Origin of the sequence: Curtobacterium sp. 314Chir4.1 (assembly GCF_900215175.1) — a bacterium.
Taxonomy (GTDB): domain Bacteria; phylum Actinomycetota; class Actinomycetes; order Actinomycetales; family Microbacteriaceae; genus Curtobacterium; species Curtobacterium pusillum_A.
This window is the reverse complement of record NZ_OCMI01000001.1, coordinates 629,991-856,687: the sequence shown is the minus strand read 5'-3', so window position 1 is coordinate 856,687 and position 226,697 is coordinate 629,991. Positions and strand designations below refer to the sequence as shown.

Here is a 226,697-nt window from a genome sequence, read left to right as displayed (position 1 = left end):
CGAGCCCGCGGAGCGTCGGCCGGGCGCACGCCGAGGGGCTCATCGCCGCGACGGGCGGGCTCGTCCGTGGTGTCCGGATCGTCCTCGGCCCGCTCGCCGGCCTGCTCGTCGTGATCGGCGACAAGGTCACGCCGGGTCGTGGCCGGAGCGCCTCGACCGTGTCGAGCGAGGAGCAGCTGCTGTCCCTCGTCGACGAGGCCACCGAGAGCAACGTCCTCGAGCAGGACGACCGCGAGCTCATCCACTCGGTGTTCGAGTTCAGCGACACCCTCGTGCGCGAGGTCATGGTGCCGCGCACCGACATGCTCACCGTCGACGGTGCGGACACGCTGGCCGCCGGCATGGAGCAGTTCCTGGCCGCCGGGGTGTCCCGCATGCCCGTCACCGGCAAGGACAGCGACGACGTGCTCGGGGTGCTGTACCTCCGCGACGTCGCCCGCGCCCTCTACGAACGGCCGGGTTCCGGTGCGGAACGCGTCACGACGCTGCTGCGACCGGCCCAGTTCGTGCCGGAGTCGAAGGCCGCTGACGACACCCTGCGGCACATGCAGGCCGCCAAGAACCACCTCGTGCTCGTCGTCGACGAGTACGGCGGCGTCGCCGGGCTCGTCACGATGGAGGACCTCATCGAGGAGCTCGTCGGGGACATCTCCGACGAGTACGACCGCGCCGTCGTCGACCGTGTCGAGGTCGAACCGGGGCTCTGGCGGATCTCGGCCCGACTCCCCGTCGACGAGCTCGGCGACCTGTTCGGCATCGAGCTCGAGGACGACGACGTCGACACCGCCGGCGGCCTCCTCACGAAGGAGCTGGGCCACCTGGCGGTCCGCGGCGAGACCGTCACCGTGTCCGGCGTCGTGCTGACGGCCGACCGGGTCGAGGGCAAGCGTCGCCACCTCATCTCCGTGCTCGCCGAGCGCACACCCGAACTCGCCGGCGTCGAGGACGCCTTCGAGGACGCCGCACCCACCACGACGGGACACCCGCACGCATGACCGACCCCACCACCCCCGCCACCGGCGACGCCGCCCAGCCCTACCGCGCCGGGTTCGTCTCGTTCGTCGGCCGTCCGAACGTCGGCAAGTCGACGCTGACGAACGCCCTGGTCGGCGAGAAGGTCGCGATCACGTCGTCGAAGCCGCAGACCACCCGCCGCGCCATCCGCGGCGTCGTGCACCGGCCGAACGGGCAGGTCATCATCGTGGACACGCCGGGCGTGCACCGTCCGCGCACGCTGCTCGGTGAGCGGCTCAACGACCTCGTGCAGTCGACCCTCGGCGACGTCGACGTGATCGGGTTCTGCGTGCCGGCGAACGAGCCGATCGGGCCCGGCGACAAGTTCATCAACGACACGCTCGACCAGTACCCCCGCGCCAAGAAGGTCGCGATCGTGACCAAGATCGACCGCACCGCGAAGGACGCCGTCGGCGCCCAGTTGCTCGCGGTGTCGAAGCTCCGCGAGTGGGACTCGATCATCCCGACGTCCGGCACGAAGGGCATCCAGCTCGAGGTCCTGCTCGAGGAGATCACGAAGCTCCTGCCCGAGTCGCCGCAGCTCTACGACGCCACGACCGTGACCGAGGAGACCGACGAGGAGCGCATCGGGGAACTCATCCGCGAAGCCGCGCTCGAGGGCGTCCGCGACGAACTCCCGCACTCCCTCGCCGTCGTCATCGAGGACGTGGTCGAGCCGGACGAGGACGACGACCCGGACGGCCCGCTGCGCATCTTCGCCAACCTGTTCGTCGAGCGCGACAGCCAGAAGGCGATCGTGATCGGCCACAAGGGTGAGCGGCTGAAGGACGTCGGGTCACGCGCCCGCGTCGAGATCGAGTCGCTGCTCGGTGGCCGCCACGTGTACCTGAACATCCGGGTCAAGGTCGCCAAGGAGTGGCAGCGCGACCCGAAGCAGCTCGGCCGCCTCGGCTTCTGAGCCGACCGCCTGCGGACGTCACTCCACAGGCGGACGCGCGCCGTGCCTCCAGGCCGTACCGTGGTGTGGTGTTCCGTCCCATGCTGCGCGCGCAGATCGTCACCGACGTGGTCGTGGCGATCGTCCTCGGCGCGCTCGTCCTGGTCGCGACGGCGCGGGGGATGGACTCGCCGCTCGCGCTGATCACCGTCGTCGGCATGACCGGAGCGCTCGCGCTCCGTCGGTTGTCGCCGGGCCTCGCGCTCGGCGTCGCGTGGGTCTTCGCCGTCTTCGAGATGGTCACCGGCCAGCAACCCGACCTGTCGAACGTCTTCATCGCGGCCGTCATGTACACGACGAGCGCGTACGGCAGCCGCCGCGTGCGGTTCGCCGGCCTCGTCTCGGCCATCGGCGGTCCGGTGATCGCCGCCGTGTACCTCGGGGTCGACGACTACGAGTCCCGGCTGGGCATGGACACGGCGACGACGCCGGCGCAGGAGTCGCTCAAGGTCGCGTTCTCGTACTTCGCCGTCGTCCTGCTCCTCCTGCTCCTGCCGTGGCTCGCCGGGCTCGTCCGCCGGGTGCGCCGGTCGGCGAGCATGAGCCGGGAGGCCCAGCTCGTCGCCGAACGCGACGCCGCCCGGGCCGACCGCGCCGTCGCCGTGGAGCAGGAGCGCGTGCGGATCGCGCGGGACATGCACGACATCGTGGCGCACTCGCTCGCAGTCGTCATCGCCCAGGCCGACGGCGCCCGGTACGCCCTCAAGGCCGACCCCGCGATCGCCGACGAGGCCCTCGGCACGATCTCGACGACCGCCCGCCGTGCCCTCGGCGACGTCCGGGAGCTCCTCGGTGCCCTCCGTCACGAGCAGGGCTCCGCACCGACGCCCGAGATCGACGACATCGAACGACTCGTGGGGGAGATGCGCGGCGTCGGGCTCGACGTCCGGGTCGAGCGCGAGGGCGACCCCTCCGACCTGCCCACCACCACCCAGCTCGCGGTCTACCGGATCGTGCAGGAGAGCCTGACGAACGCGTGGAAGCACGGCGAGCCGGGGACCCCCGTGCACACCGCCCTGACGTACCGACCGGACACCGTCGAGATCAGCGTCGTCAACCGTCGGGCGGACGACGGCACCCGCGGCCCCGGGACCGGACACGGCCTGGTCGGCATGCGCGAGCGTGCCACGATGACCGGGGGCACGATGACGGCTGGGCCCCGCGGCGACGACTTCGCGGTCGCGGTCCGGATGCCGACCGTCCCCGCCAGCGGGCAGATGCCCAGGGGCCTGGTGCCCACGACCGGCATCCCCGCACCCCGCACCACCCCGACCAGCCAGGAGCACACCCGCCGATGAACGACACCCCGATCCGCGTCGCACTCGTCGACGACCAGGCACTCTTCCGCACCGGCATCAGGATGCTCATCGACTCGCAGGCAGACCTGCAGTTCGTCGGTGAGGCCGGTGACGGTGCCGAGGGCGTCGAACTCGTGCGCCGTGGGCGTCCCGACGTCGTGCTCATGGACGTCCGCATGCCGGTGATGGACGGCATCACCGCCACCTCCCGCATCGTCGAGGACAGCGGCGCGGACGGTGCGAAGGTGCTCGTCCTCACGACCTTCGACTTCGACGAGGCCGCGGCGAAGGCGATCCGCGCCGGCGCGAGCGGGTTCGTGCTGAAGGACGCCGACCCGGAGTTCCTGCTCGCCGCCATCCGCACCGTGCACGCCGGCACCGCCGTCTTCGCGGCGTCCGCCACGCGGGAACTGCTCCGCCGCTACGAGGACTCGAGCGAGCAGGCGGCGTCGGTCCCGGCGGCCTTCGCCGACCTGACGCCGCGGGAGCGGGAGATCTTCGACCTGGCGGCGCGGGGGTTCAGCAACAGCGAGATCGCCCAGCACGAGTACGTCAGCGAGGCGACCGTGAAGACACACATCTCGCGGGTCCTCACGAAGCTCGAGCTCCGCGACCGCGTGCGCCTCGTCGTCTTCGCGCACGAGCACGGCCTGGTGACCAAGGCCGAGTGACCGTCATCCGCTCGGATGACTCCTGCACAGGGAGTCGAGCCGAGCGAACGATCCACAGGAGCCGTCGGACCGACGCGGGGCGTGCCTTCCGCCCGTCATGGTGGATGCATGACCACCAGCCACGCACCGATCATCCGTCTCGACCACGTGTCCAAGCACTACGGCGACGCCGCCCGACGGGTGACTGCGCTCGACGACGTCAGCGTCGACATCGGCTCGGGGGAGTTCACCGCGGTGATGGGGCCGTCGGGTTCGGGCAAGTCCACGCTGATGCACGTCGCTGCGGGGCTCGACGCCGTGTCGTCGGGCCGGATACAGATCGACGGCGTCGACATCACCGGCCTGGCCGACAAGGAGCTCACCGAGCTCCGCCGCCGTCGGCTCGGGTTCGTGTTCCAGTCCTTCAACCTCGTGCCGACGCTCGACGTCAGCGAGAACATCCGGCTGCCGTTCCTGCTCGGCGGGCGCAAGCCGAGCCGCGAAGAATCCGCGTGGATCGACCGGCTCGTCGAGATGCTCGGGCTCGGGAACCGGCTGACCCACCGGCCGCACCAGCTGTCCGGTGGGCAGCAGCAGCGTGTCGCGATCGCCCGGGCGCTGGCGTCGCGTCCCGCGGTGGTCGTGGCCGACGAGCCGACGGGCGCACTGGATTCGCGGACGGGGCGCGACGTCCTGCAGATCCTCCGCGGGGCCGTGACCGAGTGGGGCCAGAGCGTCGTCATGGTGACGCACGACCCGGTGGCCGCCGCCAACGCGGACCGCATCCTCTTCCTCGCCGACGGCCGGGTCGTCGGCGACCGCCCGGCGATGGACGCGGCCGAGATCTCCACCACGATGCTCGGGATGGAGGCCGCAGCGTGAACGGCATCCGCTCCTTCGCCCCCACCGTCCTCGTCGCCGCACTCGGGACCACCTTCGGGTCGGCGCTCGTCATCGCGCCGGGCATCGTGACCGAGGCCCTCGCCGCCGTCGGCCTCTCCGAGCTCGACCCGGTCAAGGCGATCCTCTCCGTCGTCGGATGGCTGTTCCTCGGCATCGCCCTGTACGTCGGTGCGATCGTCACCGCCAACACCTGTGCGACGCTCATCGCCGGGCAGACGCGGATCATCGCCCTGCAGCGGCTCGTCGGCGCGACCGGTGCCACCCTGCGTGCCCGGATCACCCGCACGGGTCTCCTGGTCGGGGTACTCGGCGGGCTGATCGGCGCAGTCGTCGGCACCGGCCTGACCGCACTGTTCGTCGTGGTCCTGCGCGGCAACGGCTTCCTGCCCGACACGACGTACACCCTGCTGCCGTGGGAGCTCGTGCTCCCGGTCGTCGCCGTCGTGCTCGCCACGTGGGGCGCCTTCGCGGTGGGGTCGCGCCGGGTCCTCACCGTGACCCCGCTCCAGGCGCTGTCGTCGAGCGTCGAGCCCAGCCACGAGGACGTCCGTTCCGGCACCGCCCGGAAGGTCTGGTCGATCCTGCTGATGGCCGGTGGTGGGCTGCTCATGCTCGTCGGGCTGGTCGGCAGCGCGGCGTCGCCCATGGCGGTCCTGCCGGCGGCCCTCGGTGGCTTCGTGTCCTTCGCGGGCGTCGCCGTCGGCGCCACGATCGTGATGCCGCCGGTCCTGCAGCTCATCGGGCGCATCGGCTCCCGCGACCCGGTCGTCCTCCTCGCCGGCCGGAACGCCATGCGGGCGCCGGGGAGGTCCTCCCGCGCGACCATCGGGCTCGTCATCGGGGTCACGCTGCTCGTCACGTTCGCGGTGGCGCTCGGCATCATGCAGCACGTGCTCGAGGCCCAGCTCCGCGGCCAGCTCGAGGGTGGCAGCCCCGAGCAGGTCCAGGGCATGCGGGACTTCTTCGTGCAGCTCAACGCCGTGATCAGCGTGATCGTCGGGTTCTCCGCCGTGATCGCCGCCGTCGGGGTCGTGAACGCGCTCGCCCTCGGTGTCCTGCAGCGTCGGCGTGAGCTCGGGCTGCTCCGCGTGCTCGGGCTGACCGGGGCGCAGGTCCGTCGGATGATCGTGACCGAGGCCGTGCAGATGGTCGTCGCCGCGGTCCTCACCGGGCTCGTACTCGGCACCTTCTACGGGTGGGTCGGCGGACAGACGCTCCTCGGCTCGCTCGGCACCCCGGTGACTCCGGTGCTGCCGCCGCTCACGATCGCGATCGTCGTGCTCGGGGCGCTCGTCCTCGCGGTCGCGGCGACGATCGCGCCGGTGCGGCGCGCGATGCGCGTCCCGCCGACCGAGGCGCTCGCGGTCGACTGACGCCCGGCTCTGGTCGCGACCGATGACGGACGGGAGGCGCGGTGCCACCTGGCACCGCGCCTCCCGTCCGTCCTGTCGGTGCGCGACATGCCGCTCGCGTTCGCCGAGAGGGCACAAGACGTCGCGCTCGGGCCCGTCGGGCGGCACTTCGTGCCCCCTCGACGAACGACCGACGGCGTGTCGTGTCCACTCGCCGCCCGCTCCCCGCCCGCACCCACCCCACCGCCGGACCGTCGCCCTGGACGGTTGCGCCGTGCTGGTACACCAGTGCTACGGTGGTCGGGACATGTACTCGGCGCTCCTCCTCCTTCGCTGCCGCGACGAGGCCTGACACAACGGCCCACCTCGTCGCGGAGTCCGTCGTGGCCGCACCCACGCAGAGCACACGAACAGCGACGAAAGCGACGAAACGATGCAGAACACGCAGCGCCCCTCGGGGATGCCGATCCACAAGTACGTTCCCTTCCACGAGCAGATCCGCGTCGAGCTGCCGGACCGCACCTGGCCGACGAAGCGCATCGACAAGGCACCCCGCTGGTGCGCGGTCGACCTGCGTGACGGCAACCAGGCCCTCATCGACCCGATGGACTCCGAGCGCAAGCGCGCCATGTTCGACCTCCTCGTCCGCATGGGCTACAAGGAGATCGAGGTCGGGTTCCCGAGCGCCTCGCAGACCGACTTCGACTTCGTCCGCTCGCTGATCGACGAGGGGGCGATCCCCGACGACGTCACGATCCAGGTGCTGACCCAGGCGCGCGAGCACCTGATCAACCGCACGTACGAGGCGATCGACGGTGCGAAGCAGGCCATCGTGCACCTGTACAACTCGACGTCGATCGTCCAGCGCGAGGTCGTGTTCCGCACCGACGTGCAGGGCGTCGTCGACATCGCGGTGTCCGGCGCGAAGCTGTGCCGGGCGGCCGAGGCGAACCTGCAGCACGACACGAAGGTCTTCTACGAGTACTCGCCGGAGTCCTACACGGGCACCGAGCTCGAGGTCGCGGTGCAGATCTGCAACGCCGTGCTCGAGGTCTTCGAGCCCACCCCCGACCGCAAGGTCATCATCAACCTGCCGGCGACGGTCGAGATGGCGACGCCGAACGTCTACGCCGACTCGATCGAGTGGATGTCGCGCAACCTCGCCCACCGCGACGACGTCATCCTGTCGCTGCACCCGCACAACGACCGCGGCACCGCCGTCGCGGCCGCCGAGCTCGGGTACATGGCGGGTGCCGACCGCATCGAGGGCTGCCTGTTCGGCAACGGTGAGCGCACCGGCAACGTCGACCTCGTCGCACTCGGCATGAACCTGTTCACGCAGGGGATTGACCCGGAGATCGACTTCTCGGACATCGACCAGATCAAGCGCACGGTCGAGTACTGCAACCAGCTGCCGGTACCGGAGCGTCAGCCGTGGGCGGGCGACCTCGTGTACACGGCGTTCAGCGGGTCGCACCAGGACGCCATCAACAAGGGCTTCGACGCGATGCAGGCGAAGGCCACCGCCGCGGGCAGGTCGATCGACGAGATCGAGTGGGCCGTGCCGTACCTGCCCGTCGACCCGAAGGACATCGGTCGCTCGTACGAGGCCGTCATCCGCGTGAACTCGCAGTCCGGCAAGGGCGGCGTCGCCTACCTGCTCAAGACCGACCACGCGATCGACCTGCCCCGCAAGCTGCAGATCGAGTTCTCCGGAGTCGTGCAGCAGCGCACCGACGCCGAGGGTGGCGAGTTCTCCTCCGAGCGCATCTGGGACCTCTTCCGCGACGAGTACCTGCCCGCGGCCGACGAGTCGGACAAGTGGGGGCGGTACGAGATCACGAAGACGGCGACGTCGAGCGACTTCGACGGCACGACGAAGCTCTCGGTCGCGATGCGCGTCGACGAGGGCACGGTCGAGGCCGACGCCGTCGGTACCGGTCCGATCGACGCCTTCCTGTCCGTGATGCGGGAGCAGGGCGTGGACGTCACGCTGTACGACTACTCGGAGCACACGATGAGCGCCTCCGGTGACGCCAAGGCCGCCTCGTACGTCGAGCTCGACGTCGATGGCGTGCGGCTGTGGGGCGTCGGGATCGACGCCGACATCTCGACGGCGTCGCTCAAGGCGATCGTGTCGGCGGTGAACCGCGCGGTGCGCGCGGGCGCCGCGTCCGGCGCGTCGGAGTTGGTCTCCGCCTGAGACGCGACCCCTCCTGGAGGCGCGGTGCGGGTCCGTCCCGCACCGCGCCTCCCGTGTGTGGTCGGTGTATCCCCCGTCACGCGCGATGGCAGGTCGGATCGGGCGTACCTGGTCGTTTCTTCCGACCGGGTACGCCCGATTCAGCTCGGTACACCCGCGCTGCGCTGCGCTGCGCCGTCGTGTCGGTGCGGAGGGGGATACTGGAGCAATGCCGCTGTACCGGGACGAGTGCGTCGTGTTGCGCACCCACAAGCTCGGTGAAGCCGACCGCATCGTCACGATGCTCAGTCGGCAGCACGGGAAGATCCGGGCGGTGGCGAAGGGCGTCCGGCGGACCGCGTCGAAGTTCGGTTCCCGGCTGGAGCCGTTCATGGTCGTCGACGCCCAGTTCTACGAGGGCCGTTCGCTCGACATCGTCACCCAGGCAGAGTCCCTCGGGTCGTACGGTGCGCAGATCGTCGCCGACTACGGGGCCTACACCGCGGCCAGCGCCATGGTCGAGACCGCCGACCGCCTGAGCGAGGCGGACGCGGGCCTCCAGCAGTACCTGCTCCTCGTCGGCGCACTCCGCTCCCTGTCCCGCGGCGAGCACGTGTCGAGTGCGACGCTCGACTCCTACCTGCTCCGGGCGATGAGCATCGCGGGGTGGGCGCCGTCCTTCTCGGACTGCGCCGTGACCGGGGAGCCCGGACCGCACTCGGCGTTCGTCGTGCAGCTCGGCGGCGTCGTGGCCGACCACGCCGCGCCTCCGGGGACACCCCGACTCGACGCGGAGACCCTGCAGCTGCTCGGGTCGTTGCTGGCGGGGGACTGGCTGGTGGTCGACGCCGCCGACGAACGCACCCGCTCCCGGGCCTCCGGCGTGGTCGCGGCGTACGCCCAGTGGCACCTGGAACGATCACTCCGGTCCCTGCCGCACGTCGACCGGTCGGAGCACCCGCTGCCGGTGCCGCTGACCCACGACGGACCCGAGGCCACGGCACGCGCCGTCGCCTCCACCCCGGCACCGACCGTGCCCGACCCCGATCCCGCTGCCGAAGGAACCCGCACCGCATGAGCCCCCGCCGCCACGACGACGCCGAGCCGTTCCGCCCGATCGACTGGACCGGCGAGACGCCCCCGGCGATCCCGGCCCGGTTCGTGCCGCAGCACGTGGCGATCGTCATGGACGGCAACGGCCGGTGGGCGAACGGCCGCGGACTCACCCGCATCGAGGGGCACAAGGCGGGCGAGGCATCGCTGCTCGACGTCGTCGCAGGCGGGATCCAGATCGGCGTCCAGCACATCTCGGCGTACGCGTTCTCGACGGAGAACTGGAAGCGCTCCCCAGAGGAGGTGCGGTTCCTGATGGGCTTCAACCGCGACGTCATCCGGCGTCGACGCGACCAGCTCCACGAGTGGGGCGTCCGGGTGCGGTGGGCCGGACGTCGACCGCGGCTCTGGCGGAGCGTCATCGACGAGCTCGAGCAGGCCGAACGGATGACGGCGGGCAACGACGTCCTCACGCTGACGATGTGCGTGAACTACGGCGGTCGGAACGAGATCGTCGACGCCGTGCGGGGCATGGCGGAGGACGTCGCCGCCGGGCGCCTCAAGCCGAGCCAGGTCACCGAGAAGGCCCTGGCGAAGCGGCTCTACGTGCCGGAGCTGCCGGACGTCGACCTCTTCCTCCGCAGCTCGGGGGAGCAGCGCACGTCGAACTTCCTGCTCTGGCAGTCTGCGTACGCCGAGATGGTGTTCCTCGACCGGCTCTGGCCGGACTTCCGACGCACCGACCTGTGGGGTGCGATCGAGGAGTACGCGCGCCGCGACCGACGGTACGGCGGTGCCGTGGACGCGCCGACGGCCTGACGACCCCGCGCTCGGACCGCGCACCTCGCCGCGCGCGATCCGAGCAGCAGGGTCAGCGGTCCTTTCGCTCGTTCCGAATGAGCCGGTTGACGAGGAGGCCGGTGGCTGCGGCCGTCACGCCGATGGCAACCCGCGTACTCAACACCACCCAGCCGGGAACATCTGCGACCTGCACGGCGGTCAGCGCCACCACCACGATGAAACCCGTGCCGATGACCGCCGTGCAGCGTGTGCGCCGGGTCACACGCAACCGCTCCTCGACGCGTGGTTGTTCGAGAAGTAGACCTTGAGCTGCTTGTTGTTCTTGCACGTGCCCTTCTGTGCGGCAACCGCCGCGCTCGCAACGGCGATGATGGCTTGGACGGCGAGGCAGGCGACCTGGCCGATCGCAGGGATGGCGCAGATGGCAGCGCCGAGGAGGAAACCAGTTCCGTTGTAGAGCATCGCTTGGTCGAACTGGTTGAACAGCACGTAGGAGCCACCCGCGTCGTACCCGCCTCCCAGACGCCCCGCCCGCGACCCGGCGAACAACTCGAACGACAAGCCCTCCCCGAGGTCCACCTGTATCCGGGAGCCATCTCGCTCCGGCCGCTCCGACGTCACGAGCCCCGCGGCACGGAGTTCCGCGAGCGCCTGGTCGATGTCGATCTCGCTGAGCTGTCGGGAAGCGCTCGCTGCGTCCGCGGCAGGCAACGCCGTGGCGGGCGGCGCGACCACCAGCGCGCTCGTGATCAAGCAAGCGCTGAGCGCGATCGTGAAGACGGATTTGCACTTCATCGTGTTCCCTTCGGGTGCGGCCCCTCCGCACTACTGCAACCATAAAGTCTGAACGGTAGAATTCTGCATTCTCGTATAACGATCGAGACACTCACGTCCGCGATGCAAGCGCGGCAGGACGGGTCGAGCCGCGCCTCCAGACCGCCGCGAACGCCGGTACGCTTGCCCGGTACGTTTCCGCACCGAGCACCCAGCTCGGCGACCTCTGGAGCACCCTTTGGCACAGCCCTCCCGTCTCGACAGCGTCATCGCCCTGGCCAAGCGCCGCGGCTTCGTCTTCCAGTCGGGGGAGATCTACGGCGGATCCCGGTCCGCGTGGGACTACGGGCCCCTCGGTGTCGAGCTCAAGGAGAACATCAAGCGCCAGTGGTGGCAGCGCTTCGTCCGCGGCCGTGGCGACATGGTCGGCCTGGACTCCGCCGTCATCCTGCCCCGCAAGGTGTGGGAGGCCTCCGGCCACGTCGCGACCTTCACCGACCCGCTCGTCGAGTGCCTGCACTGCCACCACCGGTTCCGCGCCGACCACCTCACCGAGGCGTTCGTGGCGAAGAAGGGCCGCGACCCCGAGGGCGGCATGGCCGAGATCGCCTGCCCGAACTGCGGCACCCGCGGTGAGTGGACCGAGCCGCGTGAGTTCTCCGGCATGCTCAAGACGTACCTCGGCCCGGTCGAGTCGGAAGAGGGCCTGAACTTCCTCCGCCCCGAGACCGCGCAGGGCATCTTCGTCGACTTCGCGCAGGTCGTCACGACCAGCCGCATGAAGCCCCCGTTCGGCATCGGCCAGGTCGGCAAGGCGTTCCGCAACGAGATCACGCCCGGCAACTTCATCTTCCGCACCCGTGAGTTCGAGCAGATGGAGATCGAGTACTTCGTGCCCCCTGCCGAGGCGCAGGAGCACTACGAGCAGTGGATCGCCGACTCGGTCGCGTTCTACACCGACCTCGGCATCGACCCGGAGAACCTCCGCCGCTTCGACGTGCCGGACGGCGAGCGGGCGCACTACTCCGACGCCACCGCCGACATCGAGTACCGCTTCGGCTTCGCCGGCTCCGAGTGGGGCGAGCTCATGGGCGTCGCGAACCGCACGGACTTCGACCTCAACAACCACATCGAGTCGTCGGGGCAGGACCTCCGCTACTTCGACCAGGCCGCGAACGAGAAGTACGTGCCGTACGTCATCGAGCCGTCCTTCGGCCTGACCCGTGCGCTCATGGCGTTCCTGCTCGACTCCTACCACGAGGACGAAGCCCCGAACGCGAAGGGCGGTGTCGACAAGCGCACCGTCCTGCGGCTCGACCCGCGCCTGGCGCCCGTGAAGGCCGCGGTGCTCCCGCTGTCCCGCAACGAGCAGCTGTCGCCCGTGGCCCGCGGCCTCGCGGACGACCTGCGCAAGCACTGGAACGTCGACTTCGACGACGCCGGTGCGATCGGTCGCCGGTACCGTCGCCACGACGAGATCGGCACGCCGTTCTGCATCACGGTCGACTTCGACACCCTCGAGGACAAGGCCGTCACGGTGCGCGAGCGCGACACCATGTCGCAGGAGCGCGTGGCGCTCGACCAGCTGCAGGGGTACCTCGCGCAGCGGCTGCTCGGCGCGTAGGCGCGGTCGGCGCCTGACCGGCCGGGTCGGCGCCCGGCCGGCGCCTGGCCGGCCGGCGCCCATCGGCTCCGCACAACCAAAGTCACCCCGAACCGCGCAGATCCGTGGTGCGGGGTGACTTTGGTTGTGCGGAGGGAATGCGCACCGCGACTCCGCGTTGTCGTTGAGCATGAACGACAGTGCTCTCAACGACACCGTGAAGGTGGATGTCTGGTCGGACATCGCCTGCCCCTGGTGCTACATCGGCAAGCGGAAGTTCGAGGCCGGCGTCGCCGCCTTCACCGCGACGGACTCCGGCCGGTCCGTCGAGGTCGAGTACCACTCCTTCGAGCTGAGCCCCGACACCCCCGTCGACTTCGAGGGCACCGAGGCCGAGTTCCTGTCGAACCACAAGGGCATGCCCGTCGAGCAGGCCCAGCAGATGCTCGACCAGGTCACGGGCATCGCCGCCTCCGTGGGTCTCGACTACGACTTCGAGGCCATGCACCACACCAACACGGTGAAGGCGCACCAGGTCATCCACCTCGCGAAGCAGCGGGGCAAGCAGCTCGAGATGGTCGAGCGGCTCTTCACCGCCTACTTCGAACGCGGCGAGCACGTCGGCGACGAGACGACGTTGGCCGACCTGGGAGCGGAGATCGGCCTCGACCGCGACGAGGTGCTCGCGACCCTGCGCGACGATGCGCAGCTCGCAGCCGTCCGCGCCGACCAGGCGCAGGCGCAGTCCTACGGCATCAACGGCGTCCCCTTCTTCGTCATCGACGGGAAGTACGGCGTCTCCGGCGCACAGGACCCGGCCGCGTTCGAGCAGGTGCTCACGCAGGTCGTCGCGCTCCGCGAGACGACGCCGTCCGACATCGCGGACGCCCAGCAGCGTGCCGCGGAGGACGCGGCAGCCGACGCGGAGGCGACCCGATGACGGACGTGCGCGTCGACGGCTCGGCCGAGCCGCGCCTCCAGTCGGACAGCCTGGAGGCGCGACCCGCCCTGCTCACGCTCGTCACGTCCGGCGGTGCGCCGGTCTGCGAAGGCGACTCGTGCTTCGTCCCCGGCGCGGAGGGCGACTGGACAGAGGTCCCCGACTGACGCGACCCGCGCGTCGATCCACGACGCGCGATCGAGGGGACGGGCGGTGCGGTGCGTCTCGACGCGTCCTAACGGACGGGTTCCTCGTCGGTGATGTCGGCGACCGTCGCGTCGTAGGCGGCGATGAGGTCGTCGGCATCGACGAAGGCGCTCGCGCCGTGGCGGCCGGCGCCCAGCGCCACCCGGCGGCCGACGATGCGCTCGTCGGCGTACACGGGCAGGTCGCCGGTCGCGCCGATCGGGGTGATGGTGCCGCGTTCGTAGCCGGAGGCCTCGAGCGCGGTGGCGGCGTCGGGCATCGAGAGCTTGTTGACGCCGACGACCGTCCGGAGCTTCTTCCACGCGATGCTCCGGCCGCCGGGCACCAGTGCGAGCAGGAACCCGCCGTCGTGCCGCTTGACGACGAGGGTCTTCACGATGTCGCCCGGTTCGATGCCGAGGAGCCCCGCCGCCTCATGCAGGGAGTTCGCCGCCGGGCGTTCGACCACGTCGACCCGGAGCCCGCGGGCGGTGGCGTCGGCATCGAATCGAGTGGTGGCGTCGGTCGTCATGTGGAGAACGCTACCGGCGGGCACCGACGTGGGAGAATGGGAGCCGTATGACGATCACTGACGCACCCGGGACGGCGACCCGTCCGGCGAAGCCCCTGCGCATCGGCCCCATCGAGGTCGACGTGCCGGTCGTGCTCGCCCCGATGGCGGGCATCACGAACATGGCCTACCGACGGCTCTGCCGCGAGTACGGCGCCGGCTTGTACGTCTGCGAGATGATCACCTCGCGCGCGCTCGTCGAACGGACCCCCGTGTCGATGCAGCTCATCCAGCACCACGAATCGGAGACGCCGCGGTCGATCCAGCTCTACGGCGTCGAGCCGAACACGGTGGCAGAGGCAGCGACGATCCTGGTGGGCGAGGACCGTGCCGACCACATCGACCTCAACTTCGGGTGCCCGGTGCCCAAGGTCACGCGGAAGGGCGGGGGAGCGGCGCTGCCGTGGAAGCTCGACCTCTTCAAGGAGCTCGTCACGAAGACGGTCCGTGCCGCTGGTGACGTCCCCGTCACCGTGAAGATGCGCAAGGGCATCGACAGCGACCACCTCACGTACCTCGACGCCGCCCGCATCGCGCGGGACGCCGGTGTCGCGGCGGTCTCCCTGCACGCCCGCACGGCCAACGAGCACTACTCGGGGCACGCGGACTGGTCGGCGATCGCCACGCTGAAGGAGACCATCACCGACATCCCGGTGCTCGGCAACGGCGACATCTGGTCCGCGGCCGACGCGCTCCGCATGGTGGACGAGACCGGGGCCGACGGCGTGGTCGTCGGGCGCGGGTGCCTCGGTCGGCCGTGGTTGTTCGGCGACCTCGCGGCGGCGTTCCGCGGCGAGGGCCTGCGGTACATGCCGACCCTCGGCGAGGTCGCGGTCGCGTTCAAGCGGCACGCCGAACTGCTCGTCGAGTTCTTCGGCTCGGAAGAGCACGGCTGCCGGGACATCCGGAAGCACGTCGCCTGGTACTTCAAGGGGTACCCGATCGGCGGTGACGTCCGGTCCGGGCTCGCGATGGCGTCCAGCCTGGACGAGATCGACCACCTGCTCGGCCAGCTCGACCACGACGCGCCCTACCCCGGTGCCGACGCCGAGGGGCCCCGCGGTCGTGCGGGTCACCCGAAGCGCACCGCCCTGCCCGACCGCTGGCTCGAGTCGCGCGACGTCGACAGCGAGTTCCGCAAGGTCCTCGCCGCCGCCGAGCTGCACCACAGCGGCGGATGAGCGCCACGAGTTCCTACGGGCCCGCCGACGCGGAACGCTGGCTGCCCGAGACCCACGGCAGCCGTCGATCCGACTTCGCCCGTGACCGTGCGCGTCTCCTGCACTCGAGCGCGCTCCGACGGCTCGCCGCGAAGACCCAGGTCCTCAGCCCGACGACCGGCCTCGACTTCGCCCGGAACCGGTTGACGCACTCGCTCGAGGTCGCCCAGGTCGGCCGGGAGCTCGCCGACTCGCTCGGCCTCGACCCCGACGTCGTGGACACCGCCTGCCTCGCGCACGACATCGGGCACCCGCCCTTCGGGCACAACGGCGAGACCGCGGTGAACGCCTGGGCCGCCGGGATCGGCGGGTTCGAGGGGAACGCGCAGACGCTGCGGCTCCTCACCCGGCTCGAGCCGAAGGTGTACGGCGACGGACCGGATGACGACCGGCCCTACGGCCTGAACCTCACCCGGGCGTCGCTCGACGCGAGCTGCAAGTACCCGTGGCCGGCGGCGCAGGGTGTGTCCGAGGCCTCGTCGGGCCGCACGAAGTTCGGCTTCTACGACGACGACCACGACGCCTTCGAGTGGCTCCGTGCCGGTGCTCCCCGACGGCAGCGCTGCATCGAGGCGCAGGTCATGGACCTGTCGGACGACATCGCGTACTCGGTGCACGACTTCGAGGACGCCGTCGTCGCGGGCTTCATCGACGTCGCCGCCCTCGGGGACCGCGTCGGCGAGAACGACATCGTGTCGGCCATGCACGCGTGGGTCGGTTCGGACCTCAGCCGCGACGAACTCCTCGACGCCTTCGACCGGCTCCGCTCGCTGCCGCTGTGGATGACGTCGTACGACGGGTCGCGGCGGGACCTGGCGCGGCTGAAGAACCTCACCTCGCAGCTGATCGGACGCTTCGCACGGACCGCGACCGCGGCGACCCGGGAATCCTACGCGTCCGGGTCCCTCGTACGGTTCGCGGCCTCGGTCGTGACCCCGCCGGAGATCATCGGCGAGATCGCGGTGCTGAAGGGCATCGTCGCGGCGTTCGTGATGACGCAGGGCGACCGCCAGCCGGTGTACGAGGAACAGCGTCGGATCCTCACGGAACTCCTGGACGCCCTCGCGGCGAGCGGCAGCGCGGACCTCGAACCGGGGTTCGCCGCCGACTGGCGTGCCGCGTCCGACGACACCGGGCGACTGCGTGCGGTGGTCGACCAGGTCGCGAGTCTGACCGACCAGGGCGCGTTGGCGTGGCACCGGCGGCTCGTGGTGGGCGAGCACGAGAGCGTCCACATCCCGGTCTGAGCCGGAGTCCGGGGTGTGTCGGGCGGTCGAGACACAGGGCCGGCCGCGAGACACCCGGCTGGTCGCGAGACACCGCCGGTTCCGGCGGCGTCTCGACGGCGGGGCGGCGTTTCGCGGGAGAGCCGGTGTCTGAGCGACGCACTGTGGCCGTCCACAGGACGCTCGTCCGGTCGGGCGGTGTCACCACCACGAACTAGGATCGAGGGGTGGCTGGCAGGATCGCGCGTAACGACATCGACGAGGTCCGCTCGCGTGTCAACATCGCGGACGTCGTCGGCGACTACGTGACCCTGAAGTCCGCCGGTGTCGGCTCGCTGAAGGGCCTCTGCCCCTTCCACGACGAACGCTCGCCGTCGTTCCACGTCCGGCCGCAGGTCGGTCGGTACCACTGCTTCGGCTGTGGTGAGGACGGTGACGTCTTCGAGTTCATCATCAGGCAGGACCACACCACCTTCCAGGAAGCCGTCGAGCGGATGGCTGCGAAGATCGGCTTCACGCTCCACTACGAAGAGGGCGACGGTCCGCGGACGGACTACAACCAGCGCGCCCGGCTGATCGCCGCGAACGAGGCCGCGCAGCAGTTCTACGTCGCGCAGCTCACCACCGCGGCGGCCGAACCCGCCCGGCAGTTCCTGGGGGAGCGCGGCTTCGACCCGGCGGCGGCGCAGCACTTCGGTGTCGGCTTCGCACCGCAGTCCTACGACGCCACGCGCGAGCACCTGCGCAGTCGCGGTTTCTCGATGGACGAGATCCTCGCCGCGGGGCTCGCCGGGCAGGGCGACCGCTCCCCGTACGACCGGTTCCGCGGGCGCCTGATGTGGCCGATCCGCGACGTGACCGGGGCGACGATCGGGTTCGGCGCGCGCCGACTGCTCGACGACGACAAGGGCCCGAAGTACCTCAACACGCCGGAGACCCCGATCTACCACAAGAGCCAGGTGCTCTACGGGATCGACCTCGCCCGGCGGGACATCTCGAAGCAGAAGCAGGTCGTGATCGTCGAGGGCTACACCGACGTGATGGCGTGCCACCTGGCGGGCATCACCACCGCGGTGGCCACGTGCGGGACGTCGTTCGGCGTCGAGCACATCAAGGTGCTGCGCCCGATGCTCGGCGACTCCGCCGGGCGCGACCTGTCGCAGCTCGGCAACATCGTCTTCACGTTCGACCCGGACGAGGCCGGGCAGCGCGCTGCCTCCCGCGCGTTCGCGGAGGAGAGCCGGTTCGCCTCGCAGACGTACGTCGCCGTGGCGCCAGGCGGGCTCGACCCGTGCGACCTGCGTCTCGCCCGCGGCGACTCCGCCGTCACGCGCCTCATCGAGACCAAGCGTCCGATGTTCGAGTTCATCATCCGGCGTCGCCTCGCGACGCACGACATCGAGACCGCCGAGGGTCGCGTCGCCGGGCTCCGCGACGCGGCGCCCGTCGTCGCCGGCATCCGTGACCGCACGCTCGCGAACGCGTACACGCGTGAGACCGCGAAGTGGCTCGGCATGGACATCCCCGACGTTCGCCGAGCCGTCGAGAACGCCCGTCAGCGAGCCGGGTCCGGCTCCGGTGGGCGGCACGACGACCGGACAGGAGGCACGGTGCCGGTCGGGCAGGCCGGTCCGGGTGGCGAGCTGGTCACCCCGCCGGAGGAACCGGTCGCCGGACTCCGGCTGCTCCCGAACGACCCGATCACGCGCATGGAACGCGACGCCGTGATGGCGATGGTGCAGCAGCCCGGGCACGTCGGCGCGCCGCTGCTCGGTCTGGCCGCTGCGGCGACGTTCTCGGCGCCGATGCTCTCGGTCGTGCGGGACGCCGTGGTCGCCAACGTCGACGCCGTCGGCGCGGGGGACTGGCTCGATCGGTTGCTGCAGGACGTGCCGGCGCCGTTCCGTGGCCTCGTGCAGGAGCTCGCACTCGCGCCGATCCCGGCCCGCACCGACGAGGACCTGGCGATCTACGCCCGGAGCATCGTCGTGGCCCTGGTCGAGCGGGACCTGCTCGCACGGAAGGCCTCGTTGCTCGGGCAGCTGCAGCGGGCGGACCCGAACGAGCAGGCCGATCGTCGGGCGGACATCCAGCGGCAGCTCGTCGACATCGACGCCCAGCGGATGCGGTTGCGCGCGGACGCCGAGCCCGCGTCCTAGCTCGTCCGCCGGCCGGCCGGCCGAGGTCGCACGACATGCCGCGTGCGCTGCACCGAAGTCGCACGATCCGTCGGTCGGGGCGCGTCGAAGCGGCCGTTCGAGCGATCTCGACACACGACTTTGCGGGCGGCCGCGGGCGGCGGCGGGTGGCCGCCGGCGGCGGCGGCGGCCGCGCGCTCCTGCCGGAAGGGCGCCCGGGCAGGAGAACGCGACCGATCCGCCGGGGTGCCGGACGTTGCGGGCCGGTGCCGCGCCTCCAGGCAGCCTTCCGAGGTCGCACGACATGCCGCGTGCGTCTCACCGAGGTCGCACGACGTGCCGCGTTCGGGCCGCGAGAGCGGCTCTTCGTGCGACCTCGGGGGACCCGAGCAGGGACCCGAGCAGGGGACCCGAGCGGCGGACCCGAGCCGAGTCGCCGGGCGGGTGGAGCGCGCCACGGCCGCACGTTGCAACGCGCAACTTCCGTGCGCGACGCGCCGCAGCTGCACGCACGGATGATGCAACAGACGACGCACTCTTGCATTACAGCGGTGTAAACAAATCTCCCTCGGTTCGTGCAGTTCCGTGACAGGGTGATAGCAATGAGCGTTCCTGGCCGGGCACACAGACGATCCACCTCCGGCGCAGGACCCTTGCATTCACCACCAAGAGAGGCATCGAACATGGCATCCGTGTTCAAGAAGCACACAGCGAAGTGGGGCAGGCGCGGCATCGCGCTCGGCGCCGGGGCAGCAGCGACGGCGCTGGTGCTGACCGGCTGCGCGGGCGGCAGTGTCAGCGACGCCGCCCTCGACGGCATCAGCATCGGCACGACCGACAAGATCACCTCGCTCGACCCGGCTGGTTCGTACGACAACGGCTCGTTCGCCGTGCAGAACCAGGTCTTCCCGTTCCTGATGAACACCCCCGTCGGCAGCCCGGACGTCAAGCCGGACATCGCGACCAAGGCCGAGTTCACGAACGACACCACGTACACGGTGACGCTCAAGAAGGGCCTGAAGTTCGCCAACGGACACGACCTCACGTCGAGCGACGTCAAGTTCTCGTTCGACCGCGAGCTGAAGATCAACAACGAGAACGGCCCGCAGTCCCTGCTCGCCAACCTCAAGAGCATCGACACGCCGGACGACACCACGGTCGTGTTCAACCTCGACCACGCCGACCAGACCTGGCCGCAGGTGCTCTCCAGCCCCGCCGGCCCGATCGTCGACGAGCAGGTGTTCTCGGCCGACAAGCTCACGCCGGCGGCCGACATCGTCAAGGGCAAGGCCTTCGCCGGCCAGTACTCGATCAGCTCCTACAAGGAGAACGACACGATCCAGTACAAGGCGAACAAGAACTACGACGGGCTCCTGGGCAAGCCGAAGACCGACGAGGTCACGGCCAGCTACTACACCAAGGAGACCGACCTCAAGCTCGCCGTGCAGAAGGGCGACGTCGACGTGGCGTACCGCTCGCTGACGCCGACCGACATCGCCGACCTCCGCAAGGACGACAAGGTCAAGGTCACCGACGGCCCCGGCGGCGAGATCCGCTACCTGGTCTTCAACTTCAACACGCAGCCCTACGGCGCGAAGCAGTCGGACGCCGACGAGACGAAGGCCCTCGCAGTGCGCCAGGCCGTCGCCGACGTCGTCGACCGCGAGAAGCTCGCGAAGGACGTCTACAACGACACCTACTCGCCGCTCTACTCGATGGTGCCGGACGGCCTGACGGGTGCGTCGAAGCCGTTCGAGAAGCTCTACGGCGACGGCGACGGCGGTGCTGACGTCGACAAGGCGAAGGACACCCTGTCGAAGGCGGGCGTCACCGGCAAGGTGCAGCTCGACATCCAGTACGCACCGGACCACTACGGTTCGACGTCGGACGACGAGTACGCGGAGCTCAAGACGCAGCTCGAGAACTCCGGCCTGTTCACCGTGAACATCCAGTCGACGGTCTACACGACGTACGCGCAGGAGCGCACGAAGGACGCCTACCCGGTGTACCAGCTCGGTTGGTTCCCGGACTTCTCGGACGCGGACAACTACCTGTCGCCGTTCTTCACGAAGGACAACTTCGTCCAGAACCACTACGACGACCCGACGATCCAGGGGCTCATCTCCGACGAGCAGCAGGAGTCCGACAAGGACAAGCGCGCCACCCTCATCGAGCAGGCGCAGGAGCGTGAGGCGACGCAGATCTCGACGCTGCCGCTGCTCCAGGGCAAGTCCGTCGCCGTCGCGGCCAAGGACGTCAAGGGCCTGACCCTCGACTCCTCGTACAAGTTCCGCTACGCGACCCTCTCCAAGTAACACCGACGACGACCAGGGGGCGTTCCCACGAGGGACGCCCCCTGGTCACGTCCACGAAAGGCACCCCTCCCCGTGACCCTCAGCACCCCAGAGGCGACCCAGGACGTGAACGGTTCCGACCCCACCAAGCCACAGGCACGGCGCAGTGCCAAGAGCAGTGGTGGTGGGCTCGGCCGGTACGTCCTCGTCCGGTTCCTCCTCATCTTCCCGACCGTCTTCATCCTGGTGACGCTCGTGTTCTTCCTGATGCGCGTCATCGGGAACCCGATCACCGCGTCCGTCGGCGGTCGTCTCACCCCGAGCCAGCTGCAGGAACGCCTGCACGCGGCCGGGTACGACCGACCCGTGCTCGTGCAGTACTTCGAGTACCTCGGCAAGATCGTCCGCGGTGACTTCGGCACGACGGCGACCGACAACCGTCCGATCACCGAGATCATCGTCACGTACGGCGGCGCGACCGCGGAGCTCGTGTTCTACGCGCTCATCGTCGCGCTGGTGCTCGGCATCCCGCTCGGCATGCTCGCCGCGTACATGCGCGACAAGTGGCCCGACGTGCTGTTCCGCGCCCTCGCCATCCTGACCTACGCGACGCCGGTGTTCTTCGGTGGCCTGCTGCTGAAGCTCGTCTTCTCGGTCTGGCTGGGCTGGCTGCCGCTCGGCGACCGCGCGTCGACACGGGTGTCACTCGTCCTGGACAACATCCCCGGCGCCACCGGCATCTACATCATCGACGCGCTCCGCACCGGCAACGCCCAGATCATCACCGATGTCCTGGCGCACGCCGTGCTGCCCGCGATGACGCTCGGCCTGCTGACCGCCGGCATCTTCCTGCGCCTGGTGCGCGCGAACATGATCGGGTCGCTCGGGTCCGAGTACGTCGACGCGGCCCGCTCCCGCGGCGTCCGCGAGGCCCGTCTCGTCCGGACGCACGCGTTCCGGCCGGCCCTGGTGCCGATCATCACCGTGATGGGGCTGCAGATCGCGATGCTCCTGGGCGGGTCCGTCCTGACCGAGACCACCTTCGGCTGGCGCGGGCTCGGCTTCGAGCTGAACCAGTACCTGTCGGCCCGCGACTTCGTCGCCGTCCAGGGCATCGTCGCGATGCTCGCCGTGATCGTCGCGGTGACGAACTTCATCGTCGACGTCGTCGCGGCACTGATCGACCCGAGAGTGAGGTTCTAGAGATGGCTGACACCTCCCTCGTCGACCGCCACGAGCCGCTCTGGAAGCGGCTGCCCGTCGTCCTCCAGCTCCGCAAGAGCACGGGCTGGCAGCGCGCCATGCTCATCACCGGCGTGGTCATCTGCGCCCTGTACCTGATCGTCGCGATCGCCGCGCCGCTCATCGCCCCGTACGGCTTCGGCCAGCTGCAGGGCGCCGACGGCCAGAGCTTCCCGCGCACCGGCGAGCCGAGCTCCGCGCACATCTGGGGCACCACGGTCGGTGGCTTCGACGTGTTCAGCCGCGTGGTCTACGGCGCCCGCACCGCGGTGCTCGTGGTGATCGTGGCCGTCGTCGTGTCGATCATCATCGGCGTCATCCTCGGCATGGTCTCCGGCTACATCGGCGGCTGGCTGGACCGGATCCTCGTGGTGGTGGCCGATGCCATCTACGCGTTCCCGTCCCTGCTGCTCGCGATCGTCGTCTCGATCGTCATCTCCGGCGGCAACTCGAGCTACTCCGGCGGCATCATCGCGGCGGCCATCTCGATCACGGTCGTGTACGTCCCGCAGTACTTCCGGGTCGTCCGTGCCGAGGCCGTCCGCCTGAAGAACGAGGCGTTCGTCGAGTCCGCGCGCGTGATGGGCACGAACCCGTGGCGCATCATGACGCGGCACGTGCTCCGCAACTCGACGCGCTCCCTGCCGCTGATCCTCACGCTGAACGCGAGCGACGCGATCCTGACGCTCGCGGGCCTCGGCTTCCTGGGCTTCGGCATCGGCCCGACCAGCGGCGCCGAGTGGGGCTACGACCTCAGCCGCGCGCTGTCCGACGTCGCGAGCGGCGTCTGGTGGACCGGTGTCTTCCCGGGTGTCGCGATCGTCGTGCTCGTGCTCGGCGTGACGTTCATCGGCGAGAGCCTCAACGACATCTCGGACCCCCGTCTGCGCGCGCGCCGGCGGCTGAAGCAGCTGGTGTCGCGCAAGCAGGCCGCCAGCACGGAAGGGGCGGCAGCATGACCGACACCACCACGGAACCGGTCGTCGTCGTCGACGACCTCACCGTCACCTTCGCGACCGACGGCGGCGCCGTCGACGCGGTCAAGGGCGTCAGCCTCGACGTCCGCCCCGGTGAGGTCCTCGCCCTCGTCGGCGAGTCCGGCTCCGGCAAGTCCGTGACGGCCCGCAGCATCCTCCGGCTGATGCCGGAGACGGCGACCCTCGGCGGCGCGGTGTACCTCGACGGCACGGACGTCGTCACGGTGGGCGCGCAGAAGCTGCGCAGCCTCCGCGGCACCGCGGGCGCGATGGTGTTCCAGGAACCGTCGACGGCGCTCAACCCGGTCTTCACGGTCGGGTGGCAGATCGCCGAGGGGCTCCGGGCGCACGGCGGTGTCTCGAAGAAGGAGGCCCGCGCGAAGGCGATCGACTACCTCCGCCGCGTCGGCATCCCCGACCCGGAGACGCGCGTCGACCACTACCCGCACCAGTTCTCCGGCGGGCAGAAGCAGCGCGTCGTGATCGCGAGCGCGCTGGCCCTCGAACCGTCGGTGATCATCGCGGACGAACCGACGACGGCGCTAGACGTGACGGTGCAGGCCGAGATCCTCGACCTGCTCCGCCGCTGCCGTGACGAGTTCGGCGCCGCGATCGTGGTCATCACGCACAACATGGGCGTGGTGGCCGACCTGGCCGACCGCGTCGCCGTGATGTACCAGGGCGAGGTCGTCGAGGAGGCCCCGGTGCGCGAGCTCTTCGCGGACCCGAAGGCCGACTACACGAAGCGGCTCCTCGCCGCGGTGCCCCGGCTCGAGGCCTCGACCGGCGTCGCCCGTCGCGCCGCGATCACGTCGGACGTCGAACCGCTGGTGTCGGCGAAGGGGCTCGAGATCGAGTACCCGGGCCGACTCGGTGCGCACGCGTTCAAGGCCGTGAAGGGCGTCGACCTCGACATCCGCCCCGGCGAGGTGCTCGGCCTGGTGGGCGAGTCCGGCTCGGGCAAGACCACGATCGGCCGCGCGATGGCCGGTCTGACACGGGTCACGGGCGGTTCGCTCCGCGTGCTCGGCACCGAGATGCTCGGGTACCGCGAGCGGGACTTCAAGCGGCACCGCAAGGACATCGGGTTCGTCTTCCAGGACCCGGCGACCTCGTTCAACCCGCTGCTCACCATCGCCGAGTGTGTGGCCGAGCCCCTCGTCGTGCACGGTGAGGTGTCGAGCCCGCGAGCCGCCCGGAAGCGGGTCGGCGAGCTCCTCGAGATGGTGCAGCTGCCGGCGGCGTACGGCGACCGGTACCCGCACGAGCTGTCCGGTGGTCAGCGACAGCGGGCGTCGCTCGCGCGGTCGATCGCGTTGCGTCCGAAGCTGCTCATCGCCGACGAGCCGACGAGTGCGCTCGACGTGTCGGTGCAGGCACGCGTGCTCGAGTTGTTCCTCGAGCTCCAGCAGGACCTCGGGTTCGCGTCACTGTTCATCAGCCACGACCTCGCGGTCGTCGGCGCGCTCTCGGACCGGATCGCGGTGCTCTACCGCGGCGACCTGGTCGAGACCGGGACGACGGCCGAGGTCCTCGGCGCACCGCAGCACCCCTACACGCAGCGACTCCTGGCGTCACTCCCGGTTCCGGACCCAGCGGAACAGGCCGAGCGACGGCGTACGCTTGAGGCACTGGAGAACGCCGGGCCCTGACCCGACGCGACCAGCCTGGAGGCGCGGCGTGCGTCGACGACGCACGCCGCGCCTCCAGGCGGTCGCCTCCACCGCACCACGCACGACGGCCGGTGCACCCGGCCCGTCGCGAACCGCCGCCAGGGGGCGGCGTGGAAGGGGACCCATGATCGCGGTGAACGGACCGGCGGTCGTCGCAGACGACGTGTCGATCGAGTACCGGAGCGGACGGGGGACGGACGCGATCCGTGCCGTCGACGGCGTCAGCCTGACGGTCCGCCAGGGGGAGATCCTCGCCGTGCTCGGCGAGTCGGGTTCCGGCAAGTCGACGTTCGCCGCGGCGATCGCGGGGCAGCTCGGCGCGACCGGCGAGGGCGAGGGGGCCCACCGTCGGCACATCGTCGGGGGTGAACTCACCGTGCTCGGGCAGAAGACCCGTGGGCTGCGGACGACCTCGCGGAAGGCCGAACGGCTCAGCGGCCGCATCGGCTACCTGCCCCAGGACGGTGCGGACCGGCTCAGCCCGGACCTGACCGTCGGCGAGGCCATCGCCGAACCGATCTACGTGCGCGACCGTCGCTTCGACCGGAAGGAAGCCGGCCTCATCGTCGCGCGCCTGGTCGACGCCGTGCACCTGCCGCTCGGCGTGATGCGGCTCAACACCTGGGAGCTCTCGAGCGGGCAGCGGCAGCGCGTCGCCCTCGCGCGGGCGCTCGTCCTCGAGCCGCAGCTGCTCGTCGCCGACGAACCCGCCCGTGGCGTGGACGTGCTCGTGCGCCAGTCGGTGCTCGAGGCACTCGCGACCCTGCAGCGGAACCGGCAGTTCTCGGCGGTCGTCGTGTCGAGCGACCTCCGCGAGGCCCGGGCCCTCGCCGACCGGGTGGCCATCATGGCGGAGAGCCGGCTCGTCGGACTCGGCACCTTCGACGAGGTCCTCGACAACCCCGTCGACCCCTACGTCAAGACGCTCGCGGCGACGGCGGCCCGTCCGGTGAAGCGACGCCCCGCGGCCGCGGCTGTGAACCCGGCGCGTCGCTCGTCGGCACCCCGCCGGCCCGTCCCGGCCGGTACCGGACCGCGTTCGGAACGGCAGGAGAACGCGTGAGCGCGGGGTCCGGTGCCCGCGGGCACCGCGCCGTCGTGACGGACGCGGGCGCCGCGCTGCCGATCGCGCCGCCCACCGCCGGGCGGGTCGCGATCGCGCCCACGACGTCGTCGGCGTCGTTGCACGAGTCCGCGGTGACTTCCGCCGGGGGAACGGTCGGTCCGTTGGACGCCGAGGCCCGTGGGCTGGTGTGGCTCGACCCCCGCGACCCCGCCGGCCTGTCGGACGCGCTGGAGTCCGCTCCCGGAGTCGGTTGGGTCCAGCTGCCGTTCGCCGGCGTCGACGCCTTCGCCTCGCTCATCCAGTCCCACGGTGACCGGGTGCTCTTCACCTCGGCCAAGGGGGCGTACGCCGAACCGGTCGCCGAGCACGCGCTCGCCCTGACCCTCGGGACGCTCCGGGTGCTGCAGAAGCGTGCTCGTGCGCGCTCCTGGGCGACGGAGCCCGAGGGCGTCTCGCTGTACGGACGGAACGTCGTCGTGATCGGTGCCGGGGGGATCGCGCAGGAGTACATCCGGCTGACCGCGCCGTTCGAGGTCTCGGTGACCGTGGTGCGGCGCTCGTCGTCGCCCGTCGACGGCGCCGACCGCACCGTCACCACTGACCAGCTCGACGAGGTCCTGCCCGACGCCGACGTGGTGACGATCGCCGCCGCCATGACGTCCGGCACGGCGAAGCTGTTCGGGCCTGCGCAGTTCGCGCTGATGAAGCCGTCCGCGCGACTCGTGAACATCGCCCGCGGGGGACTCGTCGACACCGACGCCCTGGTGGACGCGCTGCGCGACGGCTCCATCGGGGCCGCCGGTCTCGACGTGACCGATCCCGAGCCGCTGCCCGACGGCCACCCGCTGTGGGACGAGCCGGGCGCGATCATCACGCCGCACCAGGCCGACACGCCGGAGATGGTGGCGCCGCTGCTCGCCGAGCGGGTGCGGCTGAACACGGCGGCGTTCCTCGGTGGCGCCGGCTCGGGGTTCGTGGGGGTCGTCGACCCGGTGGCGGGGTACTGAGCACGGTCGCGTGCAGCGGGCCCGGGCCAGCGGGCGGTACGCCCGTTCCCGCGGGCGGCACGCCCGGGATGCATGCCGGATGCGCGGGGTGGCTCCGAGGTGCTGCTATGCTGTTACCCGTTGTTCGCACGACATTCGCCAGCGGACAGTGATCCTCGATAGCTCAATTGGCAGAGCAGCCGGCTGTTAACCGGCAGGTTGTTGGTTCGAGTCCAACTCGGGGAGCAGACAGGCCCTCACCTTCGGTGGGGGCCTTTCGCGTGCGCGGCGCGCTGCGCGCGGGTGGGCGGCGCGCGGGTGGGCGGCGGGTGGGCGAGTCTCGCGATGGGCGACACGTCTCGGGGTCCGGAGCGCGAGAAGTGTCGCTGGGGGCGAGTCTCGGGCGGCGTCGGCCGGGTGCCGGACTCGCAGCGGACGCTTGGGCGGAAGCTGTTAGCGTTCACAGGTGATCACCGCGCGCCGAGCCCTCGCCGTGGGCGTCGTCGTCGCCGCGGCGATCGGCCTCGTCGGCTGCACGACCGGGGCGGAGTCCGAGCCCGAGGACTCCCTCGACACCGGAGCGACCTCCGGGGTCTCGGCCTCCGGGACCTCGCCGATCGTGTTCGCGTTCGTCTGTGCGGACGGGTCGTCCGAGCGCTCCGAGACGTACACGACCTACTCGGCGGTGTGGGAGGACGACCGCACCGACTGCACGGCCGAGCGGATCACCGGGACGGAGATGTCCTCGCAGCAGCGTGCCGCGGTGCAGGTGACCGACGGCGACGCGACCCTCGAGGAGCTCGCCTCCGGGTGCGCCGTGCGGGGGAGCGGGCCGTGGGCGGACGCAGTCACCTCGGCGGCCCAGGCGCACGTCGCGGCCGGTCTGCTCGAGTACTGCCCCGGTCATCCGGAGACCGACCACCTGCGCGACGCACTCGCTGCCTGGCGGGGCTGACCCGCGCCTCCAGGCCCGGGGTGGGGCGTCAGCCCCCAGCGTCCCGCGGCGTCAGCCCTCGGGGTGGTCGCGGCCAGGCAGCCAGGACTTGCCCGGCCCGCCCCAGCTGTTCTTGCGGATCGCCTTCGCGACCTGCTTGCCGTAGGGGTGCACGAGTCGATCGGCGTAGAGGTACCCGTCGAGGTGGTCGTACTCGTGCTGGAAGATGCGGGCGAGCCAGCCGTGCGCCTCGACCTCGAACGGTTCGCCGTGCTCGTCGACGGCGCGGAGCAGGGCTGCCTCGGACCGGCGGAGCGGGAAGCGCTCACCCGGCACGGAGAGGCAGCCCTCGGACTCCTCGTCCTCGTCGAGCTCCTCCACAGCCTCGGGGACGGCGGGGGTCGTCCACAGGACGGGGTTGACGGCGACACCGCGGTGCAGGACCTCGTCATCATCGGTCCACGAGTACACGAAGAGCCGCTTGCCGACACCGACCTGGGGTCCGGCGAGCCCGACGCCCGGCGCCAGGTCCATGGTCTCGAACATGTCGGCGACGAGGGAACGGAGGTCGTCATCGAACTCGGTGACCTCGGCTGCACGCTCGTGCAGGACGGGTTCGCCGGTGATGCGGATCGGGAGAACGGCCATTCACCCAGGTTATCCGGCGGGGGACGGTAGCCTCGACGCGTGACGACGGACCTCCAGCTGCCGGACGCGGTGAACCTCACGCCGTTCCAGGCGCTCATGATCCCCGTCGCGCTCATCGGCGCGGTGTTCCTGTCCCTCGGTGCGCAGTTCCAGAGCCGCGGTGTGCAGCGGGTCGAGGCACGTCTCGGTCGGCAGTCGAAGGGCCTCAGCGTCCGGCACGTGGTCGGGCTGGTGTCGAGCGGCTACTGGGTGCTCGGCACGCTCATGCTCGGCATCGCCGTCGTCCTGCAGCTCGTGAGCATCACTTACGCACCGCTCATCGTCGTGCAGCCGCTCGGCGCGGTCGCCCTGGTCATCACGACGTGGTTCTCCTCGCGGTCCTCCGGCGTCCCGCTCGGGCGGCGTGCCCGTCGGGCGGTGTGGACCTGCATCATCGGTGTCGCGATCTTCGTCGGCATCGCGGCCTTCGTCGGCCACGAAAGCGCCATCACCCGGCAGCAGCTCGTCACGGTGCTGGTGATCCTGGCGGTCGTGCTCGTCCTCGTGCTGGTGTCCTTCCGGGTCGTGGCGAAGCACAAGAGCGCGCTCTACTACATCGTCGGCGCCGGCATCCTCTACGGCTTCGTGGCGACGCTGGCGAAGGTCACGCTCAACCGGTTCGTCAACCACACGTTCGACTGGCTGACGGTCCTCGCGATCGTCGGGGTGATCGTCGCGGCGTCGCTCGGCGGGTACTTCGTGCAGAACGCGTACTCCGCCGGCTCGGCCGACCTGGTCATCGCGGGACTGACCGTGATCGACCCGATCGTCGCCGTCGGCATCGGCGTGATCGTCCTCGGCGAGGCCGCCGGTGCGCCGTTCGTCGCGGTCGCGGGCTTCGTGGTCGCCGCAGCCATCGCGATCACGGGTGTGTTCCTGCTCGCGAAGCACCACCCGCAGACCCGGGCGTAAGCGCCAGCCGGGCCGGCGGCCCGGCGGGCCGGCCCCGGCACACCCGTCATACCTGGGTAGGGCCGGGTCCGCCGCGAGGCGGACGCACACCGCCGGGCCCCTGCGGTACCGTCGGAGACCGACCAGCAATCGCCCACGAGAGGACGACGCCCGCCGTGTCACAGGACGCCACCACCGCCACCGCCGAGCCGACGGGTGCGACGGGGGGTCGACGACCGCTGCGTGTCCTGATCGCCGCGGACACCTTCCCGCCGGACGTCAACGGTGCCGCCACCTTCGCCGAGCAGCTCGCCGTCGGCCTCGCCGAGCGTGGGCACGAGGTCCACGTCGTCGCCCCCGCGTCGAGCCGCCACTACGGCACCTTCGACGAGGAGCACCGCGGCGTCACCCTCGTCGTGCACCGGCTGAAGTCGTACAAGTGGCCGCTGCACGCCTGGCTGCGGTTCGTCTGGCCCTGGAGCGTCCGCAAGTGGACGGCGCCGATCCTGGACGCCGTGAAGCCCGACGTCCTGCACATCCAGTCGCACGTGGTGATCGGGCGCGGCATCGTGCACGAGGCGCACGACCGCGGCATCCGGGTCGTCGCGACGAACCACTTCATGCCGGAGAACCTGCTCGAGTACACGCCGTTCGGCAAGCGCACCCTGCCGATCGCGCTGAAGATCGCGTGGAACGACGCCGCGAAGACCTACCGGCTGGCCGACACCATCACGACGCCGACGAACCTCGCCGCGGACTACCTCCGCCGCGCCATCGCCGGGCAGCGCGTCCTCGCGATCTCGTGCGGCATCGACGCGACCCGGTACCTGGCACGCGAGGGCCGTCCCGCGCAGAACGACATCGTCTTCGTCGGCCGGGTCGCCCCGGAGAAGAACCTCGACGTCCTCGTCCGTGCCCTCGCCGCCCTGCCCGCCGAGCTCGAGGCGACGCTCACCATCGTCGGCGACGGCGAGATGATCCCGAAGCTCAAGGCCCAGGCGAAGGAGCTCGGGCTCGAGGACCGCATCCGGTTCCTCGGGTTCGTCTCCGACGAGGTGAAGCGGCAGGCGCTCACGAACGCCACGGTGTTCGCGATGCCCTCGACGGCCGAACTGCAGAGCATCTCGTCGCTCGAGGGCATGGCCTCCGGGCTCCCCGTCGTCGCGGCGGACTCGATGGCCCTGCCGCACCTGATCGACGGCAACGGGTACCTGTTCACGCCTGGTGACGAGCACGACCTCGCGGCCAAGCTCACGGCTGTGCTCACCGCCTCCGACGAGGACTACGTGGCCATGCGGGAACGCAGTCTGGCGATGATCGAGGCACACGACATCAACCGCACGCTCTCGACGTTCGAGTCGCTGTATCGTGGGGAGCCGGTGGCCTGACGGTCCCCGGCGAGGGGCGGTAGCCAAGCTGGTCAAGGCAGTCGGCTCATAACCGAACGATTCGCGGGTTCAAGTCCCGCCCGCCCTACGTGCACCTGCCGAGAAAGCGCGACACACCGCAGCAAGAGGACCACAGCCCGACGCCGAACGTGACGTTCGAGGTGACCCGTGGCGGTACTGGCGTGCGCGTCAACGCCTTCCGGATCGGCTTCATGGGCGCGATCGGTGTGCTCGTCGCCCTCGTGGCCGGCTCCATCGTGCACCAGCTGTCCACGGTGCTCGTCTACATCGGCGTCGCCCTGTTCCTCGCGCTCGGCATCGACCCGCTGGTCTCGTTCCTCGAGCGCTTCGTCCCGCGCTGGGTCGCCATCACGGTCGTCGTGGTCGGGGTCCTCGCGGCGTTCGCCGGCGTGGTGTTCGCGGTGGTCCCGATCCTGGTGCAGCAGGCGACGAACCTCATCCAGAACTTCCCGGACATCGTCAAGGACATCTCGAACCAGGAGTGGGTCCAGAACCTCTCCGACCAGTTCTCCGGGTCGTTCGACATCGACCACGCGCTGCAGTCGGTGCAGTCCTTCGTCGAGAACCCGGGCAACCTGCTGAGCCTTGGCGGCGGGATCCTGGCGGTCGGCAGCGGCATCCTGTCCGGGCTGACGGGTGCCGTGATCGTCATCATCCTGATGCTCTACTTCCTCGCGTCGATGCGCGGGATGAAGTCGATGACCTACCGGTTCGTCCCGGCCTCGCGCCGGCAGAACTTCATCGACGTCAGCGAGCAGATCACCCAGGCCGTCGGTCGCTACGTGGTGGGCCAGATCTCGCAGGCGCTCATCAACGGCATCCTGAGCCTGGTGTTCCTGCTCATCATCGGTGCACCGCTGCCCGTGCTGCTCGCGTCGTTCGCGTTCCTCGGCTCGCTCATCCCGCTCGTCGGCACCCTGGCGGCCGCGATCGTCATCTCGCTGCTCTGCCTGTTCGCCTCGCCGGCGACCGCCCTCGCCGCGGCCATCTACTACCTCGTGTACATGCAGGTCGAGGCGTACGTGATCTCGCCGCGCATCATGTCCCGCGCGGTCCAGGTCCCCGGCGCCCTCGTCGTGATCGCCGCCGTGGCCGGTGGCACGATCGGCGGTGTGCTCGGCGCCCTCGTCGCCCTGCCCGTCGCCGCGTCGGTGATCATCATCGTGCAGAAGGTCATCTACCCGCGGCAAGAGCAGTCGTGACCGCCTACCAGGACCACGTCGCGAGCCGTGCCCGCTGGGCGACGAGTCCTCGTGGCCCGTTGGCGCTCGTGAACGCCCAGCACGTCGCCCACGCCCAGCCGGTGTGGCCCGTCCCCGGCACCTGGGCGCCGGCACCCGGTGGCCTGACCGTCACGGCGGCGGCCGAGGACGGCGTGGTCGTCGACGGCGTCGCGGTCGACGGCGAGGTCCTGGTCGCCGGTGACGGGGCAGTCGTCCCGTCGACGGTCGCGTTCCCCGACGGTTTCGCCGGAACGGTGTCCGGCGACACCCTCCGCGTCTGGGACCCGGCATCCGAGGCGATCACCCGCTTCGCGGAGATCGCCCGCTTCGACCGGTCGGACGCCTGGGTCGCGTCCGGCAGGTACACGCCCCTCGAGGGCCTGGAGGCGCGTGGGACCGTCGTCGACGCCGCCGGCGATCCGCTCGAGGTCGTCGGGCACATCGAGACGGCCTTCGGCAGCACGACCGTCCGGCTCGTCGCGGTCCGGTCGGCACCGTTCCAAGGGTCGGCGCGGCTGCAGCTCATCGTGCAGGACGCCACGAGCGCCCTCGCGGAGGACGACCCGGGCAGCACCTACTCGATGGGGCGCTTCCTGTACCTCGACGACCCCGGTGCCGCCGACGACGTCGAGCTCGACTGGAACCTGCTCGTCCTGCCGCCGTGCGCGTTCTCGTACCAGTTCGCGTGCCCGATCCCGCCGGACGAGAACCGGATCCCGGTGCCGATCACCGCCGGGGAACGTCACCCGCTCGACACCGCCGGACACGTCTTCCACTGACTCCCGACGCGGTGTCTGGTGTTCCCAGCGCCCAGGCTGCATAATGGGCGTGTCCGCAAGGACATCACAATCGCATATCGATGGTTCCGAACGAACACTCCGAAGTCCAGGTCGATGGGGAAGTCGCACCTGACGAATCGGAGGAATCGTGAACGGAACGACCACCGGGGTGCTCTACGTGCACTCCTCACCACGCGCGCTCTGCCCGCACGTCGAATGGGCGGCAGGTCGCGCCATGAGCCGTGCCGTGAACTTCTCGTGGCTCGACCAGCCAGCGCAGGACGGCGCCCGTCGCACCGAGTTCACCTGGACCGGCGTGGTCGGGACCGGTGCCGCGATCGCGTCTGCCCTCCGCGGGTGGGAGCACCTCCGCTACGAGGTGACCGAGGAGCCCACCTCGCAGTCGGACGGCGGCCGCTGGATGCACACGCCGGACCTCGGCGTCTTCTACGCCCAGACGGACGTCACGGGCAACATGGTCGTCCCCGAGGACCGGGTCCGCTACGCGATGGAGGTCGCCGGCAGCAACGCCCTCGAGCTCCACCGTGAGCTCCGCCTGGCGCTCGGGCAGGCCTGGGACGACGAACTCGAGCCCTTCCGGCACGCCGCCGAGGGCAACCCCGTCGTCTGGCTCCACCGCGTCGGCTGACCCCGCACCGATCCCTCCGCCGCGAACGCCGTCCCTCGGGGCGGCGTTCGTGCGTCCGGGCCGCGTGCCGCGGGCCGCGCGGCGAACCCGTCCTCCCTCGCGAAAGCGACAGCGTGCCGCCAGACTCCGGCGGCAGACTGTCGCTGCGGCGGCAGGGGCCGTCGCGAGTACCGGCAGGCTGTCGCTTTGGCGACGGTGTCCGGTCCGCGGCGCAGGCCGTCCGATCCATCGGCGCCGCGGGCGCCCACGTTCGCGAGAGCGACAGCGTGCCGCCAGAGTTCGGCGGCAGAGTGTCGTTTCGGCGGCACGGGCCGCCGCGAGTGCGGGCAAACTGTCGCTTCGGCGACACAGTCCGGACCGCGCGAGCGTCAGACCGCTGAGCACGGCCCGGCGCAGCGCACCGCGCCCGGGCCGGCCACCGGAACGACGGAGGCCCGCCCCGGCGACGCGGGACGGGCCTCCAGGCCGGGGTGGACCGGATCAGGCGGTGCGGAACGCGACCACCGCGTTGTGCCCACCGAAGCCGAACGAGTTGCTCACCGCGAGCAGGTCGCCCTGCGGCAGCTCGCGCGGCGCCGTGGCGACGTCCATCACGATCTCCGGGTCCTGCTCGGTGAGGTTGATCGTCGGCGGCGCGACGCGGTTGTGCAGCGCCAGCACCGTGAAGGCCGCCTCGATCGCGCCGGCACCACCGAGGAGGTGACCGGTCGACGCCTTGGTGGCCGACACGACGATCTGGTCGAGGTGGTCGCCGAACACGCGGCGCATCGCGTGGTACTCGGCGATGTCGCCCACCGGAGTCGAGGTGGCGTGCGCGTTGACGTGGACGACGTCCTCGCGGGCGGCGCCGGCGTGCTCGAGCGCCTGCAGGACGGCGCGGGCGGCGGCGCTGCCCTCGGGGTCCGGGGCGGTGATGTGGAAGGCGTCGGAGGTGATGCCGGCACCGGCGACCTCGGCGTAGATCTTCGCGCCGCGGGCCTCGGCGTGCTCCTTCGACTCGAGGATGAGCGCCGCGGCGCCGTCACCGAGCACGAAGCCGTCGCGCGTGACGTCGTACGGACGCGACGCGGTCTCGGGGGAGTCGTTGCGACGCGAGAGGGCCTGCATGGCCGCGAAGGCCGCGAGGGGCAGCGGGTGCAGGGCGGCCTCGGCGCCACCGGTGATGACGATGTCCGCGTCGCCGGAGGCCACGTGGCGGTACGCCTCGGCGAGGGACTCGGTCGAGGACGCGCACGCCGACAGGTAGGTGCGGGCGCCACCGCGGGCACCGAACTCCATCTCGATGGCGGCGGCGGGGCCGTTCGCCATGAGCATCGGCACCGTCATCGGCATGACGCGCCGCGGGCCCTTCTCGCGCAGGGTGTCCCAGGCGTCGAGCAGGGTGTTGACGCCGCCGATGCCGGTCGCCCAGTCCACGATGAGGCGCTCGGGCACGACGGACTCGTCGTCGATGCCGGCGTCGGCCCAGGCCTCGCGCGCGGCGACGAGCGACAGCTGCGACGACGGGTCGAGGCGCTTCGTCTCCGGGCGGGTGAGCTGGTCGGTGAGGAACCGCCGCGCCTGGCCGGCGAACTCGACGGGGAGTTCGAGCTCGGCGTAGCGGGGGTCCTCGATGCGAGTGATGCCGGACTTGCCGGCGAGCAGCGCCTCCCACGTTTCCGGGGCGGTCGCGGCGAGGGGCGTGATGGCACCGATCCCGGTGACGACGACGGTCTTGTTGGTCATGGAACGACGAGTTCTTTCGTGTGGATGGAACGAGATGAGCGCCGCGGCCGACGGTTCGCCGGGGCCGCGGCGCTCAGGAAGTTCGCGTCAGGCCTGCGCCTTGACGATGAAGTCGACGGCGTCGCCGACGGTCTTGAGGTTCTTGACCTCTTCGTCGGGGATCTTCACGTCGAACTTCTCTTCGGCGTTGACGACGATGGTCATCATCGAGATGGAGTCGATGTCGAGGTCGTCGGTGAACGACTTGTCGGCTGCGACGGTGTCGGTCGCGATGCCGGTCTCGTCGTTGATCAGCTCGGCCAGGCCGGCGAGGACTTCTTCGTTGGACAGGGCCATGGGGGTTCTCCTTGAGGGGGGTGTCGTTTGACCGTGGACCAGCCTAGGGCACGAGCGGCGCGCGTGCCCGGAGGCTCGTCGGGATGGACTAGGGGAGGACGACGACCTGTGCGCCGAAGACCAGACCGGCGCCGAAGCCGATCTGCAGGGCGAGGCCGCCGGACAGCTCGGGGTTCTCCTCGAGCAGACGGTGCGTGGCGAGCGGGATGCTCGCCGCGGAGGTGTTGCCGGTGGTGGTGATGTCGCGCGCGATCACGACGGACTCGGGCAGGCCGAGCTGCTTGGCGAACTCGTCGATGATGCGGATGTTCGCCTGGTGCGGGACGAAGGCAGCGAGGTCCTCCGGGCGGACGCCGGCGGTCTCGAGGGCTTCACGGGCGACCTTGACCATCTCCCAGACGGCCCAGCGGAACACGGTCTGACCGGCCTGCCGTATCGTCGGCCGCGCGGCCCCCGCTTCCCACTCGTTGTAGGTCGAGGTCATGCCGATGGCGTCCCACTTCGAGCCGTCGGAACCCCAGATGGTGGGGGCGATGCCGGGGAAGTCGCTCGGGCCGACGATCGCCGCGCCCGCACCGTCGCCGAGCAGGAACGAGATCGACCGGTCGGTGGGGTCGACGATGTCGCTGAGCTTCTCGGCGCCGACGACCAGCACGTGGTCGGCGATCCCGGACTTCACGAACGAGTCGGCCTGGGCGATGCCGTAGGCGTACCCGGCGCACGCCGCGCTGATGTCGTACGCGGCGGCCGGGGCGGCACCGATGCGCTCGGCGAGGAGCGACGCCATGGACGGCGTCGCGACCGTGTGGGTCACGGTGCTGACGAGGACGACGCCGATCTGCGACGGCTCGATGCCCGCCTTGGCGATCGCGTCGCGCGCGGCGGCCTCGGCGAGGTCGACGGCCTCGACGTCCTTGCCGGCACGCATCCGGGTGATGATGCCGGTGCGCTGACGGATCCACTCGTCGGACGAGTCGATCGGGCCGACGAGGTCGTCGTTCGGCACCTCGTTCTCGCCGCGGGCAGCGCCGAATGCGAGGATGCGGGTGAACTCGTGGCCGCGTCGCTGGGCGAGCGTGGGACGGTCGGTCATGCGGTGGCGTCTGCTTCCTGGCCCGCTGCGTCGGCGTCGCGCTCCAGGAGCTCGATGGCCGCGGGCAGGTCGTCGGGGGTCTTGATGGCGACGGCCGGCGTGCCGCGGAGTCCGCGCTTCGCCAGACCGACGAGGGCACCGGCCGGTGCGAGTTCGATGATGCCGGTCACACCGGCGCCCGCGAAGGACTCCATCACGGCGTCCCAGTGCACGGGGTTCGCGATCTGGTCGACCATGAGGTCGACGAAGCGACGGCCGTCGTCGACACGGGAGCCGTCGGCGTTCGTCCAGATCGGGAGGGTCGGGTCCTGCACGGTCGCAGCGGCGGCGACCGGGGCGACCCGCTCGACGGCGGATGCCATGTACCGGGTGTGGAACGCACCGGCGACGGCGAGGGGGATCACGCGGGCCTTGGCCGGCGGGTTCGCCGCGAGCTCCTGGATCGCAGCGGCGGCTCCGGCGACGACGGTCTGTCCGCCGCCGTTGTGGTTCGCGGGGACGAGTCCGTGCTGTTCGAGCGCCGCGGCGACCTCGTCCGGGTCGCCGCCGAGGACCGCGGCCATCGAGGTCGGCTCGAGCGCGGCGGCGTCCGCCATCGCACGACCCCGCTCGGCGACCAGGGCGACGGCGTCGGTCGGCTCGAGGATCCCGGCGACGCCGGCAGCGGTGAACTCGCCGACCGAGTGACCGGCGACCCCGCCCACGAGGCCACGGCGGCCGTCGGCGAGCAGGGCGTCGGCGGTCACCAGGCCGGCGGCGACGATGAGGGGCTGCGCGAGTGCGGTGTCCTTGATCGTCTCTGCGTCGGACTCGGTGCCGTGCTTCGCGAGGTCGACGCCGATGGCCTCCGACCACGCCCCGACACGGTCACGAACGGTGGCGTCCTCGAGCCAGGGGGCGAGGAAGCCGGGGGTCTGGGAGCCCTGTCCGGGCGCGACGACGACGATCACCGGACAATCCTGCCTGTCGACCCGTGCCGTCCCCGTGTGGACTTCCCACAGCGATGTCGGCCCGACATTGTGCACTTCCTAGCGGCGGCGCGGGGTCCGGCGGCGCGGGGTGCGGCGGCGCTCACCGACGGTGCGGGATGCGACGCCGCCCGGCGGTCGACTCGGACATCGCGCCGAGGATGAGCGCCGACTGCACGATCAGGGCGTCCCGCGCGTGCGTGGCGTCCCAGCCGATGATGTCCGCCACGCGCCGTAGCCGGTAGCGCACCGTGTTCGGGTGCACGAAGAGCTCGCGGGCCGTCGCCTCGAGCGAGCGCCCGGTGTCGAGGTAGCACCAGAGCGTCTGCAGGAGTTCGGTCGACTGGTCCTTGAGCGGCACGTAGATCCGCTGCACCAGGGCGGACCGGGCGAGGGGGTCGCCGGCGAGGGCCCGCTCGGGGAGCAGGTCGTCGGCGAGGGCCGGACGGGGTGCACCGCGCCAGGCGCGTGCGACCGCGAACCCGGCGAGGGCGCCCTTCGCGCTGGTCGAGGCGTCGACCACGCCGGGGACCTCGTTGCCGAGCACCAGGTGTCCCTCGCCGAACGACGGCTCCAGGGCCTGCGCGATGGCGGTGAACGAGACGGGCTCCTCGCCCTCTGGTACGTCGTCCCGGGGGGTGGCCCGGCCGATCACCACGACGAGCCGCGACCCCTGCACGCCGATGAGCACGTCGGCGTCCATGTGGCGGGCGGTCCGGCGGATCTGGTCGACCTCGAGCTGCTTCGGGGCGTTGCCGACCAGCACCGCGACCTCGCCGTGGCCGTGCCACCCGAGGGCGGCGATGCGGGAGGGCAGTTCGTCGTCGTACTCGCCCGAGAGGATCGAGTCGACCACGAGCGCTTCGAGCCGGGCGTCCCACAGACCGCGGGCCTCGGCCGCGCGGGCGTAGACGTCGGCGGCCGCGAAGGCGATGTCCCGCGAGTACTTGAGGATCGCCTCCTGCAGCATCTCGTCGTCCTTGGCGCGCTCCTCGACGACCGTGACGACCACGCGGATGAGCTGGAGCGTCTGCTGCAGGCTCACCGATCGCAGGAGCTCACGGGGTGCGGAGCCGAACACGTCGGCTGCCGCGATCCACGGGGTGGACGCGGTGCCCTCGAGCCAGCTGATGAAGGACGTGATGCCGGCCTGCGCCACGAGGCCCACGGCGGAGCGGCGGCCAGGGGGCATCTCGCTGTACCAGGGGAGCGTGTCCTCGAGCCGCTTGATGGTGGCGGTCGAGAGTTCGCCCGACACCTGCCGGAGCCAGGAGAGCGCCCGTTCACGGTCGTTCTCCCGGCCCACGGCAGGGTCGGTGCGGGGTGTCGTCACCGGGCGATCAGCTCTCGCCGCCGGCGCTGCCCGTGGTGCCGGCGGTCACGTCGTGCAGGCGGTACTTGTCGATCGCCTGCTGGACGAGCGCGCCGTCGACCTTGCCCTGGCGGGCGAGCTGCTGCAGCGTCCGCACGACGACCGACGGGCCGTCGATGTGGAAGAAGCGGCGAGCGGCCGGACGGGTGTCCGAGAAGCCGAAGCCGTCGGCGCCGAGCGTGGCGTAGTCGGTCGGCACGAACGGGCGGATCTGCTCCTGGACCTGGTGCATGAAGTCGCTCACGGCGACGACCGGCCCCTCGGTCGCGAGCAGGCGCTCGGTCACGTACGGCGTACGCGGGGCCTCGTTCGGGTTGAGGAACGCGTGCTGCTCCGCGTCGAGACCGTCGCGGTACAGCTCACCCCAGCTCGTGACGCTCCAGACGTCGGCCGACACGCCCCAGTCCTCGGCGAGGAGCTGCTGCGCCTCGAGGATCCACGGCACGGCCACACCCGAGGCGAGCAGCTGGGCCTTGGGGCCGTCGTGCTCGCTCGGCTTGAGCAGGTACATGCCCTTGACGATGCCGTCCACGTCGACGCCCTCTGGCTCCGCCGGCTGGACGATCGGCTCGTTGTAGACCGTCAGGTAGTACATGACGTTCGGGTCGGCGTGCTTCGGCGAGCCGTCCTCGTTCGTGCCGTACATCCGGTCGAGGCCGGCCTGGACGATGTGGCCGATCTCGTAGCCGTACGCGGGGTCGTAGGACACCACGGCCGGGTTCGTCGTCGCGAGGAGCAGCGAGTGGCCGTCGGCGTGCTGCAGGCCCTCGCCCGTGAGCGTCGTGCGACCGGCGGTGGCGCCGATCATGAAGCCACGGGTCATCTGGTCACCGGCGGCCCAGATGGCGTCGCCGGTGCGCTGGAACCCGAACATCGAGTAGAAGACGTAGACCGGGATGAGCGGCTCGCCCTGCGTCGAGTACGAGGTGCCGACCGCGGTGAACGCCGCGAGGGCACCGGCCTCGTTGATGCCGACGTGGATGATCTGGCCCTGCGGGCTCTCCTTGTAGGCCAGGAGGAGCTCACGGTCGACCGACGTGTAGTGCTGGCCGTTCGGGTTGTAGATCTTCGCCGTCGGGAAGTACGCGTCCATGCCGAACGTGCGGGCCTCGTCCGGGATGATCGGGACCACGCGGTCGCCGAAGTCGGGGGAGCGCAGCAGGTCCTTCAGCAGACGGGCGAACGCCATGGTGGTGGCGATCTCCTGCTTGCCGGAGCCCTTCTTCACGACCTGGTACTTCGAGTCCTCGGGGAGGGTGATCGACGTGTACTTGGTGCGGCGCTCCGGCACGTAGCCACCGAGTTCACGGCGACGCTCGTGCATGTACTGGATCGCCTCGTCGTCGTTGCCCGGGTGGTAGTACGGCGGCGTGTAGGGGTTCTCCTCGAGCTGCGCGTCGGAGATCGGGATGCGCATCTCGTCGCGGAACTGCTTGAGGTTGTCGAGCGTGAGCTTCTTCATCTGGTGGGTCGCGTTGCGGCCCTCGAAGCTCGGACCGAGGCCGTAGCCCTTGACCGTCTTCGCGAGGATGACGGTCGGCTGGCCCTTGTGCTCGGTCGCGGCCTTGAACGCGGCGTAGACCTTGCGGTAGTCGTGGCCACCGCGCTTGAGGTTCCAGATCTGGTCGTCCGTGTACTCCGACACCAGCTCGAGCGCCTTCGGGTCGCGCCCGAAGAAGTTCTCGCGGACGTACGCGCCGTTCTCGGCCTTGTACGTCTGGTAGTCGCCGTCCGGCGTCTGGTTCATCAGGTTGAGGAGCGCGCCCTCGGTGTCGCGGGCGAGCAGGTCGTCCCACTCGCGGCCCCACACGACCTTGATGACGTTCCAGCCCGCACCGCGGAAGAACGCCTCGAGCTCCTGGATGATCTTGCCGTTGCCGCGGACCGGGCCGTCGAGACGCTGCAGGTTGCAGTTGATCACGAAGTTCAGGTTGTCGAGGCCGTCGTTCGCGGCGACCTGCAGCTGCCCGCGCGACTCGACCTCGTCCATCTCGCCGTCGCCGAGGAACGCCCAGACCTGCTGGTCGGAGGCGTCCTTGATCCCACGGTTGGAGAGGTACTTGGCCTGCTGCGCCTGGTAGATCGCGTTGATCGGGCCGATGCCCATCGACACGGTCGGGAACTGCCAGAAGTGCGGCATGAGGCGCGGGTGCGGGTACGACGACAGACCGCCGCCGGCGTGGGACTTCTCCTGGCGGAAGCCGTCGAGCTGGTCCTCGCCGAGACGCCCTTCCATGTAGGCGCGGGCGTACATGCCGGGGGAGGCGTGGCCCTGGAAGAAGACCTGGTCGCCACCGGACGCGTGGTCCTGCGCACGGAAGAAGTGGTTGTAGCCGACCTCGTACAGGGCGGCGCTCGACGCGTACGTCGAGATGTGGCCGCCCACGGCGATGCCCGGACGCTGCGCACGGTGCACGGTGATCGCGGCGTTCCACCGGATCCACCGGCGGTAGCGGCGCTCGAGCTCCTCGTCGCCCGGGAACTCGGGCTCGTTCTCCGGCGCGATGGTGTTCACGTAGTCCGTGGTCGGGACCATCGGCACACCGAGGTGCAGTTCCTTGGACCGCTTGAGCAGGCTCAGCATGATCTCGCGGCCACGCTGGTGGCCGTGGGTCTGCACCAGGCCGTCGAGGGACTCACGCCACTCGGCGGTCTCCTCCGGGTCCTGGTCGCTGCTGCCGTGGCTGTACGGGTCCTGGTCGTTCACCGTCACCCTTGACCTCGTTCGTTCTCGTGGTGGTGGACATAGGTGGTCCACCGATCGATCGGGTCGCGACCGGCGGTGGGAACCGCAGTCCACTCTAGGCCCCACCGCCGACGAGTCACCTGACGGAGCGCAACGTGACCGGTGCTTGCATTCACGACGTGTCGGCGTACGATTGCCGATCGTGCACACGCGACCCGTGCGTGCGCGAGGACACCGGGCACACCCCACGCCCGAGGAAGAAGCAACGCACTGATGGCACTGGAGATCGGCTCACTCGCGCCGGACTTCGAACTCCCGAACCAGTTCGGTGAGCACGTCCGCCTCAGCGACTTCCGCGGTTCCCGCCCGGTCGCCCTCGTCTTCTTCCCGCTCGCGTTCTCGTCCACGTGCACGAACGAGCTCTGCGCCCTGCAGGACAACATCGCGATGTTCCAGGACCAGCGCGTCGAGCTGATCGGCATCTCGGTCGACTCGAAGGCGACGCTGCGGTCGTTCGCCGAGTCGAACGGCTACGACTTCGAACTGCTCGCGGACTTCTGGCCGCACGGAGCCGTCTCCAAGGAGTACGGTGTGTTCCTCGAGAAGAAGGGCTTCGCGACGCGCGCGACCTTCGTCATCGACGTGCAGGGCCGGATCAAGGCCTCGATCATCTCCGAGCCCGGCGTCGCCCGGGACGTCACGGAGTACAAGGCGGCCCTCGACCGGCTCGCCGCCTGCGCGGCACCAGTCCCCGTCGGCTAGCGTTCCGAATCCCTCCGGCAGACGCTGACGCGTCGGACGGACTGGAGGCACGGTGCACGCCATCGACACGGGGTCGCGCGAGCGCGTGGTCGCCGTCGACCCCTACGCGCCCTTCCCGGTGTCCGCGGACCCCGGTGGGTGGTCCCTCACCCGGACGGTCGTGCCGACCGCCGTCGGTCCGGTCGTCGTCCACCACCGGGCGGGCCCCGATCCGCTGCTGATGCTGCACGGCGTCGCGGGCTCGTGGTCGACGTGGACGCCGTTGCTGCAGGCCGCCGGGGGCGTACGGGAGCGCGGGCTCGTGCTCGTGGACCTGCCCGGATGGGGATCGTCGCCGGCACCCGCTGCTCCGCTCGACATCGACGACGCGGTCGACGTGTTGACCGAGGTACTCGACACGGTCGGGGTCGACACGGTCGACGTCGTCGGGCACTCGATGGGGGCGTTCGTCGCGATGCACCTCGCCGTGCGCGTCCCCGGACGGGTCCGCTCGGTCGCGCTCGTCTCCGGCACGACGGTCGCCACGGCCGCAGCGGCTCGGCACCCCTGGCGCGGTGTCGTGCGGCTGCCCGCGTTCACCCTGCTCCGTGCCGGGCTCGCCGTGACGCGGGAGGCGGCGCGGCCGGTGCTCCGCGGACTCGCGCGGGTGGGGCTGCTCCCGCTCCTCGCGGCGCCGGTGTTCACCCACGTGCTGCGCCTCGACCGGAGTGTCCTCGACGCCTTCGTCGACGAGCTCCGCCCGGACGCGTTCCTCGGTGCCGCACGGTCGGCCGCCGGCTACGACCTCGACCGCTGGCGCGGAGTCGCCTGCCCGGTCACGGCCGTCGCCGGGCGGGACGACGTGTTCGCCCGGGTCTCGGACCTCGACGCGCTCGGCGCGCTCCTGCCGCAGGTGCGCACCGTCCTGCTCGACGACTGCGGTCACTTCGCGCACGTCGAGCACCCCGACGCCGTCGCCCGGGTGCTCGGCCTCGCCTGACCCCGGTCAGGCGTGCACGGGGAACGCCGCGGCCACGCGGGAGCGCACCTCGGCGAGGGCGACCTCGCGCATCACGGGGGAGAACATGGCGTGGTCACCGTCCGCGACCCGGACCACCTGCAGGCGGCCGGACCGTCCCTCGCCGGACCAGCGGCGCTCGGCGCGGCGGCCGCCGAGGCGGTCGAACAGCTCGGCGTCCTCCGGCGCGGCGATGACGACGACGTCGGTGCCGTGCTCGACGAGCGGCCGGACGTGCCCGACCACCCCGCCGTGGCTCCCGCGTCGGGCAACGCGCTCGCGCACCGGTTCGGGGACGAGCGCGTTCCACCAGCCGCGGACCCGCAGGCGGAGCGGCGAGGGACGGGCGACCACGCGGAGCGCCTCCGCGTACGTGCCGGGCTGTGCGGTGTTCCGGCGGTAGTCGTTCGGGCTGATCTCCACGACGAGCCGTGGCGGGTCCTCCGTGTCCCGGCCGGCGAGCCAGGCGCCGGCGCACATCCCGACGAGCACGAGCTGCTCGGCCGGCGCCGCCAGCGCGTCGAGGACGGCGGACTGGTCGTCGAGCCACTCCTGCGTGTAGAACAACGCGCGCTCGTCCGCGGCCACCGCCGAGCTCTCGCCGGTGCCACGCCGGTCGACCCGGACGACGCGGGCGCCGTCGCGCGCGAGACCCCGGGCGAGGGCGACCTGGAAGTCCGCGACGCCGACCCGGTGTTCGGCGCCGCCGTTGTGCAGCACCACCACGGGCGCGTGCTCGGACTGGCCGGAGCCGACCGTCTCGATCGCGAACAGGTCGTCCGGGCCGAAGCGCACGATCCGCTCGGACACACGCGCGTCGACGTCGAGGACCTCGTGCAGGAGCGGCGGCGCGACGGGCCGCGCACCGGGCGGGGCCCAGGCGTCGACCCACGCGACGACCGTGTCGACCGCGGACCCGGGGATCACCGCGACGAGGCTCGAGCCGTCGAGGAGCTCGGCGCTCCCGGTCACCTCGGTGGTCTCGACCGCGCCGAGCCCGCGCGGCGCACGACTGCCGGGGCGCACCAGTGCCACCGTGGAACCCTGCCGCGGGGCGAACGTCAGGGCTGCGAGTTCGTCGGCCTCGGCGGGGTCCACGTCGATGCCGATCAGGCTCTCGACGCCGTCGACCACCCGGTCCGGGCCGATCGTCATGGCCGCGAGGGCACGCTGCCCGCGCAGCCACGCACGGCCGGACGCCGGGGCGTCCCAGACCACCAGGCCGTCGCCGTCCGCCGCTGCTGCGGCGGCGACGAGCGCTGCCGACGCGAGCCCGACGAACGTCACGTGCTCGACGCCGGCCGACCGCAGCAGCGCTGCGGCGTGCTCAGCCGACCTGACCTGCGCGTCCGGACGCGTGTCGGGCGCGGCGTCTCCACGTCCGGACGGGTCGTAGCGTACCGAGGCCACGCCACGCGCCTCCAGGCCGTCCGCCAGCAGGCGCAGCGTGCGGTACGCGATGATGCCCTCCTGCCCGAGTGGCGGGCAGATCACGACTCCCGCGCGCGCCGCGGGCGGCAGCTGCACCGCCACGCGGAGCGCGGGCGACCCCGACCAGCCGTGGTGTGTGCTCACAGCGCGAGGGCCGTGCGGACCTCCGTCGGCCACGAGTCGGGGTCCGTGCCGTGGGCGGCGAACAGGGCGATCGTGATGCGCTCCAGACCGAAGGCGAGGCAGGCGCTGTGCGCGACCTCGCCGTCCGCCGTCCGGATGCCGAACGACGTGCCGAAGTGGTCCTCGTGCAGGTTCGCCGAGCTGATCGCCGTGGGCTCGTGGTCGGGGCCGTACACCGGGGTCACGAACTCGAACTTGAGGGACTGCTCGACCTGGTTGCGCGCGAGCATCTGCCCGACCCGACCGAAGAAGGGATCGTTCGCGGGGACGACGTCGATCTCGAGCCCGAACGACTCGAGCAGCGCGCGCATGACCGGGATCCGACCGTCGCGGTGCTCTTTGGCGGACGCCGGCGTGCCGATGTGCACGAACTCGTGCATGTGGAAGGCCTGCAGGCGCATCGGGTCGACCGACGGCTCGCGGCGGAAGGAGTCGCCGACGATGTCGAAGGACCGACCCGCCTGCGGCACGGTGTCGCCGACCAGGCCGTAGACCGGGTGGCACACGGCCGGGGTGAGCATCAGGTCGGCCGGCTGGAGGAACGACTCCCAGCGTTCGCCGCGCTCCCGGGCCGCCAGCAGGGCTCTGTGGGTGCGGTCGTCGCCGGTGAACCCGGAGATCGACGCGGCGAGGTCCGGGAAGGACGCGATGTAGTCGGTGCGTTCGAACGCGGCGAGGGGCTCGACCGGCGGGAAGCGGAGGACCTCGGCGTCGAGGTCCTCCTGGCTCCGCACCGCGGCGGCGTCGACGGCCGTGTACACGCGCTCGAAGACGCCGGTCCGCCCGTACAGACCGGGGGAGCCGAGGTCGATGAGCACGCCGTCGGCGAGCAGCCGGGCGCGGAGGGCGGCCCGTGCGGCGTCGAGGGCGGCGGCGGAGTCGGCGACGGCGGTGTCGGCGACGGTGGTCGTGGGGTGTTCGGTGATGGTCACAGGATTGCTCCGGTCATGAGTGCCAGTCCGGCGTCGTTCTGGAGGAGACGGTCGTTGCTCACCATGACGGCGGCCCCGTGGGCGTCTCGGAGGTGCCGGGCCACGCTGAGCGGTCCGGTGGCGGCGAAGCCGGCGATGCCGACGATCCGCATCGCCTTGCTGACGAGGTCGGTGACCCGTTCCGAGGCACCGATCTTGAGTGCGTTGGCCGCGAGGGCGTAGCTGCTCGACTCGAGCACCGCGCCGTCGTCGGCGACGGCGTCGAACCGGGCCGCAGCGTGACGGACCGTGTCCGCGAGCGCCTGCAGGTCGACGAGGAGCTCGGCGAGCCGGAGCGCGCCGGGCGGTGTCTGACCGACCGCGGCACGGGCTTGCTTCCGGACAGCCCGACGCGCGCGGTCGGCGGCGTCGGCCGCGATGCCGAGCCACACCGACGCCCACAGCACGTGCGAGACCGGCAGGACCGTGCGTGCCGAGATCGTGGCGTAGTCGTCCCGGAGCACGCGGTCCTCGTGGGTCTCGGCGTCGAGCGTCCAGCCGTTGCTGCACGTGCCGCGGAGCCCGAGGGTGTCCCACGTCGAGGTCTGCGTCAGCGTGGTCTCCGACGGCAGGCAGATCACGAGCCGCTGGTCGGAGGCCGCGGCGTCGAGGCTCCGTCGTGCGGTGACGAACACGGCGTCGGCCTCGGTCGCGTAGGAGATCACGGGCGCGTCCTTGCGGAGCCGGATCCGTCCCGCCGCGTCGGGCTCGATCGCGCAGGTGCTCCGTCGGGCGTCGCCGCCGATGCCGCGCTCGGTGGTGGACGAGGCGACGAGCGCTCCGGCCCGCACCGCCTCGATCATCGTGGTGACACCGCACGAGACACCGCCGTGCCGCCACAGCGCCATCACCTGGCCCTGGTGCATCGCGAAGACCATCGCCGTGGCTGCGCAGGACCGCCCGAGCTCGGTCGCGATGACGGACAGCTCGGCGAGGGTCGCGCCCTCACCCCCGAGCTCCGTCGGCACCGCGGCGGCGAGGAGCCCGTGCTCCTTCATGGCGGCGATCGCCTCGCGCGGGGGTCGGGCGTCGCGGTCGACCTCGTCCGCGAAGCGTGCGGCGATGTCCGCCACGAGCGCGGTGCGGGCTGCGAACCGGTCCGGGACCGTCGTGGTCGTGGTCGTGGTCGCGCTCGTCGGTGTCGGTGGTGCGTCCGTGGGTCGTTCGAGGACCGGGACGATCACGAGGCCAGCTCCGCGGCGGCCGCGATCGACTCCACGGTCGCGAAGGTCGAGCGGTTCAGCACGGCGTCGGGGAACTCCACGTCGAGTTCGTTCTCCACCGCGAGCATCACGTTCACGGTCGCGTGCGAGGTCAGCCCGAGCGCGTAGAGGTCGGCGATCGACGCCACGTCCATGGCGTCGACGGTGAGGCGCCCGTGGTCGGCGAGTGCGCGCCGGACGGCCTGTTCGGTCGTCGGGTCGGCGAGTGCGACGGGGGTCGCGGAGGTGGTCGGGTCCTGGTCCATGTCCGCAACCATAGGGAGGACGGCGGCCCGGAAAACCGCTGTGCGGGTGCGCGAAACCGCACGGCCGTCCGCGGGGCTGTGCGGGCGTACAGGCGGGGTGCGGCGGGGGTGTCGCGTTGCGTCGCGTCTCGTCGCGTCTCGTCTCGGTGAGGCGAGACGCCGCCCGCTCGGCGAGACGCCGCCGGTGCACCGAGACGCCGCCGGTTCCGGCGGTGTCTCGCGACGGCCGCGGTGTCTGGCTGACCACGCGGCGCGTCACGTGCCCGAGACGCCGCTCGTGACGGACTGGAGGCGCGGGTCGGCCCCGCCCCGTGCCTCCAGTCCGCCCCTGCGCAGCTCGAGGCGTCTCGTCTCGTCGAGACGAGACGCCGCCCGCTCGGCCAGACGCCGTCGGTCCGGCGAGACGCCGCCCGCTCGGCGGGACGCCGCCGGTTCCGGCGGTGTCTCGCGACTGTCGCGGTGTCTGGCTGACGGCGCGGCGTGTCACGTGCTCGAGACGCCGGCGGTGACGGTCTGGAGGCGCGGGGCGGCCCCGCACCGTGCCTCCAGTCCGCTCCGGCGCAGCTCGAGACGAGACGACCTGCTCCGACCCAAACGCCGCCGCAGCGGCGAAGCGCCGCCGGATCCAGCGGTGTCTCGCGGCGCGAGCGGCGTCTCGTGAGCGCGCGGGTGTCTCGTCGAGACGAGACGCCGCGCCGACGCAGTCGCCGACGGCGGCGGCGTCAGGACGCGGTGAGGGCGACCGCGGTCGCGAGGGCGAGCCCGCGCTCGTGGGAGAGCGAGATCGCGATGGTGTCGCAGCCGATCCGGCTGGCGAGCTCGGCGGCTCTTCCGGACAGCTCGACCACGGGCGCTCCGGCGGCGTCGTGCACGATCGCGACGTCGGTCAGTGGGACGGCATCGGTGGTCGCGGGGCGGAGGAGCTTCAGTACTGCTTCCTTCCCGGCGAACCGGGCAGCGAGACGCTCGGGGTCGTCTCCGGCGTCGGCACGCTCGCGGGCGGTGAACACCCGGGACAGGTAGCGCTCACCGTGTGCCGTGATGCCGGCGATGACGTCCTCCACGGCGGCGAGGTCGGTACCGGTCCGGATGGTGGTCACGGCAGCAGGCTACGCGACGGTGCCGCACGCCTCAGCGGTACTGCGGCGGCCAGTCGAAGGGTGCGGGCAGGTGCGGGACCTCACCGATCGTGGTGACGTCGAGCACGATCTCACGTCGGTTGGTGAGTTCGATCGACCGCGGGTCGCCGATGTACCGGCGGCCGTCGACCCACACCGTGAGTTCACCGCGGAGGCCACCGACCCTCCACGCGGTGAGCGGCACGCCCCACTCGTCGAAGAACTGTCCGAGCGTGAACGTCTGCCGGGTCGGCGACTCGACGTGCACGATGCCCGAGGTGTCGTGCGTGTGGAGCTGTGCCGCGAACCGTTCCCGGTCCGAGTGCCCGACGTTCGCGGGCACCGTGACCCGCTCGTCGCCGTCGAGGATCGTCAGGTGGGTGTGGACGTGCTCGGCGAGCCGCTCACCCCAGACGTTCCGGAGCCCCGCTGCGTCGGCACGCTCGGAGAGGTCGGTCGGAGCCGGCCACGGAGGAGCTGAGCTGGTCGTGCCGACAGCCGGGTTCGTTCCGCCGACGACCAGCGCCAGGACGGTGAGCACCGTCAGCGCCAGCCCGAGGACGGTGGACTTCACCACTTGTCGTGCACGCTCGCGCGGAACCACTCGTCGTAGAGCTCGCGGACGGTCTCGTCGAGGCCCGGGACCTCGGGCAGGTCACCGGCTCCGGCGTTCGAACGAGCCTGGTCGGGATTGCGGGCACCGGGGATCGCTGCGGTCACGCCGTCCTGGGCGATGATCCACGCCAGTGCGGCCTGCGGCACCGACACACCCTCGGGCAGGGCTGCCGCGAAGGCCTGGGCAGCGCGGACGCCGTCCTCGAAGTCGACGCCGCTGAACGTCTCGCCCTGGTCGAACGCCTCGCCGTGCCGGTTGTAGTTGCGGTGGTCACCCTCGGCGAACGAGGTCTCCGCCGTGTACTTGCCGGAGAGCAGCCCCGAGGCCAACGGGACGCGCGCGAGGATGCCGACCCGTGCCTCCAGGGCGGCCGGCAGCACGCGGTCCAGCGGCTTGAGACGGAACGCGTTGAGGATGATCTGGACCGTCGCGACGCCCGGGCGAGCGATCGCGGCGACGGCCTGGTCGGCGGTCTCGACGCTGACGCCGTAGGCGGCGACCGAGCCGTCGGCGACCAGCGCGTCGAGCGCGTCGTAGACCGCGTCGTCCTCGACGACCGCGGTCGGTGGGCAGTGCAGCTGCACGAGGTCGAGGGTGTCCTGGCCGAGGTTGCGGCGGGAGCGGTCGACCCACTCGCGGAAGTTCTCGGCCACGTAGTTCGCGGGGACCTGCTCCGCTCGCCGACCCATCTTCGTCGTGATCGTCAGCGGGACGTCGGGGTTCGCCGTCCGCCAGGCACCGATCAGTTGCTCGCTGCGGCCGTCCCCGTACACGTCGGCCGTGTCGAAGAGGGTCACGCCGGACTCGACGGACGCGTCCATCACGGCGTTCGCGTCGGCGTCGGAGACGGGACCCCAGTCTCCTCCGAACTGCCAGGTGCCGAGGCCGACGACGGACACGGGGCGGCCGGTACGGCCGAGGGTGCGACTCTGCATGACGGTGAGCGTAGTCACCCGGCGCTCGGACGACGGTCAGTTCGTCGTGGCGACGCCGTTCCGGAGCAGGGCCTTCGCGGCGCGGGCGCGGGGGATGACCCAGGCGGCGCTCCAGAGACCGAGACCGACCCACAGCGCGATGAGCATCGTGGTGATCAGGGGGCCGTGCTGATCGCGCATCGACCACGTCATCGCGATCCACAGTGTGCTGAGGACGATCTTCCCCCAGCCGGCGGCCTCGCGTTCGGCCTGCGCCTGGACGAGCGGGATCCACTCGGTCGCCGGGACGCCGGCCGGCACTTGTCCGTCCACGATCCAGTTCCGGACGACGACCGAGCGGGCGTACCCGCCCTCGGCACGCCACTCGCGGAACTGCAGGACCACGGCGATCGCGATGCCCGCGAGCGCTGCGGGGACGGCGATCGAGACCACGACGGCGGTGCTCGAGCCGGTCCACGACGAGATGACGAGGGTGGCGAGGACGACGGCGAACGCGGCGCCCGTGACACCGGCACCGAGCAGCCGCAGCCGACCGGCTTCGTCGAGGGGTCCGACTCCGTTCACGAGGGTGACGGTACCCGGTGACGGCGCGGATCCGCTGGTACTCCTGCATGCCGGGGCGCCCACACCGCGCCGCGCCCTGCCCGCTAGGGTCTCGGCATGGCGCAGGTGATCGTGTACGGGCGGCGGACTTCCATCGATGCGCGGCGGCAGCAGCTGTCCGACGCGATCCACGGCGCGGTCGTGGCAGCCCTCGACTACCCGGCGGAGAAGCGGTTCCACCGGTTCGTCGGGCTCGACGCGGCCGACTTCGTGCACCCCGAGGACCGCGGCGACGACTACACGATCATCGAGGTGTCGGTGTTCGAGGGTCGGTCCGCCGAGGCGAAGCGGGAACTCATCCGACAGCTCTTCGACCGGATCGCGGCCGAGGTGGGCATCGCGCCGCACAGCGTCGAGATCACGATCACCGAGACCCCGAAGGTGAACTGGGGCATCCGCGGGGTGAACGCCGAGGACCTCGCGCTGGGGTACCGGGTGGACGTGTGACCCCGTGCTGATCGTGATCCGTGGGAACTCGGGCTCCGGCAAGTCGACCGTCGCGGCCGCGCTGCAGCGTGCGCTGGGCTGGCCCACGGCCGTCCTCGGGCAGGACCACTCCCGGCGGATCGTCTACAAGGAACGCCAGGACGCCGGCGTCGCGGACGGGATGGCGCACGCGGCCCTCCTCGAGGCGGCGGCGCTGCACTGTCTCGGCGCGGGGCACCACGTCGTGCTCGAGGGCATCCTCCGCGCGGACCGGTACGCGGCGGTGATCGAGCGGATCGCGGGCGCCGCCGACGACGCACGGTTCTCCGCCTTCGACCTGACGTTCGACGAGACCGTGGTCCGGCACGGCGGCCGCCCGCAGGCCGCGGAGTTCACCCCCGAGCAGATGCGGGAGTGGTACCGCGGCTGGGACCCGCTGCCCTTCGTCACGGAGCGACCCCTGCGGCCGGACGAGGACCTCGACGCGATCGTGGAGCGGGTCCTCCGGGACCGGTGACCGACATGCAGCGTGCGGTGGCGTGCTCCCGCGCCCGTTCGAGGACTCCGAGGTGTGGTGGCCCCTCGTCTAGGATCGAGGGGAAGGGCCTTTAGCTCAGCTGGTAGAGCGCCACGTTTACACCGTGGATGTCGTCGGTTCGATCCCGGCAGGGCCCACCGGAGTGCGCAGACGACGGACGGGAGGCACGGTGTCAGCTGGCACCGTGCCTCCCGTCCGTCACTTGCGCGTTCCGTGCGTCACTTGATGGCGGCGCGGATCTCCGCGGCCGCGGCCGCGACGTCGTCGGCGCTGTAGATCGCGCTGCCGGCGACGGCGACCCGTGCACCGGCGTCCTGGACGGACGCGACGGAACCGGCGTTCACGCCACCGGCGACCGAGAACGGCACGCCTGCGGACTCCCCGTCGCGCAGCAGGGTCTCGAAGGTGAAGCCCGGCTCGGCCTGCTCGTCGAGACCGGCGTGCATCTCGACGAAGGTCGCGCCGAGGGCGACGACCTGCTTGGCGCGGGCCGGCTTGTCGGCGACACCGATCAGGTCGACGACGATGCCCTTGCCGTGCTTCTCGGCGGCCCGCACGGCGCCCACGATGGTGCTGTCACCCGCGGTGCCGAGAACGGTCACGAGGTCGGCGCCCGCCTGGAACGCGATGTCGGCCTCGAGCTCGCCGGCGTCCATCGTCTTGAGGTCGGCGAAGACGATCTTGTCCGGGTGCGCCTCCTTGATCGCGGTGATCGCGGAGAGGCCCTCGCTCTTGATGAGCGGGGTGCCGAGCTCGAGGATGTCGACGTGCGGTGCTGCTGCTGCGGCGAGCTCCAGCGCGGCTTCGGTGGTCAGGGTGTCCATGGCGAACTGCAACTGCATGATGTGCTTCTTTCCTGTCGTGCGGGTGGGGGTCGTGGCCGGGGTCACTCGAGGTTCGCGTGCCGGGGCCACAGGTGGTCGGCGCTCTGACCGCTGCGCTGCCAGAGCGTGTGGAACAGCGCGTCGCCGAGGAGCGCGACACCCTGTTCGAAGAGGGAGCCGGCGTACTGCGCGGAGGCGACGCCGGACCGGTCGGTCTTCGTCGCGGCTGGGAGCAGGACCGTCATCCGGGCGGTGCGGGAGAGCGGCGCGTCGTCCGTGGTGGAGATCGCGGCCACGGTCGCTCCGGCTGCGGACGCGGTCTCGGCCGCGCGGACGATGCCGCTCGTCGTGCCGGACCCGCTCGCGGTGAGGAGCAGGTCACCACTGCCGATCGCGGGCGTGGTCACCTCGCCAACGACGTGGGTCGTGATCCCGAGGTGCATGAGCCGCATCGCCGTCATGCGGAGCGCGATGCCGGACCGGCCGGCGCCGTGCACGAAGACCCGGTCGGCCGTCGTCACGAGGTCGGCGAGGTCGTCGAGCTGGCCGCCGGCGGTCTCGACGAGTCGGTCCAGGAGACCGGTGACCTCGTCGGCGACCATGCGGAGTGCGTTCTGCTGCATGACCTCGAGCCTGGCTCGTCCCCGACGTCGTCGCAGCTACCCGGTGAGCGGGCGTTCCCATCCGCCCGGGTAGGGGAGTGGGACGAGGGTAGTATCGCGCCATGGTCGACCCCGCACCGCTCGCCGAACCCGCCACCCGTGCGCTCGTCGTGCAGCACGCGCGGCTGGTCGCCGAACGGGCCGATCAGCACGCCTTGACGCTGGAGTCGCTGCTCGCGGTCCTGCGGTCGACGCGCGTCGACGACCGCGCCGCACGCGTCGAGGCCGCCGAGATCGCGTCGGCGGCACTGGTCGACCTCCGGACGAGCAACGACGAGGAGCGGAACGCCCTGGTCGAACCGGTGTCCCGTGCGTTCCTCCGGCTGCGGAACGACCTGCGACCACTCGTGCGCTTCGGATCGATCGACATCCAGTTCGTCGAGCCGCCCGCGACCGGGCGAGCGCTGCCCGGTGAGGTCGCCCACGCCGCCCGTGCCATCGTGCGCACCGCGGTGCTCGCCCACGTCGACCGGGGGACCGCCGAGCGGGTCCGCGTGCAGTGGGACTGCGACGGGCGCAACCTGCTCGTCGAGATCCGCGACGACGGCGACGGGTCGCTCGACGTCCACGACGACACGGTGCGTCCGATCGCCGAGCGGGTGTCCGCCCTCGACGGGGACTTCCGGGTGGAGTCGACGGACGGGTGGGGCTCCACGATCTCGATCGTGATGCCGTTGGACCCGCCGGCCCTCGGCGACCGCATCGAGGACGCCGAGGCACTGACGCCCCGTGAGCGCGACGTGCTCCGGCTCGTCGTGGCCGGAGCACCGAACGCCGACGTCGCCGCCCAGCTCGGCATCACGGTGAACACCGCCAAGTACCACGTCGCGAACCTGCTGCGGAAGTACGGCGCGCGGTCGCGAGCGGAGCTCTCCGCGCTCGCCCGCTGAGCCACGGCCTCGTCCCGCCCGGCTGCCGATACCGTGGACCCATGGCCCGCTTCACGCCCCCTGCCGCCGACGCGATGCGCGCGCGACTCCTGCTCGCCGCCCGCGACGAGTTCGCCGCCGCCGGTCTCGTCGGCACCCGCCTGGAACGCATCACCGCAGCGGCGGAGAGCAACAAGGCGCAGGTCTTCCACTACTTCGGCAGCAAGGAGGGCCTGTTCGACGCGCTGATCGCCCAGACGGTCGCGGAGACCTCGGACGAGGTCCCGATCGACACCGACGACCTGCCCGGGTACGCCGCACGGCTGCACGACTCGTACGTGCGGCGTCCGTGGGCGCAGCGGCTGCTCACGTGGCACCGGCTCGAACGCGGTGACGCCGCGCCGCTCGAAGCGCTGATCGGTGCCGACACCGAGGCGGTCGCCGCGGTCGAGCACGCCCAGCGCGCCGGTGTCCTGCCCCGTTCCTACCGCCCGGCGGTCCTGCTCGGGCTGGTCGTGCACCTCGCCGCGTTCTGGAGCGCGACGACGCCCGAGTTCGACACCCTCGTCGCTGCGGTCACTCCCGCGCGCCGTCGGCAGATCGTCGTGGACGCGGTCACGGCCCTCGTCGCAGGTCCTGGGCCAGCATCACGATGATCCCGCTCGGCCCGCGCAGGTAGCTCAGCCGGTAGACGTCCTGGTAGTCCGCCACCCCGCGCAACGGGACGCACCCGTGCCGTGCGGCGATCGCGAGCGCGGCGTCGATGTCGTCGACCTGGAAGGCCACCCGGTGCATGCCGATCTCGTTCGGCAGCGTCGGCTCGGTCTCGATCGCGTCGGGGTGGATGTACTCGAACAGCTCGAGCCGCCCGTGCCCGTCGGGCGTCTGCAGCATCGCGATCCGGGCGTGTTTGCCGTCGAGTCCGACGGCCGTGTCCGCCCACTCGCCGCTGACGGTGTCCTGTCCGACGACCGTGAGTCCGAGGTCCGTGAAGAACGCGACGGTCTCGTCGAGGTCGCGGACGGCGATGCCGACGTTCTCCAGCGTGATGGCCATGGCCAGCAGGCGAGCGGGGTGGTGCTGCCGGTGTCCGGACTGGAGGCGCGGGGCGGGCCCGCCACGTGCCTCCAGTCCGCTGGGCGTGGACCGTCAGAGCCCGAGTTGCGCCCGCAGGTACGGTGCGGTCCGGCTGGCGGCGGACGCCGCAACCTGCTGCGGCGTGCCGGAGGCGACCACCCGGCCGCCCTCGGCGCCGCCGGAGGGACCCATGTCGATGACGTGGTCGGCGACGGCCACGACGTCCATCGCGTGCTCGACGACGACGACGGTGTTGCCAGCGTCGGTGAGGCGGGCGAGCTGGTCGGACAGCAGCTCGACGTCCGCCGGGTGGAGTCCCGTCGTCGGTTCGTCGAGCAGGTAGAGCGTGTGGCCTGACCGGGCGCGCTGGAGCTCGGTGGCGAGCTTGATGCGCTGGGCCTCGCCGCCGGACAGCTCCGGTGCGGGCTGCCCGAGTCGGAGGTACCCGAGACCGACCTGGCGGAGGGTCTCGAGGCCTCGCGCCGCCGCCGGGAGGTCGCCGAGGAACGGAGCGGCCTCGTCGACGGTCATGCCGAGGACGTCGGCGATCGTGGCGCCGTTCCACCGCACCTCGAGGGTCTCGTCGTTGTAGCGACTGCCGTGGCATTCCGGGCAGGGGGCCCAGCTGCCGGGCAGGAACAGGAGCTCGACGGACACCGAGCCCTCGCCCTGGCAGACCTCGCACCGGCCGCCGGCCACGTTGAAGGAGAACCGGCCGGCGGTCCAGCCGCGCTCGCGTGCGGCATCGGTCGCGGCGAAGGCGGTCCGGACCGCGTCGAACAGGCCCGTGTAGGTGGCCAGGTTCGACCGCGGCGTCCGTCCGATCGGCTTCTGGTCGACCTGGACGGTGCGGGTGACGAGCGGGTGGGCGGCGGCGGCCTCGGGGAGGACACCGCCGACGAGGGACGACTTGCCGGAACCGCTGACCCCGGTCACCGCGGTGAGCACCCCGAGCGGGACGTCGACGTCGAGGTGCCGGAGGTTGTGCAACGTCACGTCGCGGAGCTCGAGCGTGCCGACCGGCGTGCGCTCGGACCGGTCCGGAGCGCGGTCGCCCGGGTACAGGAACCTCCGGGTGACGCTCGCCTCCACGTCCGCCAGCCCGTCGACCGGCCCGCTGTACAGCACCGTGCCGCCACCGGAACCCGCGCCGGGACCGACGTCCACGATCCAGTCGGCACGACGGACGATGCTCATGTCGTGCTCGACCACGAACACGCTGTTGCCGCTCGCGCGGAGGTCGTCGAGGACCTGCACGAGCGACTCGGCGTCGGCGGGGTGCAGCCCGGCGCTCGGCTCGTCGAGGACGTAGACCACGCCGAACAGTCCGGACCGGAGCTGCGTCGCGATCCGGAGCCGCTGCGTCTCGCCCGGCGACAGTGTCGGCGTCGCCCGGTCGAGCGCGAGGTACCCGAGTCCGAGCCCGACGAGCACGTCCACACGCGTGACGAGGTCGCCGGCGATCGCGACGGCGACCTCGGTGTGCTCGCCCGACGACGCCCGAGAGGTCGCGGCCCCCGCGTCCGTGATCGACGCGATCGGCCGGAGCACGTCGGCGAGCGCGGTGAGCGGCAGGCCGTTCAGCTCGGCGATGCTGCGGCCACCCACGGTGACCGCCAGCGCGGCACGGGTGAGGCCGGTGCCGCCGCAGAGCCCGCACGGGCCCGACTCGACGAACTGCAGCGCGCGGTTGCGCTGGGTCTCGCTCTGCGAGTCGGCGAGGGTGTGGAGGACGAACTGCCGAGCGCTCCAGAACCGGCCGCGGTACGGCTTCGCCACGCGGTCGCGCTTCGGGTGCACCTCGACGACCGGCTGCTCCTCGGTGAACAGCAGCCAGTCGCGATCGGCACGGGGGAGATCGCGCCACGGCCGTTCGATGTCGTAGCCGAGGACCGCGGTGACGTCGCGCAGGTTCTTGCCCTGCCAGGCCCCGGGCCACGCGGTGATCGCCCCGTCCCGGATGCTCAACGAGTCGTCGTGCACCGCCGAGGCCTCGGTCACCTCGTGCGCCGTGCCGAGCCCGTGGCAGCGCGGGCAGGCGCCGGCCGCGGTGTTGGGCGAGAACGAGTCCGACTCCAGCCGCTCCGCTCCCGCCGGGTAGGTACCCGCGCGGGAGAACAGCATGCGCATCGAGTTGGACAGCGTCGTCAGCGTGCCCACGGTCGACCGGGCGCTCGGTGCACCGCGGCGCTGCTGCAGTGCGACGGCCGGCGGCAGTCCCGTGATGGAGTCGACGTGCGGCGTCGACCCCTGTGCGATCAGCCGTCGGGCGTAGGGGGCGACGGACTCCAGGAAGCGGCGCTGCGCCTCGGCGAAGACGGTGCCGAACGCCAGCGATGACTTCCCGGAGCCGGAGACCCCGGTGAAGGCGACGATGCGGTCGCGGGGGATGTCGACGTCCACGTCGCGCAGGTTGTGCTCGCGGGCGCCGCGGACACGGATGAAGTCGTCGTGACGAGGAACGGGCATCCTCACGATGCTAGGCGCGGGCGGCTGGGTGCCCGGCCGTCACGATGCTTCATCCCCCGTCGAACGCGATCCGGAGGCGATCGATAGCGGTCCGGTCGACGCCGGCGGCACGGATGATCGTCGGATCCCGATCGATCAGCGCGGCAGCCGCCGAGATCCGCCGCCGTTCCGTCGGCGTGATGTCGTCGGCGACCCGGTCGCGTCGGGTGATGAGTGCTGCGAGCGTCGCGATGTCCGAGAGGTGCCGCGCGGGATCGTCACCGACGATCTCGACCGCCGCCGCCTTGGACAGGAGGGCGCCCTGCAACGTCGGCCGGAGCACCGTCCCGATCCGACCGTTGACCTCCAGCGTCACCGGGGTGGCACGCCACAGAGCACCTTGTGCGCCCGGCGCCGCGATCGTCGTGCCGCCCGTGACCCCTCGGCGCCGTTCCGCGCGCTCCCCGAGGAACCGCGGGATCAGGACGTCGATCTGCGCGTCACCCCGGACCCACCGGTGCTGGTGCCCCTCGAAACTCGTGCCGTCGGGACGGAAACCGAGATCGCGGAGCGCCCCGGTGAAGGTCATGAGCATCCGGGGTCTGGCGCGGACGTCGAGTGCGGTGTCGGCGTCCGTCGTCGGGCGGCTCGGTGCGGCACCGCGCTCCCAACAGAGCGACTGGACCATCTGCCCGCCGACCAGTGCCCAGCCATCCGACAGTCGCTCGTGGAGGTCGAAGAGCGCATGCCAGGCGCCCGCCTGGGCAGGGCGCAGCGGAGGAGCCGCGAACATCAGAGGGCGCTGTCGAGCAGTGATCGGGCAGCGGCGCGTTCACGGGCGCCGTCGTGGTGGGCCAGCTCGATGATCAGCGTGCCGAGCGGCAACGGATCCGAGGGTCGCTCGGCGCTGATGTGGAGGAGGACGTTGGGTCGAGTGTCCGTGGCGACGAGGAGGTACTCCCGCTGGACGGCGGCGAGGTCGTCCTCGGCGACGTGTGCTTCGAGGAACCCGGCGTCGCTGATACCCGATCGTGGGTCGCTGACGCCCGCGCGGACGAGTCGACCGTCGGCACGGAGGTCCTCGAGATCAGCCGCAGCGAGCTGGTACCCGCTCGGCTCCCGGTACTCGGTGCGAGTCCAGTTCACGATGCGTTGCCACGGCATCGGATCGGCGCGCAGCTCGGCGATGCGTTCCTGGATCCGGCCGCGCTCACTGCGGGAGAGCCCGTTCGCCCAGTCGGGACTGCCGGAGAGCCGGCACTCGACGGCGCGCACCGACCTGCGGGAGAGGGGGCGGCCGGGGCGTCCCCGATGCGGTGTGGCGTCGTCGACCAGCCACTGCGCACCGACGCGGCGCGCTGACAGCGTGCCGGCGGCCGCTGCGGCCTGTACTCGCCGTCGGGAGACACCGTGTCTCGCTGCGTACTCGGCCGTGGTGATCTCCGCCATGGGTGCTCCGTCCTGCTGTACCACAACCATACGCCAGTGCGAATGATTGTGGTACGCGTCAGCGAGCGAGCCGGAGACGGTCTTCCGCTGCGGCGAGCGCCGCCCGCATCTGCTCAGCGTCGCCCTCGGCCCACCTGCCGGAACTCGCGAGCGGCAACTCGGTCATGTGTCGGCGGAGGTGCTCGAGGTAGTCGCGGACGATGCGGTCAGGATTGGTCCGAACGGTGGCGTAGAGCGCCGGCCCGTCGGCGTAGAACAGGTCGGCGACGACGAGCCGGCCGTCGGCGCCGCGCATGACGTTCGCGGGGTTGTCGTCGAGCGGAGCCGGCCACGGCTGTTCGCGGGCACCTCGCGGCTGCGCCCGCGTTCGCCGTTCGGCATACTGATCCCACATCTCGACCCGAGGGGATCTCATGGAGGCGCTCTGGCTGACGACCGACGCATGGTTGGAGTCGCATCAAGGCTTGATCGCCGTCGTCCTCGGTATCGCGGCGCTCGCCTTCGGCATCCCGGCGACCGTGCAGTCGGTCCGGGCGTTGCGGGATCGTCACCTCACGTCCGATGAACTCACGGCGACCCTCCGGGCGACCGGGGGGCGCGTCAGTGGGCCCCGACTCCAGAACGAGGCCGTCGGTTTCCGCGACGTCCTGCCGATCCAGATTCGGATCGATGACGGGGAGCCGACCGGTGGTGTCCTCGGCATCCTGACGACCGTCGCCGACGGCGAGTCGATCCTCGCTCTCGGCGAGGGCGGCGCGGGGAAGAGCGAACTGTTGCACCAGGTGCACCTCGAGTCGTACCGATCGAGTGATCCTGCGTCGCCCCTCGTCGAGGTCGTGAGCCTCGCGGCGTTCCCCGGAGGCGTCCGCGGCCGTCGGGGAGTGGTGCGGTGGGCGGTGCGACAGGTCGCGTCTCGGTACCGGCGCTCGCCGGCCGCCATGTCACGTCTGGTGGACGAGACACGGATCGTCATCGCTTTCGACGCGCTGGACGAAGCGTCCGAGGCGGTCCGCGCAGAGGTCGTGACCCAACTCATCGCCTGGTCCGCCACACATCCCACGGTGGTCACGAGCCGTGCCTCAGCACCCTCGAACGTTGATGACCCGCCGTCCGAGGCTCAGCTGGGAAGCGCTCGTCGTGTTCGGACCGCACACATGCAGGCACTCGACACGCAGCAGATCATGACGGCGCTTCGGACAACTCCAGCCACGAACCTCCAGGCGCTGATCGACGCTGCGCACATGTTCGCCAACCCGCTCCGCCTCCAGCTCCTCCTGTTCACGGCTCGGGCCCGCGCACTCGCGGACGAGGAAGTGCGGGCGATCGTCACGGACTCGCACGCGTTGCTCGCCCGTGTCGTCCGTGGTGTGGACGGTCGGTCTGGCACCGCAGACCCGGCGTTGCGCTTTGCGGTGGTGTTGAGCGCGGACGTCGGGAAGGATCAAGGGGCGGCGTTCCGTCTCATGCCCTTCGCCTTCGCCGGGGTTGCCACGTGGATGTCTCGGGCGATCGTCCTCGCGTTCCTCGCTGCGCTCGCTGTGAGCGGTTTCACTACGACGTCGATCGTGCTCGGGTGTGCCGTGTTGGTCGCGTCGACGTACGAGTGGCAGAACCCGGTGTTCCGCGCAGTGCGTGCCGCCATGCCCAACGCGCCTGACTGGGTCGCCGTCATCGTCCGAGCCGCGTTGGCCTTTGCGTTCGTCCACGTGGTCCGCATCACCGTGACGAGCCTGTACGCCGGCGCGCTAGCGACCGGAGGTGCCGGTGAACTCGTCAGCTGGTACTGGGCTGCTGCTGCGTTGTGGTTCTTTCTGATCACCGAGGCGTCGCCGTTCTCGCGCGGGAGCTACGTCGGGTACACGCGGTACCTAGAGACCCGGGCGTGGCCACAGTTCGCGGCGGGCGGACTCGTGGCTGCGCTCGCGGTGCTGGGAGCACCCGCCCTCGGTGCGGTCGTACTCGGGCCGTTCGTCGCCATCGGGGCGGCGTGCGTTTCCATCGCCGTCTCCTTCATCGCCGCATGGATCGCGTCGTCGGTGCCGCCGTGGCGGTGGCGGGCGACGGCGGTCCATCTCGTGCGACGCGGCGTGCTGAGCCAGAGCGGGCGCCGCTTCAAGTTCGTCCATGCCGACGTCGAGCAGCACCTGCTCTGGGAAGCGGCGGCGGATCCGGCGGTTCCACGGTCGGTGTGGCGGTTGTTCGGCCGGCACTGGGCCGAGCGGATGTTCAACCGACGTCTCGGGCGGACCGGAGTTCAGCCCGGTCGCACCGCGGACGAGGTGATCGACCTCCTCAGCAGACGGTTCGCCTGGAGTCCGCTCGTCGTCAACACGATGGTCCCGTACCTGTCGTGGACGCGTATGGACCCCGAACGAACCCTCGCCTTCCTCCGGCGTCACGACCGTGCGGTACTTGATCGGGGACGCGATCCACGACTCGTCGATGCGATGGACCGTGCGGGTGATCCCGAAGGGCTCGACCAGGCCCTCGGAAGGCTCGACGGAGCGCGCACGAAGTTCGAGGCGCACTGGCTGCTCCGGGTCCTCGAACGGCACGGTGACGATCCCCGTGTCGTCTCGTTGCTCGACCGCCTCGGCACGACGCGGCGAAGCCAGGACCGTCGCCGGGCGCGACGACCGGAACCGGACGTCGCGGAGTTCGTCGCGCTCCAGATCGCTTCCGGAAGGGCGCCGGCGGACTCCGTGTCCGAACCGGTTGGCGACATGGTCGCGTGGTGTCGGAGCCTCGCCGACGAGGCTCCGACGCTCGCGGTCGCTAACGCACGCATTGCACAAGCCGCGTACAGCGCCGACGTCCTCGGTTTTGCCCGATCGATCGCGGTGTTCGCGGTCGACGCGGTCGGGACCTCCGACACGTACGAATGCATGGTCGAGGTCATGATGACCGCCGCAGTCATCGCGCGGGAACCGGTCGCCGAGGGATGGCTCGACCGCGCAGCCGCGACCGGCTTGACCGTCGTCGATCGGACCGACCTCGCGGCTCGGCTTCCGCGGTCCGCCTGGGACGGCTTGCTCCTGTCACGGCGAAGCGCCGGTCGGCAGGCACGGGAGGACATCACGAACACGTGATCGACGCGCACCGGGCCAAGTTCAGACGTGCCGACGGCGTTGCAAGGTCATGGCGTCCATCGTCCCATCCTGCCCGACGACCCACGGGTCTTCCGGTCCGCCCGCAGCGATGGGACGATGGGCGCGACACGGACGACGACGCCCGTGCACACCCCCGAGGAGTCCACCATGGCCGTCCGCCTCAACCCGTACATCAACCTCCGCGACCGGGCGAGGGAGGGCCTCGAGTTCTACCACTCGGTGTTCCGCGGCGAGCTCACCCTGAGCACGTTCGGCGAGGCCGGCATGGCGCAGGACCCCGCCGACGCCGACAAGGTCATGCACGGGCAGCTCGAGGGCGAGAACGGGCTGCTGCTGATGGCCTCCGACGCCCCCAGTGGCATGGCCGGTCCCGAGGTCAGCAACATCTCGGTGTCCCTCAGCGGGGACGACGAGGAAGCGCTCACCCGCTACTGGAACGGCCTGGCCGAGGGGGCGACGACGATCATCGAGCCGCTCACGAAGGCACCGTGGGGCGACACGTTCGGCATGCTCACCGACCGCTACGGGGTCACGTGGCTCGTCAACATCAGCGGCGCGGCGGGCTGATCGCGTCCGCGGGGGCGCTCGCCGGGATCGGCCACCGCGGCACCCAGCAGCGGACCCGTGCGGCGTAGCGGCGGAAGTCGTCGCCGAAGCGGTGCTCGAGGTCTGCTTCCTCGAGCGGGCGGACGATGCAGTTCCACACGATCGACCCGGCGAGCGCGTACACGACGACCATCCACGAGCTCAGCAGCAGGCCGACGGCGACGCCCTGCGTGATGCCGGCGAGGGCCATCGGGTTCCGGACCGCGCGGTACGGGCCGGCGACGACCAGCCGGTTCGGCATGGCGGAGGGCAAGGGGGTGCCGGCTCCCTGGGTGGACATGGTCGCCGCTGACACGATGCCGAGCGCGCTGGCGAGCACCAGGACGACTGCACCGGTGACGACGGACGCGGTCACGAGGAGCCCCGGCAACGGCGGGTGCAGGCGCCACCGGTGCTCGGCGACGGCGATGACCAGGGGGAACACGCCGAGGAACAGCCCCCAGAAGACGACGATCTGCGCGGCGGTGCCGAGGCCGTGGCGCCGCCGTCCGCCGTCGGGGTCGGCGGTCCGGAACCGCAGCGGACCGGAGGTCACGAGTTCCGTCGGGATCCGGCCGAGCAGGACGAGCGACAGCGCGAGGACCGACCCGACGGACGCACCGATCATGATGAGGACACCGAGTCCCGCCTCGGTGGTGACGGTCGCCCAGACGACGATCGCCGCCGTCACCGCGACCGTCCAGAGGGCCGCGACGACCGCGGCCGCGCGGACCCCTGCGGCGGCGAGCGCCGACGCGACGACGAACAGCGGGACGTCCGCGAGTGCGACCAGGAACGGTTGCAGGGACCCGAGGGTCGCGGTCCGGACGGCAGGCAGCGTGAACACCGCGATCCACCACGCGGCCCCGCCCGCGGCCTGGGCCGCGAAGTACCACCGGCCCCAGGACATGGGAGCACGGTAGCAGCGCGAGACGGACTGGAGGCGCGGTGCCAGCTGGCACCGTCCCTCCAGGCACGGCCGCCACCCCGCTGGCGCGGTGCGCCGGTACCGGCTGGTGGGGCCCACCTCCCGTCCATCTGCCGTCACGTCTCGAGCACGTGGGCCGGCGCGCTCAGTCCTGACGGTTGATCTGGCCGAGCCAGCGTCCGAAGGACGGCTTGCGCTCGTCGTGCAGGACCGAGACGGTGCTCGTCGGCAGGCAGGTGCGCTCGTCGTCGAGGCCGGTGCTCTTGTGGAGGTCGTGGGCCATGGTGTGCTCCTTCGCGTTCGTGATGGGTTCGACACCGGCGATCCGCCGGGTATTCCCGCTGGTCAGGGCGTGACCATGCCACCGTTGACGTTGAGGGTCTCGCCGACGACGTAGCTCGACTCCTGCGACGCGAGGAACACGTACGCGGGGGCGAGTTCGGCCGGCTGCGCTGCGCGTCCCATCGGCGACTCGCTGGACCCGAAGTCCGGCAGGGACTCGGGGTCGACGCCGCCGCTCGGCTGCAGGACGGTCCAGGTCGGCCCCGGTGCCACCACGTTCACCCGGATGCCGCGCTCGACCAAGGCCTGCGAGAGCCCCTTCGACAGGTTGTTGATCGCACCCTTGGACGCGGCGTAGTCGAGCCGGTCGGGTGCGGGCTGGTACGCCTCCATCGACGCGGTCGTCGTGATCGTCGATCCGGGGTGCAGGTGGGGGAGTGCGGCGCGGACGAGCCGGAAGAGCCCGAAGACGTTGACGTCGAAGGTCGCCTCGAACTGCTCGTCGGTGAGGTCCTCGACGTTCGGCTGCCAGCGCTGCTTGCCGGCGACGCTGACGAGCGTGTCGAGGCCGCCGAGCCCGTCGACGGCCTGGTCGACGAGGGCCTGCGCGTACCCACGGTCGCGGAGGTCGCCCGGGATCGGCACCGCGGTGCGACCGGCCGCCTGGATCTGTTCGATGACGTGGTCGGCGTCGGACTGCTCCTCGGGCAGGTAGGCGAGCGCGACGTCCGCGCCCTCGCGTGCGAAGGCGATCGCGACGGCGGCGCCGATGCCGGAGTCCGCTCCGGTGATCAGGGCCTTCCGGCCGTCGAGCCGGCCGGTTCCGCGGTAGGTCTCCTCGCCGAGGTCGGGGATCGGGCGCATCTCGGACTGGAGGCCCGGCTCGGCCTGGGTCTGCGGTTCCGGACGGACGTCGGTGTAGCGGGTGCGCGGGTTCGTTGCTTCGTACTGGTCGCGGGGTGCGTTCATCGGGAGCTCCTGTGGTGCGTGCGTTGTCCCTCCACCGAACAGGGTGCGGTCTGGGATCACCTGCAGGAGTGCGGGAGTCGGTCAGCACCACCCGTCCGCCACGGCGCAGGAGGAGCAGGGTCGGATCGGCGGTGCGTCGGACACCGCAACGATCCCGCAAGGCCGTCGCGACCTCGTTGTCGTGCACCGGGACCGCGTCCTACGGTCCCGGTGTGCGCGAGGCCGTGCACGTTCCGTCGTGAAGTCCGGAGGGCCCATGGCCGCACGCAAGGTTCCGTCGCCCACGTTCCTGTCCCGTCTGCGGGAGGACGTCCTGTCAGCGGGGGAGTACGCCCTGTGCACACTCCTGCTCGGGACCCCGTTCCTGCCGCGCGCCGTGCGTCGGTTGGTCCTGGTCGCCGGAGGAGCGGACGTCCGGTCGAGCCCGGGGATGTCGATGTCCCTGACGGGGTCGCCGCGGAACCTGACGATGGGTGTCGGAGTGTTCTGCAACCGGAACGTCACGATCGAGGCGGTCGCGCCCGTCCGGATCGGATCGCACTCGGCGCTCGGCCCCCAGGTGCTCGTCGTGACCAGTCACCACGCGCTCGGCGACGACGGCGTCTGGAACGAGCACGCCACCGGTCGCCCGGTGGACATCGGCGAACGGGTCTGGATCGGCGCACGGGCGGTCGTGCTGCCAGGTGCGGTGATCGAGGACGACGTGGTCGTGGCGGCGGGCGCCGTCGTGAGCGGCCGACTGACGTCGCACGGGCTGTACGCGGGCGTGCCGGCGAAACGGATCCGCGAACTCGCTGCGGCGGGCTGATCGGTCGGTCGGTCGCACCGTCGGGCTGGGCGCCGTCCGGAGGCACCGCGCGTACCCTGCGGGCCATGCCGAACCAACTCAAGAAGCCGGACATGTACGACGAACTCCGCAAGGAGGGCAACTCGAAGGAGAAGGCCGCCCGGATCAGCAACGCCGCCGCGGCCCGTGGCAAGGAGGCCGTGGGCCGGAAGGGCGGCGAGTCGGGGTCGTACGACGACTGGACCGTCGCGGACCTCCGGAAGCGCGCGAAGGAGCTCGGTCTGACCGGCTACTCGTCGAAGCGCAAGTCCGAGCTGATCGAGGCGCTCCGGGACCACTAGCCGCATCGGGCAGAATGGTGTCCGTGAACGAGACGGGCATGCCGCGCTTCCGACGGATCTGGTCGACGGTGCAGGTCGGGGTGCTCGCCGTGGCGGTCGTGTTCTGCATCGTGATGCTCGTCATCGGCCAGGGCAAGCTCGACCGGGTCTACGCCGTCGCGGCAGTGTTCTTCGGGCTGGCGCTCGTGGGGCACAGCACGTACCTGTGGCTCGTCGCCCGCAACGACCGCGGCCGCCCCTGACGGACCGCGTCAGCCGAGTCGTACGGCGAGCGGGACGAGCAGCCCCGCCACCCAGACGAGCACCAGGAGCAGCGCGCCGACCGCGATGAAGCGTCGACGTCGGCGGAGCTTCGGACTCCGTTCCTCGCCCCACATCTGTGCCCGGACGAGCACCCGGTTCGCCTGCTCGACGACCTTCCGGACCTCGGGGTCCTCGAGTTCGAGCACGCCGTCGCGGGCGTGCTGGGCGATCACGGTCGCTTCGTCGACGGTGAGGTCGTCCTTGCGCATGTCCCCATCGTGACACCCGGCGCCCGTCGGCGCACCCCACGCGCGGGACCCGGCCCCCGGGGTACGCCCGCCTGTGCCGGCCACGAGCGCCGACCGCGTACCAACGAGGACATGGCACATCGGTTCCGCGGGAAGATCGTCGTCGTCACCGGAGCATCGAGCGGCATCGGGAGGGCCGCCGCGCACGAGTTCGCCCGGCAGGGCGCGACGCTGGTGCTCGCCGCGCGCGGTCACGACAGTCTCGAGGCCGCCGCGGCCGAGTGCCGGAAACTCGGCGCCGAAGCGATCGCGATCCCCACCGACGTCGCCGACGAGCACCAGGTCGAGGACCTGATCGCCACGGTGACGAGCCGCTTCGGCCACATCGACGTGTTCGTCGGCAACGCAGCGCTCTTCGTCTACGGGCTGTTCGAGCAGACCCCCACGGAGGCGTTCAAGCGTGTCGTGGACACGAACCTCTACGGGCACCTCAACGCCGTCACGCACCTGCTCCCGCACTGGAAGCAGCGCGGGCGGGGCACCTACGTCCTCGTCGGGTCGATCCAGTCGCTGCTGTCGGCGCCGTACCAGTCGGCGTACGTGACGAGCAAGCACGCGGCACTGGGCCTGGTCGACGTCCTCGGCGACGAGTTCGCCCACACCGGGATCCGGTTCACGACCCTGCTGCCGTCGACGATCGACACCCCGATCTACCAGAACGGCGCCAACTTCACCGGGAAGAACTCGCACCCGCTGCCGCCGACGGTGTCGGTCGGACGAGCCGGGCGTGCCGTGGTGCGGGCGGCGCTGCACCCGAAGCGCTACCGCTACGTCGGGCGCATCCAGGCGTCCCTCGTGCCGCTGCAGTACGTGTTCCCCGGGCTGTTCCACAAGCTCACGAAGCCGATGGTGGAGACGTTCGCGCTCCGCGGGTCCGGTGCTCCGACCGACGGCAACCTGTACAGCCCCGCCGACGCCGGCAACGCCACCGACGGTGGATGGGTCGCGAAGCGCCGGCGGGTCACGCGCCCGCTGCTCGTCATCGGGGCGCTCGCCGCGGTCGCGGGCGTCGCCCTGGGCCGGCGCCGCTGACGTTCCCGCCCGCAGGGTGCGAGGTTCCGCACTCCGTGACACGCGCTGCGGGTCGCACCGTGCGCGAGACCTCGCACACTGGGCCGGCAGCGTGCGGACTCCGCGAGAATGGGTCCGCCATGCCACGACCCACCACACGCATCCCGCTCAACACCCTCGCCGTGCCGTTCGGTCTCGCCGGGTTCGCCGAGACCTGGTCGTACGCGGCCCCCGTGCTGCACCTGCCGGCGTTCCTGCCGCAGGTGTTCTGGGCGATCGCCGCCGTCGCCTGGCTCTGGCTGCTCGGGGCCCACGTGGTCCGCGGCGTCCGGGTGCGCGCGCACGAGCGGCTCGTCGACCAGCTCCGACACCCGGCACAGGGCCCGCTCGCGGCGCTCGTCCCGGCGACGGCGATGCTCCTCGGCGTCGACCTCTCGCGCTCCTGGCCCGTCGGTGGGCAGGTGCTCGTGCTCCTCGCCGTGGCGGTGGCGGCCGGGTTCGCCGCGTGGCTGCTGAGCACGTGGTTCGAGGGACGGCTCGCGCTCGAGTCGGTGCACGGCGGCTACCTGCTGCCGACGGTGGCCGCTGCCCTGGTCGGCTCGGTCGCGACGCACGAGGTGGGCGCGACCTGGCTGTCCTGGGCGTGCTTCGGCGTCGGCGTGTTCTTCTGGGGCGTGATGACCGGCTTGCTGCTGCTCCGTCTGTGCTTCCGTCCGGAGCTGCCCGGCCCGCTCGTGCCGACGATGGCGATCCTCGTCGCACCGCCGGCCGTCGCAACGGTGTCGGTGTTCGCGCTGACGGACGACGTGGTGACGCTGCCGGTGCAGGCGATCGCCGGGCTCGGTGCCCTGCTGTTCCTGGTGCAGCTCGCGCTGGTGCCCCGGTACGTCCGGCTGTCGTTCTCGCTCGGGTTCTGGTCGTTCGTGTTCCCGGCGGCGGCGGTCGCGACGGCCGCGATCGAGTGGCTGCGGGTGCTCGACCCGTCGTGGGCGTGGATCCCGGTCGTCGCGGTGCTCGCGCTGCTGTGCGTACTCGTCGCCGTGGTCGGGACACGGTCGCTCGGGTTGGCGGCGCACCACCTGCTCCGGCAGGCGGAGGGCGTCCTCCAGGCCGCCGACGACCAGGACGCGGAGCCCGGTCCCGTGACGGGCGCGACGCGGGTGGTCTGAACGCGACGACGGACGGGAGGCACGGTGCGCGTCGGACGCGCACCGTGCCTCCCGTCCGCTGGTCGCGGTGGTCAGGCCGAGACGGCCTGCTCGGCCGTCAGCACCGGCGCGATCGTGCCGGTGCGCGCACCCTCGTAGGCCGCGAGGATCATGCCGAGCACGGCGATGCCCTCGCGCTCGGTGTGGATCGGGCGTGTGCCGTCCCGGAGGCAGAGGCCGAACGCCTCGATCTCCGCGGCGAACGTGTCGACCTCGTCGAAGGTGACGGTCTCGCTCGTGCCGTCGAGCAGGTCCCACCGCAGGGTCGTGCCGTCGCTCGTCAGGGCACCGCGCTCACCGACCGCGCTGAAGCGCTCCGTGCCGGCGGCCGGCTGGTACGCCCAGCTGGTGACGAGCTGTCCGACGGCGCCGTTGTCGAAGCGGAAGAGGGCCTGCGCGGAGTCCTCGCCCTCCATGAACGTCAGCCGGTGGGTGGAGAGCAGCGCCGTGGCCTGCGTCGGCACGCCGCCGGCCAGGTGCATGAGCAGGTAGCTCGGGTGGTAGCCGGTGTCGATGAGCTCGCCGCCGCCGCTCTGCGAGGCGTGGGCGCGCCAGCCCATGTTCGACGGGTCGAACTCGTTGCGGAACGAGTCGGTGGTGCGGACCTCGTACACGGTGCCGAGCACGCCGTCGTCGAGGAGCTGCTTGGCCTTCGCGACGGCCGGCATGAAGAGCTGGTTGTGGGCGCACATCAGGGTGACGCCCGCCTCGGACACGGCGGCCTGCACGTCGCGGGCCTCGTCCGGGCTCAGGCAGAGCGGCTTCTCGCAGAGCACGTGCTTGCCGGCGCGGGCGGCGGCGACGATCGCGTCACGGTGCAGGTGGTGCGGCAGGCAGATGTCGACGGCGTCGATGTCGGCGTGTTCGAGCATCTCGAAGTAGTCCGTGAAGGACGGGACGCCGAGCTCGGTGCCGCGCGCCTCGGCCGTGGCGGGGACGGCGTCGGCGACGGCGGTGATGCGGACGAGATCGGGGTGCTGGGCGTAGCCGTTGATGTGGAAGGTGGCGATCCCGCCGCCCCCGATGAGGCCGACGCGGATGGGTGCAGTGGGCATGGTTGGTACTCCTGGCTCTGGTCGTGCTGGTGTGCTCGGTGCTGCGGGTCTCCGTGGTCCCGCCGGTCAGGCGGCGACCGGTACCCGGGCGGCCTGGTTGGCGGCCACCACGAGGCGGGTGAGTTCCACGGCGCGGGCGAGGTTGTCGTCCGCGCGCGTGCCGGCGGCGATGTGGTCCACCCACTGGCCGAACGCGTCCTGGGTGTCCTCCGGGACCGGGAGGGTGACGGGCTGGTCGCCGTAGGCCGGTCCGCCGGCGGTGAGGACCCCCTGCTGGTCGGAGTAGGCGAGCCAGCCACCGGTCCCGGCGACGTCGATCGTGAACGGGGTGCCGGCGACGAACCCCGCCTCGATGACGCCGATGGCCTGCGAGGGGTAGCCGACCGTGACGACGGCGTGGTCCTCGACCGCGCGGCCGGTGACCGAGCGGTAGACGGCGTCCACGGTGTCCGGGCGGGCGCCGAGGAACAGCTGCGTCAGGTACACCGGGTGGCAGCCGAGGTCGGTGAGGGCCCCGCCGATCGCGGTCTGCGGGTCGAAGAAGCGCTCGGGCAGCCACGGCGCGATCGCGCCGTCGTGGGACAGTCGGACGCGGGCGAAGGTGACGTCGCCGAGGCGGCCCTCGTCGATCTCGCGGCGGATCGCGGCCGTGTAGCCGTGGTACAGCCGGGGGAGCGAGACGATGAGCCTGACGCCGGCGGCGTCGCACGTGGCGATGATCTCCTCGCACTCCGCGACGGTCGGGGCGAGCAGCTTCTCGGTGAAGACGTGCTTGCCGGCGCGGGCCGCACGGGTGATGACGTCGTGGTGCACGTCGGTGGAGGTGGTGATCGTGACGGCGTCGACGTCGTCGCGGGCGAGGAGCGCGTCGAGGTCGTCGGTGAACTCGACGCCGAAGCGCTCGGCGCCGTCGCGGCCGCGTTCGACGTCGTCGTCCCAGACGGCGACGAGCTCGGTGCCGGGGTGCTCGACGGCCTGCCGGGCGTAGTCACCGGCGTGCACGTGCCAGAAGCCGAGGACGGCGACACGGATGGGGGTGGCGGGCACGGTGGTGGGCACGGTGGTGGTCCTTTCGTCGGGCCCGGATCAGATCCGGACCTTGTCGTAGTCCTTGGGGAGCTTGAAGGGCGAGTAGGTCTGCATCATCGGGTCGACGCGGGCCTGGGCTCGCTCGACGGCCTCCTGCGGGCTCGCCGTGCCGAGCAGCACGCTCGACCGGGCGTCCGCGAGGGAGTCCCACCACGCGCCGCCGACCGGCAGCGGTGGACGGCAGCTCGACGCACCCATCGACTCGACGAAGAACCGGATCGACTTCGCCGAGCCCTTCGGGTCCTTGAGGGCGGCGATGTTCGAGGGCACGCTCGTCGCCGGGACGACGTAGGTCTCCTGACCGCGCTTGCTCGTGAAGTACTTCATGAGCTCCCACACGGCCCTGTTCTTCTTCGAGCCCTTCGGCAGGCAGAGCGCGAAGCCCCCGGACCACGTGTACTTGTCGTCGCCGGCATGCTGCGTCGGCAGGTACGCGGTGCCCCAGTCGAGGTCCTTCGGGCCGTAGTTGTCGAAGGTCTGGATCGTCGACGGCACGCTCACCATGAACGCCATCCGGTCCGCCATGAACGCGGTCTGCCCCGGGGGGTGGCCCGTCGGCTCGTACGTGGCGATGAAGGTGTCGGCGTCCTTGTAGCCGTACCGCTTCGCCCAGTCCTCGTAGAAGTCGAAGATCCCGCGGACGCTCGTCGAGTCCATCGTCATCCGGGAGTCCTGCTGGTCGAAGTAGGACGCCCCGAGTCCGAGACCCCAGGTGAACGGCCACCCCTCGCCGTACCAGGGGAGCAGCCCCATGTGGGTGTAGTTGCCGCCGGACTTCTTCGTGATGCGCTCGCTGACCTCCCACACCCGGTCGAGCGTCGCCGGGCCGTTGTGCTCCCAGTCGAACTCGTCCGGGTCGACCCCGGCACCCTTGAGCATCTTCCGGTTGACGAACATCCCGCGGCAGTCGGTGTCGTGCGGCAGACCGTAGGTCTTGCCCTCGTACGTCACCTCGCCGATCGTGAACCCGAGCCACTGCGCCAGGAACTCGTCCTTCGGTTGGTCCTCGAACTCCTCGATGAGGTCGTCGATCGGCTCGATCAACCCGATCGCCGCGTACTGCGCCGCACTGAACCGGTCGAGCAGCCACAGGTCCGGGGCCGTCCCGCCACGGACCGCCGTGATGATGCTCGTCGCGTCACCGGTGCCCTGCGACGGCACGACGTTCACCTTGACGTCGATGTCCGGGTGGAGTGCCGTGAACTGGTTGATGACCTTCGTCTGGAACGGCACGAACGTGCCGGTGACGCCCCAGATCGTGACCTGGTTCGGATTGCTGCGCGCGCCGGACCCCGAGGCGCAGGACGCGGCGAGGAGCGCGAGGGCCCCGGCACCGCCTGCTGCCGCGGCACCGCGGAGGAACGTGCGACGGTCGAATGCGCTGCTCACTTGAAGCTCCCGATCTGGACACCCTTGATGAAGGTCCGCTGGAACACGAAGAACAGGACCACGAGCGGCAGGATGATGAGCACCGACGCCGCCATCAGCTGGTTGAACTGGAAGTCCTGCGAGTTGTTGAGACGGAAGATCTGCAGACCGATCGACAGGGTCTGCACGTTCTCGTCCTGCAGGTAGATGAGCGGCCCGAGGAAGTCGTTCCAGGCCCCCACCGCCGCGAAGATCCCCACGGTGACGAGCGCCGCGCGGGCCTGCGGGAACACGATCCGCCAGAGGATGCCCCACTCCGACGCCCCGTCCATGCGTGCCGCGTTCAGCAGGTCCTTCGGGATCTGCAGCAGGAACTGCCGCAACAGGAACACGTAGAACGCGGACCCGAACAGGCTCGGCACGATCAGCGGCAGGAACGTGTTGATCCACCCGAGCCGCGCGTACAGGTCGAACATCGGGATCAGGGTCACCGGGAACGGGATGAACAGCGTCGCCAGGACGACGTAGAACAGGCGGTCCCGTCCACGCCACTCCAGGCACGCGAACCCGTACGCGATGACCAGGTTCGACACCATCGAGAACAGCGTCACGCAGACGGTGATGATCACCGTGTTCCGGAAGAACGTGAAGAACGGCATCGCGTTCACGGCGTCGGCGAAGTTCGACCAGTCCAGCCACTGCGGGAACCACGTGGGCGGGAAGGCGCCGAGCTCGGAGTTGCCCTTCAGCGCCGAGATGACCATCCAGTAGATGGGCACCAGGAACAGCAGGCTCATCGCGATGAGGACCACGCGGGCGAGGACGGACGACCACGGCGACCGGATCGACCCGTCGGCGTTGCGGGAGCGCTCGCCGGAGCGGCCCTTCGGGTTGACCGTCTCGACGCTCGCGGTGACGGTGGGTGAGGACTTGGTGTGCAGGCTCATTGGGTCACTCTCCGGTCACGTCGTAGTTCACGAACCGCTTCGACAGCCAGTACACGAGCCCCGAGAGGAGCATGCCGGCCAGGAACAGCAGGACGGCCATCGCGCTCGCGAACCCGAGCTGCGCGTAGCTGAACGCGTTCTTGTAGAGGTAGAGCATGTAGAACAACGTCCCGTTGTCCGGACTGCCGAGGCCACCCGTGCCGGACGAGATCACGTACGCCTCGGTGAAGACCTGCAGGCCGTTGCTGATGCCCGTGATGAGGTTGAACAGGATGACCGGGGACAGCAGCGGCAGGGTCAGGGCGAAGAACTGCCGCACCGGACCGGCACCGTCGACACGCGCCGCCTCGTACAGGGTCTTCGGGATCCCACGCAGTCCGGCGAGGAAGATCAGCGCCGCGTTGCCCGCGCCCATCTGCGCCAGGGCGACGATGACGAGCTTCGCGGTCGTCGGGTCGCCGAGCAGGTTCGTCGCCGGGATGCCGACGAGCTTCATGACCTGGTTCACGATGCCGGTCTGCGGGTTGACGAGCACGACGAAGATGAACGCCAGCGCGAACGTCGGGATGAGCGACGGGATGTACAGCGCCGTGCGGTACCAGCTGATCTCGCGGACGTCCTGGTTCATCGCCATCGCGATCACGATGGCGACGACGATCCCGACCGGCACCGCGATCACGGCGTAGAACAGCGTGTTGCCGACCGCGGTGTGCACCAGGGGATCGATGAACGCGGCGACGTAGTTGCCGAACCCGACCCACGTCGCACCGTTCATCCCCGAGTACCGCGTCAGGCTGATTGCGAACGAGTACACCAGCGGGTAGCCGATGAACACGAGGACGCCGATGATCCACGGCGAGATGAAGGCGAGGCCCACCCGGAGCCGACGCTTCTCGGCGACCGTCCACGGGTGTCTCTCCCGAGGTCGCCGTCGAGGCCCCGGGACCGCGGCAGCGCGGTCCCGGACGGACGGTGGAGCTGCGGTACCGGATCGTGTCGTCGTCGTCACGAGCGTCCCTTCGTCGTGGCCACACCGGTGTGGCCGTACGATTCAATCAAATTGATTGATGAAACCGAGGTGATGCGATGCTAGGGACCATGGACGATCCGCGTCAACCACCCGCGCGCCCCGTGTTGCACCGCGGAACGAACAGCGCACGAGTCGGCACCCTCAACCGCGCCCTCGTCCTCGACGTCGTCCGCCGCCAGGGACCGGCCACCCGAACAGCGATCGCCGCGACCACCGGCCTCACCGCGCAGACCGTGTCGAACATCGCCGCCCGGCTCCTCCGCGAAGGGCTCCTCCGCCAGGAAGCACCCACCGCACCGGAGGGACCCCGCGCGCTCGGCATCGCCCCGGACGCCCGGTACGCCATCGGCCTCCACCTCGACCCCGCACGCGTCACAGCGGTCCTGGTCGACCTCGCCGGCACCGTCCTCGCCACCGAGCACCGCGACACCGGCCCCGTCGACGACCCCACCGCGACCCTCGACGCCATGGCCGCGATGACCGAACGTCTGCTCGCCGGACGCACCCGCCAGCACCGCACCACCCGGGAACGCCTCGTCGGCATCGGCGTCGCGGCTCCAGGGCCCCTCGACCCGGCACGGGCGGCGCTCGCCGCACCCGTCCAGCTCCCCGGCTGGGCGGGGGTCCCCGTCGCGGAGGAGCTCGGCCGTCGCACCGGGCTGCCCGTCCTGCTCGAGAAGGACGGCGTCGCGGGCGGGCTCGGCGAGGCCTGGACGACCACGAGCACCGCGGGCCTCGTCACGGTCACGCTCGGGCACGGGATCAGTGCGGCCGTGGTCGCCGGGGGCGAGGTCGTCCGCGGGGCCACCGGCAACGCGGGTGAGTTCGGCGGGATGCCCGTGCACGCCCACGGTCGGTGGACCGCCGTCTGGGAGGCCTGCCAGCCGCTCCAACAGGTCCGGCGCGCGATCGACGCCGGACTGCTGCCGACCGACACCGGCACCGACTGCCCGGCCGCGGTCCGCGCCGCCTACGAGTCCCTCTGCGCCGATCCCGAGGGTGCACCCCTGGTCGCGGCCGGGGGAGCGGCACTCGGCTCGGCGCTGGCCCACGTCGTCGAACTCCTCGACGTCACCGAGGTCGTGATCGGCGGGAGCGCGGCGATCGCGGGCGGCGAGGTGTTCCTCGACGCGGTCCGTGCGAGCCTCGCCGACCGCCTGCCGGACGCGCCGCGGATCGCCGTCGAGCCGACCACGCACGGCGAAGCGGCCGTCGCCCGCGGTGCGGCGTGCGCGGTCCTCGGGACGGCGCTCGACGCGCGGGCGCCCGAGGCGACGGTGTCGCCGGTCACGCGGGCCCGCGGGCCGCGGGCGCGCAGCATCGCGCACCCCTGGTGAGACGGCGCGGCCAGCGTGCGTGCTGCTCTGGTCCGGCACCGGCCGGGAGGCGCGGCGCGCGTCCGACCCGCACCGCGCCTCCCGGCCTGGTCGCCGTCACCGCCCCGCCGTCGTGAGCGGACCGCGTGACGTCCCGAGACGGCGGCCGTCGCCACGCGGCCCGCGGACGACGTAGCGTCGTCCCATGACCACGACGACGCCGACCGCACCCGAGTTCCAGGCCGCGTGGAGCGCCTGGCACGACGCCCACGAGCGCGCCAGGGCGAGCGAGCACGGGTTCCTGGCGATCACGAGCATCCGGTGGCTGACCGGCACGCCCGAGCGGTTCGACGACGCTCCCGGGACGTGGTCGACTTCGGACGACGGGCCCGTGGTGGTGCTCGCCGAGGAGGAGTCGATCGAGGTCGACGGCGTCCGGGTCACCGGGACGCACCGCTTCGGCCCCCTGCCGGAACGGTCGAGCACGTCCGTGGTGTGGCAGGACGGGGACGAGACCGTGGTCGTCGAGGTCGCCCGCCGCGGCGGCAGTGATGTCATCCGGCCGCGCCGCCCCTCGAACGTGACACGGGTGTCGTACCCGGGGACGCCGTCGTACGAGCCGGACCCGGCCTTCGTGGTCGACGCGCACTTCGAGCCGTTCGAGACGCCGCGCTCGGTGACGGTGGGCTCGGTCGTCGACGGGCTGCAGCACGTGTACGAGGCGCCGGGCGTGCTGACGTTCGACCTCGACGGGCCGCGGTCGCTCCTGGCGTTCAACGGGCACGGCGACGGGTTGCACGTGCTGTTCACCGACCGGACGAGCGGGGTGACGACCTACGCCGCCAACCGGAGCCTGGACATCGCGGCGCCGGATGCCTCTGGTGCGACGACGATCGACTTCAACCGGGCGACGAACCTGCCGTGCGCGTACACCGTGCACGCGACGTGCCCGCTGCCGCCGGCGGAGAACCGGCTCGACGTGGCGGTGGAGGCGGGGGAGCGGCTGCCCGTGTGAGGCGGGCGCGCGCGGGTGCGGACTCCGAACGACAAGGTTGATGTCGTACGACGTCCACGTTGTCGTCGCTCGCGTGCGCCGGATGTTGCGCGCGCCCGGTTGCGACGAGTCCGGTGTCGTACGACGTCGGAGTCGTCGTTCGGCAGCGGCGCCCACACGACCGGTCAGGGCACGCGGACGCGCGACCACCCGCTCGTCGCCCGCCACGCGCTCGGGTCGAACGTGAACACGCTGCCCATGCCCGGCTGGTCGAGCGCGCGGGAGATCGGCACGCCCCGCAGGTCGGCGAGCAGCAGTGCCCCGACCGCACCGTGCGAGACGATCGTGACGTCGCCGTCGGCGGTCAGCGCCCGGACCGCAGCGACGATGCGCGCCTGGGCGTCGACGGCCCGCTCCCACCCGCGCACCGAGTCGTCCGGCGTGGCGAAGAACGCGTCGACGACCCCCTCGAACTCGTCCAGCGGCAGGTAGCCCGTCGCACTGCGGTCGATCTCGCCCAGCGCGGCGTCGGTCGAGGGGGCGAGCCCCACCGCCTCCGCGACGATGGCGGCGGTGTCGATCGCCTTCTGCTCGGTGCTCGACACGAGGCGCCGGACCCCGGGGTGCCAGGCGACGGCAGCAGCCCCGGCGATCCGGGCACGACCGTCGGCGGAGAGCCCCCACGACTCGATCGGTCGTGCGGGGTCCACGACGACCTCGGCGTGGGTCAGGAAGAACGATGTCACGGCGTCACTCCAGGTCGTCGGCCGCTGACGGGTCGACGATCCGCACGCCGTCGACTTCGCCGATCCGCGCGACGAGCAGGGACCCCTCGGACCGGCCGGCGACGTCGATCCGGACCGCGGTGGCGTCGGCCCGGTCGGTGTCCTGACGCACGAGCCGGGCGACCCGCCACCCGCCCGCGGTCACGAGGGCGAGCACGTCCGGCAGCACCCCGCGTCCGGCGTCGTAGACCACGTCGAGCGTCATCGACTGCTCGGTGGAGCGGGACAGCGTCCAGACGATGGCGGTGTAGCCGAACACGACGACGAAGTGCAGGGCGGTGACGACGAGCGCGAGCAGCCAGAGCCCGGCACCCGCCGCCATGCCGATCGCCGCGGTCTCCCACACCGCGGCCGCCGTGGTCAGCCCGCGGACCGCTCCGCGACGGGTGAGGATGAGCCCGGCGCCGAGGAAGCCGACCCCGGAGACGACCTGCGCCGCGACACGGGACGGGTCGAGCACGACGTGGTCCGGCACGAGGACGTCGCTGAACCCGTACTTGCTCACGAGCAGCATCAGGGCGGACGCGGTCCCGACGATCGCCTGGGTGCGGATGCCGGCGCTCTTCGACCGGAGCTGGCGCTCGAGGCCGATGAGCGAGGCGAGGGCGAACGCGAGCAGGACCTCGCCGATCTGCACCCACCCCTGCCCGGCGAGCGGTTCGGTGAGGTGTTCGATCGTCACGCGCACCGACGCTACTCCCACCGCCACGCGGGGTGACACGTCGTCGTCGCGGGCGGCTCTCGAGGAGCGGCGCGCGGCCGTCGCGGCGACCGACCGACGGACTGGAGGCGTGGTGCGGGCCCGCCCCGTGCCTCCCGTCCGTCAGGGGGTCGCCGTAGGGTGAGCGCGTGGAGTTCCCGGGGGAGGCGGCCGACGCGCGTGACGCGTCGACCTCTCCGGGGTCACCCCGGGGCACGCAGGACCAGCAGGACGACACGCCCCGAGCGGGCCGGCGCGCTCCGCGCGCGATCCCGCACGGAGGCACCGACGGGTCCCCCGGGAACCCCACGCCCCTGTCCGTCGTCGCCGGCGCCCTCGCGGATGCGTTCCTGACCGCTGAGCACTGGGGACCGGACGACCTGACCGCCGCCGGCTGGGCGGTGGTGGGCGTCGAGCGCGCCTACGTCGGGCTCGCGGTCGCGGCGGCCCTCGCCGCGTACCCGCGGCCACCCGTGGACGCACCGCGACAGCTCGCGGCGGTGCTCGCAGCAGCACCGCGGCTGGCCGAACTGCACCGCGCCCGCGAGGCCCGCCGCCCGGTCCGGATCACCGCGCGCCGGGCGACCGCGGTCCGGGCACGACCGGAGACCGCGAGCCGCCTGCTCGTCGACACGCTGCCGGAGCTCGCGCGCGAACTCGACCTGACCGTCGGGCGGCTGCTCTGGCTCGCGGACACCCGTGCGTGGAACCGACGACCGGGTCCGTCCAGCCCGCTCCACCACCACCGGCACGAGTGGATCCGTCGACCCGGACGCACGCCGCGGTTGCTCGAGAAGCCGATGGACATGCTCCGCCGGACCCAGCGGACCATCCTCGACGAGCTCCTCACCGCGCTGCCGGTGCACGACGCGGCGCACGGCTTCGTCGGTGGTCGGAGCGTCGTGACCGGAGCCGCAGTGCACACCGGGCAGCAGGTCGTCGTCACGGCCGACCTGACGTCGTTCTTCGCGAGCATCACGGCGCCCACCGTGTACGGGGTCTTCCGTTCGGCGGGCTTCGCGGAGCCGCTCGCACACGTCCTCACCGGCATCTGCACGCACCGGGCGCCGGTGCACGTCCTCAGCGCGATGCCGGACGGCGGCAGCCCCGAGGAACGGCAGGCGCTGCGCGGCATGCTCCGAGCGGCGCACCTGCCGCAGGGTGCGCCGACCTCGCCGGCGCTGGCGAACACCGCGCTCCGGCACCTGGACGCGCGGCTGGCGGGGTGGGCGGCGTCGGTCGGCGCCGTCTACACCCGGTACGCCGACGACCTGACGTTCAGCGGCGACGACCGGCTCGCGGCACGACCGGACGCGTTCCTCCGCGGGGTCGACCGGATCGTCACGGAGCAGGGGCTCCGGCTCAACCCGTCGAAGACCCGGGTGCGGCGACGGGGAACGCGGCAGTCGGTCACCGGGGTCGTCGTCAACGACCGGACGTCGCCGGGTCGGCGCGAGGTCGACCGGCTGCACGCGATCCTGCACAACGCCGCCGAGCACGGTCCGGCGTCGCAGAACCGCGCGGGACACCCCGACTTCCGGGCGCACCTGCTCGGACGGATCGGGTGGGTCGAGCAGGTCCACCCCGGACGCGCGCGGCGGTTGCGCGACGAGTTCGCCCGCATCACGTGGTGACCCGGCGCGTCCGTGAGCGGGTGTGACGCCGGGTTGCGCTGAGCACGAGCAGGACGCCCGCCCGTCGGTAGCGTGCCGCCATGTGCCCGAGTGAGATCCCGGCCGACGCCCGCTACGAGGAACTGATCGCGCCGTTGCGACCGGTGATCGAACGGATCGCCGTCGACGCCCGGCAGCGGGAACGCGAGGAGCGGCTCGCCACCGACCAGCTCGGCTGGCTCGTCGACGCCGGGTTCGCCCGTTGGCGGGCCCCCGTCGAGTGGGGCGGGGTCGGCGCACGGCTGTCGGACGTGTTCCGGGCCGTCGCGGAGATCGCGGAGGTCGACCCGAACCTCGCGCACGTGTGGCGCAACCACTTCTCGTTCATCGAGGACCGGGTGCACGCCGAGGGCACCCCGTTCGACCGGGAGATCGTCGCGCGACTCGGCGGCGGCGAGTTCGTCGGCGGCGGGTGGAGCGAGACCCCGAACACCGCCGGCGTCGACATCACCACCCGGATCACCCGCGACCCGGACGGGGGCTGGCGCGTGACCGGGCGGAAGTTCTACTCGACGGGCAGCGTCTACGCACGCTGGATCACGGTGCTGGCGCTCGACGACACCGGAGCGCGGTTCGTCGCACTCGTGGACGCCCGGGACCCGGGTGTGGTCATCGGCGACGACTGGGACGGCTTCGGCCAGCGGGTCACCGGCAGCGGGAGTGTGACGTACACCGACGTGCGGGTGCCCGACGAGCGGGTGCTGCCGTACGCGACGCGCTACCCGTACCAGGAGCAGTACTACCAGACGGTGATGCACGCGATCCTCGTCGGCATCGGGCGGGCGGCCCTCCGTGAGGGGATCGCGGCGCTGCGCTCCCGGTCCCGCGGGCACCACAACGGCACCGCCGCGGACCCGACGCAGGACCCCGAGCTGCTCGGCACGATCGGTACCGTCGCGGCCCGGGTGTACGCCGCCGACGCCGCGTTCACCGCGAGCCTCGGGCCGGTGGACGCCGCCGTCGACCGGCACACCGAACTCCGGGCGACCGGAGCGGACCCGTCGACGGACACGGACCTGCGCGCAGCCCTCGAGCGGAGCTGGATCGCGGTCGCTCAGGCACAGACGGTCGTCACCGACGCCGTGCTCGACGCGACGACGCTCGTGTTCGACGCCCTCGGGTCGAGCGGCACCTTCCGCGCCCTGGGTCTCGACCGGCACTGGCGGAACGCGCGGACCCTGGCGTCGCACAACCCGCGCGGGCACAAGCGACGCATCGTCGGGGACCTGCTCGTGAACGGCGCCAGCCCGCTCGACCGCGCGTAACCCGCCGTCACGAGGCGCAACCCGACGACACCTGCACCCGGCGGGCCCGCTCCGCCCCGTACGGTCGTCGGCAACGGCCCGCCACGGACGCAGGGGAGGCGATGGTGGCGGGCCGCTCTGCACGCAACGAGCGCGCGTGCCGACGCGCGCACCGGGAGGGGCCCACCGTGACCGAGACACCCGCACCGACGATCGTCACCGTGCCGGACGCCGACCTCGCAGCGGCCGTCGCCCGACCCGGCGGGATCGCCCGGCTCGCCGACCGCATCCGGGCCTCGGGCGCCGTGGCCGTCGCGATCGGCACCGACCGCTTCGACGCCGAACGCGGTCGTGGTCACCGGCTCGACCCGACCACCGCGGCGCTCGCCCTCGGCCGCGCACTGCCCACGCACGGGCTGCTCGTCGCCGCAGCCCCCGCCCGGGAACACCCGTACAACGTCGCCCGACGAGTGCTGTCCCTCGACCACGTCCTGGACGCCCGGGTCGGACTCGTCGTCGGCGCGCGGGACCACGGGCTGCCGGCGACGGGGGAGCAGCACGACCCGGCCGAGTTCGCCGAGGTCGTGCGCGGCCTCTGGCGGACGTGGCCGCTCGACAGCATCATCGGCGACCGCGAGGCCGGACGGTTCGCCGACACGACCCGGATCCACCCGCTCGACCACGACGGCGGACCGGGCGGGTACCGGGTCCGGGGGCCGCTGACGACGCCGTCGAGCCGGCAGGGCGAACCCGTCCTCGCGGTCTGGCACGACGTCGCGTACGAGGGTGCCGACCTGGTGCTCGGTGCGCACCGGGACGACACCGGGGTCGCGCACCCACTCGTCCCGTTGCCGGCCGCGGCCGACGCGTCGGAGCCGAGCCGCGCCTCCCGGCCCTCGACCGGTCCCGCGACCCGCCGGCGGACGCTCCGTGACCTGCTCGGCCTGCCCGTCCCCGCGGCGGTCGGCGCATGAGCGCCGAGGCCGACGCCGGGCTCGTCCTCGGCGTCAACCTGCAGGGCTTCGGCCAGCGGCCGGCGGCCTGGCGGACCCAGGACGTCGAACCGACCGACCTGCTCACCGCCGAGTTCTGGCGCGACCTCGGCCGGATCGCGGAACGCGGGCTGCTCGACATGGTGTTCTTCGCCGACCACCCCGCGCTCGGCGACCCGAACGTGCGTGCGTACGGGCTGCTCGAACCGTTCGTGGCGCTCGGGGCGATCGCCGACGCGACCACCCACCTCGGGCTCGTCGGGACCGCGTCGACGACCTACAACGACCCGGTGGACCTCGCCGAGCGGCTGCTGTCGCTCGACACGGTCTCCGGGGGCCGCGTGGCGTGGAACGCCGTGACGACCTACGACCGGTCGGTGTCGGCGAACTTCGGCGTCGCGACGAACCCGGAGCGACCCGAGCGGTACGCCCGCGCCGGGGAGGTCGTCGACCTCGTCCAGGCGCTCTGGCGGTCCGCCGCCACCGGGGTCCCCGTCGACCACCACGGCGAGTTCACCGAGTTCGCGGGGACGCTCACCGTCCCGCCGTCGGCGCAGGGACACCCCGTGGTGTTCCAGGCCGGGGGATCGCCGCACGGCCGCGACCTCGCCGCCCGGGTCGCAGAGGGCGTGTTCGCGGTCGAGCTGACGCCCGAGCCTGCCCGGGAGCACTACCGTGCGGTCAAGCAGGCGGCCGAGAAGTACGGTCGGCGTGCGGCGGACGTGGCGATCGTCCCGGGGCTGTCCCTCGTGCTCGGCAGCACCGAGGCCGAGGCACAGCGACGGTTCGACGAGCTCGAGGCCCTCGCCCCGGACGGCTACTCGCTCCGGGCGCTCGGGACGCACCTCGACGCCGACCTCACCGACCTCGACCCGGATGCGCCGATCCCCGCGGCGATCCTCGACCGCGAGGTCGACCCTGTGACGTACGGCCCGTCACTCGGCTACCACGAGACGGTCGTGCGCTGGGTCCGCTCGCACAACACGTCCCTGCGTGAGGTGCTGCGCGGCTTCGGCGGGTACGGCGCCCGGATCGTGGTCGGCACGCCCGAGCAGGCCGCCGACACGATCGAGGAGTGGTACCGCACCGGGGCCGCCGACGGGTTCACCCTGATGGTCGACGAGTTCCCGCGGGGCCTCGAGACCGTGGTCGACGAGCTCGTGCCGATCCTGCAGCGCCGCGGGGTGTTCCACCGCGAGTACGAGGACGTCACGTTGCGCGGGCGGCTCGGCGCGCGGGCGCGCGGGCTGTAGCGCGGGGCGCGGCCGGGGCGCGGGGCGCGCCGGGCCGGCGTCGCGCCGGCGCTGCAGTGTGCGAGGTTCCGCGCACGGTGGGACCGTCCGGGCCTCGCACACTGCGCGGAACCACGCACCGTACGTCGCGCTCGCACCGTGCGAGCCACCTGCGGCCTGGAGGCGCGTGGCGGCGCCGCCACGCGCCTCCAGGCCGCAGTGTGCGAGCTCTCGTGCACGGTGCGAGCCGCGTGGGCCCGCACACTGCGCGGAACCTCGCACGGTGCGTCGGCCTCGCACGGTGCGAGGGCGGCGCGAGCGCGCGCCGCGCGCCGCCGCCCCGCGCCGGCGCGTGACGCCGTGTGACGCCGCGGCGCCGGCGCCGCGTCACACGACGCAACGCCCGGTCACGCTCCGCAACACCCGTCGTCCCCGGGCCCGGTCGGTCATAGCGTCGCCACCATGACCGACTACCTCGACCGCGAGCACGACAAGACCTTCACGAAGGTCTACAAGCAGCAGACCCCGGACATCCTGAAGGCGTTCGTCCAGTTCGACGAGTCGGTGTTCCAGGCCGAGGGCCGCGAGATCCCGCTGAAGTACCGGGAGCTCATCGCGCTGGCGGTCGGCATCACCACGCAGTGCGTCTACTGCATCGACGGCCACAGCCAGCGCGCGGTGAAGGCCGGCGCGAACGAGGCCGAGCTCGCCGAGGCCGCCTGGGTCGCCACGGCCATCCGCGCCGGCGGCGGGTTCGCCCACGGCCGCCTCGGCTTCAAGTTCGGCGCCGACGCCGCGGCACCCGCCCCGCACGAGCACTGACCACCGCCCACACCCGACGGAAGCGCACCCCATGCCCGACCGCACCACCCTCGTCTCCGCCCTGCAGGGCGCCGGCTGGCACCCCGCCGCCTGGCGCACCGCCGGACCCGCGGCGCAGCGCCTCACCAGCCTCCGGTACTGGCGCGACGTCGTCGTGGAGCAGGACCGCCTCGGCGTCGACGCCGTCACGATCGAGGACTCCTTCACCGCCGGTCCGGTCGACGCGGCTGGCGACCTCGACACGACCACCGTGGTCGGCCGCCTCGACGCCCTCCTCGTCGCCAACGCGGTCGCCCCCGCGACCCGCGCGATCGGTCTGGTGCCGACCGTCTCGGTGACGCACACCGAACCGTTCCACGTCGCCACGGGCCTCCAGACCCTCGACCACGTCTCGCTCGGCCGGGCCGGCTGGCGGATCCAGGTGAGCCCGACGAGCCGCGAGGCCGCGCTCTTCGGCCGCCGCGCCGGCGGCGATGACGTGTCGACCCTCTTCGCGGAGGCGCGCGAAGTCGCCGAGGTCGTCTCCCGGCTCTGGGACAGCTGGGACGACGACGCGATCATCCGCGACGTCACGACCGGCCGCTTCATCGACCGGGACCGGATCCACAACGCCGAGTTCGTCGGCGAGCACGTCTCGGTACACGGCGCGTCGATCGTGCCGCGGTCGCCGCAGGGGCGTCCGCCGGTCTTCTCGCTGGCGCACCGGTCGGACGCCGCCGAGTTCGCCGTCGACACCGCCGACGTCGTGCTGGTCACGCCCGGCTTCGACGGACGGGAGGCGCGGGACCTGTTGACCGAGATCCGTGCCCTCGAGCAGGCGGCCGGCTCGGACGTCCGTCGCCCTGTCCTCGCCGACCTCGCGGTGCTCATCGGGTCGTCACCCGCTGCCGCGGCCGACGAGCTCGCCGCGCTCGACGAGGCCGCCGGCACGCCGTACGCGGACGTCTCCGACACGTCCGTCCTCGCGACCACCGTCCCGGAGCTCGTCTCGCTGATCGGCGACCTCCGAGGCCTCGGCTTCGCCGGCGTCCGCCTCCGGCCCCTCCGCATCCCCGTGGACAGCACCGCGATCGCGCGGCAGCTCGTCCCCGCACTCGTCACGGCCGGCCTCCGCGCCGACGTGGCCTCGCGTCCCACCGCCGACCTGCGCACGCGGCTCGGCATCGCCCCGGCGGTCAGCCGGTACGCGTCCGTCTCCGGTCCCGCCCCCGTGGAGGTCTCAGCATGAGCGCCAAGCGTCAGGTCCACCTCGCCGCCCACTTCCCCGGCGTCAACAACACCACGATCTGGAGCGACGACCGGGCCGAGAGCCAGATCGCGTTCTCGTCGTTCGAGCACTTCGCCCGGAACGCCGAGCGCGGGTTCTTCGACTACCTGTTCCTCGCCGAGGGCCTGCGGCTGCGCGAGCAGAAGGGCCGCATCCACGACCTCGATGTCGTCGGGCGCCCGAACACGCTCGCGATCCTCGCCGCCCTCGCCGGGGTCACCGACCACATCGGGCTCGTCGGCACCCTGCAGACCACGTTCAACGAGCCGCTCGAGCTCGCGAAGCAGCTGGCGACGCTCGACCACCTCACCGACGGACGTGCCGGGTGGAACGTCGTGACCAGCTCGGACGCGTTCCACGGCGCGAACTTCCGTCGTGGCGGGTTCCTCGACCACGCCGACCGGTACACGCGGGCCGCGGAGTTCATCGAGCTGTCCCGCGAGCTCTGGGACTCGTGGGAGTCCGACGCCGTCGTGGCGTCCGACGTCTTCGCGGACCGCTCCCGGATCCGCGACGTCGACCACCACGGCCCGCAGTTCGACGTCACCGGGACGTTCCCGGTGCCGCGCAGCCCGCAGGGCCACCCCGTGGTCGTGCAGGCCGGCGACTCCGACGAGGGACGCGACCTCGCCGCCCGGCACGCCGAGGTGATCTTCTCGCTGCACACCGAGTTCGAGGACGCGCAGACGTACTACCGGGACATCACCGAGCGCCTCGAGCGGGTCGGTCGATCGAAGGACGAGCTGCACATCCTGCCCGGCGCGACCTTCACGATCGGGGACACCCCGGCCGACGCCGAGGAGCGGTCCCGCGCGATCCGCCGTGCCCAGGTCAGCCCGGCGACCGCGATCGCGTTCCTCGAGCAGGTCTGGAACCGCGACCTGTCCTCGTACGACGTCGACGGCCCGCTGCCCGAGGTCGATCCGGACTACGAGGGCGCGGCGATCACCCGCGGTCGTGCGCGGCACACCCGTGACGTGCCGGCGCTCGTGCAGTCCTGGCGCGACCTGGCCGAGGCCGAGCACCTGTCCATCCGCGACCTCGTCATCCAGGTGTCGACGCGCGGCGGGTTCGTCGGCACGCCCGAGCACATCGCCGCCGAGATCGACCGGTACGTGCAGGAGCGTGCCACCGACGGGTTCGTCGTCGTCCCGCACACCAACCCGTACGGCCTCGACGAGTTCGTCGACACGGTCGTCCCGCTGCTGCAGGAGCGCGGGGTGTACCGGGACTCGTACGACGAGGGTGCGACCCTCCGCGAGACGCTCGGCCTGCCGGGGACCATCACCCAGCGCCAGGCAGTGTCGGCATGACCGTGCGCAGCCTGTCGATCCTCGTGCCGGGGAACTTCGAGGACGACGCACCCGTCGAGGGCCTCGAGTCGACGCTCGACCTGTTCGCCACGGCGGAGCGGCTCGGCGTCGACGGCGCCTGGGTCCGACACCGTCACCTCGAGCACGGCATCGGGTCGGCGGCGGTGTTCCTCGCCGCGGCCTCGCAGCGCACGAGCACGATCGAACTCGGGGTCGCCGTCGTGCCGATCGGCTGGGAGAGCCCGTTCCGCCTCGCCGAGGACTTCTCGCTCGCCGACGTCCTGTCGCACGGGCGGGTCCAGGTCGGGCTGTCGACCAGTGCCCCGCACGAGGACATCCTCGGCGACCTGGTGTTCGACGGCGACTGGCGCTCCTTCGACCGCGGCTACGGGCGGGTCACGCGGTTCGTCGACAACCTGCGCGGGGACTTCCTCGGTGACGAGGACACCGTCATCCAGAGCCCGGGGAACGTCCAGCGTCCACGGTTGCAGCCGTACGCCCCGGGGCTCGTCGACCGGGTCTGGTACGGCGGGGGATCGCTCCGGTCGGCCGCCTTCGCGGGCAGCGCCGGGCTCAACCTGCTCATCGGCAACCTCACCTCGGGCGAGGGCACCGACGACTACGGCACCGCCCAGCGGAACCAGCTCGCCGCGTACCGCGCCGCGCTGCCGTCGGGCCGCGCACCCCGCGTGGCCTGGGGCCGCTGCGTCGTCCCGACGGACTCGGCCGACCGGGTCTCGCGCGAGCGCTACCGGGTCTGGTACGAGTCGCGCCTCGAACGGCAGACCGCACCGCAGGGCCCCCGGCGCACCCTGTTCTCGGCGGACCTCGTCGGTCCCGCCGAGCAGATCGTGGAGCAGCTCGTCGAGGACGCCACCTTCGCCGAGGTCGACGAGTTCCGCATCGAGCTGCCCTACGAGTTCGCCGGCGACGAGTACGAGCAGATCGTCGCCGACGTCGTGGCGAGGGTCGCGCCGGAGCTCGGGTGGCAGCCGGCGGTGGTCGCGGCGTGACCCGGTACGTGCTCTCCCGCATCGGGCAGGCCGTGCTCGTGCTCTGGGCGGCGTGGACGATCTCGTTCTTCGTCCTGTACGTCCTGCCGAGCGACCCCGCTCGGATCATGCTCGGTCCGGACGCCACCGACGTGACGCAGGCGCAGCTCGACGCGCTCCGCCACCAGTACGGCCTCGACCAGCCAGTGCTCGTGCAGTACCTCCAGCACCTCGGCTCCCTCCTGACCGGCGACCTCGGCCGTTCGATCGGCGTCGGCCGACCCGTCACCGAGGTCATCGGCGAGGCCGTCGGGCCGACCGCGCAGATCGCCGTCGTGGGCCTGCTGCTCGCGATCGTGTTCGGCGGCGGACTCGCGGTCGTCGCGACGTGGAGCCGGAACCGTGCCCTCGGGCAGTTCCTCCTCCAGCTCCCTCCGGTCGGGGTCGCCGTCCCCGGCTTCTGGTTCGCCCTGCTGCTCGTGCAGTGGTTCTCGTTCGGCCTGCACGTCTTCCCCGCGTTCGGCGGTGAGGGGCCGTCGTCGGTCGTCCTGCCGGCGATCACCCTGGCGCTGCCGACCGGTGCGACGATCGCCCAGCTGCTCTCGAAGTCCCTGGTCGCGACGCTCCGTGAGCCGTACGTCGACACCGCGTACGCCAAGGGCGCCGGACGGTGGCGGGTGCAGCTCCGGCACGCGCTGCAGAACGCCGCACTGCCGGCCCTCACCGTGACCGGCCTCATCGTCGGACAGTTGTTCTCCGGCACCGTCATCACCGAGACGGTGTTCTCCCGCCCGGGCCTCGGCCGTGTCACCGCGACCGCGGTGCAGGGGCAGGACATCCCCGTCGTCCAGGGCATCGTGCTCGTCGCCGCGGCGATCTTCGTCGTCGCGAACCTCGTCGTCGACCTCGTGTACCCGCTCCTCGACCCGCGGGTCGTCCTGGCGGGGAGCCGCCGGAAGCTGCGCGAGCAGGACGGAGCGACACCGGGCGGCCCGGCCACCGGCTCGACCGCGCCCGCCGCCCCGACCGTACCCCAGGGAGCCACCGCATGACCGAGACCACGCAGCTCGCGATCGGCCGTCCCGCGTCGCTCGTCACCGACCGTGTCCCCGGCGGCGCGACCGCACTCCGGGGCCTCGTCGCCCGGCCGACGCTCACCGTCGCGGTCCTCTGGCTCGCGCTCGTCGTCCTCGCCGCGCTGCTCCCCGGCGCCCTGACCCACCACGACCCGCTCGCCGCGGAACCGGCCGTGAAGCTCACCGCGCCGGACGCCGCGCACTGGTTCGGCACCGACCAGCTCGGTCGCGACCTGTACGCCCGAGTCGTGCACGGCACCGCGCTCACCCTGCAGGCGGCGATCCTCGCGATCCTCATCGGGCTCGTCGGCGGCTCGGTGATCGGGCTCCTCGCCGGGTTCGTCGGCGGGGTAGTCGACACGGTGCTCATGCGCGTGGCGGACGTCCTGCTCGCCATCCCGAGCCTGCTGCTGTCGTTGACGATCGTCACCGTCCTGGGCTTCGGCACCGTGAACGTCGCGGTGGCGGTCGGCGTCGCGAGCATCGCCACCATCGCCCGGATCATGCGCTCCGAGGTCGTCCGGGTCCGCACCGCCCCGTACGTCGAGGCGGCCACCGCGAACGGGAACCGCTGGTGGCGGGTGCTGCTCGTGCACGTGCTGCCGAACGCGGCCGGCCCGGTGCTCGTCCTCGCCGCGCTCGAGTTCGGCACCGCGATCCTCGCCGTCTCCAGCCTGAGCTTCCTCGGTTACGGCGCCCAGCCGCCGGCACCGGAGTGGGGCTCGCTCGTCTCGACCGGCCGCGACTTCATCGCCACCTCGTGGTGGCTGACGACCATCCCCGGTCTCGTCATCGCGGTCACGGTGCTCGCCGGCAACCGCGTCGCCCGGGCCCTCGACACCGAACGGCGGGCCGTCCGATGAGCCTCCTCAGCATCCGTGACCTCACGGTCGCGTACGGCCGCGGCCGGCACGCGCGCACCGCACTGCACGGCGTCTCCCTCGACGTCGGTCGCGGCGAACGCGTCGCGATCGTCGGCGAGTCCGGTTCCGGCAAGTCGACGACGGCGCACGCGGTCCTCCGGCTCCTGCCCGCAGCGGCCGCTCTGACGGGAGGCACGGTGCGGCTCTCCGGGACCGCCGCCGGTTCCGCGGACCTCGACCTGGTCACCGCCTCCGACGCCGAGGTGCGTCGTGTCCGCGGCGTCCGGATCGGCTTCGTCCCGCAGGACCCCACCGTCTCCCTCAACCCCGTCACGCGGATCGGCCGGCAGGTCGCCGAGGTGCTCGAGATCCACGGCATCGCGACGGGGGCTGACGCGCACGACCGCGCCGTGGAGGAGCTCCGACGGGCCGGGATCGACCGCCCGGAACTCCGCGCGAAGCAGTACCCGCACGAGCTGTCCGGCGGCATGCGGCAGCGCGTGCTCATCGCCATCGCGCTGATCGGCGACCCGGAGCTCCTCGTCGCCGACGAGCCCACGAGCGCCCTCGACGTCACCGTGCAGCGGACGATCCTCGACCACCTCGACCGGCTCGTCGCCGAGCGGGGGACGAGCGTCCTCTTCATCACGCACGACCTCGGGGTCGCCGCGGACCGGGCCGACCGGATCGTCGTGATGTCCGAGGGGCGGATCGTCGAGCAGGGCACCCCCGCCGAGGTGCTCGGCGCACCCCGCGAGGCCTACACCCGCGCGCTCATCGCAGCGGCGCCCAGTCTCGACGACGTGACCGTGTCCGTGGGAGCCGCCCCGCGCCTCCAGGCCGGTGCGGACGACCCGCTCGTCGTCGCGACGGGCCTGCTGAAGTCCTTCGCCCGCGTCGCCGCCGTCGACGGCGTCGACGTGACCGTCCCGCGCGGCCGCACCCTCGCGCTGGTGGGGGAGTCCGGGTCCGGGAAGTCGACCACGGCACGCCTCGTGCTCGGTCTCGAGCGCGCCGACGCTGGCACCGTCCGGTTCGACGGCGACGACGTGACCGCCGCCCGCGGTGCGGCACTCCGGGCGTACCGGCGCCGGGCGCAGATCGTGCAGCAGAACCCGTACGCGGCCCTGCACCCGCGGCTGTCGGTCGGGGCGGTCATCGCCGACCCGCTCGCGGCGTTCGGGATCGGCACCCGGCGGTCGCGTGCGGCCCGTGCGGCGGAGCTGCTCGACCTCGTGGCCCTGCCAGCCTCGGCGGCCGGTCGGCGACCGTCGGAACTGTCCGGCGGCCAACGGCAGCGCGTCGCCATCGCCAGGGCCCTCGCGCTCGACCCGTCGTTCGTCGTCCTCGACGAACCGGTGTCGGCGCTCGACGTGTCCGTCCAGGCGCAGATCCTCGACCTGCTCGCGTCGCTGCAGGAGACGCTCGGCGTCTCGTACCTGTTCATCTCGCACGACCTCGCCGTCGTCCGCCGCATCGCCCACGAGGTCTCCGTCCTCCGGGGCGGGCGCGTGGTCGAGCACGGCGGTGTCGCCGACGTCCTCCACCACCCGCAGCACGAGTACACCCGTGCCCTGCTCGACGCGATCCCCGGACGATCCCGGCGCGTCGCACCCCTCACCCCCTCCGAAGGAGCCTCATGACCATCCACCGCACCCCGATCCGTCTGGTGGCCGCGATCGCGGCCGGCACCGCGGCGGCCCTGGTGATGGCCGGCTGCTCGTCGGGCAGCACCGCGTCGTCGTCCTCGTCGTCGAAGCCCGTCGACGGCGGTTCGCTGACCTACGCGATCGCCAATGACCCGATCACGCTGAACCCGACGGGCACCGGCGCCGGCAACGACACGCTCGCCATCACCCGGCAGCTCGTCGACTCGCTGCTCTGGCAGGACCCGTCGGACGGCTCGCTCAAGCCCTGGCTGGCGACGAAGTACTCGGCGAACAGCGACGCGACCGCGTTCACGTTCGACCTGCGTTCCGGTGTGACGTTCTCCGACGGGTCGACGTTCGACGCCACCGCCGTGAAGGACACCTTCGACGACATCGCGAAGGCCGGGGCGTCCAGCACCGCAGCGGCGTACTTCTCCGGGTACAAGGAGACGAAGGTCATCGACGACGACACCGTCGAAGTCGACTTCACGACGCCGAACGCCGCCTTCCCGAACGCCACCGCGTCGGTCGCGCTCGGCATCGTCGCGCCGAAGACCACCGAGACGCCGTTCGACGACCGGGCCGACGGCACGGCCGTCATCGGGACCGGGCCGTTCACGCTGTCGTCCTACACGAAGAACACCTCCACCGTCCTCACGAAGCGCAAGGACTACGACTGGGGCCCCGCCGCGCGGTCGAACCCCGGGGCGGCGCACCTGTCCAAGGTGACGTTCCAGGTCGTCCCCGAAGCCAGCGTCCGCACCGGCAGCCTGCAGTCCGGTCAGCTCGACGCCATCAGCAGCGTGCAGCCGAGCGACGTCGACACGCTGAAGTCGCAGTACGAGCTCGTCACCCGCGCGAACCCCGGGCAGGTGTTCGGTCTCACGTTCAACCAGAAGCGCCCGCTCGTGTCCGACCTCGTCGTCCGCAAGGCGATCGCGCAGGCCGTCGACCCGAAGACCGTCAGGGACACGTCCCTGAACGACCTGTTCAAGGTCGCGACCTCGGTGCTCGGCTCGACCACCCCCGGGTACACCGACACCTCGTCGGCGATCTCGTACGACCCTGCCGCTGCTGCGTCCGCCCTGGACGCCGCCGGGTGGAAGAAGGGCTCGGACGGCATCCGGTCGAAGGACGGCGAGAAGCTGCAGCTCAAGCTCATCTGGATCACGAACTTCGGGCCGAACCAGACCTCGCTCGAACTCATCCAGCAGGAGCTGAAGAGGGTCGGCGTCGGCCTGACCCTCGAGAGCGGCACCGTCCCGCAGTACCTCGCCAACACGACGAGCGGGGACTGGGACCTCGCGTGGGACAACAACTCCCGGGCCGACGGTGACGTCCTCCGGTCGAAGTTCTCGAGCGACGGCGCACAGTCGATCGGCGCCGGCGACGGCACGCTCGACGCCCTGTTCACGAAGGAGCTCTCGCAGTCCTCCGCCACCGAGCGCACGGCCACGTTCGCCTCGATCCAGGAACGCATCGCCGCGCAGGTGGACTTCGTGCCCGTGCACGAGCTGACCAGCATCATCGCCACCGCGAAGGACGTGCACGGCATCGCGTTCGGTGCGGACACCCGCCTCGACCAGCTCACCGGCGCCTGGAAGGACGCAGCATGACCGCCGTCCCCCTGTCGATCCTCGACCTCGTGCCGGTCAGCGCCGGGTCCACCGCGGCGCAGGCGCTGCACCGCACGATCGACCTCGCGCAGCACGCGGAGCGCGCCGGGTACGCCCGGTACTGGCTCGCCGAGCACCACCTCAACCCCGGCGTCGCGGGCAGCGCGCCGAACATCGTGATCGGCGCCGTGGCCGCCGCGACCTCGACGATCCGGGTCGGCAGCGCGGCGACCCTGGTCGGCAACGTCCGCGGGCTGCAGATCGCCGAGACCTTCGGCACGCTCGCCGCGCTGTACGGGCCGCGGATCGACCTCGGTCTCGGCCGGTCCGGTGCCCCCGCGCCCGGTGCCCCGAAGCCGCCGTCGCTCGCGCCGCGCGAGGACGAGGTGGTCGACGGGCTGCTCATCCCGGCACCGTTCGACTTCCGGATCGCCCCGCGCAGCCGGTTCGCGCTGCAGGGCGAGCTGCTCGGCCGGGTGCCGGGCGACGTCGACCGGTTCGAGGGCGAACTCGACCTGATCCGGGCGCTGTTCGCAGGCACGTGGTCCCACGACGGCGCGGTCGTCGAGGCGCCGCCCGCCGCCGGCACCCCGGTCGAACTCTGGATCCACGGCTCCACCGGGGGTGCGAGCGCCCGGGCCGCCGGCGCGCTCGGCCTGCCCTACGGTGCGAACTACCACACGTCGCCGGGCACGGTCCTGGCGTCGGTGCAGGCCTACCGGGACGCGTTCCGCCCCGGCGTGCTCGACGCTCCGCACGTCATCGTGTCGGCGGACGTCGTCGTCGGCCGGGACACCGCCGAGGCCTCCGAACTCGCCCTCGGCTACGGCCAGTGGGTGCACTCGATCCGCTCCGGTGTCGGCGCGATCGAGTACCCGACACCAGACTGGGCGCGGGAGCACCCGTTGGACGACGCCGCGGCGGCATCGGTCGCGGACCGGATCGCCACGCGGTTCGTCGGCGACGCCGGCACGGTCGCCGACCAGCTCGAGACGCTGCGTCGCGCGACCGGGGCGGACGAGCTCCTCGTCACCACGATCACGCACGACCACGATGCGCGGGTGCGCTCTTACGAGCTGCTCGCGGCCGAGTGGGCGCGGCGTGCCGAGCAGGCGGTGCCGGCCGCGGTCTGAGACGCGGCCGGCCGACGGACGGGAGGCGCGGTGCCAGCTGGCACCGCGCCTCCCGTCCGTCGCGTGCGTGCGTCCGACGCGTGCCTGCCGGGCTGCCGACTCGGTGCGACGAATCCGCTGTCGTGCGACGTCGGTGTTGTCGCACGGGGGCCAGCGTCCGGCGAGCTGGCCGCCTCCGACACCACGCGAGTCGATCGACGCGTGCGGTGTCGCACCATGCCCGCGCATCCGACGGGGCGGCTCGACGAACGACACCCCCGCGGCCAGGACGGCCACGGGGGTGTCGGATGCGCGTGCAGCGTCAGCTGGCGTCGAGCGGCAGACCCTCGGGGTTCACCTCGGACGTCTGCACCGCCTCGTTCGACAGGTTGTACGCCTGCAGCCACTTCGCGTACGTGCCGTCCTCCACGAGCTCGTTGATCGCCGCCGCGACGGGCTTCGCGATCCCGCTGCCCTTCTTGGTCGTCGCCGCGATCAGCCCCTGCAGCGACGAGCCGGCGCCGGAGTAGGTGCCCGCGGTCGTCGTCTCCTTCGCGGTGCCCTTGCTCTGCGCGTTCTGGTAGGCGATCGTCGGGTTCGGACCGAAGTAGCCGTCGATCTTGCCGGAGTCGAGCGCGAGCTTGATGGCGTTGCCGTCGGGGTAGTACTTGATCGCGAAGTCCTTCCCCTTCGCCTGCAGCTCCTTCTGCCACTCGAGCAGGATCTTCTCCTGGTTGGTGCCGGAACTCACCGAGAGGGTCTTGCCGGCGAGGACGGCGGGGTCGCCGTCGAAGGTCCACGACGCGTCCGCCAGCACCTGGAAGGCCAGGTTGTCCTGCCGGTACGAGGCGAAGTCGTACTTCTCCTTGCGCTGCTCGGTGACGGTGATGTTCGAGAAGCCGGCGTCGTACTTGCCGCTGTCGATGCCGACGAAGAGGTTGTCCCACGTGGCGTTCTGGACGTCCGGCTCGAGTCCGAGCTTCGCGGCGACGAGGCGGCCCAGGTCGGGCTCCGAGCCCGTCAGGGTCTTCTGGTCGTCGCCGGTGAAGGCGAGCGGCGGGAAGCCCGACGGCAGGGCACCGACGCCGATGGTCAGCTTGCCCGAGTCCTTGACGGCGGCGGGCAGCGCGTCGTGGAGCTTCGAGTCCTCCGTGACCGTGACCTTCGTCTCGGTCGCGGCGCCGTTCGAGTGGGCGCCGATCGTGACCGTGCCGTCTGCGGACCCGCCGGACGAGTCGGCGGACGCGTTGGCGGAGCACCCGGCGAGGGCGACGACGACACCGGCTGCGAGGACGAGGACGCCGGCGCGGTTCCGCCAGCGGGACGGGGTGATGGTGGACATGGTTCTCCTGTGGGGGCGAGGGTCGGGTGAGGGTCGTGCGGGGGAGTCAGCGGACGCGGGACAGGAAGTCGCGCGTGCGGGGGTGCTGCGGGTCGTCGATGAGCTGGGCGGGCGGCCCCTGCTCGACGACGCGGCCGTGGTCGAGGAACACGACGTGGTCGGCGACCTCGCGGGCGAAGGCGACCTCGTGCGTGACGATGACGAGCGTCGTGCCGGACTCGGCGAGGTCCGTGATCACGCTGAGCACCTCACCGACCAGCTCGGGGTCGAGCGCCGACGTCGGTTCGTCCAGCAGGACCACCGAGGGCTCGAGCGCCAGCGCGCGGGCGATCGCCACGCGCTGCTGCTGCCCGCCGGAGAGCTGGCGCGGCCGCGTGGCTCCGCGGTCGCCGAGGCCGACGCGTTCGAGCAGCGTCTGCGCCCGGGCCTTCGCGGTGGCCGCGGGGACACCGGAGGCGATCGGTCCCTCGGCCACGTTCTCGAGCGCGGTGAGGTGCGGGAACAGGTTGAAGTGCTGGAACACGAACCCGATCCGGGAGCGCTGCCGCAGGATCAGCCGCTCGGGCAGCTCCTTGTAGCGGGGGACGCCGTCGCGGCCGGTCCGCACCCGGACGCCGATGGTCTCGCCCCCGACGGTCACGACACCGCGGTCGAGGGGTTCGAGGTGGTTGATGGCCCGCAGCAGCGTGGACTTGCCGGACCCGGACGGGCCGAGGACGACGGTGACGCTCCCGGACGGCAGCGACAGGTCGACGCCGTCGATCACGACGTTCTCGCCGAAGGCCTTCACGGCGCCGTGGATGCCGATGGTCGCGCTCATCAGACGGCCCTGTCGTTCGTGGTGGAGGTGCCGGCGGCGACCGCCCGCTCGGCGGCGGCGGCCTCGGCACGGTGATCCGTGCCTCCAGGTCGGCGACCCGTGCCGTGCCGGACCGCGGCCCGCAGTCGCTGGAACGGCGTCGGCGGCAGCGCGCGGACCGAGCCGCGGGCCGTCCAGCGCTCGACGTAGTACTGCACGACCGACACCGCGCTCGTGAGCGCCAGGTACCAGAGCGTGGCGACGACGAGCAGCGGGATGATGTCCGTCGGGTACGTGCTCGACAGGTTCTGCACCACCCCGAACAGGTCGAGCAGCGACACGTAGAACAGCAGCGACGACGCCTTGAGCAGGCCGACGATCTGGTTCACGAACGCCGGGACGATCGAGCGGAGCGCCTGCGGCAGGATGACCCGCACGAACTGGCGGCGACGGGGGAGCCCCAGGGCCTGCGCGGCCTCGTGCTGCCCGTGGTCGACGGCGAGCACGCCGGCGCGGACGATCTCGGAGGCGTAGGCAATCTCGCTGAGGCTCAGTCCGATGACGCCGATCGCCAGGTCGCCCAGGACGTTCGCCGTCGGGACCTCGAGCTGGGGTCCGAACGGGACGCCGATGCCGATGGTCGGGTACAGCGACCCGAGGTTGTACAGGAAGACGAGCACCAGGATGAGCGGCACCGACCGGAACAGCCACACGTAGCCCCAGGCGAGGCCGGACAGCACCGGGTTGCGCGACAGCCGGGCGATCGCCACGACGATGCCGCCGGCGAAGCTGATCACGGCGCTCAGCGCCGTCGCGACGAGGGTGAGCTGCAGGCCGGTCAGGATCGCCGGGCTGAACAGCCACTTGCCGACCGCCGGCCAGCCCCACTGCTCGTTCGTGAAGAGCGTCTCGACGAAGTTCAGGAGCACGACGAGGACGACGGCGGCGGCGATCCAGCGCAGCGGGTGGCGCAGCGGGACGACGGGCCGGTCGAGCGCGGCGCGTCCGGCGGCGTCGATGGTCGCGTCGGCCGGACTTCCGTTCGGACTTGAGGCGCGGTGCGCGTCCGTCACGCTCCTCGCGCCGTCGGGGCGGGGAACGGCGTCTCGCTCCGTGTCGGTGGTCTGGGTCATGTCGCGACCGTAGGAGGTGCGTGGGGATGCGACAACGCGGGGTGCAACACATCGGCACGGGACGGAACGCGGCGTCACACACCGGGTGTGGATGACGCTCTGTGACGCGGTGCGGCGGCTATCGTGACCGGCATGACCGCACATCGAGTGACCGCACCGGAGCCCCCGGCCGACGGCAGCAAGCCCAAGGGGCCGGCGTCGTACTTCCCGAGCATCGAGAAGACGTACGGCCGCCCGGTCCAGGAGTGGCTCGACCTGGTCGCGGACCGCCTGGACGACCACGCGCACATGGAGGTCGTCGCCTGGCTCAAGGACGAGCACGGTCTGGGCCACGGGCATGCGAACGCGCTGGTCGCGTACGCGCGGAACGCGCTCGCGGGCTGATCGCCGGTCAAGGCGACGGGAGTGGTTGACGTGGTTGTCGTGCGTCCGGCACAATTGGTTGACACGGTTGACGCCGTGCACCCGATCAGCAGGAGGCCCAGGATGGCGACGACGGCACGAGCACACGCTGGTCCCGGGCGACCGACCGACCGCGTCGAAGCGCTCTTGACGGCACTCCGCAGCCGACTCGCACTCGACCGGGTCGACGGGGCGCTCGACTCCGGTGCCGACATCGAGGTGCTCGCCGACCGGATGGTGGCGGCGCTCCCGTCGGGCAAGCACGAGGCCGACGCGCTCCTCGGGCCGTTCTACGACACCCCGACCCTCGCGGCCTGGCGCGGGGTGACACGGCAGGCGCTCAGCAAGGCGACGGCGAAGCGCGACCTAATCGGCCTGAAGATCGGCGACGGCAGCCTGGTGTTCCCCTCGTTCCAGTTCGGCGTGACCGGGACGCCCCTGCCGAACCTGCGGCAGGTGCTCGCACTCATCGACCCGGACCGGATCGACCCGTGGGGCAGCGCGCTCTGGCTGAACACCCCGTCGGACGCGTTCGGCGGCACCACCGCTGCCGAGGCGCTCCGCGACGGCCGTGACGAGCAGGTCCTCGCGGCGGCGCGTCGGGCGGCGCACGCCTGGGCAGCGGACGCGTGACGCCGAGCCGGAACGAGGTCGCCCAGCGCCCGCCGCGCGACGACCTCGACCTCACCGCGTTCCCGACCGAGGAGTCGCGGGGCACGACGTTCTACCGGGCGAAGCGGCACGACCGCGGCGCCTGGTGGTTCGCGAGCACCGAGCCCGACGCCGACGGGGTCGACGGCGGCCGGTTCGACCTCGCCGTGCCACGGGGGACCTGCTACTGGGCGGACTCCGTCGAGGTCGCCGTGCGGGAACGCCTGGCGCACCACGTCCTGCACACGAACACCGTCTTCGCACCCCGGGCGCGGGAGATGGTCGTGGTGGCGGCCCGAGCCTCGCGCGGCCGCGCCTTCGCCGACGTCACGCACCCCGGTGCCGTCCGGTTCGGCGTGGGGGCCGAGCTGCAGACCATGGGCGACTACCGCGTGCCACAGGCCTGGGCGCGGGCGTTCGACGCGGCCGGGTTCGCCGGGGTCCGGTACAGCACCCGGTTCACCAGCGCGGCCCCGGCGAACGCGTGGGCGGTGTTCGGCGCGGCCGGCATCCCGAAGCGACCACGCCCGGAGCGTGTGCACCGCGACGGTGTGACCGCCTGCCGCGAATCGGGCATCAGGGTGCTCGACGACGGCTCGGACGCCGGTCCCGAGCGGTTCACGTTCGCCGAGCCGCCCGGGCCCTGACGCGCTTGTCGGTGGTCGTGCCTAGCGTGACGGCGTGGCCGAACCCGTCGACGCGTGGTGGCGCCGCCGACAGTGGTCGCGCGGCGTCCCGGTGCCGTACGCCGTGGGGGAGTTCCGCGCCGAGTGGGCCTCGTACCCGGTGCTCGTCCGGCAGTACCACCCGGACTGGAACCACGGTCTCGTCCTGAGCCAGGTACCACCGGCGGCCGAGGTCCTGCTGACGTGGGAGTGCGACGTCGGGCACGTGTTCGTCGCGACCCCGGCCGAGCAGCGCTCCCGCCCTGGTCGTGAACGGCGGCGGTCCGTCTGGTGCCCCGAGTGCGCGGTCCAGGCGCAACCCCAGCGGTGGCCCGTCCTGCCGTCGGACTGGCCGACCGCGGTGCCCGTGCCGCAGCGGGTCGTGCGGGTGACCGGTCGGCAGACCCTGCCCGCTGCACCGGCGCGGGGGACACCGGCCGGCGCGGTCGCCTCGACGCGGTCCCGTGCGCGGCGTCCGGAGCCCGGTGCGCCCCGTCGGCCCCGACCCGCGACGGCCCCGCGGTCGATCTGCCCGAAGACCCCGCAGCTCCCATCGGGGGAGTCATTCACGAGCGTGTGCGCCCCGGCGACGGCCTCCGCGGTCGAGGCGGAGCTCCGTGCCGCCCTCGCCGAACGCTTCGCCTTCACGTACGACCACTCGGCGATCCGGCTCGACCGGCCGTTCTTCGACCACGTCGAGGTCTGGCCGGACATCATCCTGCCGGAGCTCCGCGTGGCGATCGAGTACGACTCGACCGGGCGGCACGGGCTCGAGCACGTCGGACCCCGGCAGGAGACCGATCGCCGCAAGGACCGTGCGGTGCGTGGCGTCGGGTGGGAGGTCGTCCGCATCCGGACGGGTCGGCTGCAGGCGCTCGGCCCGTACGACCTCGAGGTCTCGGGCATCTCCGGCCGCACCGTCGCCCGGCTGGCGGACACGCTGCGGGAGATCCGGGGCGCGCTGTTCGTCGATGCGTACGGCCGCTGACCGGTGCCGGGCGGCCGCGCACAACCAAAGTGCGCCGGCACCGTGGATCGCCGCGGTTCGCGCTGACTTTGGTTGTGCGCGACGGGCGAGCGCCGCCCCGCCCGTCAGCCGCGCAGCGCGAGCGCCTCGCTCGTCCACCGGGCGTGCAACTCCCACGGGTCGCTGACCCCCGCGGCCACGGTGGCGACGTGCTCGAGCAGCTCCGGCGTCACCCGGAACCACTCCGTCCCCGGGTACCGCGTCGCAGCGAACTGCGCGTGCCGTCGACGCTCGAGGGTCCGATCGCCTCGCTCGAACCCGAGGAGGTCCTGGTGCGGGATCGCCGCGAGCCGCTGCCGCGGGTTCGTCGTCGTCCCGATCTTGATCCGGTCGCCGAAGTCGTCGCGCATCCGGAGGTAGTAGACGACGTCGACCCGCGGGGGAGCGAGGTCGCCGTCGGGCACGTCGCCCCAGCGCCACTCGCACGTCGCGCACACGGCGCCGGACGGGAAGCGCACGCCCAGCCGCGAGCCGCACACCGGGCACGGGCCGGGCAGCGCGTCCTCGACGCCGACGTGCTCGGCGGCGGCATCGACGACGAGCGCGACGTGCCCAGCGCACAGCGGCACCGCGGGCACCGCGGACCCGGGGACCGCACCGGCGTCGCAACCGGGCGCACAGCACGAGAGGGCGACCATGCCGGGAACGCTAGCCCGACCCACCGACGCGCACCGCGCCTCCAGGCCGAACGGACGGACACCCGCCTACTCGGTGAAGATGACCCCGATCGGTTCCCGCTTCTCCTCCTGGAACCGGTCCTCGGCGCGGCCGAGCGCCCAGTAGGCGGACAGCGACATCTCGGACTTCTCCAGCCCCCAGTCGTCCTGCAGCAGCCGACGGATCGCCTTCATGGCGGTCCGCTCGCCGTGCGCGAAGACCTGCACCGGCCGGGAGGCACGCTCCAGCGAGCGGGCCGCGTCCAGCAGGAGCGTGCCCGGCTCGGCGCCGGTGGCGTCGCGGTGCAGCCACCGCACGTCGACACCGGTCGGGTGCGCGATGGTCTGCTCGTCGGCGGGACCGGCCACCTCGACCAGGGCGACGCCCGCGGCGGACTCGGGCATGGACTCCAGGGCGGCGGAGATCGCGGGCAGCGCGCTGTCGTCGCCGAGCAGGACGTGGGTGACCGCCGGGTCGGTGGACGGTGCGTACCCGCCACCGGGACCGGAGAGGGCGAGCAGGTCACCGGGCTGCGCTGCGGCTGCCCAGGGACCGGCGAGTCCGTCGTCGCCGTGCACCACGAAGTCGACGGCGATCGTCTTGGCGGCGTGGTCGACGGCGCGGACCGTGTACGTCCGGCGGGCGGGACGGTCCTGCTTCGGCAGGGTCTCGCGGAGTTCCTCGAGGTCGTACGGCGGCGTCAGACCGAGCGACGGCTTGGCGAGCAGGAGCTTCACGTACTTGTCCGTGGCGTCGAGGCGGTCCGGGTCGGCGGCGGCGACGAAGTCGTCGAAGGCCGGGCCGCCGAGGTGCACCCGGACCATGTGCGGTGAGAGCCGCTCGGTCCGGTCGACGACGAAGACGTGCTGGGGGCGCTTGGGTTTCGAGCTCATCGGTGCGAGCTTCCTCTCGGGTCCTTGACGTTGTCCGAACTGAGGTTAGCCTTACCTCATGACCACGACCGTCATCCCGTTCTCCGAGCTGCTGCGCAAGCGCACGCGTCGCGCGCACGGATCCTCGGCCGGGAACGGCTTCATGCACGACCTGCTCGGCGGTGGGTGCGACGTCGCCGACTACGCCGCGCTGCTCGGACAGTACTCGTTCGTCTACGACGCCCTGGAACGCGCCGCCGACCGGATGGCCGACCACCCCGTCGCCGCTCCGTTCGTGACCTCGCAGCTCACCCGGATGCCGGCGATCCGCGCCGACCTCGAGTACCTCGTCGGACCGGACTGGTCCGAGCTCGTGTGCCCGCTGCCGGCGACGACGGCGTACGTCCGACGCCTGAACGAGGTCGCGGCCGAGTGGCCCGGCGGGTTCGTCGCGCACCACTACACGCGGTACCTCGGCGACCTGTCCGGTGGGCAGATGATCGGCCGCGTGCTCTCGGAGCAGTTCGGCTTCGAGACGAACGGCATCCTGTTCTACATCTTCGACCAGGTCGCCGACCCGAGTGCCTTCGAGGACACCTACCGTGCGCAGCTCGACGCCGCGCCGTGGTCGCCCGACGAGCAGGAGCGAGTCCTCGCCGAGGTCGAACTCGCGTACTCGCTCAACAACGGCCTGCTCGAGGGGCTCGACGCGACCCGGAGCCCGGGCGGCACCGACACGGGGAACGTGACGGTGATCGCGTGACCGACCCCCTCGACGACGACGCCCGCCGCGCGATCCTGCGGCACATGAACGGTGACCACGGGACGGACAACCTCGTCATCGTGCGGGCGAACGGCGCGGCCACGGCGGTCGCGGCGACCATGACCGAGATCGACGCGATCGCCGGTGTGTGGATCGCGCAGCTCGACGACGGTGCCGAGGAGCAGGTCATCGTCCCGTGGAGCACCCCGCTCACCGATCGGCGCTCGGCCCGCGTGCAGATCGTCGAGGTGCACGCCGCTGCCCAGGCCCGGTTGACCGAACCGAGCTGACCTCCCCAGACACGCCGGGATCGCGGAGCGCGTCGCAACAGCAGGGGTGCTTCCGCCACGCGTCGCGATCCCGGCGTTCCCGCGTGCCGCGGCGCGGCGCGGCGCGGTGCGGCGGTGCGGCGCTTCGCAGTGTGCGAGGTCCCGCGCATCGTGACACCGCGCGCGCCTCGCACACCGCCCGGAACCTCGCACGCTGCAGCGCCCGCGTGGCCCCACCTGCCGGGAGGCGTGCGTCGCCGCCGCCACGCGCGGCACCTCGCAGGGTGCGAGGTCCCGCGCACCGTGGCACCGCAGGCGCCTCGCACGTTGCGCGGCACCTCGCACGGTGCGGCACCCGCTCGGCACCACCTGACTGGAGGCACGGGTCGGCGCCGTCACGCGCCCCACGAGCCGCGGCGCGGCCCGCAGTGTGCGAGGTCCCGCGCACCGTGACACGGCAGGAACCTCGCACCAGGCTCGGAACCTCGCACACTGCCCCGCCCCGCCCCGCGCCACCGCGCGTCGCGCGCGCCGCGCTCAGTGCCGCATGCGGCGCGTCAGCTTCTGGATCGGGCCGGTCTTCGGCGCGCGCTCCGCTGGCTCGACGACCTCCTGCTGGTAGAACTCCGCCAGGTCCGTCATGAGCGCCCGCCGCTCGGCACGGGCGTACGCCCGACGCTCGCGGGTGAACGCGACCACCGTCGACCAGCACATCAGGACCATCACGATGCTGAACGGGAGCGCCGTCGTGATGGCCGCGGTCTTCAGGGCGTTCAGCCCTCCGGCGAGCAGGAGCGTCACCGCGACGAGGGCCGTCACCCCGGCGAAGAACACCCGGATCCAGTTCTTCGGCTCGATCTGCCCGCCGGTCGCGATCATGCCCATCACGAGGGCGCCGGAGTCGGCCGAGGTGACGAAGAAGACCCCGATGAGGATGATCGCCCCGATGACGAGTACCGAACCCGCCGGCATCGCGCCGAGCAGCTGGAACAGGACCTGCTCGACGGACACGCTGCCGTCGGCGCCGACGAGGTCCCCGGTGCCGTGCAGCTGGCCGTAGAGCGCCGTGCCGCCCATGATCGCGAACCAGAGGAAGGTCAGGAGCGTCGGGACGAACAGGACGCCCAGGACGAACTGCCGAACGGTCCGGCCGCGGGAGATCCGCGCGATGAAGATGCCGACGAACGGCGCCCACGACATCCACCAGCCCCAGTAGAACGTGGTCCAGGCGCCCTGCCAGTCCTGCCCGGCCTTGCCCGCGAAGGCGCTGGTGTCGAAGGCCAGGCCGACGAACCCCTGCACGTACTGCCCGATCGACTGCACGAACTCGCCGAGCAGGAACTGCGTCGGCCCGACGAACAGGACGAAGACGAGCAGGACGGCGGCGAGCCCGAGGTTGATGTTCGAGAGGATCTTCATGCCCTTGCCGACACCGCTGAGCAGCGACCCGATGGCGATCAGCGTGACGACGACGATCAGCCCGATCTGCAGACCGCGCGTGTTCTCCGCGATCCCGGTGTACTCGAGACCGGACCCGATCTGGAGCACGCCGAGGCCGAGTGACGTCGCGACGCCGAACAGGGTCCCGATCAGGGCGAGCACGTCGATGAGGTTGCCCCACCCGCCGACGACCCGCTTGCCGAGCAGTGGTTCGAGTGCCCAGCGGATCGACACCGGGCGCGACCGCCGGTGGATCGCGTACGCCAGGGCCAGGCCGACGACGACGTAGATCGCCCACGCGTGCAGCCCCCAGTGCAGGAAGGTCTGCGTGAGCGCCTGCTGCGCCAGGGCGTCGTCGTCACCGGTGACCCCGGGCCGCGGCGAGGCGAAGTGGCTGAGCGGCTCGGCGACGCCGTAGAACACGAGCCCGATGCCCATGCCCGCGGCGAAGAGCAGCGACAACCACGACAGGGTGGAGAACTCGGGCTGCTCGTCGTCCTGCCCGAGCACGATGTCGCCGAACCGGCTGAAGCCGATCCAGATCGCGAAGACGACGAACGCCGCGGCCGCGATCACGTAGTACCAGCCGAAGTCCCGCACGATCCAGCCCTGCACGGCGGTGAAGGCGTCCTCGGTGGCGCGTGGTGCGATGAGCGCGACGGCGACGAACGCCAGGACGATCCCGGCCGCCGGCCAGAACACCCAGCGCTCCACTGGTGGCTGCACCCGGACGGGGCGCGTCCCGACGTCGTCCTGCTCCCGCCCGGTGGCGGGTTCTCGGTCTGCCGGCTCGGTCGTCTCGTCCATGGCGTCCCTCCACCCACGGATGCGGAGCATCCCTGGCCGGATTCTACGAACGCTGGCCGTGGTCCGTCCGGGTGCGATGGGAACCGACTGGAGGCGCGTGGCGGCGCCGCCACGCGCCTCCAGGCCCGCAGGTGGCGACGCCACGGCACGTCGTGAGCAGAACGGGTCGGGTCCGGTCCGCGGACGCGCCGCGGTCCGTCCGGACGGTTGTCGTCAGCCGTCGCGACTGGCCGATACGCTGCTGGGATACCGGGAGGGCGTTCCCGGCAGACCCGGAAAGGACCACATGACGGCGATCGATGGATCGACGCGCCACGGGCGCGCTCGGGACGACGTCAGCGGAGCGGTCGACAGCGACCTGCGCTCGGACGTGCGGTACCTCGGCAACCTGCTCGGACGGGTGCTGCGGGAGACCGGCGGTGAGGACCTCCTGCACGACGTCGAGAGCCTGCGTGCCGCGGTCATCGACGCGTTCGAGGGCGGCGAGGCCGAGGGCGCAGCACGCGCCGAGGCGATCGTCGCGGGCATGTCGGCCGAGCGGGCCGAGGCCGTCGCGCAGGCGTTCACGACGTACTTCCACCTGACGAACCTGGCGGAGGAGCACCACCGCGTCCGCGTGCTGCGGCACCGCGGCGACGACGGTGGGCTCGCGGGGGACTCGTTCCCCGCCACCTACGCCTCGCTCGTGGAGCAGGTCGGTGCGGACGAAGCCGCGGCACGTCTCCGTGACCTCCGCTTCCACCCCGTGCTGACCGCGCACCCGACCGAGGCACGCCGCCGCGCGGTGACCACGGCGGTGCGCCGGATCACCGACCTCATCGACGAGCGCGACCGGACGACGAACGCCACCGCGCTGGCCGAGAACGAACGCCGGCTGCTCGAGGAGATCACGACGCTCCTCCGCACGTCGCCGCTCCGCACCACCCGGCCGACCCCGCTCGACGAGGTCCGCACCGCGATGAGCGTGTTCGACCAGACGCTGTTCGAGATCGTGCCGCAGGTGTACCGGCTGCTCGACGACCGGCTGCTCGGCGACGACGCCGGCCGTGCCCCGGTGACCGCACCGGCCTTCGTGCGCTTCGGCACCTGGATCGGCGGCGACCGCGACGGCAACCCGCACGTGACCGCCGACGTGACCCGCCAGGCGGCCGAGATCGCGGCGGAGCACATCCTGCTCGGACTGTCCCGCGCCGCGACCCGCATCGGCAGCACGCTGACGCTCGACGCCAGCGAGACCCCTGCCGACGCCGGGCTCACGGCGCTCGTGGCTGCGCAGGAGTCCCTCGACGCCGGCATCGCGGAGCGCATCGGCGTCCGTGCGCCGAACGAGACGCACCGCCGCGCGCTGCTGTTCGTCGCCGCCCGGATCGACGCCACCCGGACCGGTCAGCCGGACCTGGCCTACCCCGGGCCCGAGGCCCTGTTGGCGGACCTCCGCACGATCCAGGCCTCGCTCGTCGCGGCCGGCGCGACCCGTCCCGCGAACGGCGAGCTGCAGAACCTGATCTGGCAGGTCGAGACCTTCGGGTTCCACCTCGCCGAGCTCGAGGTCCGGCAGCACTCGCAGGTGCACCGCACCGCCCTCGCGGAGATCCGTGCCGGCGGCGAGCTGAGCGAGATGACGCAGGAGGTCCTCGAGGTCTTCCGCACCATCGCGTCGCTGCAGTCCCGCTACGGGGTGCGCGCCGCCAGCCGGTACATCGTCTCGTTCACCCAGTCCGCAGCGGACCTGGCGAACGTGCACGAGCTCGCCGTCGCGGCGCTCGGTTCGCCCGAGGCAGCGCCGGTCCTCGACGTCATCCCGCTGTTCGAGACCTTCGCCGACCTGCACGCGAGCGTCGACATCCTCGACGAGGCCGTGCGCACCGAGGCGTTCCAGCGCCGCCTCGCCGCCACGGGCCGCACGCTCGAGGTCATGCTCGGCTACTCGGACTCGTCGAAGGACGTCGGCCCGGTGTCGGCGAACCTCGCGCTCTACGACGCCCAGGCCCGCATCGCCGACTGGGCGAAGGCCAACGACGTCGAGCTGACGCTGTTCCACGGCCGGGGCGGTTCGCTCGGCCGCGGCGGCGGACCCGCGAACGAAGCGGTGCTCGCGCAGCCCCGTGGCTCGATCGACGGCCGGCTCAAGCTCACCGAGCAGGGCGAGGTCATCTTCGCCCAGTACGGCGACAAGGACATCGCCGCGCGGCACCTCGAGCAGATGGCCTCGGCCACCCTGTTCGCCTCGTCGCCGTCGAACGAGGACCGCACTGCCGTCGCGGCCACTCGCTTCGCCGAGCTCGCACAGCAGCTCGACGACGTGTCGCGCCAGGCCTTCTACGACCTGGTGAAGGCGGACGGGTTCGCACCCTGGTTCGCACGCGTGACCCCGATGGAGGAGATCGGTCTCCTGCCGCTCGGGTCCCGCCCGGCCCGCCGCGGGCTGAGCGTCGAGTCCCTCGAGGACCTCCGGGCGATCCCGTGGGTGTTCTCGTGGACCCAGGCCCGCATCAACCTCGCCGGGTGGTACGGTCTCGGCTCCGCGCTCGAGGCCGTCGGGGACGTCGAACTCCTCCGCACCGCGTACGCCGAGTGGCCGCTGTTCGGCGCGATGATCAAGAACGTCGAGATGTCGCTCGCGAAGACCGACGAGCACATCGCCCGTCGCTACCTCGAGCTCGCCGACCGCGACGACCTCGCCGCCAAGGTCCTCGACGAGATGCTGCGCACCCGGGACTGGGTGCTCCGGGTCTCCGGCGGCAGCGACGTGCTCGAGGACCGCCCGGTCCTCGCCCGCGCCGTCCGCCTCCGCAGCCCGTACGTCGACGCCCTGTCGCACCTGCAGCTGCGCGCGCTGCGCGCGATCCGCTCCACCGGCAGCACCGACCCGGAGGACGGCGACCACCGTCTCCTCCTCCTCACCGTCAACGGGATCGCCGCCGGCCTGCAGAACACGGGTTGAGACGGACTGGAGGCGCGGTGCGGGCCCGCACCGCGCCTCCAGTCCGCCCGGAGGGCTGACCACCGCCCCTGCCGCACCCGCCCTTGTCGAATCGATTCGGGTGCGCGTAGCGTGGCCACGTGACGACGGAGCGCATGCGGACCCCGGTGACGTCGAGCGTGCTGCCGCCGATCGTGCCGCTCGCGCTCATCGTGGGCGTCTCGCCCTTCGCGACCGACATGTACATCCCGGCGCTGCCCGCGATCGCGCGCGACCTCGGGACGACGCCGGGTGCCGTGCAGCTCTCGCTGACGGCCTTCCTGGTCGCGTTCGCCGTCGGGCAGCTCCTCGCCGGGCCGGTCAGCGACGGCATCGGTCGTCGACCCCTGATGGTCGTCGGGACGGCCGTGTTCGCCCTCGCGTCGGTCGGGTGCGCGCTGGCGCCGGACGTCGTGACGCTCGTCGTGGCGCGGGTGTTCCAGGGGCTCGCGGGTGCCGCGGGTGCCGTCGCCGGCCGCGCGATGGTGTCCGACGTCACCGGTGGGCCGCGGATGGCGAAGGTGTTCGGCACGCTCGCGGCGATCAACGCCATCGGTCCGGTCGTGGCGCCCTTGGCAGGGGGAGCGGTCCTGACGATCGGGACGTGGCGCCTGATGTTCGTCGTGCTCGCGGTGCTCGGCGCGGTGTTCTTCGTCGCCGTCGTCGTCCGGTTCCACGAGACCCTGCCGCGGGGGTCGCGCGGTGGCGTCGGCCTCGGTGCGAACTGGCAGCGCATCCGCGAGCTCATGGCGATCCCGCGGTTCCGGGCGTACGTGCTCACCGGGGTGCTCTCCACGATCGGGTTCTTCGCGTACATCGCGACGAGCTCGTTCGTGTTCCAGACCGAGTACGGCTTCTCGGAGGGCATGTACACGCTCGTCTTCGCGACCAACGCCTCGATGATGATCGTCACGACGCTGGTCTTCCGTCGTGTCGTCGGACGGTTCTCCGAGGACGCGCTGCTGTCGTTCGGCCTCGCCGTCGGGACGGTCGGCGCGGCCGGGGTCCTGGTGTCCGCGCTCCTGGGGCTCGGCGCGGTCCCGGTGTGGTGCTCGCTCGCCGTCGTCACCGCGGCGTGGGGCTTCGTCCTGCCGGCGGCGATGACGCGGACCCAGCACGTCGGCGCGGCGCACCCGGGGACGGCCGCCGCGTTGCAGGGCGGGCTGACGTTCGGGCTCGGCGGCCTCGGGACACCGCTCGCCGGTGCACTGGGCGGCACCGCACTCGCGATGGGCGCCGTGATGGCGACGCTCATGGCGGCGGCCGTCGTCGTGCAGCTGGTCGCCACCCGGCGGGGGCGGATCGCCTCGAGGGCGTGACCCGGTAGGTTGCATGGTGCACGCCGCACCGACCTGAGGAGGCACCGGCATGGACATCGTCGTACACGAGGCAGACACGGACGTCGCGGTGCTGGAGTGCAGCGGCCGGCTGAACATGGTGTCGGCCCCGACCTTCCGCGAGACGGTGGCGCAGGTCGTCACCGGCGGCCGGCCCAAGGTCGTCGTCGAACTGTCGACGGTGGAGTTCATGGACTCGTCCGGGCTCGGCGCGCTCGTGGGCTGCCTGAAGACCGCGCGGCAGGCGGGCGGCGACCTCCGCATCGCAGCACCGTCCGACCAGGTCGAGATGGTGCTCAAGCTGTCCAACATGGACAAGATCCTCCGCACGTACCCGGACGGGGACGCCGCGGTCAGCGACTGGGGATGAGCACCGCGGTGGGCGGGCACAGCCTCGACCTGGCGTGTCCGCCGGACGACGTCACGGCGGTGCACACGTTCCTGGCCTCGGTGTGGAACGCCGAGCCGTCGGTGACGCCGGAGGACCGGATGGCGCTCGAGCTGGCGTTGGTCGAACTCACCTCGAACGTCATCGAGCACGCGAGCGGTGGCGGCGGGGTGTCCTGCTCGGTGCGCCTCGACGTGGGCGACGACGCCGTCGAGGTCAACCTCACCGACGACGGGGTCGCCGTGCCGATCGACCCGTCGGCCGCCCGGCTGCCCGACGCCCTCGCCGAGAGCGGCCGGGGGCTGGCACTCGTGCAGATGGTCGTCGACGACCTGCGCTACGAGCGGATCGCTGACCGGAACCGCTGGACCGTTCGTCGCGGCCTGACCCGAGGCTGAGTCGCTTCGTCCGCATCGCGCAGCGCCTGAGCCGTTATCCGCAAGGCGCACCGCCGCGGCACCGGAGTGCCGTGCCGCCGTGTCACGATCCAGTCGATGACTGTCGAGCCCGACCCCAGGATCAGCTTCGAGACGTCCGGGGACGACCTCGCGGCGGCGATCCAGATGTACGAAGACGCCTACGACGGCGCCGGGTTCCGTGCTGCGCAGACCGAGCGCCCCTTCAGCTACCGCTTCCGTGTGGTCGGTGACGACACGATGTCGTTCCGGTCGACCCGGTTCGACGCCCGGATGGAGGGCGAACTCGAGGCACGTGACGAGTACGTGGTGATGTGGCTCGCCGACGGTGGCGGGCTCGTCGACGTCGGCAGGGAGGAGGTCGCCTTCGGCCCGGGGACACCGATGATGTTCCCGACCGGTCGGCCGTTCCGGTTCGACCTGCAGGACGTCCGGCAGAGCCTGGTGCAGTTCGAGCGGACGTACCTCGAGGGCATCGCGGCCGAGGAGCACGGCGCCCGACCCGCACCCCTGGTGTTCGACCACACGCAGGCTCCGCGCAAGGAGGACCTGCGCGGCTGGAACGCTCAGGTGCAGCGAGCCGCCTCGACCGTGCTGGGCAACGCGCCCGTGTCGCCGATCGTCCTCGCCGAGACCGCCCGCGACACCGCGCTGGCCCTGCTCCGGACGTTCCCGCACACCGTGCTCGCGCCGGACGTCTCCCTGCCCCAGGGAGCCACCGGCCGCGTCCGCGAAGCAGTGGAGTACATGCACGCCTTCGCGCACACCCCGATCTCCACCACGGACGTCGCCGAGCACGTCGGCCTGAGCGTCCGCGGGTTGCAGCAGGCCTTCCAACGGCAGGTGGGGACGGCGCCGAACACGATGCTGCGGGGCATCCGGCTCGACCGGGTCCGGGACGAGCTCCGCCGGGCCTCGGCCGGCGAGGTCACCGTCGCCGCGGTCGCGGTGCGCTGGGGCTTCGCGCACCTCGGACGGTTCTCCGGCGCGTACGCCAGTCGGTTCGGGGAGTACCCGCGCGACACGCTGCACGGCTGAGCCCGGGTGCGTCGTCGGTCGGCGGCACTCCTCGCTACGATCTGGACCGTGCGCAGACCTCGACCGTGGGTGATCGTCCCCGGGATCTGGAACTCCGACCCGGACCACTGGCAGTCGCGGTGGCAGGCCGAACGCGCCGCCGTCGACCCCGGGGGCGTCGTGCGCATCGAGCCGGCCTCGTGGAGCGAGCCGGACCCGTCCGACTGGTCCGCGGCGATCACGCGCGCCGTCCGGTCCCTCGACGAACCGCCCGTCCTCGTCGCGCACAGCCTGGGCGTCCTCGCCGTCGCCGGGTGGCTGGGGGAGCCGGGCCGTCCGTCCGTCGCCGGGGCGTTCCTCGTGGCGCCGCCGGACCCTGCCGCGCCGGGCTTCCCCGCCGAGGCTGCGGGGTTCGCCGAGCCGCACGCAGCGTCCGCCGTGCCGACCGTGCTGGTCATCAGTGACGACGACCCGTACTGCTCGGCAGACCGGGCCGTCGGGTTCGCCGACGTCCTCGGCGCCGGGGCCGTCCGGATCGGCGCACGCGGGCACGTGAACGTCGCGAGCGGCGTCGGCGACTGGCCCGCCGGACGAACCCTGCTGGGGGACTTCGAGCACTCGCTCTGACACCGGCGCGAGCCCCGGCCGACACGCCGTTCACGTTCGACGCGATATGGCAGGGACTCCAGCGACACACCGCGGATGTCCACGGATCTGAGCGTTGCGATATTTATGCTCCGACCATGGAAACGCAGTCCGGTGCACGCACCCCCCTCGTCGACCCGTTCGGTCGCGAGCTCGAGGAGTGGCTCCGTGACGCCCCGGCGACGCGCGCCCCGTACCTGGCGGACCTCGTGGTCCCGCCGGTCACCGGTCCCGTGCAGCGACCGGACGCAGCGTCGGACGCCGCAGTCGAGCCCGCCGGAACCGTCCCCGTGCCGGAGGTGGACGCCGCTGCGCCGGTGCCGTCGGCCGCGACCGACGACTCCGCCTTCCGCCGCCCCCGCGACCGTGCTCGGCACGCTGCTGCCTGCGCCCCGTCGTTCCCCGAACCCCCGGAGCGCCTCGCCCTCCGCATCGAGGACCTCGCCGTCGAGGTGTCCGCATCGAGCGGGCGCACCACGATCGAGCGCATCGTGATCCTCGAGGACGAGGTCCGCCGCCGTGACGAGGACCTCGCACGCCTCGCCGCGTGGGAGGCCACCGTCGCCGGACAGACGGATCCCGAGGTCGAGGCCGCACGGGCCTTCGCCCACACGGTCTTCGCTGACCTCCTCGCCGACGCGGCGCTCGAGTCCGGCCGTCGCGAGCGTGCTGCCGCCCGTCGTGCCGCCACCGGCACGGTCCCGGTGCAGCGCGTCGCCGCGCCGGCCGCGCCGGCGGTCCCCGCTCTCGTCGAGGCGACCGAGGTCGTCGACGCGATCGACGCCACGGCGCCGACCACGTCGGGACGTGACGAGGTCGCGCGACCCGTGCTGTCCCTCTCGGTCGTCTCACCGGTGTCCGCGAACACGCGACCGACCCCGCTCATCCAGCCCGCCACCGGACCCACGGTCATCGACCGTGCCGCGTTCGCCGCCGCCCTGACCGCGCACGTCGGCACGACCGCGAGCACCCCGGTGGTCCTGCCGGAGGCCGTGCAGCCGCCGACGGTCGCCGAGACCGCCGCGGTCGAGCCCTCCGACGCGCACTACACCGACGAGACGGACGAGACGGAGCAGGCCGGTTGGTGGGCACGACTCGTCGCCCGCATCCTGCACGCGTTCGGTCGACGCTGATCCACCGGCGCACCTCGGACGCACCGCCCGCTCGGTAGACTGACGGGATGCCGACGCTCCGCGAACTCCAGGCCGTGATCGAGGACCTGTGGCCCGCCGCAGGGGCCGAGTCCTGGGACGCCGTCGGGCTCGTCGCCGGTGACCCCGACCAGACGATCGAGCACGTGCACCTCGTCGTGGACGCCGTCCCCGCGACCGCGCACGAGGCCGTCGAGGTCGGGGCGGACCTGCTCCTGACCCACCACCCGCTCCTGCTCCGCGGCGTGACGACGATCGCCGAGTCGACCTACAAGGGCCGTGTGCTCGCGACGCTCGTCCGGGGCGGCACCGCGCTCGTCGCCGCGCACACGAACGCCGACGTCGTCACCACCGGGACCTCGGCCGTGCTCGCGGACCGGCTCGGTCTGATCGACCAGCGTCCCCTCGAAGCCGGCGCCGACCCGTCGACGGGCATCGGCCGCGTCGGGACCCTCGCCGAGCCGACGACCCTCGGCACCCTGGCCCGCGCGCTCGTCGACCTGCTGCCCGGTACCGCGACGGGCGTCCGGGTCTCGGGCGACTTCGAGCAGCCGATCCGCACGGTCGCGCTCTGCGCCGGCGCGGGCGACGCGTACCTGCGGAACCCGGCCGTCCTCGCAGCCGACGTCTACGTCACGAGCGACCTGCGGCACCACCCCGCGTCCGAGTTCCGCGAGCAGGCGCTGCTCGGCGGGGGCCCGGCCCTCATCGACACCTCGCACTGGGCCACCGAGTGGCTCTGGCTCGACGTCGCCGCCGAGCAGCTGCGTGCTACCGCCGGGGTCCGCGTCACCGTGAGCGACCTCCGTACCGACCCGTGGGACTTCGCCGTCCTGCCGGCCGCCGAACCCACCACCGAAACTGAAGGAGCCTGACCATGAAGGCAGCACCCGAGGACCAGGTCATCCTCCTCGACGTCCAACGACTCGACAACGACGTCACCCGGATCGCCCACCGGATCACGTCGCTCCAGAAGGGCGACCGCCTCACCGAGCTGAGCACGACTGCCGCCGGCCTGCGTGCTTCCCTCGCCGCGGCCACCGGCGAGGTCGAGGACGCCGAGCGCGAGCTCGCACGGCTCGAGTCCGACACGGCGACGGCGCAGGCCCGGGTCGCGCGCGACACCACCATGCTCCAGAACGTGTCGAGCGCGAAGGACGCCGCCGGCCTGCAGAACGAGCTCGACTCGCTCCAGCGACGCATCGGCGACCTGGAGACCGCCGAGCTCGAGGTCATGGAGACCCTCGACGGCTTCCGTGCCCGCGTCGGCGACATCGAGGCCCAGCTCGCCGACGTCGAGGCCTCGCGAGCCGGACTGGCCGCCGAGCGCGACGCCGAGATCGCCCGGCTCGAGGCCGACCGCGCCTCGGCCGTGCAGAGCCGTGCGGACGTCGCCGCGAAGGTGCCCGCCGAGCTCCTCGCGCTCTACGACCGGCAGCGTGCGCGCTACGGCTTCGGCGCGTCGCTGCTGCAGGGTGGGGTGTCGACGGCGTCGGGCGTGACGCTGACGAACTCGGACCTGCAGACGATCCGTCGGGCGGCGCCCGACGACGTCGTGCTCTGCCCCGACAGCGACGCGATCCTGGTGCGGACGGCGGAGTCCGGGCTCTAGACGCGACCCAGGGACGGCCTGGAGGCGCGGTGCCAGCTGGCACCGCGCCTCCAGGCCGTCGGTGCGTGCGTCGCGTGCGTGCGTCGCGTGCGGCGCGCGCGTCGCGTGCGTGCGTGCCTCGCACCGTGCGATGGCGCGTACCGTGCGAGGTTCCGGTCTCGGTGCGAGGGCTTTCGCGTCGCACACTGCGCGGAACCTCGCACACTCCCGCGCCCGCGTCGCACGGTGCGAGGCGCACGTCGAGCGTACGTGGTGCGAATGGGCCGGCCGTACGCCGGGTTCTGTCCCGTCACTTGCGTGGCGGTGACGGCCATCTCTCTCGGACCGACGTTGCCGTCGGCCTCCAGCGGTCTACCCGAGGACTCGGCGAGCAGCCTCAGCGTCCTCTGTCTGACCTTGCTCCGGGCGAGGTTTACCGAGCGGATCCGGTCACCCGGACCCCTGGTGGTCTCTTACACCACCGTTTCACCCTTACCGACGTCGCCGCCGGCGGTCTGCTTTCTGTGGCACTGTCTCGCGGATTGCTCCGGGTGGGTGTTACCCACCGCCCTGCTCTGTGGAGCCCGGACGTTCCTCGGCACTCCCGGGGGAGTGACGCGACCGTCTCACCGACCCATTCGCGGGACCCAGTGTAGCGGCCGGGGTGCCGAGGTCGCGCGAAGTGTCGCTCGGAGCGGGCTCGGGCGACCGATCCGGCGACCTCGGCGCGCAGTCGACGGCGTGTTGTGCGACCTCGACGTTCCGAGCAGGCGCGTCGCGCTACGACTGCGAGCGCGCCGCCAGGGTCGCCGCGCCGATGATGCCCGCGTTGTTCCGGAGGGTCGCCGGGATGATGTCCGCCTGCAGGTCGAGCAGGGGGAGGAACTCCTCGTACTGCTTCGACACGCCGCCGCCGACGACGAAGAGCTCGGGGGAGAGCAGCGCCTCGAGCGTCGAGTAGTACTTCTGCAGCCGCTTCGCCCAGTGCTTCCAGGACAGGTCGTCCCGTTCCTTGGCCGCGAAGGATGCCCGCGACTCGGCGTCGTGTCCGTCGATCTCCAGGTGCCCGAGCTCCGAGTTGACGATCAGGACGCCGTCGTTGATGAGCGCGCTGCCGATGCCCGTGCCCAGGGTCGTGACGACGACGAGGCCGTCCTTGCCCTTCGCCGCGCCGAACTGCTGCTCGGCGTACCCGGCGGCGTCGGCATCGTTCACGAAGTGGATGGAGCGGCCGAGCTCCTTCTCGAAGAGGGCCTCGGCCTCGAAGCCGATCCACTTCTTCGACACGTTCGCCGCCGACATGGTCTTGCCGTCGCGGACGATCGCGGGGAAGCAGACGCCGACCGCGACGTCCGCAGCCGGAGCGAGCTCCTCGACGATGGACTTCGCCACCGCCACGATGTCGTGCGGCTTCCCGCCCTCGGGCGTGGCCTTCTTGATCCGGTCGGTGGTGAGTTCGCCGGTGGAGACGTCGACGATCGCGCCCTTGATGCCCGTACCGCCGATGTCGACGCCGACTGCGAGGGAGGTCATGGGGAGCCTTTCGGTAGGGGTGTCAGGAGACGGTGAGGAGTTCCGCGCCGCGCTCGGTGACGACGAGGGTGTGCTCGAACTGTGCGGTCCAGGACTTGTCCCGCGTGGAGACGGTCCAGTCGTCGGCCCAGATGTCCGCTTCGATGCCGCCGAGCGTGAGCATCGGTTCGATCGTGAAGACCATGCCGGGCTCGATGACGTCGTCGAAGCGGGGTGCGTCGTAGTGCGGGATGATCAGCCCGGAGTGGAAGGCCCGCCCGACGCCGTGCCCCGTGTAGTCACGGACGACGCCGTAGCCGAACCGCTTCGCGTAGGCCTCGATCGCGCGGCCGATGACGTTGACCTGGCGGCCCGGGGCGACGGCCTTGATCCCGCGCTCGAGCGCGGTCCGCGTCCGGTCGACGAGGTCGCGGACCTCCTGCGTGCCCTCGCCGACGATGAAGGTCCGGTTCGTGTCCCCGTGCATCCCGTCCTTGTAGGCGGTGATGTCGATGTTGACGAGGTCGCCCTCCTGCAGCACGGTGTCGTCGGGGATCCCGTGGCAGATGACCTCGTTGAGGCTCGAGCAGAGCGACTTCGGGTACCCGCGGTAGCCGAGCGTCGAGGGGTACGCGCCGTGGGACACGACGAACTCGTGGCCGATGCGGTCGAGCTCGTCGGTGGTGACGCCAGGGCGGATCGCCTCGCCCACGGCGTCGATGGCCTGCGAGGCGATGCGGCCGGCGACCCGGATGCGCTCGACCTCCTCCGGCGTGTACGTGTCGCCGAGCCCGTGCTCGTGGGGCTCCGCCCGGCCGACGTACTCGGGGCGTTCGATGTCCTTCGGGACGGCCCGCTGCGGGGAGATGCGGCCAGCGGTCAGGTGTCCGTGTTCGTCCCGGGGCATGCGGACCACTCTAGCCGCGGCGCACTGCGCTGCGTGCCGCGCCCGCGGCCGCGCGACGTCGCGGCCGCGAGACTCGGTGTCAGCGACGGTTCTCGTGGCTCGCGCCGCGAGAACCGTCGCCCAGCGCGAGACTCGCGCTCGCAACCGCCGCGCCCGGCGCGAGACTCGCGCGCGCCGCGCCCAGCGCAACCGCCTGGAGGCGCGGTGCCGGTCCGCCGGGCGGGCGCCGCGCCTCCAGGCGGTCACCTTCTCGGTCGTCACTCGCCAGAGCGACGAGGTGCCGGTCTGCCCCGGGGGCTGTGCCGCCTGGACGACAGGCTGCCGCCGACCGGGGGCGGCAGACTGTCGCTGTCGCGAGGGCTGCGTCCCGCCCACGCGGGGCGCGCCCTGCCCCGCGTGGGTACGGTGGCGGCATGAGCGACGAACGCATCGAGTCCCAGTGGTGGTTCAACGAGAAGACCCACGCCGTCGAGCAGGGCCCGCAGTCCCCGCAGCGCGACCGCATCGGCCCGTTCGACAGCCGTGAGGAAGCGCAACACGCCCTGGACCGGATCAAGGCGAACAACGAGCGTTGGGACGACGAAGACCAATAGGCTGAGCATCCCAGCTGCACCACGGAAAGGGCGTCAATGGACAAGCAGACGGACTTCGTGCTCCGCACCATCGAGGAGCGGGGCATCAAGTTCATCCGACTCTGGTTCACGGACGTCATCGGAACGCTGAAGTCGGTGGCGATCGCCCCGGCCGAGGTCGAGGGTGCGTTCGCCGAGGGCATCGGGTTCGACGGTTCCGCGATCGAGGGCCTGACCCGTTCGTACGAGGCCGACGTCCTGGCCCACCCGGACCCCTCGACGTTCCAGATCCTCCCGTGGCGCGGCGAGATCGACCCCACGGCGCGGATGTTCTGCGACATCACGACGCCGGACGGCCAGCCAGCCGTCGCCGACCCGCGCAACGTGCTGAAGCGGACGCTGGCGAAGGCGAGCGAGCGCGGGTTCACGTTCTACACGCACCCGGAGATCGAGTTCTACCTGCTGAAGAGCCGCGACTGGCAGGACGGCGGCCCGCAGCCCGTCGACCGTGCCGGCTACTTCGACAACGTCCCCGGCGGCAGCGCGCACGACTTCCGACGCCGTTCGGTGCGCATGCTCGAGGACCTCGGCATCTCGGTGGAGTTCTCCCACCACGAGGCCGGCCCCGGCCAGAACGAGATCGACCTCCGCTACGCCGACGCGCTGACGATGGCGGACAACATCATGACCTTCCGCACCGTCGTGAAGGAGGTCGCGATCGAGCAGGGCGTCTACGCGACGTTCATGCCGAAGCCGATCTCGGGTCAGCCCGGCTCGGGGATGCACACGCACGTCTCGCTGTTCGAGGGCGACCAGAACGCCTTCTACGAGGCCGGCGGGCAGTACCAGCTCTCCGACACCGCGAAGCACTTCATCGCCGGTGTGCTCAGGCACGCGCCGGAGATCACGGCGGTCACGAACCAGTTCGTCAACTCGTACAAGCGCCTCTGGGGCGGCGACGAGGCCCCGTCCTTCGTCACCTGGGGCCACAACAACCGCTCGGCGCTCGTCCGCGTCCCGCTGTACAAGCCGAACAAGGGCCAGTCGGCTCGCGTCGAGTACCGCGGCATCGACTCGGCCGCGAACCCGTACCTGGCGTACTCGCTGCTGCTCGCCGCCGGCCTCAAGGGCATCGACGAGGGCTACGAGCTCCCGCCAGAGGCCGAGGACAACGTGTGGAGCCTGACGGACTCCGAGCGCCGCGCCCTCGGGTACAGCCAGCTGCCGGCGAGCCTCGACCACGCCCTGAGCCTCATGGAGGACTCCGAGCTCGTGGCGGAGACGCTCGGCGAGCAGGTGTTCAACTTCGTGCTGCTCAACAAGCGGCAGGAGTGGAAGCGCTACCGCGACCAGGTCACGCCGTTAGAGCTCGACACCAACCTCGGCGCGCTCTGACGGTCCGCGGGACACGCACCAGATGACCGGCCGGACGACGACGTCACGTTCCGAGTTGGCCCGCCTGGGCTTCGCGGAGCTCTCGGAGAGCCTGCAGCGGATCGCCGACCTGGAGGCACGGTTCGGCTCCGACCTGCAGGTCCCGGTCAGCGACGCCCCGGCCATGTGGGAGTCGACGGCCGATCCGGACGGCGCGCTCCGCGCGCTCGAGCGGCTGCTCGAGCGCGCGCCGGACGAGCTGCGTCCGGTGCTCGCCGACGAGGCGGCGACCGAACGCCTCGTCCGGTTGCTCGGCGCGTCGGTCGGGCTCGGCGAGTTCCTGCACCGCCGTCCGGCCGAGATCGCCCTGCTGCTCGACCCGGTGACCGAGCCGTGGTCGCAGGAGCGGTACACGGAGTCGCTGCTCGCCGCGATCGACGGCGCCACGGGTGAGGATGCCCGGCTCCGGCTCCGGGTGCGCTACCGTCGGCACCTGGCGCAGATCGCCCTGTTCGACGTCCTCAAGGTGTCGCCGACGGAGGCGTTCCCGGCCGTGGCCGCGGGACTGGCCGACCTCGCGGGCGCTGCGCTCGAGGCCGCCGTCGACGTCGCCCGGCGCGAGGTGCCCTTCCCGGCCGCCGACGTCGCTGCGACCCCGCTCGCCGTCATCGCGATGGGCAAGGCCGGTGCTCGGGAGCTCAACTACGTCAGCGACGTCGACGTCATCTTCGTCACGGAGCCCACGGACACCATCGGCACCGACCGCGCCGTGCTCATCTCGACCCGACTGGCGATCGCCGCGACGCACGCCATCACCGACCTCGCCGCCGAGCCCGCGTTGTGGGAGGTCGACGCGAACCTCCGACCGGAGGGCAAGGACGGCGCCCTCGTCCGGACGCTCGACTCGCACGTGGCGTACTACGAGCGCTGGGCGAAGGAGTGGGAGTTCCAGGCGCTGCTCAAGGCGCGGCCGATCGCCGGGTCCGCCGACCTCGGGGAGCGCTACGCCGCCGCGGTCGGTCCGTTCGTGTGGAACTCCGCGAAGCGCCCCGGGTTCGTCGAGTCCGTGCAGCGCATGCGGGAGCGGGTCACGGAGCACATCCCGGACGCCGAGGTCGACCGGCAGCTCAAGCTCGGTCCAGGCGGCCTGCGCGACGTCGAGTTCACCGTGCAGCTCCTGCAACTCGTGCACGGCCGCGACGACGAGTCCGTCCGGGTCCGCTCCACGCTCGAGGCGATGGACGCACTCACCGACGCCGGCTACGTCGGCCGACCCGAAGCCGCGCGCTTCGGTCCCGACTACGCCCTGCTCCGCGTGCTCGAGCACCGCATCCAGCTCCGCCGGCTGCAGCGCACCCACCTCATGCCCTCGGACGAGGAGGAGTTGCGGGTCCTGGCCCGGTCGAGCGGGCTCGCGAAGTCGGCGTCCGCGCTCGAGACCCGCTGGCGCGGCGTGAAGCTCGAGGTCCGGGGCCTGCACGAGCGGCTCTTCTACCGTCCGCTGCTGTCCGCCGTGGCCGCGAGCGACGGCGACATCGTGCTGACGAGCGACCAGGCCGTCGACCGCCTCGGCGCGATCGGCTTCGCGGACCCGGCCGGTGCGCTCAGCCACATCCGGGCACTGACCCAGGGCACGAGCCGTCGCGCGGCCATCCAGCGGAACCTGCTCCCCGTGCTCCTGCGGTGGATGGCGGAGGGACCGGCCCCGGACCGCGCGCTCCTGGCCTTCCGGCGGCTGAGCGACACCCTGGGGGAGTCGAGCTGGTTCCTCCGGATGCTGCGGGACTCCTCTGGTGCCGCGCACTCGCTCACCACCGTGCTGTCCGAGTCGGCGTTCCTGTCCGGGCTGCTCGAGCGGTTCCCCGAGGCCGTGGCCTGGCTCGACGAGCCCGACACCCTGCTGCGCCCACGGCCGATCGAGTCGCTCCTCGCCGAGGTCACCGCCACCACCGCACGGCACGGTGACGACGTCGACGGCGCAGCGGCGCTCGTGCGGTCCGCCCGACGCCGGGAGACCCTGCGCCTCGGCATGGCCGCCGTGCTCGGCCAGCTCGACGTCGACGCCCTCGGCCCGGCGCTGAGCGACGTGACGGAGTCGACCCTCGCCGGCGCGCTGACCCTCGCCCGGCGGGACGCCCCGGACGGGCTGGAGTTCGGCGTCATCGCGATGGGGCGGTACGGCGGGCGGGAGCTCGGCTTCGGGTCGGACGCCGACGTCCTCTACGTCTACCGGGCCCCGGCGGAGATCCCCGCCGAGCAGGCGTCGCGCGCGGCCCAGACGATCGTGCGCGAGCTCGCCCGGCTGACCGACGACGCGATCCACCCGTTCGACCTCGACATCGACCTGCGCCCCGAGGGCAAGAACGGCCCCGTGGTCCGCACCCTCGACTCGTACGGCGCGTACTACGCCCGGTGGTCGCTGACCTGGGAGGCCCAGGCGCTCCTCCGGGCACGCGGCGCCGTGGGGGACCAGCAGCTCCTGCGGGACTTCGAGCACCTCGCCGACCGCACCCGGTACCCGGACCACATCGACGACCAGGAGGTCCGCGAGGTCCGGCGCATCAAGGCCCGTGTCGAGTCCGAACGACTCCCGCGCGGCGCCGATCCCGCGCGCCACCTCAAGCTCGGCCGCGGCTCGCTGAGCGACGTCGAGTGGTTCGTCCAGCTCCTGCAGCTCCAGCACGCCCTGACGGTGCCCGGGCTCCGGACCACGTCGACGCTCGAGGCCCTGGACGCCGCGACCGAAGCGGGGTTCATCGGCCCCGAGGACGCCGAACGCCTCGGCGCCGCGTGGCGGTTCGCCTCCCGGACCCGGAGCGCGCTCGTGCTCTGGTCGGGGAAGACCACCGACGTGCTGCCCGTGGACCGCACCCAGCTCGAGGGCGTCGCACGCCTGATGGAGTACCCGCCGGGGTCGGCGTCACAGCTCGAGGACGACTACCTCGGCATCACCCGGCGTGCGCGGCAGGTGTTCGAGCGTGAGTTCTACGGCGCGTGACACGACACCTGTCGTGCGCACGACACGCCCGGACCGACGTGTTTCGCGCCGAGTTGACGTGTCCTCGGAAGTGAATTCGGCGTAACACGGGCCGTCCCCCGTTCGCGACGGCGTGTACCCCGCCGCCGACGACGCCGTGCGTCGTTACCGCACCGTGACCGGCGGGTCGCGCCGTCGAGAAGGTGGCCATGCTCGGCACGCGCGCCGCGCCCGGCGACCACGCTCGGACCAGGGCTTTCCTTGAGGCGTGATCCGTGCCTCCAGGCCGTCCTTCGACCCGTGCAGGGTGAGTGGCGGGGTGAAACGCGTCCACCGGAGTGCTGTCGGCAGCAGTGCGGACACGATCGCGACGACGGGAGGGGGACCAGGACGTACCCCGTAACGTCCCCGTAACGCCCCCGGACGGGGGTCGCGTTGCGAGGGCGGTCCGCTTTCTGCATCAATGGGGTCACCCGAACCGACCCCGATTTCCCGATGGCGCGGAATCACCCACCTCGAACGTTGAAGCAGGGATCGATGTTCACCTTCATTCTGCAGATCAGGCAGATGGTCGACGGACACCCCGAGTTCTACCTCTTCGCCGTGTACTCCGCGGTGATCTGGTTGCTCTGGTTGCTCAAGGTCGTCCTCTCCGCCCGCTACCGCCCCTACACCGGCACCTACACCGGCACCACGAGCGTCGTCGTCCCCGTCGTGGACGAACCGCTCGACCTCTTCCGAGACGTCATCGGCCGCATGGTCGAGCAGCGTCCCGGTGAGATCATCGTCGTCATCAACGGCGCCCGGAACGAGGCGCTCGAAGCGGTCTGCGACGAGTTCGCCCCACTCGTCCGCTGGACCCACACGCCCATCCCGGGCAAGCGCAACGCCGTCAAGGTCGGCACCGAGATGTCGAACGGTGACATCACGGTGCTCGTCGACTCGGACACGGTCTGGACCCCCGGCACGCTCGACGAGCTGCTCAAGCCGTTCGCGGACGCCTCCGTCGGCGGCGTCACGACCCGCCAGCGCATCCTGGAGCCCGAGCGCAGCTGGATCACCCGCTGGGCGGACTGGCTGGAGAACTCCCGCGCGCTGTACTCGATGCCCGCGCAGAGCGTCCTCGGCCAGATCGGCTGCCTGCCCGGACGCACGATCGCCTTCCGCCGCGACATCCTCGTGCGCGTCATGGACCGGTTCATGCACGAGAAGTTCATGGGCGTGTTCCTCGAGGTCTCCGACGACCGGACGCTGACGAACCTCACGCTCAAGGAGGGCTACCGGACCGTCTACCAGTACACGTCGCTGGTCTACACGGACGCCCCGCTGCAGGTGAAGAAGCTGTTCAAGCAGCAGCTCCGCTGGGCACGCGGCTCGCAGTACAACACGCTCCGGATGCTGCCCTGGATGCTCGGCCACGCGCCGGTCCTCGCGCTGTTCTTCCTGACCGACATCATCCTGCCGTTCATGCTCTTCGGCGTGATCGCCGGCTGGATCTACCGGGCGTTCACCGGGCAGGGCGAGAACCTCTACCAGGGCATCCTGCAGCAGTACGGGTTCTCGACCGGGTTCATCTACGTCGCCGCCCTCATGGTCGTCTCGAGCGTGCTCAGCATGGCGATCCGGCAGATGCGGCACCTCGCCGAGAAGCCGAGCGACTTCTTCCGACTGCCGATGTTCATCATCGTGTCGACGTTCTTCCTCATGCCGATCCGGCTCATCGGCTTCTTCCGCCTGGCGCACGCGTCCGGCTGGGGGACCCGGGCCGGCGCCTACGCCGGCGGGCCGATGGAAGAGGACCCCGCCGACGCCGTGCAGCCGTCGGCGGTCGGGACGCAGACCCCGGTGAGCCCGATCGACGCCGCCCCCGTCGACGCGTCCGGCCGGCCGTCCGCCCCGACCGCGGACCAGCGCGCCGCCGACCGCGCGTTCGACGAGCTCTTCGGCCCGGACGCCACCACCAACTCCACCGCGACGGTGCTCGCGACCCGCCGTTCCGCCGCGCAGGCGCAGGCAGCCGCTCCGGCCGCCGCCTCGGCAGCGAAGCAGTCGCCCGCACGCGTCCGCCGGTACAACCCGTACGCCGCGATCCCGTACTGCATCGGCATCGCGGTCTTCGCCCTGGAGGCCTTCCTCATTGTCTGACCTCATCCGATCCTCAAGTACGTGGTGGGCCCAGTCCAGCAAGCACGCTCGGCTCACCGCCGTCGGCACCACGGCCATCGTCCTCGTCCTCGGGCTGATCACCTGGAACGTCTGGGTGTCCCCGGCCGGCTCCGTGTCGACCGCGGTCCACCAGGCGCTCGGCGTCACCCCGCCGAAGAAGAAGGTCTCGGCGGCGGAGCTCCAGACGAAGCTCGACGCCGCGCAGAAGGAGATCTGGGCCCTCGAGGGCAAGCTCGACTCCACCAGCGCGCAGGCCGGGTCGCGTGCCGACCAGATCACGCAGCTCAAGGCGCAGCTCGCGTCGCTCCAGTCCCAGCTCGGTGCCGCGAAGAGCGGGTCGGGAGGCTCGTCCTCCTCCGGCGGGTCCGGGACCTCCGTCAACGCGGCCGGGTCCGGCAGCGGCTCCGGCGGCTCCGGCTCGGGCAGTGGCTCCGGCGGGTCGGGTTCGGGCGGGTCCAGCAACGGCAACGGCAACGGCTCCGGCAGTGGCGTGACGAACCCGAACACCGGGCCGTCCAAGGACCCGGACACCACCGACCCGGTCACCACCCCGACCAAGGCGCAGATCCTCGCGCAGCAGTCGCGTTGGTACGGCCTCTACACGGCGCAGTCGCCCTTCAACTGGTCCGAGTACGACCAGGTCTCGAAGGAGGTCGGCAAGGCCACGAACATGGTCGGGTTCTTCCAGGGCTTCGACCAGGACTTCAACAGCAACGCCGTCCAGCGTTCGTGGGCGAACGGCCGCCTGCCGATGATGACGTGGGAGTCCGTGCCCGCCCAGACCGGCAACGACGAGCCCTACGTGCCCGGGTACACCAACGAGGACATCATCTCGGGCAAGTTCGACGCCTACCTGACGAAGTACGCCCAGGCGCTCACGGCGAACGGGCAGCCGCTCGTGATCCGCTTCGACCACGAGATGAACGGCCAGTGGTACAACTGGTCCGAGTCCACGAAGCAGCAGAACGCGGCCGGTTCCTACACGGCGATGTGGAAGCACGTCTGGCAGGTCTTCCAGGACAACGGCGCGAACCAGTACGCCATCTGGGACTGGTCGCCCTCGCGCATCGACAAGCTCGGCAACACGAAGTACCAGACGCTCGACTACATGCGGAACTACTACCCCGGTCCGGAGTACGTGGACTGGGTCGGCATGAGCGGCTACTACCGTGACGCGACCGAGGCGCCGACGTTCGAGAACACCTTCGGGGCCACGCTCGCGCAGATCCGGGAGGTCGCACCCGGCAAGGGGATCGTCCTCAACGAGATCGGCGCGACCGAGACCGGCGGGAGCGTGTCCAACTCCCAGAAGTCCCAGTGGATCAACTCGCTGTTCGACGCCCTCGCCGACCCCGCCAACGCGGACATCATCGGCTTCGCCTACTTCAGCGAGACCGCGACGACCATCGTCGACGGCACCCGCACCACCAACGACTGGCGCCTCGACTCCCGCTCGGACAGCCTCCAGGCCTTCTCCGACGGCATCAAGCGCACCGACATCGACTACGACCTGCAGGAGGTCACGCCATGACCGCGTCCAAGAAGTCGTCCGCTGCGGCCGACACCCGTCCCGCACCCGTCATCAGCGTCATCGGCACCGGCTACCTCGGTGCCACCCACGCGGCCGCCATGGCCGAGATGGGCTTCGAGACCATCGGCGTGGACGTCGACCCGTCGAAGCTCGCAGCCCTGGCCGCCGGCGAGGTCCCGTTCTACGAGCCCGGACTGCCGGAGCTCATCACGAAGCACGTCGCGAGCGGCAAGCTGCGCTTCACGGCCGACATCGCGTCCGCCGTGGCCGCGGCCGACGTGCACTTCGTGTGCGTCGGCACGCCGCAGAAGGCCGGGTCGCACGCCGCGAACCTCGCCTACGTCGAGAGCGCCACCCGCGGCGTCGCCGAGAACCTCACCCACCCGGGGCTGATCGTCGGCAAGTCCACCGTCCCGGTCGGGACCGCGGCACGGCTCCGCGGCATCGTCCGCGAGTTCACGCCGTCGGGCATCAGCGCCGAGCTCATCTGGAACCCGGAGTTCCTCCGCGAGGGCAAGGCCGTCGACGACACCCTGCACCCGGACCGGCTGGTCTGGGGCGGCGCGTCCGATGCCGCCGACGCCGTCATCCGCGAGGTCTACGCCGCACCCATCGCCGAGGGCACCCCGGTCATCACCACCGACCTCGCCACCGCGGAGCTCGTCAAGGTCAGCGCGAACGCGTTCCTCGCCACGAAGATCTCCTTCATCAACGCGATCTCGGAGATGTGCGCCATCACCGGTGCCGACGTGTCGACGCTGGCGGACGCCCTCGGGCACGACGCCCGCATCGGCCGGAAGTTCCTCAACGCCGGCCTCGGCTTCGGTGGCGGCTGCCTGCCGAAGGACATCCGGGCGCTCATGCACCGCGCGAACGAACTCGGCGCAGGGCGCGTGGTCGGCCTCATGCAGCAGGTCGACGAGATCAACATGGGGCAGCGGGAACGCGTCATCGACATGACGATCGAGGCGCTCGGCGGATCCGTGCTGAACCGCCGCGTCGCCGTCGTCGGAGCCGCCTTCAAGCCCCTCACCGACGACGTCCGCGACTCGCCGGCGCTCAACGTCGCCGCCGCGCTGCACCTCCGCGGTGCCCAGGTCACCCTGTGGGACCCGGAGGCGATGGAGACCGCTCGACGCTCGTTCCCGACGCTGTCGTACGCGTCGTCGATGGTCGACGCGATCGAGGACGCGGACGTCGTGCTCGTCCTCACCGAGTGGGACGACATCGTCGAGGCCTCGCCCGTCGAGCTCGCCGCCATCGTCGGTCGTCGGTTCGTGATCGACGCCCGCAACTGCCTCCCGGTCACCGACTGGGTCAAGGCGGGTTGGACCGTCCGTTCCCTGGGACGGCCCACTCCGGCCACGGGTGCACCCGTGAGCGTCGCCGCGGGGACGAACGACGTGCTGGCCACAGCGCGCTAGACGTCTCCGTCAACGAGCGGGGTCCGGGCCGGGGCGGCACGGGCCCCGCTCTCGCGTGCGCGGGGGGGGGTCTCCCTGGTCTTCGGTGCCGGGTCGAATCGGGCGTACTTGGTCGAATCGGGCGTACCTGGTCGAACCTTTCGACCAGGTACGCCCGTTCCCACTTCCCACTGCGCCCGTTCTGGGAAGGAACGTCACGACGCGACCGCCTGGAGGCGCGGTGCCGGCCCGGCGGACCGGCACCGCGCCTCCAGGCGGTCACCTCCACTGCACGACCGCCGGCCGACACGTGCGGAACGCGGAAGGCCCCGCACCGGAAACCGGTGCGGGGCCTTCGTGGAGCGGAGCGGATCAGACGCCGAAGTACAGCTCGTACTCGAACGGGTGCGGACGCTGGGCCAGCGGGAGGATCTCGTTCTCGCGCTTGTAGTCGATCCAGGTCTGGATGAGGTCCTCGGTGAAGACGTTGCCCTTCGTGAGGAACTCGTGGTCCGCCTCGAGCGCGTCGAGGGCCTCGTCGAGCGAGCCGGGGACCTGCGGGATGCCCTTGGCCTCCTCCGGGGGGAGCTCGTAGAGGTCCTTGTCGACGGGCTCGTGCGGCTCGATGCGGTTCTGGATGCCGTCGAGGCCCGCCATGAGCTGCGCGGCGAAGGCGAGGTACGGGTTGCCCGAGGCGTCCGGCGCGCGGAACTCGATGCGCTTCGCCTTCGGGTTCGTGCCGGTGATCGGGATGCGGATCGCGGCGGAGCGGTTCCCGGCCGAGTAGACCAGGTTGACCGGCGCCTCGAAGCCCTTCACCAGGCGGTGGTACGAGTTGATCGACGGGTTCGTGAAGGCGAGCAGCGCCGAGGCGTGCTTGAGGATGCCGCCGATGTACCAGCGCGCGACGTCCGAGAGGCCGCCGTAGCCGTTCTCGTCGTAGAACAGCGGCTTGCCGTCCGACCAGAGCGACTGGTGCGTGTGCATGCCCGAGCCGTTGTCACCGAAGAGCGGCTTCGGCATGAACGTGGCGACCTTGCCCCACTGGTCCGCCGTGTTCTTGACGATGTACTTGAACTTCAGGATGTCGTCCGCGGCGTGGACCATCGTGTCGAACTTGTAGTTGATCTCCTGCTGGCCGCCGGTGCCCACCTCGTGGTGCGAGCGCTCGAGCTCGAAGCCCGCCTCGATCAGCTTGAGTGTGATGTCGTCGCGCAGGTCGGCCGTCTTGTCGACCGGGGAGACGGGGAAGTAGCCGCCCTTGTAGGGGGTCTTGTTGGCGAGGTTGCCGCCCTCTTCCTCGCGGCCGGTGTTCCAGGCGCCCTCTTCCGAGTCGACCGAGTAGAACGACTGGTTCTGGGTGACCGAGTAGCGGACGTCGTCGAAGATGTAGAACTCGGCCTCGGGGGCGAAGAACGCGGTGTCGGCGATGCCCGTCGACGCGAGGTACTTCTCCGCCTTCTTGGCGACCTGGCGCGGGTCGCGGCCGTAGATCTCGCCGTTCCGCGGGTTGTAGATGTCGAAGATCATGATCAGCGTGCGCTCGGCGCGGAACTGGTCGATGTACGCCGTCGTCACGTCAGGGATGAGCTGCATGTCGGACTCGTGGATCGACGCGAAGCCGCGGATCGAGGAGCCGTCGAAGAGCTGACCGACCGAGAAGAAGTCCTCGTCGACCGTGGATGCCGGGATGTTGAAGTGCTGCTGCACGCCGGGCAGGTCGGTGAAGCGGATGTCGAGGAACTTGACGTCCGTGTCCTTGATGAAGGCCAGGACCTCGGAGGAATCGCTGAACATGTGTGTCGATCTCCTGGGGGTTTGGGTGATGTGGAGGTGCCGCGGGTGCACCCTCCGACGAGGCTATTGACACCGAGTTTCCCGGACATGACTGGATTGTTTCGTCCGTGTTACGTCGAGTGGGGGTGGGCGAGTCGATGTCGGCTCGTGGCCGCGTCGGTGTCGGTCGCGTCACGGTCGCCTACGCTTGGACCATGGCCCGCAGCACCACTCCGTCTCCCGCGTCTTCTGCTCACCCGGACGGATGGCCGGGCAAGGACCTCGGGCTCCCCGAGGAGGGCCCGCGCAGCGTCGGACGCATCGGTCGGCGGATCGTCGCGTTGCTCATCGACGGCGCCCTGGCCGACCTCGTCGCCTACGTCACCGGGGTGTGGTCGCCGGTGAACGGGTCCGGGGACATCGCGCACTCGTGGATCCAGATCGCGATCTTCGCGGCGCTCCAGGTGCTGTTCATCTGCCTGCTGTCCGGCTCGTTCGGGCACATCTGCGTCGGGCTCCGGGTCGTGCCGATGCGTGGCGGCTACGTCGGCGTCTGGCGACCGGTGGTCCGGACGGTCCTGCTGTGCCTGATCGTGCCGGCGCTGATCATCGACCGCGACAGCCGCGGGGCCCACGACCGGATCGCCGGGACGGTGTTGGTCCGGCGCTGAGCGCGGGGCGCGGGGCGCGGGCTTGCTCGCGCCGCGCTTGCCCGCGCCGCGCTTGCCCGCGCCGCGCTTGCTCGCGCCGCGCTTGCCCGCGCCGCGCTTGCCCGCGCCGCGCTTGCTCGCGCCGCGCTTGCTCGCGCCGCGCTTGCTCGCGCCGCGCTTGCTCGCGGCGCGTGCAGTGTGCGAGGTTCCCGTCACGGTGCGACCCCGCGCGGCTCCCACGCTGGCCGGAAGCTCGCACACTGCGGCACGCGCCAGTCCCGCGCGCGAGAACGCCCCCGATCTGGCACGGTGCGACCCCGCGCGGCTCCCACGGTGGCCGGAAGCTCGCACACTGCTGCACGCGCCGGCCCCGGGTGCAGTGTGCGAGGTTCCCGTCACGGTGCGACCCTGTGCGGCTCCCACGGTGGCCGGAACCTCGCACACTGCGGCACGCGCCGGCCCCCGGCACGCGAGAACGCCCCCGACCTGGCACGGTCGGGGGCGTTCGTCGTCGGTGCGGGGTTTGCGTCAGCGCGGACGTCCGGCGCGGGCACGCATCGGGTCCATGCCCTTCGGGATCGCGGCAGCGGGGCTCTGCGTCAACGAGTCGAGGCGGTTCGCGACCGCCAGTACCTCGTTGCGGTTGAGCGACTTCTTGAACTTGTTCATGGCACGGGGGAGCTTGTGCAGCGTGACGGCGTCGTCACCGTCGCCGTCCTTGCCGGAGGCGACGTGCACGACGTGCACCGGGACGTTCGGCACGATGCGCTGGACCTTGCGACGCTCTTCGTCGACCTGGCGGTTCAGGTTGCCGCGCTGCCCCTCGGTGATGAGGACGACACCCGGTGTGCCGACAGCCCGGTAGACCGCGGCCTGCGAGCGACCGTGCACGGCGACGGGCATCTCACTCGAACGCCACTGCCGGCGGAGCGAGTTCGACAGCACCGCGCCCACGGCACCGGGCTGCCCCTCGATCTGCGAGTACGCGGCGCGCTCGGCCAGCCGTCCGAGGACGATCAGGAAGAGCAGGACACCGAGCAGCACGCCGGCGACGATCCAGAGGATGATCGCGAGCCAGTTCTGCCCGGGGAGCAGCAGCGCGAGCAGCACGCCCAGCACCACCGGGACCACGAACGCCAGGGCGAACCACCAGACCGAGGTCGGGTCCGCCCGACGGGTCATCGTGAAGACCTGGTACATCTGCTTGAGACGACCCGGCTCCTTCGCCGTCGTACCTTGAGAACTGCTGCGTGCCATGCACCCAGGATACGGCTTCCGCTGACATCTCCGGACCGGCGATGATCCGGCTGTGGGCGAACAGGGTTCTCCACAGGTCACCACCCGGCCTGGAGGCACGACCCACCGATCCGTGAGGCTGACCGTCATGCAGATGGTCACCGATCACGTCCGTCGGGTCGCGTCCGACGTCGCCGACGACCGGGTGCTGCTCGCTTGGGCAGCGGACCGGGCGTCGGCGGACTGCCGGCACCTCGCTCCGCTCGTCGCGATCGGCCGGCTGCCCGACGGACGGCTCGCGGTGGACGTCCTCCGCCCGGTCGGGACCCCGCTGACGACCGCGCTCGACACGCTCGGGACCCCGACCACCGGGGTCGCGGTGACCCTGTCCCGACCGCTCCTCGAACTCGCGGTGGCCGAGCGATCGGGGGCGCTGTCCCTCGGGACGGGCGGACTCGACGACGTGCTGGTCGACGACGCCGGGGCGGTCGTGCTGTGCGACCGACCACCTGGCACGGAGGCGGCCCGCGGCACGGACCAGGACGGCGCACGCCTCCTGGTGCTCGCCGCCAGGGTGGTGTGGGAGCGGACCGATCCGAGCGATCCGACCCGCCCGCTCGTCGACAGCGCGATCGCGGCGGCACTCGACGGCGATGCCGAGACGGTCCGGGTGGCGCTCTCCCACGTCCGGGCGGCAGCCGCGCCGCGTCCGGTGCGGTGGGAGCCGCCGGCGCACGACCTCCTGGTGGGTCTCCCGGCGGAGCCCGCTGCGGTGGACACCGGCATCCTCGCGACCGCACGCGGCGTCGTCGTGCAGGGCGTCCCCTGGGGCGGCGGACGACGGCTGCCGTTCCGGTCGGCGCTCGTCGGCGTCGTCGTGGCCGTGGGCGGCACCGCGGCCGCGGTCTTCGCGCTCGGCTGATGAACACGGAACGGCCCCGATCCGCTGGGGACCGGGGCCGTTCCGTGGTGCTCGTCGTGCTGGGATCAGTACCCGAGGTTCGGGCCGAAGTTGCCCTCCTCGAGACGGTTCTTCACCGCGACGAGGTAGCGCGACGCGTCGGCGCCGTCGATGATCCGGTGGTCGTACGACAGTGCGAGGTAGACGAACGAACGGATCGCGATGGCTTCCTGTCCGTCGACCTTGACGACCGCCGGACGCTTCGTGACGATGCCGGTGCCGAGGATCGCCGACTGCGGCAGGAACACCACGGGGGTGTCGAACAGCGCGCCACGCGAACCGGTGTTGGTCAGCGTGAACGTGCCGCCTGCGAGCTCGTCCGGCTTGAGCTGGTTGTTGCGGGTGCGCTCGGCGAGGTCCGCGATCGACTGCGAGAACTGCGCGAGGTTCAGCGACGCAGCGTCCTTGATCACCGGGGTGAGCAGGCCGCGCTCGGTGTCCACCGCGATGGAGACGTTCTCGGTCTCCGGGTAGACGATCTCCTCGCCCTCCACGGTCGAGTTGATCTTCGGGTGGGCCTTGAGCGCCTCGGACGCAGCGAGGGCGAAGAACGGCATGAAGGAGAGCTTCGAACCGGTCTTCTCGAGGAACTCGGCCTTGTTCGCGTCGCGGAACTGGGCGACCTTCGTGACGTCCACCTCGACGACGCTGGTGAGCTGTGCGGTCGAGGTCATCGACTGCACGGCACGCTCGGCGACGACCTTGCGGAGGCGGGTCATCTTCTCGCGGGTGCCGCGGAGCGGGGAGACCTCGGCGACGAACGGACCCGACTGGGCGGCGGCCGGAGCCGAACCACCGGCGGCGGGTGCCTTCGCGGCAGCTGCGAGGACGTCCTCCTTGCGGATGCGTCCGCCGACACCGGAGCCGGTGACGGTCGACAGGTCGACGCCCTGCTCGTTCGCGAGCTTGCGCACGAGCGGCGTGACGTAGCCGGAGGCCGAGGCGTCCTGCGTCGGGTTCGGGACCGCGGCGGTCGCGGTCGGAGCCGATGCCGCGGGAGCAGCAGCCGGGGCCGGGACGGCTGCCGGCGGAGCGGCGGCGGGCGGCGGGACCGGGGCGGCCTGGGGGACCGGGGCAGCGGCCGGCGGGGCTGCCGGGGCCTGCGGCGCAGCGGGCTGCGTCTCACCGGCGGGAGCCGGCTCGGGCTCGGTCGGCTCCGGAGCCGGGGTCTCGGTCTCCTGCTCGGTGCTCGGGGCGGCCTCGGGCTCCTCGGCCTCGGCAGCTGCCTCGTTCGAGCTGGAGTCGGAGGACCCGCCGTCGGACGAGCCGGAGCCGTCGCCGATCTTCACGAGCGCGGTGCCGACCTCGACGGTCTCGTCCTCCTGCACGAGGATCTCCTCCACGACGCCGGCGATCGGCGACGGGATCTCGGTGTCGACCTTGTCGGTCGAGACCTCGAGCAGCGGCTCGTCGACCTCGACCCGGTCACCGACGTTCTTCAGCCATCGGGTCACCGTGCCCTCGGTGACGCTCTCGCCGAGCGCCGGGAGGTTGACGGATTCGCTCATCGGGTGGACTCCTCTTCGCAGGGGTGGTTCGTGGTGGTGGTCATGGTGTTCACAGGGCGTGCAGCGGCTTGCCCGCGAGGTGCAGGAACGCCTCGCCGAGGGCCTCGTTCTGCGTCGGGTGCGCGTGGATGAGCGGGGCGACGTCCTCCGGGTACGCCTCCCAGTTCACGGCGAGCTGGGCTTCGCCGATGAGCTCGCCGACCCGGGCGCCGATCATGCTGACGCCGACGACGGGGCCGTCGACGACGCGGACGACCTTGACCGAACCGGAGGTGCCGATGATGTGGCTCTTGCCGTTGCCGGCGAGGTTGTACTCGTACGAGTCGACCTTGTCGGCCCCGTACTGCTCCTCGGCCTTGGACTGCGAGAGTCCGACGGAGGCGACCTCGGGGTCGGAGTACGTGATCTTCGGGATGTTCTTGTCCTCGATGATCACCGGGTTCAGGCCGGCGATCTCCTCGGCGACGAAGATGCCCTGCTGGAAGCCGCGGTGCGCGAGCTGCAGGCCCGGGACGATGTCGCCGACGGCGTACACGTTGGGGATGTTCGTGGCGAGGCGCTCGTTCGTGGTGACGAACCCGCGATCCATCGCCACGCCGACCTCGTCGTAGCCGACGTTCTGCGTGACGGGGCCACGGCCGACCGCGACGAGTAGCACGTCGCCGTCGAAGGTCTTGCCGTCCTCCAGCGTCACGACGACGCCGTTCTCGTGCTGTTCGACGCCCTGGAAGCGCACACCGAGCGAGAACTCGATGCCGCGCTTGCGGAACGCACGCTCGAGCTGCTTCGACATGGACTCGTCCTCGGCGGGGACGAGGTGGGGGAGTGCCTCGACGATCGTCACCTCGGCACCGAAGGACTTCCAGACGCTGGCGAACTCGACGCCGATGACGCCACCGCCGAGGATGACGACCTTGTTCGGCACGTAGTCCATGCGCAGGGCGGTCTCGGAGGTGATCACGCGACCACCGATCTCGAGTCCGGGCAGCGACTTCGAGTAGGAACCCGTCGCGAGGACGATGTTCTTGCCGGTCACGGTCTGGTCGCCGACCTGCACGGTGTTCTGCGAGGTGAGCTTGCCCCAGCCCTCGACGACGGTGATCCCGCGCGCCTTGATGAGGCCCTGGAGGCCCTTGTACTTCGAGTTGATGACGCCCTGCTGGTACTCGATGACCTTCGGGACCTCGACGCCGGCGAACTCGGCGACGACGCCGTACTTCTCCGCGTCACGGGTCGCGTCGGCGACCTCGGCCGCGTGCAGCAGCGCCTTCGTCGGGATGCAGCCGCGGTGCAGGCACGTCCCCCCGAGCTTGTCTCCCTCGATGAGCGCGACGCTCATCCCGAGCTCGGCGGCCCGGAGCGCAGCGGCGTAGCCACCACTGCCGCCACCGAGGACCACGACGTCGTAAGTCTGTTCCGTCACCTGGTGCAACTCCCTCGTGCGTGTCGGGGCCGATCGGACCCCACTGGACACCGCGGCGGCGGCGTCCGACGGTCGGACCGCATGGTTCCGGTCCCGTCCCGTTGGTTCCGGCGGGGGCACGTCGAGCGCGCTGCCCCGCCGGAGTCAAACCTACTACTTGGCCTGGAGCTCTTCTGCGAGCGAGATGAGCGTGCGGACCATGACGCCCGTCGCACCCTTGCCGAGCCAGCCGTAGCCGCCGCCCTTGTTCTCGGACGGACCGGCGATGTCGAGGTGCGCCCACGGGATGCCCTCGCCGACGAAGCGCTCCAGGAACTTCCCCGCGAGGAGCATGCCGCCGGCCGGGTTGCCCACCGTGGCGTTCACCATGTCGGCGATCTCGCTGCCGAGTCGGGCGTCGAGTTCCTCGGGCAGCGGCATCGGCCAGATCGGCTCGGCGACGGATGCGGCGACGGCGCGGACCTGCGCGACGAGGTCGTCGCTGCCCATCAGCCCGGTGGTGCGGTCACCCAGTGCGACGACCTGCGCACCGGTCAGCGTGGCGACGTCGACGATCGCGTCGGGCTGCTCGAGGGACGCGGCTGCCATGCCGTCACCGAGCACGAGTCGGCCCTCGGCGTCGGTGTTCGTGACCTCGACGGTCTTCCCGTTCTTCAGGGTGAGGACGTCGCCGGGGCGCGTCGCCGAGCCGGAGGGCATGTTCTCCGCGAGGCACAGCCACGCGGTCACACGGACGTCGAGCCCGAGGCGTGCGGCGGCGACGGTGGCTGCGAGCACGGTGGCGGCGCCCGTCATGTCGGTCTTCATGCCGAGCATCGAGCCCGCCGGCTTGAGCGAGAGGCCGCCCGAGTCGAACGTGATGCCCTTGCCGACCAGGGCGAGGTGCTTCGTCGCGGACTCCGGCGCGTACCGGACGACGACGAGCCGCGGCGGGCGCTCCGAGCCGCGTCCGACGCCGAGGATGCCGCCGAAGCCCTGTTCCTCGAGCGCGGTCTCGTCGAGGACCTCGACGGTGAGCGGCAGACCGTCGGCCTGCGCGAGAGCGACGTCGGCGACGTCCGCGGGTCCGAGGTCGCCGGCCGCGGTGTTGACGAGGTCGCGCACGAGCGTCGCGGCGTCGGCGACGATCGCCGGCCGGACGGCGGCGTCCGCAGCGACGTCGGAGGATGCAAGGACCGTGATCTCCTGGTCACCGCGCGTCGGGCCGGTGGTGCCGGCGCCCTTGTGGCGGGTGAACGAGTACGCGCCCAGGGCCGCACCCTCGAGCGCGGCGTCGACGAGTTCGGCCGAGTCGGTCGGCAGCGCGAGCGCGATCGACGCGACGGTTGGCAGCTGGCGCACGGCGCTGCCCGCGGCGGAGCGGACCGCGGCGGGGTCGCCGGCGCTGCCGAGGCCGATCAGTGCGATGCCGGTCGCGGCCACACCGGTGCCCGGCAGCCGGACGAGCTGGTCCTTGGCGCCCGTGGCGCCGATCGAGGCGAGGTCGAGGTCTGCCAGTGCCTCCACCGCTCCGGCGGCACTCGCCGCGAGGGTCGCGGGGCCGCCGTCCGTTCCGGGTCGGACACCGACGACGAGGACGTCGGCGGTGACGGTGGCTGGGCTGGAAGTCGTGGTGGAGAGCGTCGGTCGGACCATGCGACCACCCTAGCCAGCAGGTGTTCGCTGTCGGCGTGGTCGCTCCACACGAGGGAGCGCGGCGCCCCGCCTAGCATGGGAACGGTGAACCACCCCGAGGAGCTCTACACCTTCGCCGAGGACGCGCCGACCGTGCCCGCGGGGCTGCACCTGGTCGCCGGCCTCACCGGATTCGCCGACGCCGGTTCGGCCGTGGCGCAGGTGACGACCGCCGTGCTCGAGGGCCTCGAGACCGAGCTCGTCGCGGAGTTCGACCCGGACGTGCTGCTCGACTGGCGTGCCCGTCGCCCGGTGATCACCTTCGAACACGACCACATCGCGGCCGTCGAGCCCCCTCGCCTGCGACTCCACCTCGTGCACGACGAGATCGGACAGCCGTTCCTGTTCCTCTCCGGGTACGAGCCGGACTTCCAGTGGAACCGCTTCGTCCGTGCCGTGACCGACCTCGCCGACGAGCTGCAGGTCGTCGACACGACGTGGGTGCAGGCGATCCCGATGCCCGTGCCGCACACGCGCCCGATCAGCCTGACCGTGTCCGGGACCCGGGCCGACCTCGTCGAGCAGATGAGCGTGTGGAAGCCCGAGACGCAGGCGCCGGCGAACGTCCTGCACCTGGTCGAGCACCGTCTCTCCGAGCTCGGCGCCCAGGTGACGGGGCTCGTGCTCCTCGTGCCGCACTACCTCTCCGACACCGAGTTCCCGGACGCTGCGGTCGCCGCCCTGTCCGGCATCTCGGCAGCCACCGGCCTGATCTTCCCCTCGGACGAACTGCGTGAGGAAGGCCGCGAGTTCCGCACGCGGGTCGACGAGCAGGTGTCCGGCAACGAGGAGCTCCAGCGCCTCGTGTCGGTGCTCGAGGAACGGCACGACACGTACATGGAGGGCAACCCGATCGCCTCGCCGCTCACCGGCGTCGACGGGCAGGTCCCGACCGCGGACTCGATCGCGGCCGAGCTCGAGCGCTTCCTGGCTGGTCGCCGCCCGGACGGCGACGCGGCATCCGACTGAGCCGGGAGGCGCGGCTCGCGTCGTGCCCGAGGCGCACGTTCTCCACAGCCCGTCCTGGCGGCGGGGCCGCCCCCGGTAGCCTGGTTCGGTGAACTCCCGCCGCGCCTTCCTCGTCTGGGGCGTGGCGGTGCTCGCGTACGTGCTGGCGGTCGTGCAGCGGTCCTCGCTCGGCGTCTCCGGGGTCGACGCGCAGGACCGCTTCGCGGTCTCGGCCGCCGTGCTCTCGACGCTCGCGGTGGTGCAGATCGCCGTCTACGCGGGACTGCAGATCCCGGTGGGCATCGCGCTCGACCGGGTCGGGCCGCGCCGGCTGGTGCTGCTCGGCGCCGCGTTGCTGGTCGTCGGGCAGGCCGTCGTCGCCGTGTCACCGACGATCGGTCCGGCGATCGCGGGGCGCGTGCTCGTCGGTGCCGGCGACGCGATGACCTTCATCTCCGTGATCCGTCTCGTGCCGATGTGGTTCAGCGGACGGATCCTGCCGCAGATCTCGCAGTGGACGGGCAACCTCGGGCAGGTCGGGCAGATCCTGTCCGCCTTCCCCTTCGCCGTGCTGCTGCACACCGCGGGGTGGTCGCCGGCGTTCGGCGTCGCCGCGGCGGCCAGCGCGGTCGGCCTCGTGCTCGCGTTCGTCTTCGTGAAGAACGGCCCGGTGCCCGTGCGGACGGACACGATCCCGTTGCCGCTCCCGCACTCCTGGCGCGGTGCGTTCCACACGTTCGGGCACGCGCTCCGCCGACCGGGTACGCAGCTCGGGTTCTGGTCGCACTACGTGACGCAGTCCTCCGGCACGGTGTTCTCCTTGCTGTGGGGCGTGCCGATGCTCCGGGGGCTGGGGTACTCCCCGTCCGAGGCCGCCGGCTTCCTCACGGTGATCGTCGTCACCGGCTTCGTGGTCGGACCGGTGCTCGGCGTGCTCTGCGCCCGGTTCCCGCTCCGGCGGTCGAACCTGGTGCTCGGCATCGTCGTCGCCCTCGCGGTGGTGTGGACCGCGATCCTGCTGTGGCCGGGCCACCCGCCGACCTGGCTGCTCGTCGTGCTCGTCGTCGTGATGGGCATCGGCGGCCCCGGATCGCTCATCGGCTTCGACTTCGCACGCTCGTTCAACCCCGTCGGGTCGCTCGGGTCGGCGAACGGCGTGGTGAACGTCGGCGGGTTCCTCGCGGCCTTCGTGATGATGTTCCTGATCGGCACGATCCTGGACATCGCGGCGCGGGCCTCGGGGGAGACGGTGTTCGCCTGGACGAACTTCCGGCTGGCCCTCACCGTGCAGTACGTGGTGGTCGGCATCGGCGTCGTCATGCTCCTGCACGCCCGACGGCGGACACGCCGGGAACTCCACGCACAGGACGGAATACGGGTGGGGCCGCTGTGGGTTGCACTCGTTGCGCGCCTGCGGAAGCGGAGCGTGCAATAATGATCGCGGACCCGTTCGGGCCTCCTGTGTCTCGGAGCACTCCAGTGCGCCGCAGAAACCGGGGGACTTGACATGGGTCCTAGTGCTGCCCGGAACGGTAGGACCTGACGACGTGTGAGACCACGGCGCAGGCCCTGGGCGGCGAGGGAGGCCACGACCCCACGAACGTGGCACGACGAGAGAGGTGATCGCATGGCTGCCCGGAGCACGACGATCGATCCCACGAAGGACACCGAGCCCGAGGGCACCGCAGCGGAGAGCGCTGCGGAGGCCGAGGGGACGGCCGCGCCGAAGAAGCGCGCCACCAAGACCACCGCCAAGAAGGCCGCCCCGAAGAAGACGGCCCCGAAGGCGAAGAAGCAGGCCGACGACGAGGACCTCGACGAGGAGACCCCGGTCGCCGAGGCCGACGTCGACCCCACCGACGACACCGAGACCGACGAGAAGGACACCAAGCCGGACGCGGCCGCAGCGGTCGCCGCCGGTGCGCTCGTCATCTCGCAGTCCGACGACGACGAGGCCCCGGTCTACTCGACGACCATCACGGGTGCCACGGCCGACCCCGTCAAGGACTACCTGAAGCAGATCGGCAAGGTCGCCCTCCTCAACGCCGAACAGGAGGTCGAGCTCGCGATGCGCATCGAGGCCGGCCTGTTCGCCGAGGACAAGCTGCAGCACTCGACCGGTCTCTCCAAGCCCGAGGAGCGCGAACTCCGCTGGGTCGCCCGTGACGGGCAGCGTGCCAAGTCGCACCTGCTCGGCGCGAACCTCCGTCTGGTCGTCTCGCTCGCGAAGCGCTACACCGGCCGCGGCATGCAGTTCCTGGACCTCATCCAGGAGGGCAACCTGGGCCTGATCCGTGCGGTCGAGAAGTTCGACTACACCAAGGGCTTCAAGTTCTCGACGTACGCCACCTGGTGGATCCGTCAGGCGATCACCCGTGCCATGGCCGACCAGGCACGCACGATCCGCATCCCGGTCCACATGGTCGAGGTCATCAACAAGCTGGCCCGCGTCCAGCGCCAGATGCTGCAGGACCTCGGTCGCGAACCCACTCCGGAAGAGCTCGCCCGCGAGCTCGACATGACCCCGGAGAAGGTCGTCGAGGTGCAGAAGTACGGCCGCGAGCCCATCTCGCTCCACACCCCGCTGGGTGAGGACGGCGACTCGGAGTTCGGCGACCTGATCGAGGACACCGAAGCGGTCGTGCCGGCCGACGCCGTCGGGTTCACGATGCTGCAGAAGCAGCTCGAGAGCCTGCTCGACTCCCTGTCCGAGCGCGAGGCGGGCGTCATCCGCATGCGCTTCGGCCTCGGTGACGGCCAGCCGAAGACCCTCGACCAGATCGGTGACACGTTCGGCGTGACGCGTGAGCGCATCCGCCAGATCGAGTCCAAGACGATGGCGAAGCTCCGCCACCCGTCGCGGTCGCAGTCGCTGCGCGACTACCTCGAGTAGGCCGATGCGGTTCTTCATCCCGATCCTCATCGGGCGGATCCTCCGCGCCCTCGCCAGAGCGCGGGGCGGGGGATCCGCCTACCCCGGGTACATCGTGCTCAAGCTGGTGCCGAACTTCCTCCAGCACGTGACGCGGCAGTTCCCGAACGGCGTCGTCTTCGTGCTCGGCTCGAACGGCAAGTCGACGACGACGCACATGATCTCGGACATCGTCCGGGCGCACGGGCTCCGAGTCTTCACGAACCCGTCCGGCGCGAACCTGCCGCAGGGCATCGCGTCGGCGCTCCTGTCCGAGGTGTCGCTGACCGGTCGCCTCAAGGCCGACATCGGCATCCTCGAGGTCGACGAGGCCTTCGCGGTCGAACTCGCCGGCATCCTGTCGCCGTCGACGGTGACGATGCTCAACGTGCAGGTCGACCAGCTCTACCGGTTCTTCGAGACCGAGCGCGTCGCGACGATGATGCTCGACACCGCGGCGCTGTCGACGGCGAACGTCATCACCAACCGTGACGACCAGTTCCTCGACGCCTACGTCGGCTCGGACGGTCAGCGGGTGCTCCGCTTCGGCGCGAGCGCCGAGGTCGTCGCCGCTGCGCCGAACGGTCTGCAGAACGCCGACGACTTCGACCGGCAGGACGCCGTGCCGAACGTCGCCGACGCCGAGGTCGTGGTGAACACCGGCGACGGCGCGACCATCCGCTTCGGCGGCGCCGACATCCCGGTCCGTCTGCCCGCCCGCGGGCTGCACTACGCGGTCGACGCGGCGGCGGCCACCGCGACGGCGAGTGCCGCGCTCGGTGCGCAGTTCCGCGCCGACGCCGTGACGAAGGCCTTCGGGACGATGAAGCCGGCGTACGGCCGCGGTGAGCGTCTGCCCATCGCGGGGGAGTCCGCCGAGTTCACGATGTTCAAGAACGCCGCGAGCCTCCAGCTCAACCTCGACGCGCTGCCGGAGCACCCCGAACAGGTGCTCATGGCCATCGACGAGGGCACGCCGGACATCTCGTGGATCTACGACATCGACTTCTCGAAGCTCGACCACGTGGACGTCGTCTCCGGCGACAAGGCGTGGCAGATCGCGATCGCGCTCGAGCACGCCGGTGTCCGCATCGGCCGCGTCGAGCCCGACGTCGAGGCAGCCATCGCCCTCATGCAGGGCCTCGGTGCGACCTCGACCGGGACGAAGAACTTCATCGTCAACTACGAGATCATGATGATCGCCCGCAAGGCCCTCGGCCACCCGGACATGGAGAAGACCGCATGACGGCCGAACGGCTGACCATCCTGCACGTCTACCCCCGCCAGATGGGTGTGTCGGGCGACCGCGGGAACGTCGCGGCGCTCGTTCGCCGCGCGGCCGCCGCGGACATCGACACCGAGGTGCTCGAGTACGCCCCGGGTGACGCACTGCCCACCGCGGCGGACGTCGTCGTGATCGGCAACGGCCCGCTCAGCGCCATGCGGTCCCTCGGTGACGACGTCACCCGGATCGGTGCTCCGTTGCGCGAGTTCGCCGCTGCCGGTGTCCCCGTCGTCGCGGTCGGTGGCGGGTTCGACCTCACCACGAACGAGGTCGTCCCCACCGACGGCGCCGTCGTCCGGGGCTTCGGGGTGTTCGACGCCCGGGCCGTCCGCGGCGCCGAGCGTCGGGTGAACTACTTCGTGCTCGACACGAGGTACCCCCTGCTGCCGGGGGCGTCCACGCGCCTCGCGGGCTTCGAGGACCACGCCACGACGATCGAACTCGGCGCGGGTGTGCAGCCCTTCGCGGACGTCGTCTCGGGCGGCGGCAACCAGGCCGGTGCGCCCGTCGAGGGTGCGATCGTCGGCAACTCGTTCGGCACGCACACCCAGGGGCCGATCCTGCCGCTGAACCCGCAACTGACCGACGGCGTCCTCGCCGCCGCGACCGCGCGCCTCGGCCGCGAGTACGCGCCGGACCCGGAGCGCACGGCGACGATCGACCGGTACGCGCGCGAAGCGCGCGCCACCGTCGACCGCTACGTCGACAAGGCGTTCAAGCGGATCGCCTGAAGCGACGCCCGAGAACGCGACCAACGAACAGACGGGAGGCGCGGTGCCAGCTGGCACCGCGCCTCCCGTCCGTTCTGGGTGACGACTCGGTCGTCTACTTCGACTCGTAGAGTCGGCTGCTCTCGTCGTGCCACTCGATGGCGGTCGCCGCGAGCTTGTCCTTGAACTCGGCGCCGTGGTGGGCGCAGAAGAACAGTTCACCGCTGGCCATGGTCGCTCGGATGTACGCCTGCGCGCCGCAGCTGTCGCAACGGTCGGCAGCGGTGAGCTGGTGGCTGCTGACTTCGTCGATGGAGAGGTCCTGCACGGTCTGGGTCATTGCTGTGCTCCTCACGGATCGCAGGGGGTGCGGGTTGGTCCACCTATTTCAACACGTGATGCCTGAGAGTCGTGCATTGTGCAGCCCCCATTTCGCTCAGCGCGGATCGACTGTCCCCAGTCCGAGTGTCCGCGCAGCAGTGTCGGTGCGTGTCGCTAGCATCGGAAGGTGAGCTCCGACTACTCCGCACGCCATCTCTCCGTCCTCGAAGGGCTCGAGGCGGTCCGGAAGCGCCCGGGCATGTACATCGGGTCGACCGATTCCCGCGGCCTCATGCACTGCCTGTGGGAGATCATCGACAACTCCGTCGACGAAGCCCTCGCCGGACACGGTGACGAGATCGGCGTGGTCCTGCACGAGGACGGCTCGGTCGAGGTCCGCGACACCGCCCGTGGCATCCCCGTCGACGTCGAGCCGAAGACCGGGCTGACCGGGGTCGAGGTTGTGTTCACGAAGCTGCACGCCGGCGGCAAGTTCGGCTCCGGGTCGTACGCCGCGTCCGGTGGTCTCCACGGCGTCGGCGCCTCGGTCGTGAACGCACTGTCGGAGCGCCTCGACGTTGAGGTCGACCGCGGTGGCAAGACCTACGCGATGTCGTTCCACCGCGGGGAGCCCGGCACGTTCGACGACTCGAAGGGCATCGGGCCGGACGCACCCTTCTCGCCGTTCACCTCGGGCAGCGAGCTCCGTGTCGTCGGCAAGGTGAAGAAGGGCGTCACCGGTTCGCGGATCCGGTACTGGGCGGACCGTCAGATCTTCACGGCCGACGCGAAGTTCAGCACGAGCGACCTCGTGAGCCGTGCGCGCCAGACGGCCTTCCTCGTCCCCGGACTCGGCATCACCATCACCGACTCCCGGCCCGCCTCGATCGAGGCAGCGGCCGCCCGTGCGGAAGCGACGGGCACCACGGTCGAGACCGGTCCGGTCGTCGAGCGCTTCCGGTACGAGGGCGGCATCGGTGAGTTCGTCGATCACCTCGCCGTCGACTCCGCCGTCACCGACGTGTGGCGCATCCAGGGCACGGGCACGTTCACCGAGACCGTGCCGATGCTCGACGACAAGGGGCACATGGTGTCCACCTCGGTGTCCCGCGAGTGCGAGGTCGACCTGGCCCTCCGGTGGGGCAGCGGGTACGAGACGGTGTTCCGCAGCTTCGTCAACATCATCGCGACGCCGAAGGGCGGGACGCACCAGGCCGGCTTCGAGTCCGGCGTGGTCAAGGCCGTGCGCGCCCAGGTCGAGGCGAACGCCCGCAAGCTCAAGGTCGGGCAGGACAAGCTCGAGAAGGACGACGTGCTCGCCGGCATGACCGCTGTGCTCACCGTCCGCCTGCCCGAGCCGCAGTTCGAGGGGCAGACGAAGGAGGTCCTCGGCACGCCGGCCGTCCGCAAGATCGTCGACCAGGTGGTGTCGAAGCGGCTCACCGAGATCCTCACGTCGACGCAGCGCACCGAGAAGGCCCAGGCCGCGACGCTGCTCGAGAAGGTCGTCGCCGAGATGAAGACCCGCATCTCGGCGCGGGCGCACAAGGAGACCCAGCGCCGCAAGAACGCGCTCGAGAACTCCTCGTTGCCGACGAAGCTCGCCGACTGCCGTTCGCAGGACACCGAGGGCACCGAGCTCTTCATCGTCGAGGGCGACTCCGCGCTCGGCACCGCCAAGCTCGCCCGCAACAGCGAGTACCAGGCCCTCCTGCCGATCCGGGGCAAGATCCTCAACGTGCAGAAGGCGTCCGTGTCGGACATGCTCTCGAACGCCGAGTGCGCCTCGATCATCCAGGTGATCGGTGCCGGTTCCGGCCGGACGTTCGAGATCGACCAGGCGCGCTACGGCAAGGTCATCATCATGTCCGACGCCGACGTCGACGGCGCCCACATCCGGACCCTCCTGCTCACGCTGTTCTTCCGGTACATGCGGCCGATGATCGAACAGGGCCGGGTGTTCGCCGCAGTGCCCCCGCTGCACCGTGTCGTCGTGGTGAACCGCGGCAAGGCCAACGACACGCTGTACACGTACTCCGAGCAGGAACTGCAGGCGGTCCTGAAGAAGCTCGAGAAGCAGGGCAAGAAGTACCAGGAGCCGATCCAGCGGTACAAGGGCCTCGGGGAGATGGACGCGGACCAGCTGGCCGAGACCACGATGGACCGCACGCACCGGACCCTTCGCCGGGTGAACATCACGGATGCCGAGGGTGCTGCGAAGGTCTTCGAGCTGCTCATGGGCAACGACGTGGCCCCGCGCAAGGAGTTCATCCTCGCGGGCGAGGGCCTCGACCGCGACCGCATCGACGCGTAGGCGCGCCGCGCGGGGCCGGGCGGCGGGCGGCGGGAGGTCTGGCGCGAGACTCGGGCTGCGCGACCGATCTCGTGCTGATCGCCGCGAGAAGAGTCGCCCAGCGCGAGTCTCGGCCAGCCCGTCGCTGCGACGTGTCCGCGAGAGCGACATCGTTGCGCAAGGGTTCGCCGTCCGATCCGCCAAAGCGACAGTGTCCCGCCGAAGTTCAGCGGCAGTCTGTCGCTTTCGCGGAGGCCCGGCCCGCGCGAGACTCGGGCTGCGCGACCGTTCTCGGGCCGATCGCCGCGAGAAGTGTCGTTCCGCGCGAGAATCGGCCAGCCCGGCGCCGCGACGTGTCCGCGAAAGCGACATCGTTGCGCCAGGGTTCGCCGTCCGATCCGCCGAAGCGACAGTGTCCCGCCGAAGTTCGGCGGCAGTGTGTCGCTTTCGCGGAGGCGCGGCCCGCGCGAGACTCGGGCTGCGCGACCGATCTCGTGCTGATCGCCGCGAGAAGTGTCGTTCCGCGCGAGACTCGGCCAGCCCGGCGCCGCGACGTGTCCGCGAAAGCGACATCGTTGCGCCAGGGTCCGCCGTCCGAACCGCCGAAGCGACAGTGTCCCGCCGAGGTTCAGCGGCAGTCTGTCGCTTTCGCGGAGGCCCGGCCCGCGCGAGACTCGGTCTGCGCGACCGATCTCGTGCTGATCGCCGCGAGAACGGTCGCCCAGCGCGAGACTCGGCGCAGCGCAGCGCAGCGCAGCGCAGCGCCGCGCGCCCGCGCCTACGCCTCGCCCGCGGTCCCGTCGAGCGCCGCGGCGCTCCCGCCGATCGTGCCGATCAGCGCGTCGAGCGGCGCCCCCGAGCCGTCCCGCTTCGACAGCCAGTCCGGCAGCGTCCGGGCAGCGCCGTCCGACCCCACCGCGTGCGGCGGAGCGATGCCCGCCCACGCCACGGTGAGGCCGTCCTCGCCCTTCAGGAACGCGTGCGCACGGACACCCTGGGTTGCTCGGCCCTTCGCGGGGAACTCCGAGAACGCGGAGACCTTCGCGCGGCCGGAGTCCGTGCCGGGCAGCGCCGAGGACGACGTCGACACGGTGGCGACCACGGCGTCGTCGGAGCGGGGGACGGACCCGAACCAGATGACGGACGCCCCGGCAGCCAGTGCCACACCGGCGACACCACCCGCGGGCAGACCCTGCGGCCGGACCGCGGCGGCACCGAACCGGAGCAGTTGCGCGTTCGAGGTGATGAACACGAGGTCGTCGGACTCCGGCGCCTGGGCGGCACCGACGACGGAGTCGCCCGGCTTCAGGCCGATCGCGACGACCTCGTCCTTGTCGGGCCAGGCACCGGCCGTGACACGCTTGACGATGCCCTGCGCGGTGCCGATGGCGAGCGAGTCCGGCGCGTCCGGCGAGAGGTCGATGAGCGCGACGACGGTCTCGGTGCGGGCGATGCCGAGGTACTCCGCGACACGCACTCCGGCGTCGAGCCGCACCGAGGCGGGTGGGACGGCGGGGACGTCGACGGGGGAGAACCGGAGCACCCGCCCCGTCGTCGTGAGCGCACCGACCTGCCCGCGCACGGTCGACAGGACGGTCGAGCGGACGGCGTCGTGCTTCGACCGCTTCGGCACCCGGACGATGCCCAGGTCGGTGTCGGGGATGTCGACCCGTACGAGGCGCCCGGTCGTCGACAGCAGCACGCGGCACGGGGCGTCGGCGATCTGCAGCGACTCGGGGTCCACCGCTGCCTTCCTGCCCCCGCGGACCGGTGCGTCCGCCTCGGTCAGCAGCGTGCGACGCGGCGTCGCGAACTTGTCCGAGACCTCGGTCAGCTCGAGCGCGACCTGGGCGCGGAGCCGCTCGTCGGACGCGAGGAGCTCCTCGAGCGCCGCGATCTCGGTGAGCAACTGGTCGCGCTCACCCTCGAGTTCGAGGCGCGAGAACTTCGTCAGCCGCCGGAGTCGGAGTTCGAGGATGTACTCGGCCTGCACCTCGGACAGGTCGAACACCGTCTGCAGGCGGGAGCGCGCTGCCTCGGAGTCGTCCGACGACCGGATGACCTCGATGACCTCGTCGATGTCGAGGATCGCGATGAGCAGCCCCTCGACCAGGTGCAGCCGCTCCTTCTTGCGCGCGAGGCGGTACCGCGACCGACGCGTGACGACGGACAGGCGGTGCTGCACGTAGACGTCGAGGAGCTCGCGGAGTCCGAGGGTACGGGGCGATCCGCCGACGAGGGCGACGTTGTTGATGCCGAAGCCGTCCTCGAGCGGGGTGTGCTTGTACAGCTGCTCGAGCACGGCGGCCGGGTTGAAGCCGCTCTTGATGCCGATGACGAGCCGGAGCCCGTGGTTGCGGTCGGTGAGGTCGTTCACGTCGGAGATGCCGACGAGCTTCTTGGACTGGACGCCGTCCTTGATCTTCTCGATCACGCGCTCGGGGCCGACCAGGTACGGCAGCTCCGTGACGACGAGCCCGGCCTTGCGCGGGGTGAGGTTCTCGACGGAGACCTTCGCCCGGGTCCGGAAGGAACCGCGGCCGCTGGCGTAGGCGTCCCGCACGCCGGAGAGTCCGACGATCGTGCCGCCGGAGGGCAGGTCGGGGCCCGGGACGAACTCCATGAGCTCTTCGAGGCTGGCCTGCGGGTTCATGAGCAGGTGCTTCGCGGCCTCGACCACTTCGCCGAGGTTGTGCGGCGCCATGTTCGTCGCCATGCCGACCGCGATGCCCGACGCGCCGTTGACCAGCAGGTTCGGGAACGCCGCGGGCAGCACGCCGGGCTGCATGATCTGGTTGTCGTAGTTCGGGACGAAGTCGACGACGTCCTCGCCGAGGCCCTCCGTCATGGCCATGGACGGCTCGGCCAGTCGGGCCTCGGTGTACCGGGCAGCGGCCGGTCCGTCGTCGAGCGAGCCGAAGTTGCCGTGCCCGTCGACCAGCGGAACACGCATCGTGAACGGCTGCGCCATGCGGACGAGGGCGTCGTAGATCGCGCCGTCGCCGTGCGGGTGCAGCTTGCCCATCACCTCTCCGGTGACGCGGGCGCTCTTCACGTGCCCGCGGTCGGGCCGCAGGCCCATCTCGGACATCTGGTAGAGGATGCGCCGCTGGACGGGCTTCAGGCCGTCGCGTGCGTCGGGGAGTGCCCGTGAGTAGATGACGGAGTACGCGTACTCGAGGAAGGAGCCCTGCATCTCCTCGGAGACGTCGACGTCCTCGATGCGTTCACCGTCGGGCAGGCCGACTGCTTCCGTGCGTGCCATGGCACCCTTCTGCGAGACTGGGGGAGATGGGAACAAGCGTACCGACGGCCCCCGACGCCACCGCCAACCTCGCCGACGTCTTCCCGAGTTGCCTCGTCGCGCTCGGCGCTGCGGACGACGCGTGGTTGCGCACCACCGGCCTGGAGGCACGGATCACCCTCCGTCCCGCCCGTTCCGCGATCGTCGTGCTGGTCGACGGCCTGGGGGCCGGCGCGCTGGCGGCCCGTGCGGGCCACGCGCGGTGGCTCGCCGCCGGCAAGCGGAAGCTGCGCAGCGGCTTCCCCACGACGACGGCAGCGGCGCTCAGCACCCTCACCACCGGCCGGTCGCCCGGCGAGCACGGTGTGGTCGGGTACAGCGGCTGGAACCCGGCCACCGGCGCGGTCATGAACCTGCTGAGCGGCTGGGACGACGAGGTGCCGGCCGACTGGTTCCTCGCCCGGACCCTGTTCTCCGAGGCGCCCGAGCTCGGTGTCGACCCCGTGGTGGTCGGTCCGGCCCGGTACCGCTCGTCGGGGATGACGGCGAACGTGCTCGGCGGTGCCCGGTACGTCCCGGCCGACTCGATTCCGCAGCGCGTCGACGCCGCCCTCGCCGAGACGGTGTCGGGTCGGTCGCTCGTGTACCTCTACGTCCCGGAGCTCGACTCGATCGGGCACAAGAACGGGTGGCAGTCCGATCGGTGGACCGGCGCCCTCGAACTCCTCGACGGCGAACTCGCACGGCTCGACCGTTCGGCCGCGAGCGACGTCGGGATCGTCGTGACGGCGGACCACGGCGTGCTCGACGTCCCCGACCACGCCAACATCGCGATCGACCCGCTCCTGCTGACGGACGTGATCGGCGTCGCCGGGGACCCGCGCTGCCGGCAGCTGACCGTCGCACCGGGAACCGACGTCCGCTCCCTCGTCGGGGCCTTCCGTGCGCGCTACGGCAAGAAGGCGTACGTCGCCAGCCGTGACGAGGCGATCGCGGCGGGGTGGTTCGGCGCGGTGTCGGACGCCGTGGTCGACCGGATCGGCGACGTCATCGTCGTGGCCCGCGGCTCGTGGGCGTTCAACGACGACCGCGGCCTGCGCGAGGGCGAACTGCCGAAGCGGATGATCGGCCAGCACGGTGCCATGACGGACGAGGAGACGATGGTGCCACTGCGCCTCGCCGGAGCGTTCGCGCAGTAGCCCACCCGGCCGCCACGGATCAGGCGGGGTCCTCGTCCGGTCGCGTGCCGAAGACGATCTCGTCCCAGCTCGGCATCGACCGGCGGTTGCGCTTCTTGCGCTCCTGTCGGCCGTTCTCGGGCTCCGGGGCGGAAGCGGGCCGCGCGTCCTGCGGCTCGGCGGCCGACGAGTCGTCCTCGAAGCCCTGGAGCGGGATGTCCACGACGCTGATCGAGGTCACGCGCGGTGCGTCCTGCTGCTCACCGAAGGCCGCGGACTCGCGCTCACCGCGTCGGCGGCGCAGGGCCTCGAGCAGGTCGGCGGTCTCGTTGCCCGGGGCGCGCTCCTCGACGGCCGCACCGATGCGGGGGAGCGGTGCACGGAGCGGACGCTCCTGCACGTCGGGGTTGGTGACGTCCTCGTCCGGCTCGTCGACGCGGAACGCACCGGAGTCGAAGCGGGTGCCGTCGGTGTCGTGGTGGTCGGTCTCGACCGCGCGGAGGCGGGGCGCGATGCCCTCGTCGTCGGTGTGCGACAGACGGTGCGCATCGCCGTTGTCCGGCGTGAGGGTCGCCGTCTTCGGGTCGAAGCGCCACTGCGCGTCGTGCTCGACCTCGGCTGCGGTGTAGTGCACGCGCACCTGCCAGCCGCTCTCGACGTGCTTCCATGACGCCCAGCTGACCGCGGTGGCCTCGCCGGCCTCGAGCTTGGCGGTGATCGCCTCGCCGAAGGTGACCGGAGCCTCGTCGTCGACCGGGGTGACGGCGACCCGGTGCGCGGCGTCGAGGATGAACGCACGCTCGGCGAGCACGGGGCCCTCGAAGCGACGGACGTACTCGACGTCGACGTCGAGCGCCGCGGCGACCTCGGCGGCGTCGGCGCCACCGCGGATGCGGGCCTGGACGTCCTTCGGGGACACGCGCTTCTGCGGACCGGACTCGGGGTTCGCCTGCCGGACCTGGCCCGGCAGCGACGAGGTCACGGGCAGCCGGAACTCGGTGCCGCCGTCGGTCGCGAGCAGGAGTGCCCCGGACTCCACTCCGATGACTCTCACGTCTTGCATGGTTCCGCCTTCCGAGCGTCGCGTGCGGTCGTGCGTCGTACCCCAGGAGTATGCAGCCGTGGACACCCGTTCCCGCGGAGGCGCACGGGCGTGCCGCGGACTCCCGTGACGCGTTTCCGGACGCCGGGAATAGCTGCGCACGACGACGGGTTGCAGCGCCAGAACGACCCGCCGGAGGCTTCGGTTTGCGCTCTGGCGAGACGTGGTGCAAACTGTCGCCGCCGATCACCGGCGACGACCTCTCGATACGAGAAATGGATGGGCATGGCCACCGATTACGACGCCCCCCGGAAGACCGACGACAACTCCGACTCGGAGTCGATCGAGGCCCTCAAGGAGCGCGTTCCCGACAAGATGTCGGGGGTCGTCGACGATGATTCCGACAACCCCGGCAGCTTCGAGCTCGCCGGACAGGACCTCAGCGACGTCGACCTCGACGTCGTCGTGCTCCCGCCCCAGGTCGACGAGTTCACCTGCGTCGAGTGCTTCCTGGTGAAGCACCGCTCGCAGCTCGACCACGAGTCGAAGCTCGGCCCGGTCTGCGCGGAGTGCGCGGCGCTCTAGGGGCAGTACGCACGGGAACGTACGAACACGAACGGCCCGTCACCGCGAGGTGACGGGCCGTTCTGCGTGTCCGGGTCCGATGTCGGACGACCGCGAGATCGTTCCTTCCCAGAACGCCCGCGATGGAAGGCGGAACCGGGCACACCTGGTCGGGTGTTCCCGCCAGGTACGCCCGCTTCGACCAGGTACGCCCGTTCTCGCCGCGCCACGAGACGGCGTGCCAACGCACGCGCGGTGGGACGGAACGCGCGGGGCGGGGCCGCGCCGTGCCTCCAGGCCGACAGCGGCGAGGCGGGGACCGACGCGACCCGGGCTCAGGAACGCAGCGCGGCGACCACCGCTGCCGGGTCGCGCACGCTGACCAGCCAGTACGGCGTCGGGTCCGCGGCGTCCGCGACCTCCACGCGCACGACCCCGCGCACGTACCCGCGGAAGAGCGTCCACGCGCGGGCGTCGAGCTTCGGGCCGCGCTGAGTGGTGGCCTCGGCGCCGTCGAACGCCTCCGCCGAACCGACGAGCGACCGGGGGAGGTGGGCCTTGCCGGCGCGGAACTCGGTGTCCGTGACCTCGATCGTCGGGGCGAGCGCCCAGAGCAGGACGAGCACGCCGAGCTCCATGCCGATCGCGACCAGCACGCCGGCGAGCACGCTGATCGGCAGGAACACGAGGAGGCTGGCGGGGATGACGAGCGCCGTCGCCAGGTAGAGGACGGGCGGAGCCCACAGTCGTTCGCGGTACAGGGTCACGACACCATTCGACCACGACTCCGGTCAGGTCACGGAACGGTCACGGTCTGCACTACCCTCGACACGTGACCGAACCAGTCGACGTGCTCTGGACCGGGGAGAACGCTCCCGGATACGCCCACCCCGGTGACGCCGGTGCCGACCTCGTCTCGACGGAGGCATTCGTGCTGCAGCCGGGCGAGCGTCGTCTCGTGGGCACCGGACTCCGGATCGCGCTGCCCGACGGGTACGCGGCGTTCGTGGTCCCGCGCAGTGGCCTCGCCGCGAAGCACGGCATCACGATCGTGAACGCGCCGGGCACGGTGGACGCCGGGTACCGGGGCGAGATCAAGGTCGCACTGCTCAACACCGACCAGTCCGCGGCACACGAGGTGCACGTCGGCGACCGCATCGCCCAGATGATCGTGATGCCGGTCCCGCGCGTGTCGTTCACCCGCGTCGACGAGCTCCCCGACAGCGTCCGGGGCCAGGGTGGCTTCGGGTCGTCGGGCTACGGTGACCGGAGCGGCGCCGTCAGCGGCACCGCCGACAACGCTCAGGAAGGAACGCGCGCATGAAGTTCGGTCGACGCAAGCGTGACGAGGTCGAGGTGGCCGAGGCCGTCGCCGACGAGGTCGAGATCGCGGACACGACGCCGGAGGTCGACATCGCGACCGACGCCGACGCCGACCTCGACGAGGTGGACGCCGTGGCGCCGACCGACAAGTCCGCGCCGGACGACCGCGCCGACAGCGGGCCGCACGACGAGACCGAGGCGAACCTGGTCCGCCCGTACGTCGACCTCGGTGGCGTGAAGGTCCTGCCACGAGAGGGCCTGCACCTGCGGCTCGAGGTCGAGGAGGGCTCGCAGCGCGTCGTCGCGGTCGGGCTCGACTACGACGAGTCGACGCTGCAGGTCCAGCCGTTCGCGGCTCCGCGTTCGACCGGGCTCTGGCACGAGATCCGCGCGCAGATCGCCGAGCAGATCGAGCGGCAGGGCGGCGTCGTGACCGAGGTCGACGGCCCGTTCGGCCCGGAGCTCCGTGCACAGGTGCCGGTCGTCACCGACGGCTCCGGCGTGACCGACGGCGCCCGCCCCGCGCGCTTCATCGGCGTCGACGGCCCGCGCTGGTTCCTGCGCGGCGTGATCGCCGGCAAGGCCGCCGAGTCCCCGGACGACGCCGCCGAGATCGAGGACCTGTTCCGCAGCGTCGTCGTGGTCCGCGGGAACACGCCGATGCCGCCGCGCGACCTGATCCCGCTGCACATGCCGAAGTCGACGCAGTCGGCCATCTGAGCCTGGAGGCACGGTGCCGGACAACGACGACACCTCCCGTCCCGAGACGGGTGCGTCCGACGCGCTGCCGTCGTTCAACGAGCAGTTCCGCGCGGCCGTCGCCAACACCGGGCTCGGCAAGGTCGCCCCGGGCGAGGCGCCCTCCGGGCACGCGCTCGTCGCGGCGATCGGCGGGGTCCGCGGGCTCGCCGAGTCGGTCCTGCCCGGGCTCGCGTTCCTCGTCGTCTACGCGATCACGAAGGAGCTCGTCCCGAGCGTCCTGATCCCCGTCGCGATCGGCGTCGTGTTCGTCGTGCTCCGGCTGCTCCAGCGACAGTCGCTCGTGATGTCCCTGGCCGGGATCCTCGGCGTGGCGATCTCGGCGGGCCTCGCGCTCATCACCGGGCGCGCGGAGAGCAACTTCATCCCCGGCATCGTCATCAACGCGGTCTGGCTCGTCGGGCTCCTCGTGACGCTCGCGATCCGGCAGCCGCTCATCGGGCTGGTCGTCGGGTTCCTGCTGCCGCCGAACGAGGACGGCAGCCACCAGGACTGGCGTGCGGACCCGGCCAAGCGCCGCGTGCTCACGGTGGCGACCTGGCTGTGGGTCGGGCTCTTCGCGATCCGGCTCGTCATCGAGGTGCCGCTGTACCTGACCGCCCAGGTCGAACTGCTCGCGGGCATCAAGCTCATCACCGGCGTCCCGCTGTACGCGGCGCTGCTCTGGGTGACCTGGTTGCTCGTCCGCACGGTGTTCAAGCGCGAGGGCGACACCGCCACGGTGTAGAGTTGTCTCGACATCGAGACACTTCTCCTCGGCCCTCCCAGGGCTGCGGGGTTTAGGTTTGCCTTGCTGGTGGGACGCCGTGCGCCCCGCTTGGATGGGGGCACACCGATCAACAGGGAGGCGGCACAGTGGCTGCAGTCAACAGCTTCGGCTCGAAGGACACACTGTCGGTTGGGGGTGTCGACTACGCGATCCACCGGATCGACACGGTGCCCGGGCACGAGAAGCTCCCGTACAGCCTGAAGGTGCTGCTCGAGAACCTCCTCCGCACCGAGGACGGCAAGAACGTCACCGAGGGGCAGATCCGCGCCCTCGGGTCGTGGCAGCCCGACGCCGAGCCGGACACCGAGATCCAGTTCTCGCCGGCGCGCGTCGTCATGCAGGACTTCACCGGCGTGCCGTGCATCGTCGACCTCGCCACCATGCGCGAGGCGATGGCCGACATCGGCGGCGACCCGAACAAGATCAACCCGCTGTCGCCGGCCGAGATGGTCATCGACCACTCCGTCATCGCCGACCTCTTCGGTCGCGAGGACGCCCTCCAGCGCAACACCGACCTCGAGTACGAGCGGAACGGGGAGCGCTACCAGTTCCTCCGCTGGGGCCAGACCGCGTTCGAGGACTTCAAGGTCGTCCCGCCGGGAACCGGCATCGTGCACCAGGTCAACATCGAGTACCTGGCGAAGGTCACCTACACGCGTGACTTCGACGGCGAGACCTACGCCTACCCGGACACCCTCGTCGGCACCGACTCCCACACCACGATGGTGAACGGCCTCGGCGTGCTCGGCTGGGGCGTCGGCGGCATCGAGGCCGAGGCAGCGATGCTCGGCCAGCCGGTGTCGATGCTCATCCCGAAGGTCGTCGGCTTCAAGCTCTCCGGGTCGATCCCGGCCGGTGTGACCGCGACCGACGTGGTGCTCACCATCACGCAGGAGCTCCGCAAGCACGGCGTCGTCGGCAAGTTCGTCGAGTTCTACGGCGAGGGCGTCGGCGAGGTCCCGCTCGCGAACCGCGCCACCATCGGCAACATGTCGCCGGAGTTCGGCTCCACCGCGGCGATGTTCCCGGTCGACGACGTCACGCTCGACTACCTCCGTCTGACCGGTCGCGACGACGCGCAGATCGCACTGGTCGAGGCGTACGCCAAGACCCAGGGGCTCTGGCACGACCCGTCGGTCGAGCCGAACTACTCCGAGTACATGGAGCTCGACCTCTCCACGGTCGTCCCCTCGATCTCCGGCCCGAAGCGTCCCCAGGACCGCATCGAGCTGTCGAAGGCGAAGACCCAGTTCGAGGTCGACCTCAGCAACTACACGTCGCCCAGCGAGCAGACCGACCTCGACGACGCGGTGGAGGAGACCTTCCCGGCCTCCGACCCGATCGCCGCCGGGTCGACGAACGAGGACACCACGACGCACGAGCACGTGTACGTGTCGAGCGCGCCGTCGACCGCCTCGCAGCCGACCAAGGTCGCGATGGACGGTGCGGACCCGTTCACGATCGACCACGGCGCCGTCGCGATCGCCGCCATCACGTCGTGCACGAACACGTCGAACCCCTCGGTCATGATGGCCGCCGGCATCCTCGCCCGGAACGCCGCGAAGAAGGGCCTCAAGGCCAAGCCGTGGGTCAAGACCACCCTCGCGCCCGGCTCGAAGGTCGTCACCGACTACTACGAGAAGGCCGGTCTGACGACCTACCTCGAGGAGCTCGGCTTCTACACGGTCGGCTACGGCTGCACCACCTGCATCGGCAACTCGGGCCCGCTGCCCGAGGAGATCTCGCAGGCCGTGCAGGACAACGACCTCGCCGTCACCGCGGTGCTCTCCGGCAACCGCAACTTCGAGGGCCGCATCAACCCCGACGTGAAGATGAACTACCTGGCGTCCCCGCCGCTGGTCATCGCGTACGCCCTCGCCGGGTCGATGCACTTCGACTTCGACAAGGACGCCCTCGGCACCGACCAGGACGGCAACGACGTCTTCCTGCAGGACATCTGGCCCGACGCGGTCGAGGTCCAGCAGGTCATCGACGCCTCGATCGACACCGAGATGTTCACCCACGAGTACGGCTCCGTGTTCGAGGGTGACGACCGTTGGAAGAACCTGCCGACCCCCACGGGCGACACGTTCGAGTGGGACACCGAGTCGACCTACGTCCGGAAGCCCCCGTACTTCGAGGGCATGACCATGCAGCCCGACGCGGTGTCGGACATCTCCGGCGCCCGGGTGCTCGCGAAGCTCGGCGACTCGGTCACCACCGACCACATCTCGCCGGCCGGTTCGATCAAGGCGGACAGCCCGGCGGGCCAGTACCTCGCCGAGCACGGTGTCGACCGCAAGGACTTCAACTCCTACGGCTCGCGTCGCGGCAACCACGAGGTCATGATCCGCGGCACGTTCGCGAACATCCGCCTCCGCAACCAGCTCCTGGACGGCGTGGAGGGCGGCTACACCCGCGACTTCACCACGCCGGACGGCGCACAGTCGTTCATCTACGACGCGTCGCAGCACTACCAGGAGCAGGGCATCCCGCTCGTCATCTTCGGCGGCAAGGAGTACGGCTCCGGCTCGTCGCGCGACTGGGCGGCGAAGGGCACGAACCTGCTCGGCGTGAAGGCCGTCATCACCGAGAGCTTCGAGCGCATCCACCGCTCGAACCTCATCGGCATGGGCGTCGTCCCGCTGCAGTTCCCGGCCGGTGAGTCGATCGAGTCCCTCGGGCTCGACGGCACCGAGGTCGTCTCGATCTCCGGGCTGACCGAGCTGAACGAGGGCCGCACCCCGAAGACCGTGCACGTCACGGCCGAGCCGAGCGAGCACTCGCCGGCGGGCAAGCAGACGATCGAGTTCGACGCGGTCGTCCGCATCGACACCCCGGGTGAGGCGGACTACTACCGCAACGGCGGCATCCTGCAGTACGTGCTGCGGTCGCTCGTCTGACGCAACCAGGATCCGAACAGGAGGCGCGGTGCCAGCTGGCACCGCGCCTCCTGTCCGTACGCGGGTCGCACGGCGGCGCGCCCGCCGCGATGTCCGCGGTCTGCCGACGAGTGCGCGCGGTGGGACGCGTGCAGTCGTCGTCACGGTGCGCACCTGACGGACTGGAGGCGCGGTGCGGCGCCGCCACGCGCCTCCCGTCCGTTGTCGGGTCCCGAGAATAGAGTGGGCCGACAGCCCCACGAAAGGAGCGCCCGTGAGCCTGCTGAGCAGCATCACGTCGCCGCGCGACCTGAAGCCTCTGTCGGACGCGCAGATGACGGACCTCGCCGCTGAGATCCGACGCTTCCTCGTCGCCGAGGTCGCGAAGACCGGCGGCCACCTCGGTCCGAACCTCGGCGTCGTCGAGCTGACCCTCGCGATGCATCGGGTGTTCGACTCGCCGCACGACCCGTTCGTCTTCGACACCGGGCACCAGTCGTACGTGCACAAGCTCGTGACCGGGCGGCAGGACTTCTCGCGGCTCCGGGAGCGCGGCGGCCTGGCGGGCTACCCGCAGCGGCGCGAGTCCGAGCACGACATCGTCGAGTCCTCGCACGCGTCTTCCTCGCTGTCCTGGGCCGACGGCATCTCGCGCGCCTTCGTGCAGACCGGACAGAGCGACCGCACGGTCGTCGCGGTGGTCGGTGACGGGGCGCTGACCGGCGGCATGACCTGGGAGGCGCTCAACAACATCTCCGACGGGAACGACCGTCGGCTCGTCATCGTCGTGAACGACAACGGGCGCTCGTACGCCCCGACGATCGGTGGCATGGCGCGGTTCCTCAGCTCGGTCCGGACGCGGCGGGAGTACCGGGCGCTGTACGAGACCACCCGGGCCGTCGCGGGGCGCTTCGGCGCGCCGGGACGGGCGATCTACCGCGGGATGCGCGGCGGCCTGCACGGGTTCCTGTCGCGGTTCACGAACAACGAGGCGCTGTACTCGAACCTCGACATCAAGTACATCGGGCCGGTCAATGGACACGACCAGCGCGCGATGGAGGCGGCCCTCCGCCAGGCGAAGGAGTACGGCGCGCCGACGATCGTGCACGCCATCACCGAGAAGGGACACGGCTTCGAGCCGGCGCTCCGCGACCAGGCGGACCAGTTCCACGCCGTCGGGCACATCGACCCGGAGACGGGCGAGTCGCTCGACGTGTCGTCGGGGCCGTCGTGGACGTCGGTGTTCGCGTCGACGCTGGCCACGGTCGGCTCCGAGGACGAGACGATCGTGGCGATCACCGCGGCCATGCTCCGACCGACCGGGCTGCACCTGTTCCAGGAACAGCACCCGTCGCGCGTGATCGACGTGGGGATCGCGGAGCAGCACGCCGTGACGACCGCGGCCGGGCTCGCCTACGGGGGACTGCACCCGGTGGTCGCCCTCTACGCCACGTTCCTCAACCGGGCGTTCGACCAGGTCCTCATGGACGTCGCGCTGCACAGGGCGGGCGTCACGTTCGTGCTCGACCGCGCCGGCATCACCGGACCGGACGGGCCGTCGCACCACGGCATGTGGGACCTCGCGCTGCTGCAGGTCGTGCCCGGCATCCGGATCGCCGCACCCCGTGACGCGCCGACGCTGCGCGAGGAGTTCCGCGAGGCAGTCGCGGTCGGCGACGCCCCGACGGTCCTGCGGTGGTCGAAGGGGCAGGTCGGGCCGGACATCCCCGCGCTCCGGCGACTGGACGACGGCGTCGACGTGCTGCACGCGCCGGACTCCGGTGCCGAGGAGGACGTCCTGCTGGTCGCGGTCGGCTCGATGGTCCCGATCGCCCTGGAGGCCGCTGCGCTGCTCGAGGCGCAGGGCATCGGCGTCACGGTCGTCGACCCACGGTGGGTGGTGCCGATCCCGGTGTCGCTCGTCGAACTGTCCCGGACGCACCGCCTCGTCATCACCATCGAGGACGGCGTGCGGGTCGGGGGTGTCGGGACCCGGCTGCGGCAGGACCTCCGTGCGGCGGGCGTCGACACCGGTGTCAACGAGCTCGGGCTGCCGGACGAGTTCATCGACCACGCGTCGCGGTCCCAGATCCTCGCCGACGTGGGGTTGACCGCGCAGGCGATCGCCCGAGACGTCATCGACCAGGTCGTCGGCACGAAGCTGCCCCAGGCGAAGCCGGCGCGGTCGCGGTCGTCCGTCGACGGCTGAGCGGGCACTGCCCGGCGCCGCTGGTGCGCCGTGCTCCGGCACGACCAAAGTCACCCCGAACCACGGATTCGCGCGGTTCGGGGTGACTTTGGTTGTGCGGTGGCGACGCGGCGCGGCCGCCGGCCCTAGCGGGAGGCGGGGCCGACGATCAGCGGCTCGTGGAACGCGCCGCCGAAGACCCGCTCGGACGCACCGGAGCGGTCGAGGTACGGGCTGATCCCACCGGCCTGGAACGGGTAGCCCGCACCGAGGATCAGGCCGAGGTCGATCTCCTCGACGTGCTGAACCACCCCGTCCTCGAGCATGCGGTGCAGCTCGTCGGCGAGGGCGTCCTCGAAGCGGCGCTGCATCTCGGCAGCGTCGACCGGCTTCGCGTCCTTCTTCGCGGGTGCGACGAGCTTCACGGCAGCGGGGTCGTACCCGGTCGCGGCGCCCTTCTTGTCGCGGGTCAGGATGTGTCCGAACTCGGCGATCTTCTTCAGCCCGTCGCCGGGGTAGAAGCGGTCCGGCCATGCGGCGTGGTGCGAGTCGAGCACGTGCGCACCGACCGGCAGCCCGACGAGTTCGAGGAGCTCGAACGGCGACATCGGCAGACCGAGCGGCGCAGCGCCCTGAGCGACGACGTCGAACGACGTGCCCTCCTCGACGCCGCGCATCGCCTCGCCGAGCACCCGCGCGAGCACGCGGTTGACGACGAAGCCCGGCTGGTCGGCCGTGATGATCGCGGTCTTCTTCAGGGTCTTCGCGACGGCGAGGGCCGTGGCGAGGGCCTCGTCCGAGGTCTTCGACGCGCGGACCACCTCGAGCAGCGGCATGACCGCGACCGGGTTGAAGAAGTGGAACCCGACGAGGCGTTCCGGGTTGGCGAGCACCGAGGCCATCTCGTCGACCGACAGCGACGACGTGTTCGTGGCGAGGATCGCGTCCGGGGCGATGACCTGCTCGATCTTCCGGAAGACGTCCTGCTTGACGCTCATCTCCTCGAACACGGCCTCGATCACCCAGTCGGCGTCCGCGAACGCGTCGTAGGAGACCGATCCGGACACGAGCGCCCTGATGCGGTTCGCGTCGTCGGGGGAGACCCGGCCCTTGTCGAGCAGCTTGTCGACCTCGCCGCGGATCCGTTCCACACCCGCGTCGACACGGCTCTGGTCGACGTCCGTGATGACGACCGGGACGCCGAGTCGCCGCGCGAAGAGCAGGGCGAACTGGGACGCCATGAGTCCGGCGCCGAGCACACCGACCTTCGTGATCTTCTTCGGTTCGACGCCCTCGGGGGCACCGACGGGACGCTTCGCCCGCTTCTGCACGAGGTCGAAGGCGTACATCGACGCGGCGAACTGGTCGCCCGAGATGAGGTCGGCGAGGGCGTCGTCCTCGTCGGCGAAGCGCTCGTCCAGCGATCCGGACTTGGCCGCCGCCACGAGGTCGAGGGCGCGGAACGGCGACTTCGGGACCGTGCCGATCTTCGACGCCACCTGGCTGCGGGCGACCTTGACCACGGTGCCCCACGCGGCCTTCTCGATCATGCCCGGCTCGTTCTTCCGGACGACCTTGGTCCGCCCGGAGACCACACCGTCGACCCACGCCACCGCGGAGGGCAGGAACGTGACCGACGGGATGAGCGCGTCGCCGATGCCGAGCTCGACCGCGGCCGGGCCGTCCATCAGGCGGTTGTTCTTGAGCGGGTTCTCGACGATGACCCGCAGCGCCTTCTCCGGACCGATCAGGCGTGGGAGCAGCGTGGCGCCGCCCCAGCCCGGGATGATGCCGAGGAAGACCTCGGGGAGCCCGATGCCCTGCGCCGCCGACGAGAACACGCGGTAGGTGCAGTGCAGGCCGATCTCCAGGCCGCCGCCGAGGGCGATGCCGTTGATGAACGCGAACGACGGGACGCCGAGGTCGGAGAGCTTCCGCAGCGTGGCGTGCCCGAGGGCGGCGAGGTCGTGTGCGGCCTCCCGCGACGGCACGGCGGCCGCCTGGGAGAGGTCGGCCCCGGCGGCGAAGCAGTACTCCTTGCCGGTGATCGCGACCGCCTGGACCGTGCCCGCGGACGCCTCGGTCTTCAGGGTGTCCAGCACCCCGGAGAGCTCGTACAGCGTGCGCGGCCCCAACGTCGAGGGACGCTTGTAGTCCTTGCCGTTGTCGAGCGTGATGAGCGCGAGCGTGCCACCCGAGGGGAGCGCGACGTGCTTCACGTACGAGTGGGTGACGACCTCGTCCTCGCTGAGGGCGAGGAGCCGGTCGTTGTCGACGATGGTCATGCTCACGCCGCCTTCCGTGCTGCGGACTTGCTGAAGTTCGGGTTCTCCCAGATGACGGTGCCGCCCTGGCCGAGCCCGATGCACATCGTGGTGATGCCGTACCGGACGTCGGGACGCTCCGCGAACTGCGCCGCGAGCTGGGTCATCAGGCGGACGCCGCTCGAGGCGAGCGGGTGCCCGACGGCGATCGCGCCACCCCAGGCGTTCACGTTCGTGGAGTCCTGGTCGATGCCGTAGTTGTCGAGGAAGGCGAGCACCTGCACGGCGAACGCCTCGTTGATCTCGAACAGCCCGATGTCGTCGATCGTCAGACCCGCCTTGGCGAGGGCCTTGTCGGTCGCCGGGACGGGGCCGATGCCCATCACCTCGGGGTCGACGCCCGCGAACGCGAACGAGACCATCCGCATCTTCGTCGGCAGCCCGTGCTGCTTCGCGGCGTCGGCCGACGCGAGCAGGCTCATCGTGGCGCCGTCGTTCAGGCCGGCCGCGTTGCCGGCCGTGATCCGTCCGTGGGGTCGGAACGGCGTCTTCAAGGCGGCCAGTGCCTCCAGGGTGGTCCCGGGCCGGGGCGGCTCGTCACTGGAGACGATGTCCCAGCCCTCGCCCGTGTTGACCTCGACCGGCACAAGGTCGGGCTGGAGCTTGCCGGCGGCCCACGCAGCGGCGTAGCGCTGCTGGGACTGGACGGCGTAGGCGTCCGTGCGGTCCTTGGTGATCGCGGGGAAGCGGTCGTGCAGTCGCTCCGCGGTCTTGCCCATCACGAGTGCGTCGCCGTTGACCATGCGCTCCGCGATGAAGCGGGGGTTCGGGTCCGAGTTGAAGCCCATCGGGTGGCGGCCCATGTGCTCGACCCCACCGGCGATCGCGACGTCCGCCGCGCCGAAGGCGATGGCTCCTGCGAGCGTGGTGACGCTCGTCATGGCACCGGCGCACATCCGGTCGATGGCGTACCCGGGGACCGTCTTCGGGAGGCCCGCGAGCATCCCGACGGTCCTGCCGAGGGTGAGTCCCTGGTCGCCCTGCTGCGTGGTGGCCGCCACGGCGACGTCGTCGACCGCGGCCCCGTCCAGCGAGGCGTTCCGGTCGAGGAGTCCGCGCATCGCGTGCACCGCGAGGTCGTCGGCGCGGGTCTTCCAGAACACCCCCTTCTCCCCGGCTCGTCCGAACGGTGTCCGAACGCCGTCAACGAAGACGACGTCTGCTGCCTTTGGCAATCTGGGCCTCCAGATCCTCATCGATCAGGTCGGGGCACGTTCCGCCCCGACCGGCCGGGACGTACCCGGCATGCAGTGTCGACGCTATGCCCCGAGCCTGTGCGGACGCATGCCGGTTGGGGCGTTCCTACGACTCCGTGTTGCTCTCGGCAGCAGGCTCCTGTGCAGCAGCGACAAAGGCGTGCGCGATGATCGACGCGGTCTCCTCGACCTGCCAGGGACGGGCGTCGTGCGCGGCGAGCACGGCCCCGACCGTCTCGGTGGCGATCGGCTGCGGCGGCTCCCACGACACGATCCGGAGCGTCTCCGGGGTCAGCAGGTTCTCGACGGGCAGGTCGAGCTCCTCGGCGCGTGTGACCACGGCCGCGCGTGCGGCCTTGTAGCGGCGGTCGGCTGCCGGGTTGCGATCAGCCCAGGCGCGGGGCGGTGGCAGCGTGGCTTCGCCGGTGCCGCGGAGCTTCGGGAGGTCCTCGGTCGTGCGGCCCTCCTCGACGGCGGCCCACCACCGATCGAGCTCGGTGCGGCTGGCGCGGCCGGTGAAGGCCTTCACACCGCCCAGCTCGCCCTTCGACGCCGGGTTCGCCGCTGCGGCTGCCACGATCGCGGAGTCCGGGATGGTGCGGCCCGGCGCGATGTCCGATTCGCGGGCGTAGGCGTCACGCGCGGTCCAGAGCGACCGAGCGATCGCCAGGGCCCGGGTGCCTCGGAGGGCGTGCATGCCGGACAGTCGGCGCCAGGGCTCGGCCTTGGGGGGCTTCGGTGCCCGGGTCAGCACGGCGGCGAACTCCTCCTCGGCGATCCGGGACTTGCCGGCCTCGTCGAGCTTCTCCGCGAGGGCGTCGCGGAGGTCGGGGAGCAGTTCGACGTCGAGCGACGCGTACACGAGCCACGACTGCGGGAGCGGTCGGGTCGACCAGTCGGCGGCGGAGTGCGCCTTCGCGAGCGTGATGCCGAGCAGCTGCTCGACGACCGCCCCGAGTCCGACACGTGGGAAGCCGGCGATCCGGGCACCGAGCTCGGTGTCGAAGATGCGGGTGGGGACGAGGCCGACCTCCTGCAGGCACGGAAGGTCCTGCGAGGCGGCGTGGAACAGCCACTCCTCGTCGACGATGGCGTCCTGCAGCTCGGAGAAGTCGCCGATCGGGATCGGGTCGAACAGGAACGCACCGGCGCCCCGGCGGAACACCTGGATGAGGTAGGCGCGCTGCGAGTAGCGGTAGCCGCTGGCGCGCTCGGCGTCGAGGGCCACCGGTCCGTGCCCGGCGGCGATCGCGGCGACGGCGTCCAGGTACTCCTCGCGGGTCGCGATGACGTGCACCGCGTCGTGCGAGTCCTCGAAGGCGGGGTCAGTCACTTCGCGAGCCTCCTCGGGGCCAACAGGGTCACGCCGTCCGACGCGGGCGGCAGACCGGCGAGCATCGCCACGATCTCCTCCCAGGCCTCGACGTGGGCGGTCAGGTCAGCGTCCCGCGGCGTCCACGACGCGCGCAGCTCGAGCTGCGCACCGTCGCCCTGCGCCGCGAGGTCGCCGTACCCCCGCGAGATGATCTTGGTCGCAGTGCCGGAGGCGTGGTCGTACGCGGCCCCGTGCGCGGCGAGCGCGTCCACGAGCCAGCTCCACGTCACATCGGCGACGAACTCGTCGACGCCGATCTCCGGTTCCAGCGGTGCCTGGGCGAACGTCACGATGCGGAACGCGCCGCCCCAGCCCTCCGGCTCGTCCGGGTCGTGCAGCGCGATGAACCGGCCCGTGCCGAGGTCGGAGTCGATGCCGTGCGCGGCGCCCGAGACGTCCGCCGCGAGGGCGATCGAGAAGGGTGCGATGCGCGAGGGCGAGGGGATCTCGGTGATCGTCGTCTCGGCGCGGGTGCCACCCGACGCCACGAACGCGCGGAGCCGCGCGAACGCGTCGGGCTCTCGGGTTTCGGACACGAATGCAGACTAGGCTCCGGACCATGTCCCGATCCGCGCGACCCGCCGAGGACGTCGTCCAGGAGACCGCACGATCGGCCGGGTTCGTCGCACTGGGAGCCGGCATCGCAGCGGCCGCCGTCACCACCGCGGTGATCGGCGGGTTCGTCGCGGCGGTGGCCCGAGCGGTGGTCACCCCGGACCGCAAGCGCACCGAGCGCGTCCCGATCCACGCCGTCGACCCCGTCCGGGGGACCGTGACGCTCGAGCGCACCGCGGACACCGAGCTGCAGGGCCGCTACAGCCTCTGGTTCGGCGGCGGCACCGGGCACATGCGCGTCGGCGAGGTCCTCGGCACGACCGACACGACCGTCACGCGCCGCATCATCGCGATCGACGCCGGCGACCCCACGGCGGCCCGGCGCGGTCGGTGGGGCGGCTGGTTCTACCTGACCCCCGGCGAGCTCGACGTCCCGGTGGAGGACGTCGACGTCTCCACCCCGAACGGCCCCGCACCCGCGTGGGTGATCCGCGCGGACGACCCCGATGCACCATGGGCCGTCCTCGTGCACGGCCGCGGCGTGACCCGCGCCGAGACGATCCGCGCCGTGCCGGTCTTCCGGGCGGCCGGGTACTCCGTGGTGCTGGCGAGTTGGCGGAACGACGGGGTCGCCCCGCGGAGCGTCGACGGCCGCTACGGTCTCGGCAGCACCGAGTGGGAGGACATCGACGCCGTCCTCCGCTGGGTCTCGGGCCAGGGCGCGTCGAGCGTCGTGCTCATGGGCTGGTCGATGGGCGGCGCGGTCGTGCTGCAGACCCTCGTCCGCTCACGGTTCGCGGGACTCGTCGACGGGGTCGTGCTCGAGTCGCCCGTCGTCGACTGGCACGCGGTCCTCAAGTCCCAGAGTCAGCTGCTCCGCCTGCCGCGGCCGGTCCGCAAGGTCGCCCAGCGGCTCCTCCGCACGCCCGTGCTGCACCGGCTCACCGGCCTCCGTCAGCCCGTCGACCTGCGCGAGCTCGACATGGTCGCGCGCGCCGACGAGCTGCACGTCCCCATCCTCCTCATGCACAGCGACGACGACGGCTTCGTCCCGTCCTCCGCGTCGCACGCACTGGCCGAGGCCCGCCCGGACCTGGTGCGGCTCGAGATCCAGACGACCGCCCGGCACACCAAGCTCTGGAACCACGACGCCGACTGGTTCGACGCCCGCATCCTCGCGTGGCTGACCGAGGTGGTCCAGCGCGACGGCGCGGCCAGCGCGCGGTAGACGCGACCCGAGGCGGACGGGAGGCACGGTGCCAGCTGGCACCGTGCCTCCCGTCCGTCACGTGGTGGCGTCTACGCGACCGCGGCCTGCGTCTTCACCTGCCGCTGCACCCGGCCCAGCATCCCCACCATGCCGCGGATCCGCAGCGGGCTGACCGCCTCGCTCAACCCGATCGTCAGCGGGTAGTCCGCCGGGACGGCGAGCACCTGCTCGACGGTGAGGCCGGAGAGCCCCTGCGCCAGGATCGAGGCGAAGCCGCGCGTGGTCGGTGCCTCGCGCGGCGCCGTGGCGTGCATCCGGACGATCCCGGGGGCGTCGCCGTCCTCGCCCACGGTGACCGTGATGAAGACGGGCGACTGGCACTCCTCGACGCGTTCGAGTTCGTCCTCGTGCCCCTGCAGGCGCTCGGGCAGCGCCGGGAGCTCGTTCGAGAACTCGAGGAGCAGCTGCAGGCGGTCCTGCTGGGAGAGCTCGAGGAAGTCGTCGCGGATCTCGGCGAGGGACTGGGGGAGTGCGTCGGTCATCGGTCGGTGATCGTACCCGGTTCGGTGCCGACGGCGATCGGGACGCGGACGGCGCTGCCCCACTCGGTCCACGAGCCGTCGTAGTTGCGGACGTTCTCGTACCCGAGCAGGTGCTGCAGGACGAACCAGGTGTGGCTCGACCGCTCGCCGATGCGGCAGTACGCGATGACCTCGTCCGCGTCGCCGATGCCGGCGCCGTCGCGGTAGATCGCGTCGAGCTCCTCGCGGGTCTTGAAGGTGCCGTCCGGCGCGGCTGCCGTCGCCCACGGGATGTTCACGGCGGTGGGGACGTGGCCGGCTCGGAGGGCGCCCTCCTCCGGGTAGTCCGGCGCGGTCGTCCGCTCGCCGGAGTACTCCGGCGCGCTGCGGACGTCGATCAGGGGCTTGCCGAGGTGCGCGAGGACGTCGTCCTTGTACGCACGGATCTCGGTGTCGACCCGGTCGACGACGGGGTACTCGGCCGGGGTGACGACGGTGGCGTCCGTCGTGAGCGCGCGGTCCTCGGCGATCCACTTGGCACGGCCGCCGTCGAGCAGGCGGACGTCCTCGTGCCCGAAGAGCGAGAAGACCCAGAGGGCGTACGCGGCCCACCAGTTGTTCTTGTCGCCGTAGATGACGACGGTGGTCTCGCGACCGATGCCCTTGCTGCCGAGGAGTCCGGCGAAGGCCTCGCCGTCGACGTAGTCGCGGAGCACCGGGTCGTTGAGGTCGGTGTGCCAGTCGATCTTCACCGAGCCGGGGATGTGCCCCGTCTCGTAGAGCAGGACGTCCTCGTCGGACTCCACGACGACCAGGTCGGGGGTGCGGGCGTCCAACTGTTCCTGCAGCCACTCGGTGGAGACGAGTCGCTCCGGGTGGGCGTAGGCGGTGAACTTCTCGGACGTGTCGACCGGTGCGGTCATGGTGGGATACCTCCAGGTGGTCATCCGGCACCGGACTAGGATCGGTCGTCGGTGCCTGTGGGCAACGGTACGCGGACGTACCGTGCCCCTGACGCAACGTGACACCCCACGACATGCTTCCCGGAAGGGCCCTCTTGCCTGAACACCTCGTCGACCGCGACCCGCAGGTGACCCCGCAGCAGATGGCGGACTCGCTCGTGCCGCCGCCGCAGTTCGCGGACGCCTCGTTCGACTCGTACCGACCGGACCCCGAGTACCCGTCGCAGGCGTCGGTGCGGGATGCCGTGGCGGCCTTCGTGGTCGCCGGTCCTGGATCGGCCGCGCCGCGCCGGGGGCTGTTCGGGCGGCGTCGTGCCGCTGTGTCCGACACGGGCGCGAAGTCCGGCGTCTACCTCGACGGCGGGTTCGGCGTCGGCAAGACCCACCTGCTCGCCGCCGCGTACCACGCCGCCACCGGGCGCAAGACGTTCGGCACCTTCATCGAGTACACCGCGCTCGTCGGGGCGCTCGGGTTCCAGGGCACCGTCGACCTGCTCCGCGGCACGTCGCTCGTCTGCATCGACGAGTTCGAGCTCGACGACCCGGGCGACACCATGGTGATGACGCGGCTCATCAAGGAGCTCACCGAGACCGGCACCCGGTTCGCGGCGACGTCGAACACCCCGCCGGGTGCGCTCGGCGAGGGCCGGTTCGCCGCGCAGGACTTCCTCCGCGAGATCCAGGCGATGTCCGACCGGTTCGACACGATGCGCATCGACGGACTCGACTACCGTCGGCGCGCGGTCGACGAGTCGGCCGGGGTCGTCACCGACGTCGAGGGGGCGCTGCCCGCCGGCACCGTCACGCTCGACGACTTCCGAGCCGTGGTCGGACACCTCGCGTCCGTGCACCCGTCGAAGTACGTCGCGATGGTCGAGGACCTGGACGCCGTGGGACTCACCGACGTCCAGGCGTTCACCGACCAGACCGACGCCCTGCGCTGGGTGGCGCTCGTCGACCGCCTGTACGACGCGCAGGTCCGGATCGTCGCGTCCGGGACGCCGCTCGACCAGGTGTACCCCGACGCGATGCTCAACGGCGGCTACCGCAAGAAGTACCTGCGCGCGGCGAGCCGCGTGGTCGCCCTCACCCGGGCCGCTTGACGGACTCGGGGCCCCCGTTCAGGGGACTGCCCGGGTGACGAAACACGACGTTTACACAGCGCACCGTCGCGTTACACCCGCGAAACACTTCGTGCCTCCTCGTGAAACCTCACCTCGCCAGACTCGGTGACACCCGACGCGGTCCAAGAGCCGCAGGTGCAATCGAGAGGTGAACAGATGCTTGATCAGGGCAACACGACGTTCGTGTTGGTCATGGCGGCGCTGGTGTTGTTCATGACACCCGGCCTGGCCTTCTTCTACGGCGGTCTGGTGAAGGCCAAGTCCGTCATCAGCATGATGATGATGTCCTTCGGGGCGATCGCCCTGGTGAGCGTCCTCTGGGTGCTCTACGGCTACGCGATCGCCTTCGCCAACCACGGTGACGGCACGGCGGTCTCCGGCGTCGTCGGCTTCTTCAGCATCGACTGGAACCAGATCGGCCTCGGCCAGGCGTTCGAGGAGGCCAAGGCCTCCACGATCAACGCCGCGTACCCCTCGATGGCGTTCGTCGGCTTCCAGGCGACCTTCGCGATCATCACGGTCGCCCTCATCTCCGGCGCGATCGCCGACCGTGCCAAGTTCGGCGCGTGGATGGTCTTCGCGGGCGTCTGGGTCACGGTCGTCTACTTCCCGGTCGCCTCGTGGGTCTTCAACCTCACCTCCGGCTGGGCAGCGACCTGGGGCGTCATCGACTTCGCCGGTGGCACCGCGGTGCACATCAACGCCGGTGCCGCGGGTCTCGCCCTGGCGATCGTCCTCGGCAAGCGCGTCGGCTTCGCCAAGGGTGCGCACAAGCCGCACAACCCGCCCTTCGTCCTGCTCGGTGCCGCGATCCTCTGGTTCGGCTGGTTCGGCTTCAACGCCGGGTCCGAGGGTGCTGCTGACGGCATCGCCTCGATCGCCTGGGTGAACACGCTCGCCGCCCCGGCCGCCGCCATCCTCGGTTGGCTGCTCGTCGAGAAGCTCAAGGACGGCAAGGCCACCTCGATCGGTGCCGCCTCGGGTGCCGTCACCGGCCTCGTCGCGATCACCCCGGCCTGCGCCGCGCTCACCCCGGGCTGGGGCATCCTGCTCGGCTTCATCGCTGGCATCATCTGCTGCTTCGCGATCGACTGGAAGTACCGCCTCGGCTTCGACGACTCGCTCGACGTGGTCGGCGTGCACCTGGTGGGCGGCATCGTCGGCACGCTCTACCTGGGCTTCTTCGCCAACGACACCGGCCTGATCTACTCGGGCTCGTTCGCCCAGCTCGGCAAGCAGGCGGCCGCTGCCGGCGCCGTCGGTGCGTACTCCTTCGTGCTCGCCTTCCTCATCGGTTGGATCATCGAGAAGACGATGGGCTTCCGCGTCAAGACCGAGGACGAGGTCGCCGGCATCGACACCGCCGTCCACGGTGAAGAGGGCTACGTCCTCTACGAGGACCGCGACGAGACCCCGGTCTCCGTCCGCTAGCACCCGAACACCACCCGTCCGACGGGCTCCGCGCACACAGCAGGCGCGGGGCCCGTCGTCGTGTGTGGGTCGCTGCAGGGCCGGGCGGCGCGGGCGCCCGGTGCGGGGCGGTGGCGCACAACCAAAGTCACCGCGAACTGCGCGATTGCGTGGTGCGAGGTGAGTTTGGTTGTTCCGCGGCACGTCGCACCGCGGGGGACCCCGCCCGGTAGGGTTCGCGCGTGGACGACGACACCCTCGCGCACCCGCTCGTCGACGCCGTGGGACCGGGCTTCGTGGTCAGCGAGACCGACGCCGCCGTGGTCGAGCTCTCCTCCGCGCGCACGGGCCTCGTGCTCGACACCCGTGCCGCCGGGCTGGCGTTCGTGCTGCTCACCCCGCCGACGAGCCGCATCACCACCGCGATGCTCGCCATGCTCCGCCGCACCGGCAGCACCTGGGTCGTCCGCGAGGGGGACCGCTACCGCGCCGCCGGCTCGCCCACCACGGCGGACGACGTCGCGACCGCCATGCTCTCGCCGCAGGCGTCGCCCCGGTCGACACGGCTCGGCGCCGACGAGGTGCCCTGGACCGAGGTCGTCGTCTCCGTCCACCACCCGGCCGCCGAGCAGACCGGCATCGGTCGGACCGCCGAGCTGCTGCTCGAGGGCCTCGCGGGCACGACGCCGTCCGGCTGGGGCACGGTCGAGCCCGCGACGATCGCGTGGAGTGTGGCCGCCGTCACCGACTTCGCCCGACGACGTGCTCCGCGCCCGACCCGACTGGTCTCGACCGCTCCCGTCGAGAGCGGCGTGGCCGCCGTCCAGATCCGGGTCGAGCGGTCCGCCACGGGCGTCACGGAGGAGACGCGGTTGGCTCTGCCACGGCCTGGAGGCACGGTGCACGCCCCTGACGCTGCCTCACCCGGACGCGTGCTCGCGGAACTCGCGCGTCGCCAGCGCGTGCTGCTGGGGACCGCGTGGCGGTCGGCCGGCCACTCGGACGCGACCCTGTCCGCGCGCCAGATCGGCATGCCCGTGCCCCTGGGTGCGATCGTCGGAGCCGCCGCGCTGCGCGACCTCGGCATCGATCCGGCTGCCCTGCCGCCGGGAGCGACGGTCGTCGGACCGCCACGCGTGCCGTCCCTCGTGCTCGACTTCACCCCGCCGCAGCCCGGGCTCACCGGCGGCGCCGAGGTGGAGTCGCGCTGGCGTCGGCTCGCCGAGCTCGGGAACGCACTCGGGCCGCGGGTCGTCGAGTTGCTCGGGGCCGGGGCGCGCGCATGAGCGCCGAGTGGGTGATCCTGTCCGGTCAGCACGTCGATGCCGTGGCCGTCCTGAGCGGTGCCGCCGAGGTGGACCCGGACATCGGTGTCCGGCAGCTCTGGGACGGCGATGCGCTGCAGCTCGTCGACGCGGACGGCGTCGTGCTCCTCATGCTCTTCCAGTCCCGACGGCTCGAGAGCACCGTGGACGCCGAACGGCTGCTCGGGCGAGCACTGCCGCGCCCGCTGCCCGAAGACGACGATCGGCTATGGTGGACCGAGATCCACGCTGCCGCGCAACCCCCGTTCCGGGGGACGGCCGAGCGGATCGTGCGGAACACTGCGGACGCCGCCGGGGGAACGGCAGTGTCCCGCGCCGCAGCATGACACTGACCGAGTCGAACGGGACGACCAGGGGGAACGATGGGGAACGGCTGGCAGATCGAGCCCGCGGGTGTGCAGACCGCGCTCACCGACACCGAGAGCGCCGCGACGAGCCTGTCCACCGCGTTCGACGGCCTCGCTGACGCGCACGCGGCGCTCACCACCGCGGTCGGCGACGACCAGGCGGTCGCCGGAGCGGTCGCTGCGCTCATCGAGAGCCACTCGGCGCTCCTGACCCGTGTCAGCAACCACATCACCGCCGGCCTCGCCGGCGCTGCCAACGCGACCCTCGCCTACTACCACGGTGACGAGGAGATGGCCGCGACGGCCCAGGCCAACGCGATCCGTGCCTCCAGGACAGGCGACTTCTCCGGTGTCGACCTGGGTGGTGACCAGTGACGGGCCAGTGTCGGGCCGACGGCCTGATCGACCCGGACGCGATCCCCGGCGCGAACATCAAGGCGGAGCAGGTCGACAGCGCCGGCACGGCGTTCTCGACCTCGGCGACCGACGTGCAGACGCGCGGGTCCGCGGTGAAGACGGCCTGGGCGAAGCTCGGCGGCAGCTACACCACCCCCGACTCGGCCGAGCTGCTGACCGTCATGGACGGGGTCGAGACGGACACCGCGTCGCTCGCGGCGACCCTGCAGAAGGTGTCCACGCACCTCAGCGACTACGCCACGGCGGTGGCACCGATCGCGAAGCGGCTCGTCGAGCTCAAGGCCGAGGCGGAGACCTTCGTCGCGAAGGCACTCAAGGGCAAGACCGTCGGACCGTGGGATCCCGAGCACCCGGCGAACCAGGGCATCGTCGGCCTGGTCCAGAACTTCGGGCAGCAGTTCGACGACGCCCACCTGCGCTGGGACGAGTACACGCCGTACGTCGACGAGAACAACGACCTGCTCACCAAGGTCGCCGAGCAGGAGACGAAGCTCTCCGCCGCCTCCGCCGAGTGCGTCAACGCCATCAACGGGCTCCGTACCGACATGTGCCTGGCCGAGGTGCAGGCCGTCGACTACACCGCAGCGGTCAAGGCGAACCAACCGATGCCGTGGGGGAGCACCGGACGCGGCGACCAGTCCTGCTCGGAGTCCTTCAGTTCCGGGATGGACGACGCGCTGCAGGGGACGCTCGACGGTCTCGGTGGCCTGATCGGCTACAACTCGCAGACCGGCGGGTGGGGTGACGGTGACTGGGCAGCGCAGTCCTGGAAGGGCTTCGCGGAGTCGCTCGGGCTCATCGCACTGATGGGCAGCCCGCCGCTGCTGATCGCCGGTGCGCTGCCGAAGGGCATCCTGCCGGACGTCGTCAGCGACACCGCGCGGAACATCCTCGACCAGCAGAAGACCCTCGTCGAGGGCTTCGTCGGATCGCCGGAGGACTGGCGCGACGACCCGGCGCACGCTGCCGGCGGTGCCGCGTTCAACATCGGGACGCTCTTCATCCCCGGTGCCGGCGAGGTCGGGGCCGGCGCGAAGGTCGCTGCGCTCGGCTCGCGGCTCGCGGTGCTCGGTGCAGACGGGTCCAAGCTCGCGGCGTTCGGGTCGAAGCTCGCGGCCGCCGGTGGCACGGTCGTGCGTGTCGGGGACGCGGTGTCGGCGCTGCCCGGGAAGGCGTTGTCCGGGGTCTCGGACCTGCTGGCGCGGGGGCGCGGCGGGTTCGCGGATGCGCTCCGGGGGCTCGGGGACAGGATCCCGACCGTGAAGGTCAGCGTCGAGCACGCCATGGCGACGCCGGACGGATTCGGGGTCGGGGTCGGGCGGCCGCACATCGAGGTCGGGCGTCCGGACCCGGGGTCGCACTGGTTGCACTCGGTGGCGGACCGGGTCGACGGTGGGGGCGAGCACGGCTCGTCGCGGGGGCCCCAGGACTCGCACGATGCATCGCCTCAGACAGGTGGGACGCCCTCAGAGCAGCACCATGAGCCGACTCTCGGAACGGAGGGCGGGACCTCCGGGGACGAGGTCCGAAGCGTGCACTCCGATGCACCCCCGAAGCTGTTCGATGGCGCAGCAACACCCGTCGTCAGAGATGGCACGCCGTCGCTCTTGACCGACCATCACTTCTCGCACTCGTTCCTCGATGCCGGCGGGCTGGAACGTCATGAGGGACCCGGTGGCTACCCGAAGGCGCATACACTCGAAGAGCACTATCTCGGTCGACACGGGCCGATGACGGACGCTGAGATCGCGTCGCGCGCAGACATGAGCCCGAAGGGGAACAGCGCGTTCCGAGTACCGCCGGACGAGCTCGATCGACTCATCGGTCGAGCGCTCGATTCAAAGTCCGATGAGATCAGGTCTTGGCTTGGGGACGACCCGGCGAAGCCCGCCAAACCAGGGTCGACGCAGTTCACAGTCGTGTTCGACTCGGATATTGGGCGACATTTTGCCGAGGGGAAGTTCACCGATGTGCGACGAGTGTTCATTCAGCTGAAGTGGTCTCAGCAAGCGCCGGGGCACTTCTGGATCCGTACCGCTTATCCGAAGCCTTAGGAGCAGCATGAACATCGAACAGGTCGAACAAATCGATGAGGACACGTACCGCGAGCTCCTTCCGATGGTCGGCCGACTGTTGGAGGGCATGTACCTCAGGTGGTACGTCGACTTCGATTCCGTCGACGAGATCGTTCTCGATCTCATCGAAGGCTACGATGAAGACGACATCAAGCGGATGCTGCGGGAATTCGATGATGTCTTCGCCGCCGGACTTGCGCCGTCGAACGCGGAAGGCCTGCTTTCGCGCCTTGATTCGGACGCCCCTCCTGGGCGGAACGGGCTCGACGGCCTAGAATGGCTTCAGCGCATCCGGGCGATTGTTGCATCGGCGTTGTAGATACGTCTACGGAAGAATACGCCGCTGCGGATCACCGGGCACTCCGGAGGTGCGATACATGCCTGACATCGAAGATCTTGGCACGGTGGAACTTCGTCGGACCCTTCCTGCGCTCTCGTCTCTCCTCCCTGCAATCTTCTACCCCACTTGGGAGATGGACTACCGTGATGCGTCTGAAGCATTCGATGATGCTCTGGAAGGATTTTCTGCACAGTCCGCCATCGATGTACGAGCGGAGATTGAATCCTTACTCAGTACCGATACGGACGATGCAGCCGTGTCTGCTCTCCTCCTCAAGCTGAACGCCAGCGTCGACCCGATGAACCACACCGGATTGGGGGGACGGGCGTTCCTCGAGGAATTCGCGAACGCAGTCGTAACGCACGTTTTCCGGCCGTCGGCCTAGCGACGTCCATCGAGACACCGGTAACAACAAATCATTGAGCCCTTGGTGCAGGGGCCGATTCGTGGGCCAAAGGCTTGGCCGATCGAGTCCTGTATCTGACGCCATCGGCCAGCAGGATGCACCCGTGATCCTCAGGCGCCAGAGCGCAGACAGTCTGCAGCGCGTGATCATCGAGGATCCCGTCTCCTTCGAGACGTCGACCCGAGCCGGAGGACTGGAACGTTGAACTCCGTGGAAGATCTGCAGGGTTTGCAGAATCGCCTTGCGATCTTGACCTTCGACCGCATGCCGAGCGGCTGGTCGCGCGCGGCTTCGGTCTTTGTGAACATCGGTGTTTCGTCGCGACTGCAGCGGGCGGTGCTCACCGCGAGCGGAATGAATTTTGGCCCTCCCGCCGACCTGGCGGAGTGGCAAGCCTGGAAGGATCTTCGCGTCTCGATGTCGGACGCCAATCACGGCGCTTGGTTCACGGGGCGGCTCCAGGTCGAGAGCTCGGGAGCCTATCGGTTCGATTTCGACTGGGACACTGAGCCGCAGTGGCCGGTCCAGGTCGACCTCGACGGCAACATCGTGCGGTCTGAGCGCGTCGAGACCCAGCAGCTTCGCGACGATCTGCAGCGGTACCCGCGGGATGCCGAGACCACGCCGGAGTGGCTCATCCAGCGCCTCGCAGCCAATCCGCTTCGTTTCGTGGATGCGTGGCAACCCGCTCTCGCGCCGCTGGCGAACAGTGAGAACTGGGTGATCGTTCGAGACATGATCCGCGACGCTATCCAAGCCGGTAGTGATGGCGCCGGCGTCGCAGTGGAAGCGGATCAGGTCGCTGAGGTCGTCTCCAGCGAACTCGTCGGCTCGACGCGCGTCGGACAGGTCGTGCGCCTCTGCCGTGAGGCGTCCGAGGGCGGACTGATCGGGTTCAGACCGGGGTCGACTGCGGATGCAGCGGAGCCCACGAGTGCGGCGCTCGACAATGATGAGGTCCTACGGGCCAACGTCGAGGCCTTGATGGGTCCGCTAGTAGCTCTTGCCGGGCAGGAACTCCTCAACGCGCGGTGAACACCATGATCATCGTCGGATCCGAGGGCCTTCACGACCACCAACTGCGCTCCGAGGGCTCGGGGACAAGATCCCGACCGTGAAGGTCAGCGTCGAGCACGCCATGGCGACGCCGGACGGGTTCGGGGTGGGGCTCGGGCGGCCGCACATCGAGGTAGGGAACCCGGGGTCGGGTGGGCACTGGTTGCACTCGGTGGCGGATCATGTCGACGGTGGGTCGCACGACCACGGAACGCCGGTGACGCACGGGGCGGAGACACCAACGGGCGTTCACGACCCTGTCGCTGACGCGGTTTCGAATGATGCGCGGTTGCGACCTCACGATTCCGAGCCCGCGGTGACATCCGAACAGCGCTCCGTGCTCGCCGAGCAGATTCACGAGCGGACCGGGTTCAGGCCGCCGGACACTGCCCGACTCGAACAGCCCGTTCTGGGGACATCGGAAGGCGCCAACCGCGGGCACTGGGCGGCGATTTCACGGACTGCTGGTGGCCACGGAGCGCTCGACCAAGAATGGGTGACCGGTTTGCGGCCGCTCCCTGACGGACGCATCCCTGAGTACATGGTGCCGAACCCCTCCGGCGCAAAGGCTCTGGAATTCGATGGCTTCGAAGTCGTCGGTGACCGCCCGCAGTACCTTGAGGTCAAGGGCAACTACGGCTGGTTGGAGTCGATGACTCCGGCCCGCCGCCAAACGATCATCAATGGCTGGCTCGACTCGGCGGTCGCAAAGCTGGACGCGATGGACGAACCCGACGCGGTCCTTCGTCGGGTGTTCACTCGTGACCGAGACGTTGCGACACAGTTCGCTCGACTCGCCGCCGACTACGATGGACTGGTCGTGGAACACCGGCCTCCACCGGATGGGTTTGCAGGATGGTGAGCAGCGTCATTGACGTTTCAGGTTGGCAGTTGAAAGTGCAGTGGGCAGCGCGGCAACAGTCTGCTGAGGAGATCGCGGATCTCGCATTGCAGAGTTGCGATCGGTTCGTCCGAGCGTTCCCGGTGTTTGAGGGAGCGTGGAAGGTGAGCAGCGAGGTCGGCTCGGTCGAGTACAGGGACAACGCAGCGCCCGAACTCGTGCGATCGAGCCTGCTGCGTGTCGACGGTGAGCCGGATCCGGCTCGGGGGTTCAGCTTCTTGCTGCTCTCGCCAGTGATTGACGGTAGCCATGCGGCCATCCGCGTGCGTGCCGGTGCCACACATCAAACGCGACGGGTGGCACCGAACTCGGTCTCTGTGGACTTCTCTTCGGTGGATTTCGGCGAGCCGGTGACTCTGAGCACGTCGGGTCCGGGTTTCGAAGCATTCGTTGACCTCGCAAAGTCCCTCGAGGTGCTCTGGGAGGCAGAGAGCATGAAGGTTGCCGACCGTGCTCCTGAGGACCTTCTCGGTGAATGAGTTGGGAGCGGCGGGAGCTTTGTTGTCTGAACCGAGACAACCCGTGAGGCCTGAGCTTTGATCGGACCCTGCCTGAGCGTGAAGACCAATGTCGCCGACTGGTACCTCGTGGCCGACTGGGATGCAAGGCCCGAGTCTGCGGACGTGATCGCTGCCCGCCTGGTTGACACTTCCGCCGCGATCAAAGTTGCGCTGCCTGTGTGGAGGGTGACATGACTGGATTGACCGAGATCGGGTGCGAGAACTACTCGGAGACCATTCCTCTCCTTGGGGGCTTCCTGGAGAACCTCTACCAATACTGGTGGGATGACTACTCGTCCGTTGCCGACTACGTCGACTTCTACATCGACGGGTTCAGCCGCGAAGAGCTCCCTGGAATGTCGAAGGAGTTCGTCTCGCTGGGTGCTGACGGCGCCGAGGGTCGGGAGGTAGACGCATTTCTTCGTCGGATGAACGCGAACTACCGCCTTGGTTCCGGGTCAGGTCGGGCGTTGTTGCGCGAAGTCGGCAAGCGAGTAGAGGAGCTCGCCGACGGCGCGGTTCCAAAGGTCTTCGACTGAATGGTGAGCACTCGGACTCGACCGAGTTTCGAACACGACCTCCCCTTCGTACTAGCGACGTTCTCAGGCCTTGAGCTGAACGTTGCCATCACGGCGCTCGGACGGTCACGGGGGCGGCGAGGAGCGCTACCGCCCTCCACATGAGCGCCGGGACGACAGGGCCTTGACAGTCTCGAGATGAGGTCACCGTTGGCGGTGCACGTAAGCCCATCGGTTCGCGAATGATCCACGGACCTCGGCCAGCAGCCGCCGCGCGAGGGCAATGCCGTTGTACCCGAAACACTCGATCGTGATCCCTGGGTTCCCGAACACGACACTGCTCGCCACGTTCATGTCGCCGGCGAGGGCAACTGCTCCACACTGGCGGCACGTGAACACCGGTTCTGGGCCGGACATCCAGTCGCCGAGGTGCGAGATGTCCTCGTCGGCTACTTCGCTGTTGCACTGCCAGCAGCGCGGACCTTCCATGTCGCTGACCGCGTCCCACATCGAGTCCTCGACGGAGCAGAGGATCGCGCTTGACGGTGCGCTGCTCCATGTCACTGACGGAACGAGTCGGCGTGCGCACCGAGGGCATCCGGCCCGTTCGCCGACGCCGATCGGACGCTCCAGCCGGACGCGCGGAGCCAATCGTTGACGTCGTCAGCCATTCGTCGCTGATCACGCTCGGCGATGTCGAGGGCGACGATGAGTTCGGTGTGTTCACTCATGGCTCGATCCTCGTAGACGGCTCGTTCCCGGCAGAGTGGACTCATGACGACGACGTCGAACGCCCTCACCAACCTCCGCCCCGTCGGAGGTACCGCCCTCCAGGCCGACCACCACCGGACCGTGTACCGGGCGAACACCGAACCGGTGGACGCGGACGCGTATCCGGCCGGTCTCTCCGCGGTGATCGACGTCCGCCGCGTCGACGAGACCGACGCTGTGCCACATCCCCTCGCCACGACCCCCGGCTATCAACGAGTCCCGATGTTCGATCCGTCGTCGGGCCTGGAGTCGGCCGCCGAGGCGATCGCCCTCGAGGACCAGTACATCGACTGGCTCGACCGGCACCGCAGCGGGATCGCCGACGCACTCCGTGCCGTCGCGGCCACCGATGGTGACGTGCTGGTCTGCTGCTCGGCCGGGAAGGACCGCACCGGGATCGTCAGCGCGCTGCTCGCCCGGCACTGGGGCGCAGACCTCGACGCGGTCGGTGCAGACTACGCGGTGAGTGCCGAGCGGCTCGTCGACCGCTTCGCTCGGGAACGCGCAGCGAGCGCTGACCCCGAGGCCACCGCAACCGCGCAACGGTGCGTCCCCGAGATCATGACCACGGTCATCGAACACGTCGAGCGCCGCTGGGGGAGCGTCGACGACTACTTGCGGGCCATCGGCCTGCAGGACGCGGAGATCGCGGCGCTCTGATCGCGACAGTGGTCGCATTCTCGACGTGACCACGCACTGGAGGCGCGGTGCGGGTCCGACCCGCACCGCGCCTCCAGGCAGATGGTCGCGTCAGCGACCCGTTGGTCCCGTCGGCGACGTCACCAGGCGTAGTCCTCCGGCGAGGTCTTGTGCCCCGGGAAGATCTCGTCGAGCCGGTCCAGTGCACGCTGGTCGAGGCGGATGTCGACGGCGCGGACCGCGGACTCCCACTGCTCCATGGTGCGCGGGCCGGTGATCGGCGCGGTGACGCCGGGCTGGTGCAGCAGCCACGCGAGGGCGAGCTCACCGGGGGTGTGGCCGAGCTCCTTCGCGAAGGACTCGTACGCGGTGAGCTGGTCGCGGTGGCCATCGACGTACTCGGCGCTGCGGCCGCTCAGGCGGCGCGAGCCCTGCTCGGTCTTCTCGATGATGCCGCCGAGGAGACCGCCCTGGAGCGGCGACCACGGGATGACGCCGAGGCCGTACTCGCGGGCGGCGGGGAGGACTTCGCGCTCGATGTCGCGGACGACGAGGTTGTAGATCGACTGCTCGCTGACGAGGCCGAGGGTGTTCCGACGCGCGGCGACCTCCTGCGCCTGGGCGATGTGGAACCCGGCGAAGTTCGACGAACCGACGTAGAGCACCTTGCCCTGCTGCACGGCGACGTCGATCGCCTGCCAGATCTCGTCCCACGGCGTCGCACGGTCGACGTGGTGGAACTGGTAGAGGTCGATGTGGTCGGTTTGCAGCCGTCGGAGGCTGGCGTCGAGGGCCTGCCGGATGTTGTACGCGCTGAGCTTCCCGCCGTTCGGCCAGTCGATCATGTCGCCGTAGACCTTCGTCGCGAGGACGGTCTTCTCGCGGCGGCCCCCACCCTTCGCGAACCAGCGGCCGATGATCTCCTCGGTGGCGCCCTTGCCCACCGAGCCGCCGTAGCCGTTGGCGGTGTCGAAGAAGTTCACGCCGAGCTCGTGCGCCCGGTCCATGATCGCGTGCGAGTCGTCTTCGCTGGTCTCCGGGCCGAAGTTCATCGTGCCGAGCACTGCTCGTGAAACCGACAGCCCTGTCCGTCCGAGGTGTGTGTAGTCCATGGGTCCGGTCTACGCGATCGTGGGTGTGCGTGGCAGGCCCTGCGAGTACCGGCCTCGGGGCTCGGCGCGGAGCGGTTCGGGTGGCGGCTGCATGCCGCGCGGAGCATGCGCCGGTGGGGCAGGGGAGTAGCGTGCCGTCTCGTGAACACCCCAGCTCTCCGTGGCAGCCGGATCCTCGGGTTCGGCCACCACCAGCCCGCACGCGTCCTCACCAACGACGAACTCTCGACCATGGTCGACACGAACGACGAGTGGATCCGCACCCGGACCGGGATCGAGACCCGGCACATCGCCGGGCCTTCCGACACGGTCACCTCGATGGCGATCGAAGCGGCCCGGAACGCCCTCGCGGACGCCGGCATCGCACCGGCCGACGTCGGGCTCGTCATCGTCGCGTCCACCACCCATCGCGACCGTGCGCCCTACACCGCGGGCCGGGTCGCCGCGGCACTCGGGCTCTCGCCGTCCGCCGCCCCGATCGACATCAACACCGCGTGCAGCGGTTTCGAGTACGGGGTCGCGCTGGCCGACCAGGCGATCCGCGTCGGCTCGACCGACATCGCCGTGGTCATCGGTTCCGAGATCCTCTCCGGCATCGTCGACTGGTCCGACCGGTCCACCTGCGTGCTCGTCGGGGATGGTGCCGGCGCGGCCGTGCTCGGCGTCTCCGACGAGGCACAGATCGGACCGGTGTCGTGGGGGAGCGTGCCGCACCTCGAGGAGGCCGTACTCGTCTCCGGGGACCCCGAGCGCTTCAGCCAGGAGGGTCGCTCCATCTACCGCTGGGCCATCACCGAAGCCGCCGACCACGCCCGCGCTGCCGTCGCCGCTGCCGGGCTCACGCTCGACGACATCGAGGTGTTCGCGTTCCACCAGGCGAACCTGCGGATCATCGAGCCCCTCGTGACGGCGCTCGGTGGCGAGTCGAAGTTCGTCGTCCGGGACGTGGTGGAGTCCGGCAACACCTCGGCCGCGAGCGTGCCGCTCGGCCTGTCGAAGGCATGGGCGCGGGGCGACCTGCCCGAGGGTGTGCCGGCGCTGCTGTTCGGGTTCGGCGGCGGGTTCGCGCACGCCGGGCAGGTGGTGACGACGCCGGTGCGGGTCCGGTGATCGGGAACTGACCGACGGTCGGACTGGAGGCGCGGTGCCCGCTGGCAACGCGCCTCCGGCCCGCCTGTCGGTGCGGCCCGGTACGGCCCGCGACCGGGCGGCCCTCAGACCGTGTCGTCGGTGTGGTCGGGGGTGTCCGCCCAGAGGTCTTCGCGCCCCTTCCGACGCGTGATCGCCCGGCGGTCCTTCGGGGCCTTCGTCTGCTTGGGCGCCTTGACCTGCTTGGGCTCCTTCGACTGCTTCGGTTCCTTCGGTTCCAGCACGATCGGGAACTGCGCGGGCGGGAGGCCGAATCCCGTCCGCGAGGCCTGGATCACCTTCCGTCCCAGGGCGTGGTTGCCCAGGCCACCGACCGCAGCGCCGATCCCGAACGGGAGCGCTCGGCCCACGATCGTCGTGCCCTGGCGTGCGGCGAATCGCTTGATGAACTGGTCGCGCACCTGGCCGCCGATCCCGTTCACGACCTGCTTCGGCAGCGAGGAGGTCACCATCTCGCCCCAGAACGCCGTCCGGACCTGACCGCCGGCGATCTGCCCGGCGAGCTGGTTGATCAGCTGCGTGCCGGGCGTGCCGAGGATCATCGCCATCACGAGCATGCGGGCACGCTCGGGGTCGTCCAGGGCGATGCCGTGCACCTCGGTCACGGACTGCGCGAAGAGGGCGGTCGTCTCGAGGAACCCGACCGTCTCCGCCCCGCTCAGGCCCAGGGCAGCGGCCATGCCGACGCCCGGGATCACGGCACTCGCACCCACCGCTGCACCACCAGTCGTGACGGCCGTGAGGTACTGCCGCTCGAGGATCTGGATGATCTCGGCCGGCGTCGAGTCGGGGTGCCGGCGGCGGAGTGCCCGGACGTGCGCGACCACGACGGGGCGCTGCACGCTCAGCACGCGGTCGAGCATCTTCACCCACCCGGCGGGTTGCTGCTCGGGGGTACGGGCGTTCGGGTCGGTGGGGTTCGAGGCCACAGGCGCTGCCGGCAAGGGCACGATCGCCTGGTCCTTCTGCTCTCGGGCCATGCCGACGACGGTACGCCGCACGGGTGGGAGCTCCGTCGGACTGTCCTGAGCGGCGCGTCATCGGCAGGGGATCCCAGCGCGGTGGAGCTTCAGGCGGAGTCGATCCGGGTCCATGAGGTCGGCCCAGGTCACCCGGACGACCGTGCGGACCTCGGGGAAGGACCGGACGAAGTCCTCGCGTTGCTTCTCCTGCCAGTGCGCTTCGGCCGTCGACCGGCCGTCGAGCATCGCGTCGTCCTCGTACTTCGCCCGCCCGTCCACCTCGACGACGACGCCGTGCTCGGGGAACCAGAAGTCGACGATCGCCGTGCGGTCTCCCGGTCGGGCGAACACGTGCTGCTGGACCGGGTCGGGGACTCTGAGCTGCCGGAAGCGCACGCGGCACACCGACTCTGCGGGCGATCCCGACTCCGGCGACCCCATCCCGACCGCCACCGCAGCCTTGTCGCTGCCCCGGGTCGGTCGCGCGGACAGTTCGTCGTGGAGCATCGCCGGCAGGGCTCTTCGATCGTGCAGTGCGGCATCGATCATGGGCACAGCGCTGATGAGGTCGACGGTAGACGCGACGTCGATGAGGGTCCGAACCAGCGAGGTCACCTGAGCGCCGGCGAACTCGGCAGGCATGGTCGGCGGGAGACCGTCCCATCGTGACGGTGACGACTCGGTCAGCGCGTGCACCCGGAGCAGTGCAGTGGTCTCGCCGCGTGCACGGCGCGGGTCCGACACCTCCACGCGGTCAGGAGGTCGTCCCACGAACGGCAGCCCGTGGACCGCCGCAGCTGACCGGTGGGAGATCTCGACCGGCGGACGGATAGCCGGCGCCGTCGCCCGGAGGAGCAGGAGGTGGTTGTGCTCGGGTCGGAGCCCTTCGAGGTGTTCCGGACTGACGAGGACACCCGGGCGGATCGCGACGAGTTCGCCGCGGTGGACCTGGCGTTGCAGCGCACGGCGTTCGGCGCTCGGATGGCCGCCAGTACGGATGAGCGGGACGGCGAAGACTCGTTCGTGCATGCCGCAACCATTGCGCGGTGGACCGCACCACACGGCGGAGGCGGGGTGATCTGTGGATGGTGAGCCGTGCCTCCAGGCTGTGGAGGGGGAGCACGGGTGCAACGTGCGACAACGTCGATGTCGTACGACAGCTGTCTTGTCGCAGACGAGCGTGCGCAACTGTTGCGCGCGCGCAGCAGCGACAACGCCGCTGTCGTACGACAGCGGAGTAGTCGTTCCGAGTCGGCGCGGGCGAAGCCGGCCCGCGCGTCAGCGCCGGGCGAGCTCCGCGCGCAGCGGCAGGTCCTGGTCCTCCAGGATGAGCTGCGCGCCGGCCGAGGTCCGCGCGTTCACGACGATCGGCGCGAGCAGGTTCACCGTCGTGCCGGACTCGCCGGGGTTCGCGACGACGAGCAGCATGGCGTCCTCGGCGGAGGTCAGCCCGAGGCCCGCAGCCTGCTCGTCGGTGAGCTCGGGGGAGTACGAGGGCAGGTGCATCGCGGCGTCGAGCACGAACAGGCGCGAAGAACCCCCGACCAGGGTGAACAGCCCCTCGGCGCCGTCCACCGGGGTCAACGCGAAGACCGGAGCGGGCGCGAGGCCGAACGGTGGGACGGCGAAGGTCAGGTCGATGCTCATCGGAGGTAGTCCATCAGGGTCGGCTGCAGGACCTTCGCGGTGACGGCGAGGGCTGCCTGGTAGTTGGTCTGCTGCACCTGCAGGTCGAGGACGGCCTTCGCGAGGTCCTTGTCCTCGATGCCGGCGCGGCGGTTCTCGAGCGAGACCGTGGCGCTCTTCAGCGAGTCCTGGGCGGAGAGGGCGGCCGCGTGCCGGACACCCACGTCGGCCTGGACGCCGCGCACCGTGCTGATGGCGGCGTCGACGTCGTTGATGCGGGGGTTCAGGTTCACACCGTTCTGCAGGTCGCCGACGATCGAGTCGATCATCGAGAAGACGGACGAGCTGCCGGAGCCGAACACCGCCGCACCGGAGGTGTCGACCCTGACGGTCGTGCCGTCGCCGATGCGTCGGGTGACGTCGGTGCCGGCGGTCGCCCACCCGGTCGCGGGGTCGTACGCGGTCGCGGCCGTCGAGGAACCGGCGAACACCGAACGGGTGCCGTAGGTGGCGTTCGCCTTCGACTCGAGCTCGGTCTTCAGGGACTGGAACTGCGTGATGAACGCGTCACGGTCGGTGTCGCTCATGGTGCCGCTGTTCGCCGCCTGGACGGTGAGGTCCCGCACGCTGTTGAGCACCGAGTACACGCTCGACAGGGTGCTGTCGGTCGTGGCGAGCCAGCCGACGGCGTCGTTGGCGTTGCGGGTGTACTGCGCCGCGGCGGCCTGCTCCTTGCGGACCTGCATCGACGACGCGGTACCGACCGGGTCGTCGGACGGCCGCTGGATGTTCTTCAGCGTGGTCGCCTGGTCGGTCAGCTGCGCGAGCTTCGCGGCCCCGGCCTGCAGGCGTGCGCTGGCGGCCGTCATCGACATCTGGGTGGTCACTCGGGTGATCATGGTCAGCCCCTCCCGACGATTCCGGTGCGGTTGATGATGGTGTCGAGCATCTCGTCGACGGCGGTCAGGACGCGGGCTGCGCCCTGGTACGCGTGCTGGTAGCTCAGCAGGTTCACGTTCTCCTCGTCCAGGTCCACGCCCGCGCTCGACTGCTGCTGCGTGCGCGCGTTGGTCAGGGCGAGTCCGGTGAGCGTCGATTCCGACGAGGCCGACCGGGAGGCAGTGCCCACCCCCGCCACGAAGGTCGCCCAGGAGCGGTCGGCGCCGTCCGACGCCGTGCCGAGTCGCGAGAGCGCGTCGGCGAACGAGTCGTCGAGTTCCCCCGCCGCGTTCCGCGTCGCCAGCCCGCTGCCGTCGGTCGGCACGACGCCGAGGCCCTGGGCGGCCGGGACGCCGGCCGCGAGCGAGAAGAACGGTGTGCCGGTCGCGCCGGTCGGGGTCGTCCCGGTCGCGTGCACGGCGTTGACCGCGGTGGCGAGCTTCGTCGCGACCTGGTCGTACGACGCCGAGGCCTCGGCCAGGGCGCCGCCGGTGCCGTTCGCCGTGACCGGGGCGAGGAGCGAGAGGTTCCCGCCGATCGAGCCGCCGGACAGCGACACCGCGCCGGCGGTGCCCGAGGTCCAGGTCAGGGTCACCGCGGCCCCGTCGGCCAGGCGCTGCCCGCCGCCGAGGGCGACCGAGCGGGCGTCGGTGCCCTGCACGATGGCGTTGCCGCCGATCAGGACGTCGACCGTGCCGTCGGTGTTCTGGCGGACGGTGCCGCCCGCGAGGGACGAGATCTGCTCGGTGAGCTGGTCCCGCTGGTCCATCAGCTCGTTGGCGTTGCCACCGGAGGCGAGGGCGGTGCGGATGCGGCCGTTCAGGTCGGCGACCTGCGAGGCGGCGCTGTTCAGCTGCTGCACCTGGCCGTCCACGGTGCCGCGCACGCTGGACCACTGCGCGTCGATCGCGTTCGAACCGCTCGCGAGCGCACTCGCGACGGTCTTCGCGGCGCCGATGACCGCGCTGGCGGCACCCGGGTCGTCGGGGTGCGTGGAGAGCTCGCTCCACGACGACCAGAACGCGTCGAGCTTGCTGGCGAGACCGTCGTCGCCGGGCTCGTTCAGGCCGGTCTCCAGCGCGGACAGCGCAGCGGCGCGGGCGTCGGCGTAGGCCGAGGACCCGGAGGCGACGCGCACGCCGGCGTCGAGCGTCAGGGACGCGAGACGGGCGATGCCGTCCACCGAGACACCCTGCCCGGCGAGGGCTGCGGTCCCGCGCATGAAGCCCGTCTGGGCGGCGGGGATCGACGACTGCGAGACGCGCTGACGGGTGTACCCGGCGGTGCCGGCGTTGGCGATGTTCTGCCCCGTGACGTCGATGCCGGCGCGTGCTGCGGCGAGGCCGGAGTACGCGGTGGCGAGGGATCCGAAGGTGCTGACCACGGTGCTACAGGGTCCCCTCGAAGAGGCGTGCGCCGTCCGAGCCCGCACCCGAGGCACCGGAGGCGTCGTAGGTGGCGGCGCCCGTGACGGACCCGGCGAGGGTCTCCTCGGTCGCCTGCGCGGCGGCTCGGAGGAAGCGGTCGTTCTCGTCACGCAACGACCCGATCTGGGTGGTCAGCTCGACCATGGCGGTGAGGTGCGCGGCGAGGATCTCGCCCCAGGGTCCGCTCGGGGCCGCGGCGACGACCTCGCGCAGCGGTGCGTCAGCGGCGACGCCCCACTCCTCGGCGACCTCGGCGCTCGACGCGGCGCGCTCGAGTCCGGTGCTGCGGAGGCGCTCGAGGACCTGCTCGACCTCGCGGCTGGCGTGCGAGACCCAGCGGGAGCGTCCGGCTGCGAGCAGCAGCTGTTCCTCCTCGAGCTTGAAGGTGAGCAGCTCGAGCAGTTCGCGTTCGCGCCAGAGCACGGCGGACAGTTCGTTCACGCTCATCGTCTCCTCCCGGTGGGGTGTGTCGGTCATCCTGCGGACACCGGGACCTATCGGGTCGCGGGTGCCGGGCGTAAGCGCCGGTCCGGCGACTGCGCCTGCCGGACACGAGCCGCGCCTCCCGGAATCCACCCCGACCGGGGGACAAGAACACCCGTTCCTCACCCGGTGTCCCCCCAAATGCCGACCGGGGAAACGCCGTCTCACCCCCGCACTGGGGACGGTTGTGCACCCGTACAGGGCTTTGCCAGCCGATACATTCGAAGCGCACCGCGGGGGACACCCCGCACCGCGTCGCAGGGGCGCGGACGTGCACCACCCGGAGGGAACCGGGTGGTTCTTCGGCGTACGCACCGGCCATCCGAGGCCGGTGTCCGCCGCGCCCAGGGACGGGTCAGTCACGTCAGTCGACCAGGGGATCAGCATGGACCGGAACGACCGCAACGCGATGATCGTGGAGCACCTCCCGCTCGTGGGCTACATCGTCGCCGACGTCCGAGCGCGTGCCACCCACCTCGACCGTGACGACCTCGCCGCCGTCGGGTCGCTCGCGCTCGTCGCCGCGGCCGAGGCGTTCGACCCCGACCTCGGCGTCCCGTTCGGTGCCTACGCCCGGACCCGGATCACCGGTGCGATCGCCGACGACATGCGCTCGGCCGACTGGGCGTCCCGCGGCACCCGGAAGCGCATCCGGGAGACCCTCGCCACGCAGGAGGCCCTGTCTGCGAGGCTCGGCCGGAGCGTCGGGGTGCAGGAGATCGCCGATGCCATGGGCGTGGACCGCCAGACCGCCTCCGACGCGATGAGCGACGCCGCCCGGACCGTGACCCCGATCGACGAGACCGTCCACGACACCCTGGCCGCCGACCTGCCGCTGCCGGGCGAGGACCTGCTCGAGGCGGAGAAGCGCCGCTACCTCCGCGCCGCCGTCGAGGCGCTGCCGGAGCGGATGCGCTTCGTGGTCGAGAACGTGTACTTCGGTGACCGCTCGGTGACCGAGGTCGCCGCCGAACTCGGCATCACCCACTCCGCCGTGTCGCAGCAGCGCTCCGAGGCGATGCGCCTGCTCCGCGACGGACTCGCCGCCCACTACGGGGACGAGGGCGTGGCCGTGGAGCCGGCGTCGCGGACGACCGCCGCACGCCGGAGCGCCTACCTGGCACGGGTCGCCGCGAACGCCACCGCCGGTGTCGCCCGCGCCGTGCACGACGCCACCACCCCGGTGGTCGCGGCGAGCTGAGACCTCGACGAGTCGATCTCCCCAGAAAACCTCGTCGATCCCCTAACGGCTCCGGCCAACCGGTCGAGAGTCACCCATGTCAGCCCACGGACGGGCAGACGAAAGACCCAGATTTCACGGAGGAAACCACCATGGGTATGTCCATCAACACCAACCTCTCGGCACTCAACACGTACCGGAACCTCAACTCGACGCAGAACGACCTGTCGAAGTCCCTCGAGAAGCTCTCGTCGGGTCTCCGCATCAACCGTGCTGCCGACGACGCGGCCGGTCTGTCGATCTCCGAGGGGCTGAAGTCCCAGGTCGGTGGCCTCACGGTCGCCGCCCGCAACGCGCAGGACGGCATCTCCGTCGTGCAGACCGCTGAAGGTGGCCTCACCGAGACCCACTCGATCCTCCAGCGCATGCGCGACCTCGCCGTGCAGGCCGGCAACGACTCGAACAACGCGGACTCCCGCACGGCGATCTCCACCGAGGTCACCGAGCTGTCCAAGGAGCTCACCCGCATCTCCCAGTCGACCAACTTCAACGGGATCAACCTGCTCGACGGCTCCGCCGGCACCGCAGGCGTCCTGAAGTTCCAGGTCGGCGCCAACGGCGACGCAGCGAGCCAGATCGACGTCGACCTGTCGGGCGCGAACGTCGCCACCGTGGCGACTTCCGTCACCGGCATGGACTTCACCACCGCGGACGGTGCGCAGGCCGCCATCAAGACGATCGACGACGCGATCAAGACCGTGTCGACGGCTCGTTCGAACATCGGTGCCATCCAGAACCGCTTCGACCACGCCATCAACGTGACGAACGTGGCCAAGGAGAACCTCACCGCTGCCGGTTCGCGCATCACCGACGTCGACATGGCGGAGGAGATGGTCAAGTACACGCGCGACAACATCCTCAGCCAGGCCGGCACCTCGATGCTCGCCCAGGCGAACCAGAGCACGCAGGGTGTGCTCTCGCTCCTGCGCTAGCAGCCAGCAGTCCAGTAGCACCACCGCCGCCGCCGTCCGGGATCGTTCAGGTACCCCGGGCGGCGGCGTCACCCGCACCCGACCCCCACCTCCGACGGCAGGGAGCCATCGATGTCGTCCGTGTCATCGGCGAGCAGTCTCGCGATCGACGGTCTCGTCAGCGGTCTCAAGACCACCGACCTCATCAACTCGCTGATGAGCGTCGAGGGCGTCCCGCAGACGCTGCTCAAGAACAAGCTCACCAGCACGAACTCGTTCATCTCGTCGCTGCAGACGATCAACGGGCTCGTGCAGACCCTCGCCACCAAGGCGAAGGACGCGGCCAAGGCCACCTCGCTCGACCTCTTCACGGCGACGAGCTCCTCGCCGGGCGTCACCGCGGTGACCGGCGCCAACGCCAGCGCCGGGTCGATCAGCTTCACCGTCGGCTCGACCGCGTCCGCGCAGGTCGGCGTCACGGCGGCGATGGCCACGTGGTCATCCGCCGCTCAGCCGCTCACCATCGTCGGGGCGGACGGTACGAAGACCACCGTCACGCCGGCGTCCGGGTCGCTCGACGACACCGTGTCCGCGATCAACAAGTCCGGCGCGGGCGTCACCGCCACGCGGGTCTCGGCCGGGACCGACGCCGACGGCAACAAGCTCTACCGGCTCCAGCTGACCTCCGCCAAGACCGGGGCCGACGGTGCGTTCCAGCTCTACCGCGGGACGGCCGACGAGGTCACCGCCGGCACCGCGACGAACGTCCTGACCGAGGTCGGCGCGGCACTCGTCACGCAGGCGAAGGACGCCAGCGTCACGCTGTGGGCCGGCACCGCCGCCGCACAGACCGTGACGAGCTCGACCAACACGTTCACGGACCTGGTCCCGGGGCTGAGCGTCACGGTGTCGCAGCCGACGACCGACCCGGTGACCCTCACCGTCGCCCAGGACTCGACGAAGGCGCAGGCGGTGGCGTCCGGCCTGGTCGACGCGATGAACGCCGTCGCCGCCTACTACAAGTCGAACACCTCGGTCACGAGCACCACGAGTGCGACCGACGGGACGACCACCACCACGGCCGGCGTGCTGATGGGGGACGCGACCACGCGCGACGTGGTGCAGCGGCTCTCGAGCACGATGTCCGCACCGGTGAACGGCAAGTCCCCGTCGTCGATCGGCATCGTGATCACGAAGGACGGCGACTTCACGTTCGACGCCGACGCCTTCCAGAAGGCCCTGGCGACCGACCCGCAGGGCACGCAGGCGGTGCTCTCCGGGGTCGCCGCCAACGTCGGTGCCGCCGCGACCGCCGCCTCCGACAAGTACGACGGCTCGATCACGACGTCGATCACCGGGCAGCAGGCCGTCGCGAAGGACCTCAACACCCAGATCGACAGCTGGACCGACCGGCTCACCGCCCGCCGCGCAGCGCTGCAGACGCAGTACGCGGCACTCGAGACCAGCCTCAGCAAGCTCCAGTCCCAGTCGAGTTGGCTCGCGAGCCAGCTGGCGTCGACGTCGAGCTGACGGGAAGCAGCATGAACGCCTTCGACCTGCAGTCCGCCGCCTTCCGGCAGGCCGCGCAGCCCCGCACCGTCACCGACCAGCGGCGTGCGCAGTACACGAACGAAGCGGTGCTGTCCGCGACGCCGGCGCAGCTCGTGACGATGCTGTACGACCGGTTGCTGCTCGACCTGCACCGTGCCGAGGCAGCCCAGACGACCGCCGACTGGGAGGCCGCCCGCGAGCAACTCCTGCACGCCCAGGCCATCGTCGGGGAGCTCTCGTCGACGCTGCGGATCGACGCGTGGGACGGCGGCGAGGGACTGCTCGCGATCTACAACTACGCGTCCACCTCGCTCATCACGGCGAACGTGCACCGCGACGTCCAGGCCACCCGCGACTGCATCCGGATCCTCGAGCCGTTGCGGCAGTCGTGGCACGAGGCCGCTGCCTCGCTGCCCGCCGCCTCGGCCGGCCAGCACCCCACGGGCGGAGCACTCGGTGTCGCGTGACGCGTGGGAGGCAGCACTCGCCGCCCTGGAACAGGACCTGACCGGCGACACCGACACCGTGTGGTCGGAGCCGGCCGGGCTGGGACCGGTGCCGCGGGACCTGGTGGGGCGTGCCTCCAGGCTGCTCGCCGCGCAGCGGGACCGCATCGCGGTCCTGGACGCCGAGCGCCGCTCGACCGCCGGACACCTCGGCGCGCTGCGGTCGGTCGCGGACACGCGGGAGCCGCGCGGCTCGGTGTACCTCGACGCGTCCGCCTGACGCGCCGGTCGGTGCGGCTGCGGACTCGGAACGACAGAGTCGACGTCGTACGACATCGACGTTGTCGTACTGAGTCGGCCCCCGCCCACCCCGCCCCGCCCCCCGTTCGGGGCGAGCCCTAACATGCTCCACGGCCCGGCCGACAGCGCCACCTGAGCACGGATCGCTCACCAGTTCGGCCACGGATCGGCCACCGCCATCAGGCGACGTCAACAGGGGACGTCGCCAGCGAGGGGACGGTCCACCAGTGTTCGATTCCGTGACGAGCGTCGCACTGCAGAGTGCGCTCGACGGCCTGTCGATGCGGCAGAAGGTCATCGCGAACAACATCGCGAACATCAACACGCCGAACTACCACGCCGAGAAGGTCCAGTTCGAGGACGCCCTGGCGAAGTCGATCGTCGACGGCAACGGCAGCACCACGCCGACCGTCGCGCGGAGCCTCGAGCCGACGAACACGAACGGGAACAACGTCAACCTCGACGAGGAGACGCTCTCGAACGTCGACACCGTGCTCCGGTACCAGTTCGCGACCCAGGCGATGAACTCCGAGCTCACCAGCGTCCGTGCGGCGATGCGGACCACCTCGTGACCACGTTCGACGCGATCGGCATCGCGAGCACCGGCATGACCGTGCACCGCAAGTGGCTCGACGCGGTGTCGGACAACATCGCCAACGCCAACACGGTGAAGTCGATGGACGACACCGCCTTCCAGGCCCGGTACGTCGAGGTCCAGGAGGGCAACGGCGTCTCCGGCGCCTACGTCAAGGGCGCCGCGTTCGGCAGCGCAGCCGGCCGCGTGACCTACGACCCGGACAACCCGCTCGCGAACGAGGAGGGCTACGTCCGTATGCCCGACATCGACCTCGGCACGCAGATGGCGGACCTCATCATGGCCCAGCGCGGCTACCAGGCGAACGCCGCCGTGGTCGACCGTGCCAAGACCGCCTACGAGGCGGCACTGCAGATCGGGAAGAACTGATGCCCATCGACGCCGTCAACGGTGTGACCACCAACGCGATGACGAACGCACTGACCAGCGTGTCCGGCACCTCCAGCGACGTCGCCGGCACCGCCGGGGCGACCAGCACCGACGGCAGCGGGTTCGCCGCGAGCCTCGGCAACGCCGTCGACGGGCTGCAGCAGCTGCAGAGCGACTCGAAGACCCTGGCGCTCAAGGCCGTCACGGGCAACCTCGACGACATCCACGACGCCACGATCGCCGCCACCCGTGCGCAGGTCACCCTCGAGCTCGTCTCCGCCGTCCGCAACAAGGGCGTCGACGCCTTCAACGAGATCATGAGGATGCAGGCCTGATGCCGGTCGCCGTCAAGAACGTCCTCGGACGTCTCGCCGCCTACGTCAAGGGGTTCAGCGCCGCCCAGCGGACCATCGCGATCCTCGTCATCGCCGCGCTCCTGCTCGGCGGCATCGCACTCGCGAGCTGGCTCGGCAAAGCGTCCTACGCGCCGCTCTTCACCGGCCTCGCGGCAGCCGACGCCAGTTCCATCACCGACCAGCTGCAGACCGACGGTGTCCCGTACCAGCTGACCGACGGCGGCGCGACGATCCTCGTGCCGCAGGCGCAGGTGTACTCGGAGCGGCTCAAGGCCGCGTCGAACGGGCTGCCGTCGTCGAACGAGGGCGGCTACTCCCTGCTCGACAAGATGGGGGTGACGAGCTCCGAGTTCCAGCAGGACGTCACCTACAAGCGGGCGATGGAGGGCGAGCTCGCGAAGACCATCGGCGCGATGGACGGCGTGCAGACCGCCACCGTGCAGCTCGCCATCCCCGAGAAGACCGTGTTCGTCTCCGAGGAGAAGGACCCGACCGCGTCCGTGTTCATCGCCACGAAGAACGGCGCGGAGCTGAGCACCGACCAGGTCCAGGCGATCGTGCACCTCACGAGCGCCGCCGTCGAGGGCATGCAGCCGACCGACGTCTCCGTCGTCGACGCCAAGGGCCAGACGCTCTCCGCCGTCGGCACCGGGGCGACCGGCAGCGGTGCGGACCAGGCGGCGGACTACGACGCGTCGACGAGCAAGAAGGTGCAGGACCTGCTCGACACCACGCTCGGCGTCGGCAACGCCAGCGTCGTGGTCTCCGCGACGATGAACCAGAACTCGGGGACCCGCACCTCGGAGTCGTACACGACGCCGACGACCGGTCCGGTGGCGCTGAACGAGTCGTCGACCACCGAGCAGTACGGCTCCGGATCGGGTGCGGCCGGCAGCGGCGCGACCGGTGTGCTCGGGCCCGACAACATCGCCGTGCCGAACGGCACCGCCAGCAGCGGGACGGGCGACGACGGCTACACCAACGAGTCCGCGACGAAGAACAACGCCGTGGACCACACCACGGAGACGACCCAGCTGCCCGCCGGCGGGCTCTCCCGGCAGACGATCTCCGTCGCGCTGAACTCGAAGGCCACCGCGGTGCAGAACGCTAACCTGCAGAGCATCAACGACCTCGTGTCCGCCGCAGCCGGTGTCGACCAGACCCGTGGCGACCAGGTCCGCGTGGCGATGATGGACTTCGACACGAGCACGGCGGACCGTGCCGCGAAGGCCCTGAAGGAGCAGCAGCAGGCCGACCAGCAGGAAGCGCTGTGGTCGTCGATCCGCACTGCCGGGATCGTCGTCGGCGCGCTGCTCGCCGTGATCGCGCTCTTCGTGTTCCTCGCCCGCCGCAGCCGGAAGCAGGAGCGCGAGGCGGTCGACCTCGGCGAGCTCGACGCCTTCGCCGGTGACACCTTCCAGCTGCCCCTCGCCGTCGACGGCGCCGACCGGAGCACGCTGCAGGCCGGGGACGCCCCGACCGTGGCGCTGCCGACGATGCCGCACGACGACGCGCCGACCGAGATCCTCACCACCGAGGAGATCACCGCCGAGCGCCGCCGCCAGGACATCTCCGCCCTGGCCGAGCGCGACCCGAAGCGCACGGCCGAGCTCCTCCGCGGGCTCCTCGACGACCGGGCACCGGTGTGAGCGCCCTGGTGCCGAGCGCCGGGGGCGCGGCCAGCGGCGCGAACGAGCGTCCGCTGAGCGGCGCCCAGAAGGTCGCGCTCATCCTCATGCAGATGGAGACCGAGCGCGCCGCCGAGGTGATGAAGCAGTTCACCGAGATCGAGGCCGAGGAGATCTCCGCCGAGATCGTCCGGATGCGCCGCGTCGAGGACACCGTCGTCGACCGGACCCTCACCGAGTTCCACCGGATGACCATGAGCGGCCGCATGCAGAAGCGCGGCGGCAAGGAGACGGCGCTCGGACTGCTCGAGGCGTCCTTCGGCGCCGAACGGGCCGCGGGCGTGATGGACCGGCTGGCCTCGAACCTCGCGGGGCAGTCGTTCGACTTCCTCGACGACGCCGAACCCGGGCAGGTCGTCACGCTGCTCGAGGGGGAGCTCCCGCAGACCATCGCCCTCGTGCTCGCGCACCTCAAGCCGGCACAGGCCAGCGCCGTGCTGGCCGGGGTCGACGAGCGCGTCCGCACCGACGTCGCGCAGGCGTTCGCCACGATGGGCTCCGCCACCCCGGAGGCCGTCGGGATCGTCGCCGGGGTCCTCCGGCAGCGTGCCGGCGCCGTGGTGTCCCCGCGCGAGAGCCTCGAGGTCGTCGGCGGCATCCAGCCCCTCGTCGAGATCATCAACCGGTCGGACGTCGCCACCGAGAAGGCCGTGCTCGACGGGCTCGAGGCGCGCGACCCCGAGCTGGCCGAGGACATCCGCTCCCGGATGCTCACCTTCGAGGACATCGTCAAGCTCGAGTCCCGCGACATCCAGCAGGTCCTGCGGGGCATCGACTCGAAGCTCCTCGCGACCGCGATGAAGGGTGCGGCCGCCCCCGTCGTCGAGACCATCCGCGCCAACGTGTCCGAGCGCAACCGCGAACTCCTCGACGACGAGCTGCAGGCGATGGGCCCGGTCCGGGTGTCGCAGGTCGAGGAGGCACGCGCCGAGGTGGTCCGCTCCGTGCGCGAACTCGAGGCGCAGGGCGTCATCACCGTCCACCGCGCCGAGGAGGACGAGCTCGTTGACTGACGCCGCCGCCACCGTCCAGCGCGTCGCGTTCCCCGTCATCGGGGACGCGGCCGGACGCGACCGTGCCGCCAGCGCCGACGTCCGCGGACACGCCGCCGGGTACGCCGCCGGCCTCCGCGCGGCGCAGGCCGAGACGGACGCGCTCCGTGCCCGGCTCGAGGCCGAGCACGCCGCGCGCCTCGCGTCGGTGCACGCCGACGCGGCGCGTCGCGTCGCCGTCCTCGACGCCGCGACGAACGCGATGCTGTCGCAGGTGACGCCGGTCCTGGACGCCGCGGAGCAGTCGGTCGCGACTGCCGCCGTCGACCTGGCCGAGGCCGTCGTCGGGTACGCGATCCGTGCCTCCAGGCAGTCTGCCGACACCACCGACGGCCTGGGCCCCCTCGCGCCGGTTCCGGACCGTTGCGGAGCCTGCGGAGCAACGGGTCGGCCGAGCGCGTGGGGAGAGGCGCGGGGCGCGTCCGGTGCCGAGGCGACCGTCGTGCGGGCACTCGCCTCCATCGACCGCACGGTCGCCGTGGCGATCCGGCTGAGCGTCGGCGACGCTGCCCGCGTGGCCGACCTGGACCTGCCGGTCCCGGTCGTCGCGGACCCGACGCTGTCCGACGGCGACGCCGTCGTCGACCTGCCGGACGGGCTGCTCGACGCCCGCATCACCACGGCGCTCGACCGCGCCCGCACCGCGCTGGGGGTCGCCTCATGACCGCCACGCTGCAGCGACCGATCCTCCGCCCCCGTGGGCTCGACGAGGCGCTCCGACAGGCTGCCCCGCAGCGCGTCGGCGTCGTCACGAGCGCCGTCGGGCTGGGGCTCACGGTCGCCGGGCTCGACGCGCACGTCGGCGAGGTCGTCTCGGTCGGTGCCGAGGGCGGGCCGCAGACCCTCGTCGAGGTCGTCGCGACCGACGTCACCGGGGTGCGCTGCATGCCACTCGGACGGCTCACGGGCATCACCGCGGGGACACCGGCACGCCCGACCGGTCGCCCCGTCCTCGTGCCGACCGGCGCGGGACTGTTCGGGCGGGTGCTCGACGGACTCGGCCGGCCGATCGACGACCGCGGGCCGCTCGCCGGTGCCGGTGGCGAGCCGGTCGCGTGGGTGCCGCTCGACCACGAGACGCCGAACGCCATGGCGCGCACGCGCATCGACGCCCCGATGCAGCTCGGCGTCCGGGTGCTCGACACCCTCACCACCGTCGGCCGGGGACAGCGCATGGGCCTGTTCGCCGGCTCCGGCGTCGGCAAGTCGTCGCTGCTGTCGATGATCGCCCGGGGGAGCGACGCCGCCGTCAACGTCATCGCGCTCGTCGGGGAGCGCGGCCGCGAGGTGCGCGAGTTCCTCGAGGACGACCTCGGACCCGAGGGCCTCGCCCGCTCGATCGTCGTCGTGTCGACCTCGGACGAGCCCGCGCTCATGCGCCTCCGTGCCGCGTTCGTCGCCACCCGCATCGCCGAGTCGTTCCGCGACGCCGGCCAGGACGTCGTCCTCATGATGGACTCGCTCACCCGCGTCGCGATGGCCCAGCGGGAGATCGGGCTGTCCGTGGGGGAGCCGCCGGCCACCAGGGGCTACCCGCCGTCGACGTTCTCGGTGCTCGCCGGGCTGCTCGAGCGCGCCGGGACCGACCGGGTCGGCAGCATCACGGGCCTGTACACGGTGCTCGTCGACGGCGACGACCACAACGAGCCGATCGCGGACGCCGCCCGCAGCATCCTGGACGGGCACGTCGTGCTCGACCGGAAGCTCGCGATCACCGGGCACTTCCCGTCGGTGGACGCGCTCGGGTCGGTGTCGCGCGTGGCCTCGAAGGTCACGACGCCGTCGCAGCGCGGTGCCGCGACGACCCTCCGGAAGGTCATGGCCGCACGGAGGGCAGCGCAGGACCTGCTCGACGTCGGCGCGTACCAGCCCGGGACGAACCCGCTCGTGGACGCCGCCGTCGACCACCAGGACGCGATCGACGCGTTCCTGCGCCAGGGGATGGACGAGCGCGCGACCGCGGCTGCGTCGTGGCAGCACCTCGGGACGCTCGTGCAGCAGTTGGCGGTGGCCTGATGGCGCGCCGCTTCCCGCTCGCCGGGCTCCTCCGCCTGCGGCACGCCGAACAGGACCGTGCCGCTGCCGCCCTCGCCGCCGCGAACGAGCGGGTGCGCGACGCCGCCGACGCCCGGATCGCCGCACGCCGGAGCCTCGCCGACGCCGAGGGGTCGCAGCCGATCCAGGACGCCGCGACCCTCAGCGCCGTCGCCGCTGCACGTGCCGCGACCCGGGGCATGCTCGAGGAGCTCGACGCCGTCGTCCGCAGCCGTCGCGCCGATGCCGACCAGGCACAGGACGACTACAACGGTGCCCGTCGGTCCGCCCTCGGGCTCGAGAAGCTCGAGGTCCAGCACACGGAGCAGCAGACCGCCGAGGAGCTCCGCACCGAACAGAACGCCCTCGACGAGATCGCGGCCCGGAGCCGTGCGGAAGGTGGTGCCCGATGAGCGTGGACGCCGTGCTCTCCCGGATCTCCGAGATCCGGACCCAGATCGACGCCCTGCGCACGGGGACGACCGGCACCGGGGCGACCGCCACCACGGCCTCGTCGTCGAGCGCCGCGAACTCGACCGCGTTCGCCGATGCGCTGGCGACCGCGACCGGCACGACCTCCGGCACGCCCGCAGCGACCGCGTCGGGCGTCTCGACCGCGACCTCGGTCGACGCCGGGGCGGGCACCATCGCGACGGGCAGCGGCGCCACCGGGGCAGACGTCGTCGCCGACGCGAAGAAGTACCTCGGCGTGCCGTACGTGTTCGGCGGCACCACGACGAGCGGCATGGACTGCTCGGGCCTGGTGCAGACCGTGTTCAAGGACCTCGGGGTGAGCATGCCCCGGGTCGTGCCGGACCAGGCGAAGATGGGCGTCGAGGTCGGGTCGCTCAAGGACGCCCAGCCCGGGGACCTCATCATCCCGAAGGGCGAGGGACACGTCGTCATCTACGTCGGCGACGGGAAGGTCCTGCACGCACCGCGACCGGGCAAGGACGTCCGGATCGTCGACAACTGGTACAAGGACTCCGACATCGCCACGATCCGTCGCATCGTCCCGGCGCAGGCGTCGGCGACGCCCGCGGTCTCGGGAGCGTCGGGCACCACCGACCTGCAGACCGCGGCACTGCTGTCGCTGATGAACTCGGGGAGCGCAGCATGAGCATGACGATCGCCACGCCGGGACCTGCACCCACGGCCGCCAAGCCCACTGCCGGCGCCGCTCGGGGGAGCGCCGACTCGTTCGGTGCCGCCCTGGCCGCCGCTGGGACGCCGGACGACACCGCGGGTGCCGCGGGCGCCGTCGAGATCGCGACCGGAGGCGGAACCGGGCCCGCTCCTGCCGCCGGAGTGCGGTCTCGGGATGGCGCCGAGGCGCACACTGCGGACACGGCGGACGGGAACGAGGCAGGCGCGGCCGGATCGGCGGTGCTGGTGAACCCGCTCGTCGCGACGGTGGTGCCGGCGGCGGTCGTCCCGATCGCCGTCGCGCCGGCGGCAGCAGCCGTCACGACTGCGGTCGCCGAGGCCGCGGTCGCCGTCACGACCGCGACGAACGTTCCCGCCGACGCTCAGGCGTCCGGCACGTCGACCGGGACGAGCAGTCCGGCCCTGTTGCGCGCGACGGCACCTGCGGCCGAGGCCGTCACCGCCGCTGCCACGCCCACGCCCACGACGACGACCACGGCGGCACCGGCCGCCGCGGAGCCGGCCGCCGCCGCACCGGCCCCCACCGGCACGACCACCCCGTCCGCCGGCACGTTCCCGACCGCGACGATCCCCACCACGACGACCCCGACCGCGACGACCCCGACCGCGTCCGGCCACCCCACGGCGTCCGCCACGGTCGGCGACGCGACGACGGCGGAGCCCGCGATCACCGCACCCGCGGTCGCGACGGCGACCGCAGCCACACCGGCACCGGCCGCCCGTGCCGACACGGCGGCGCCCGTCGTCACCGGCGCCGTCGCCCCGGCCGCCCCCGCCGCCGAACAGCAGGGCAGCAGCGCCCAGACCGGCCACGGGTCGGACCGCGGCGCGGCCGGTCAGGGTGATCCGGGCCTCCAGGCAGTCACCGCCCCGCGCGGAGGCGAGACGCCGTTCGCCGTCCCGACCACCGCCCCGACCGCCGCGCCGGCGCCCGCGTCCGGCGCGACCGCCGCGAACGCACCCGCGCCGCTCGCGCAGCAGCTGAGCCGTCCCGTGTTCACGCTCGCGCAGGCCGGCCCCGGCGAGCACGTCGTCACCATCCAGGTGACGCCGGACACGCTCGGACCGGTGACGGTGCGCGCGCACGTCACGACGCACGGGATGCACGTCGAGCTGTTCGCCGCCTCCGACGCGGGCCGCGACGCGGTGCGGCAGGTCCTGCCGGACCTCCGCCGCGACGCGTCGGGCACCGGGCTGACGACGACCATGGACCTCTCGTCGCAGAACCACCCCGGCGACGCACCGGGACGCGAGCAGCGACAGCCCGCCGGGACGCTCCGCCCCGACGTCGGCGACCCCGGCCTGGAGGCACGGCTCACCCCGCGCAGACCCGGCGCCACCCACACGCCCACCGTCCGCACCGCCGGACTCGACGTCCTCGCCTGAGCGACGTTCGCCAGCACAGGCAGAACCGAAGGGAACGACCATGCCGATCGACGGCATCACCGGCAGCGTGGACCAGGCCGCGCAGGCCGCGGCCCTCGCCGCGAACGCCTCCTCGAAGAAGTCGCAGACGATGGACTCCGAGGTGTTCATGAAGCTGCTCGTCACGCAGCTGCAGAACCAGGACCCGTCCTCGCCGATGGACACCAACCAGATGATCAGCCAGCAGACGCAGCTCGCGATGATGGAGCAGATCACGAACCAGACCACGACGGCGAACGAGAACTTCTCGCTGCAGATGCGGATCGCCGCCGCCAACCTCGTCGGGAAGCAGGTCAGCTACACCGACGCCACGACGGGCACCTCCGTCACCGGGACCGCCTCGGCCGTGTCGTACGCGAACAGCGTGCCCACGGTCACCGTGAACGGCAAGGAGGTCGCACTCGACGTGATCTCCGGCATCACGACCGCCGCTCCGGCTTCCTGACCCTTCCTCTTCCTCGTTCTCCGAAAGGACGCACCATGCTCCGCTCGCTCTACTCCGGGATCTCCGGCCTCCGTTCGCACCAGCAGATGCTGGACGTCACGGGCAACAACATCGCCAACGTCAACACGGTCGGCTTCAAGTCGTCGTCGACGGTCTTCCAGGACACCCTGTCGCAGATGACCCAGGGCGCCGGCGGACCGCAGACCGGCATCGGTGGCACGAACCCGGCGCAGATCGGCCTCGGCGTGCAGGTCGCCGGCGTCTCCACGAACTTCGCACAGGGCTCCGCCCAGGCCACCGGCAAGGCCACCGACCTGATGATCTCGGGCGACGGCTTCTTCGTCACCCGCCTCGGCAACGACACGGTCTACACGCGTGCCGGTGCGTTCGACTTCGACGCCGACGGCCGCCTCGTCACCGCCGACGGCAAGATCGTCCAGGGCTACCCGGCCACGAACGGCGTCGTCAACGAGAACGGCGCGCTGTCGGACATCGTCCTGCCGCTCGACGCCGCCGCCCCCGCGGTCCGCACGACCACCGCCGGCGTCACCGGCAACCTGCCGTCCGAGACCGCGGTCGACACGGTGATCACCCGCGACGCGACCGTGTACGACGCGTCCGGCGCGAAGCACACCATGTCGATCGCCTACAAGCGCACCACGACCGGCTGGGACGTCACGGCCACCGACGGTCAGGGCACGCAGGCGACCTCGTCGATCGCCTTCGGCGCGAACGGCGCGCTCACCAGCGGCGGAACCCTCGCCGTCGGCGGGATCACCGTCGACATGAGCCAGCTCACCGGGTTCGCGTCGCTGAACACCGCGTCGATCGCGTCGCAGAACGGACACGAGGCCGGGTCCCTGCAGGGCTACTCGATCTCGAAGGACGGCACGGTCGTCGGCAGCTTCTCGAACGGCGCCTCGCTCGCGATCGGTCGCATCGCCCTCGCGACGTTCGCCAACCCGGCCGGCCTCGAGAAGACCGGCGCCTCGGGGTACCGTGCCACGGCGAACTCCGGCAACGCGTCCGTCGGCGCGCCGGGGTCGCCCGGCGTCGGCCAGCTCGCGTCGGGCACGCTCGAGATGTCGAACGTCGACCTGTCGCAGGAGTTCACGAACCTGATCGTGGCGCAGCGCGGGTTCCAGGCGAACGCGCGCATCATCACGACCTCGGACGAGGTGCTGCAGGAGCTGACGAACCTGAAGCGGTAAAGATCCGGAAAACCCCCCTGTCTCCTCTTCGTGGGAGTGCAGGGGGGTTCTGCCGTCATCGTCCGGAAAACCCCTGTCTCCTGCTCTCGCTGTAGGCCATACTGGCTCCCACTAGCGAAGGGGCAGGCGATGGCACGAGTACGAGTGCACCGCGGCGGCGACTGGGACGTCCAGATCGTGCAACGCACCCTCGGAGTCGTCCCGCACGTCGTTCCACCGGTCACGGCTCCCGTGATCACCATCGACGGAATCGTCGAGGACGACGCATCGGCGTGGCTGCGCGAAGTCGACGCGCGCACGGGACTCCGCAAGACCAGGACCGCAATCACCCGCGCCGACAGCCTCCGAACATTCCTGCACTACATCACCGCACACAACACGTCACTGCGCGGCGCAACAAACGCGCACATCGTTGGGTACATCAACACGCGCACGACCGGGCCGAATCGCGTTTCGGGGAACACGATCGCTTCCGACCGCGCGACGATCCGCGGCTTCTACGAATGGCTGCGCGACGAACGAGGTATTCCTCTGCCAATCACGCTCGACGAGTTGCGAACGGCCAACGGTCCGGTGCTCTCGATGCGCGAAGGTCGAGGCATCCCGAAAGCGAGCGCCGCCCAAACGCCGCTCGAACCACCGCAGATCGATCAACTCCTCGCCGCCGCAATCACCCGCAACAACGGCCAGAACTACACCGCTGCCCGCGACGCCGCCTTCATCTCCCTCGGACTCGCATGCGGCGCACGAGCCGACACGCTCGCCCACCTCCTCACCTACGAAATCCTTCAAGCGCCTTCAAGCACACCACGCAACCCCAATCCAGTCGAGGGCGATCTCATCCAGATGCGCCTCCCCGGCGCCGTTTCAAAAACCTCCCGGGAAGTCGTCCTCCCCGCTATCCGTCGACACCTCGACCGAGTGCGCAAGTACGTCGATCCGGAAACAGGCGGCCGACGGCACCAACTCGAAAGATGGAAGCCACCCGCAAACCCGATCTGGGTTGCGAGCGGCCCCACGGCAAAGTTCCACGGCATCGTCGACACGGACGGCATCCGCAGGAACTTCAACACAATGACAGCCGATGAACGGCGGCGACTCGTCACCGAAACCGGACAACCAGCGCTGATCTTCCTGACCGTCCACCGCGGCCGCCCCCTCAGCGAGCGCACGGCCGAAGAGATCGTCACCGACGTCTCCGCCGAGGCGGAACGCCGCGCTGCAGAGGCCGGAAGCATCTTCCCCCACGTGACGACCCACGACCTTCGCGGAACCTACGCAACGCACCTCGGAGCGCTCTTCTACTTCGGAGTCCCGACCAGCGCTGGCCGAGACCTCGACGGCAAACCCCATCGCGTCAACATTCAAAGCGCAGTGAAAATGGCATCGATCGGGCTCGGTCACATCGACCAGAAAACAACGCAGCTCTACATCCAACAAGTCGGACTGATGGCCAGCCGGTACACGATCGACGCGTTCCTCGGACGGACGCAGCAATGAGGATGGACAATGACCGCGCCTACCTCAGTGCTCGCAACACGGACCAACGCGGAGTCAACCCGAACTACATCACAGAAGCCACGAGAACCACCGCTGGAGATCTTCGGCTCGCTGTCAGCGGCGCTCGAAATCCAATCTTCATTCGGCAGCTAGGATCCACGGCGGCGGGAGATCAGCTCACTGAACACCTCTTGAGATCGATACACCTCAGTGGTGGCACGTGGACCTCAGCCGCTACCGTCAGAACGGTGGCAAGTGGGGCGCGTCAGTTCCTGGTCGAACTTGAGGACCTTGCTGGATGTACACGTCTAGACGACGAGTTACTGACAGAAGTGATTCTTTGGGATGCGATCGTCCGTGCCGCTGGCAATGTAAGCAAACGTCGAAACCTGAGACGCTGTGTGTGCGGCGCCTTGGAACAGTGGCATCCGGACGGAGAAGTGCTTTCGGAGGCCCTTTTCGCCTATACGATCCCCGTAACAAAACCGGCTGTAGTCGGCTACGCGCCGGACATCATGGACGCCATCGAAGCGTCAATGAAGGAGCGAGTCTCCGCCTGGTTCTTGCGGTACCGAGAAGCAGTACAACGCACTTACGGGACGCTGCCGAAAGACTGGCTGCAGCTCGAACCGCCCGCTCTCGCTCCCCAGGCGGTGGCACTTCCACAAGGATTTGAAGTCCACGAGGACGACCTCGTCCCGGCAATGATACTGCTCGCCGTCCTCGACAATCTCGGACCAAACCTGAGCGTCATTCGTTCATTCACATGCGACTCTGCCGAGCAGTCGAGCGAAACAGCGGGATACGCAACCGGCGTCAAGGCCCGTAACGGCCAAGTCATCCGAACACCAGCGCCGGCCGGGGGACTCTTCAGCTTCGTCGGACTACTCAACTTCATCACTGCCGCCACAAACGTCGACCGCGCGTTCCGCCAACACTCGTTCGACTTCGACCGCTTACTCTTCATCCCAACCGGTGCCAATGAAGTGCTTGGTGAGAAACATATCCGCAAATGGTGGTCCTCGCACTTCGGCGCAGCGTTTGAACGCGGCGGCCTTCCTGACTCGATCAGCTTCCGTAAGCTGCGGAAAGGGGCCGTTAACCGCGGAAGAAGCTCGGGACAGCGAATCATCGGACAGAGCGAAGAGATGTCCCGCATCTACCTCGCAGACGCCGTTCCCGACGTCATTAAAGTGCCCCTCCTTCTCGCCACGCAGGACAACGTCGCGCAACATTGGCGAGACCGTACGTCACTGACCTCAGCAGACGTCCCGGACGAAATCGAGCTTGAGCAACACGAGCGCGACGCGAAGGCCGCGATCGAGGCAGCAGACGGAATCATGGACGTCGGCGTCGCAGCATGCATCACTAACGGGCAATCCCCAACAAACCCCGCACTCCCTTGCGGTCTCGGGCCGATCGCGTGCTTCACCTGCCCGAAAGGCTACCGCACGCCTGAAGTCATCCCGGGTCTGGTCGCGGCCGTCGAGTTCAGCGCGAACATCCGAAAGTACGAACCAGCCGAATGGCTCGACGGTGACGCGCCGCTCTTGTATGCATTCGCAACCCGCAGCCTTGAACAGTTTCCGAAGTCGCTCGTCGACGCAGCGCCCGATACCGCCGTCGACAACGGTCGCGCGCTAGTTGCCTGCGCCTACTATGAAACGAGGGTTCGTGAATAAGACTCCGGCGGTTCCGTCAATCCCCGTTCAAGGGGCGCGGCCACGGCTCAGCCCCGCGACGGACGTGCGCGCTCTCATCCCGCGAGGTGTGCAGATTCGCACTCCCATCCGATACGGCGATGACATCTGGAACATCGAAGGCTACCCACTCGTGAATCAGAGCGTGAGGAAAATCGAGTTCGCTGACATCCCGGCGCGCTGGCGGCACATCGTCAAGGACTGGATCCTCCTCCGCCTCAACCCGACGCTCGCAAGAACCGGCGCAAGTGGCCTCGACACCTCGGCCCCCAACGCTCTCGCCCTTGCCGCTGCCGCGCCCGTATCGATGATGACCGCGGTCGCATACGCTCTTACATTCAAGGTCACCCTGCCCATCATCGATGCCCACGGCACGGTATTGACCGCAACTGACTGGCGGTCAGTGGCGCAGGCCATCGAGGACCGTAGCCCCGGCAACGCGCCGCTAACGAGCGCAACGTACGCACTGCAGTTGCCCGCGCTATGGAAGGCTCGACACGTGCTCGGGGCGCCGGAAATGTTCGGCGGCCGCCCATTCGGCGGCGAAAGCGTGATGAAGGTCTTCAAAGTGCCAGAGCGCGGCCCGAACACTGAGCGACCCAACCCGGAGACTTGCGGCGCAGTCCTCGGCCTAAGTCTCTGGATCATGGACCACTGCGCGGAGGACATCCTGACGCGCCGCGAACATCTTGCCCAGGTGCCCGACAGAACTCACCTGAGCCGAGCCGAGCAACTCGCGGTGGTCATGGACGACCTGCGACGGTGGCGGGAGACCGGTCGCGCCCTCCCGGCAACGGTCGGACTGCGCGGAGATACAGTCGATCCCGCACCCTCTTGGGCCACCTTCGTCAAAATGGCTGGCTGCTCAAACAAGGTGCTCAAGGACCCGGTCGGCCCTGCGGTCGCCGTCTGGGCGGACCTGCGACGAGAGCGAGGCGTGTCGGTGAGGGAGGACGGATTCGACCTGCCGATACAGCACGTTCCAGCGCTCGACGGATCACTGCGTCCATGGACCGACGGGCTGATCGCGACCCGCTATGGAAACGGGTTGGACTATTGGACATCTCTGCTGGCGTTCGCCTGTGCATACGTCATAGCCCTGCTCACAACCGTACGGGACCGAGAGTTCGCGGCATTGCCCGATGACTGCATCCGCGCCGGAAGCTACGAACGAGGCGACACCGATGTTCCTGTCACGCGAATGCGCGGTTTCCTAATCAAGAACGTGCCGGAGCCCCGCCCCGCCACATGGGTCGTCAGCGAGGACGTCGTCCGCGCCGTTCAGATCATCAAGCGCCTGAAGAAAGCGTTGCATCTCGCGCCAAGAGTGCACCCGACTACCGGTGAGGAAATCCTCTTCCACCCGGGTCTGGGACTCGGAAAGGTCACCAAGACAGATTCGATGGTGCTTCAGTTCGAGTGGCTTCGTCGATTCGAACGAGCAGGGGAGATCCTGTCCGATCGCGGCTTGATCGCTGCACTCCCGGAACTGCCAACGTGGCTGTCCCATCGAACAATCAGGATCACTGGAGTGCAGTGTTATGCGAGCCAGCCATGGGGCGACGCACTCGCAGCAGCCCAGGGGCATTGGTCCAGCCGGAAGGTGGCAGAGGGCTACTACGGGCACCTTCCGAACAGTGTCTACATCGCCGACCCAGAGTCAGTCGAAGAAGTTCGGCAGGTCGTCCTGGGCCAGACGCTCATCGACGTCGCCGCCGACGTCACGGAGCTTGGGTTAGACGACGCGATTGGCGGCCGAGGTGCCCAACGACTGGACGACGCGCTCATCCGTTCGGACGCCTACAAACTCATCAACGAGCCTGTGACGGGAAAGCAGCTCGTTAAGCTTGCCAAGGGCAACAAGAACGTCGTCGCCGGGACGTTCACCATCTGCGTCTTTGGCCCCGGCGGACTGTGCGGCGGCGTGATGGAAGCAAACTTCCGGCTCTGCCGACCAGGTGCCTGCAAGAACTCGGCCATGACGAAGGGTCAGCGAGCCCGACAGGAACTCGCACGAAGAGAGCACGTTGGGCGTGAAGGCATCTTCGAACGTGCCCGAAAGAAGATTGAAGCCGACATGCCAGAACTCAAGCCGGAGTTCGAGACCTTCACGGATCCCGATCTGATCGAGCTGATCCTCACAGAGCTGCCGGGAAGCTACGCGGCGGCGGCGCGGCGGCAGGTGATCGTATGACGACGAACCGCGAGCTGGCCGCGCTCCTCGCCAAAGTCATGAGCGGCAGCGAACCCCTGCCTGTGCCACTCCAAGCCCTCATCGCGGGAACATTGCTCTCAGCCAACGGCGAGCCCGTCAGCAAGGCCGGCATGGCACGAATCGGTAAGTACTCGCACGGAAGCGCACACAAGCACTACAACGAATTACTCGTCGCTCTCCAACACCGGGTCCCGCTCGAGGTTAGCCGAATGAACGATGATGATCGGGACCCGATCACCATCACTCAGCTGCGAGCTGAGCTCACTGAGCGCGACGCGACCATCGACGGACTTCGAGAACAGATTTCGACCGCGAGCGAAGATCTAGAGAACGTACGGCGCTACGCGCTCGCACTACACCAACATGTGCATGGCCTCGAGGCCCAGGTCGCGTCGACGGAAGGGAGGCAGGTGCGGCCGCTTCGCATCCTCGAGTAGCCGTGCCCAGCTCGTCCCGTGGTTTGAGCCGGAGGAGCTACGGCCATCGATCGACGACTACCTCGTCGGTAGGGTTCGGAGCATCGAGAGCCTCGACCAGGTCGCTGAAGCGCAGCCCAAGTCCTTGCGCCAGTTTCCACCAGGCCGTCAGCGTCCCGATTCGTTCTCCCGACACGAGGTACTGAACGCTCCGACGCTGCAGTCCGGATCGGGCGGCAAGCTCGTCCCAGGTCAGGCTGGCGTCGTGCCGCGCCCGCTGAACAGCGAGGCGTAACGCCGAGAGGTTCGGCTCGCTGCGATCTGGCACTCTCCGACGTTCCCGTGGAAACTGCCAGAGCGCAGTGAACAAATGTTCGCTATCTTGTCGGACATGGCAAGACCGGCTGGGCACAAGGCGAACGCCGCAACGCGGCGTCGATGCGGCGCGCGAGAGGGGCCATTGGAGTCGGTTCGAGCTGCAGGTGGGCCGCGGGGTCGTTCGGGTTGCGGGGCCTGGGTCGGTGAGCGAATGAGTCGACGGAGCGGCGACCTCGTTGCTGAGTCTCACCTGTCCACGCTACCCAGTAGGACGTGCCGAGACGGCATCAGGTCGTCCACGCCTGGAGGATTGTCGTGATGGGGGATGGCGCGCTCGGCGAGGCGCCCGTGCGATACGTCGACGCGACCGATTTCGGCGCGCATCCCGTCGAGTGGGTGCTTCTCGTTCATGGACACGGACATGTGGTGCTGACCGTAGAGGGTCTCCCCGTGGCCCGTGTCGAGCCGCTTGCTGGCGCCGCTCAGCTCTCGAAGACAAGAGCGGGGGAGGGCTTGTGAGTTCAGAGGCGCACGAAGCATCCGGACGCCGAATCGTGCAGGTCCCGTTCTCTACCTTCCGAAGCGGACCGCCCCAAGATCTGCAAGCCCTCTACGCCGACGTGCAGGTAGACCAGGCGCTCATTCCCGGCCTGAGGATGGGCCTCGGAGCACTCACCGTGCAGCGCTGGGACCCTGCCTTCGCGGCAGCGGGTTGGACCCTCCACGGCGCCGACCTCACCCTCGACCAGGGTCATCCGTTCGGGTCGATGTTCTACCGGAACGACGCTGACGACCGAGTGCTGCGCATCGGAGTGAAGTGGCATCCGCCAGTGCAGCAGCTCGAGTTCCCCGCCCTGCACCCGTCGAAGCCAGAACTGACCTCCGACTGCACAGACGAGGAAGTTGCTGCGGTCGTGTTGGATGCGCGGAGTCGGATCGGGACGCTTGTCGCGATCAACGCACAGATCGGCTCGTTCGTCGCCACGGAAGAGTCCGAAAACGCGATTCTTGAAGCGTCCGGGCTGGGTCTCGAGCGGCTGTCGGAGGATGACCCGCGGTTGGCCGGCGATGCCTGATCGTCACGGTCCGCCGCGGTTCGAACCGGTGCCGTTGCGGCTGCTGTCGTTGTCGGCGCAGTTCGACGCCGTCATCTGGCCGACGCTGGCAGGGATGACGTTCACGAACTCCACCGGGCCGAAGATCCTGCAACGGACCGTCAACGTCCGGAGCACGGAGGACGGGTTGGTGTTCACGCTGCTCAACGGTGCTCCGTTGACGAACCCTGCTGACCCGCTGCTGGAAGCAGCGACACAGGTGCTGGACGTGCTCTCCCAGCTCCGTGCGGTGGGGCGTGGTCCGGAAGTGGTGGGGCCGCCGGATGTCTGACCGGACGTGGGTGCAGGACATCCGGCACGAGCAGACGATCCTGTCGTTGCCGTTCGGGCTCGGGTGGACTGTCGACATCACCCAGACGCTGGTCGCGCTGGCTGCGGCGGGGATGCCAGCTCGTGTGGAGGCGTTCGATCGGCTCCGGTTCGATGACGGCCGGTCCGGGTTCCTGGCCACTCCGGACCCGACCGCCGGGATCAACGATGACGGCACCCCGGCCGAAGGGACCGAGGACCTGATCGTCCTGCCCGGCGGGTCGGAAGGCGGGGTGCTGTCGTTGGCGCGTCGGTATCCGGACCTGGTGGTCGTGAACGGGAAACGAGGGCGCGTCTGGGCCGACGGCAAGCAGGTCCACGGGTCGTCGATGGAGCGCGACGCGACGCCGGGGTGGCGGAACGTGTTCGCCGTCGCCCGCACGGTCACGATGCACGGTGGCAGCACCGCGGACATCGCCGCCCGGTCAGGGCTGCCGGTCGAGCAGGTTGCGGAGGCGCTCCGAACGCTGGGCGATCACGTCGTGTCGACCGAGGCCGGGTGGGAGGCCACCGACCTGGGCAACCTGGTCGATTGGACGCTCGCCGCGTACCCGGGTCCGGGCGGTGTCCGCACCACCTGGCGACGCAACGACACCACCGACCAGCAGGCGGACCAGCTGATCGGGTTGGGTGGGGTGATGTCGGACCGATGGGCGGCGCAGCAGTCCGGTGTGTTCGTGCCGCCGAACCGGCTGACCACGTTCTTCGCCCAGCACCCCGACATGGGAGCGCTCGGCTACGAGCCCGCCACTGCGGACGATGCGACGGTGACGGTCGTCGTCCCGCAGGACACCACCACCCTGACTGCTGAGGGGTGTTGCACGGACGAGTTCATCACCGCGTACGTCATCTATGAAGACAGCTGGGTGACCGCGAACACGGACGCCGTCAACGGGCTGCGGCAACTGCTGCACTTTCAAGCCAACCTCGCCCACGACCTCCGCTGGAACCTTCCCCATGACTGACCAGGCGAACCCGAGCGGTCTGCAGCTGCTGTCCCTGACGTTGGCGTACGACGACACCCGCTTCTTCGGCGCCATCCTCTTCACCCACCCCGATCATTCAGAAGAGAAGGACGAGGCGGTCCTCATCGACCACACCGACGAACCGCCATGGTTCCGCCTCACCAACGTCAACCCCGACGCTCAGGACCCTGCCGCTGCGGAGATGGTCGAAGCGGACCGGATCATGCGGTTCCTCCTGCGTTACACGCCCGATCGCATCGGCCGCACCGCCGCCGACTTTCCGCGCCCCTGACCGCTCCGACTCTTGGAGGTACCGCTGATGATGCGACTGGTCTCCCTGCACCTCTCCAACGACCGCATCCTCTGGGGGCACGTCCTCCTCGAGGACACCGACAACCCGGACGCGCACCTGGCGCAGATCCTCGTCCGCCCCATCGACAAAGAACCCGGGTACGAGCTCTACGACAAGACCAACACGGCCCTCACGGACCTGACCGTGCCCGCGGTACGAGAGGCGGACCGCATCGTGCAGACCCTCCTCATCCCCGCCTCCGAAATCGCGAAGCGAGAGAAGGCGGTGCGGGCGGTGATCCACTCCGGATACTTGGAAGGGTTCCCGGACGACATGCCGTGGCAGTCGCAGCTGTGGATGTACGCCCGCGGTGAGGTCAGCCTCGACCAGGTCCACGCGTACGCCGACGAAGGCCGACAGATACCCCGCGTGCCCGGCGTCACTCCCGCCGCCGCTGCCGACGTTCCAGAAGACTGGTGGCAGCAGACGCAGGCCCGAATCCGACGGCACCTGCTCGAGACGACTCTCACCGAAGGGGAAGCCGCAGCGGCCCTGCAGGTCAGCGTCGACGAGGTTGGGGAGCTGTTCGGGTCGAACCGGCTGCTGAGCTTCGACCTCGACGGCGAAGAACGCATCCCCGACTGGCAGTTCGTGAAGCCTGCTCTACCGCAGCACGGTGACCCGTCGTCGCTCCTGCCCGGCCTCGACGTGCTCTACGCGGCGGCACCGCAGCCGCTCCTTGACGCGGCGGCGATGACGGAGTTCATGACCACACCCCGCACCTTCCTCACCGTCAACGACGAACCACTGACACCGTTGACCTGGCTCCTTCAGGGGCGGCCGCTCGCGACGATCATCGCCCTGTTCCGCGGACGGCAGTGGCGATCGTGACCGCCCGGCCGGACCTGTTCCTCATCAACGTCGCCTTCGACCTGCACGGCGTCCACGGACACATGTACTTCCGCGACCCACCCGACCCTGAACTCCGACAGGTAACCGTCCACGGGACCGGGACCGCTGCCGAGTACCGGCTCGAACCCGCCCACGGGGACACCCGGGACGGGTGGGAGCCGTTCCTCACCGAAGCCAGCTGGCTGATGGCACTCATCCGCCCCGACACCCCCGAAGAACGCAGCTGATGGGGCCCGCACTCGAATGGGTCGCGGCCGCCTACAGCGGGCGGCCGCAGATCACGATGCCCTACGGGCTCGGCGACACCACCGACCTCACCGACACCCTCACCGTCCTGAAACTCGCAGGACTCACCGCTGTCGTGGAGTCGCACGACACGATCCGGCTCGCCGACGGCCGCCGGGCACGGTTCCCGACGCTGACGCAGCAGCCCCGCGACGAGCCGGGCGTTGATGCCGACCTCCTGCTGCTGGCGCCGCGGACAGTGACGGTGACGCAGATCGCGCTCGCGGAGCAGACCGAGACGGTGCTGCTGGTCGACGTCGACCGACGCCGCGTGTGGATCGACGGCAAACAGGTCCTTGGCGTGCACGACCGGTGGAAGGACGCCGCACCCATCTACGTCACGTTCGCGGTCGCACGGATGCTCGCCGTCAACGGCAGCTCATTCGACGGGCTCGTCCACGCAGGACTCACCCCCGGGCAGGTCGATGACGCGCTCGCCCGGCTCGGGAAACGCGTACACCGGACCGACATCGGGTGGGAATCACGGAAGATCGGCGGACTCATCGACTTCGCCATCGCCTGCTACCCCGGACCCGGCGGCGTCAGAACCCGATGGACCTCCGACCTGCCACTCGTCGAGCAGGCAGAACGGCTCATCAGCGCGGGCTGCCGCATCTCCGGCCGCGCCATCTCCGAACGACCCGGCTACCCGGCAATCAGCAAACGAGACATGCCGTATCGGCTGGTCGCTTTCACCGAAGACGTAGTTGACATGGCCGGGCTCGGCTTCGAAGCCGACACGGTCGGGTACTCGGGGACCGAGCTGGTTCGCCCGGCCGACCCCACGGTCTTCCTCACCGCAGCCGCCGCCGGCTACACCGACCGCACCGACGACATCATCACCGCCAACACGCTCCTCCGCGCAGACATGCGCAACGACGACGACGCAGCCTCGCTTCAGGAAGTTCGCGACCGGCTGCAGTTTCTCGCCGACACCGGATACGACCTGCGACACAATCTGCTCAACTGATGACCTTCGACCTCCTCCTGCCGTCGACTGGTGTCTCCCTCCTCTCGCAGCTTGAGAACGCGCTGGCCCCGGAGCGCAGTGAAGAGCTCTGGTACCACGACCGCGAAACGAACGCACAGTGGGAACGCCTCGCCGGTCTCCAGCAGGCTGAGGACGTTGTGCGGTCACGGACCCCGAAGAACCCGTGGGCGGGAATCGGCCGGTTCTCGGCCATGAATCAGAACGGCGAGTTCGAGCAGGTGCACCTCTTCGAGGTCCTCGGCTGGGCCGACCGCGTCTACGTCTGCGGCGACGTCTCCCGCACCGCATCCCAGTGGCGGTGGAGCAGCTGGCCGGTCGACGCGTTACGCCGTGAGCTCACGTGCGGGACGGTCGGACCCGCCTGGTACCAAGCCGCCGTCTACGAGCAGCGAGTCGTTACCGTCAACGACGCCCTCACGCAACTCCGCCCCGCCCTGCACGCCATTGAGCAGGTCCAGGAGCAAGTGCGCGGGTACATCTGGTTGCCACGAGAGAACGACCTCGCACCGAACGAGCACCTCCGCGTGCCGCTTTGAACGCACTCTACGGACGAGGATCCCGGGCCGGGTTCTCCGCCACTCGATGATGGACGCTGCTGCGCCAGACCCAAGCCGCGAGCTTCGTCTCGCCACGCCCCCTCCACCCAGACCGCATCGCGCGTCATGCTGCGAGCCACCGCATCATCACTGCGAATAAGCGGTCCGGAAGCGGGAACCAGACGTACATCGGTATCGGCTCATCGAGCTCCCGCACCTCGGAGCCGCGCGCCGCCTCCTCCAAAGAGAATTGCTGCGGCGGCACCCAACGACCCGAACGACGACTACCCACAACCCGGGTCGTACGAACCGGGACCGACGTTCGTATGACGCACCGTCATTGAGACGGGCACCGGACCACCTATGCGAGACAGGACCTCACACAGCGGCGAACTAGGATCCGATGCGCTCCGTAAAGGACCGGCTATCGAGACGGTAGCCGGGCGATAGGAACACGTCGCGACGATCGGTAGCGGTGAGCCGCGTGCTGCCAGCCGCGCGCAAGCTGCTGGCTGGCGTTCCAGAACGCTTCATGTACGACCATAGGGCCAACCTGCCGCTATGCTCAGCAAACAGCGAGAGTGTCTCGCTTTTCTGCGATAGGACCCGATTATGGCAACAAAGACCGTCTTTTATTCTTTCCACTACGAGCGCGATGTGAATCGCGTGCAGCTGGTCCGAAATCTCAATATTCTAGATGGCCAGCCGCTTCTCAATGCGCAGGAATGGGAATCCAAGCGTAACGCTGGACCCAAGGCAATCGAGAACTGGATTGCCAAGGAAATGCTGTATAAGCGTGTTGTGGTGGTTCTCATCGGTCAGGAAACCGCCGGGCGCGAGTGGGTTCAGTACGAGATCGCTAAGGCATGGCAGGATCGGAAGCCCCTGGTTGGTGTTCGAATTCACGGCCTGTCGTCTTTCGGGGTCGCGGACCAGGCTGGCGCGAACCCGTTCGACGAGGTGGAAGGTGTGTGGGGAATTCCGGTGTTCGACCCGACCGCGACTGACTGGTGGGGCAAAATTGACACGAAGTCCACTTATGCGAACTTGACACAGAACCTGGAAAGCTGGGTAGCGCAGGCAAAGGCACGCCCGTAATATGGGGAGTGAATGCCCATTCTGCGTCATTGTTGCGCAGAATGACCCAGACGTTCGCGAGGTGTATCGCGACGAGCATGTTGTTGCGTTCTTTCCAGATGAGCCAGCAACTCTCGGCCATGTACTCGTAATTCCGCGGTCACACGTTCCAAAGGTCTGGGAACTAAGCGACGATACCGCGACGCACCTGACGCGAGCAGTGCTCCTCCTGTCCAGAGCTGTGAAGCATGCCCTGGAACCGTCTGGCTTGAACCTGATTCAATCCAACGGCGAATCAGCGACGCAGTCCGTACCCCATCTGCACGTGCATGTCGTGCCGCGTAACGAGGGGGACGCAATGGGGCGAATATGGCCGCGGGAAACAAGTTTTTCGGAGGCGGTCAAGAATAAAGCCATGCTCGATGTCCGCCATGCAATCGAGCGAGAGGCGCATGAAGCATCCGTCCCGGTGACGCCAGAGGATCGACGGAAGCACCTCGACTATCTACAAGCCGTTGTCACGCGGCAGGCCGCATCGTCCGCGGCGGCGAAGGGGTGGGTGCTCCCGGTGGTGACCGCTACATACGGCTTTGCCCTGACGCAGCGCGCTTGGCCGCTAGCTTTCCTGGGGCTACTGGGTCTCCTTTTATTCGCGTACCTGGACGCGCATTACCTGAACACGGAGCGTCGATTTAGGAAGCTATATGTCATCGTAGCGCAATCGCTCCGAAGCGTTCCGTTGTTCACTTTGAACCCAGACGATGCCGATGATCCAGTGGAGGAAGATTCTGATGGATCAGTCAATCGATGGCAGCGCTTGAAACGGAAGTACGTTCCTGGCCGAGATATCTGGTACTCCTGGTCAATCGCGCCGTTCTATGGGGCGCTTGCGCTGCTCGGTGTAGGAGTGATCGTTGCAGTTATCTGGCGATATGGATTAGACGCTGGCTGAGTGCTGGTTGCAAGCCCGGGCGGCGGAGAGGCTTCACTGCAACAGGGACTGCACCGCGTTTCACAGATCGAACTGCTTACCGCCCGCGAGGAGCGCGCCCACTTTCTTGTACCGGTAGTTGGTCGCGCCAGGCACACCTGCGACAAGCAATTGTACACCGCTGACCAGGCGGCAATCGTCTGCACTCGTCGCCTTCCAGTCCGAGGGAGGTCCGACCGGTGAGCCTTCGCAGGTGACCACATAACGGTGGCCCGTATCGGGCTCGACATCGAACTGCTGTACATAATCGAGGTTGGCGTCACGGTCCAGGCTTGGCCCTGCACTGACACTGCTCTGATGTTCGCCTGCACCGCTCGAGCTTCCTCGCTCTTCGAATCCAGTAACCAGTCAACGATCCCTCAGCGGCCGTGTGGGAGCGACAGGTGTCGCGGCTGCTTCTTCTCGAACTTGTTCCAGTAGCGGGACAGGGCCGCCTGGCCCGGCCGAGCCGTGGTGAACACGACAACAGCGAACCCGGCGAAGATGACTGAAAATGCGACGAGTCGATCGAACCGGCCGTCGGAGAAAGCCATCAACACGAAGCCGGCGATCATCACCAGCACACCGGGTATCACGAGCACACCGCGGCGAACGGTCATGAGCGGACCCCCATTCGGGCCTCAGCCGGTAGGTCAGGTGCCAACAGGCGGAGCCGGAGGGTCATCTCGATCGCCCGGCTCTTCCGCATCGTCGGGCTCTGAGCTGACGAACGCCATCAGGGCTGCGCTGAGGTACGGTTCCGAGCCCGGGATCCGAACTGCCTTCCCATTGATGATGAACTCCGGCCCCTCATACGCAGCCGGCTCGTCACGCGAAACTCGACGTGCAGTTGCGTTGATACGGCCTCGCCGTCGTGCATCACGCAGAGCAGCCGTCAACAGCTGAGACAGTCCAGCGTCTAATGGCACCTCGTCGACCGCTGTCGCAGCGGACTGCGCCGCATCCTCTCGCGATAGTCCGAGGCCCACGAGCGCGGACTGAACTCGCTGTGCGCGTTCCTTGGTGAACCGTCCGCTGGCAACTTGTCGTCGATGCTCTTGCTCGTATTCCGACGCCGCGCTTCGCGCTCGCACGGTGAGATCGCGGAAGGAATCGCCGGCGGTCGCCGGGTCCGCGGCCGCGGCAGCACCTATGTATGCCGACGCTCGGTCGAATCCTTCGGCACGCAGCACGTCCTCCAGCGCGACGGCAAGCATCACGGCGCCGACGGCACCGGGAGCCTCACCAGGCGACGGCTCTTCACTCCACGCCCTCGAGTACTCGACGCCAACTTCCGGTTCCGTGACGTCTTGGATCTCGTCGTCGACGACCTGCACGTCGGGGCCGAGCTGGCCGGCATCCTCGAGCGCCCAGGCCGGCGCACTATCGCCCAGCAGCTCGAGCGCGCGACGTTCGAGCTCGAGCGCCATCAGGTGTTCGCGTTTGCTGATCCGCATCGCGGCCTACTTCCCGAGTACTGCGCGTGCGAGTGCGAGCGCGCGCATCTTGTCCGCCTCGTCGACCCAGGGCAGCTCAATGAGCAGTCGTGCTGCGTTGAGTCCTACACGCCGGCGGACTCGGTCGCCCTGCATCGCTGTGTCGATTGCCCACTGCAGCTGCGCCCACCCCTCGGAGCGGCGACGGTCAGCCTGCTCTTCCCGGCCGCGGCCCTGCTCGACCCGGGCGTCCTGCCGTTCCTTCACGAACCGGACGAGCGCGAATACTCCGGTTACGGCGCCGGTTAGGAGGGCCAGGGCGGCCGCGACAACCGCTGCGAGGACGGTGGCGATCGGGCCGGCTGTCCACTCGCCGCTGGCGAGGGTCGTCATCGCTTCCACACGTGCACTCTACGGCGGTGCCGGTCTCCTGGCGGGATCGTCTATCGGGGCACACGGCTCAGTAGTCGGGGTCCTGACGGTCTTGATCCTGACAGGGCAGCATCCGGCCAGCGACGAGCGAGAGGACACCGCCGAAAACGAACACAAGGACGACAGCCCACCACGGGTTGCGCCGGTGTTGCTGGGGGCTGCTGCAGGTTTGGTTGACTCCTGACAGGTAGGGGTATTGGCTCCTGCTGGAAGGATGTGCGCCATGGTGAAGGCGTATCCGGAAGAGTTCCGCCGCGACGTGGTCGCGGTCGCCCGGAAGTGCGAGACGTCGGTGCGGCAGGTCGCGAAGGACTTCGGGATCTCGGAGACATGTCTGGCCCGGTGGTTGCGGCTCGCGAACCGCGACGACGGCATCGGCGCCGCGGCGTCGCCGTCGGTGAAGGCGGTCGAGCAGGCGCAGCTGCGTGAAGCGCAGAAGCGGATCCGGCTGCTGGAGCAGGAGAACGAGATCCTCCGCCGGGCGGCGGCGTACTTCGCCCAGTCGCAACTCCCAAAATGATCTACCCGCTGGTCCTCGAACTCGCCGACGATCGGATTCCGGTCGCGGTGGCCTGCAGGGTCCTGGGCTTTTCCAAGCAGGCGTTCTATCGGTGGCGTGCCGCCCCAGTCTCGCAGCGGGACTGGGACGACGCGCATCTGACCAACGCCGCCGTCGACGCGCACCGCGACGACCCGACGTTTGGCTACCGGTTCATCGCCGACGACCTTCACGCGGCCGGCCATGCAGCATCCGAGCGTCGTGTGTGGCGGTTGTGCTCGGCGCAGCGGCTGTGGTCGTTGCATGCGAAGAAGCGCGGCCTGACGCGGAAGGCCGGGCCGCCCGTGCACGACGACCGGGTCCGGCGTGCGTTCACGGCACCGGATATCGATCGACTGTGGCTGACGGACATCACCGAACACCCGACCGGCGAGGGCAAGCTCTATCTCTGCGCGGTCAAGGACGCCTGCTCGCGCCGGATCGTGGGCTACTCGGTCAGCGATCGGATGCGCTCCTCGCTCGCGGTCGCGGCTCTGCAGATGGCGGTGCAGCGGCGGAGCCCGGCAGGGACCGTCGTCCACTCGGACCGGGGAAGTCAGTTCCGGTCGAAGAAGTTCGTCCGCGCGTTGGGCGACGCCGGGCTCCTCGGATCGATGGGCCGAGTCGGCGCGTGCGCGGACAACGCCGCGATGGAATCGTTCTTCGCGCTCTTGCAGAAAAACGTCCTGAACCGGAAACGTTGGGCGACGCGGGAGGAGCTCCGGCTGGCGATCATCACCTGGATCGAGGCGACCTACCACCGGAGACGACGTCAACGTGGTCTCGGGAAGTTGACCCCGATCGAGTACGAGACCATCATCAACCCACGGGCCGCACTCGCGGCCTAAACGAACGAGTCAACGAAACCTGCAGCAGTCCCGGCTGTGGGAAGAATACACGTGGGGGTCGCGACGGGTCAGCGCTGCGTGTTTCCTTGCCACTCAGGTGCTCTCGAAGGATTTGGACGCGACCACGATGGCGTCCCGCGGGATGTTGTTCAGCGATAAGTCGTGAGCCGTGATTTCGTTGTCGTCCGCCAGCTGACTTGTCCGACTGCCACACAACGTGTCCGAAATATCGAGATGGACAGGCTGTTCGGCAGCGACGACGGGCGAAGTCGCACTCGGGGGCCGTGCCGAGTGTCCCCGGCTGCACGACTGGCCGACTCCCGTCGCCCGCGCTAATTCGCCATCGACCCGGGGACCACGAGAGGCGACTTCGACCTGTAGCACTCGAGGCGCCTTCACCGGGCCTTCTTGCGGGACAGGTGTACGGGAAGACCGAGGTCAGGTCGTGGTTGTCGTACCAAAGTGCGTGTCGGTGGACGACTTTCTATTGAGACGAATCCTGTTCAAGCTGTCGTCTGTGCTGGCCCTTCCCTCGGTCTAAGCGTTCTTCATAGGATGCTGAGCAAGCGGGACGTGCGCCGTCGGGGACGTATGCCGCCGTTCGAGATAGGGCATCATGCGCTCACCGTCAAACAAGACAAGGCACGGCCTCCGAGTACGACGCAGCACCCGCTGTGACGAGACCGTCACGGCTGCTCTTGCCCTTGGTACTGACTGCCGACGCCCTGAATCGAGATCCTGAATGCAGCTCCGTGTCCGTCCCCGCGTCTGGATCGGCGTCGTCATCGTCGTCGGGTACGTCGCCCTCGTCTCGCTCACCCAGCAGCTCTCCGGGGTGCCGTACCCGGACCTGGGCGACAGCGGCAGCACCCTCTTCCGCGGCGTCGGCATCTCGTTGGTCCTCGGGACCGTCGCTCTGGCGATCGTCACGACGCTGCTCGGCTGGTGGCGACCGGCGATGCGCGACCGCCACCGCGCGACCTCGCGTTGGCCGCTCATCGCGCCGGCGCTGATGACCGTCCTCCTCGTGCTGAACCTCGTCGGCACCGACTGGGCTGCCTACAACGTCGGGTTCTTCGCCGCGTCCCTCGTCCTGCTGCTCGTCGGCTTTACCGAGGAGATCGCCACCCGCGGCCTGCTGGTCACCGGGCTCAGGTCCCGCCTCGGGGAGGGATGGGTGTGGTTCCTGTCCTCGCTCGCCTTCGGGCTCATCCACTACGCCAACGTCGTCAACGGCCAGGACTTCGGTCGCACGAGCTTCCAGGTGCTCTCCGCGTTCCTGTTCGGCACGGTGCTCTACATCCTGCGGCGCGTGACGGGGACCCTCTTCTGGGCGATGGTGCTGCACGCGCTGTGGGACTTCGCGGTGTTCGCCACGGGGAAGGGCACGCCGTCGCCGATCACGAACATGGGCGGGCTGGAGCTCGCGGTCGGGGTGTTCGCGCTCGTCGCGGTGTGGTGGGTCATCCGTGACTCGAACGAACGCCTGACGGACATCGTCCTTCGTCGCCACGCGGGGTATTCGCGCTAAGCGCAGATGCTCAGAGCGGTTCCCGGAAGGCGGGCCTGCCCGCGCACAGTGCCCCGGCGCGGCGGGCGTCTAAGCGTCGAACATGCAGCAGTCCCTATCGACCGCGACGCGTTGCTTGGCAGCGATGACGAAGGGGCCCTCGGTGACCCCGGGATGAAGCCGAGGTCGCGCAGATCGGGCGATGCACACTTCCGAGCTGACTGCGAGGGTCGGTCCGGAGGTAGCGATGAACGAGCCGCATTACGAGTCACACACCCCGCACTGGATGCGGATTCGTATTCGTCATGGAGACCGGCGGCTCGAGACAGCGGCGGTCGTGGCGGCACTGGCTGGCGCTGCCGGCGGCGTCGTTGCTGGCTTTGCGAGTCTCGCGGTTCATCAGTCCGACATGTCGGCGGTTGGCACATTCGTTCGGATGGAGGTGCTGTTGAACAGCATTTGGATATGCGGGGTGGCGGTCATCACACCGTGGCTTGGCGTCGGTCCTGGACGCCGCTTCGTGCTCGCCACCGCCGGTGCGGGGACGCTGTTGCTCCTGGTGTCAACGAGGCTCGGCCCCGCCGGCACGGGAGCGCTGCTTGTCGGCGCGGGTTCGGCGCTGATCCTGGTTGGTGTTGCGTGGTGGACTGTCGCCGGGGCGGTCGCGACAGCCGCTCACCGCTCCTGCTGGCTCGCGGTGTCAGGCGCACATGCAGCCTGCGGCGTGGTCCTCATCGGCTTCGCACAGCTCCACGACGGCGAAGTCCTCGTGCTTGCCGCTGGGACGTACGTCTGGTTGGGCGTTGGGACGATCGCAGCGGTCTGCATGTCTCGGCTGCGGCTCGGCGATTCGTAGTCTGACGCGCCGTCGGATGTTGATCGGGAACACAATGAGGAGGATCACCGCGACGGCCGCGCGGAGCAGCGCCGGCACCAGGAGGGCATTCTTTCACCAAGCCGCGATATACACATCGCGAGAGTGCGTCCCTGCGTAGGGTGCAACCAAGGCCAGGGTGGCGTCGTCGACCACCACGTTGCGTCGGACGGATCCGCTTCACGCGGGTGAACTGGCTGCTTGTGCTGTGTCCGCCATGTGCGAGCCGGTCGAAGAACGCACAACGAGTTCAACGGTTGCGCATCTCTCAGCTCGTGATCATGCATCTAATTCGTACTCTTGTGACGCCGACGGTGGCGCGAGTCCTCGAGCCGCGTGAGCACGCCCGTTGCGATTGCCGAGAGTATCCAGATCAGCAAGCTCGCCCCGATCCAAGTCTTCCAGCCGTCGAGCTGTAACCCGCCTCCTACTGCCGCGGCGATGAGAAGCGCCAAGAGGGTCGCAACGACCATTCCAAGATATGCCAAGAGACCGAGCAACCTGCGGAGCACGTGAGCGATGAGGAGCAGCGCGCTTTGAACGACCGCGAACACGACGATCGTCACGACGAACCCCAAGGCCGTGAGGTGCATACCAGGGAGAATAAGCGCCGTCGAGAGCAGCCCGACGCTCGATGAGCACAGCAGGACCAAGGCGTGACGCAATAACCACATTGGACAAGCATCGGTGAGTGAATCACCGGGGAGTTCACCTCGTCCGGGTGAACGACCGCCGACTTCTTCCAGGGCATCACGAACGTGACGACTCTGCCAACGCGTGATCGTCCTGCTCTCCAACTTCGCGGGCATGAACGAACACACACAGAGCCGGCTTCGTGTGCTGACGTGGTTCTAGATGTTGATGGGGAAGATGGCGAGGAGGACGATGCCTGCTGCCGCGCCGACGAGCGCTGTGGTGAGCAAGGCGGTGCGTCCCCAGTCCTTGAGGTCGCGTTGGGACAGCGCGGTGAGGAACAGCACGAGGGCGAAGAGCACGGTCAGCAGGGTGTAGTTGTCAGAGAGCTGATTCGTCTCGAGTGCTCGAGCAAATCGCACGTCCGCGCGGTGATTGAGCTCCTCAGCGCGCCCCGCACCTTCGGGGCTGTAGGCCTTCGTCGCGAAGGGCCCGTTGTCTGTCTTGCCGTTGGCTTGCCACTGCTCGAATGCTGTCCGGAGCTCTGGGGAGAAGCGCTTCTCGACGTAGTCGCGCAAGGTCTGGTCGTTCCGGCCGTCGGCGAGGACCCACTGCACCCAGAGGGTGAGGTCCCACTGTCGAGCGTCCCGCGCCTGGGACGCCGCGTCGGCCGCTTGCACGCGGGCGCTGGAGGCTTGGCTGAACGAGATCGACATCTCGCCGCTCCACTTCGAGGCTTGGAACCCGCACCAGGCGGTCAGCACGGCGGTGAGGGAGAGGAGGATCACGGTGACGAGGTCGCGTCGCTGCCGCCAGCGGCCAGCACGTTCTGCTCCGGATGCAGCTGACATGGCCTGCCTTTCGGTGGGGACGAGGCCGCGAGGCCGGGCGGATCAGGGTCGACGCCCGGCCCCGGGCGGCGGTCACCTGCAGAGGCGCAGGGAACGCTGCTCTTCGTTCCGCGCCCACGCCGTCAAGGAGAGGACAGCCGACGGACCCGCAATCGGTGACCAGCGCCAGCGTCGTCGCGTGAGTCAATCGTGTCATCGCCCGATCGGGGTGAACACGGTGCTTCACGTCCGTCCGAGACCGGCGCCCAGCACCATCACCCCGATGAGGACGAGCACGACCACGGTGACGGTGTGACCGTTGTTCATGATCCATCGGCTCGCCGCTTCGAGCCAGGCGGACGCATGGTCGCGTCCGACGAAGGCGACGGCCACCGGCCCGGAGACGGTGCTCGCCCCGATCACGACGACACCGAGGGCGAGCATCGTCGACTGGCCGAACTGAACATCGGCGGACGCGATGATCAGGCCCGCTGCGCCGATCAGGAGCATGGACTTCGGGCGAATGTTTACCAGGATCCCGACCAGGAGACCCGTGACCGGACCGACCCGGGTCAGCCAACCGGAGAAGCGGTGGACGCTCGTGCCGAGTCGTCCGCTGTCTCCTCCGCGCCACACCGCGATCGCGGCGAGTGCGAGGCATGCGACGCCAACTGCGATCTCGATCCACCCGATCCGACCACCGGACGGCGGGGAACGGTACCCGGTCGACAGGGGCAGCGCGGACGCGCACAGCATGAGCGCTGCCATTCCGCACGTGTACCCGATGGCGAAGAGGACCGGTGCGGAACGCCTCGGATTCTGGAGCAGCAGCGTCAGGACACAGACGATCGGCACCGAACTCAGCGCGAGGGCCGCCGCGATGGGTAGGAGCTGGCCGATGGCCGCGAGCATGGTGCCCCGTCACGGACGATGGCGAGTCAACCGGCCGGTCATGCCTCCGGACCGCCTTCCTCGGTGCTGCGGCGCACGATCCGCTCGCCGGTCACCGGGTCCACGGCGACCGTGTAGGTCGATTCGATCCGGTGACGACGGAGCCGACTGACGATGCCGAAGACGAGGACGACTGCGCCGGCTCCCATCAGGATGTACCCGATGAGTTGGATGTCGACGCGGACGAGCTGGAAGTCCAAGGCGAACGCCAGGATCGCTCCGATCACTAGGAGGGAGATGCCGCCGCCGATGCTCATGGTTCCTCCCGAACCGCTGTTGGTCGTGGTCTCGTGTTATCGAAGCCGGTTCATGCCCGCCGCGGATCGCCCGAGAAAGGTGATCCGTCGGGCGGTGCCGGGGAGTTCCGCACCCACTCCACTGCGCCGAGTCGCCGCGACGACACCCAGCCGACGTGCCCCTGGGTGCTGAGGGCGGAGGAGATCTCCCGCACACTCGCCGAGCGGAGCTCCTCTCGCTCGTCGTACGTGCACCAGAACCGCAAACAGAGGTCGACCTGCTCCGGTCCGTCCGTCTCGAGGAGCAGTTGTCGTCCGCTCTGTGGTACGACCTCGGCGACCGCGGTCTCCACGAGGGTGAGGGCGGTGTCGGCGTCGACCGGCGTGGTGATGCGCACCCAGATCTCGCTCCGGACCGAGCCGGACTCACTCGCGTTCACGAGCGGCTGCTGCAGCAGCATGGTGTTCGGCAACCGCACCGTTCGGCCATCGGAGGTGTGCAACAAGACCGTCCGTCCGCTGAGCTCGACGATGCGGCCGCTCCAGCCGTCGACCTCGATCGTGTCGCCCATCCGCACCGGTCGACGCGCCTGGATGACGATGCCGGCACCGAAGTTCGAAGCGATGCCACGCAACGCCAGCACAGCGACCGTGGCGACGATGATGACGGCGGCGAGCACCGGTTGCAACGGTGCGCCGAGGATCGACAGGACCACGCCGATGGTCAACAAGAGGATGGCGTATCGGACGGCCCGCGACAGCAGGTTCGTCATCTCGGCGCTCATGCCGCTCCACCGTTCGAGGAGCTTCCGGGTGCCTCGGCGACCCCAGCCCGACGCGAGCCACCCCACGACGACGACGACCGCGGCGAGGGCGACGTCCCACCAGTCGAACGACGACTTCTTGAGCAGGTTGTTGATGAGGTCCTGCATCCACCTGCCTCCCGCCGCCGCTTGCCGGTCCTCGGAAATGACCACGATCCTCCTGACGTCGCCGCCGGCCGTCCCCCGTTTCGGATGAGGTCGCGGCGCTGCCCGCCAACCGTCGGGCGGCGACGCGGATCACCCCACATGGGCGAGGCCCCGGCGCGGACCGCGGGTCAGAGTGGCGGGGATCGCCGCGTGACGCCGTCCGAGCGGCCGGTGATCCGCCGCGTCGATCAGCGGCGCCGACCGCGACCAGGAGGAGCAGGACATGAAGCAGAACGACGCGACAGGAGCGATCCGCCAGCAGCACGCGGGCCTGCTGCAGTCGCTCCCCATGCACGACCGGCGCGACTTCGACAACGCCGACCGGGGCTTCATCGCCGCGTTGACCCCCGGGCTCGTCCGTGACGACTCAGGCGACGTGGTCTGGGACGGCGACGCGGCCGCGTACTTGCACGGTGAGGCACCGGACACCGTCAACCCGAGCCTCTGGCGGCAGTCCGTCCTGGTCGCGAAGCAAGGACTCTTCGAGGTCGTCGACGGCATCTACCAGGTGCGAGGCCTGGACCTGTCGAACGTGACCTTCGTCGAGGGCGACACCGGCGTGATCGTCATCGACCCGTTGATCTCGGCGGAGACCGCCGCGGCTGCCCTGGGTCTGTACCGGGAGCACCGTGGGGCGCGCCCCGTGGTCGCCGTGATCTTCACCCACAGTCACATCGACCACTTCGGCGGCGTGCTCGGCATCACCACGAAAGAAGACGTCGCATCGGGGAAGGTGCAGGTGATCGCACCGGAAGGCACGGTCGCTGAAGCAGTGGCAGAGAACGTGTACGCCGGAACGGCCATGGGCCGCCGGGCCGGGTACATGTACGGCGCAGCGCTCGAGCGCGGCCCAGCGGGCATGGTCGGCGCCGGCCTCGGGTTGACCACCTCAACCGGGCACGCGGCTATCATCGCGCCGACGCTGGAGATCACGACCAGCGGGGAGCGGCACACCATCGACGGGCTCGAGGTCGAGTTCCAGATGGCGCCGGGAACCGAAGCGCCCGCTGAGATGCACTTCCTGTTCCCCGGACGTCGGGCGCTGTGCATGGCGGAGAACGCCACACACACGCTGCACAACCTCCTGACCCTCCGCGGCGCGCTAGTCCGCGACCCGCACAGCTGGTCGCGGTACCTCTCCGAGGCGATCGAGCTCTTCGCCGACCGGACCGACGTCGTGTTCACGTCGCACCACTGGCCGACGTGGGGTGCAGACGAGATCCGCGAGTTCCTCGAGCTGCAGCGTGACCTGTACGCGTACCTGCACGACCAGACGCTCCGCATGCTCAACCGCGGACTCACCGGCGCGGAGATCGCCGAGGAGATGCAGTTGCCACCCGCGTTGGAGAACGCCTGGCACGCCCACGGCTACTACGGATCCGTCAGTCACAACGTGAAGGCGATCTACCAGCGGTACATGGGCTGGTTCGACGGCAACCCCGCCCGCCTCTGGCCGCACCCGCCGAAGCCCCTCGCGGAACGGTACGTCGACGCCATCGGAGGACTCGACCGCGTCGTCGAACTCGCGCAGGTCGCGTACGACGCCGGCGACTTCCGGTGGGCGGCCACACTCCTCGACCACGCCGTGTTCGCCGATCCCGACCACGGTCGGGCGAGGGCACTGTACGCCGACACGCTCGAACAGCTCGCGTACGGCTCCGAGAACGGCACCTGGCGGAACTTCTACCTATCCGGCGCCACCGAACTGCGGGGCGACAACTTCGGCACGCCCACGACGACCAACGCGCCGGAGATCCTCGCACAGCTCACCGCGCCGCAGCTGTTCGACGCGATCGCGATCACCGTCGACGGACCCCGCGCCTGGGACCTGCACCTGGCACTGGACATCGTGCTCGAGGACGAGCAGACCTCGTACCGTCTCACCCTGCGCAATGGTGCGCTCGTGTACGTCGAGAAGGCAGCCGACCCGAACACTGCGAACGCCACCCTGACCCTGACGAGGAACCGGCTGCTCCGCCTCGTCGGCGGGGACACCAGCGGGAACGGACTGCAGGTCGACGGCGACCAGGCCGTGCTGTCGACACTGCTGTCCGTCCTGCAGCCTGGAGACCCGGCGTTCAACATCGTCGTGCCGTAGCTCGTCACTCAATGGCCGGAGGCTTCCGGCAGTACCCCGAATCAGCGGGACGCGACCGACAGCGTCCGACAGAGAGTTGCGGTCGCCCCCGCGAACACGACCGACCGCCACCCGGCATGGGGTGAGATCCGCGGTCCGGCCGTCAGGACTGGATGTAGATCCATTTCGCCGTCTGGGGGTGATCGGGCTTCTGCAGCCAAGATCGTGAACGAGTCCGAAGCGCCGTTGGGAGTGTGAGTTCCGTCGCCCGGCTCAGCACGCGGGCTCCCGACGATCCCGAGCACGGCAATGCTGCCGGTTTTCTGGGGGCGAGTCGAGTGGACGGTCGTCGCTTCCTCGCGTTGGCGTCGGTTCGCGCAACGGGCGCCAAGACCGGCTCCGTTCGGAGTTGCGCTTCTCATCTCTCGTCTGGGTTGTCATACAGACGACGCTGTCGAGACCGGTCGCGACGCGTGAGGACAGCGCTTGCGGTCACGGAGAGTACCCATATCAGCACGCTCGCCGCTAGCCATGTCTTCCACTCCTCGATCTGTAGCCCGCCTCCTACTGCGGCGGCGATGAGCAGAGCCACGAGGGTGGCAAGAACCATCCCGAGGGACGCCATGAGGCCGAGCGCTCGGCGGACGCGCGAGCAACGACGAGCAGCGTGCTCTGCGTGACCGCGAAGACCACGATCGTGATCAGGAACCCCAGGATTGTGAGGTGCATGCCGGGG

General features: G+C 70.6%; 217 protein-coding genes, 3 tRNA genes, 1 other RNA gene and 1 pseudogene (1 of these 222 only partly in view). 145 read left to right on the top strand and 77 right to left on the bottom strand.

Features of this window, described 5'->3' with window-relative positions:
• The 9 genes from CRP27_RS03960 to CRP27_RS03920 form a co-directional block, all read left to right on the top strand.
• Positions 1–995, top strand: partial view of a hemolysin family protein gene (locus CRP27_RS03960; RefSeq protein WP_097179399.1) — the 3' portion only. It extends 328 nt beyond the left edge of the window; the window shows 995 of its 1,323 coding nt (coding positions 329–1,323); its start codon lies off the left edge, out of view; its stop codon occupies positions 993–995.
• Complete coding sequence (gene era / locus CRP27_RS03955; RefSeq protein WP_097179398.1) at positions 992–1,933, top strand: GTPase Era; 942 nt, start codon at positions 992–994, stop codon at positions 1,931–1,933. The genes CRP27_RS03960 and era overlap by 4 nt, the downstream gene beginning before the upstream one ends.
• A gap of 68 nt (positions 1,934–2,001) precedes the next feature.
• Entirely contained in the window at positions 2,002–3,270 is a 1,269-nt protein-coding gene (locus CRP27_RS03950) for a sensor histidine kinase (RefSeq protein WP_255257418.1), read from the top strand.
• Positions 3,267–3,941: a response regulator transcription factor gene (locus tag CRP27_RS03945; protein WP_097179397.1), complete on the top strand. Its 675-nt coding sequence runs from the start codon at positions 3,267–3,269 to the stop codon at positions 3,939–3,941. The genes CRP27_RS03950 and CRP27_RS03945 overlap by 4 nt, the downstream gene beginning before the upstream one ends.
• A gap of 108 nt (positions 3,942–4,049) precedes the next feature.
• Complete coding sequence (locus CRP27_RS03940) at positions 4,050–4,802, top strand: ABC transporter ATP-binding protein (protein WP_097179396.1); 753 nt, start codon at positions 4,050–4,052, stop codon at positions 4,800–4,802.
• Positions 4,799–6,196 (top strand): ABC transporter permease, encoded by a 1,398-nt coding sequence (locus CRP27_RS03935; protein ID WP_097179395.1) that lies wholly within the window; start codon positions 4,799–4,801, stop codon positions 6,194–6,196. Before CRP27_RS03940 ends, CRP27_RS03935 begins: the two co-directional genes overlap by 4 nt.
• Before the next feature lie 412 nt (positions 6,197–6,608).
• Positions 6,609–8,378, top strand: coding sequence for a 2-isopropylmalate synthase (gene leuA, locus CRP27_RS03930; RefSeq protein ID WP_097179394.1), 1,770 nt, complete (start codon positions 6,609–6,611; stop codon positions 8,376–8,378).
• 208 nt (positions 8,379–8,586) lie between these two features.
• On the top strand, positions 8,587–9,435 hold the full coding sequence (recO, locus tag CRP27_RS03925) for a DNA repair protein RecO (RefSeq protein ID WP_097179393.1): 849 nt from the start codon (positions 8,587–8,589) through the stop codon (positions 9,433–9,435).
• Positions 9,432–10,229 (top strand): isoprenyl transferase, encoded by a 798-nt coding sequence (locus CRP27_RS03920; protein ID WP_097179392.1) that lies wholly within the window; start codon positions 9,432–9,434, stop codon positions 10,227–10,229. Before recO ends, CRP27_RS03920 begins: the two co-directional genes overlap by 4 nt.
• Positions 10,230–10,281: 52 nt before the next feature.
• On the opposite strand, the gene CRP27_RS03915 is transcribed toward CRP27_RS03920, so the two are convergent.
• The gene (locus CRP27_RS03915; RefSeq protein WP_097179391.1) at positions 10,282–10,473 is read right to left on the bottom strand and encodes a hypothetical protein; all 192 of its coding nucleotides are present in this window, start codon (positions 10,471–10,473) and stop codon (positions 10,282–10,284) included.
• Positions 10,470–10,964 (bottom strand): hypothetical protein, encoded by a 495-nt coding sequence (locus CRP27_RS03910; RefSeq protein ID WP_217990682.1) that lies wholly within the window; start codon positions 10,962–10,964, stop codon positions 10,470–10,472. The genes CRP27_RS03915 and CRP27_RS03910 overlap by 4 nt, the downstream gene beginning before the upstream one ends.
• A gap of 259 nt (positions 10,965–11,223) precedes the next feature.
• On the opposite strand from CRP27_RS03910, the gene CRP27_RS03905 reads away from it, so the two are divergent.
• From CRP27_RS03905 to CRP27_RS18110, 3 genes are all read left to right on the top strand, one after another.
• The gene (locus CRP27_RS03905) at positions 11,224–12,609 is read left to right on the top strand and encodes a glycine--tRNA ligase (RefSeq protein ID WP_097179389.1); all 1,386 of its coding nucleotides are present in this window, start codon (positions 11,224–11,226) and stop codon (positions 12,607–12,609) included.
• A gap of 169 nt (positions 12,610–12,778) precedes the next feature.
• A complete protein-coding gene (locus tag CRP27_RS03900) occupies positions 12,779–13,528 on the top strand; it encodes a DsbA family protein (protein WP_097179388.1) in 750 nt (249 codons plus the stop codon).
• Positions 13,525–13,695, top strand: a complete 171-nt coding sequence (locus CRP27_RS18110) for a hypothetical protein (RefSeq protein WP_176505452.1) — start codon at positions 13,525–13,527, stop codon at positions 13,693–13,695. Before CRP27_RS03900 ends, CRP27_RS18110 begins: the two co-directional genes overlap by 4 nt.
• Positions 13,696–13,763: 68 nt before the next feature.
• Here the strand turns inward: CRP27_RS18110 and CRP27_RS03895 are convergent, their stop codons facing one another.
• The gene (locus tag CRP27_RS03895; protein ID WP_097179387.1) at positions 13,764–14,246 is read right to left on the bottom strand and encodes an aminoacyl-tRNA deacylase; all 483 of its coding nucleotides are present in this window, start codon (positions 14,244–14,246) and stop codon (positions 13,764–13,766) included.
• A 47-nt stretch (positions 14,247–14,293) separates the two neighbouring features.
• Between CRP27_RS03895 and dusB the strand changes: the two genes are divergently transcribed.
• From dusB to CRP27_RS03840, 11 genes are all read left to right on the top strand, one after another.
• Positions 14,294–15,466, top strand: coding sequence for a tRNA dihydrouridine synthase DusB (dusB, locus tag CRP27_RS03890; protein ID WP_079235769.1), 1,173 nt, complete (start codon positions 14,294–14,296; stop codon positions 15,464–15,466).
• Positions 15,463–16,752, top strand: coding sequence for a deoxyguanosinetriphosphate triphosphohydrolase (locus CRP27_RS03885; RefSeq protein WP_097179386.1), 1,290 nt, complete (start codon positions 15,463–15,465; stop codon positions 16,750–16,752). The genes dusB and CRP27_RS03885 overlap by 4 nt, the downstream gene beginning before the upstream one ends.
• A 206-nt stretch (positions 16,753–16,958) precedes the next feature.
• Positions 16,959–18,890 carry a DNA primase gene (gene dnaG, locus CRP27_RS03880; RefSeq protein ID WP_097179385.1) on the top strand — a complete coding sequence of 644 codons (1,932 nt, stop codon included), beginning with the start codon at positions 16,959–16,961 and terminating at the stop codon, positions 18,888–18,890.
• A gap of 662 nt (positions 18,891–19,552) precedes the next feature.
• The gene (locus CRP27_RS03875) at positions 19,553–21,184 is read left to right on the top strand and encodes an ABC transporter substrate-binding protein (protein ID WP_097179384.1); all 1,632 of its coding nucleotides are present in this window, start codon (positions 19,553–19,555) and stop codon (positions 21,182–21,184) included.
• Positions 21,185–21,289: 105 nt separating this feature from the next.
• Positions 21,290–22,366 carry an ABC transporter permease gene (locus tag CRP27_RS03870; RefSeq protein WP_097179641.1) on the top strand — a complete coding sequence of 359 codons (1,077 nt, stop codon included), beginning with the start codon at positions 21,290–21,292 and terminating at the stop codon, positions 22,364–22,366.
• A 2-nt stretch (positions 22,367–22,368) separates the two neighbouring features.
• Positions 22,369–23,364 (top strand): ABC transporter permease, encoded by a 996-nt coding sequence (locus tag CRP27_RS03865; RefSeq protein ID WP_097179383.1) that lies wholly within the window; start codon positions 22,369–22,371, stop codon positions 23,362–23,364.
• The gene (locus CRP27_RS03860) at positions 23,361–25,034 is read left to right on the top strand and encodes an ABC transporter ATP-binding protein (RefSeq protein WP_097179382.1); all 1,674 of its coding nucleotides are present in this window, start codon (positions 23,361–23,363) and stop codon (positions 25,032–25,034) included. The genes CRP27_RS03865 and CRP27_RS03860 overlap by 4 nt, the downstream gene beginning before the upstream one ends.
• A 145-nt stretch (positions 25,035–25,179) precedes the next feature.
• Complete coding sequence (locus tag CRP27_RS03855) at positions 25,180–26,118, top strand: ATP-binding cassette domain-containing protein (RefSeq protein WP_097179381.1); 939 nt, start codon at positions 25,180–25,182, stop codon at positions 26,116–26,118.
• Positions 26,119–26,210: 92 nt separating this feature from the next.
• On the top strand, positions 26,211–27,128 hold the full coding sequence (locus CRP27_RS03850) for a D-isomer specific 2-hydroxyacid dehydrogenase family protein (protein ID WP_255257446.1): 918 nt from the start codon (positions 26,211–26,213) through the stop codon (positions 27,126–27,128).
• A 152-nt stretch (positions 27,129–27,280) separates the two neighbouring features.
• A tRNA-Asn gene (locus tag CRP27_RS03845) sits at positions 27,281–27,353 on the top strand.
• Between the two features lie 220 nt (positions 27,354–27,573).
• Positions 27,574–28,062 (top strand): hypothetical protein, encoded by a 489-nt coding sequence (locus CRP27_RS03840; RefSeq protein WP_097179379.1) that lies wholly within the window; start codon positions 27,574–27,576, stop codon positions 28,060–28,062.
• A 51-nt stretch (positions 28,063–28,113) separates the two neighbouring features.
• Here the strand turns inward: CRP27_RS03840 and def are convergent, their stop codons facing one another.
• Positions 28,114–28,689: a peptide deformylase gene (gene def / locus CRP27_RS03835; RefSeq protein WP_079235778.1), complete on the bottom strand. Its 576-nt coding sequence runs from the start codon at positions 28,687–28,689 to the stop codon at positions 28,114–28,116.
• 39 nt (positions 28,690–28,728) lie between these two features.
• On the opposite strand from def, the gene CRP27_RS03830 reads away from it, so the two are divergent.
• The 6 genes from CRP27_RS03830 (at position 28,729) to CRP27_RS03805 (ending at position 33,679) form a co-directional block, all read left to right on the top strand.
• Positions 28,729–29,640 (top strand): multidrug DMT transporter permease, encoded by a 912-nt coding sequence (locus CRP27_RS03830; RefSeq protein ID WP_176505451.1) that lies wholly within the window; start codon positions 28,729–28,731, stop codon positions 29,638–29,640.
• Between the two features lie 155 nt (positions 29,641–29,795).
• Positions 29,796–31,007 carry a glycosyltransferase gene (locus tag CRP27_RS03825; RefSeq protein ID WP_097179378.1) on the top strand — a complete coding sequence of 404 codons (1,212 nt, stop codon included), beginning with the start codon at positions 29,796–29,798 and terminating at the stop codon, positions 31,005–31,007.
• A gap of 13 nt (positions 31,008–31,020) precedes the next feature.
• A tRNA-Ile gene (locus tag CRP27_RS03820) sits at positions 31,021–31,095 on the top strand.
• Positions 31,096–31,189: 94 nt separating this feature from the next.
• The gene (locus CRP27_RS03815; protein WP_255257417.1) at positions 31,190–32,230 is read left to right on the top strand and encodes an AI-2E family transporter; all 1,041 of its coding nucleotides are present in this window, start codon (positions 31,190–31,192) and stop codon (positions 32,228–32,230) included.
• Positions 32,227–33,030 carry a DUF1684 domain-containing protein gene (locus CRP27_RS03810; protein WP_097179377.1) on the top strand — a complete coding sequence of 268 codons (804 nt, stop codon included), beginning with the start codon at positions 32,227–32,229 and terminating at the stop codon, positions 33,028–33,030. The genes CRP27_RS03815 and CRP27_RS03810 overlap by 4 nt, the downstream gene beginning before the upstream one ends.
• A 145-nt stretch (positions 33,031–33,175) precedes the next feature.
• Complete coding sequence (locus CRP27_RS03805) at positions 33,176–33,679, top strand: DUF3145 domain-containing protein (protein WP_255257445.1); 504 nt, start codon at positions 33,176–33,178, stop codon at positions 33,677–33,679.
• Positions 33,680–34,159: 480 nt separating this feature from the next.
• Here CRP27_RS03805 and CRP27_RS03800 read toward each other — a convergent pair whose 3' ends face one another.
• The 6 genes from CRP27_RS03800 to aceE all read right to left on the bottom strand — a co-directional run bounded on the left by CRP27_RS03800 (position 34,160) and on the right by aceE (position 41,886).
• Complete coding sequence (locus CRP27_RS03800) at positions 34,160–35,404, bottom strand: beta-ketoacyl synthase (protein ID WP_079235781.1); 1,245 nt, start codon at positions 35,402–35,404, stop codon at positions 34,160–34,162.
• Between the two features lie 87 nt (positions 35,405–35,491).
• Complete coding sequence (locus tag CRP27_RS03795; RefSeq protein WP_058741348.1) at positions 35,492–35,740, bottom strand: acyl carrier protein; 249 nt, start codon at positions 35,738–35,740, stop codon at positions 35,492–35,494.
• 88 nt (positions 35,741–35,828) lie between these two features.
• Positions 35,829–36,833 (bottom strand): beta-ketoacyl-ACP synthase III, encoded by a 1,005-nt coding sequence (locus CRP27_RS03790; RefSeq protein WP_097179376.1) that lies wholly within the window; start codon positions 36,831–36,833, stop codon positions 35,829–35,831.
• On the bottom strand, positions 36,830–37,783 hold the full coding sequence (locus CRP27_RS03785) for an ACP S-malonyltransferase (protein ID WP_097179375.1): 954 nt from the start codon (positions 37,781–37,783) through the stop codon (positions 36,830–36,832). The genes CRP27_RS03790 and CRP27_RS03785 overlap by 4 nt, the downstream gene beginning before the upstream one ends.
• A gap of 121 nt (positions 37,784–37,904) precedes the next feature.
• Entirely contained in the window at positions 37,905–39,134 is a 1,230-nt protein-coding gene (locus CRP27_RS03780; protein ID WP_079235784.1) for a CdaR family transcriptional regulator, read from the bottom strand.
• Between the two features lie 7 nt (positions 39,135–39,141).
• Positions 39,142–41,886 carry a pyruvate dehydrogenase (acetyl-transferring), homodimeric type gene (aceE, locus tag CRP27_RS03775; protein WP_097179374.1) on the bottom strand — a complete coding sequence of 915 codons (2,745 nt, stop codon included), beginning with the start codon at positions 41,884–41,886 and terminating at the stop codon, positions 39,142–39,144.
• Positions 41,887–42,132: 246 nt separating this feature from the next.
• Between aceE and CRP27_RS03770 the strand changes: the two genes are divergently transcribed.
• Positions 42,133–42,621 carry a peroxiredoxin gene (locus tag CRP27_RS03770; RefSeq protein ID WP_097179373.1) on the top strand — a complete coding sequence of 163 codons (489 nt, stop codon included), beginning with the start codon at positions 42,133–42,135 and terminating at the stop codon, positions 42,619–42,621.
• Between the two features lie 52 nt (positions 42,622–42,673).
• A complete protein-coding gene (locus CRP27_RS03765) occupies positions 42,674–43,600 on the top strand; it encodes an alpha/beta fold hydrolase (protein WP_097179372.1) in 927 nt (308 codons plus the stop codon).
• A 6-nt stretch (positions 43,601–43,606) separates the two neighbouring features.
• Here the strand turns inward: CRP27_RS03765 and CRP27_RS03760 are convergent, their stop codons facing one another.
• The 8 genes from CRP27_RS03760 to CRP27_RS03725 form a co-directional block, all read right to left on the bottom strand.
• The gene (locus CRP27_RS03760) at positions 43,607–45,193 is read right to left on the bottom strand and encodes an alpha/beta fold hydrolase (protein WP_097179371.1); all 1,587 of its coding nucleotides are present in this window, start codon (positions 45,191–45,193) and stop codon (positions 43,607–43,609) included.
• Positions 45,190–46,164, bottom strand: coding sequence for an amino acid--[acyl-carrier-protein] ligase (locus CRP27_RS03755; RefSeq protein ID WP_217990681.1), 975 nt, complete (start codon positions 46,162–46,164; stop codon positions 45,190–45,192). Before CRP27_RS03755 ends, CRP27_RS03760 begins: the two co-directional genes overlap by 4 nt.
• Complete coding sequence (locus CRP27_RS03750; protein WP_217990680.1) at positions 46,161–47,387, bottom strand: acyl-CoA dehydrogenase family protein; 1,227 nt, start codon at positions 47,385–47,387, stop codon at positions 46,161–46,163. The genes CRP27_RS03755 and CRP27_RS03750 overlap by 4 nt, the downstream gene beginning before the upstream one ends.
• On the bottom strand, positions 47,384–47,671 hold the full coding sequence (locus CRP27_RS03745) for an acyl carrier protein (protein ID WP_097179370.1): 288 nt from the start codon (positions 47,669–47,671) through the stop codon (positions 47,384–47,386). Before CRP27_RS03745 ends, CRP27_RS03750 begins: the two co-directional genes overlap by 4 nt.
• A gap of 722 nt (positions 47,672–48,393) precedes the next feature.
• Complete coding sequence (locus tag CRP27_RS03740; protein WP_097179369.1) at positions 48,394–48,771, bottom strand: holo-ACP synthase; 378 nt, start codon at positions 48,769–48,771, stop codon at positions 48,394–48,396.
• 31 nt (positions 48,772–48,802) lie between these two features.
• Positions 48,803–49,363, bottom strand: coding sequence for a hypothetical protein (locus tag CRP27_RS03735; RefSeq protein WP_141399680.1), 561 nt, complete (start codon positions 49,361–49,363; stop codon positions 48,803–48,805).
• Positions 49,360–50,340, bottom strand: coding sequence for an aldo/keto reductase (locus tag CRP27_RS03730; protein ID WP_097179367.1), 981 nt, complete (start codon positions 50,338–50,340; stop codon positions 49,360–49,362). The genes CRP27_RS03735 and CRP27_RS03730 overlap by 4 nt, the downstream gene beginning before the upstream one ends.
• 36 nt (positions 50,341–50,376) lie before the next feature.
• Entirely contained in the window at positions 50,377–50,904 is a 528-nt protein-coding gene (locus CRP27_RS03725; protein ID WP_097179366.1) for a hypothetical protein, read from the bottom strand.
• A gap of 96 nt (positions 50,905–51,000) precedes the next feature.
• Between CRP27_RS03725 and CRP27_RS03720 the strand changes: the two genes are divergently transcribed.
• The 3 genes from CRP27_RS03720 to CRP27_RS03710 all read left to right on the top strand — a co-directional run bounded on the left by CRP27_RS03720 (position 51,001) and on the right by CRP27_RS03710 (position 52,044).
• A complete protein-coding gene (locus CRP27_RS03720) occupies positions 51,001–51,390 on the top strand; it encodes a tautomerase family protein (RefSeq protein ID WP_097179365.1) in 390 nt (129 codons plus the stop codon).
• A gap of 4 nt (positions 51,391–51,394) precedes the next feature.
• Complete coding sequence (locus CRP27_RS03715; RefSeq protein ID WP_097179364.1) at positions 51,395–51,886, top strand: AAA family ATPase; 492 nt, start codon at positions 51,395–51,397, stop codon at positions 51,884–51,886.
• 85 nt (positions 51,887–51,971) lie between these two features.
• Positions 51,972–52,044: transfer RNA gene (locus CRP27_RS03710), tRNA-Val, on the top strand.
• Positions 52,045–52,125: 81 nt separating this feature from the next.
• Here CRP27_RS03710 and hxlA read toward each other — a convergent pair.
• Both hxlA and hxlB read right to left on the bottom strand, forming a co-directional pair.
• Positions 52,126–52,749: a 3-hexulose-6-phosphate synthase gene (gene hxlA / locus CRP27_RS03705; protein WP_097179363.1), complete on the bottom strand. Its 624-nt coding sequence runs from the start codon at positions 52,747–52,749 to the stop codon at positions 52,126–52,128.
• A gap of 44 nt (positions 52,750–52,793) precedes the next feature.
• The gene (gene hxlB, locus CRP27_RS03700; protein WP_097179635.1) at positions 52,794–53,333 is read right to left on the bottom strand and encodes a 6-phospho-3-hexuloisomerase; all 540 of its coding nucleotides are present in this window, start codon (positions 53,331–53,333) and stop codon (positions 52,794–52,796) included.
• Positions 53,334–53,455: 122 nt separating this feature from the next.
• On the opposite strand from hxlB, the gene CRP27_RS03695 reads away from it, so the two are divergent.
• Both CRP27_RS03695 and CRP27_RS03690 read left to right on the top strand, forming a co-directional pair.
• Positions 53,456–54,283 (top strand): LuxR C-terminal-related transcriptional regulator, encoded by an 828-nt coding sequence (locus CRP27_RS03695; RefSeq protein ID WP_097179362.1) that lies wholly within the window; start codon positions 53,456–53,458, stop codon positions 54,281–54,283.
• 41 nt (positions 54,284–54,324) lie between these two features.
• Complete coding sequence (locus CRP27_RS03690; RefSeq protein WP_097179361.1) at positions 54,325–54,918, top strand: TetR/AcrR family transcriptional regulator; 594 nt, start codon at positions 54,325–54,327, stop codon at positions 54,916–54,918.
• Here the strand turns inward: CRP27_RS03690 and CRP27_RS03685 are convergent.
• From CRP27_RS03685 to CRP27_RS03665, 5 genes are all read right to left on the bottom strand, one after another.
• A complete protein-coding gene (locus CRP27_RS03685; RefSeq protein WP_097179360.1) occupies positions 54,878–55,318 on the bottom strand; it encodes a VOC family protein in 441 nt (146 codons plus the stop codon). The two genes, CRP27_RS03690 and CRP27_RS03685, sit on opposite strands and share 41 nt — an antisense overlap.
• Positions 55,319–55,411: 93 nt before the next feature.
• Positions 55,412–57,808, bottom strand: a complete 2,397-nt coding sequence (locus CRP27_RS03680) for an excinuclease ABC subunit UvrA (RefSeq protein ID WP_097179359.1) — start codon at positions 57,806–57,808, stop codon at positions 55,412–55,414.
• A gap of 49 nt (positions 57,809–57,857) precedes the next feature.
• Positions 57,858–58,580 carry a hypothetical protein gene (locus CRP27_RS03675; RefSeq protein ID WP_176505450.1) on the bottom strand — a complete coding sequence of 241 codons (723 nt, stop codon included), beginning with the start codon at positions 58,578–58,580 and terminating at the stop codon, positions 57,858–57,860.
• Positions 58,580–59,236, bottom strand: a complete 657-nt coding sequence (locus CRP27_RS03670) for a hypothetical protein (protein WP_097179358.1) — start codon at positions 59,234–59,236, stop codon at positions 58,580–58,582. The genes CRP27_RS03675 and CRP27_RS03670 overlap by 1 nt, the downstream gene beginning before the upstream one ends.
• A gap of 58 nt (positions 59,237–59,294) precedes the next feature.
• Positions 59,295–59,651 carry a hypothetical protein gene (locus CRP27_RS03665; protein ID WP_141399679.1) on the bottom strand — a complete coding sequence of 119 codons (357 nt, stop codon included), beginning with the start codon at positions 59,649–59,651 and terminating at the stop codon, positions 59,295–59,297.
• A gap of 49 nt (positions 59,652–59,700) precedes the next feature.
• Between CRP27_RS03665 and CRP27_RS03660 the strand changes: the two genes are divergently transcribed.
• Both CRP27_RS03660 and CRP27_RS03655 read left to right on the top strand, forming a co-directional pair.
• Positions 59,701–62,325, top strand: coding sequence for a hypothetical protein (locus tag CRP27_RS03660; protein ID WP_097179356.1), 2,625 nt, complete (start codon positions 59,701–59,703; stop codon positions 62,323–62,325).
• Positions 62,326–62,493: 168 nt separating this feature from the next.
• Positions 62,494–62,913: a VOC family protein gene (locus CRP27_RS03655; protein ID WP_097179634.1), complete on the top strand. Its 420-nt coding sequence runs from the start codon at positions 62,494–62,496 to the stop codon at positions 62,911–62,913.
• Here CRP27_RS03655 and CRP27_RS03650 read toward each other — a convergent pair.
• The 3 genes from CRP27_RS03650 to CRP27_RS03645 all read right to left on the bottom strand — a co-directional run bounded on the left by CRP27_RS03650 (position 62,894) and on the right by CRP27_RS03645 (position 65,110).
• Positions 62,894–63,841, bottom strand: a complete 948-nt coding sequence (locus tag CRP27_RS03650; protein ID WP_097179355.1) for an isoprenylcysteine carboxylmethyltransferase family protein — start codon at positions 63,839–63,841, stop codon at positions 62,894–62,896. The genes CRP27_RS03655 and CRP27_RS03650 overlap by 20 nt on opposite strands.
• A gap of 163 nt (positions 63,842–64,004) precedes the next feature.
• On the bottom strand, positions 64,005–64,142 hold the full coding sequence (locus tag CRP27_RS18105) for a hypothetical protein (RefSeq protein WP_158521771.1): 138 nt from the start codon (positions 64,140–64,142) through the stop codon (positions 64,005–64,007).
• A 62-nt stretch (positions 64,143–64,204) separates the two neighbouring features.
• Positions 64,205–65,110, bottom strand: coding sequence for an SDR family oxidoreductase (locus tag CRP27_RS03645; RefSeq protein ID WP_097179354.1), 906 nt, complete (start codon positions 65,108–65,110; stop codon positions 64,205–64,207).
• Positions 65,111–65,366: 256 nt separating this feature from the next.
• Here CRP27_RS03645 and CRP27_RS03640 point away from each other — a divergent pair, with 256 nt between their 5' ends.
• The 3 genes from CRP27_RS03640 to CRP27_RS03630 all read left to right on the top strand — a co-directional run bounded on the left by CRP27_RS03640 (position 65,367) and on the right by CRP27_RS03630 (position 66,480).
• Positions 65,367–65,918: a DapH/DapD/GlmU-related protein gene (locus CRP27_RS03640; RefSeq protein ID WP_097179353.1), complete on the top strand. Its 552-nt coding sequence runs from the start codon at positions 65,367–65,369 to the stop codon at positions 65,916–65,918.
• 65 nt (positions 65,919–65,983) lie between these two features.
• Entirely contained in the window at positions 65,984–66,238 is a 255-nt protein-coding gene (locus CRP27_RS03635) for a Rho termination factor N-terminal domain-containing protein (protein ID WP_097179352.1), read from the top strand.
• Positions 66,239–66,261: 23 nt separating this feature from the next.
• Positions 66,262–66,480, top strand: coding sequence for a hypothetical protein (locus CRP27_RS03630; RefSeq protein WP_141399678.1), 219 nt, complete (start codon positions 66,262–66,264; stop codon positions 66,478–66,480).
• A gap of 9 nt (positions 66,481–66,489) precedes the next feature.
• Here CRP27_RS03630 and CRP27_RS03625 read toward each other — a convergent pair whose 3' ends face one another.
• Complete coding sequence (locus CRP27_RS03625; RefSeq protein ID WP_097179350.1) at positions 66,490–66,750, bottom strand: hypothetical protein; 261 nt, start codon at positions 66,748–66,750, stop codon at positions 66,490–66,492.
• A gap of 111 nt (positions 66,751–66,861) precedes the next feature.
• On the opposite strand from CRP27_RS03625, the gene CRP27_RS03620 reads away from it, so the two are divergent.
• Together CRP27_RS03620 and CRP27_RS03615 are read left to right on the top strand one after the other, a co-directional pair.
• On the top strand, positions 66,862–67,821 hold the full coding sequence (locus CRP27_RS03620) for an SDR family oxidoreductase (protein WP_097179349.1): 960 nt from the start codon (positions 66,862–66,864) through the stop codon (positions 67,819–67,821).
• Between the two features lie 119 nt (positions 67,822–67,940).
• Positions 67,941–68,969 carry a transporter gene (locus CRP27_RS03615; RefSeq protein WP_097179348.1) on the top strand — a complete coding sequence of 343 codons (1,029 nt, stop codon included), beginning with the start codon at positions 67,941–67,943 and terminating at the stop codon, positions 68,967–68,969.
• A 71-nt stretch (positions 68,970–69,040) separates the two neighbouring features.
• On the opposite strand, the gene CRP27_RS03610 is transcribed toward CRP27_RS03615, so the two are convergent.
• The 5 genes from CRP27_RS03610 to CRP27_RS03590 form a co-directional block, all read right to left on the bottom strand.
• Positions 69,041–70,063: a Gfo/Idh/MocA family protein gene (locus CRP27_RS03610; protein WP_097179347.1), complete on the bottom strand. Its 1,023-nt coding sequence runs from the start codon at positions 70,061–70,063 to the stop codon at positions 69,041–69,043.
• Positions 70,064–70,129: 66 nt separating this feature from the next.
• The gene (locus CRP27_RS03605) at positions 70,130–71,122 is read right to left on the bottom strand and encodes a Gfo/Idh/MocA family protein (RefSeq protein WP_255257416.1); all 993 of its coding nucleotides are present in this window, start codon (positions 71,120–71,122) and stop codon (positions 70,130–70,132) included.
• A 27-nt stretch (positions 71,123–71,149) separates the two neighbouring features.
• Positions 71,150–72,541 carry an ABC transporter substrate-binding protein gene (locus CRP27_RS03600; protein ID WP_097179346.1) on the bottom strand — a complete coding sequence of 464 codons (1,392 nt, stop codon included), beginning with the start codon at positions 72,539–72,541 and terminating at the stop codon, positions 71,150–71,152.
• Positions 72,538–73,467 carry a carbohydrate ABC transporter permease gene (locus tag CRP27_RS03595; RefSeq protein WP_097179345.1) on the bottom strand — a complete coding sequence of 310 codons (930 nt, stop codon included), beginning with the start codon at positions 73,465–73,467 and terminating at the stop codon, positions 72,538–72,540. Before CRP27_RS03595 ends, CRP27_RS03600 begins: the two co-directional genes overlap by 4 nt.
• Before the next feature lie 4 nt (positions 73,468–73,471).
• Complete coding sequence (locus CRP27_RS03590; protein WP_255257415.1) at positions 73,472–74,344, bottom strand: carbohydrate ABC transporter permease; 873 nt, start codon at positions 74,342–74,344, stop codon at positions 73,472–73,474.
• Between the two features lie 221 nt (positions 74,345–74,565).
• Here CRP27_RS03590 and CRP27_RS03585 point away from each other — a divergent pair, with 221 nt between their 5' ends.
• Positions 74,566–75,834: an ROK family protein gene (locus tag CRP27_RS03585; protein ID WP_176505449.1), complete on the top strand. Its 1,269-nt coding sequence runs from the start codon at positions 74,566–74,568 to the stop codon at positions 75,832–75,834.
• A 184-nt stretch (positions 75,835–76,018) separates the two neighbouring features.
• Positions 76,019–76,828 (top strand): DUF1684 domain-containing protein, encoded by an 810-nt coding sequence (locus CRP27_RS03580; protein ID WP_097179342.1) that lies wholly within the window; start codon positions 76,019–76,021, stop codon positions 76,826–76,828.
• A gap of 164 nt (positions 76,829–76,992) precedes the next feature.
• Here the strand turns inward: CRP27_RS03580 and CRP27_RS03575 are convergent, their stop codons facing one another.
• Both CRP27_RS03575 and CRP27_RS03570 read right to left on the bottom strand, forming a co-directional pair.
• Entirely contained in the window at positions 76,993–77,553 is a 561-nt protein-coding gene (locus CRP27_RS03575; protein ID WP_097179341.1) for a histidine phosphatase family protein, read from the bottom strand.
• A 4-nt stretch (positions 77,554–77,557) separates the two neighbouring features.
• The gene (locus tag CRP27_RS03570; RefSeq protein ID WP_255257414.1) at positions 77,558–78,274 is read right to left on the bottom strand and encodes an MgtC/SapB family protein; all 717 of its coding nucleotides are present in this window, start codon (positions 78,272–78,274) and stop codon (positions 77,558–77,560) included.
• 167 nt (positions 78,275–78,441) lie between these two features.
• Between CRP27_RS03570 and CRP27_RS03565 the strand changes: the two genes are divergently transcribed.
• The 13 genes from CRP27_RS03565 (at position 78,442) to CRP27_RS03505 (ending at position 94,164) form a co-directional block, all read left to right on the top strand.
• Complete coding sequence (locus CRP27_RS03565) at positions 78,442–79,926, top strand: reverse transcriptase family protein (protein ID WP_097179340.1); 1,485 nt, start codon at positions 78,442–78,444, stop codon at positions 79,924–79,926.
• Positions 79,927–80,006: 80 nt separating this feature from the next.
• Positions 80,007–81,230, top strand: a complete 1,224-nt coding sequence (locus tag CRP27_RS03560; protein ID WP_097179339.1) for an acyl-CoA dehydrogenase family protein — start codon at positions 80,007–80,009, stop codon at positions 81,228–81,230.
• A gap of 167 nt (positions 81,231–81,397) precedes the next feature.
• Complete coding sequence (locus CRP27_RS03555; RefSeq protein WP_097179338.1) at positions 81,398–82,183, top strand: LLM class flavin-dependent oxidoreductase; 786 nt, start codon at positions 81,398–81,400, stop codon at positions 82,181–82,183.
• Complete coding sequence (locus CRP27_RS03550) at positions 82,180–83,454, top strand: LLM class flavin-dependent oxidoreductase (protein ID WP_097179337.1); 1,275 nt, start codon at positions 82,180–82,182, stop codon at positions 83,452–83,454. The genes CRP27_RS03555 and CRP27_RS03550 overlap by 4 nt, the downstream gene beginning before the upstream one ends.
• Positions 83,455–83,895: 441 nt before the next feature.
• Entirely contained in the window at positions 83,896–84,255 is a 360-nt protein-coding gene (locus CRP27_RS03545) for a carboxymuconolactone decarboxylase family protein (RefSeq protein WP_079235830.1), read from the top strand.
• A gap of 31 nt (positions 84,256–84,286) precedes the next feature.
• Complete coding sequence (locus CRP27_RS03540; RefSeq protein ID WP_097179336.1) at positions 84,287–85,483, top strand: LLM class flavin-dependent oxidoreductase; 1,197 nt, start codon at positions 84,287–84,289, stop codon at positions 85,481–85,483.
• Positions 85,480–86,835, top strand: coding sequence for an NtaA/DmoA family FMN-dependent monooxygenase (locus tag CRP27_RS03535; protein ID WP_097179335.1), 1,356 nt, complete (start codon positions 85,480–85,482; stop codon positions 86,833–86,835). The genes CRP27_RS03540 and CRP27_RS03535 overlap by 4 nt, the downstream gene beginning before the upstream one ends.
• Positions 86,832–87,848: an LLM class flavin-dependent oxidoreductase gene (locus CRP27_RS03530; RefSeq protein ID WP_097179334.1), complete on the top strand. Its 1,017-nt coding sequence runs from the start codon at positions 86,832–86,834 to the stop codon at positions 87,846–87,848. The genes CRP27_RS03535 and CRP27_RS03530 overlap by 4 nt, the downstream gene beginning before the upstream one ends.
• The gene (locus CRP27_RS03525) at positions 87,845–88,879 is read left to right on the top strand and encodes an ABC transporter permease (protein ID WP_097179631.1); all 1,035 of its coding nucleotides are present in this window, start codon (positions 87,845–87,847) and stop codon (positions 88,877–88,879) included. The genes CRP27_RS03530 and CRP27_RS03525 overlap by 4 nt, the downstream gene beginning before the upstream one ends.
• On the top strand, positions 88,876–89,766 hold the full coding sequence (locus CRP27_RS03520) for an ABC transporter permease (RefSeq protein ID WP_097179333.1): 891 nt from the start codon (positions 88,876–88,878) through the stop codon (positions 89,764–89,766). The genes CRP27_RS03525 and CRP27_RS03520 overlap by 4 nt, the downstream gene beginning before the upstream one ends.
• Positions 89,763–91,409, top strand: coding sequence for an ABC transporter ATP-binding protein (locus CRP27_RS03515; protein ID WP_097179332.1), 1,647 nt, complete (start codon positions 89,763–89,765; stop codon positions 91,407–91,409). Before CRP27_RS03520 ends, CRP27_RS03515 begins: the two co-directional genes overlap by 4 nt.
• A complete protein-coding gene (locus CRP27_RS03510; protein WP_097179331.1) occupies positions 91,406–93,031 on the top strand; it encodes an ABC transporter substrate-binding protein in 1,626 nt (541 codons plus the stop codon). The genes CRP27_RS03515 and CRP27_RS03510 overlap by 4 nt, the downstream gene beginning before the upstream one ends.
• Complete coding sequence (locus CRP27_RS03505) at positions 93,028–94,164, top strand: LLM class flavin-dependent oxidoreductase (RefSeq protein ID WP_097179330.1); 1,137 nt, start codon at positions 93,028–93,030, stop codon at positions 94,162–94,164. The genes CRP27_RS03510 and CRP27_RS03505 overlap by 4 nt, the downstream gene beginning before the upstream one ends.
• Before the next feature lie 301 nt (positions 94,165–94,465).
• Here the strand turns inward: CRP27_RS03505 and CRP27_RS03500 are convergent, their stop codons facing one another.
• From CRP27_RS03500 to CRP27_RS03490, 3 genes are read right to left on the bottom strand one after another with little or no spacing between them, the layout of a single operon-like run.
• On the bottom strand, positions 94,466–95,485 hold the full coding sequence (locus CRP27_RS03500) for a transporter substrate-binding domain-containing protein (RefSeq protein WP_097179329.1): 1,020 nt from the start codon (positions 95,483–95,485) through the stop codon (positions 94,466–94,468).
• A gap of 46 nt (positions 95,486–95,531) precedes the next feature.
• Positions 95,532–96,305, bottom strand: a complete 774-nt coding sequence (locus CRP27_RS03495; RefSeq protein ID WP_097179328.1) for an amino acid ABC transporter ATP-binding protein — start codon at positions 96,303–96,305, stop codon at positions 95,532–95,534.
• On the bottom strand, positions 96,305–97,417 hold the full coding sequence (locus CRP27_RS03490; RefSeq protein WP_255257413.1) for an amino acid ABC transporter permease: 1,113 nt from the start codon (positions 97,415–97,417) through the stop codon (positions 96,305–96,307). Before CRP27_RS03490 ends, CRP27_RS03495 begins: the two co-directional genes overlap by 1 nt.
• 132 nt (positions 97,418–97,549) lie before the next feature.
• Here CRP27_RS03490 and CRP27_RS03485 point away from each other — a divergent pair, with 132 nt between their 5' ends.
• From CRP27_RS03485 to CRP27_RS03470, 4 genes are all read left to right on the top strand, one after another.
• Positions 97,550–97,801: a DUF4287 domain-containing protein gene (locus tag CRP27_RS03485; RefSeq protein WP_097179327.1), complete on the top strand. Its 252-nt coding sequence runs from the start codon at positions 97,550–97,552 to the stop codon at positions 97,799–97,801.
• Positions 97,802–97,903: 102 nt separating this feature from the next.
• Positions 97,904–98,452, top strand: coding sequence for a hypothetical protein (locus CRP27_RS03480; protein ID WP_097179326.1), 549 nt, complete (start codon positions 97,904–97,906; stop codon positions 98,450–98,452).
• Positions 98,449–99,117 (top strand): RES family NAD+ phosphorylase, encoded by a 669-nt coding sequence (locus CRP27_RS03475; protein WP_097179325.1) that lies wholly within the window; start codon positions 98,449–98,451, stop codon positions 99,115–99,117. The genes CRP27_RS03480 and CRP27_RS03475 overlap by 4 nt, the downstream gene beginning before the upstream one ends.
• A gap of 34 nt (positions 99,118–99,151) precedes the next feature.
• The gene (locus CRP27_RS03470) at positions 99,152–100,123 is read left to right on the top strand and encodes a hypothetical protein (protein WP_097179324.1); all 972 of its coding nucleotides are present in this window, start codon (positions 99,152–99,154) and stop codon (positions 100,121–100,123) included.
• Between the two features lie 104 nt (positions 100,124–100,227).
• On the opposite strand, the gene CRP27_RS03465 is transcribed toward CRP27_RS03470, so the two are convergent.
• Positions 100,228–100,800 carry a GIY-YIG nuclease family protein gene (locus CRP27_RS03465; protein WP_097179323.1) on the bottom strand — a complete coding sequence of 191 codons (573 nt, stop codon included), beginning with the start codon at positions 100,798–100,800 and terminating at the stop codon, positions 100,228–100,230.
• Between the two features lie 66 nt (positions 100,801–100,866).
• A complete protein-coding gene (locus tag CRP27_RS03460; RefSeq protein WP_097179322.1) occupies positions 100,867–101,712 on the bottom strand; it encodes a siderophore-interacting protein in 846 nt (281 codons plus the stop codon).
• A 58-nt stretch (positions 101,713–101,770) separates the two neighbouring features.
• On the opposite strand from CRP27_RS03460, the gene CRP27_RS03455 reads away from it, so the two are divergent.
• Together CRP27_RS03455 and CRP27_RS03450 are read left to right on the top strand one after the other, a co-directional pair.
• Positions 101,771–102,454: a heme oxygenase (biliverdin-producing) gene (locus CRP27_RS03455; protein ID WP_097179321.1), complete on the top strand. Its 684-nt coding sequence runs from the start codon at positions 101,771–101,773 to the stop codon at positions 102,452–102,454.
• Positions 102,451–102,744 carry a DUF2470 domain-containing protein gene (locus tag CRP27_RS03450; protein WP_255257412.1) on the top strand — a complete coding sequence of 98 codons (294 nt, stop codon included), beginning with the start codon at positions 102,451–102,453 and terminating at the stop codon, positions 102,742–102,744. The genes CRP27_RS03455 and CRP27_RS03450 overlap by 4 nt, the downstream gene beginning before the upstream one ends.
• A gap of 516 nt (positions 102,745–103,260) precedes the next feature.
• Here the strand turns inward: CRP27_RS03450 and CRP27_RS03445 are convergent.
• Positions 103,261–104,970 carry a BCCT family transporter gene (locus CRP27_RS03445; protein WP_097179629.1) on the bottom strand — a complete coding sequence of 570 codons (1,710 nt, stop codon included), beginning with the start codon at positions 104,968–104,970 and terminating at the stop codon, positions 103,261–103,263.
• Positions 104,971–105,256: 286 nt separating this feature from the next.
• Between CRP27_RS03445 and CRP27_RS03440 the strand changes: the two genes are divergently transcribed.
• The 9 genes from CRP27_RS03440 to CRP27_RS03400 all read left to right on the top strand — a co-directional run bounded on the left by CRP27_RS03440 (position 105,257) and on the right by CRP27_RS03400 (position 114,498).
• Positions 105,257–107,914, top strand: a complete 2,658-nt coding sequence (locus CRP27_RS03440; protein ID WP_097179320.1) for a phosphoenolpyruvate carboxylase — start codon at positions 105,257–105,259, stop codon at positions 107,912–107,914.
• Between the two features lie 119 nt (positions 107,915–108,033).
• Positions 108,034–109,251 carry a multidrug effflux MFS transporter gene (locus CRP27_RS03435; RefSeq protein ID WP_255257411.1) on the top strand — a complete coding sequence of 406 codons (1,218 nt, stop codon included), beginning with the start codon at positions 108,034–108,036 and terminating at the stop codon, positions 109,249–109,251.
• Positions 109,252–109,300: 49 nt separating this feature from the next.
• Positions 109,301–109,639 carry an STAS domain-containing protein gene (locus tag CRP27_RS03430; protein ID WP_097179319.1) on the top strand — a complete coding sequence of 113 codons (339 nt, stop codon included), beginning with the start codon at positions 109,301–109,303 and terminating at the stop codon, positions 109,637–109,639.
• Complete coding sequence (locus CRP27_RS03425; protein ID WP_097179318.1) at positions 109,636–110,055, top strand: ATP-binding protein; 420 nt, start codon at positions 109,636–109,638, stop codon at positions 110,053–110,055. Before CRP27_RS03430 ends, CRP27_RS03425 begins: the two co-directional genes overlap by 4 nt.
• 96 nt (positions 110,056–110,151) lie before the next feature.
• Positions 110,152–111,111, top strand: a complete 960-nt coding sequence (locus CRP27_RS03420; RefSeq protein WP_097179317.1) for an AraC family transcriptional regulator — start codon at positions 110,152–110,154, stop codon at positions 111,109–111,111.
• A gap of 48 nt (positions 111,112–111,159) precedes the next feature.
• Positions 111,160–111,717: an alpha/beta hydrolase gene (locus tag CRP27_RS03415; protein WP_176505448.1), complete on the top strand. Its 558-nt coding sequence runs from the start codon at positions 111,160–111,162 to the stop codon at positions 111,715–111,717.
• 116 nt (positions 111,718–111,833) lie between these two features.
• Positions 111,834–112,868: a hypothetical protein gene (locus CRP27_RS03410; protein WP_097179316.1), complete on the top strand. Its 1,035-nt coding sequence runs from the start codon at positions 111,834–111,836 to the stop codon at positions 112,866–112,868.
• Between the two features lie 47 nt (positions 112,869–112,915).
• Entirely contained in the window at positions 112,916–113,761 is an 846-nt protein-coding gene (locus tag CRP27_RS03405) for a Nif3-like dinuclear metal center hexameric protein (protein ID WP_097179315.1), read from the top strand.
• A gap of 2 nt (positions 113,762–113,763) precedes the next feature.
• Positions 113,764–114,498, top strand: a complete 735-nt coding sequence (locus CRP27_RS03400; RefSeq protein WP_097179314.1) for a zinc ribbon domain-containing protein — start codon at positions 113,764–113,766, stop codon at positions 114,496–114,498.
• Positions 114,499–114,753: 255 nt separating this feature from the next.
• Here CRP27_RS03400 and rnpB read toward each other — a convergent pair.
• The 3 genes from rnpB to map all read right to left on the bottom strand — a co-directional run bounded on the left by rnpB (position 114,754) and on the right by map (position 116,896).
• An RNA gene (gene rnpB / locus CRP27_RS03395) (RNase P RNA component class A) lies at positions 114,754–115,114 on the bottom strand.
• Positions 115,115–115,257: 143 nt separating this feature from the next.
• Entirely contained in the window at positions 115,258–116,010 is a 753-nt protein-coding gene (gene ppgK / locus CRP27_RS03390) for a polyphosphate--glucose phosphotransferase (RefSeq protein WP_097179313.1), read from the bottom strand.
• Positions 116,011–116,032: 22 nt separating this feature from the next.
• Positions 116,033–116,896, bottom strand: coding sequence for a type I methionyl aminopeptidase (gene map / locus CRP27_RS03385; protein WP_097179312.1), 864 nt, complete (start codon positions 116,894–116,896; stop codon positions 116,033–116,035).
• 413 nt (positions 116,897–117,309) lie between these two features.
• Between map and CRP27_RS03380 the strand changes: the two genes are divergently transcribed.
• The 6 genes from CRP27_RS03380 to CRP27_RS03355 all read left to right on the top strand — a co-directional run bounded on the left by CRP27_RS03380 (position 117,310) and on the right by CRP27_RS03355 (position 126,940).
• Positions 117,310–117,489, top strand: a complete 180-nt coding sequence (locus CRP27_RS03380; RefSeq protein ID WP_079235856.1) for an SPOR domain-containing protein — start codon at positions 117,310–117,312, stop codon at positions 117,487–117,489.
• 36 nt (positions 117,490–117,525) lie between these two features.
• Positions 117,526–118,863, top strand: a complete 1,338-nt coding sequence (gene glnA / locus CRP27_RS03375; protein WP_097179311.1) for a type I glutamate--ammonia ligase — start codon at positions 117,526–117,528, stop codon at positions 118,861–118,863.
• 22 nt (positions 118,864–118,885) lie between these two features.
• Positions 118,886–121,840 carry a bifunctional [glutamine synthetase] adenylyltransferase/[glutamine synthetase]-adenylyl-L-tyrosine phosphorylase gene (locus CRP27_RS03370; RefSeq protein ID WP_097179310.1) on the top strand — a complete coding sequence of 985 codons (2,955 nt, stop codon included), beginning with the start codon at positions 118,886–118,888 and terminating at the stop codon, positions 121,838–121,840.
• Between the two features lie 516 nt (positions 121,841–122,356).
• Complete coding sequence (locus CRP27_RS03365; protein ID WP_097179309.1) at positions 122,357–123,964, top strand: glycosyltransferase family 2 protein; 1,608 nt, start codon at positions 122,357–122,359, stop codon at positions 123,962–123,964.
• Positions 123,957–125,516 (top strand): glycoside hydrolase family 26 protein, encoded by a 1,560-nt coding sequence (locus CRP27_RS03360; protein WP_097179308.1) that lies wholly within the window; start codon positions 123,957–123,959, stop codon positions 125,514–125,516. The genes CRP27_RS03365 and CRP27_RS03360 overlap by 8 nt, the downstream gene beginning before the upstream one ends.
• Positions 125,513–126,940, top strand: a complete 1,428-nt coding sequence (locus tag CRP27_RS03355; RefSeq protein WP_097179307.1) for a UDP-glucose/GDP-mannose dehydrogenase family protein — start codon at positions 125,513–125,515, stop codon at positions 126,938–126,940. Before CRP27_RS03360 ends, CRP27_RS03355 begins: the two co-directional genes overlap by 4 nt.
• 351 nt (positions 126,941–127,291) lie before the next feature.
• Here CRP27_RS03355 and glnA (CRP27_RS03350) read toward each other — a convergent pair whose 3' ends face one another.
• Positions 127,292–128,716 (bottom strand): type I glutamate--ammonia ligase, encoded by a 1,425-nt coding sequence (gene glnA, locus CRP27_RS03350; protein ID WP_097179306.1) that lies wholly within the window; start codon positions 128,714–128,716, stop codon positions 127,292–127,294.
• A 194-nt stretch (positions 128,717–128,910) separates the two neighbouring features.
• On the opposite strand from glnA (CRP27_RS03350), the gene CRP27_RS03345 reads away from it, so the two are divergent.
• On the top strand, positions 128,911–129,366 hold the full coding sequence (locus tag CRP27_RS03345; RefSeq protein WP_097179626.1) for an RDD family protein: 456 nt from the start codon (positions 128,911–128,913) through the stop codon (positions 129,364–129,366).
• A 507-nt stretch (positions 129,367–129,873) separates the two neighbouring features.
• Here CRP27_RS03345 and CRP27_RS03340 read toward each other — a convergent pair.
• Complete coding sequence (locus tag CRP27_RS03340) at positions 129,874–130,602, bottom strand: DUF4191 family protein (RefSeq protein WP_079235863.1); 729 nt, start codon at positions 130,600–130,602, stop codon at positions 129,874–129,876.
• 127 nt (positions 130,603–130,729) lie between these two features.
• On the opposite strand from CRP27_RS03340, the gene CRP27_RS03335 reads away from it, so the two are divergent.
• Positions 130,730–131,503, top strand: coding sequence for a hypothetical protein (locus tag CRP27_RS03335; RefSeq protein ID WP_141399677.1), 774 nt, complete (start codon positions 130,730–130,732; stop codon positions 131,501–131,503).
• Between the two features lie 65 nt (positions 131,504–131,568).
• Here CRP27_RS03335 and sucB read toward each other — a convergent pair whose 3' ends face one another.
• The 3 genes from sucB to CRP27_RS03320 form a co-directional block, all read right to left on the bottom strand.
• Positions 131,569–133,050: a 2-oxoglutarate dehydrogenase, E2 component, dihydrolipoamide succinyltransferase gene (gene sucB / locus CRP27_RS03330; protein ID WP_097179304.1), complete on the bottom strand. Its 1,482-nt coding sequence runs from the start codon at positions 133,048–133,050 to the stop codon at positions 131,569–131,571.
• A 49-nt stretch (positions 133,051–133,099) separates the two neighbouring features.
• On the bottom strand, positions 133,100–134,473 hold the full coding sequence (gene lpdA, locus CRP27_RS03325; protein WP_097179303.1) for a dihydrolipoyl dehydrogenase: 1,374 nt from the start codon (positions 134,471–134,473) through the stop codon (positions 133,100–133,102).
• A gap of 153 nt (positions 134,474–134,626) precedes the next feature.
• Positions 134,627–136,108 carry a leucyl aminopeptidase gene (locus CRP27_RS03320; protein ID WP_097179302.1) on the bottom strand — a complete coding sequence of 494 codons (1,482 nt, stop codon included), beginning with the start codon at positions 136,106–136,108 and terminating at the stop codon, positions 134,627–134,629.
• Between the two features lie 75 nt (positions 136,109–136,183).
• On the opposite strand from CRP27_RS03320, the gene CRP27_RS03315 reads away from it, so the two are divergent.
• From CRP27_RS03315 to CRP27_RS03295, 5 genes are all read left to right on the top strand, one after another.
• Positions 136,184–137,116, top strand: a complete 933-nt coding sequence (locus CRP27_RS03315) for a proteasome assembly chaperone family protein (protein WP_097179301.1) — start codon at positions 136,184–136,186, stop codon at positions 137,114–137,116.
• Positions 137,117–137,204: 88 nt separating this feature from the next.
• Positions 137,205–138,530: a nitrate/nitrite transporter gene (locus tag CRP27_RS03310; RefSeq protein WP_097179300.1), complete on the top strand. Its 1,326-nt coding sequence runs from the start codon at positions 137,205–137,207 to the stop codon at positions 138,528–138,530.
• Between the two features lie 192 nt (positions 138,531–138,722).
• A complete protein-coding gene (locus CRP27_RS03305) occupies positions 138,723–139,988 on the top strand; it encodes an RNA polymerase sigma factor (RefSeq protein ID WP_097179299.1) in 1,266 nt (421 codons plus the stop codon).
• A 4-nt stretch (positions 139,989–139,992) separates the two neighbouring features.
• Positions 139,993–141,252: a MurT ligase domain-containing protein gene (locus tag CRP27_RS03300; protein WP_097179298.1), complete on the top strand. Its 1,260-nt coding sequence runs from the start codon at positions 139,993–139,995 to the stop codon at positions 141,250–141,252.
• Positions 141,249–142,022 (top strand): type 1 glutamine amidotransferase, encoded by a 774-nt coding sequence (locus CRP27_RS03295; protein ID WP_097179297.1) that lies wholly within the window; start codon positions 141,249–141,251, stop codon positions 142,020–142,022. Before CRP27_RS03300 ends, CRP27_RS03295 begins: the two co-directional genes overlap by 4 nt.
• Positions 142,023–142,116: 94 nt before the next feature.
• On the opposite strand, the gene CRP27_RS03290 is transcribed toward CRP27_RS03295, so the two are convergent.
• Positions 142,117–142,341 carry a hypothetical protein gene (locus tag CRP27_RS03290; protein WP_079235873.1) on the bottom strand — a complete coding sequence of 75 codons (225 nt, stop codon included), beginning with the start codon at positions 142,339–142,341 and terminating at the stop codon, positions 142,117–142,119.
• Positions 142,342–142,509: 168 nt separating this feature from the next.
• On the opposite strand from CRP27_RS03290, the gene CRP27_RS03285 reads away from it, so the two are divergent.
• Entirely contained in the window at positions 142,510–144,636 is a 2,127-nt protein-coding gene (locus CRP27_RS03285) for a type IIA DNA topoisomerase subunit B (RefSeq protein ID WP_097179296.1), read from the top strand.
• Positions 144,637–145,393: 757 nt separating this feature from the next.
• Here CRP27_RS03285 and CRP27_RS03280 read toward each other — a convergent pair.
• The gene (locus CRP27_RS03280) at positions 145,394–147,880 is read right to left on the bottom strand and encodes a DNA topoisomerase (ATP-hydrolyzing) subunit A (RefSeq protein ID WP_097179295.1); all 2,487 of its coding nucleotides are present in this window, start codon (positions 147,878–147,880) and stop codon (positions 145,394–145,396) included.
• 26 nt (positions 147,881–147,906) lie between these two features.
• Here CRP27_RS03280 and CRP27_RS03275 point away from each other — a divergent pair, with 26 nt between their 5' ends.
• Positions 147,907–149,058 (top strand): alkaline phosphatase family protein, encoded by a 1,152-nt coding sequence (locus CRP27_RS03275; protein ID WP_097179294.1) that lies wholly within the window; start codon positions 147,907–147,909, stop codon positions 149,056–149,058.
• 19 nt (positions 149,059–149,077) lie between these two features.
• On the opposite strand, the gene sepH is transcribed toward CRP27_RS03275, so the two are convergent.
• Positions 149,078–150,091 (bottom strand): septation protein SepH, encoded by a 1,014-nt coding sequence (gene sepH, locus CRP27_RS03270; protein ID WP_176505447.1) that lies wholly within the window; start codon positions 150,089–150,091, stop codon positions 149,078–149,080.
• 273 nt (positions 150,092–150,364) lie between these two features.
• On the opposite strand from sepH, the gene CRP27_RS03265 reads away from it, so the two are divergent.
• Positions 150,365–150,664 (top strand): DUF4193 domain-containing protein, encoded by a 300-nt coding sequence (locus tag CRP27_RS03265; protein WP_031263038.1) that lies wholly within the window; start codon positions 150,365–150,367, stop codon positions 150,662–150,664.
• Between the two features lie 314 nt (positions 150,665–150,978).
• Here CRP27_RS03265 and CRP27_RS03260 read toward each other — a convergent pair whose 3' ends face one another.
• A complete protein-coding gene (locus CRP27_RS03260) occupies positions 150,979–151,410 on the bottom strand; it encodes a DUF3093 domain-containing protein (RefSeq protein ID WP_097179292.1) in 432 nt (143 codons plus the stop codon).
• 65 nt (positions 151,411–151,475) lie between these two features.
• On the opposite strand from CRP27_RS03260, the gene dut reads away from it, so the two are divergent.
• The 5 genes from dut (at position 151,476) to dxs (ending at position 158,585) form a co-directional block, all read left to right on the top strand.
• On the top strand, positions 151,476–151,967 hold the full coding sequence (gene dut / locus CRP27_RS03255) for a dUTP diphosphatase (protein ID WP_097179291.1): 492 nt from the start codon (positions 151,476–151,478) through the stop codon (positions 151,965–151,967).
• On the top strand, positions 151,964–152,686 hold the full coding sequence (locus CRP27_RS03250; protein ID WP_255257410.1) for a DUF3710 domain-containing protein: 723 nt from the start codon (positions 151,964–151,966) through the stop codon (positions 152,684–152,686). Before dut ends, CRP27_RS03250 begins: the two co-directional genes overlap by 4 nt.
• Before the next feature lie 13 nt (positions 152,687–152,699).
• Positions 152,700–153,452, top strand: coding sequence for a DUF3159 domain-containing protein (locus tag CRP27_RS03245; protein ID WP_097179290.1), 753 nt, complete (start codon positions 152,700–152,702; stop codon positions 153,450–153,452).
• 128 nt (positions 153,453–153,580) lie between these two features.
• Positions 153,581–156,397 carry an aconitate hydratase AcnA gene (gene acnA, locus CRP27_RS03240; protein ID WP_097179289.1) on the top strand — a complete coding sequence of 939 codons (2,817 nt, stop codon included), beginning with the start codon at positions 153,581–153,583 and terminating at the stop codon, positions 156,395–156,397.
• A gap of 253 nt (positions 156,398–156,650) precedes the next feature.
• A complete protein-coding gene (gene dxs, locus CRP27_RS03235; protein ID WP_097179288.1) occupies positions 156,651–158,585 on the top strand; it encodes a 1-deoxy-D-xylulose-5-phosphate synthase in 1,935 nt (644 codons plus the stop codon).
• A gap of 125 nt (positions 158,586–158,710) precedes the next feature.
• Here the strand turns inward: dxs and CRP27_RS03230 are convergent, their stop codons facing one another.
• The 4 genes from CRP27_RS03230 to CRP27_RS03215 form a co-directional block, all read right to left on the bottom strand.
• Positions 158,711–160,849 carry a 3-hydroxyacyl-CoA dehydrogenase NAD-binding domain-containing protein gene (locus CRP27_RS03230; protein WP_097179287.1) on the bottom strand — a complete coding sequence of 713 codons (2,139 nt, stop codon included), beginning with the start codon at positions 160,847–160,849 and terminating at the stop codon, positions 158,711–158,713.
• A 2-nt stretch (positions 160,850–160,851) separates the two neighbouring features.
• Positions 160,852–162,084: a thiolase family protein gene (locus tag CRP27_RS03225; RefSeq protein WP_176505446.1), complete on the bottom strand. Its 1,233-nt coding sequence runs from the start codon at positions 162,082–162,084 to the stop codon at positions 160,852–160,854.
• Between the two features lie 106 nt (positions 162,085–162,190).
• Positions 162,191–163,417, bottom strand: coding sequence for an HRDC domain-containing protein (locus tag CRP27_RS03220; RefSeq protein WP_097179285.1), 1,227 nt, complete (start codon positions 163,415–163,417; stop codon positions 162,191–162,193).
• On the bottom strand, positions 163,414–163,995 hold the full coding sequence (locus CRP27_RS03215; protein ID WP_097179284.1) for a DUF3000 domain-containing protein: 582 nt from the start codon (positions 163,993–163,995) through the stop codon (positions 163,414–163,416). The genes CRP27_RS03220 and CRP27_RS03215 overlap by 4 nt, the downstream gene beginning before the upstream one ends.
• A 23-nt stretch (positions 163,996–164,018) precedes the next feature.
• On the opposite strand from CRP27_RS03215, the gene CRP27_RS03210 reads away from it, so the two are divergent.
• Positions 164,019–165,242: an alpha/beta fold hydrolase gene (locus CRP27_RS03210; protein ID WP_176505445.1), complete on the top strand. Its 1,224-nt coding sequence runs from the start codon at positions 164,019–164,021 to the stop codon at positions 165,240–165,242.
• A 71-nt stretch (positions 165,243–165,313) separates the two neighbouring features.
• Here CRP27_RS03210 and CRP27_RS03205 read toward each other — a convergent pair whose 3' ends face one another.
• Positions 165,314–165,766, bottom strand: a complete 453-nt coding sequence (locus tag CRP27_RS03205; RefSeq protein WP_097179282.1) for a SufE family protein — start codon at positions 165,764–165,766, stop codon at positions 165,314–165,316.
• Positions 165,763–166,668 (bottom strand): sulfurtransferase, encoded by a 906-nt coding sequence (locus tag CRP27_RS03200; protein WP_097179281.1) that lies wholly within the window; start codon positions 166,666–166,668, stop codon positions 165,763–165,765. Before CRP27_RS03200 ends, CRP27_RS03205 begins: the two co-directional genes overlap by 4 nt.
• Positions 166,669–166,850: 182 nt before the next feature.
• On the opposite strand from CRP27_RS03200, the gene zapE reads away from it, so the two are divergent.
• From zapE to CRP27_RS03145, 12 genes are all read left to right on the top strand, one after another.
• Entirely contained in the window at positions 166,851–167,810 is a 960-nt protein-coding gene (gene zapE, locus CRP27_RS03195) for a cell division protein ZapE (protein ID WP_255257444.1), read from the top strand.
• A gap of 177 nt (positions 167,811–167,987) precedes the next feature.
• Positions 167,988–169,262: an ammonium transporter gene (locus CRP27_RS03190; protein ID WP_097179279.1), complete on the top strand. Its 1,275-nt coding sequence runs from the start codon at positions 167,988–167,990 to the stop codon at positions 169,260–169,262.
• 221 nt (positions 169,263–169,483) lie between these two features.
• A complete protein-coding gene (locus CRP27_RS03185) occupies positions 169,484–170,527 on the top strand; it encodes a DUF6177 family protein (protein WP_097179278.1) in 1,044 nt (347 codons plus the stop codon).
• A complete protein-coding gene (locus CRP27_RS03180; RefSeq protein WP_097179277.1) occupies positions 170,524–170,892 on the top strand; it encodes a hypothetical protein in 369 nt (122 codons plus the stop codon). The genes CRP27_RS03185 and CRP27_RS03180 overlap by 4 nt, the downstream gene beginning before the upstream one ends.
• 36 nt (positions 170,893–170,928) lie before the next feature.
• Positions 170,929–171,288 (top strand): DUF6507 family protein, encoded by a 360-nt coding sequence (locus CRP27_RS03175; protein ID WP_097179276.1) that lies wholly within the window; start codon positions 170,929–170,931, stop codon positions 171,286–171,288.
• A complete protein-coding gene (locus CRP27_RS03170) occupies positions 171,285–173,384 on the top strand; it encodes an RNase A-like domain-containing protein (protein ID WP_097179275.1) in 2,100 nt (699 codons plus the stop codon). The genes CRP27_RS03175 and CRP27_RS03170 overlap by 4 nt, the downstream gene beginning before the upstream one ends.
• 7 nt (positions 173,385–173,391) lie before the next feature.
• Positions 173,392–173,724, top strand: a complete 333-nt coding sequence (locus CRP27_RS03165) for a contact-dependent growth inhibition system immunity protein (RefSeq protein WP_097179274.1) — start codon at positions 173,392–173,394, stop codon at positions 173,722–173,724.
• Between the two features lie 58 nt (positions 173,725–173,782).
• Positions 173,783–174,130 (top strand): hypothetical protein, encoded by a 348-nt coding sequence (locus CRP27_RS17920; protein WP_141399676.1) that lies wholly within the window; start codon positions 173,783–173,785, stop codon positions 174,128–174,130.
• Between the two features lie 231 nt (positions 174,131–174,361).
• Positions 174,362–175,186 carry a hypothetical protein gene (locus tag CRP27_RS03160; RefSeq protein ID WP_097179273.1) on the top strand — a complete coding sequence of 275 codons (825 nt, stop codon included), beginning with the start codon at positions 174,362–174,364 and terminating at the stop codon, positions 175,184–175,186.
• Between the two features lie 79 nt (positions 175,187–175,265).
• The gene (locus tag CRP27_RS03155) at positions 175,266–176,069 is read left to right on the top strand and encodes a hypothetical protein (RefSeq protein ID WP_097179272.1); all 804 of its coding nucleotides are present in this window, start codon (positions 175,266–175,268) and stop codon (positions 176,067–176,069) included.
• Positions 176,063–176,587, top strand: a complete 525-nt coding sequence (locus tag CRP27_RS03150) for a hypothetical protein (RefSeq protein ID WP_097179271.1) — start codon at positions 176,063–176,065, stop codon at positions 176,585–176,587. Before CRP27_RS03155 ends, CRP27_RS03150 begins: the two co-directional genes overlap by 7 nt.
• A 212-nt stretch (positions 176,588–176,799) precedes the next feature.
• Positions 176,800–177,147 carry a hypothetical protein gene (locus CRP27_RS03145; protein WP_097179270.1) on the top strand — a complete coding sequence of 116 codons (348 nt, stop codon included), beginning with the start codon at positions 176,800–176,802 and terminating at the stop codon, positions 177,145–177,147.
• A gap of 183 nt (positions 177,148–177,330) precedes the next feature.
• Here CRP27_RS03145 and CRP27_RS03140 read toward each other — a convergent pair whose 3' ends face one another.
• Both CRP27_RS03140 and CRP27_RS18100 read right to left on the bottom strand, forming a co-directional pair.
• The gene (locus tag CRP27_RS03140; protein WP_097179269.1) at positions 177,331–177,690 is read right to left on the bottom strand and encodes a hypothetical protein; all 360 of its coding nucleotides are present in this window, start codon (positions 177,688–177,690) and stop codon (positions 177,331–177,333) included.
• A complete protein-coding gene (locus CRP27_RS18100) occupies positions 177,687–177,857 on the bottom strand; it encodes a hypothetical protein (RefSeq protein WP_176505444.1) in 171 nt (56 codons plus the stop codon). The genes CRP27_RS03140 and CRP27_RS18100 overlap by 4 nt, the downstream gene beginning before the upstream one ends.
• A 43-nt stretch (positions 177,858–177,900) precedes the next feature.
• Here CRP27_RS18100 and CRP27_RS03135 point away from each other — a divergent pair, with 43 nt between their 5' ends.
• Positions 177,901–178,557 carry a tyrosine-protein phosphatase gene (locus tag CRP27_RS03135; protein ID WP_097179268.1) on the top strand — a complete coding sequence of 219 codons (657 nt, stop codon included), beginning with the start codon at positions 177,901–177,903 and terminating at the stop codon, positions 178,555–178,557.
• Between the two features lie 119 nt (positions 178,558–178,676).
• Here CRP27_RS03135 and CRP27_RS03130 read toward each other — a convergent pair whose 3' ends face one another.
• The gene (locus CRP27_RS03130) at positions 178,677–179,648 is read right to left on the bottom strand and encodes an aldo/keto reductase (protein ID WP_097179267.1); all 972 of its coding nucleotides are present in this window, start codon (positions 179,646–179,648) and stop codon (positions 178,677–178,679) included.
• 141 nt (positions 179,649–179,789) lie between these two features.
• Between CRP27_RS03130 and CRP27_RS03125 the strand changes: the two genes are divergently transcribed.
• Positions 179,790–180,758 carry a beta-ketoacyl-ACP synthase 3 gene (locus CRP27_RS03125; RefSeq protein WP_097179266.1) on the top strand — a complete coding sequence of 323 codons (969 nt, stop codon included), beginning with the start codon at positions 179,790–179,792 and terminating at the stop codon, positions 180,756–180,758.
• A gap of 104 nt (positions 180,759–180,862) precedes the next feature.
• Here CRP27_RS03125 and CRP27_RS03120 read toward each other — a convergent pair whose 3' ends face one another.
• The 6 genes from CRP27_RS03120 to CRP27_RS03090 form a co-directional block, all read right to left on the bottom strand.
• Complete coding sequence (locus CRP27_RS03120) at positions 180,863–181,777, bottom strand: hypothetical protein (protein ID WP_176505442.1); 915 nt, start codon at positions 181,775–181,777, stop codon at positions 180,863–180,865.
• Between the two features lie 57 nt (positions 181,778–181,834).
• On the bottom strand, positions 181,835–182,788 hold the full coding sequence (locus tag CRP27_RS03115; protein ID WP_141399675.1) for a hypothetical protein: 954 nt from the start codon (positions 182,786–182,788) through the stop codon (positions 181,835–181,837).
• 249 nt (positions 182,789–183,037) lie between these two features.
• Positions 183,038–183,406 (bottom strand): flagellar assembly protein FliW, encoded by a 369-nt coding sequence (fliW, locus tag CRP27_RS03105; protein ID WP_097179263.1) that lies wholly within the window; start codon positions 183,404–183,406, stop codon positions 183,038–183,040.
• Positions 183,403–184,284 (bottom strand): flagellar hook-associated protein FlgL, encoded by an 882-nt coding sequence (flgL, locus tag CRP27_RS03100; RefSeq protein ID WP_079235901.1) that lies wholly within the window; start codon positions 184,282–184,284, stop codon positions 183,403–183,405. The genes fliW and flgL overlap by 4 nt, the downstream gene beginning before the upstream one ends.
• 2 nt (positions 184,285–184,286) lie before the next feature.
• Positions 184,287–185,708, bottom strand: a complete 1,422-nt coding sequence (flgK, locus tag CRP27_RS03095) for a flagellar hook-associated protein FlgK (protein WP_097179262.1) — start codon at positions 185,706–185,708, stop codon at positions 184,287–184,289.
• Positions 185,709–185,712: 4 nt separating this feature from the next.
• Positions 185,713–186,198, bottom strand: coding sequence for a flagellar protein FlgN (locus tag CRP27_RS03090; RefSeq protein ID WP_079238870.1), 486 nt, complete (start codon positions 186,196–186,198; stop codon positions 185,713–185,715).
• Positions 186,199–186,619: 421 nt separating this feature from the next.
• On the opposite strand from CRP27_RS03090, the gene CRP27_RS03085 reads away from it, so the two are divergent.
• The 32 genes and pseudogenes from CRP27_RS03085 to CRP27_RS18405 all read left to right on the top strand — a co-directional run bounded on the left by CRP27_RS03085 (position 186,620) and on the right by CRP27_RS18405 (position 214,607).
• Positions 186,620–187,435 (top strand): sigma-70 family RNA polymerase sigma factor, encoded by an 816-nt coding sequence (locus CRP27_RS03085; protein WP_097179261.1) that lies wholly within the window; start codon positions 186,620–186,622, stop codon positions 187,433–187,435.
• A gap of 131 nt (positions 187,436–187,566) precedes the next feature.
• Positions 187,567–188,406 (top strand): flagellin, encoded by an 840-nt coding sequence (locus CRP27_RS03080; RefSeq protein WP_217990679.1) that lies wholly within the window; start codon positions 187,567–187,569, stop codon positions 188,404–188,406.
• Positions 188,407–188,517: 111 nt separating this feature from the next.
• Positions 188,518–189,915 carry a flagellar filament capping protein FliD gene (fliD, locus tag CRP27_RS03075; protein ID WP_097179259.1) on the top strand — a complete coding sequence of 466 codons (1,398 nt, stop codon included), beginning with the start codon at positions 188,518–188,520 and terminating at the stop codon, positions 189,913–189,915.
• 11 nt (positions 189,916–189,926) lie between these two features.
• Positions 189,927–190,403, top strand: a complete 477-nt coding sequence (gene fliS, locus CRP27_RS03070; protein WP_097179258.1) for a flagellar export chaperone FliS — start codon at positions 189,927–189,929, stop codon at positions 190,401–190,403.
• Positions 190,393–190,662 (top strand): hypothetical protein, encoded by a 270-nt coding sequence (locus tag CRP27_RS03065; protein WP_097179257.1) that lies wholly within the window; start codon positions 190,393–190,395, stop codon positions 190,660–190,662. The genes fliS and CRP27_RS03065 overlap by 11 nt, the downstream gene beginning before the upstream one ends.
• 247 nt (positions 190,663–190,909) lie before the next feature.
• Positions 190,910–191,254, top strand: coding sequence for a flagellar basal body protein (locus tag CRP27_RS03060; RefSeq protein ID WP_097179256.1), 345 nt, complete (start codon positions 190,910–190,912; stop codon positions 191,252–191,254).
• Positions 191,251–191,646: a flagellar basal body rod protein FlgC gene (locus tag CRP27_RS03055; RefSeq protein WP_255257409.1), complete on the top strand. Its 396-nt coding sequence runs from the start codon at positions 191,251–191,253 to the stop codon at positions 191,644–191,646. Before CRP27_RS03060 ends, CRP27_RS03055 begins: the two co-directional genes overlap by 4 nt.
• Positions 191,646–191,981: a flagellar hook-basal body complex protein FliE gene (gene fliE / locus CRP27_RS03050; RefSeq protein ID WP_079235908.1), complete on the top strand. Its 336-nt coding sequence runs from the start codon at positions 191,646–191,648 to the stop codon at positions 191,979–191,981. The genes CRP27_RS03055 and fliE overlap by 1 nt, the downstream gene beginning before the upstream one ends.
• Positions 191,981–193,651: a flagellar basal-body MS-ring/collar protein FliF gene (gene fliF, locus CRP27_RS03045; RefSeq protein WP_097179255.1), complete on the top strand. Its 1,671-nt coding sequence runs from the start codon at positions 191,981–191,983 to the stop codon at positions 193,649–193,651. Before fliE ends, fliF begins: the two co-directional genes overlap by 1 nt.
• The gene (gene fliG / locus CRP27_RS03040; protein WP_097179254.1) at positions 193,648–194,703 is read left to right on the top strand and encodes a flagellar motor switch protein FliG; all 1,056 of its coding nucleotides are present in this window, start codon (positions 193,648–193,650) and stop codon (positions 194,701–194,703) included. The genes fliF and fliG overlap by 4 nt, the downstream gene beginning before the upstream one ends.
• Positions 194,696–195,406: a hypothetical protein gene (locus CRP27_RS03035; RefSeq protein WP_097179253.1), complete on the top strand. Its 711-nt coding sequence runs from the start codon at positions 194,696–194,698 to the stop codon at positions 195,404–195,406. The genes fliG and CRP27_RS03035 overlap by 8 nt, the downstream gene beginning before the upstream one ends.
• Positions 195,403–196,758 (top strand): FliI/YscN family ATPase, encoded by a 1,356-nt coding sequence (locus tag CRP27_RS03030; protein WP_097179252.1) that lies wholly within the window; start codon positions 195,403–195,405, stop codon positions 196,756–196,758. Before CRP27_RS03035 ends, CRP27_RS03030 begins: the two co-directional genes overlap by 4 nt.
• Positions 196,758–197,189 (top strand): flagellar export protein FliJ, encoded by a 432-nt coding sequence (locus CRP27_RS03025; protein WP_097179251.1) that lies wholly within the window; start codon positions 196,758–196,760, stop codon positions 197,187–197,189. The genes CRP27_RS03030 and CRP27_RS03025 overlap by 1 nt, the downstream gene beginning before the upstream one ends.
• Positions 197,186–197,896 carry a C40 family peptidase gene (locus CRP27_RS03020; RefSeq protein WP_097179250.1) on the top strand — a complete coding sequence of 237 codons (711 nt, stop codon included), beginning with the start codon at positions 197,186–197,188 and terminating at the stop codon, positions 197,894–197,896. The genes CRP27_RS03025 and CRP27_RS03020 overlap by 4 nt, the downstream gene beginning before the upstream one ends.
• Positions 197,893–199,329 (top strand): flagellar hook-length control protein FliK, encoded by a 1,437-nt coding sequence (locus CRP27_RS03015; protein WP_097179249.1) that lies wholly within the window; start codon positions 197,893–197,895, stop codon positions 199,327–199,329. Before CRP27_RS03020 ends, CRP27_RS03015 begins: the two co-directional genes overlap by 4 nt.
• A gap of 40 nt (positions 199,330–199,369) precedes the next feature.
• Positions 199,370–199,813, top strand: coding sequence for a flagellar hook assembly protein FlgD (locus tag CRP27_RS03010; RefSeq protein WP_097179248.1), 444 nt, complete (start codon positions 199,370–199,372; stop codon positions 199,811–199,813).
• 35 nt (positions 199,814–199,848) lie between these two features.
• Positions 199,849–201,024, top strand: a complete 1,176-nt coding sequence (locus tag CRP27_RS03005; protein ID WP_097179247.1) for a flagellar hook protein FlgE — start codon at positions 199,849–199,851, stop codon at positions 201,022–201,024.
• A 231-nt stretch (positions 201,025–201,255) separates the two neighbouring features.
• Positions 201,256–202,524 (top strand): site-specific integrase, encoded by a 1,269-nt coding sequence (locus CRP27_RS03000; RefSeq protein ID WP_176505441.1) that lies wholly within the window; start codon positions 201,256–201,258, stop codon positions 202,522–202,524.
• Between the two features lie 248 nt (positions 202,525–202,772).
• On the top strand, positions 202,773–204,206 hold the full coding sequence (locus tag CRP27_RS17910; protein WP_176505440.1) for a hypothetical protein: 1,434 nt from the start codon (positions 202,773–202,775) through the stop codon (positions 204,204–204,206).
• A 151-nt stretch (positions 204,207–204,357) separates the two neighbouring features.
• Positions 204,358–206,418: a hypothetical protein gene (locus CRP27_RS02990; RefSeq protein ID WP_141399672.1), complete on the top strand. Its 2,061-nt coding sequence runs from the start codon at positions 204,358–204,360 to the stop codon at positions 206,416–206,418.
• On the top strand, positions 206,415–206,876 hold the full coding sequence (locus CRP27_RS02985; RefSeq protein ID WP_097179243.1) for a hypothetical protein: 462 nt from the start codon (positions 206,415–206,417) through the stop codon (positions 206,874–206,876). The genes CRP27_RS02990 and CRP27_RS02985 overlap by 4 nt, the downstream gene beginning before the upstream one ends.
• An 851-nt stretch (positions 206,877–207,727) precedes the next feature.
• Complete coding sequence (locus CRP27_RS02975; RefSeq protein WP_097179241.1) at positions 207,728–208,249, top strand: hypothetical protein; 522 nt, start codon at positions 207,728–207,730, stop codon at positions 208,247–208,249.
• Positions 208,242–208,559 carry a hypothetical protein gene (locus CRP27_RS02970; RefSeq protein WP_141399671.1) on the top strand — a complete coding sequence of 106 codons (318 nt, stop codon included), beginning with the start codon at positions 208,242–208,244 and terminating at the stop codon, positions 208,557–208,559. Before CRP27_RS02975 ends, CRP27_RS02970 begins: the two co-directional genes overlap by 8 nt.
• Positions 208,552–209,562 (top strand): hypothetical protein, encoded by a 1,011-nt coding sequence (locus CRP27_RS02965; RefSeq protein WP_141399670.1) that lies wholly within the window; start codon positions 208,552–208,554, stop codon positions 209,560–209,562. The genes CRP27_RS02970 and CRP27_RS02965 overlap by 8 nt, the downstream gene beginning before the upstream one ends.
• Positions 209,555–209,854: a hypothetical protein gene (locus CRP27_RS02960; RefSeq protein WP_097179238.1), complete on the top strand. Its 300-nt coding sequence runs from the start codon at positions 209,555–209,557 to the stop codon at positions 209,852–209,854. The genes CRP27_RS02965 and CRP27_RS02960 overlap by 8 nt, the downstream gene beginning before the upstream one ends.
• 27 nt (positions 209,855–209,881) lie before the next feature.
• Positions 209,882–210,745 carry an antitoxin VbhA family protein gene (locus tag CRP27_RS02955; RefSeq protein WP_097179237.1) on the top strand — a complete coding sequence of 288 codons (864 nt, stop codon included), beginning with the start codon at positions 209,882–209,884 and terminating at the stop codon, positions 210,743–210,745.
• Positions 210,733–210,993, top strand: a complete 261-nt coding sequence (locus CRP27_RS02950; RefSeq protein ID WP_097179236.1) for a hypothetical protein — start codon at positions 210,733–210,735, stop codon at positions 210,991–210,993. The genes CRP27_RS02955 and CRP27_RS02950 overlap by 13 nt, the downstream gene beginning before the upstream one ends.
• Positions 210,993–212,021, top strand: coding sequence for a hypothetical protein (locus CRP27_RS02945; protein WP_097179235.1), 1,029 nt, complete (start codon positions 210,993–210,995; stop codon positions 212,019–212,021). The genes CRP27_RS02950 and CRP27_RS02945 overlap by 1 nt, the downstream gene beginning before the upstream one ends.
• Positions 212,021–212,578 (top strand): hypothetical protein, encoded by a 558-nt coding sequence (locus tag CRP27_RS02940; protein WP_097179234.1) that lies wholly within the window; start codon positions 212,021–212,023, stop codon positions 212,576–212,578. Before CRP27_RS02945 ends, CRP27_RS02940 begins: the two co-directional genes overlap by 1 nt.
• A gap of 612 nt (positions 212,579–213,190) precedes the next feature.
• The gene (locus tag CRP27_RS02935) at positions 213,191–213,676 is read left to right on the top strand and encodes a TIR domain-containing protein (RefSeq protein ID WP_097179233.1); all 486 of its coding nucleotides are present in this window, start codon (positions 213,191–213,193) and stop codon (positions 213,674–213,676) included.
• Between the two features lies 1 nt (position 213,677).
• A pseudogene (locus CRP27_RS18410) lies at positions 213,678–213,992 on the top strand (HIT domain-containing protein); the annotation flags it as partial.
• Positions 213,993–214,070: 78 nt separating this feature from the next.
• Positions 214,071–214,607, top strand: coding sequence for a hypothetical protein (locus tag CRP27_RS18405; RefSeq protein WP_255257449.1), 537 nt, complete (start codon positions 214,071–214,073; stop codon positions 214,605–214,607).
• Positions 214,608–215,005: 398 nt separating this feature from the next.
• On the opposite strand, the gene CRP27_RS02925 is transcribed toward CRP27_RS18405, so the two are convergent.
• Genes CRP27_RS02925 through CRP27_RS17900 form a run of 3 tightly spaced genes read right to left on the bottom strand, consistent with a single transcriptional unit; the run spans position 215,006 to position 216,463 of the window.
• Positions 215,006–215,245, bottom strand: a complete 240-nt coding sequence (locus CRP27_RS02925) for a hypothetical protein (RefSeq protein ID WP_141399669.1) — start codon at positions 215,243–215,245, stop codon at positions 215,006–215,008.
• 33 nt (positions 215,246–215,278) lie between these two features.
• Positions 215,279–216,082, bottom strand: a complete 804-nt coding sequence (locus CRP27_RS17905; RefSeq protein ID WP_141399668.1) for a hypothetical protein — start codon at positions 216,080–216,082, stop codon at positions 215,279–215,281.
• A 6-nt stretch (positions 216,083–216,088) separates the two neighbouring features.
• On the bottom strand, positions 216,089–216,463 hold the full coding sequence (locus CRP27_RS17900) for a hypothetical protein (protein WP_141399667.1): 375 nt from the start codon (positions 216,461–216,463) through the stop codon (positions 216,089–216,091).
• 253 nt (positions 216,464–216,716) lie between these two features.
• On the opposite strand from CRP27_RS17900, the gene CRP27_RS02915 reads away from it, so the two are divergent.
• From CRP27_RS02915 to CRP27_RS02905, 3 genes are all read left to right on the top strand, one after another.
• Positions 216,717–217,879 (top strand): IS3 family transposase gene (locus CRP27_RS02915; RefSeq protein WP_097179229.1). Its coding sequence is split into 2 segments (ribosomal slippage): positions 216,717–216,999 and positions 216,999–217,879, totalling 1,164 coding nucleotides; the frame shifts between segments, so codons are not numbered across the junction.
• Between the two features lie 742 nt (positions 217,880–218,621).
• The gene (locus CRP27_RS02910; protein ID WP_097179228.1) at positions 218,622–219,410 is read left to right on the top strand and encodes a CPBP family intramembrane glutamic endopeptidase; all 789 of its coding nucleotides are present in this window, start codon (positions 218,622–218,624) and stop codon (positions 219,408–219,410) included.
• Between the two features lie 226 nt (positions 219,411–219,636).
• Entirely contained in the window at positions 219,637–220,245 is a 609-nt protein-coding gene (locus tag CRP27_RS02905) for a hypothetical protein (protein ID WP_141399666.1), read from the top strand.
• Positions 220,246–220,550: 305 nt separating this feature from the next.
• On the opposite strand, the gene CRP27_RS18095 is transcribed toward CRP27_RS02905, so the two are convergent.
• The 5 genes from CRP27_RS18095 to CRP27_RS02880 form a co-directional block, all read right to left on the bottom strand.
• Positions 220,551–220,856, bottom strand: a complete 306-nt coding sequence (locus CRP27_RS18095; RefSeq protein WP_176505439.1) for a hypothetical protein — start codon at positions 220,854–220,856, stop codon at positions 220,551–220,553.
• Between the two features lie 258 nt (positions 220,857–221,114).
• Positions 221,115–221,747: a hypothetical protein gene (locus CRP27_RS02895; RefSeq protein WP_097179225.1), complete on the bottom strand. Its 633-nt coding sequence runs from the start codon at positions 221,745–221,747 to the stop codon at positions 221,115–221,117.
• A gap of 222 nt (positions 221,748–221,969) precedes the next feature.
• The gene (locus CRP27_RS02890; protein WP_097179224.1) at positions 221,970–222,638 is read right to left on the bottom strand and encodes a GAP family protein; all 669 of its coding nucleotides are present in this window, start codon (positions 222,636–222,638) and stop codon (positions 221,970–221,972) included.
• Positions 222,639–222,676: 38 nt separating this feature from the next.
• Positions 222,677–222,934, bottom strand: a complete 258-nt coding sequence (locus CRP27_RS02885; RefSeq protein WP_097179223.1) for a DUF6458 family protein — start codon at positions 222,932–222,934, stop codon at positions 222,677–222,679.
• 50 nt (positions 222,935–222,984) lie between these two features.
• The gene (locus CRP27_RS02880) at positions 222,985–223,845 is read right to left on the bottom strand and encodes a mechanosensitive ion channel family protein (protein WP_097179222.1); all 861 of its coding nucleotides are present in this window, start codon (positions 223,843–223,845) and stop codon (positions 222,985–222,987) included.
• A 262-nt stretch (positions 223,846–224,107) separates the two neighbouring features.
• Here CRP27_RS02880 and CRP27_RS02875 point away from each other — a divergent pair, with 262 nt between their 5' ends.
• Positions 224,108–225,982, top strand: a complete 1,875-nt coding sequence (locus tag CRP27_RS02875; RefSeq protein ID WP_097179221.1) for an alkyl/aryl-sulfatase — start codon at positions 224,108–224,110, stop codon at positions 225,980–225,982.
• The last annotated feature ends 715 nt before the right edge of the window (positions 225,983–226,697 follow it).

What these genes read in the sequence shown, in the direction of transcription:
- CRP27_RS03315 (WP_097179301.1), top strand. Translation starts at nt 136,184, where the DNA reads ATGGGAACGGTGAACCACCCCGAGGAGCTCTACACCTTCGCCGAGGAC.
- CRP27_RS03530 (WP_097179334.1), top strand. Translation starts at nt 86,832, where the DNA reads ATGACCGTGCGCAGCCTGTCGATCCTCGTGCCGGGGAACTTCGAGGAC.
- def (WP_079235778.1), bottom strand. Translation starts at nt 28,689, where the DNA reads ATGGCCGTTCTCCCGATCCGCATCACCGGCGAACCCGTCCTGCACGAG.
- CRP27_RS03280 (WP_097179295.1), bottom strand. Translation starts at nt 147,880, where the DNA reads ATGGCACGCACGGAAGCAGTCGGCCTGCCCGACGGTGAACGCATCGAG.
- CRP27_RS03225 (WP_176505446.1), bottom strand. Translation starts at nt 162,084, where the DNA reads ATGAGGATCTGGAGGCCCAGATTGCCAAAGGCAGCAGACGTCGTCTTC.
- CRP27_RS03265 (WP_031263038.1), top strand. Translation starts at nt 150,365, where the DNA reads ATGGCCACCGATTACGACGCCCCCCGGAAGACCGACGACAACTCCGAC.
- CRP27_RS03005 (WP_097179247.1), top strand. Translation starts at nt 199,849, where the DNA reads ATGCTCCGCTCGCTCTACTCCGGGATCTCCGGCCTCCGTTCGCACCAG.
- CRP27_RS03275 (WP_097179294.1), top strand. Translation starts at nt 147,907, where the DNA reads ATGGGAACAAGCGTACCGACGGCCCCCGACGCCACCGCCAACCTCGCC.
- CRP27_RS03210 (WP_176505445.1), top strand. Translation starts at nt 164,019, where the DNA reads ATGTCCCGATCCGCGCGACCCGCCGAGGACGTCGTCCAGGAGACCGCA.
- CRP27_RS03445 (WP_097179629.1), bottom strand. Translation starts at nt 104,970, where the DNA reads ATGGACGAGACGACCGAGCCGGCAGACCGAGAACCCGCCACCGGGCGG.
- CRP27_RS03030 (WP_097179252.1), top strand. Translation starts at nt 195,403, where the DNA reads ATGACCGCCACGCTGCAGCGACCGATCCTCCGCCCCCGTGGGCTCGAC.
- CRP27_RS03745 (WP_097179370.1), bottom strand. Translation starts at nt 47,671, where the DNA reads ATGGACCAGGACCCGACCACCTCCGCGACCCCCGTCGCACTCGCCGAC.
- CRP27_RS03440 (WP_097179320.1), top strand. Translation starts at nt 105,257, where the DNA reads ATGACGGCGATCGATGGATCGACGCGCCACGGGCGCGCTCGGGACGAC.
- CRP27_RS03230 (WP_097179287.1), bottom strand. Translation starts at nt 160,849, where the DNA reads ATGACCATCGTCGACAACGACCGGCTCCTCGCCCTCAGCGAGGACGAG.
- CRP27_RS03550 (WP_097179337.1), top strand. Translation starts at nt 82,180, where the DNA reads ATGAGCGCCGAGGCCGACGCCGGGCTCGTCCTCGGCGTCAACCTGCAG.
- CRP27_RS03090 (WP_079238870.1), bottom strand. Translation starts at nt 186,198, where the DNA reads ATGAGCGTGAACGAACTGTCCGCCGTGCTCTGGCGCGAACGCGAACTG.
- CRP27_RS03485 (WP_097179327.1), top strand. Translation starts at nt 97,550, where the DNA reads ATGACCGCACATCGAGTGACCGCACCGGAGCCCCCGGCCGACGGCAGC.
- CRP27_RS03365 (WP_097179309.1), top strand. Translation starts at nt 122,357, where the DNA reads ATGTTCACCTTCATTCTGCAGATCAGGCAGATGGTCGACGGACACCCC.
- CRP27_RS03080 (WP_217990679.1), top strand. Translation starts at nt 187,567, where the DNA reads ATGGGTATGTCCATCAACACCAACCTCTCGGCACTCAACACGTACCGG.
- CRP27_RS03540 (WP_097179336.1), top strand. Translation starts at nt 84,287, where the DNA reads ATGCCCGACCGCACCACCCTCGTCTCCGCCCTGCAGGGCGCCGGCTGG.
- CRP27_RS03885 (WP_097179386.1), top strand. Translation starts at nt 15,463, where the DNA reads ATGAGCGCCACGAGTTCCTACGGGCCCGCCGACGCGGAACGCTGGCTG.
- CRP27_RS03430 (WP_097179319.1), top strand. Translation starts at nt 109,301, where the DNA reads ATGGACATCGTCGTACACGAGGCAGACACGGACGTCGCGGTGCTGGAG.
- CRP27_RS03665 (WP_141399679.1), bottom strand. Translation starts at nt 59,651, where the DNA reads ATGAGATCCCCTCGGGTCGAGATGTGGGATCAGTATGCCGAACGGCGA.
- CRP27_RS03865 (WP_097179383.1), top strand. Translation starts at nt 22,369, where the DNA reads ATGGCTGACACCTCCCTCGTCGACCGCCACGAGCCGCTCTGGAAGCGG.
- leuA (WP_097179394.1), top strand. Translation starts at nt 6,609, where the DNA reads ATGCAGAACACGCAGCGCCCCTCGGGGATGCCGATCCACAAGTACGTT.
- CRP27_RS02875 (WP_097179221.1), top strand. Translation starts at nt 224,108, where the DNA reads ATGAAGCAGAACGACGCGACAGGAGCGATCCGCCAGCAGCACGCGGGC.
- CRP27_RS03640 (WP_097179353.1), top strand. Translation starts at nt 65,367, where the DNA reads ATGGCCGCACGCAAGGTTCCGTCGCCCACGTTCCTGTCCCGTCTGCGG.
- CRP27_RS03895 (WP_097179387.1), bottom strand. Translation starts at nt 14,246, where the DNA reads ATGACGACCGACGCCACCACTCGATTCGATGCCGACGCCACCGCCCGC.
- CRP27_RS02940 (WP_097179234.1), top strand. Translation starts at nt 212,021, where the DNA reads ATGACCTTCGACCTCCTCCTGCCGTCGACTGGTGTCTCCCTCCTCTCG.
- CRP27_RS03655 (WP_097179634.1), top strand. Translation starts at nt 62,494, where the DNA reads ATGGCCGTCCGCCTCAACCCGTACATCAACCTCCGCGACCGGGCGAGG.
- hxlB (WP_097179635.1), bottom strand. Translation starts at nt 53,333, where the DNA reads ATGGTCGCCGACGAGGTCACCGGTCTCCTGGACCGACTCGTCGAGACC.
- CRP27_RS03480 (WP_097179326.1), top strand. Translation starts at nt 97,904, where the DNA reads ATGGCGACGACGGCACGAGCACACGCTGGTCCCGGGCGACCGACCGAC.
- CRP27_RS18110 (WP_176505452.1), top strand. Translation starts at nt 13,525, where the DNA reads ATGACGGACGTGCGCGTCGACGGCTCGGCCGAGCCGCGCCTCCAGTCG.
- CRP27_RS03305 (WP_097179299.1), top strand. Translation starts at nt 138,723, where the DNA reads ATGGCTGCCCGGAGCACGACGATCGATCCCACGAAGGACACCGAGCCC.
- CRP27_RS03420 (WP_097179317.1), top strand. Translation starts at nt 110,152, where the DNA reads ATGACTGTCGAGCCCGACCCCAGGATCAGCTTCGAGACGTCCGGGGAC.
- CRP27_RS02970 (WP_141399671.1), top strand. Translation starts at nt 208,242, where the DNA reads ATGCCTGATCGTCACGGTCCGCCGCGGTTCGAACCGGTGCCGTTGCGG.
- CRP27_RS03010 (WP_097179248.1), top strand. Translation starts at nt 199,370, where the DNA reads ATGCCGATCGACGGCATCACCGGCAGCGTGGACCAGGCCGCGCAGGCC.
- CRP27_RS02955 (WP_097179237.1), top strand. Translation starts at nt 209,882, where the DNA reads ATGATGCGACTGGTCTCCCTGCACCTCTCCAACGACCGCATCCTCTGG.
- CRP27_RS18405 (WP_255257449.1), top strand. Translation starts at nt 214,071, where the DNA reads ATGCTCGATGTCCGCCATGCAATCGAGCGAGAGGCGCATGAAGCATCC.
- CRP27_RS03085 (WP_097179261.1), top strand. Translation starts at nt 186,620, where the DNA reads ATGGACCGGAACGACCGCAACGCGATGATCGTGGAGCACCTCCCGCTC.
- CRP27_RS03300 (WP_097179298.1), top strand. Translation starts at nt 139,993, where the DNA reads ATGCGGTTCTTCATCCCGATCCTCATCGGGCGGATCCTCCGCGCCCTC.
- CRP27_RS03875 (WP_097179384.1), top strand. Translation starts at nt 19,553, where the DNA reads ATGGCATCCGTGTTCAAGAAGCACACAGCGAAGTGGGGCAGGCGCGGC.
- flgL (WP_079235901.1), bottom strand. Translation starts at nt 184,284, where the DNA reads ATGATCACCCGAGTGACCACCCAGATGTCGATGACGGCCGCCAGCGCA.
- CRP27_RS03535 (WP_097179335.1), top strand. Translation starts at nt 85,480, where the DNA reads ATGAGCGCCAAGCGTCAGGTCCACCTCGCCGCCCACTTCCCCGGCGTC.
- CRP27_RS03020 (WP_097179250.1), top strand. Translation starts at nt 197,186, where the DNA reads ATGAGCGTGGACGCCGTGCTCTCCCGGATCTCCGAGATCCGGACCCAG.
- CRP27_RS03790 (WP_097179376.1), bottom strand. Translation starts at nt 36,833, where the DNA reads ATGACCGACCGTCCCACGCTCGCCCAGCGACGCGGCCACGAGTTCACC.
- CRP27_RS03720 (WP_097179365.1), top strand. Translation starts at nt 51,001, where the DNA reads ATGGCGCAGGTGATCGTGTACGGGCGGCGGACTTCCATCGATGCGCGG.
- CRP27_RS03635 (WP_097179352.1), top strand. Translation starts at nt 65,984, where the DNA reads ATGCCGAACCAACTCAAGAAGCCGGACATGTACGACGAACTCCGCAAG.
- fliE (WP_079235908.1), top strand. Translation starts at nt 191,646, where the DNA reads ATGCCCATCGACGCCGTCAACGGTGTGACCACCAACGCGATGACGAAC.
- sucB (WP_097179304.1), bottom strand. Translation starts at nt 133,050, where the DNA reads ATGAGCGAATCCGTCAACCTCCCGGCGCTCGGCGAGAGCGTCACCGAG.
- CRP27_RS03130 (WP_097179267.1), bottom strand. Translation starts at nt 179,648, where the DNA reads ATGGACTACACACACCTCGGACGGACAGGGCTGTCGGTTTCACGAGCA.
- CRP27_RS03620 (WP_097179349.1), top strand. Translation starts at nt 66,862, where the DNA reads ATGGCACATCGGTTCCGCGGGAAGATCGTCGTCGTCACCGGAGCATCG.
- CRP27_RS03900 (WP_097179388.1), top strand. Translation starts at nt 12,779, where the DNA reads ATGAACGACAGTGCTCTCAACGACACCGTGAAGGTGGATGTCTGGTCG.
- CRP27_RS18100 (WP_176505444.1), bottom strand. Translation starts at nt 177,857, where the DNA reads ATGAGTGAACACACCGAACTCATCGTCGCCCTCGACATCGCCGAGCGT.
- CRP27_RS02935 (WP_097179233.1), top strand. Translation starts at nt 213,191, where the DNA reads ATGGCAACAAAGACCGTCTTTTATTCTTTCCACTACGAGCGCGATGTG.
- CRP27_RS03250 (WP_255257410.1), top strand. Translation starts at nt 151,964, where the DNA reads ATGAAGTTCGGTCGACGCAAGCGTGACGAGGTCGAGGTGGCCGAGGCC.
- zapE (WP_255257444.1), top strand. Translation starts at nt 166,851, where the DNA reads ATGGCGGACTCGCTCGTGCCGCCGCCGCAGTTCGCGGACGCCTCGTTC.
- CRP27_RS03650 (WP_097179355.1), bottom strand. Translation starts at nt 63,841, where the DNA reads ATGTCCTGGGGCCGGTGGTACTTCGCGGCCCAGGCCGCGGGCGGGGCC.
- CRP27_RS03460 (WP_097179322.1), bottom strand. Translation starts at nt 101,712, where the DNA reads ATGAGCTCGAAACCCAAGCGCCCCCAGCACGTCTTCGTCGTCGACCGG.
- CRP27_RS03380 (WP_079235856.1), top strand. Translation starts at nt 117,310, where the DNA reads ATGAGCGACGAACGCATCGAGTCCCAGTGGTGGTTCAACGAGAAGACC.
- CRP27_RS02905 (WP_141399666.1), top strand. Translation starts at nt 219,637, where the DNA reads ATGAACGAGCCGCATTACGAGTCACACACCCCGCACTGGATGCGGATT.
- CRP27_RS03510 (WP_097179331.1), top strand. Translation starts at nt 91,406, where the DNA reads ATGACCATCCACCGCACCCCGATCCGTCTGGTGGCCGCGATCGCGGCC.
- CRP27_RS03370 (WP_097179310.1), top strand. Translation starts at nt 118,886, where the DNA reads ATGACCGGCCGGACGACGACGTCACGTTCCGAGTTGGCCCGCCTGGGC.
- CRP27_RS02965 (WP_141399670.1), top strand. Translation starts at nt 208,552, where the DNA reads ATGTCTGACCGGACGTGGGTGCAGGACATCCGGCACGAGCAGACGATC.
- glnA (WP_097179306.1), bottom strand. Translation starts at nt 128,716, where the DNA reads ATGTTCAGCGATTCCTCCGAGGTCCTGGCCTTCATCAAGGACACGGAC.
- fliF (WP_097179255.1), top strand. Translation starts at nt 191,981, where the DNA reads ATGCCGGTCGCCGTCAAGAACGTCCTCGGACGTCTCGCCGCCTACGTC.
- CRP27_RS02885 (WP_097179223.1), bottom strand. Translation starts at nt 222,934, where the DNA reads ATGAGCATCGGCGGCGGCATCTCCCTCCTAGTGATCGGAGCGATCCTG.
- CRP27_RS03425 (WP_097179318.1), top strand. Translation starts at nt 109,636, where the DNA reads ATGAGCACCGCGGTGGGCGGGCACAGCCTCGACCTGGCGTGTCCGCCG.
- CRP27_RS03495 (WP_097179328.1), bottom strand. Translation starts at nt 96,305, where the DNA reads ATGAGCGCGACCATCGGCATCCACGGCGCCGTGAAGGCCTTCGGCGAG.
- CRP27_RS03165 (WP_097179274.1), top strand. Translation starts at nt 173,392, where the DNA reads ATGAACATCGAACAGGTCGAACAAATCGATGAGGACACGTACCGCGAG.
- CRP27_RS03855 (WP_097179381.1), top strand. Translation starts at nt 25,180, where the DNA reads ATGATCGCGGTGAACGGACCGGCGGTCGTCGCAGACGACGTGTCGATC.
- CRP27_RS03685 (WP_097179360.1), bottom strand. Translation starts at nt 55,318, where the DNA reads ATGGCCATCACGCTGGAGAACGTCGGCATCGCCGTCCGCGACCTCGAC.
- CRP27_RS03335 (WP_141399677.1), top strand. Translation starts at nt 130,730, where the DNA reads ATGCAGATGGTCACCGATCACGTCCGTCGGGTCGCGTCCGACGTCGCC.
- CRP27_RS03680 (WP_097179359.1), bottom strand. Translation starts at nt 57,808, where the DNA reads ATGCCCGTTCCTCGTCACGACGACTTCATCCGTGTCCGCGGCGCCCGC.
- CRP27_RS03675 (WP_176505450.1), bottom strand. Translation starts at nt 58,580, where the DNA reads ATGTTCGCGGCTCCTCCGCTGCGCCCTGCCCAGGCGGGCGCCTGGCAT.
- CRP27_RS18095 (WP_176505439.1), bottom strand. Translation starts at nt 220,856, where the DNA reads ATGCACCTCACGGCCTTGGGGTTCGTCGTGACGATCGTCGTGTTCGCG.
- CRP27_RS03320 (WP_097179302.1), bottom strand. Translation starts at nt 136,108, where the DNA reads ATGGTCCGACCGACGCTCTCCACCACGACTTCCAGCCCAGCCACCGTC.
- CRP27_RS03205 (WP_097179282.1), bottom strand. Translation starts at nt 165,766, where the DNA reads ATGACCGACGCACTCCCCCAGTCCCTCGCCGAGATCCGCGACGACTTC.
- CRP27_RS03340 (WP_079235863.1), bottom strand. Translation starts at nt 130,602, where the DNA reads ATGGCACGCAGCAGTTCTCAAGGTACGACGGCGAAGGAGCCGGGTCGT.
- CRP27_RS17905 (WP_141399668.1), bottom strand. Translation starts at nt 216,082, where the DNA reads ATGCGGATCAGCAAACGCGAACACCTGATGGCGCTCGAGCTCGAACGT.
- CRP27_RS03150 (WP_097179271.1), top strand. Translation starts at nt 176,063, where the DNA reads ATGGTGAGCAGCGTCATTGACGTTTCAGGTTGGCAGTTGAAAGTGCAG.
- CRP27_RS03355 (WP_097179307.1), top strand. Translation starts at nt 125,513, where the DNA reads ATGACCGCGTCCAAGAAGTCGTCCGCTGCGGCCGACACCCGTCCCGCA.
- CRP27_RS03405 (WP_097179315.1), top strand. Translation starts at nt 112,916, where the DNA reads ATGCCGACGCTCCGCGAACTCCAGGCCGTGATCGAGGACCTGTGGCCC.
- CRP27_RS03610 (WP_097179347.1), bottom strand. Translation starts at nt 70,063, where the DNA reads ATGCCCACTGCACCCATCCGCGTCGGCCTCATCGGGGGCGGCGGGATC.
- CRP27_RS03115 (WP_141399675.1), bottom strand. Translation starts at nt 182,788, where the DNA reads ATGCACGAACGAGTCTTCGCCGTCCCGCTCATCCGTACTGGCGGCCAT.
- CRP27_RS02945 (WP_097179235.1), top strand. Translation starts at nt 210,993, where the DNA reads ATGGGGCCCGCACTCGAATGGGTCGCGGCCGCCTACAGCGGGCGGCCG.
- CRP27_RS03795 (WP_058741348.1), bottom strand. Translation starts at nt 35,740, where the DNA reads ATGGCCCTGTCCAACGAAGAAGTCCTCGCCGGCCTGGCCGAGCTGATC.
- fliS (WP_097179258.1), top strand. Translation starts at nt 189,927, where the DNA reads ATGAACGCCTTCGACCTGCAGTCCGCCGCCTTCCGGCAGGCCGCGCAG.
- CRP27_RS03920 (WP_097179392.1), top strand. Translation starts at nt 9,432, where the DNA reads ATGAGCCCCCGCCGCCACGACGACGCCGAGCCGTTCCGCCCGATCGAC.
- CRP27_RS03400 (WP_097179314.1), top strand. Translation starts at nt 113,764, where the DNA reads ATGAAGGCAGCACCCGAGGACCAGGTCATCCTCCTCGACGTCCAACGA.
- CRP27_RS03015 (WP_097179249.1), top strand. Translation starts at nt 197,893, where the DNA reads ATGAGCATGACGATCGCCACGCCGGGACCTGCACCCACGGCCGCCAAG.
- ppgK (WP_097179313.1), bottom strand. Translation starts at nt 116,010, where the DNA reads ATGACCTCCCTCGCAGTCGGCGTCGACATCGGCGGTACGGGCATCAAG.
- fliD (WP_097179259.1), top strand. Translation starts at nt 188,518, where the DNA reads ATGTCGTCCGTGTCATCGGCGAGCAGTCTCGCGATCGACGGTCTCGTC.
- CRP27_RS03670 (WP_097179358.1), bottom strand. Translation starts at nt 59,236, where the DNA reads ATGGCGGAGATCACCACGGCCGAGTACGCAGCGAGACACGGTGTCTCC.
- CRP27_RS02890 (WP_097179224.1), bottom strand. Translation starts at nt 222,638, where the DNA reads ATGCTCGCGGCCATCGGCCAGCTCCTACCCATCGCGGCGGCCCTCGCG.
- CRP27_RS03585 (WP_176505449.1), top strand. Translation starts at nt 74,566, where the DNA reads ATGGACGATCCGCGTCAACCACCCGCGCGCCCCGTGTTGCACCGCGGA.
- hxlA (WP_097179363.1), bottom strand. Translation starts at nt 52,749, where the DNA reads ATGCAGTTGCAGTTCGCCATGGACACCCTGACCACCGAAGCCGCGCTG.
- CRP27_RS03770 (WP_097179373.1), top strand. Translation starts at nt 42,133, where the DNA reads ATGGCACTGGAGATCGGCTCACTCGCGCCGGACTTCGAACTCCCGAAC.
- CRP27_RS03190 (WP_097179279.1), top strand. Translation starts at nt 167,988, where the DNA reads ATGCTTGATCAGGGCAACACGACGTTCGTGTTGGTCATGGCGGCGCTG.
- CRP27_RS03940 (WP_097179396.1), top strand. Translation starts at nt 4,050, where the DNA reads ATGACCACCAGCCACGCACCGATCATCCGTCTCGACCACGTGTCCAAG.
- fliW (WP_097179263.1), bottom strand. Translation starts at nt 183,406, where the DNA reads ATGAGCATCGACCTGACCTTCGCCGTCCCACCGTTCGGCCTCGCGCCC.
- CRP27_RS03695 (WP_097179362.1), top strand. Translation starts at nt 53,456, where the DNA reads ATGGTCGACCCCGCACCGCTCGCCGAACCCGCCACCCGTGCGCTCGTC.
- CRP27_RS03345 (WP_097179626.1), top strand. Translation starts at nt 128,911, where the DNA reads ATGGCCCGCAGCACCACTCCGTCTCCCGCGTCTTCTGCTCACCCGGAC.
- CRP27_RS03545 (WP_079235830.1), top strand. Translation starts at nt 83,896, where the DNA reads ATGACCGACTACCTCGACCGCGAGCACGACAAGACCTTCACGAAGGTC.
- CRP27_RS03180 (WP_097179277.1), top strand. Translation starts at nt 170,524, where the DNA reads ATGAGCGCCGAGTGGGTGATCCTGTCCGGTCAGCACGTCGATGCCGTG.
- CRP27_RS03410 (WP_097179316.1), top strand. Translation starts at nt 111,834, where the DNA reads ATGGAAACGCAGTCCGGTGCACGCACCCCCCTCGTCGACCCGTTCGGT.
- CRP27_RS03615 (WP_097179348.1), top strand. Translation starts at nt 67,941, where the DNA reads ATGCCACGACCCACCACACGCATCCCGCTCAACACCCTCGCCGTGCCG.
- CRP27_RS03295 (WP_097179297.1), top strand. Translation starts at nt 141,249, where the DNA reads ATGACGGCCGAACGGCTGACCATCCTGCACGTCTACCCCCGCCAGATG.
- CRP27_RS03860 (WP_097179382.1), top strand. Translation starts at nt 23,361, where the DNA reads ATGACCGACACCACCACGGAACCGGTCGTCGTCGTCGACGACCTCACC.
- CRP27_RS03135 (WP_097179268.1), top strand. Translation starts at nt 177,901, where the DNA reads ATGACGACGACGTCGAACGCCCTCACCAACCTCCGCCCCGTCGGAGGT.
- CRP27_RS03945 (WP_097179397.1), top strand. Translation starts at nt 3,267, where the DNA reads ATGAACGACACCCCGATCCGCGTCGCACTCGTCGACGACCAGGCACTC.
- CRP27_RS03120 (WP_176505442.1), bottom strand. Translation starts at nt 181,777, where the DNA reads ATGGCCCGAGAGCAGAAGGACCAGGCGATCGTGCCCTTGCCGGCAGCG.
- CRP27_RS03625 (WP_097179350.1), bottom strand. Translation starts at nt 66,750, where the DNA reads ATGCGCAAGGACGACCTCACCGTCGACGAAGCGACCGTGATCGCCCAG.
- map (WP_097179312.1), bottom strand. Translation starts at nt 116,896, where the DNA reads ATGCCCCGGGACGAACACGGACACCTGACCGCTGGCCGCATCTCCCCG.
- CRP27_RS03730 (WP_097179367.1), bottom strand. Translation starts at nt 50,340, where the DNA reads ATGCAGAGTCGCACCCTCGGCCGTACCGGCCGCCCCGTGTCCGTCGTC.
- CRP27_RS02895 (WP_097179225.1), bottom strand. Translation starts at nt 221,747, where the DNA reads ATGTCAGCTGCATCCGGAGCAGAACGTGCTGGCCGCTGGCGGCAGCGA.
- CRP27_RS02880 (WP_097179222.1), bottom strand. Translation starts at nt 223,845, where the DNA reads ATGCAGGACCTCATCAACAACCTGCTCAAGAAGTCGTCGTTCGACTGG.
- CRP27_RS17920 (WP_141399676.1), top strand. Translation starts at nt 173,783, where the DNA reads ATGCCTGACATCGAAGATCTTGGCACGGTGGAACTTCGTCGGACCCTT.
- CRP27_RS02925 (WP_141399669.1), bottom strand. Translation starts at nt 215,245, where the DNA reads ATGACCGTTCGCCGCGGTGTGCTCGTGATACCCGGTGTGCTGGTGATG.
- CRP27_RS02960 (WP_097179238.1), top strand. Translation starts at nt 209,555, where the DNA reads ATGACTGACCAGGCGAACCCGAGCGGTCTGCAGCTGCTGTCCCTGACG.
- CRP27_RS03200 (WP_097179281.1), bottom strand. Translation starts at nt 166,668, where the DNA reads ATGACCGCACCGGTCGACACGTCCGAGAAGTTCACCGCCTACGCCCAC.
- CRP27_RS02910 (WP_097179228.1), top strand. Translation starts at nt 218,622, where the DNA reads ATGCAGCTCCGTGTCCGTCCCCGCGTCTGGATCGGCGTCGTCATCGTC.
- CRP27_RS03645 (WP_097179354.1), bottom strand. Translation starts at nt 65,110, where the DNA reads ATGAACGCACCCCGCGACCAGTACGAAGCAACGAACCCGCGCACCCGC.
- CRP27_RS03800 (WP_079235781.1), bottom strand. Translation starts at nt 35,404, where the DNA reads ATGACCAACAAGACCGTCGTCGTCACCGGGATCGGTGCCATCACGCCC.
- CRP27_RS03580 (WP_097179342.1), top strand. Translation starts at nt 76,019, where the DNA reads ATGACCACGACGACGCCGACCGCACCCGAGTTCCAGGCCGCGTGGAGC.
- CRP27_RS03505 (WP_097179330.1), top strand. Translation starts at nt 93,028, where the DNA reads ATGACCGCCGTCCCCCTGTCGATCCTCGACCTCGTGCCGGTCAGCGCC.
- CRP27_RS03515 (WP_097179332.1), top strand. Translation starts at nt 89,763, where the DNA reads ATGAGCCTCCTCAGCATCCGTGACCTCACGGTCGCGTACGGCCGCGGC.
- CRP27_RS03490 (WP_255257413.1), bottom strand. Translation starts at nt 97,417, where the DNA reads ATGACCCAGACCACCGACACGGAGCGAGACGCCGTTCCCCGCCCCGAC.
- CRP27_RS03025 (WP_097179251.1), top strand. Translation starts at nt 196,758, where the DNA reads ATGGCGCGCCGCTTCCCGCTCGCCGGGCTCCTCCGCCTGCGGCACGCC.
- recO (WP_097179393.1), top strand. Translation starts at nt 8,587, where the DNA reads ATGCCGCTGTACCGGGACGAGTGCGTCGTGTTGCGCACCCACAAGCTC.
- CRP27_RS03520 (WP_097179333.1), top strand. Translation starts at nt 88,876, where the DNA reads ATGACCGAGACCACGCAGCTCGCGATCGGCCGTCCCGCGTCGCTCGTC.
- CRP27_RS03690 (WP_097179361.1), top strand. Translation starts at nt 54,325, where the DNA reads ATGGCCCGCTTCACGCCCCCTGCCGCCGACGCGATGCGCGCGCGACTC.
- CRP27_RS03455 (WP_097179321.1), top strand. Translation starts at nt 101,771, where the DNA reads ATGACCACGACCGTCATCCCGTTCTCCGAGCTGCTGCGCAAGCGCACG.
- era (WP_097179398.1), top strand. Translation starts at nt 992, where the DNA reads ATGACCGACCCCACCACCCCCGCCACCGGCGACGCCGCCCAGCCCTAC.
- CRP27_RS03560 (WP_097179339.1), top strand. Translation starts at nt 80,007, where the DNA reads ATGTGCCCGAGTGAGATCCCGGCCGACGCCCGCTACGAGGAACTGATC.
- CRP27_RS03595 (WP_097179345.1), bottom strand. Translation starts at nt 73,467, where the DNA reads ATGAGCCTGCACACCAAGTCCTCACCCACCGTCACCGCGAGCGTCGAG.
- CRP27_RS03175 (WP_097179276.1), top strand. Translation starts at nt 170,929, where the DNA reads ATGGGGAACGGCTGGCAGATCGAGCCCGCGGGTGTGCAGACCGCGCTC.
- CRP27_RS03500 (WP_097179329.1), bottom strand. Translation starts at nt 95,485, where the DNA reads ATGTCCACCATCACCCCGTCCCGCTGGCGGAACCGCGCCGGCGTCCTC.
- CRP27_RS18105 (WP_158521771.1), bottom strand. Translation starts at nt 64,142, where the DNA reads ATGGCCCACGACCTCCACAAGAGCACCGGCCTCGACGACGAGCGCACC.
- dusB (WP_079235769.1), top strand. Translation starts at nt 14,294, where the DNA reads ATGACGATCACTGACGCACCCGGGACGGCGACCCGTCCGGCGAAGCCC.
- CRP27_RS03290 (WP_079235873.1), bottom strand. Translation starts at nt 142,341, where the DNA reads ATGACCCAGACCGTGCAGGACCTCTCCATCGACGAAGTCAGCAGCCAC.
- CRP27_RS03145 (WP_097179270.1), top strand. Translation starts at nt 176,800, where the DNA reads ATGACTGGATTGACCGAGATCGGGTGCGAGAACTACTCGGAGACCATT.
- CRP27_RS03465 (WP_097179323.1), bottom strand. Translation starts at nt 100,800, where the DNA reads ATGGTCGCCCTCTCGTGCTGTGCGCCCGGTTGCGACGCCGGTGCGGTC.
- glnA (WP_097179311.1), top strand. Translation starts at nt 117,526, where the DNA reads ATGGACAAGCAGACGGACTTCGTGCTCCGCACCATCGAGGAGCGGGGC.
- CRP27_RS02985 (WP_097179243.1), top strand. Translation starts at nt 206,415, where the DNA reads ATGACGACGAACCGCGAGCTGGCCGCGCTCCTCGCCAAAGTCATGAGC.